General features: G+C 62.9%; 166 protein-coding genes, 15 pseudogenes and 1 riboswitch. Of the genes and pseudogenes, 43 read left to right on the top strand and 138 right to left on the bottom strand.

Going from position 1 to position 179,306, the window contains the following annotated elements; all coding sequences use genetic code 11:
- Positions 1 to 349 precede the first annotated feature (349 nt).
- The 6 genes and pseudogenes from QZM72_RS23165 to QZM72_RS23140 all read right to left on the bottom strand — a co-directional run.
- Positions 350 to 448, bottom strand: a pseudogene (locus QZM72_RS23165) (transposase); the annotation flags it as partial.
- A gap of 46 nt (positions 449 to 494) precedes the next feature.
- Positions 495 to 1,166 (bottom strand): thiol:disulfide interchange protein DsbA/DsbL, encoded by a 672-nt coding sequence (locus QZM72_RS23160; protein WP_301739334.1) that lies wholly within the window; start codon positions 1,164 to 1,166, stop codon positions 495 to 497.
- A 490-nt stretch (positions 1,167 to 1,656) separates the two neighbouring features.
- Positions 1,657 to 2,760, bottom strand: a complete 1,104-nt coding sequence (locus QZM72_RS23155) for a CfaE/CblD family pilus tip adhesin (RefSeq protein ID WP_301739333.1) — start codon at positions 2,758 to 2,760, stop codon at positions 1,657 to 1,659.
- 379 nt (positions 2,761 to 3,139) lie between these two features.
- The gene (locus QZM72_RS23150; RefSeq protein ID WP_301739332.1) at positions 3,140 to 5,773 is read right to left on the bottom strand and encodes a TcfC E-set like domain-containing protein; all 2,634 of its coding nucleotides are present in this window, start codon (positions 5,771 to 5,773) and stop codon (positions 3,140 to 3,142) included.
- 122 nt (positions 5,774 to 5,895) lie between these two features.
- The gene (locus tag QZM72_RS23145; protein ID WP_301739331.1) at positions 5,896 to 6,396 is read right to left on the bottom strand and encodes a CS1 type fimbrial major subunit; all 501 of its coding nucleotides are present in this window, start codon (positions 6,394 to 6,396) and stop codon (positions 5,896 to 5,898) included.
- 130 nt (positions 6,397 to 6,526) lie between these two features.
- Entirely contained in the window at positions 6,527 to 7,288 is a 762-nt protein-coding gene (locus tag QZM72_RS23140) for a fimbrial protein (protein WP_301739330.1), read from the bottom strand.
- Between the two features lie 492 nt (positions 7,289 to 7,780).
- Here QZM72_RS23140 and QZM72_RS23135 point away from each other — a divergent pair.
- Positions 7,781 to 8,242: pseudogene (locus tag QZM72_RS23135) on the top strand (transposase); the annotation flags it as partial.
- Positions 8,243 to 8,566: 324 nt separating this feature from the next.
- On the opposite strand, the pseudogene QZM72_RS23130 reads toward QZM72_RS23135, so the two are convergent.
- From QZM72_RS23130 to QZM72_RS23120, 3 genes and pseudogenes are all read right to left on the bottom strand, one after another.
- A pseudogene (locus QZM72_RS23130) lies at positions 8,567 to 10,051 on the bottom strand (SulP family inorganic anion transporter); the annotation flags it as partial.
- 39 nt (positions 10,052 to 10,090) lie between these two features.
- Positions 10,091 to 10,720: a carbonic anhydrase gene (locus tag QZM72_RS23125; RefSeq protein ID WP_301739329.1), complete on the bottom strand. Its 630-nt coding sequence runs from the start codon at positions 10,718 to 10,720 to the stop codon at positions 10,091 to 10,093.
- A gap of 75 nt (positions 10,721 to 10,795) precedes the next feature.
- Positions 10,796 to 11,206 carry a DUF4148 domain-containing protein gene (locus QZM72_RS23120; protein WP_301739328.1) on the bottom strand — a complete coding sequence of 137 codons (411 nt, stop codon included), beginning with the start codon at positions 11,204 to 11,206 and terminating at the stop codon, positions 10,796 to 10,798.
- A gap of 58 nt (positions 11,207 to 11,264) precedes the next feature.
- Between QZM72_RS23120 and QZM72_RS23115 the strand changes: the two are divergent.
- A pseudogene (locus QZM72_RS23115) lies at positions 11,265 to 11,474 on the top strand (integrase core domain-containing protein); the annotation flags it as partial.
- A 38-nt stretch (positions 11,475 to 11,512) separates the two neighbouring features.
- Here the strand turns inward: QZM72_RS23115 and QZM72_RS23110 are convergent.
- The gene (locus tag QZM72_RS23110) at positions 11,513 to 11,986 is read right to left on the bottom strand and encodes a DUF4148 domain-containing protein (protein ID WP_301739327.1); all 474 of its coding nucleotides are present in this window, start codon (positions 11,984 to 11,986) and stop codon (positions 11,513 to 11,515) included.
- A 649-nt stretch (positions 11,987 to 12,635) separates the two neighbouring features.
- Here QZM72_RS23110 and QZM72_RS23105 point away from each other — a divergent pair.
- Complete coding sequence (locus QZM72_RS23105) at positions 12,636 to 12,908, top strand: DUF4148 domain-containing protein (protein ID WP_301739326.1); 273 nt, start codon at positions 12,636 to 12,638, stop codon at positions 12,906 to 12,908.
- A 39-nt stretch (positions 12,909 to 12,947) separates the two neighbouring features.
- On the opposite strand, the gene QZM72_RS23100 is transcribed toward QZM72_RS23105, so the two are convergent.
- On the bottom strand, positions 12,948 to 14,372 hold the full coding sequence (locus QZM72_RS23100; protein WP_301739325.1) for a heavy metal sensor histidine kinase: 1,425 nt from the start codon (positions 14,370 to 14,372) through the stop codon (positions 12,948 to 12,950).
- Complete coding sequence (gene irlR / locus QZM72_RS23095) at positions 14,369 to 15,052, bottom strand: heavy metal response regulator transcription factor IrlR (protein WP_036056741.1); 684 nt, start codon at positions 15,050 to 15,052, stop codon at positions 14,369 to 14,371. Before irlR ends, QZM72_RS23100 begins: the two co-directional genes overlap by 4 nt.
- A gap of 220 nt (positions 15,053 to 15,272) precedes the next feature.
- Here irlR and QZM72_RS23090 point away from each other — a divergent pair, with 220 nt between their 5' ends.
- The 4 genes and pseudogenes from QZM72_RS23090 (at position 15,273) to QZM72_RS23075 (ending at position 22,553) form a co-directional block, all read left to right on the top strand.
- Positions 15,273 to 16,532 carry a TolC family protein gene (locus QZM72_RS23090; RefSeq protein WP_301739324.1) on the top strand — a complete coding sequence of 420 codons (1,260 nt, stop codon included), beginning with the start codon at positions 15,273 to 15,275 and terminating at the stop codon, positions 16,530 to 16,532.
- A gap of 11 nt (positions 16,533 to 16,543) precedes the next feature.
- The gene (locus tag QZM72_RS23085; RefSeq protein WP_301739323.1) at positions 16,544 to 18,004 is read left to right on the top strand and encodes an efflux RND transporter periplasmic adaptor subunit; all 1,461 of its coding nucleotides are present in this window, start codon (positions 16,544 to 16,546) and stop codon (positions 18,002 to 18,004) included.
- A gap of 40 nt (positions 18,005 to 18,044) precedes the next feature.
- A pseudogene (locus QZM72_RS23080) lies at positions 18,045 to 21,283 on the top strand (efflux RND transporter permease subunit).
- Between the two features lie 295 nt (positions 21,284 to 21,578).
- A pseudogene (locus QZM72_RS23075) lies at positions 21,579 to 22,553 on the top strand (IS481 family transposase).
- A gap of 367 nt (positions 22,554 to 22,920) precedes the next feature.
- On the opposite strand, the gene QZM72_RS23070 reads toward QZM72_RS23075, so the two are convergent.
- From QZM72_RS23070 to QZM72_RS23005, 14 genes are all read right to left on the bottom strand, one after another.
- A complete protein-coding gene (locus tag QZM72_RS23070) occupies positions 22,921 to 23,364 on the bottom strand; it encodes a MarR family transcriptional regulator (RefSeq protein WP_301739321.1) in 444 nt (147 codons plus the stop codon).
- A gap of 312 nt (positions 23,365 to 23,676) precedes the next feature.
- Positions 23,677 to 25,512 carry a site-specific integrase gene (locus tag QZM72_RS23065; RefSeq protein WP_301739320.1) on the bottom strand — a complete coding sequence of 612 codons (1,836 nt, stop codon included), beginning with the start codon at positions 25,510 to 25,512 and terminating at the stop codon, positions 23,677 to 23,679.
- A gap of 363 nt (positions 25,513 to 25,875) precedes the next feature.
- Positions 25,876 to 26,328, bottom strand: coding sequence for a hypothetical protein (locus tag QZM72_RS23060; RefSeq protein WP_301739319.1), 453 nt, complete (start codon positions 26,326 to 26,328; stop codon positions 25,876 to 25,878).
- Positions 26,325 to 26,567, bottom strand: a complete 243-nt coding sequence (locus QZM72_RS23055) for a hypothetical protein (protein ID WP_301739318.1) — start codon at positions 26,565 to 26,567, stop codon at positions 26,325 to 26,327. The genes QZM72_RS23060 and QZM72_RS23055 overlap by 4 nt, the downstream gene beginning before the upstream one ends.
- A gap of 16 nt (positions 26,568 to 26,583) precedes the next feature.
- Positions 26,584 to 26,865 carry a hypothetical protein gene (locus QZM72_RS23050; protein ID WP_301739317.1) on the bottom strand — a complete coding sequence of 94 codons (282 nt, stop codon included), beginning with the start codon at positions 26,863 to 26,865 and terminating at the stop codon, positions 26,584 to 26,586.
- 75 nt (positions 26,866 to 26,940) lie between these two features.
- Positions 26,941 to 27,162, bottom strand: coding sequence for a hypothetical protein (locus QZM72_RS23045; protein ID WP_186098605.1), 222 nt, complete (start codon positions 27,160 to 27,162; stop codon positions 26,941 to 26,943).
- 647 nt (positions 27,163 to 27,809) lie between these two features.
- Positions 27,810 to 28,343 (bottom strand): RES family NAD+ phosphorylase, encoded by a 534-nt coding sequence (locus tag QZM72_RS23040; RefSeq protein WP_301739316.1) that lies wholly within the window; start codon positions 28,341 to 28,343, stop codon positions 27,810 to 27,812.
- Positions 28,340 to 28,765: a DUF2384 domain-containing protein gene (locus QZM72_RS23035; protein WP_105829743.1), complete on the bottom strand. Its 426-nt coding sequence runs from the start codon at positions 28,763 to 28,765 to the stop codon at positions 28,340 to 28,342. The genes QZM72_RS23040 and QZM72_RS23035 overlap by 4 nt, the downstream gene beginning before the upstream one ends.
- A 1,413-nt stretch (positions 28,766 to 30,178) precedes the next feature.
- Positions 30,179 to 30,430: a hypothetical protein gene (locus tag QZM72_RS23030; RefSeq protein ID WP_186135057.1), complete on the bottom strand. Its 252-nt coding sequence runs from the start codon at positions 30,428 to 30,430 to the stop codon at positions 30,179 to 30,181.
- A 19-nt stretch (positions 30,431 to 30,449) separates the two neighbouring features.
- Positions 30,450 to 30,749 carry a type II toxin-antitoxin system RelE/ParE family toxin gene (locus tag QZM72_RS23025; protein ID WP_186135058.1) on the bottom strand — a complete coding sequence of 100 codons (300 nt, stop codon included), beginning with the start codon at positions 30,747 to 30,749 and terminating at the stop codon, positions 30,450 to 30,452.
- Positions 30,739 to 30,984, bottom strand: coding sequence for a type II toxin-antitoxin system ParD family antitoxin (locus QZM72_RS23020; protein ID WP_036030950.1), 246 nt, complete (start codon positions 30,982 to 30,984; stop codon positions 30,739 to 30,741). Before QZM72_RS23020 ends, QZM72_RS23025 begins: the two co-directional genes overlap by 11 nt.
- A gap of 140 nt (positions 30,985 to 31,124) precedes the next feature.
- Complete coding sequence (locus tag QZM72_RS23015) at positions 31,125 to 31,310, bottom strand: hypothetical protein (protein ID WP_186135059.1); 186 nt, start codon at positions 31,308 to 31,310, stop codon at positions 31,125 to 31,127.
- 430 nt (positions 31,311 to 31,740) lie between these two features.
- Positions 31,741 to 32,151: a type II toxin-antitoxin system VapC family toxin gene (locus QZM72_RS23010; protein ID WP_124076896.1), complete on the bottom strand. Its 411-nt coding sequence runs from the start codon at positions 32,149 to 32,151 to the stop codon at positions 31,741 to 31,743.
- A complete protein-coding gene (locus QZM72_RS23005) occupies positions 32,148 to 32,390 on the bottom strand; it encodes an antitoxin (RefSeq protein WP_013699970.1) in 243 nt (80 codons plus the stop codon). Before QZM72_RS23005 ends, QZM72_RS23010 begins: the two co-directional genes overlap by 4 nt.
- Before the next feature lie 791 nt (positions 32,391 to 33,181).
- Between QZM72_RS23005 and QZM72_RS23000 the strand changes: the two genes are divergently transcribed.
- The 4 genes and pseudogenes from QZM72_RS23000 to QZM72_RS22985 all read left to right on the top strand — a co-directional run.
- Positions 33,182 to 33,835 (top strand): AAA family ATPase, encoded by a 654-nt coding sequence (locus QZM72_RS23000; RefSeq protein WP_036032694.1) that lies wholly within the window; start codon positions 33,182 to 33,184, stop codon positions 33,833 to 33,835.
- A 2-nt stretch (positions 33,836 to 33,837) separates the two neighbouring features.
- Positions 33,838 to 34,860, top strand: coding sequence for a ParB/RepB/Spo0J family partition protein (locus QZM72_RS22995; protein WP_186135060.1), 1,023 nt, complete (start codon positions 33,838 to 33,840; stop codon positions 34,858 to 34,860).
- A gap of 1,123 nt (positions 34,861 to 35,983) precedes the next feature.
- Positions 35,984 to 37,015 carry a replication protein RepA gene (locus QZM72_RS22990; protein WP_301739315.1) on the top strand — a complete coding sequence of 344 codons (1,032 nt, stop codon included), beginning with the start codon at positions 35,984 to 35,986 and terminating at the stop codon, positions 37,013 to 37,015.
- A gap of 616 nt (positions 37,016 to 37,631) precedes the next feature.
- Positions 37,632 to 37,792: pseudogene (locus tag QZM72_RS22985) on the top strand (IS6 family transposase); the annotation flags it as partial.
- 658 nt (positions 37,793 to 38,450) lie between these two features.
- On the opposite strand, the gene QZM72_RS22980 reads toward QZM72_RS22985, so the two are convergent.
- From QZM72_RS22980 to QZM72_RS22920, 13 genes are all read right to left on the bottom strand, one after another.
- Positions 38,451 to 39,344 (bottom strand): Crp/Fnr family transcriptional regulator, encoded by an 894-nt coding sequence (locus QZM72_RS22980; RefSeq protein WP_301739314.1) that lies wholly within the window; start codon positions 39,342 to 39,344, stop codon positions 38,451 to 38,453.
- 409 nt (positions 39,345 to 39,753) lie between these two features.
- Positions 39,754 to 41,097, bottom strand: a complete 1,344-nt coding sequence (locus tag QZM72_RS22975; protein WP_301739313.1) for a DUF1173 domain-containing protein — start codon at positions 41,095 to 41,097, stop codon at positions 39,754 to 39,756.
- Between the two features lie 14 nt (positions 41,098 to 41,111).
- Positions 41,112 to 41,324, bottom strand: coding sequence for a hypothetical protein (locus tag QZM72_RS22970; protein WP_017917850.1), 213 nt, complete (start codon positions 41,322 to 41,324; stop codon positions 41,112 to 41,114).
- A gap of 35 nt (positions 41,325 to 41,359) precedes the next feature.
- Complete coding sequence (locus QZM72_RS22965; RefSeq protein ID WP_186153245.1) at positions 41,360 to 42,028, bottom strand: hypothetical protein; 669 nt, start codon at positions 42,026 to 42,028, stop codon at positions 41,360 to 41,362.
- A 14-nt stretch (positions 42,029 to 42,042) separates the two neighbouring features.
- The gene (locus tag QZM72_RS22960) at positions 42,043 to 47,268 is read right to left on the bottom strand and encodes a YadA-like family protein (RefSeq protein WP_301739312.1); all 5,226 of its coding nucleotides are present in this window, start codon (positions 47,266 to 47,268) and stop codon (positions 42,043 to 42,045) included.
- 42 nt (positions 47,269 to 47,310) lie between these two features.
- A complete protein-coding gene (locus tag QZM72_RS22955; RefSeq protein WP_301739311.1) occupies positions 47,311 to 47,667 on the bottom strand; it encodes a hypothetical protein in 357 nt (118 codons plus the stop codon).
- Entirely contained in the window at positions 47,664 to 48,137 is a 474-nt protein-coding gene (locus QZM72_RS22950) for a protein-disulfide reductase DsbD N-terminal domain-containing protein (protein ID WP_301739310.1), read from the bottom strand. The genes QZM72_RS22955 and QZM72_RS22950 overlap by 4 nt, the downstream gene beginning before the upstream one ends.
- Positions 48,134 to 48,556, bottom strand: a complete 423-nt coding sequence (locus QZM72_RS22945) for a hypothetical protein (RefSeq protein WP_301739309.1) — start codon at positions 48,554 to 48,556, stop codon at positions 48,134 to 48,136. The genes QZM72_RS22950 and QZM72_RS22945 overlap by 4 nt, the downstream gene beginning before the upstream one ends.
- A 176-nt stretch (positions 48,557 to 48,732) precedes the next feature.
- Positions 48,733 to 49,131 (bottom strand): outer membrane protein assembly factor BamE, encoded by a 399-nt coding sequence (bamE, locus tag QZM72_RS22940; protein ID WP_052142817.1) that lies wholly within the window; start codon positions 49,129 to 49,131, stop codon positions 48,733 to 48,735.
- 53 nt (positions 49,132 to 49,184) lie between these two features.
- Positions 49,185 to 49,601 (bottom strand): hypothetical protein, encoded by a 417-nt coding sequence (locus QZM72_RS22935; RefSeq protein ID WP_301739308.1) that lies wholly within the window; start codon positions 49,599 to 49,601, stop codon positions 49,185 to 49,187.
- Between the two features lie 8 nt (positions 49,602 to 49,609).
- Positions 49,610 to 51,607 (bottom strand): zeta toxin family protein, encoded by a 1,998-nt coding sequence (locus tag QZM72_RS22930; RefSeq protein ID WP_301739307.1) that lies wholly within the window; start codon positions 51,605 to 51,607, stop codon positions 49,610 to 49,612.
- 14 nt (positions 51,608 to 51,621) lie between these two features.
- Positions 51,622 to 51,870 carry a hypothetical protein gene (locus QZM72_RS22925; protein ID WP_186048565.1) on the bottom strand — a complete coding sequence of 83 codons (249 nt, stop codon included), beginning with the start codon at positions 51,868 to 51,870 and terminating at the stop codon, positions 51,622 to 51,624.
- A 45-nt stretch (positions 51,871 to 51,915) separates the two neighbouring features.
- Entirely contained in the window at positions 51,916 to 52,542 is a 627-nt protein-coding gene (locus tag QZM72_RS22920; RefSeq protein WP_186038413.1) for a phospholipase D family protein, read from the bottom strand.
- Positions 52,543 to 52,805: 263 nt separating this feature from the next.
- On the opposite strand from QZM72_RS22920, the gene QZM72_RS22915 reads away from it, so the two are divergent.
- Positions 52,806 to 53,189: a hypothetical protein gene (locus QZM72_RS22915; protein WP_301739306.1), complete on the top strand. Its 384-nt coding sequence runs from the start codon at positions 52,806 to 52,808 to the stop codon at positions 53,187 to 53,189.
- 49 nt (positions 53,190 to 53,238) lie between these two features.
- Here QZM72_RS22915 and QZM72_RS22910 read toward each other — a convergent pair whose 3' ends face one another.
- The 32 genes from QZM72_RS22910 to QZM72_RS22755 form a co-directional block, all read right to left on the bottom strand.
- Complete coding sequence (locus QZM72_RS22910; RefSeq protein ID WP_301739305.1) at positions 53,239 to 57,171, bottom strand: conjugal transfer protein TraG N-terminal domain-containing protein; 3,933 nt, start codon at positions 57,169 to 57,171, stop codon at positions 53,239 to 53,241.
- 2 nt (positions 57,172 to 57,173) lie between these two features.
- Positions 57,174 to 58,619 carry a conjugal transfer protein TraH gene (locus QZM72_RS22905; RefSeq protein ID WP_301739304.1) on the bottom strand — a complete coding sequence of 482 codons (1,446 nt, stop codon included), beginning with the start codon at positions 58,617 to 58,619 and terminating at the stop codon, positions 57,174 to 57,176.
- On the bottom strand, positions 58,619 to 59,428 hold the full coding sequence (locus QZM72_RS22900) for a conjugal transfer protein TraF (RefSeq protein ID WP_301739303.1): 810 nt from the start codon (positions 59,426 to 59,428) through the stop codon (positions 58,619 to 58,621). Before QZM72_RS22900 ends, QZM72_RS22905 begins: the two co-directional genes overlap by 1 nt.
- Positions 59,425 to 59,940, bottom strand: a complete 516-nt coding sequence (locus QZM72_RS22895; protein WP_301739302.1) for a hypothetical protein — start codon at positions 59,938 to 59,940, stop codon at positions 59,425 to 59,427. Before QZM72_RS22895 ends, QZM72_RS22900 begins: the two co-directional genes overlap by 4 nt.
- 13 nt (positions 59,941 to 59,953) lie before the next feature.
- The gene (locus tag QZM72_RS22890; protein ID WP_301739301.1) at positions 59,954 to 60,358 is read right to left on the bottom strand and encodes a hypothetical protein; all 405 of its coding nucleotides are present in this window, start codon (positions 60,356 to 60,358) and stop codon (positions 59,954 to 59,956) included.
- On the bottom strand, positions 60,355 to 61,662 hold the full coding sequence (locus tag QZM72_RS22885) for a conjugal transfer protein TraN (RefSeq protein WP_301739300.1): 1,308 nt from the start codon (positions 61,660 to 61,662) through the stop codon (positions 60,355 to 60,357). The genes QZM72_RS22890 and QZM72_RS22885 overlap by 4 nt, the downstream gene beginning before the upstream one ends.
- Positions 61,629 to 62,915: a hypothetical protein gene (locus tag QZM72_RS22880; RefSeq protein ID WP_301739299.1), complete on the bottom strand. Its 1,287-nt coding sequence runs from the start codon at positions 62,913 to 62,915 to the stop codon at positions 61,629 to 61,631. Before QZM72_RS22880 ends, QZM72_RS22885 begins: the two co-directional genes overlap by 34 nt.
- Positions 62,915 to 63,703, bottom strand: coding sequence for a type-F conjugative transfer system pilin assembly protein TrbC (gene trbC, locus QZM72_RS22875; protein WP_301739298.1), 789 nt, complete (start codon positions 63,701 to 63,703; stop codon positions 62,915 to 62,917). Before trbC ends, QZM72_RS22880 begins: the two co-directional genes overlap by 1 nt.
- Positions 63,700 to 64,731, bottom strand: a complete 1,032-nt coding sequence (gene traU / locus QZM72_RS22870; RefSeq protein WP_186091514.1) for a conjugal transfer pilus assembly protein TraU — start codon at positions 64,729 to 64,731, stop codon at positions 63,700 to 63,702. The genes trbC and traU overlap by 4 nt, the downstream gene beginning before the upstream one ends.
- A complete protein-coding gene (locus tag QZM72_RS22865; protein WP_186091513.1) occupies positions 64,728 to 65,351 on the bottom strand; it encodes a hypothetical protein in 624 nt (207 codons plus the stop codon). The genes traU and QZM72_RS22865 overlap by 4 nt, the downstream gene beginning before the upstream one ends.
- Positions 65,348 to 66,121 carry a hypothetical protein gene (locus QZM72_RS22860; RefSeq protein ID WP_186091512.1) on the bottom strand — a complete coding sequence of 258 codons (774 nt, stop codon included), beginning with the start codon at positions 66,119 to 66,121 and terminating at the stop codon, positions 65,348 to 65,350. The genes QZM72_RS22865 and QZM72_RS22860 overlap by 4 nt, the downstream gene beginning before the upstream one ends.
- A 20-nt stretch (positions 66,122 to 66,141) precedes the next feature.
- Complete coding sequence (gene traW / locus QZM72_RS22855) at positions 66,142 to 66,786, bottom strand: type-F conjugative transfer system protein TraW (RefSeq protein ID WP_186091511.1); 645 nt, start codon at positions 66,784 to 66,786, stop codon at positions 66,142 to 66,144.
- The gene (locus QZM72_RS22850) at positions 66,773 to 67,282 is read right to left on the bottom strand and encodes a S26 family signal peptidase (RefSeq protein ID WP_124076920.1); all 510 of its coding nucleotides are present in this window, start codon (positions 67,280 to 67,282) and stop codon (positions 66,773 to 66,775) included. Before QZM72_RS22850 ends, traW begins: the two co-directional genes overlap by 14 nt.
- Positions 67,279 to 67,647 carry a TrbI F-type domain-containing protein gene (locus QZM72_RS22845; RefSeq protein ID WP_105819109.1) on the bottom strand — a complete coding sequence of 123 codons (369 nt, stop codon included), beginning with the start codon at positions 67,645 to 67,647 and terminating at the stop codon, positions 67,279 to 67,281. Before QZM72_RS22845 ends, QZM72_RS22850 begins: the two co-directional genes overlap by 4 nt.
- Positions 67,648 to 67,649: 2 nt before the next feature.
- Positions 67,650 to 70,247: a type IV secretion system protein TraC gene (gene traC, locus QZM72_RS22840; RefSeq protein WP_301739297.1), complete on the bottom strand. Its 2,598-nt coding sequence runs from the start codon at positions 70,245 to 70,247 to the stop codon at positions 67,650 to 67,652.
- A gap of 14 nt (positions 70,248 to 70,261) precedes the next feature.
- The gene (gene traV / locus QZM72_RS22835) at positions 70,262 to 70,939 is read right to left on the bottom strand and encodes a type IV conjugative transfer system lipoprotein TraV (RefSeq protein WP_301739296.1); all 678 of its coding nucleotides are present in this window, start codon (positions 70,937 to 70,939) and stop codon (positions 70,262 to 70,264) included.
- Positions 70,940 to 70,941: 2 nt separating this feature from the next.
- Positions 70,942 to 71,835 carry a DsbC family protein gene (locus QZM72_RS22830; protein WP_124076923.1) on the bottom strand — a complete coding sequence of 298 codons (894 nt, stop codon included), beginning with the start codon at positions 71,833 to 71,835 and terminating at the stop codon, positions 70,942 to 70,944.
- Positions 71,832 to 72,017 (bottom strand): hypothetical protein, encoded by a 186-nt coding sequence (locus QZM72_RS22825; RefSeq protein WP_124076924.1) that lies wholly within the window; start codon positions 72,015 to 72,017, stop codon positions 71,832 to 71,834. Before QZM72_RS22825 ends, QZM72_RS22830 begins: the two co-directional genes overlap by 4 nt.
- Complete coding sequence (locus QZM72_RS22820) at positions 72,014 to 73,027, bottom strand: hypothetical protein (RefSeq protein ID WP_186091509.1); 1,014 nt, start codon at positions 73,025 to 73,027, stop codon at positions 72,014 to 72,016. Before QZM72_RS22820 ends, QZM72_RS22825 begins: the two co-directional genes overlap by 4 nt.
- Positions 73,020 to 74,345: a TrbI/VirB10 family protein gene (locus tag QZM72_RS22815; protein ID WP_124076926.1), complete on the bottom strand. Its 1,326-nt coding sequence runs from the start codon at positions 74,343 to 74,345 to the stop codon at positions 73,020 to 73,022. The genes QZM72_RS22820 and QZM72_RS22815 overlap by 8 nt, the downstream gene beginning before the upstream one ends.
- A complete protein-coding gene (locus QZM72_RS22810) occupies positions 74,338 to 75,090 on the bottom strand; it encodes a type-F conjugative transfer system secretin TraK (protein WP_186026615.1) in 753 nt (250 codons plus the stop codon). The genes QZM72_RS22815 and QZM72_RS22810 overlap by 8 nt, the downstream gene beginning before the upstream one ends.
- On the bottom strand, positions 75,087 to 75,698 hold the full coding sequence (locus tag QZM72_RS22805; protein WP_301739295.1) for a type IV conjugative transfer system protein TraE: 612 nt from the start codon (positions 75,696 to 75,698) through the stop codon (positions 75,087 to 75,089). The genes QZM72_RS22810 and QZM72_RS22805 overlap by 4 nt, the downstream gene beginning before the upstream one ends.
- A 4-nt stretch (positions 75,699 to 75,702) precedes the next feature.
- A complete protein-coding gene (traL, locus tag QZM72_RS22800; protein WP_186026614.1) occupies positions 75,703 to 75,990 on the bottom strand; it encodes a type IV conjugative transfer system protein TraL in 288 nt (95 codons plus the stop codon).
- Between the two features lie 12 nt (positions 75,991 to 76,002).
- Entirely contained in the window at positions 76,003 to 76,401 is a 399-nt protein-coding gene (locus tag QZM72_RS22795; RefSeq protein ID WP_103691626.1) for a hypothetical protein, read from the bottom strand.
- Positions 76,402 to 76,979: 578 nt separating this feature from the next.
- Positions 76,980 to 77,438 (bottom strand): lytic transglycosylase domain-containing protein, encoded by a 459-nt coding sequence (locus QZM72_RS22790; RefSeq protein ID WP_186035719.1) that lies wholly within the window; start codon positions 77,436 to 77,438, stop codon positions 76,980 to 76,982.
- A gap of 492 nt (positions 77,439 to 77,930) precedes the next feature.
- A complete protein-coding gene (locus tag QZM72_RS22785) occupies positions 77,931 to 78,218 on the bottom strand; it encodes a hypothetical protein (RefSeq protein ID WP_124077037.1) in 288 nt (95 codons plus the stop codon).
- 488 nt (positions 78,219 to 78,706) lie between these two features.
- The gene (locus QZM72_RS22780) at positions 78,707 to 79,162 is read right to left on the bottom strand and encodes a hypothetical protein (protein ID WP_105819100.1); all 456 of its coding nucleotides are present in this window, start codon (positions 79,160 to 79,162) and stop codon (positions 78,707 to 78,709) included.
- A 74-nt stretch (positions 79,163 to 79,236) separates the two neighbouring features.
- Positions 79,237 to 80,115, bottom strand: a complete 879-nt coding sequence (locus QZM72_RS22775) for a LysR substrate-binding domain-containing protein (RefSeq protein ID WP_105819099.1) — start codon at positions 80,113 to 80,115, stop codon at positions 79,237 to 79,239.
- Positions 80,116 to 80,162: 47 nt separating this feature from the next.
- The gene (locus QZM72_RS22770; protein ID WP_103691622.1) at positions 80,163 to 81,290 is read right to left on the bottom strand and encodes a M20 family metallopeptidase; all 1,128 of its coding nucleotides are present in this window, start codon (positions 81,288 to 81,290) and stop codon (positions 80,163 to 80,165) included.
- 3 nt (positions 81,291 to 81,293) lie between these two features.
- Positions 81,294 to 82,064 (bottom strand): aspartate/glutamate racemase family protein, encoded by a 771-nt coding sequence (locus tag QZM72_RS22765; RefSeq protein WP_025099112.1) that lies wholly within the window; start codon positions 82,062 to 82,064, stop codon positions 81,294 to 81,296.
- A 53-nt stretch (positions 82,065 to 82,117) separates the two neighbouring features.
- On the bottom strand, positions 82,118 to 83,635 hold the full coding sequence (locus QZM72_RS22760) for an amino acid ABC transporter permease/ATP-binding protein (protein ID WP_025099111.1): 1,518 nt from the start codon (positions 83,633 to 83,635) through the stop codon (positions 82,118 to 82,120).
- A gap of 104 nt (positions 83,636 to 83,739) precedes the next feature.
- A complete protein-coding gene (locus QZM72_RS22755) occupies positions 83,740 to 84,537 on the bottom strand; it encodes a transporter substrate-binding domain-containing protein (RefSeq protein ID WP_124077034.1) in 798 nt (265 codons plus the stop codon).
- Positions 84,538 to 85,128: 591 nt separating this feature from the next.
- Between QZM72_RS22755 and QZM72_RS22750 the strand changes: the two genes are divergently transcribed.
- From QZM72_RS22750 to QZM72_RS22735, 4 genes are read left to right on the top strand one after another with little or no spacing between them, the layout of a single operon-like run.
- On the top strand, positions 85,129 to 87,636 hold the full coding sequence (locus QZM72_RS22750) for a type VI secretion system Vgr family protein (protein ID WP_301739294.1): 2,508 nt from the start codon (positions 85,129 to 85,131) through the stop codon (positions 87,634 to 87,636).
- A gap of 52 nt (positions 87,637 to 87,688) precedes the next feature.
- Positions 87,689 to 90,547: a glycoside hydrolase family 108 protein gene (locus QZM72_RS22745; protein WP_301739293.1), complete on the top strand. Its 2,859-nt coding sequence runs from the start codon at positions 87,689 to 87,691 to the stop codon at positions 90,545 to 90,547.
- On the top strand, positions 90,544 to 91,206 hold the full coding sequence (locus QZM72_RS22740) for a hypothetical protein (RefSeq protein WP_301739292.1): 663 nt from the start codon (positions 90,544 to 90,546) through the stop codon (positions 91,204 to 91,206). Before QZM72_RS22745 ends, QZM72_RS22740 begins: the two co-directional genes overlap by 4 nt.
- 12 nt (positions 91,207 to 91,218) lie before the next feature.
- Positions 91,219 to 91,470, top strand: a complete 252-nt coding sequence (locus QZM72_RS22735; RefSeq protein WP_103691615.1) for a PAAR domain-containing protein — start codon at positions 91,219 to 91,221, stop codon at positions 91,468 to 91,470.
- Between the two features lie 44 nt (positions 91,471 to 91,514).
- Here QZM72_RS22735 and mobF read toward each other — a convergent pair whose 3' ends face one another.
- The 3 genes from mobF to QZM72_RS22720 are packed head-to-tail and all read right to left on the bottom strand — an operon-like array spanning position 91,515 to position 96,990.
- Positions 91,515 to 94,409 (bottom strand): MobF family relaxase, encoded by a 2,895-nt coding sequence (gene mobF, locus QZM72_RS22730; protein ID WP_301739291.1) that lies wholly within the window; start codon positions 94,407 to 94,409, stop codon positions 91,515 to 91,517.
- A gap of 6 nt (positions 94,410 to 94,415) precedes the next feature.
- Positions 94,416 to 96,581, bottom strand: coding sequence for a type IV secretion system DNA-binding domain-containing protein (locus tag QZM72_RS22725; protein ID WP_301739290.1), 2,166 nt, complete (start codon positions 96,579 to 96,581; stop codon positions 94,416 to 94,418).
- Positions 96,574 to 96,990 carry a hypothetical protein gene (locus tag QZM72_RS22720; protein WP_186153284.1) on the bottom strand — a complete coding sequence of 139 codons (417 nt, stop codon included), beginning with the start codon at positions 96,988 to 96,990 and terminating at the stop codon, positions 96,574 to 96,576. The genes QZM72_RS22725 and QZM72_RS22720 overlap by 8 nt, the downstream gene beginning before the upstream one ends.
- A gap of 1,572 nt (positions 96,991 to 98,562) precedes the next feature.
- On the opposite strand from QZM72_RS22720, the gene QZM72_RS22715 reads away from it, so the two are divergent.
- Positions 98,563 to 98,886 carry a hypothetical protein gene (locus QZM72_RS22715; RefSeq protein WP_301739289.1) on the top strand — a complete coding sequence of 108 codons (324 nt, stop codon included), beginning with the start codon at positions 98,563 to 98,565 and terminating at the stop codon, positions 98,884 to 98,886.
- Between the two features lie 115 nt (positions 98,887 to 99,001).
- A complete protein-coding gene (locus tag QZM72_RS22710; RefSeq protein ID WP_186151588.1) occupies positions 99,002 to 99,304 on the top strand; it encodes a hypothetical protein in 303 nt (100 codons plus the stop codon).
- Between the two features lie 155 nt (positions 99,305 to 99,459).
- Here the strand turns inward: QZM72_RS22710 and QZM72_RS22705 are convergent, their stop codons facing one another.
- The 13 genes from QZM72_RS22705 to QZM72_RS22645 all read right to left on the bottom strand — a co-directional run bounded on the left by QZM72_RS22705 (position 99,460) and on the right by QZM72_RS22645 (position 108,705).
- Entirely contained in the window at positions 99,460 to 99,675 is a 216-nt protein-coding gene (locus tag QZM72_RS22705; RefSeq protein ID WP_124084013.1) for a DUF3717 domain-containing protein, read from the bottom strand.
- Positions 99,676 to 99,716: 41 nt separating this feature from the next.
- Positions 99,717 to 100,232, bottom strand: coding sequence for a hypothetical protein (locus QZM72_RS22700; protein ID WP_301739288.1), 516 nt, complete (start codon positions 100,230 to 100,232; stop codon positions 99,717 to 99,719).
- A 29-nt stretch (positions 100,233 to 100,261) separates the two neighbouring features.
- Positions 100,262 to 100,534, bottom strand: a complete 273-nt coding sequence (locus QZM72_RS22695; RefSeq protein ID WP_186233715.1) for a hypothetical protein — start codon at positions 100,532 to 100,534, stop codon at positions 100,262 to 100,264.
- A 14-nt stretch (positions 100,535 to 100,548) separates the two neighbouring features.
- A complete protein-coding gene (locus QZM72_RS22690; protein WP_244125174.1) occupies positions 100,549 to 100,839 on the bottom strand; it encodes a hypothetical protein in 291 nt (96 codons plus the stop codon).
- A 717-nt stretch (positions 100,840 to 101,556) separates the two neighbouring features.
- On the bottom strand, positions 101,557 to 103,734 hold the full coding sequence (locus QZM72_RS22685) for a ParB/RepB/Spo0J family partition protein (RefSeq protein ID WP_301739287.1): 2,178 nt from the start codon (positions 103,732 to 103,734) through the stop codon (positions 101,557 to 101,559).
- 539 nt (positions 103,735 to 104,273) lie between these two features.
- Entirely contained in the window at positions 104,274 to 104,468 is a 195-nt protein-coding gene (locus QZM72_RS22680) for a hypothetical protein (protein ID WP_301739286.1), read from the bottom strand.
- Between the two features lie 2 nt (positions 104,469 to 104,470).
- Complete coding sequence (locus QZM72_RS22675) at positions 104,471 to 104,638, bottom strand: hypothetical protein (RefSeq protein ID WP_186020430.1); 168 nt, start codon at positions 104,636 to 104,638, stop codon at positions 104,471 to 104,473.
- A gap of 106 nt (positions 104,639 to 104,744) precedes the next feature.
- Positions 104,745 to 104,909, bottom strand: coding sequence for a hypothetical protein (locus tag QZM72_RS22670; RefSeq protein WP_301739285.1), 165 nt, complete (start codon positions 104,907 to 104,909; stop codon positions 104,745 to 104,747).
- 37 nt (positions 104,910 to 104,946) lie between these two features.
- On the bottom strand, positions 104,947 to 105,453 hold the full coding sequence (locus QZM72_RS22665; protein ID WP_301739284.1) for a hypothetical protein: 507 nt from the start codon (positions 105,451 to 105,453) through the stop codon (positions 104,947 to 104,949).
- Between the two features lie 24 nt (positions 105,454 to 105,477).
- Positions 105,478 to 106,134, bottom strand: a complete 657-nt coding sequence (locus QZM72_RS22660) for a DNA methyltransferase (protein ID WP_301739283.1) — start codon at positions 106,132 to 106,134, stop codon at positions 105,478 to 105,480.
- 618 nt (positions 106,135 to 106,752) lie between these two features.
- Positions 106,753 to 107,055 carry a hypothetical protein gene (locus QZM72_RS22655; protein ID WP_301739282.1) on the bottom strand — a complete coding sequence of 101 codons (303 nt, stop codon included), beginning with the start codon at positions 107,053 to 107,055 and terminating at the stop codon, positions 106,753 to 106,755.
- Positions 107,056 to 107,172: 117 nt separating this feature from the next.
- Positions 107,173 to 107,829, bottom strand: coding sequence for an LPD29 domain-containing protein (locus QZM72_RS22650; RefSeq protein ID WP_301739281.1), 657 nt, complete (start codon positions 107,827 to 107,829; stop codon positions 107,173 to 107,175).
- A gap of 63 nt (positions 107,830 to 107,892) precedes the next feature.
- Positions 107,893 to 108,705 (bottom strand): DUF932 domain-containing protein, encoded by an 813-nt coding sequence (locus tag QZM72_RS22645; protein WP_301739280.1) that lies wholly within the window; start codon positions 108,703 to 108,705, stop codon positions 107,893 to 107,895.
- Between the two features lie 453 nt (positions 108,706 to 109,158).
- Between QZM72_RS22645 and QZM72_RS22640 the strand changes: the two genes are divergently transcribed.
- From QZM72_RS22640 to QZM72_RS22630, 3 genes are all read left to right on the top strand, one after another.
- Positions 109,159 to 109,704 carry a hypothetical protein gene (locus tag QZM72_RS22640; protein WP_301739279.1) on the top strand — a complete coding sequence of 182 codons (546 nt, stop codon included), beginning with the start codon at positions 109,159 to 109,161 and terminating at the stop codon, positions 109,702 to 109,704.
- A gap of 44 nt (positions 109,705 to 109,748) precedes the next feature.
- On the top strand, positions 109,749 to 110,210 hold the full coding sequence (locus QZM72_RS22635; RefSeq protein ID WP_301739278.1) for a Fis family transcriptional regulator: 462 nt from the start codon (positions 109,749 to 109,751) through the stop codon (positions 110,208 to 110,210).
- 249 nt (positions 110,211 to 110,459) lie between these two features.
- On the top strand, positions 110,460 to 110,768 hold the full coding sequence (locus QZM72_RS22630) for a hypothetical protein (protein WP_301739277.1): 309 nt from the start codon (positions 110,460 to 110,462) through the stop codon (positions 110,766 to 110,768).
- Here QZM72_RS22630 and QZM72_RS22625 read toward each other — a convergent pair.
- The 4 genes from QZM72_RS22625 to QZM72_RS22610 all read right to left on the bottom strand — a co-directional run bounded on the left by QZM72_RS22625 (position 110,746) and on the right by QZM72_RS22610 (position 116,800).
- A complete protein-coding gene (locus QZM72_RS22625; RefSeq protein WP_301739276.1) occupies positions 110,746 to 112,893 on the bottom strand; it encodes a TonB-dependent siderophore receptor in 2,148 nt (715 codons plus the stop codon). The two genes, QZM72_RS22630 and QZM72_RS22625, sit on opposite strands and share 23 nt — an antisense overlap.
- Before the next feature lie 78 nt (positions 112,894 to 112,971).
- A complete protein-coding gene (locus tag QZM72_RS22620) occupies positions 112,972 to 113,820 on the bottom strand; it encodes a DJ-1/PfpI family protein (RefSeq protein ID WP_301739275.1) in 849 nt (282 codons plus the stop codon).
- Between the two features lie 11 nt (positions 113,821 to 113,831).
- The gene (locus tag QZM72_RS22615) at positions 113,832 to 115,991 is read right to left on the bottom strand and encodes a TonB-dependent siderophore receptor (RefSeq protein WP_301739274.1); all 2,160 of its coding nucleotides are present in this window, start codon (positions 115,989 to 115,991) and stop codon (positions 113,832 to 113,834) included.
- A 341-nt stretch (positions 115,992 to 116,332) separates the two neighbouring features.
- On the bottom strand, positions 116,333 to 116,800 hold the full coding sequence (locus tag QZM72_RS22610) for a hypothetical protein (protein WP_301739273.1): 468 nt from the start codon (positions 116,798 to 116,800) through the stop codon (positions 116,333 to 116,335).
- Positions 116,801 to 116,972: 172 nt separating this feature from the next.
- A riboswitch (cobalamin riboswitch) is annotated at positions 116,973 to 117,118 on the top strand.
- 34 nt (positions 117,119 to 117,152) lie between these two features.
- Here QZM72_RS22610 and QZM72_RS22605 point away from each other — a divergent pair.
- Positions 117,153 to 118,208 carry a HoxN/HupN/NixA family nickel/cobalt transporter gene (locus tag QZM72_RS22605; protein WP_301739272.1) on the top strand — a complete coding sequence of 352 codons (1,056 nt, stop codon included), beginning with the start codon at positions 117,153 to 117,155 and terminating at the stop codon, positions 118,206 to 118,208.
- Positions 118,209 to 118,312: 104 nt separating this feature from the next.
- Here QZM72_RS22605 and QZM72_RS22600 read toward each other — a convergent pair whose 3' ends face one another.
- From QZM72_RS22600 to QZM72_RS22580, 5 genes are all read right to left on the bottom strand, one after another.
- Positions 118,313 to 118,834, bottom strand: coding sequence for a hypothetical protein (locus QZM72_RS22600; protein WP_301739271.1), 522 nt, complete (start codon positions 118,832 to 118,834; stop codon positions 118,313 to 118,315).
- Between the two features lie 85 nt (positions 118,835 to 118,919).
- Positions 118,920 to 119,369, bottom strand: coding sequence for a copper chaperone PCu(A)C (locus QZM72_RS22595; protein ID WP_301739270.1), 450 nt, complete (start codon positions 119,367 to 119,369; stop codon positions 118,920 to 118,922).
- 194 nt (positions 119,370 to 119,563) lie between these two features.
- Positions 119,564 to 119,941 carry a DUF2946 domain-containing protein gene (locus QZM72_RS22590; protein ID WP_301739269.1) on the bottom strand — a complete coding sequence of 126 codons (378 nt, stop codon included), beginning with the start codon at positions 119,939 to 119,941 and terminating at the stop codon, positions 119,564 to 119,566.
- A gap of 789 nt (positions 119,942 to 120,730) precedes the next feature.
- Positions 120,731 to 120,994: a hypothetical protein gene (locus QZM72_RS22585; protein ID WP_103691641.1), complete on the bottom strand. Its 264-nt coding sequence runs from the start codon at positions 120,992 to 120,994 to the stop codon at positions 120,731 to 120,733.
- A gap of 8 nt (positions 120,995 to 121,002) precedes the next feature.
- Positions 121,003 to 121,332: an H-NS histone family protein gene (locus QZM72_RS22580; RefSeq protein WP_301739268.1), complete on the bottom strand. Its 330-nt coding sequence runs from the start codon at positions 121,330 to 121,332 to the stop codon at positions 121,003 to 121,005.
- A gap of 490 nt (positions 121,333 to 121,822) precedes the next feature.
- Between QZM72_RS22580 and QZM72_RS22575 the strand changes: the two are divergent.
- Both QZM72_RS22575 and QZM72_RS22570 read left to right on the top strand, forming a co-directional pair.
- Positions 121,823 to 123,562: pseudogene (locus tag QZM72_RS22575) on the top strand (OB-fold nucleic acid binding domain-containing protein); the annotation flags it as partial.
- A 23-nt stretch (positions 123,563 to 123,585) separates the two neighbouring features.
- Positions 123,586 to 123,852: a hypothetical protein gene (locus QZM72_RS22570; RefSeq protein WP_301739267.1), complete on the top strand. Its 267-nt coding sequence runs from the start codon at positions 123,586 to 123,588 to the stop codon at positions 123,850 to 123,852.
- 495 nt (positions 123,853 to 124,347) lie between these two features.
- On the opposite strand, the gene QZM72_RS22565 is transcribed toward QZM72_RS22570, so the two are convergent.
- The 11 genes from QZM72_RS22565 to QZM72_RS22515 all read right to left on the bottom strand — a co-directional run bounded on the left by QZM72_RS22565 (position 124,348) and on the right by QZM72_RS22515 (position 128,914).
- Complete coding sequence (locus QZM72_RS22565; protein ID WP_301739266.1) at positions 124,348 to 124,509, bottom strand: hypothetical protein; 162 nt, start codon at positions 124,507 to 124,509, stop codon at positions 124,348 to 124,350.
- A gap of 8 nt (positions 124,510 to 124,517) precedes the next feature.
- The gene (locus QZM72_RS22560; RefSeq protein ID WP_301739265.1) at positions 124,518 to 124,772 is read right to left on the bottom strand and encodes a hypothetical protein; all 255 of its coding nucleotides are present in this window, start codon (positions 124,770 to 124,772) and stop codon (positions 124,518 to 124,520) included.
- A gap of 20 nt (positions 124,773 to 124,792) precedes the next feature.
- Complete coding sequence (locus QZM72_RS22555) at positions 124,793 to 125,041, bottom strand: hypothetical protein (protein ID WP_301739264.1); 249 nt, start codon at positions 125,039 to 125,041, stop codon at positions 124,793 to 124,795.
- 137 nt (positions 125,042 to 125,178) lie between these two features.
- The gene (locus QZM72_RS22550) at positions 125,179 to 125,466 is read right to left on the bottom strand and encodes a hypothetical protein (protein ID WP_124077003.1); all 288 of its coding nucleotides are present in this window, start codon (positions 125,464 to 125,466) and stop codon (positions 125,179 to 125,181) included.
- Positions 125,467 to 125,523: 57 nt separating this feature from the next.
- A complete protein-coding gene (locus QZM72_RS22545; RefSeq protein ID WP_301739263.1) occupies positions 125,524 to 125,709 on the bottom strand; it encodes a hypothetical protein in 186 nt (61 codons plus the stop codon).
- Positions 125,710 to 125,724: 15 nt separating this feature from the next.
- Positions 125,725 to 126,288: a hypothetical protein gene (locus QZM72_RS22540; protein ID WP_301739262.1), complete on the bottom strand. Its 564-nt coding sequence runs from the start codon at positions 126,286 to 126,288 to the stop codon at positions 125,725 to 125,727.
- A gap of 298 nt (positions 126,289 to 126,586) precedes the next feature.
- On the bottom strand, positions 126,587 to 126,964 hold the full coding sequence (locus tag QZM72_RS22535; protein WP_160292598.1) for a type II toxin-antitoxin system VapC family toxin: 378 nt from the start codon (positions 126,962 to 126,964) through the stop codon (positions 126,587 to 126,589).
- A complete protein-coding gene (locus QZM72_RS22530; protein WP_160292597.1) occupies positions 126,964 to 127,197 on the bottom strand; it encodes a type II toxin-antitoxin system Phd/YefM family antitoxin in 234 nt (77 codons plus the stop codon). The genes QZM72_RS22535 and QZM72_RS22530 overlap by 1 nt, the downstream gene beginning before the upstream one ends.
- Before the next feature lie 77 nt (positions 127,198 to 127,274).
- Complete coding sequence (locus QZM72_RS22525) at positions 127,275 to 128,012, bottom strand: site-specific integrase (protein ID WP_301739261.1); 738 nt, start codon at positions 128,010 to 128,012, stop codon at positions 127,275 to 127,277.
- Between the two features lie 98 nt (positions 128,013 to 128,110).
- Positions 128,111 to 128,380 carry a hypothetical protein gene (locus tag QZM72_RS22520; RefSeq protein WP_301739260.1) on the bottom strand — a complete coding sequence of 90 codons (270 nt, stop codon included), beginning with the start codon at positions 128,378 to 128,380 and terminating at the stop codon, positions 128,111 to 128,113.
- A gap of 192 nt (positions 128,381 to 128,572) precedes the next feature.
- Positions 128,573 to 128,914 carry a hypothetical protein gene (locus tag QZM72_RS22515; RefSeq protein ID WP_301739259.1) on the bottom strand — a complete coding sequence of 114 codons (342 nt, stop codon included), beginning with the start codon at positions 128,912 to 128,914 and terminating at the stop codon, positions 128,573 to 128,575.
- On the opposite strand from QZM72_RS22515, the gene QZM72_RS22510 reads away from it, so the two are divergent.
- From QZM72_RS22510 to QZM72_RS22495, 4 genes are all read left to right on the top strand, one after another.
- Positions 128,908 to 129,306 (top strand): tautomerase family protein, encoded by a 399-nt coding sequence (locus QZM72_RS22510; protein ID WP_301739258.1) that lies wholly within the window; start codon positions 128,908 to 128,910, stop codon positions 129,304 to 129,306. The two genes, QZM72_RS22515 and QZM72_RS22510, sit on opposite strands and share 7 nt — an antisense overlap.
- Positions 129,307 to 129,338: 32 nt before the next feature.
- Positions 129,339 to 130,100, top strand: coding sequence for an SDR family NAD(P)-dependent oxidoreductase (locus QZM72_RS22505; RefSeq protein ID WP_301739257.1), 762 nt, complete (start codon positions 129,339 to 129,341; stop codon positions 130,098 to 130,100).
- Between the two features lie 68 nt (positions 130,101 to 130,168).
- Complete coding sequence (locus QZM72_RS22500; protein ID WP_367620039.1) at positions 130,169 to 131,458, top strand: alpha/beta fold hydrolase; 1,290 nt, start codon at positions 130,169 to 130,171, stop codon at positions 131,456 to 131,458.
- A gap of 69 nt (positions 131,459 to 131,527) precedes the next feature.
- Complete coding sequence (locus QZM72_RS22495; RefSeq protein WP_036040679.1) at positions 131,528 to 132,427, top strand: LysR substrate-binding domain-containing protein; 900 nt, start codon at positions 131,528 to 131,530, stop codon at positions 132,425 to 132,427.
- A gap of 87 nt (positions 132,428 to 132,514) precedes the next feature.
- Here QZM72_RS22495 and QZM72_RS22490 read toward each other — a convergent pair whose 3' ends face one another.
- Positions 132,515 to 133,519 (bottom strand): NAD(P)-dependent alcohol dehydrogenase, encoded by a 1,005-nt coding sequence (locus QZM72_RS22490; protein ID WP_301739256.1) that lies wholly within the window; start codon positions 133,517 to 133,519, stop codon positions 132,515 to 132,517.
- A 102-nt stretch (positions 133,520 to 133,621) separates the two neighbouring features.
- Between QZM72_RS22490 and QZM72_RS22485 the strand changes: the two genes are divergently transcribed.
- On the top strand, positions 133,622 to 134,548 hold the full coding sequence (locus QZM72_RS22485; RefSeq protein WP_301739255.1) for a LysR family transcriptional regulator: 927 nt from the start codon (positions 133,622 to 133,624) through the stop codon (positions 134,546 to 134,548).
- A 100-nt stretch (positions 134,549 to 134,648) separates the two neighbouring features.
- Here QZM72_RS22485 and QZM72_RS22480 read toward each other — a convergent pair whose 3' ends face one another.
- Both QZM72_RS22480 and QZM72_RS22475 read right to left on the bottom strand, forming a co-directional pair.
- Complete coding sequence (locus tag QZM72_RS22480; RefSeq protein ID WP_301739254.1) at positions 134,649 to 135,572, bottom strand: proline dehydrogenase family protein; 924 nt, start codon at positions 135,570 to 135,572, stop codon at positions 134,649 to 134,651.
- A 407-nt stretch (positions 135,573 to 135,979) separates the two neighbouring features.
- Positions 135,980 to 136,867 carry an alpha/beta fold hydrolase gene (locus QZM72_RS22475; protein ID WP_301739253.1) on the bottom strand — a complete coding sequence of 296 codons (888 nt, stop codon included), beginning with the start codon at positions 136,865 to 136,867 and terminating at the stop codon, positions 135,980 to 135,982.
- On the opposite strand from QZM72_RS22475, the gene QZM72_RS22470 reads away from it, so the two are divergent.
- Complete coding sequence (locus tag QZM72_RS22470; protein ID WP_301739252.1) at positions 136,854 to 137,024, top strand: hypothetical protein; 171 nt, start codon at positions 136,854 to 136,856, stop codon at positions 137,022 to 137,024. The two genes, QZM72_RS22475 and QZM72_RS22470, sit on opposite strands and share 14 nt — an antisense overlap.
- A gap of 2 nt (positions 137,025 to 137,026) precedes the next feature.
- Here QZM72_RS22470 and QZM72_RS22465 read toward each other — a convergent pair whose 3' ends face one another.
- A complete protein-coding gene (locus tag QZM72_RS22465) occupies positions 137,027 to 137,710 on the bottom strand; it encodes a haloacid dehalogenase type II (protein WP_301739251.1) in 684 nt (227 codons plus the stop codon).
- Between the two features lie 529 nt (positions 137,711 to 138,239).
- On the opposite strand from QZM72_RS22465, the pseudogene QZM72_RS22460 reads away from it, so the two are divergent.
- Positions 138,240 to 138,380, top strand: a pseudogene (locus QZM72_RS22460) (transposase); the annotation flags it as partial.
- A 91-nt stretch (positions 138,381 to 138,471) separates the two neighbouring features.
- On the opposite strand, the gene QZM72_RS22455 reads toward QZM72_RS22460, so the two are convergent.
- The 6 genes and pseudogenes from QZM72_RS22455 to QZM72_RS22430 form a co-directional block, all read right to left on the bottom strand.
- On the bottom strand, positions 138,472 to 138,618 hold the full coding sequence (locus tag QZM72_RS22455) for a hypothetical protein (RefSeq protein WP_301739250.1): 147 nt from the start codon (positions 138,616 to 138,618) through the stop codon (positions 138,472 to 138,474).
- Between the two features lie 30 nt (positions 138,619 to 138,648).
- Positions 138,649 to 139,239, bottom strand: coding sequence for a tyrosine-type recombinase/integrase (locus QZM72_RS22450; RefSeq protein WP_301739249.1), 591 nt, complete (start codon positions 139,237 to 139,239; stop codon positions 138,649 to 138,651).
- A 264-nt stretch (positions 139,240 to 139,503) separates the two neighbouring features.
- Positions 139,504 to 140,532: an IS110 family transposase gene (locus QZM72_RS22445; RefSeq protein ID WP_301739248.1), complete on the bottom strand. Its 1,029-nt coding sequence runs from the start codon at positions 140,530 to 140,532 to the stop codon at positions 139,504 to 139,506.
- 791 nt (positions 140,533 to 141,323) lie between these two features.
- Positions 141,324 to 142,700, bottom strand: a pseudogene (ligD, locus tag QZM72_RS22440) (non-homologous end-joining DNA ligase); the annotation flags it as partial.
- A 160-nt stretch (positions 142,701 to 142,860) separates the two neighbouring features.
- On the bottom strand, positions 142,861 to 143,619 hold the full coding sequence (locus QZM72_RS22435; protein ID WP_046577741.1) for an SOS response-associated peptidase family protein: 759 nt from the start codon (positions 143,617 to 143,619) through the stop codon (positions 142,861 to 142,863).
- A gap of 64 nt (positions 143,620 to 143,683) precedes the next feature.
- A complete protein-coding gene (locus tag QZM72_RS22430) occupies positions 143,684 to 144,091 on the bottom strand; it encodes a hypothetical protein (protein ID WP_186195752.1) in 408 nt (135 codons plus the stop codon).
- 185 nt (positions 144,092 to 144,276) lie between these two features.
- Between QZM72_RS22430 and imuA the strand changes: the two genes are divergently transcribed.
- The 3 genes and pseudogenes from imuA (at position 144,277) to QZM72_RS22415 (ending at position 147,417) form a co-directional block, all read left to right on the top strand.
- On the top strand, positions 144,277 to 144,996 hold the full coding sequence (gene imuA / locus QZM72_RS22425) for a translesion DNA synthesis-associated protein ImuA (RefSeq protein ID WP_301739247.1): 720 nt from the start codon (positions 144,277 to 144,279) through the stop codon (positions 144,994 to 144,996).
- Positions 144,914 to 145,747, top strand: a pseudogene (locus QZM72_RS22420) (DNA polymerase Y family protein); the annotation flags it as partial. The gene imuA and the pseudogene QZM72_RS22420, both read left to right, overlap by 83 nt.
- 557 nt (positions 145,748 to 146,304) lie before the next feature.
- Positions 146,305 to 147,417 carry a CfaE/CblD family pilus tip adhesin gene (locus QZM72_RS22415; RefSeq protein ID WP_301739245.1) on the top strand — a complete coding sequence of 371 codons (1,113 nt, stop codon included), beginning with the start codon at positions 146,305 to 146,307 and terminating at the stop codon, positions 147,415 to 147,417.
- Positions 147,418 to 147,777: 360 nt separating this feature from the next.
- Here the strand turns inward: QZM72_RS22415 and QZM72_RS22410 are convergent, their stop codons facing one another.
- Complete coding sequence (locus QZM72_RS22410; RefSeq protein ID WP_301739244.1) at positions 147,778 to 148,197, bottom strand: hypothetical protein; 420 nt, start codon at positions 148,195 to 148,197, stop codon at positions 147,778 to 147,780.
- On the bottom strand, positions 148,194 to 148,724 hold the full coding sequence (locus QZM72_RS22405) for a lysozyme (protein ID WP_186055665.1): 531 nt from the start codon (positions 148,722 to 148,724) through the stop codon (positions 148,194 to 148,196). Before QZM72_RS22405 ends, QZM72_RS22410 begins: the two co-directional genes overlap by 4 nt.
- A 509-nt stretch (positions 148,725 to 149,233) precedes the next feature.
- Between QZM72_RS22405 and QZM72_RS22400 the strand changes: the two genes are divergently transcribed.
- The 3 genes from QZM72_RS22400 (at position 149,234) to QZM72_RS22390 (ending at position 151,326) form a co-directional block, all read left to right on the top strand.
- Positions 149,234 to 149,797 (top strand): DUF3577 domain-containing protein, encoded by a 564-nt coding sequence (locus tag QZM72_RS22400; RefSeq protein ID WP_301739243.1) that lies wholly within the window; start codon positions 149,234 to 149,236, stop codon positions 149,795 to 149,797.
- A gap of 70 nt (positions 149,798 to 149,867) precedes the next feature.
- Positions 149,868 to 150,095: a hypothetical protein gene (locus tag QZM72_RS22395; RefSeq protein WP_186042905.1), complete on the top strand. Its 228-nt coding sequence runs from the start codon at positions 149,868 to 149,870 to the stop codon at positions 150,093 to 150,095.
- A gap of 811 nt (positions 150,096 to 150,906) precedes the next feature.
- Complete coding sequence (locus QZM72_RS22390; protein ID WP_301739242.1) at positions 150,907 to 151,326, top strand: hypothetical protein; 420 nt, start codon at positions 150,907 to 150,909, stop codon at positions 151,324 to 151,326.
- A 147-nt stretch (positions 151,327 to 151,473) separates the two neighbouring features.
- On the opposite strand, the gene QZM72_RS22385 is transcribed toward QZM72_RS22390, so the two are convergent.
- Positions 151,474 to 151,662, bottom strand: a complete 189-nt coding sequence (locus QZM72_RS22385) for a hypothetical protein (protein WP_160293903.1) — start codon at positions 151,660 to 151,662, stop codon at positions 151,474 to 151,476.
- 128 nt (positions 151,663 to 151,790) lie between these two features.
- On the opposite strand from QZM72_RS22385, the gene QZM72_RS22380 reads away from it, so the two are divergent.
- Together QZM72_RS22380 and QZM72_RS22375 are read left to right on the top strand one after the other, a co-directional pair.
- Positions 151,791 to 152,309: a hypothetical protein gene (locus tag QZM72_RS22380; protein ID WP_301739241.1), complete on the top strand. Its 519-nt coding sequence runs from the start codon at positions 151,791 to 151,793 to the stop codon at positions 152,307 to 152,309.
- A 46-nt stretch (positions 152,310 to 152,355) separates the two neighbouring features.
- The gene (locus QZM72_RS22375) at positions 152,356 to 153,894 is read left to right on the top strand and encodes an IS3 family transposase (protein WP_301739240.1); all 1,539 of its coding nucleotides are present in this window, start codon (positions 152,356 to 152,358) and stop codon (positions 153,892 to 153,894) included.
- Positions 153,895 to 154,341: 447 nt separating this feature from the next.
- Here QZM72_RS22375 and QZM72_RS22370 read toward each other — a convergent pair whose 3' ends face one another.
- Entirely contained in the window at positions 154,342 to 155,415 is a 1,074-nt protein-coding gene (locus QZM72_RS22370; RefSeq protein ID WP_301739239.1) for a macro domain-containing protein, read from the bottom strand.
- Positions 155,415 to 156,059: a DUF4433 domain-containing protein gene (locus tag QZM72_RS22365; RefSeq protein WP_160293878.1), complete on the bottom strand. Its 645-nt coding sequence runs from the start codon at positions 156,057 to 156,059 to the stop codon at positions 155,415 to 155,417. Before QZM72_RS22365 ends, QZM72_RS22370 begins: the two co-directional genes overlap by 1 nt.
- A 401-nt stretch (positions 156,060 to 156,460) precedes the next feature.
- Between QZM72_RS22365 and QZM72_RS22360 the strand changes: the two genes are divergently transcribed.
- Complete coding sequence (locus tag QZM72_RS22360; RefSeq protein ID WP_301739238.1) at positions 156,461 to 156,910, top strand: phage integrase family protein; 450 nt, start codon at positions 156,461 to 156,463, stop codon at positions 156,908 to 156,910.
- A gap of 400 nt (positions 156,911 to 157,310) precedes the next feature.
- Here QZM72_RS22360 and QZM72_RS22355 read toward each other — a convergent pair.
- The 5 genes and pseudogenes from QZM72_RS22355 to QZM72_RS22335 all read right to left on the bottom strand — a co-directional run.
- A pseudogene (locus QZM72_RS22355) lies at positions 157,311 to 157,499 on the bottom strand (phage integrase family protein); the annotation flags it as partial.
- 488 nt (positions 157,500 to 157,987) lie between these two features.
- Positions 157,988 to 159,175: a hypothetical protein gene (locus tag QZM72_RS22350; protein ID WP_301739237.1), complete on the bottom strand. Its 1,188-nt coding sequence runs from the start codon at positions 159,173 to 159,175 to the stop codon at positions 157,988 to 157,990.
- Between the two features lie 50 nt (positions 159,176 to 159,225).
- Complete coding sequence (locus QZM72_RS22345; RefSeq protein WP_301739236.1) at positions 159,226 to 159,840, bottom strand: hypothetical protein; 615 nt, start codon at positions 159,838 to 159,840, stop codon at positions 159,226 to 159,228.
- 103 nt (positions 159,841 to 159,943) lie between these two features.
- Positions 159,944 to 160,204: a hypothetical protein gene (locus tag QZM72_RS22340; RefSeq protein WP_301739235.1), complete on the bottom strand. Its 261-nt coding sequence runs from the start codon at positions 160,202 to 160,204 to the stop codon at positions 159,944 to 159,946.
- A gap of 8 nt (positions 160,205 to 160,212) precedes the next feature.
- Positions 160,213 to 160,470 (bottom strand): hypothetical protein, encoded by a 258-nt coding sequence (locus tag QZM72_RS22335; protein WP_301739234.1) that lies wholly within the window; start codon positions 160,468 to 160,470, stop codon positions 160,213 to 160,215.
- A gap of 172 nt (positions 160,471 to 160,642) precedes the next feature.
- Between QZM72_RS22335 and QZM72_RS22330 the strand changes: the two are divergent.
- Positions 160,643 to 160,759, top strand: a pseudogene (locus QZM72_RS22330) (transposase); the annotation flags it as partial.
- 258 nt (positions 160,760 to 161,017) lie between these two features.
- Here the strand turns inward: QZM72_RS22330 and QZM72_RS22325 are convergent.
- Positions 161,018 to 164,659: an ATP-binding protein gene (locus QZM72_RS22325; protein ID WP_301739233.1), complete on the bottom strand. Its 3,642-nt coding sequence runs from the start codon at positions 164,657 to 164,659 to the stop codon at positions 161,018 to 161,020.
- A gap of 176 nt (positions 164,660 to 164,835) precedes the next feature.
- On the bottom strand, positions 164,836 to 165,477 hold the full coding sequence (locus QZM72_RS22320) for a response regulator transcription factor (RefSeq protein ID WP_217195772.1): 642 nt from the start codon (positions 165,475 to 165,477) through the stop codon (positions 164,836 to 164,838).
- Positions 165,478 to 165,836: 359 nt separating this feature from the next.
- Here QZM72_RS22320 and QZM72_RS22315 point away from each other — a divergent pair.
- A pseudogene (locus QZM72_RS22315) lies at positions 165,837 to 166,521 on the top strand (transposase).
- 140 nt (positions 166,522 to 166,661) lie between these two features.
- On the top strand, positions 166,662 to 167,138 hold the full coding sequence (locus tag QZM72_RS22310) for a hypothetical protein (RefSeq protein WP_301739232.1): 477 nt from the start codon (positions 166,662 to 166,664) through the stop codon (positions 167,136 to 167,138).
- Positions 167,139 to 167,328: 190 nt separating this feature from the next.
- Here the strand turns inward: QZM72_RS22310 and QZM72_RS22305 are convergent, their stop codons facing one another.
- From QZM72_RS22305 to QZM72_RS22265, 9 genes and pseudogenes are all read right to left on the bottom strand, one after another.
- Positions 167,329 to 167,619, bottom strand: a complete 291-nt coding sequence (locus tag QZM72_RS22305) for an H-NS family nucleoid-associated regulatory protein (RefSeq protein ID WP_217195769.1) — start codon at positions 167,617 to 167,619, stop codon at positions 167,329 to 167,331.
- A 153-nt stretch (positions 167,620 to 167,772) separates the two neighbouring features.
- Positions 167,773 to 168,039, bottom strand: coding sequence for a hypothetical protein (locus tag QZM72_RS22300; RefSeq protein ID WP_301739231.1), 267 nt, complete (start codon positions 168,037 to 168,039; stop codon positions 167,773 to 167,775).
- A 78-nt stretch (positions 168,040 to 168,117) separates the two neighbouring features.
- Complete coding sequence (locus tag QZM72_RS22295; RefSeq protein ID WP_301739230.1) at positions 168,118 to 168,501, bottom strand: hypothetical protein; 384 nt, start codon at positions 168,499 to 168,501, stop codon at positions 168,118 to 168,120.
- Between the two features lie 518 nt (positions 168,502 to 169,019).
- A complete protein-coding gene (locus tag QZM72_RS22290) occupies positions 169,020 to 169,235 on the bottom strand; it encodes a hypothetical protein (protein WP_186144422.1) in 216 nt (71 codons plus the stop codon).
- A gap of 335 nt (positions 169,236 to 169,570) precedes the next feature.
- Positions 169,571 to 172,702 (bottom strand): ATP-binding protein, encoded by a 3,132-nt coding sequence (locus QZM72_RS22285; protein ID WP_301739229.1) that lies wholly within the window; start codon positions 172,700 to 172,702, stop codon positions 169,571 to 169,573.
- Positions 172,703 to 172,935: 233 nt separating this feature from the next.
- Complete coding sequence (locus QZM72_RS22280; protein ID WP_301739228.1) at positions 172,936 to 173,607, bottom strand: response regulator transcription factor; 672 nt, start codon at positions 173,605 to 173,607, stop codon at positions 172,936 to 172,938.
- Between the two features lie 483 nt (positions 173,608 to 174,090).
- Positions 174,091 to 174,838 (bottom strand): annotated as a pseudogene (locus tag QZM72_RS22275) (IS3 family transposase); the annotation flags it as partial.
- A gap of 326 nt (positions 174,839 to 175,164) precedes the next feature.
- On the bottom strand, positions 175,165 to 175,908 hold the full coding sequence (locus QZM72_RS22270) for a response regulator transcription factor (protein ID WP_301739227.1): 744 nt from the start codon (positions 175,906 to 175,908) through the stop codon (positions 175,165 to 175,167).
- Between the two features lie 1,770 nt (positions 175,909 to 177,678).
- Positions 177,679 to 179,306 (bottom strand): YadA family autotransporter adhesin (locus tag QZM72_RS22265; RefSeq protein ID WP_301739226.1); only part of this gene is annotated, 1,628 nt, incomplete at its 5' end.

Here is a 179,306-nt window from a genome sequence, read left to right as displayed (position 1 = left end):
TGCCGAACTGCTCCAGCAGCTCAGCGGGAATCGCCGGCAGTTCTGCCAGCTTGGCTTTCGGTTTGCGAGGCATACGTTCTCCTTGGGACAAGAATATGCCTCGAACACGAAATTACGGACAGGCCCCAACTGTTCAGCCTGTTCGCTTTGGCGAACTTGGTGATTGCGCAAAACCGGTTTCGGTCGGTTCACGGGAGTAGTCCGTCACGTGTATGAAAAATGCAGGAAATGAGGCGTTTTCCCGGGACAAACTTCCCCGAATTCGCTGCGCTTCACTTCGGCATCCGGAATTTGCGCGTCAGCACCGCCGACAAGCTCGCGCGTTGGCCTATTAATCAGCGTTTCCCTAGGAAAAGCCATGCTGTCGGCAGAGCTCCTTGACCGGCAAGCCGGCCTCCGCCTCGCGCAGGAAACCAATAATCTGCTCTTCGGTGAATCGTTTCTTCATGCCCAATCTCCTGACTGCGTGATTGAATTCTAAAGCGTCGTGCTACTCAAGGGCTGGGGGACGTCGCGCCCTGAGTCAGCCCGCCTTGTTGCTTCCCGAGCTGCTGCACAAGGTAGTCAGTAACCTGAACCGCCCCTTCGAGGTTTTTCGTATAGGCAGGTCCTGTTTTGTACTTCCCATGAATCACAATCGTCGGCACGCCGCTTATCGAATAGCGCTTCGTCAATTCAATCGACTGGCGGACTTGCCCATGTACGCCAAACGAGTTGTATGCAGCCAAGAATTTCGATTTTTCGACTCCTTGCGTCTCAAGAAAATCGGCCTGCGCTTGCGGCGTAAGGAGATAGTTTCGTTGCTTCAGAATAGAGTCGAAAATTGCTGGCGAGATCTTATCGGAGACGCCAAGCGCAGACAGTGCGTAGAAAAGTTGCGAATGCGGAACATAGTTGGGACGAAATGCGACTGGTATTCGCTTAAATTCGACCTTATCGGCGTTTCTCTTTACCCACGGCTGAATTGCTGATTCGAGGGATTGGCAATGTCTGCAGCCATACCAGAAGAATACGATGACCTCAATCTTGCCAGCCGGTGCCGAGACGGGTACTGCCGGCTTCATCACCTCATAGTCTGTGCCGGCAACACGCGCGTGTGGAGAGGCCGATGCGAAGCCGGCTGGCATGTTAATAATCAGAAGAAGAATGCCAAGCAGATTTTTCATGGGACAGTGTATTTCCGTTCACAGATTTCGTTCGGTACAACCGGTCGGGCCACACGCATGAAAGCATGCCAACCGTCCCGCACGCGTGTTCGATGTGGCGAGGCTGGGCCATACCGGGAATGCGTCGAATCCATCCACGATTGCATTACGAAATCGCACCATCGACGGACGAGCACGCGCAGTGGCAGACATCTTGGCATCGGCCTGGTACCCACACGGTACTGCTCCATACCAAGCCCCTAAAGGGCTCATACACCGCAGGCATATTCGCGCACCAGCCGCTGCACTGGAAGGGCTTGCACCTGTAGCACTACCCGTATTCGACACCGTGCGCCAAAGTGATACCGCGAACCTGCCTTATGAGCAGATGCCCACCTGCATCTCCGCCCTCATCCTTCGTTGCCTTCACCACCCATATGATTGCCGGCAGACCATGCTCAACCCGCCTCGAACACGGAAATTCTGATAGGCCGCGTCTCATGGATCTTACTCATCGGCAATCACGATGCGGTCCGCAGCAGTGGCTACAGGCTTTGCGCCGACGGCGAGAGATGATGCGCAGTTTTCCCGAGTAACTTCCGGCACGCTTATCTTTCGCGTTGAACTCGGGTGTCTCGAGTGTCAAAGGCATCGGCTTACACATCACAGCAACGAGAATATTCGGTAGGTGTACTGACCTGAGTCCCGTCCCACTTCCTCCGCTCAAGCGAATCGTTTCGCCATTGTTGAGTGCCTTTTGCTGCCCCTCATGTAAATACGACACCCCGTAGTCGATGCGATCATGAAACTCACCGGAAGTCCCATGGCGAACCACGGAGAAGCTACCCGGCTTCCGCCGCAAGGCACCAAGATCATCCTTCAACGTGACATCGAACCACGAACTGTTCGAACCGAAACCATCGTACAAACACATGTCGATACTTCGACGGCCAGTGGTTCGGGAGTCGCGGCCATTTGGCTGACTCAATCCGAGATCTACCGTGGGCGTTGTTGTGCTGTGATCGGGCAGATAAATCTGGACGTTCTTGGTGTCGGTTACGTGCAGCGTAAACTCCACAGTGGGTTCTGCAACGACGAGCGTGTCGGAGCGGCGCCAGTTTCCCTGATTAAATTTCAGCGTCGCATTCCAAATTCCGCCAAACGGGAGTTTACGCAATTCGCTCGCGTCAACCCAAAGGGAAGCGGACAAGTTCCCTCCCCCGAAGATTCCCGTGTGAAGCTTATACCGTCTGCCTGCAGCGCGCCGATTGCCTTGGACTACCAGCTTTTGTTGAGCATTCGACCTGGTTTCGATGAATAGCAACTCAACCGAAGTGCTGCCGCTAGCGGCCCACTCTGGCTTAGTGGCACACGCGCCGAACTGGGGATCGCTGTCCGATTTACAAACAAAATAGCTTGTCCTGTGCGGCTCACTGCTCCCGACAATCCTCTCGTTCCAAATCTGAATCGTCGGAGGCGAATCAAGATCAAAGCTCTTTTCGATTCTGTCATGCCAGTTGAGGGGAATAACTTCTTGTGCAGATGCTGCCTGTGGCGCAAGCATGAGGACAACGGAAAGCAGCTGGATTAATAGAAAAACGTGAAGAAAATTCATAGTGACATGTGATCTTTAGAGCATGTTGTGCACTTTCAACAAATACCGAACAGCGCGAGCAAGCATCAACGAGACAAAGAAGACGAAGTGCAGGCCGGCCAGCGTTTCAGGCAGACACTCGCAGTCGCCCGCCCGCGTGCGAAAATGATTGATCTGTCCATTGCAACTGAGCAACCCTGAATATCAGAAGATTCTGACTTTGAATCTTACGTCCTCCGACCTATTCGCTGCGGGAGCACATTCGAGCGGAATACGGTCAAAATTCCGGCTCACCGAGACCCCATCGCAATAGGACCGAGGAAGCTGCGTCGCCCCACGTAGCAACGCAGCTTATGCTCTACGCATTGGGATTAGCTCCTCCCACCGAGCCGATCCCCGCTCACTTACTGCCCCGATCTTCGGAGAGCACATAGCGCCGCTCCAGCACACGCCTAACACGGGCCTGCTTCTTAATCTCCGCGGGCAGGTCGCCAACACTGGTCAACTCACAACGCACCTCACCTACCATCATCAATACATCTCGTTTGTCCTTCACCTGCAGCGGACACTTCATGATGGAGGTGCCATCAGCGATGTACAGGTCCGACTCCTTCCGATCAAACTCAGCGACAAAGCCGCCGGCGTCATCTAATGATGCAGAAGGTCCATTCAGAATCACACTATCCGCAAGCGGCATACCGTTAGGATCCAACGCTTGCCCGACATACGTATAGACCGCCTTGGACTCCACGTCTCGCGTTGTGAGCCGCCCCGGGATCAGGAACAACTCGCGGCGCCCAAGCCCTTCGACCACACTCGTGGCAACCGCGCCCGCATCATGCCCACTCACGTCTCGGACTTCCAGGGACACTGGCGAAAACGCCTGCACCGGCATGAGCATGCTTTCGCCGAAGTTCACCCGAACACCGCGCCCGCTTGATGAGCTTACCTCAGCCGCCGGCCCCCTCGTGTCATCCTGAGCGCTCACACGAACCGCCACCCCCGCCATGGGCTCTCCTTGCATATTGGCTCCACCGAGCATCACCCCGTCTCGACTCACGGCCAAGGAGGACACATAGCTTCCGCTAAACGACAGCGAGTTACCAAACTGCTTGTTGTAGCTGTTCACAATCGCGCCGTTGGCGTTTCCGTACTTGTTTCCCGATGTACGACCACTGATGCGAACGGAAGCGCTCTTCGCGCCCGTTCCGGAGAGGTCAACACCGACCTCACGATACGCATTACCCTGCCACGCCCAATTTTGGCTCGCAGCGTAGTTGACCGACGTATCTTGACGGTTCGCCCGCACATCCACTCCGCCCGAGGTATAGGAAGACATACCACCCTCCGCGCTCGCTGGCTTTGCATGAGACATCGAAACACCGACGTAAAACCCATGATCTCGCGGGCTCCTCGAATCGTGACGCGCAAACACACCAACCCGGGAGCTAAAGCTCACCCCACGCCACATATCGGTGCGCGAGAGTTCAAGCTGCATCGCGCGCGACACGCGATTTCCACTCACGTGCTTTGGCTTGGCGTACCAGGGCCGATCGTTCACCGCGTCGGCATAGTCATTCGTTCGTCCCAGACTTTTGTTAAACGTATAGCCGAACATCGCCGACCAACGCCCTAACGGCATGGAAGCCGACGCAGTGATTGTGTCGTACGATCCAACCGCCCGATACGCAGGAACGTCCCCCGGCTGCGCAGCCCGGACCTGATATCGGTATACGCTCCACGAAATGCCGTTACTCAGCGAGAGACTTTGCGTATTTCCCCGTGTGCCATCCGTGCCAAAGAAGTATGCACCGCTCAGCGAGAACGCCCCAATGGGAAATATATGCGTCCACGCGATCGACGTCTCGGAGAACAACTTACCGCGCTGCGTGGACAGCCCACTGGTGAGCGAAACCGCACCTGGCAGCGGAACGCGCACCCCGGCGGCGGCAACCACACCAGAGCGCGTGATATCGCCCGATTCCGCCGCCCGCCCGATCTGAGCGAACCACTGCGTTGTGCCCGCACCCGGACCACCGCCAGTCTTCGAGAAGGGGCTGCTCTGCGTGCGGACTTGAACCCCGTCCTCGAATACGCGCATGGTCACTAGATACGATCCCTCGGGGAACTGGCTCGTATCCAGCGTATTAATACCAGATCGAAAATAAAACGTCCCGAGCAGCTCATTCCCCCGATAGGCATCGACTCGCGCCTCACGCGAAAGCAAAATGGTCACCGGTGTGCCACGCGCAGCGACTGCCGCGTTGGTGTACGCCATTGTGGTGCCAACACGGACACCATCGATGGTGCCAGTGGGTAACATCGAGAAACCAAAGTTACCGCCCAAGCGGCTCGCCAGGTTACGACCATCCATTCGCCCGGCTTGTGCGTAATGCTCCACCCCCAAATCGTGGCGGTAGTACAAATCCCGCACGCGCATCTCGCTACGCGCGCCTGCAATATAGCTAGAATGAGAGAAATCCCAATTCCCGCCAATAAAGCTCTTTTCACTCAGCCCCAGCGCCCCAGTACCGGAGACGCTCAGACTGCGGTAATTCTTCCCCGTTGAAACATTCAGCGTTTGATTATGAACCAATGCGCTATGCGTCGAAGAGGTGATTTCATGGAATCGACTATCGCTCTGCGTTTCACGAATCCACGTAGGTGATAGAAAAAGATTGAGAACACCATTGCTCTCGTCATAGATGAAGGCCGCCGTTTTCGTCTCAATGTACATGCCACCGGCTTGCCCATCACTTGCCAAATGGCTATTGCGGGGCATGGCGGTTGCCAAAGCGTCACTGAGTTCAGCGCCGTACTTCTCCACATCAGCAAAATCGGAAACAGCACGCAAGAGGCGCTCGGGCTCCTCGATACGCACCGTGTCCGGTGTCACGTGAGCACGATACAGCCCGAGGGTTCGACCGAGAAGCTTGACTTCGATTCGTTCTTCACCACCCAACACAATCTCTTCAAATCCCTCCGGCACACCAGCGAACGCTTGTGCTGGCGATGCGAGATCACCCACACACATAGCGCTCAAGCATGCGAGCAGAGATTTTCGGAGACGAAAACTTGGCATTGGTCAAAGTGGCTAGGAATGTCGAACAAAGCACGAGGGGGCCTAGCCCCCTCTCCTAATCGTGTAGAGGCGAATTAGGGAGCTGTTGCTGCCGCAGTCGTCACAATCAAACGCACCGGACCACGGTACAGACCGGGTGTCGCTACAGCGTCAGGCTTCTTTTGTGCAATCGAAAACGTCAGCGACCTCGAGTTCACATCGGCCCCGGTAAACAGATCCGCCGCTTTCAGCGTGGTCCCCGTGGTGGTCAGCGCGGCGCCATCGACGCTAACCGTCAGATCGATTGGAGTAGCAGCGGGATCGGTCGTATGCGTGAGCTTCGGCTCGGTTTGCAGTCGAATTTGGATGTCGTTCTTATTATCGTTCGAGAAGATCTTGGCATCGAATTTTTCAACGATCAGGCCTTTGCCCGGCACGTACTGCATGGGCAAATCGCTCGGCAGCGCATCACCTGCCGGCGAGAGCAGCTCGATGGCCGGGTCAATTTGCGCCGTCACGGTGATTTCCTTCTCAACGGCGAAGGCCGACATCGACAACGCTGCAGCAGCGGCCACGGGAATAACTTTCAGAAACATATAAATACCCTTTTAGGATAGTTTTAAAGAATGCTCTTACGAGCACTATAGATACGCCAAGAGCCGCGACACACCCAGGACATCGAGCCATAAACACCAGTTCACGCATCATCGATGACTTTCTGCTGCTCTAAGCGCCAGGCACCTCGACTACATCGCTTCGCACAGCGTTCTGCTTCACGTCAGCGACACCATCAAGGCGATACTTGAATTGCCACACATCACCTTTTGCAGCGTGCGGCAGTTTGAGAGACTGATCGGGATAAACACTTCGCTTGATCGGCTGCCAATCACATTTGGCCTCGGGCTTCTCCGAATCGCAGACCCCCGCTTCGAGCACGGCAAGACGCATATTCCCGGTATTCTTGAGCACCCCACCCGCCACCATCATGTCGGGCAGGCGAGCGCTGGGTAGTACGCGAACCAGCGGCGCCCAGACCAAGCCGAAATCAACATTGCTGTCGATACTCTCGGTCGACTCACTCGCCGCATCTACTGGTGCAGCCACAGGCTCGAAGTGCACTCGGTACAACTCCTCTTTCGCAGGACTGCCCAAGGCAATTACACGAACGAGACGCGATCCGCCCGCAGGCAACGCGAACTTGCTCGGTGAAACCGTCACCCCACCCGCACCTGAGCGAGGGGTATTTTCCTCAACTTCCTGCTCTGTCCCAGGATTGGCCACTCGCTTGACTACGACCTTGACGTACTGCGTTGAATCTGACTTTGAATACACGCGCAACTGTGAGGCACTCTTCGATTTTGTATCAATAGAGCTGGTCATCGGCGACACGAGCATGTTCGCGGTGACCGGTGAGAGTAATGCCGAAAATACGAAGAGCACACCTCCAGCAACCACTGGAGCCCAGTAATCTGAAAAAAGTATTTTCACGGTCTACACCCAAGAATTGGACATGAATGATAAAGTACATATCCACAAATGATTGACGGCTCCACACTCAGGCGCACAGCAGAGCAACAGCACGGAGATAATTCTCAGAACTATTTCAGAACCAGTAATTAACCCATATAAAAAATAAACCGTTTTATCGGCTTAGGCCACCCGCAGAGTCAAAGCGGGCGCTTTGCCTTCCGATCCAACCTCTAGAGAAAAGAGGCCCTCGATTCTCATGGCAAAGCAGTCGGGATTGCTACGTCCCGTTGGGGGGCCGCTGAAGCATAAGACACAGGTATTTTGCCTATCGCGCTCGCCTAAAAAAATCAGAAGATTCTTAAATCTGACAGTGAGATCCGGAGTTGCTCCGAGACATAGAAAATGAAAGGGACGTCCTCGTCCAGAGGCTGCGGCGAAAGCCGCGAGTCGGCATCAATTTGCCAGGATGAAGTTGCGAATGTTCATCGACACCAGCGAGAAGGGAAGTCCATGCCTATTGTCACTATCGGAATCGATCTTGCCAAGAATGTCTTCGCCGTTCACGGCGTGAACGAAACCGGTAAAGCGATGATCATCAAGCCTCGTGTTCTGCGCGATCACCTGCCGACGTTGATTGCGCAGTTGCCAGCGTGCCTCATCGGCATGGAGGCCTGCTCCGGCGCGCATCATTGGGCACGCCTGTTCCAGCAGCACGGCCATACGGTCGAGCTCACGGCGCACAGTCTGGTCGCGCCTTATCGCATGTCGGGCAAGCGCGGCAAGAACAACACAGCGGATGCTGCTGCGACCTGCGAAGCGGTCGCGCGCCCGAGCATGCGTTTCGTGCCGCTGAAGGACGAACATCAGCAGGCAATACTTTACCTGCATCGGGCACGACAGGGCTTCGTTGAAGAGCGGACCGCGATCTACAACCGGTTGGGAGGCCAGCTCTCAGAATTGGGTGTGGTGCTGTCACTGATTCCGGAGAAGTTGCGCTGGTGCACACGGAACATCTGGCCACGCTGCCAGGCCAGGCCGGGAGAAGCGTAGCACCAGCGATCTGCTCGAGCACCCAGGTGTACGCAATCTCGCGCACACGCGAATGCAACTCAGGACGGGGATCCTCAACGCTGCGGTGGTACTGGACGCTATGTGGCTGCTTCATGAGCCGGCAGGCCCGCCTCATCGTCAATCCGTAGTGGCTCACTCTCCGTCGTCGTCAACCTACGTTACGGTGCTGATCGAGTGCTTACTCTGCACCAGAGAGACATCGCCATTTTGCGAAGCGGTGCAGTGACGATACTCGACCGTGATGCCGCGTCGCGGGGCGTCAGCGATGAACGCATCGAGCAGCTCGAGCACGTCGTGGTCGATGTAGTCGGCGCGGGTCGTGTCTATGATCACCGCCGCGCGATCGGGAATGTGGCGCAGGTGATGCTTGACCTGCACCTTGCCGAGAAATGACACGTCCTTGCGGAACGACAGCAGGAAGTGATCGTCATGCTGCGCGAGCGTGACGGGGCTCTTCAGGTTCGCGACGGCGACGGCCAGCACGCTGCACGCAAAGCCGAGCGCGATGCCGAACAGCAGGTCGATCGCCAGCACACCCGCAATCGTCGCCGCGAACGGCACGAACGCGGCCGGCCCCTGTTTTATCACCGAGCGGAAAAGCGCCGGCTTGGCGAGCTTGAAGCCGGTGTGGATCAGGATTGCCGCGAGGCTTGCGAGCGGGATCAGGTTGATCAGGCCGGTGAGCGCGAACACGCTGACGAGCAGCAGCACGCCGTGCACAATCGCCGACAGACGGCTTTGCGCGCCCGCATTGACGTTGGCCGCGCTGCGCACGATCACCGACGTGATCGGCAGCCCACCCACCATGCCAGCGACGAGGTTGCCAACACCCTGCGCTTTCAGTTCGCGATCCGGCTGAACCGAACGGCGCTTCGGGTCGATCTGCTCGACCGCTTCGAGGCTTAGCAGTGTCTCGAGGCTGGCAACGATGGCGAGCGTGATCGCGACCTGCCAGACCGCAGGATTCAGCAGTTGCGAAAAATTGGGGCCGAATTCAGCGTGCTTCAGCGATCCAGCAAAGGCAGCGAACGACGCGAACTCAGGCAGTGCGACCCGGTGCGCGACGCCCAGCGCGAACGCTGGCGCTAGCAGGCCGAGCGCCAGCGTCGTGCCGATGCCGAGCACGACGACCGCGAGCGGCGCCGGCACCGCGCGCACCAGGGCGAAGCGGCGCAGCGCGGACATATCCCACGCGACCAGTAGCGCTAGCGATACGAGCGTGACCGCAGCCGCGATCCACGCGGCGGGGAGGCCAGGCAGCGCGGAGAGGGGCTGCTCGACGCCACCGCCAATGCCGAGCGCGAACGGCACCTGCTTGACAATCAGCAGTAACCCAATCGCCGCAAGCATGCCCTTGATGACGGGCGACGGCACATAGGCGGCGAAGCGGCCGGCGCGCAGCATCCCGAAGCCGAACTGCAGGATGCCGGACAACAGCACGGCGAGCAGGAACGCCGAGAAGCTGCCAAGTTGCGCAATGCCTTCAACGATGATCACAACGAGCCCGGCGGCAGGGCCGCTGACGGAAAGCGACGAGCCGCTCAGGAGCGCAACGATGAGTCCGCCAACGATGCCGGACACGAGTCCGGCGAACGGCTCCACGCCGGACGCATTGGCAATACCGAGACAAAGCGGTAGCGCGACAAGGAAGACGACGATGCCGGCAACAACATCGCGCGGCAGTGGGGCAATTCGGTCTTTTAACGTCATGTCGAAACGATTCTGAATGCGTACTAGGGTGGCGTGCGGTCAGTCGGGCAACCGGGCGAGTTCGGCAGGAACGGCCGACGCGCCCTCGTAACCCGATGACAACTCCTTGAGACGTCCGTCGGTCAGCGAAAAAATCCAGCCGTGCACGAGCGGCGGCCGTTCGCGGTCTCGCACGATCGGCGACTTACGTAGCAATCGGACCTGTTCGAGCACGTTAAGCTCGGCAAGACGGTCGGCCACCGCCGCGCCGTCGAGGCCAGCGAGCGTGTCGCGGTGGCGGCGCGCGAGCGCGCACAGCGGCGCGATCCGACGGCTGACGTGCGGCAGGTCGGCCGACGGCGGCATCAGCGCAGCGTGCACGCCGCCGCAGCCGTAATGCCCGCAAACGATCACGTGATCGACGTTGAGCATCCGCACCGCGTACTCAAGCACGCTCGCGCAGTTGTCGTCGTCGGGCTGGAACAGGTTCGCGATGTTGCGATGGACGAATAGATCTCCGGGCGCGCTATGCGTGATGGCCTCGGCCGGCACACGGCTGTCCGAGCAGCCGATCCAAAGCACGCGCGGATTCTGGCCGCGCGCGAGCACGTCAAAGAAGTCGGGCGTGCGTTCGTATGTCTCGCGGGCCCAAGCGGCGTTGGCAGCCAGTATGCTTTTGGGTCGAATCATTGCGTATCTCCGTAGTCGAATGGCTGTCAAGGAGCGGAGGAACAGTCCGCTCCACCGTCAGCCATGCTCAATATGTCAGGAGCCGAAGTACGGATTACAGAAGCTGATCGGGCCCACGCATTTGTCTTGATCAGCAGTCCTATCTGCTTCGGGCGCCATCGCCTCGCGATTGTCGACCGAATTCACTGCCGGTAAAACTTGCTCGCCCGCTTTGATGCGCTCTTGCATGCGCTTTTCGTGCAACTTCGCCATTATTTCTTGCACGTGCTCTGGGTAATTTGGGTCTTCCGCCGTGGAGCGGTAACCTAGGGCCCGGAGTTCGGCAAGTTCAGCCTTGACCTGTTCTCGAGTGAGCCCTTGAGCCTGAACCGACGGAATCGACAGTGGGGAAAGTGCGGCAATCAGAATAGTGGCCGTCAATAGTTTGGAACTCATAACGCTTCCTTTCAGGTGAGTGAGAATTTGTAAGATACCTTTCACTTTCATTACGTTCCATGTTTTTGAAGGGGTGCGCCGGTTTGTCGCAGCTGCGGAGGCCCGGAGCAATAACGTGTTCGTTGAGCGGGTGTGGCGCAGCGTCAAGCGCGAAGAGGTGTATCTGAAAGCCTACGAGTCGGGCAGGCAGCCACACCCGGCGCTCCATCGGCGATTACGTCGAGTTGTACAACCGGAAACGGCCTCATTCGAGCCTGGCGGATCAGGCGCCGACGAGGCAGACTTCGCGACGCTGCCCGCGCTCCAATCGACAGCATGATTGCCTCGAGCGCTCCACTAAAAATCCCAGAAAACCGTTCAAATGAGCGAGCCCACCTCTCTGGCAACCGGCGCGGGTTGCTGGCTCGCCTGCGGTTTCGGCTCGTCCTGGTCGTTCGTCACGCCATTCTGGTTTCGCCGGTGCGTCGGTTCGTGATCGATCCAGCGTTCAGGCCAAGCTTCCGCCACGGCATTCATCGACACGATCAGAATTGACAGGCCTATCCACTTCGACATGCGCATCCCCGACTCCATAGTGATTCGATATATCGTCCCGTCATCGCAGGTCCATTGCCGACGCGATAGTTCATTTGGCCGGCTGGCCTGCCAGGTCACGCCTATCGTGCTCGTCGAATCCCGACGAGCTTTCGCCGCAATGGACCATGAGGCGATACAACTTCCGGTTCTCGCCACCATCGACGCATCGGGGAGGTAATTCGTCCGTCGGTTGGGAAGGTAGCCGTCGTGCCGGACCCGCAGCAGTTCCTGCCCGACGTCGGCGCGAGTCTTCAATTGGCCGTCGCGTGCTCGGCCCATCCCAAGATAGCCCATGCAAGGCCAGGGCCAAGCGAAAGGCAACATGTGTTCTTCATCGTGGTGTATCCGATTCGGCCTCGATGCATCCATTCTTGCCGCGCACCGCTGCGCTGGCATGATCCGAACATGAGATATCCGTCATGTTGGCGTCCATCCAGGCTAGGGCCGGAGGAAAAAGCACAAGGATGGACCTTGACGTAGGCGTAACGGCTGCCGCAGCGATGCCCTGCATAGTCCGCTTGCTCGTTCGCCATTGATGCCCGCCCGCGGTATCCGCCGCTTGCTTAGCGCGTAACGCCGGCTATATTCGATGCGCATCTGCTCATCAATACCAAGGCGATCGGACCGATTAACACAAGCAAGCGACAGCCGACTCGAGACATGACCGATCTCCGGGAGGTTCGCGATTCAAAGTGGAGGTGGCGTCTCGATCAAGCGCTCCACCACACGGCATGACGCCGGATTTTCGATCCCCGACCTGGCACGGACATGAAACCGGAATGAGATTTTCCTCATCGGCATCTCATGACGCATTTTTCATTTTCGAGTCACGATCACGCACGGCTGCCTGCCCATACTGGCCACACGACTCGCCACCCGGCGAGCCCATCCCAAGGAGCCAGTCATGAAGTCGATTCGTTATGCGGTCCTGTTCGTCACCGCCGCCATGTCGATCGGCGCGGCCAGCCAAGCCGCGCAGGCACAAGGCAAATCGCGCACGGATGTCGTCGACGAGCTGAAGGTCGCGCAACACGAGGGCGCCGTGCCGGCGGGCAAGACGCAATATCCGCCGAGCACGGACATGGTCAAGCGCAACAAGGACCTGCACGGCATGACCGTGCATCCCCGCGAATCCGATCCGAAGGTGGACGCACACGACAAGCTCGGCTCGCGTTGAGCGCCGCCCCGCGGGGAACGCTCGCGATATCGCCCCGCTTCAGGCCGCGCGGCCCGGGCCCGAGGCGGCCTCGCCCGTCGCGCCGGGAAAACGAAGCCAGAAGGTGGTGAGCGCTCCCGGCAGGCTGTCCACGCCGCATTCGCCGCCGTGGTTGTCCATGATCGATTTCACGATCGCCAGCCCCAGCCCCGTGCCCGAGGCGGAATTCTGCCGCGAGGGATCGACGCGGTAGAAGCGCTCGAAGATCCGCGCGAGATGCCGCGGATGAATGCCCTCCCCCACGTCCGAAACCTCGATCAGCGCCGCTTCGCCTTGCTGCCGGCATTCGATCGTGATCGCGCTGCCGCGCGGCGCGTATTTCAAGGCATTCGACAGCAGGTTGCTGAGCGCGCGCTGATACAGGCTCAGGTCCGCCTCGACGCTTGCCCGGCCCCGCACCACGATCGACACCCCCGCATCCTCCGCGAGTGCCTCATAATAGCCGGCCACGCGTTCGGCCTCGTCCGCCGCATCGAGCCGGCGGATATCGAGCGACTGCCCGGCCTGCTCGGCGCGCGCGATGAACAGCATGTCCTCGATCATGTGCGACAGACGCTGGTATTCGTCGATGCTCGATTCGATCACGGCCTGGTATTCGTCCGCGCTGCGCGGCTGCGAGAGCGCCACCTGCGCGGCGGCCTGCAGGTTGGTGAGGGGCGTGCGCATGTCGTGCGCCAGGTTCGACGAGAACTGGCCCAGCCGCGTGAACGATGCGTCGAGCCGCGCCAGCATGCCGTTGAAGGCATGTTCCAGTTCCCGAAGCTCGCCCGACACATGCAGCTCCTGCACCGGATGCGCGAGCCGGCTGGTCGACATCTGCTCGGCGCGCACGGCGAAGCGGCGCAGGGGATTCAGGCCGAGGCCGGCGATGCCGTAGGCGAGCACGGCGGCCAGCACCACGCCGCAGACTTCGATCACGACGATCGTGTAGGCATGCGCGCGCAGGGTCGACAGGTCCTCGGCGCGATCGTATTGCACCACGACGCGAACCACCGGCGCGCCGGGGCCGGCCAGACGGACCGTGGAAATCGAATAACGCAGGCTGGAGCGAGCCGGTTCGACGCTGACGGCCGCCGAGGCAGCGGCCGCGGACAGCAGCGACGCGTCGAAGCGGAAGCCCCTCGATTCGACCAGCACGTTGCCGGTCGAATCGAGGATGGTGAGATCCATGGCCGAATGCCCGTGAAGCTGGTCGATCCAGACGTCCCGGTTCAGCCGCACATCCGTGAGGGTTCCGACCTTGGCCAGGTGCTGGCGCAAGGCGGCGGTGATGCCGTCGATCTGCTCCGCGGCCGAGGATTCGATGCGGCTGCGTAGGGCCTCGTAGAGCGCGAGGCCGCTCATGGCCAGGATCACCGAGGTCGACAGGATGATGAGGACCGTCAGGCGCCCGCGCAGGGTGTGAGGCACGACGCGCTGCATCATCGCGAAACCGGGTTGCGCACTTCGAGCACGTAACCCATGCCGCGCACGGTGTGGATCAGCTTCGGTTCGTAGGCGTCGTCGATCTTGGAGCGCAGGCGCCGGATCGCCGAATCCACCACGTTGGTATCGCTGTTGAAGTTCATGTCCCAGACCTGCGAGGCGATGGTGGCGCGCGGCAGGATCTCCCCCTCGCGGCGCATCAGCAGCCACAACAGCGCGAACTCCTTGGCGGTGAGCAGGATCGTATCCGCGTGTCGCGTCGCCTTCCGGCGCGTCAGGTCGAGTTCGAGATCGGCGACCTTCAGGGTATTCGTCTCGCGCGCCTGGCCGCGTCGCAGGATCGACTTGATGCGCGCGGTCAGCTCGACGAAATCGAAGGGTTTCGCCAGGTAGTCGTCGGCGCCCAGCTCAAGCCCCTTCACGCGGTCCCCCACGTCGTCGCGCGCGGTGAGAAACAGCACCGGGGTCGACTTGCTGCGCCGCAGGTTCTGCAGCAGGGTCCAGCCGTCCTGCCCGGGCAGCATCACGTCGAGCACCAGCAGGTCGTAATCCTCGGTTTCTGCCTGGTGCTGGCCGGTGGTTCCGTCCTGCACCCAGTCGACCACATAGCCCGCCTCCGTCAGCCCCTTGCGCAGATAGGCGCCGGTCTTGGGCTCATCCTCGACGATGAGAATACGCATGATTCCTTTCCTTGCAAGGTTCGGGTGGATGCGCGCCGGCCAGCGTCGGCGCAGTCGATCCGGCCCGGATGATCGCGCCCGGCGCGATCGGGATTGCGCCAAGCATCGCACGAGAAACGCCCCCTGGCGGCAAGATGACGGAATTCTCATGTTTCTCGCATGTTTGCGCTGCAACAGGCATCTAGCATGGTGGCCAAGCTACTCGATGCCTCTTTCACTCATGCGTCTCGACCCCCTGGCCATCCTCGCCGTCGCCCTGCTGCTTCCCAATCCCGCCGGCGCGCAGGCGAACGACACGGCACCGCCGCTGTCGCTGGGCGAGGCATTGCGCATCGCCAACGCGAACAGCCCGCTGCTGACCAGCGCCCGCGCATCGGCCAATGCCGCCGCCGGTGCCCAGTTGCAGGCCGGCATGCGCCCCAATCCCGACTTGTCGTTCCTGCAGGAAAGCTTCAAGCGCTATGACCGCACCAGCACCGCGATGATCAGCCAGCGCATCGAGACGGCCGGCAAGCGCGGCTATCGCGTCGATGTCGCCGCCTACGGCCGCGAGGCCTCGCTGGCGGCGATGGACGCCCAGTCCGCCGCCGTGCGCGGCAGCGTCATCCAGGCATTCTACGGACTCCTGTCCGCCCAGCGCACGCTCGCCGTCAGCCAGGAATCGGCCGCGATCGCCGAGCGCTCCACCGAACTGGTCGCCAAGCGCGTCAGTGCCGGCAAGGTATCGCCGGTCGAGGAGACCAAGGCGCGCGTCGCGCTGGTGGCCAACCAGATCGCGCTCACGCGCGCCGCGGCGGACCTGAGCGCCGCGCGCGCCCGGCTTGCCGGCGCGCTGGGCGGCGGCTGGCCGGGCGGCAGCGCCAGCGAGGACGGCTTCGAAAGCCTGCCGGAGATATCCGCGCTGCCGGCGCTCGACGCCCGCCTGGAGGACGCGCCGCTCACGCGCGAGGCGATGGCCCGGGTCAGGCAATCGAATGCCCGCATCTCGCTGGAGCGCGCGCGGCGCATCCCCGACCTCACGATCAGCGCCGGCTACAAGCGCGTGACGACGGGCGGCATTGCCGACAATCAGGCGGTGGTCGGCATCTCGATCCCGCTGCCGATCTTCGACACCAATCGCGGCGCCATCGACGAAGCCACCCACTCGTCGGAACAGGCCAGCGCCGATCTCGACGGCACGCGCCTGGCGCAGCGGCAGGCGCTGGCGCAACGCTACGCGGACTATCGCAGCTCGGCGCTGGAGGCCGAGCGCCTGAAGCGCGACGTGCTGCCGGCGGCCCGCTCGGCGCTGGAGGCCATGTCGCGCGGTTATGCGCTCGGCAAGTTCCAGTTCCTGGACGTGCTGGACGCGCAACGCACGCTGTTCGACAACCAGACCCGCTACATTCGCGCGCTGACCGACGCGCATCTCGCCGATGCGGATCTCGGCCGCCTGCTCGGCACCCCGCTCGACGCCGCGGCCCCGACCGTCCAACCCTGAGGCCCCCCCTTATGCCGAGCCAACCGAAGCGCGTCGCCCTGGCGATCGCGCTGGCCTGCGGGCTTGCCGTCGCCGCAGCGCTTGCCTTCGCCGCGCTGCGCACCACCGCGAGCACGCCAGCCGATGCCGCCACGTCGGCGCCCGCCGCGGTACGCGGCGGCACCGTGCTGACCGACGGCGCCTACGCGCTGGAAATCGTACAGGGCGAGCGCGACGGCCAGGCCACGCTGGCCTTCTATCCCTCGCTGCGAGGCAAGCCGGTCAAGCCCGCCGGCAACACGCTCACGGCCACCATCGAGCGCTACGACGGCACGCGCGGCCCGCTGGCCCTGCTGCCCGGCGCGGACGGCTACCGCAGCGCCGCCGCGATCCCGAAACCGCATGTCTTCGAGGTGAAGCTCGACTGGCAGGCCGAAGGCGCGACGCGGACCTTCGACTATCGCCAGAGCCAGCACGCCGTGCCCCTGGACGACCAGCAGCTGGCCGAGGCGAGGATCGGCTTCGATCCGGCCGGGCCGGCGGCGATCGCTGATTCGTTCCAGCTTCCCGGCGAGATCCGCTTCAACGCCGATCACACCGCGCAGATCGTGCCGCGCGTGGCCGGCGTGGTGGAGAAGGTGGCCGTGTCGCTCGGCCAGCAGGTGAAACGCGGCGAGCTGCTCGCCGTGCTGGCCAGTCCGGAGCTGTCCGACCGGCGCAGCGAGCTGCTGACCGCGCAGCGCAGGCTGTTCGGCGCGCGCCAGGTGTACGAGCGCGAGCGCAGGCTGTGGCAGGAGCGCATCTCCGCGGAACAGGATTACCAGGCCGCCCAGGTGCAACTGCGCGAGGCGGAAATCGCCGTGCAGAACGCGCGGCAGAAGCTGTCCGCCATCGACGCGTCCGCCGGCGGCACGCTCAATCGCTACGAACTGCGCGCGCCGTTCGACGGCTCGATCGTCGAGAAGCGCGTCACGCCGGGCGAGGCCGTGGCGGCCGACACGAGCATCTTCGTGCTGTCCGACCTGTCGAGCGTGTGGGCCGAAATGGCCGTGCCCGCCCAGCGCCTCAAGGAGGTGTATGTCGGCAAGCAGGCCAGCGTCTCCGCGACGGCATTCGACTCGCAGGCGCGCGGACAGGTCGCCTATGTCGGCGCCCTGCTCGGCGCGCAGACCCGCACGGCACCCGCGCGCATCGTGCTGCCCAATCCGGGCGGCACCTGGCGGCCGGGCATGTTCGTCAACGTCACGGTCGATACCAGCGCGCACACCGTGCCGCTCGCGGTCAGGACCGACGCGCTGCAGACCGTCGACGGCGCGCCGGCGGTGTTCGTGGCATCGAAATGGGGGTTCGTCGCGCAACCCCTCAAGACCGGCATTCGCGATGCCCGGTTCACCGAGGTGCTGGACGGACTGAAGCCCGGCCAGCGATACGCGGCGAGCAACAGCTTCGTGCTGAAGTCGCAGCTGGAAAACAGCGCGGCCGACAGCGATTGATCCCACCCGTGCCCGCTCGCCGCTCAATCTGGACGCCTCCATGTTCGATCGCCTGATCCGCTCCTCCATTGCCCATCGCTGGCTCGTCCTGCTCGCGATCCTCGCGCTGGCCGCGCTCGGCATCTACAGCTACCAGCGGCTGCCGATCGATGCCGTGCCCGACATCACCAACGTGCAGGTGCAGATCAACACGCCCGCGCCGGGCTACTCGCCGCTCGAGGTCGAGCAGCGCGTCACCTATCCGCTGGAGACCGCGATGGCGGGCCTGCCGAACCTGGAGCAGACGCGCTCGACCTCGCGCTACGGCATCTCGCAGATCACGGTGATCTTCAAGGACGGCACCGACATCTACTTCGCGCGCCAGCTCGTCAACGAGCGCCTGCAGCAAGCCAGGGATCGGCTGCCCGAAGGCGTGGCGCCGATCATGGGGCCGACCTCGACCGGGCTTGGCGAGATCTACATGTGGACGGTCGAGGCCGATGCCGGCGCGCGCAAGCCCGACGGCGGCGCCTACACGCCGACCGACCTGCGCGAGCTGCAGGACTGGGTGATCCGCACGCAATTGCGCAACGTGCCGGGCGTGACCGAGGTGAACTCGATCGGCGGCTACGTGAAGGAGTATCAGATCGCGCCCGATCCGGCCAAGCTGATGTCCTACGGGCTGTCGCTGGCGGACGTGGTGCGCGCGGTGCAGTCGAACAACGACAACGTCGGCGCGGGCTACATCGAGAAGCGCGGCGAGCAGTACCTGGTGCGCGTGCCGGGACAGGCGCGCTCGCTCGACGACCTGGCCAACATCGTGCTCGCCAACGCGGGCGGCGTACCGGTGCGCATGCAGGACATCGGCCAGGTGCAGATCGGCCGCGAGCTGCGCACCGGCGCGGCCACCGAGAACGGCCGCGAGGTGGTGCTGGGCACCGTCTTCATGCTGATCGGCGAGAACAGCCGCACGGTGGCCGAGGCGGTGGCCGCGAGGATGAAGGACGTCAACCGCTCGCTGCCGCCGGGCGTGCGCGCGGTGCCGGTCTACGATCGAACGGTGCTGGTCGAGAAGGCCATCGCGACGGTCAAGAAGAACCTGCTGGAAGGCGCGCTGTTCGTCATCGCGATCCTGTTCCTGTTCCTCGGCAACCTGCGCGCGGCCCTGATCACCGCGCTGGTGATCCCGCTGGCGATGCTGATGACCTTCACCGGCATGGTGAACCTGAAGGTCAGCGCCAACCTGATGAGCCTGGGCGCGCTCGATTTCGGCATCATCATCGACGGCGCGGTGGTGATCGTCGAGAACTGCGTGCGGCGCCTGGCGCATGCGCAGGCGGCGGCGGGCCGCCCGCTCACGCGCGAGGAGCGCCATGCCGAGGTCTACCAGGCGTCCCAGGAAGCGCGGCGCGCGCTGATCTTCGGGCAGGTGATCATCATGGTGGTGTATTTGCCGATCCTGGCGCTCTCGGGCGTGGAGGGCAAGATGTTCCATCCGATGGCGATCACGGTGGTGCTCGCGCTCGCCGCGGCGATGGTCCTCACCGTCACCTTCATCCCCGCCGCGGTGGCGCTGTTCATCGGCAAGAAGGTCGAGGAGAAGGAGAACCGCCTGATGTCGTGGGCACGCTCGCTCTACGCGGTGCTGCTCGACCGCTGCCTGCGCCGCCCCGGCCCCGTGCTGGCTGGCGCCACGCTGGCGGTGGCGGCCACCCTGCTGATCGCCACCCGGCTCGGCAGCGAATTCATCCCCAGCCTCGACGAGGGCGATTTCTCGATCTCCGCGCTGCGTATCCCAGGCACCAGCCTCACGCAGTCGCTCGAGATGCAACGGCAGATCGAGGCCACGCTCAAGGCGCGCGTCCCCGAGATCGAGCGCGTGTTCGCGCGCACCGGCACGGCCGAGGTGGCCACCGACCTGATGCCGCCGAACCAGTCCGATGCGTATATCATGCTGAGGCCAGCCAGGGACTGGCCCGAGCCGGCCAAGCCGCGCGAGCAGTTGCGCGACGAGATCGAGGCGGTGCTCGCCGCGATACCGGGCAGCGTCTACGAGTTCTCGCAGCCGATCCAGTTGCGCTTCAACGAACTGATCTCCGGCGTGCGCAGCGACGTGGCGGTCAAGCTGTTCGGCGACGACATGGGCACGCTCGAAGGCACGGCCAGGCGGATCGCCGAGGCGTTGCAGCAGGTGCCGGGCGCGATCGAGGTCAAGGTCGAGCAGACCGCCGGCCTGCCCGTGCTGAGCATCGACCCCGACCGCGAGAAGCTGGCCCGCTACGGCATCAATATCGCCGACGTGCAGGCCCCGGTGGCCGCGGCGCTCGGCGGGAAGACCGCCAGCACGCTGTTCCAGGGCGATCGCCGCTTCGATATCGTGGTGCGCCTGCCCGAGACGCTGCGCTCGGACATCGACGCGATCCGGCGCCTGCCGATCGCGCTGCCCGTCACGGCGGCTCCAGGCGCCCTCGCCCCCGCTGCCGCGGCAACGCCTTCGCCGGTTGCCAGCGGCGCGAGCCCGGCGGGCGCCGCCTTCGTGCCACTTTCCGAGCTGGCGAACATCGAGCTGGCGCCGGGACCCAACCAGATCAGCCGCGAGGACGGCAAGCGCCGCATCGTGGTCAGCGCGAACGTGCGCGGGCGCGACGTCGGTTCCTTCGTCGCCGATGCGCAGGCGAAACTGCAGGCCGAGGTCGCCATCCCGCCCGGCTACTGGCTCACCTGGGGCGGCCAGTTCGAGCAGTTGCGGAGCGCGACGGCACGCCTGAAGCTGGTCGTGCCGCTGGCGCTGCTGCTGGTGTTCGTGCTGCTGTTCATGATGTTCAACAATGCCAGGGACGGCCTGATGGTGTTCACCGGCATCCCGTTCGCGCTGTCGGGCGGCATCCTGTTCCTGTGGCTGCGCGGCATTCCACTGTCGATCTCGGCGGCGGTGGGCTTCATCGCGCTGTCCGGCGTGGCGGTGCTCAACGGGCTGGTGATGATCTCCTTCATCCGCAACCTGCGCGAGGCCGGTAGCCCGCTGGCCGAGGCGGTGCGCGAGGGCGCGCTGACCCGGCTGCGCCCGGTGCTGATGACGGCGCTGGTCGCCTCGCTCGGCTTCGTGCCGATGGCGATCGCCACCGGCACCGGCGCGGAGGTCCAGCGCCCGCTGGCGACCGTAGTGATCGGCGGCATCCTGTCCTCGACGATGCTGACCCTGCTGGTGCTGCCGGTGCTGTACCGGCTCGTCTATAGCGGGGGCAAACAAGGTAAGTGCTTATGCTCTGAAGAGTATAAGCACTTTTAGGGAAACGCTGATTAATAGGCCAACGCGCGAGCTTGTCGGCGATGCTGACGCGCAAATTCCGGATGCCGAAGTGAAGCGCAGCGAATTCGGAGAAGTTTGCCCCCGGAAAGCGCCTCATTTGTAGAAGTTCAGACTTGATCTGACAGCAAGGCCTTGCCAAGAGGTGGGGTTACCCGTTTTGATAGAGGTGCGAATCTTCATCAAAACAGCGCGCAAGCGCCAAGGAGTAACCCCGTGAGTAGTCTCAACCAAAACGTCATCCGCCACAAGATCGGTCTGCTGAATCTGGCTACCGAGCTCGGCAACATGTCGAAAGCCTGCAGGGTGATGGGCTGTCGCGCGATACGTTCTACCGCTATCAGAATGCCGTGACCGAGGGCGGCGTCGATGCCATGTTTGACAGCAATCGGCGCAAACCGAATCCCAAGAATCGCGTCGAAGAGTCAACGGAAATCGCCGTTCTGGCCTATGCCGTCGAGCAGCCGGCCCACGGACAGGTTCGGGTCAGCAACGAATTACGCCGGCGCGGTATTTTCGTATCTCCATCCGGCGTTCGCTCGATCTGGCTACGTCACGAGTTGTCGTCCTTCAAGCTGAGGCTCGTGGCGCTGGAGAAGCAGGTCGCTGAAAAAGGCATCGTGCTGAGCGACGATCAGGTGGCCGCGCTGGAAAGAAAGCAGGACGACGATCTAGCCCATGGCGAAATCGAAACGGCTCATCCCGGCTATCTGGGCTCGCAGGACACGTTCTACGTGGGCACGATCAAGGGCGTAGGCCGGATTTACCAGCAGACCTCTGTCGACACCTACAGCAAAGTGGCCATGGCCAAGCTGTACACCACCAAGACGCCGATCACGGCGGATGATCTGCTCAATGACCGGGTGCTGCCGTTCTTCGAGGAGCACGGCATGGGTGTGGTCCGCATGCTGACCGATCGAGGTACGGAATATTGCGGCAAACCGGAATCGCACGATTATCAACTGTACCTGGCGCTGAACGACATCGAGCACACCAAAACCAAGGCGCGACATCCGCAGACGAACGGCATCTGCGATGCGGTTCCACAAAACCATTCTGCAGGAGTTTTATCAGGTCGCGTTCCGCCGCAAACTGTATCTGTCGCTGGAGGAACTACAGGCCGATCTCGACACTTGGCTGGCGTATTACAACGGCGAGCGAACCCATCAGGGTAAGATGTGCTGCGGTCGCACGCCTCTGCAGACGCTCATCGCGGGCGAGGAGGTGTGGAAGGAGAAAGTGAGCCACCTGAATCTGATCTGACAGTCACGCACCGTCGGAACGGGAAACTGTCAGATCGGGGCGCGACTTCTACATCTATGCCGAATGTACTCAGCTCGTCAGCGAATACGATCCGCAGCCGCCGTTCGACGCCGGCTCAATGAATACCGCACCCGAAAACGTCAAGTCCGCCATGATCGAACTGCTGGCCGGTTTCACGAAGCAGGCCGAAACACTCGCAACAAAGCAAACATATCGTACACCGAACGCCTGAGCGCGCGCCCTCTCGATCACGACCAACTGACATGCATATCAAGACTGCCATCACCAGCGCAACCGTGGCCGCCCTCTGGGACTGCTGGGCAGTCGACATAGATGGTCGTGGCTTCGGCGAGCCTCGCAACAACTTTTAAGATAGATCGGGTCTATCACGAGCGACTTTCTGCATATCGCGAAGCGCCGCGCAAAGATCCCTTAATTTTTCAAGTCCGATTTGGCGCTCGATTGCCTGATACTGACACTCGATACGAGGTTGTACTCTGGCTATCAAGCTTTGACTACGCGCTGTCAGCTGAATTTTTGCGCCTCGCACACCCGAATCCAACCGCTTTCGCGTGATCAAGCCATCACGTTCAAGCCGTTCGAGTATGCGCGTCAGGCTGGGCTGCAAAATACAGCATAGCTTCGCGATTTTCACCGCCTCGAGCCCCTGCCCCGCCGTGCTCTCAAGCAACCAAAGAATGCGCCACTGCTGTTCGGTGAGCGAGTACTCATTGAGGATGGGTCGGATGGGGGCAAGCAGTACCTCACGCATTTCTTGGAGACGAATGATCAAGGCGTGAATATCGTTCATGCGGCCAATGTTCCATCGCTTGGTCTTCTCCGTCAAGCGACCAGCTCGACGATCTCGTCAACATCGGCAGTGGCTGTTCTATAACGACTGCCGCACCCCAGTCTCACACCTGCACCCATGAGCGCGACGCGCGCCAGGGACGCAGATCGGTCGCTTCAGCCTGTCTGGCGAGCGCCAGGGCTTCCGCCTTCAGGTCGTAGAGTCGCCATCCTTTGCTTTCCTGACTGTCTGATCCAACGGCGCCTCTCTTCGCCAATCTGTCGCGTCGACCTTAGATTATTTCCAGTTTCAACTCAATCAGACACCGCTCGACTATTTCAAGTTTCGCGCGCTGAGGCGCGCGTGATACTTCGCGCTCTCCTGGCGCATGCGCTGCTGCTCGGCGTTCACATAGATCGTGGTGGTCTGCAGCGAGCCATGCCCCAGCACCTGCTGCAGGACCTCGATCGCCATGCCGGCCGCGGCCGACTGCGTCCCGAACGTGTGCCGAAACGCATGCGGTGAGGTGGCCGCCAACTGCCGGCGAGCCGACTCCTCGAGATCCGGCAGCTGCTCGAGCAGGCGCCCGAGGGCACGCGCCACCACCCGACGTGCCGCGCGCGGCGTGTAGCCCGCCACCCGCGTCACCTGGCCCGTGTCGGTCACCCCGAACTTCTCCCGGCCCGCCGGCGTGGGCGGCACCACGGTCGGCGCCACCAGCGGCACGCCGTCGGCAGTGGCACCGGGGGCGTCGAGATCCAAGCCGCGGTCCCGCCAGTGCTCACGTAGCGCTTCCACTGTGTCCTCGGTCAGCGGCACGACGCGCTCCTTGTTGCCCTTGCCGACCAGGCGCAGCATCCACGTCGCGGGAATCTCGTCCTCGGCCGGCCACCACTGCAGCCCGCCCCGCTCCGCCGTCACGGCCTCCTCGATGCGCAAGCCCGCGTCGCCCATCAGCAGCACCAGGGCCCGGGCCACGCGCCAGTCCGGCCCTTGCGGACCGAACCCTTCGGCGCGGTCGGCGAGCTCCGCGCGCACCCGGCTCCACACGTCGATCGGCAGCGCGCGCTGCACCTGCAGCTTGGTCGCGCGCTTGACCGGCTTCGGGTCGGTCACGGCCACCCACGGGTTGCCGGCCAGGTAGCGCACCTTCACGAGCCAGTCGAACGCCGCCCGCAGGGTCCGCACCGCGTAGCGCTGGCTGTCGAGCGACAGCGGCGTCAGCGCGAACGGGCGCCAGCGGCCCGAGGCGCGCGAGGCCGGCGGCCCGCGGAACGCCTCCGACGGACTGGTCAGGAACGCCTTGTAGGCCTCGCAATCGTCGACCAGGATCGAAGACATCGGCCGGCCGCGCTCCAGCACGCACCACAGCACGAAGCGCTCGAGCTCGCGCCAGTACGCGCGCTGGGTGGCCGCCTGCCCGTCGTAACGGTGCAGGTAGGCGAACACGGCGTCCAGGTCGTGCGCGGCCGAGATGTAGGGAAACGCCGGCGCGCGATTCACGCCCCGGGCGCCGGCCAGCTCGTGCGGCACCACCAAGCGGTGGATCGGCACCAGCTGATCCCGGCGCAGCGCGACGCGGGTTTCGGGCGCGGCCAACAGCGGATCGACGCCGTCGACGTCGGCGTCCACCGTCTGGCCGATCGTCTCGGCGTGCCGGCGCAGCCAGGCCACCACCGTCCGAGCCCGACCGACGCCGATGCGCGGCACCGAGCGCCACCAGGCGCCGCCGCGGCGGTTGCAGTACGCGACGAGTTCGCCCACCGTGCGCACCTCCACCTCGGCCAGCCGCTGCGCGATCAAGGGCCGGAACCAGCGTGCGACGGCGTGGGCCGCCGCCGGCGCGGCCTTGGCCCAGTTGCCGGCGGCCAGCTCGATCATCTGCAGCGACACGGGGGTCAACCGCGGCTCGCCGTACTTGCGGATCGAGGCCTGCAGGTGCTCGACCAGGACGGACGACCCCTCGCGCAGCGCGATCGACACCAGGTCGTCGCGCATGGTGCGCAACAGGCGCTCGACGTCCAGCACCTCGTGCTCCTCCGGGTCGAAGTAGAGCCGCGCGATGGTCGCGACGGGCAGCCCTTTCACGCGCGCGCGCAGCGCCGTGAATTCGGTGCGGGAATAGGTTCGGGGCGGCGGCAGTTCAAGTTGCTGCGGGCGGTTGGCCATGGGTATCGGTGCCAGCGGTGGACGAATCGGACCGAGCACCGCTCGGCATTGAATAGGGGTGAGCGCGGAGGGTGTCCCACCAGGGCGTGGACTCGAGGGCGGTGAGCCAGTCGAGACACGCTCTGCCGTCGTCGGTCAAGGTGGCGAGCGCCTCCGGGACCGGACAGTGGGGGGAACGCGCGGACACCGGTTGCTGGGACAGCCGAACAGGTTGGCGCACCCAGGCGACGAAGCCCCATCGCACCAGGGTATCGACTCTCGCGTCATGCCGGTGGCGCACCACCTGGCGCCGGCCAATGTGGCGAAGCGCGGCCAGCACCGCCGCATGAGTGGGCATGCTGGGGGGCGTTAAGGGATCGGTGTTCATATGATGGGGATGTCCCCCTCTCCTCGCGTTGTACTGGCCCAGGCCGTCTTCACTGTCCGGTTGCCCTGGCCGGCGCGGTCATCGCGCGGCTCGAGCTTGTCGCGCGGCCGCGTGGCGGGCAGCACCGACGCCGGCGACGCCGGGCGTACCTCGGACAGGCCGTCGTCGAGCGACCGCGCAAGCTCGCGGATCGCGTTGACGAACGTGGCGGCGTCGGGCCCATCACGATGGGCGAGCTGCGCCAGATCCAACAACGCCGCGTAGCGCGCCACGCATTCAGGGGGGAGATCCGCGGAAGGGGCTGGCCGCGACCACGTTGCGCACCCGCTGATCAGCAGCAAGAGCGCCACCAGGAGGTGCCGCTTGAACCGACACAGGATCGCCGCGACGGCACGCAGTCCGACGGAGCGTGTGCGGTTCCGACGCTCGCCGAGCGGCGCGGCGCTCATCGCGGCACCCCCAGCATGGCGCACAACCGGGCTTCGTCGTACTGATACGACAAGGCCGCGGGGTCGTGCTCGGCAAGCAGCGCGTCAACGAGTCGGCGCCAGAGATCGAACGCACCGCACGCACGCGCCCAGGCCAGTTCGGCCTCGTCGGCGTCGAGGTGGGCGGCCGCGTCGAGCTGCCGGCACACTTCATTGAGGACGTGCGTGGTGATCTGGGCATAGCTGAGGCTGATGGGCACGAAGGTTCCTCGTTTACTACGATGACGGCGTGCGCTCAGGCGGGCTGGACGTGTCGCCAAAGCGCGCGTCGAGCCGGGCCTGGTCGGCTTCGAACTCGGCCGTGGACAACGGGTCGGCCGGATCGGTCAGATCCTGCATGAGGCGATTCCAAAGCACGAAGGCGCCGTTGGCCAAGTCTAAGTACATCTGCCTGCGACGGGGATTCGAACTGCGTTCGGCGTTGGCCAGATATTCGCGGATGCACGACTCGGTGCGATCCGTCAGGTGGCGCGCCGTCATCATCTGGCGGTGCGGCATCACAACGCTCCTGTCAAGACAACACATCAGGTACGACACGGGCAGATGGCCCAAATTCGGTCGGGTGGCGCCGCCCTACCAGTCCGCCCCATGGAAGGCGGTCCACTCGCCGCGACAGCCCGGGTCGCGTTTGTGCGGCACGTTGGCCAGGGCGAGCTCCAAGCGACTCAGCTGGCCGGCGTCGAGCGCGGCGTGCAGGACGTGCGGCGCGCGGGCGAGCCGCGCGAACACGATCACGGCCTGGTCGAAGGGGGCGCGCAGGGTGTCGGCCGCGCGCAGTTGGATGCCGGTGTACATGGTGGTCCTCGCTGCCCTCGTGGGGCGTTGGTGGGTCGGGGTCGACGCGCGACGTGGGCGGCCAGGCCGCCCTGCTCCATCGCCTTGCTGGCTGCTGGGCGCCGTGGGCGCCGGCCGGCCCAGCTCCGTCCAAAGTGAGGGTTAACCCTATATTCAGTGAGGTGTAATTCGATCCTGGGCCATTCTAGACTATTAAACGCAAGTCCGCTAATGGTGCTTAGCGGACTTGATGACGCGCCAGAAAAACCCGGCCAAGGCCGGGCTGGCTAGGCGATCAAGCGGCAGGCTCACCGCGGATCGACAAACTCCACGGGCGGCCACTGCCCCGCTCGCGGCGCGCCAGCTGCCGCCAACGCCATGTCGGCGGGATTCCACCGCCGTTCAAACGCGATCCCCACGCGGGCGTCCGCTAGCACCACCCACAGCTCCATCCCTTGTGGACCTGGCCGGAGGACAGCCCGAAATAAGATCGCCGCTTCGCTCAAGCCCTGCGGATCCCTCCGTGGCGTGAGACGAACCTGTACGGCGAGCTCCGGCTGGGCGGCCTCTAGGGCCGCTACCTCGGCCCGGACCCGCGCGAATTCCATCGCGGCATCGTATGACATAGCGTTTCCCTTGAATGGGTAGATCGCCGGTCGCCACCGCCGTCAGGCGGTCGGCTCGCCCCAGGAGGCTTGGTTGCGTGGCAGGGCACCGGCCGGGTCGTTCACGTCCAGGCGATCGCCCTCCCCCAACTGGTCCACGAACAGCACCAGGTTCGTGCCGCCCGCAGCCTGCGTCGGGCGAAACAGGATGCCCTTGGCGCCAGCGGCGATCGCCTCGTCGCCCAGCACCCAGCTGGGCGGCTCGATCCGCGCGTTGAACCAGTCGCGGCGCCAGTCGCAGAAGAAGGATTCCCACAAAGGCGGCCAGAGATCCGCGCGAAAGCCGCTGGTGAAATCGACCACGGGCGTTGCGGTGACCCGATAGCTGACCAGCGTGCCAGGCGGCAGCAAGGGCGACAGCTGCTGGTACTCGGCCACCGCGGTGGCCACCTCGAGCGCCAGATACAGCGCTGATGTGCCGATCCGGTTCGCCCGGCCGCCGGCCCGGGCGGCACCCGCGCCACTGGTGGGCGCCACGGCCCACTTGGGCACGTGCATGCGATAGGCGGTGATGTCCTGCAGCGGCGTGAGGATCATCCGGCGGCGCCCGCCTCGAGCGACGCCACATAGCGCACCACGTCATCGGCGCGGCCGGCCGAGACCAGGGTTTCGGCCGTCTGGTAGTCAAACACGGCCAGCGGCTCGTTGCGATACCAGAACAGCGCGCGCTGGACGTCGCCCGACAGATCCGTCGCGGCGCGGATCACGCGGATCGCCTCGCGCAGGAACTGCTGGACGCTGGCCGACTGCGGCGCGCGGGCGACGGTGTTGCGGTGGACGTGAGCCTGGTCGGCGAGCGTCTGCAGGTCGATGTTGAGGGCCGCCACGTAGCGACGGGCCGACAGCACTGGCGCAGCCATGTCCGGCTCGCGCAACGCACTCAGGAATGCATCAAAGCTTGCCGGGGCCGGGCCGTCGGCTGGCGCGGCGGGTGCTCGGGTGGCTGCGAGGGTGCTCATGATGTCGCGCTCCTTTTATGCACAAATCACGAACATTTATAGCACAGAAAACGCCCCAACGTACCACACCTGGTAAGGATAGTTTTCACCTGTGCGATTTCGTCTCCCTGCCCCGCCCCCTTCGCCGCCGACGCCGCCTGGTCGTCCCTGCCCCGCCGGCCCGGCCAAGAGATCGGCCCGCCAGCTGCACCGCCGCGAACGCCACAAACAGGCCGCCGCTCGAGGCAACCAGGACGATCGCCAGCAGCGCGCCGGCGGGATGGGTCCGGCGGTTAGGATGAGGTGGTCCAGCGCGTGGATCACGAGCAGGAGGTCGTGCATGGGGCCCTGTCTATGGCGCCGACTGGGCGGCAACAGGCATAGTGTTCTCCGGCGAGCGCCGGGAATCCTCCTGCGGGTTCTTCGTGGCGGTGCTCGAGCGAGCGCTGCGGCACCCCATCTCCGCTGCCGACCGACCACGCCGACGAAGAAAAAACCCGGCCAAGGCCGGACGTCGTGTTCCCTGTTGGACGGCATGACCGCGCGACGACGCCTGCCACCGACGTCCGGAAGGGACCGCGCGGCGAGCCCGCCTTCCTCGCCGGCCCCAAAAAAGGGCCACGCAAGGTGGCCCACCGAAGCATCGTCTCAACATGCGATCGCCCGCCATGAGGGCGATCCGCCCCCGCAGGATAAAGAGAATCGCCTGACACGGTCAGCACGGGACAAATACCGCTGGATAGGGTCAGCCCGTCCCCTCGTCGTCTACCTACGCCGTCTCCCTGCCACGCCGATACGCGCTGGCGACGTCATCTTGGGGCAGTCGATTCGGCCGCACGTCGGGCGCCGTCTTCCGCCGATCATGGACCGTGGTGTCGTCGTCCGCCAGGCCAATCTGACCGCCCAAAATGCGACGCACACCGCCCTTTCCCAGCGGCAGTCTGTCATTCACGAGACTGCAAAAAAATGGGCCACCGAAGTGGCCCAACAACATCTCAGCTTGCCTGCCTGTCCGTCAGAGAGAGGCAGCTTCCAGTGTAGACCCGGCCCCCGCTCCGCGATGTCAACAATTGCAAAGTGATCGACCGGCGACAGTCTCTATCGCGGACAAAAAAATCCCGGACGGGTACCGGGATTGAACTTCACGCGACGAGAGAGGTGGCGCGTGGAGACCCGAGTCGGGTGTACATAGCCGCCTCTCCAAATCCTACGAGGCATTGTCAAAGATGGATAACTGCGCCGCGTACTGCTCTGCCCTGCGCGCGCAACCGGGGCCCGACGGCCCGCGCGACAAGAAAAAAGCGGGCCACCACAAGTGGACCCGCTAAGGTGCTACCGTCAGTCGGAATAACGGCAGCACGCCCCACTAAAACCGTCCCTCGCGCGACGTCGCCTGAACCCGCACGCGGGCGCCCGGTATCAGTCTCCGATGGGCTAGTGGCGCGCGCCGTATCCACCAAACACCCGCGCCAAGCTGCTTTGCAGGGCCACTACCGTGGGCGCCTCACCGCCCGCCATCTTCAACTGGAACCACGCCGTCGCGTGCTCGAGCGCGGCACGCTGGTGTCGCTCGGGCACGCCAGCTTCGGACAGATACTCGGCAGCGAACCTCGCCACGGCGGCGGCATCAACGAGGGCCGACGGATGGCCCTCCGTCGGCTGAGAGATACGGTGGGTGTCGTTCATGGCAAAACTCCTTAGGCAACTACAGGGGCGGGTCAACATCCATTCCGTGGTTCAAGACGCGAATCACATCCAGCGTGGTTGCGGATTCGCGGTAAAAGACCTCGTGCCAGCCCACCCGATGACGGCAAACCGCATCACGTGCGTCGCCTGGTCGTCCGGGCGAGGCACCGCGCGCCAACTGCTCAAGCGCCGTCACAAGCTCGCTCACGTCGCGTTCGCAGTGCGCTCGTGCCCCGGACTCGAGCGCGTGGACCCAGATATTCTCTAGGTCAGCCTCGGCCAGGGGCGTGAGCCGCACCACCCGGGCCCTAACTCCCATGCTTGGCGCGCAGGCGGGCGAGGAAGGCCTGACCATCGAACGCCGTCGGCGCCCCGGAATCCTCCCCGGCGCGGAGTGCTTCCTGCAGCGCCCGCAATTCCGTTTCTTGGGTCTCGAGCAGGCGCAATCCGGCCCGCACCACGTCACTGACCGAGCCGTAGCGGCCAGATGCCACCTGACTGTCCACGAACTGAGTCAAATGGTCTCCCAACGAGATCGACGTATTGCGCGGCATCATGCGGCTCCTATCCAGTTAGGTTAGATTTTATACCAACAATTGGTATTATTTGTGTCGAGCCATGCCGCGCGTGAGAAGCATAGTTATCACCTGTGCGATTTCAGCCCCCACAGCCGCCGCGCCCCTTCCCTGCCCGCCTACCCGCCCGCCAGTGCGAGGGCCATCCGCACCAGCTCGAGCGCGGCGTACAGCACGGCCAGGCCGACGCCGCAGCAGCCGAGCCCGGCCAGCCGCAACACGCACCGCGCGCCGGCCCGGTGGCGATCGGCCGTCACGATCAGGCGACGGACGGCGGTGAGCAGACGACGAAGACTCGTGAGCATGGTGGTCAGGACAGAGCGCCGAAGGCCGGCAATGGGGCCATTGTTCGGGCGCCCGCGCCACGAGTCCTCCTGCGGGTTCTTCGCGGCAGTGGCTGCTCCTGGTGGGGCCGACGCTCTAACGCCCGGCCGGCGCGCGGCCGCCCGGCCCGACGCGGCGGCAATGGCCGCCTGGTTCGCGCCCCAGCGGAAGACGCTGCAGTGGGCAGCCAATGCTCGGCGCCTATATCGACGCGGCCTGGCCGGTCTTCATGCAGACCTCAGCCGATATCGCCGGCCGGATCCGGCGTGCCGATCGACGCTCCGCTGAGTCGGAGCCACTTGAGACTGGAGGCTGGCGATCGCCGATGGCGGCAGGCTGGCCCGAAGATTGAGATCTCAGAATGGCCGCGATGACGATGCCGACGGCCTTCTCCAGCCCGAGCTACGGGCGTTACGTCGTCGGCCGCAACCAGTTTTCGACCCGCAGCCCAGCAACTCGGGCAAATTCGGCCGTGTTGTCCGTCACCAGAACGGCCTCGATTGACAGCGCGTGCGCGGCGATCAGCATGTCGTTGGCGCCGATCAACTGGCCTTGCTTCTCGAGCTCGGCCCGCAATCGGCCGTAGCACCGGTCGGCGTCGGCCTGCAACGGCAGCACGGGCAAGCTCGCGAGAAGTTGCTCGACGCGCTGCGCGAGCGTCGACGAACCGCGTTTTAAGACGCCAAAGCGCAGCTCTGCCGCCACGACGATCGAGGTGCAAAGGTGCTCAGGAGGTGTCAGTCCGATTCGGGTGGCGCAGGCGCCGCGCGGGTCTCGCATCACATTGGACAAGATGTTGGTGTCCAGCAGATACAGCGTCATTCGATGTCGACCGGTTCGGCCGACAGGTTCTCGATGTCGGGAAACGTTTCATCCAGGGGGGTCCATTGGGCAAACAGCTCACGCAAGGGCGCGGCCGGGACGGGCTCGATGATCAGGCGCTGGCCTTCCCGGTAGATGGTGACCTCGGAGACAGCGAGTTCGAACTCGCGCGGAATCCGCACGGCCTGGCTGCGCCCGTTACGAAACAACCGGGCATGGCGAGTGTCGTGAGTGGGCATGAGGCAACTCCTAGTCGAACAAAATGACATATGCCAAAGCATATACAAGCTGAAACCGATTCGCAACTAATGCTGTATCCGACAGATCCCTATGGAGCCGGCTCAACGGCGCCGTTAAAGCCTGGACCGCAAATGCCGTCATACAACACCGGCAACCTCGGTTATCGTGGGTGCCATTTTTCGCCCCTTCCCCTGCCAACTGCAAGCCTTCAGGTGGCAAGGCGTCAACCCAGTGGCGATGTGCGATCCGCAGTACATAGGCGGCCACAAAGCCGGTTGTCGAGTGCCGTCGCTACCGGATCGCACGAGGCCGTAGCACGATGGGGCGGGTGCGCCTTATCGATTGCCGAGTTGCGCCGGCATCTCGCCGCGCACGGCCGGCGCACTAACGCTCGGACCGACACCACAGCCCTCCCCGCCTTTGCCACCTCACTGATCACTCTACTCGATAGCGCTCCCGTTACCTAGCGTCCGTAACGCTCGACGTCGCGCCCGACATCGAACGCCTCAAGCACATCACCGGTAACCGACACATACGACGAGGACTTAGCGCGCCCGCCTCGTCCAGGGCGGTTGGGACGGTGAATACTTGTCCGATGCGATGCAGTTTCTACGTAGAAACCGCATCGCTCTTGAAATGGTCAAAAATTCCTTGAAATTACAAAAAAATATTTTTAGAATCGGAGCCATCACCAAATCGATTTCTACATAGAAACCAGACGAGGTCTCGTCTCTCAACGGAGTATGGGCGAGCTGAGTTTCTACGTAGAAACCAACGCTATGGGAGGTATATGGCAGCGAAGATCATTGCGGTTTTTAATCAGAAAGGCGGCTCGGGGAAGTCAACGATCAGCACCAACCTCGCGGGGGCGCTAGGTCTCGACTCGCGAAAGACGATGGTTATCGACCTGGATCCGCAAGGGACGGCTTCGATTGTTATCGGGAACGCGCCAGAGGATCAACCATTCCCGGCAGCATGCGCCAATCTGGCGATGCTTGCTAAACCAGATCAAGAAATCCGGAAGTATGTTGATGATTATGAATTCATCATCATCGACTGTCCTCCTGCCATCGCCTCGGCAGCGCCGTCAAGGGCGCTGCTCATTGCGGATCTTGGTCTGATACCAGTCGGCGCCTCGGGGGGAAATGTCTGGGCTATCGGGGAGGCGAAGAAGCTTGGCCAAAGAGCTCAAGAGCTAAACGACGATTTGCAATTGCGAACTTTGGCCAATATGAATCAAAACACTGCTGTTGTTCAACATGTGTTTTCCGAGCTGGACAACGATTCAGAAGTACCCGCTTTGAAAACCCGAATTGGCCTGCGCACGGCATATAAGGAAGCAGAGTTGCTCGGTAAAAGTGTGCTCCAAATAAAGGGCGCGAAAGAAGCGCACCGCGAAATCAAGGCTTTAAAGAAAGAGATCCTCGAAATTCTGGAGAACTAAATATGGCGAAGAATTTTGGCGACCAGTTGCGTAAGGGGCAGCAGCGTGACGACGCGATGCGGGCAGAGAAGGTTAGCGACCGATTCGCTAGAGCGAATACTGCGCTGGAGGGACGTGAGAGCCTACTTTCAGAGCAACCAGCGAGCGCCGATGCCAAACACGGTGGTCCAGATTTCTACGTAGAAACCTTGGAGCGGGCGGGAAAGGTTAAGGCGATCACGACGACGTGGCCGATCGATATGATCGATGATAATCCGCTGAATAGTCGGAGAATCTACGACGATGCGAAGGTCAGAGCTCGCGCAAATTCGATTGCGAAAGACGGCCAAATGTTGCCCGCGCTGGCAGCGCGTCACCCGAGTGACCCTAAAAAACTCATTCTGATCGACGGCCAATATCGCAAACGTGCGCGGATTTTCCTCAAACATTCTGAACTCGACGTCAAGATACTGGACGGCCTCGAGCAGATCGATTTTTGGCGGCTCGCCCGGACTGCAAATTCTGAACGCGAACAGGAGTCCGCTCTTGACGCCGCGTACGCTTACAAAGCGTTGCTCGATGAAGGACTTGCGCCCGACCAGGAACGCCTGGCCGCGCTGGTAGGGGAGTCGAAAGGCGCAGTCAATAAACACCTTGCACTGCTGGATCTCCCTGAGCCCGCATTGGACCTCATAGCAGACCATCCAGAATTATTCGGTATCAATATGGCGTATGAGATAACTCTTTACCGAAAAGCGGTGCAAAACGATGATCGCACCCTCCAGCTGATAAATCGAGTCATCACCGAGCAATTGTCATTTCGAAAAGTAGAAGCCATTCGGAAGGCACTACAGAAGGGTCCCCGACAGCGCAACCCTACGGCACGGCAGTTTAAGTACACGCGGCCTGACGGCACTTCGATAGGAACAATTAAGGAATGGGACGACGGCCGAATCCAGATCGATTTGAACCTAGGAGACCAGGTCGAACGTTTCCGGGAAGCGCTGCAGAACATGTTGGCCGCGGATGGCGCCAAAGCTGATTAATGCGTGACGGGGCTGCGGATAAGGTTTGCCGGTGCATGAAAATGGGACTCCGGCAGACACTCTGAATGTGGCCCTAGCACAACATTGCGTTGGAGGCTGGAAGGGGAGGGGAGGGGAGGCGGACCTGACGCATATGTCGGGGCGAATCTGCATAAGCTCACGCATATCTTGGGGCGAGAACGGCTGTGATCCTACGCATATCTTGGGGCGCCCGAGGTCTACGCATATTTCGGGGCGGTTACCTCCTAGCAGGGGACGCATATCCTGGGGCGGTGGACTACCGCATGGCCACGAACAGGGAAGCAAGGCTTCCCTCCGGGCGCATATCTTGGGGCGCTTTCCGAACGCTAGACGCCTCGGCCCACGTCAGTGCTCATACCCGAGCTACGCATAAGGTGGGGCAAATTCGGCCTTCGGTTTCCACGTACTGACTAGCCACAACGTTTTCACGAAAGTGAGCGCTTACTGGGTAAGCGGTTAGCGACGCATATCTTGGGGCGGAAGCTGGCGCATAAATCGGGGCGCACACTGACGATATTCTTCGCATATCTTGGGGCAAGTAGTGTTGCCATGGATCTGCCTACGGGGAGCTGATATACGCATAAGTTGGGGCGGGAAAGGTAGGGCTCCGGCCAAACGCAGCTGGTGCCTGTCTGGCTACGCATAAGACGGGGCGAAAGCCAGGCAACGCAATGGCGTTGGCCCGAAATCAACGACGCAGTACTTCGAGATCCCTACGTGTGTCTGCTTGCAGACGGGTTCGGACGCTCCTGCGTGTCAAGATTTGCGGCGGGGTAAGGTTTTCTGTCTCTTCGTCGTGGTCGAGAGGTCGCGGAACGTGGGCAACCGAAGGTTGTCCACTGAAGCGAGCTCCTCTACAAGCGAATTACAAGTAAACAACCTTTAAAAGCAAAGCTATACGTGCCATTTTTTTTAATCAAATCAATGCCTTTTGCGTGTTCCTGCCCCGAGATATGCGACGGCCGCCCCGAGATATGCGGAATCGGCCCCAATTTATGCGCAGTTGCGGCCCCGACTTATGCGAAAACCGGCCCCGAAATATGCGTGGATAACTTCCCTTATCCACAGGGTTTATCCACAAGCTTGTGGATCGCCCCAACATATGCGTGACGAGGTGCAGGGGCTATGTTTTAATCCGCCAAACTCAGCGAGCACCACCATGCCCGAAAGCGCGAAACCGAAGACCCAGCCCCGGAAGCTGTCGGAGCCGAAATCGACGGCGATTCGACCGAGCGTCGCAAACCGACTCTTCGAAGAATCACTAGCGATAGAGCGCGAGGACGCGTTCAAAGCAGGAATGGCCGGCTTCATGGGGCGCGCGCTGGTTCAAGCAACTCTGCCATATCGCGAGCCCGATCGAAATCTGCCCGTGTGGGGGCGGGCATCCGGTGACATGAGTTTGATCATCAAGCCTGGCTACTATCACGAGCAGAAAACCAATCAGCTCGAGAGCATGGGATATCCCTACGGGACGATTCCGCGGCTGCTTCTCGCATGGCTTGGGACCGAAGCGGTTCGAACGAAGGAGCGGCAGCTCGTTCTCGGAAAATCGCTTTCTGCGTTCATGGATGCATTGGGTATCTCGTCGCATACGGGCGGCAAGAATGGTTCGATCACGCGTGTGCGTGAGATGATGAAACGACTGTTCGCTTCCGATATGGCGATTGTGCAAGGTGGGGGCTCCGCTCCGGGCGCTGATTTCGCGACGCGCAAGTTCAGCATTGCGGACGAGACCGCGCTGTGGTGGGATCCTCAGGCGCCGGATCAGGCAGGCCTGTGGCAGTCAACAGTGACGTTGTCGGAAAAGTTCTTCAAAGAAATCCTTGAGTCGCCTGTCCCGATCGACTTGCGTGCGCTGAAGGCGCTACGTCAGTCGCCAATGGCGATCGATCTGTATTGCTGGCTCACCTATCGTTACTTCTCGCTGCGGGCCCCGACGACAGTTCCGTGGGAAGCGTTGAAGCTCCAATTTGGCTCCGGCGCGTCCGAGGACAAGAAATTCCGGGAAACCGTTCGGCGAGCGCTTCTCCAAGTGCTCGAGGTTTACCCTGCTGCGAATGTTGATCCGACCAAGGCCGGCCTGCACTTGGTTCCGTCGAAGACTAGTGTCCCTAGGTTGATCAAGGCCGCATAATCGACCGCTGGCTGAGGTCAATCACTTCCCGGGTATCAACCTATGCTTTGTCCACCCCGGAACCGGTTCCTTTGAGCGGCGCGTCCTGCACCCGCTCACCAATGTCAAATTTCCGCTGCCCGCTGCAAAGGTTTGGCGTCGGCACGCGTAGTGCGGCCGCGCCGGATGAGTTGCGTCGGCGATCGCTCGCCGAAGTTGTGTTCTGCATGTGGGCTTCGTACTGACTACTTAGCGGGTCAGCTTCTCACGATATATTTTTCGGATGCCTTATGTTGCGGGTGGCGTCCGCATGCAGTGTGTCTGTTGGCTTCTTGTTAGCTCTGCGGTTGAGTAGGGCGATGTCGTTTGAGGTGAGTTCGGCGGAGCTTGACCGTTAGTTGCGTTCAATGGCTGGTCCCTCTCCCTGCAAACCTTATGGCCATCAATGATTAGAATCCATAGCATGCGTAAGACGCACACGCAGGCGTGCAGGCTCGGTGGCACGGCGAAGCCGTGGCATCAAATCTTTTGTCGCTCACCTGGCGACGCCGTGGACGTATCCCGATGTAGCGCTTAGTGCCTGGAAGAGGAGAACGCGTGCGTCCCGATGGCGTTGTCACGCGGCGCATGCGGAGATTATCGCGACCCGGAGCGCACTCAGGCGTTCCTTGCGAGCTTCGGGTCGGTCCGCCAGCACGTCGCCCTGAAGCGACATCTGCTGCGTGCTTCGCTGGATTGAAACACCTCGCCGTGCGCTTCTCGACTTTGTTTGAATTGACCGAGGTCACCCAGAGTCCGCATGAAACATGTAGATCGCGCTCGCAACTGGTGGACTGCGCTAACGTGACAACGACGACTGGGCCTTTGCGGCAGGTCCGCTGGATTGGGTACGGACCTTTTCTTGGGAGCTTCGGAGCATGACGGGACCAGTGGGGCGTGAGAAAGTGAATAGTCGCCTTGACCGTTAGTTGCGTACCCCCTTTCTGCAGAACTTGACTGCGCTGACGTCGAGAGTCGTGTTCGGGCAAAGGGCGCGCACACGCGCGCGTTGAGGCCGATGCCGGAGTATCCGGCATCGGATGATTTACGCGCACTTAGCGGTGCGGCGGGCATAGCCCGCCGTGGCGCTTAGTGCCTGCCGCAGGGGAACGCGTGCGCCTCGATGGTGTGCACATAGGCGGGCAAGCCCGCCCCTCTGAGGCGGAGCCTCAGCTCGATATGGGGTAGATAGAGATAGGTTCTGATTAAGTCCCGACAGCTAACCGCCACCCGTACCGACAGTTAAATGCACTTATCCACATGCGCTGACGGCCGAAGCCTCGCCGCGCGCTGGCGAGTGCGACGCGACGTGTGGAAAACGGAGGGAAGATTCGGGCCCAGGCGTCGGCCTGGCCAGGTCAACGCGAACGCAGTCCTCGCTGGCGCGATGGGAAGGGCAACAGGGGACGCTGCGAGGTTAGGCGGGTGGGGCGAGTTGGTTTCGTGCGATCCGGAAGCACCGGTCGCGGTCCCAATCGGGATGTGCGGCCTTGAGCTCGCCGGCACGGATCATCACCGCGCGCTCGAGTTCGGCCCGACGATCGATTTCGGACAACCGGCGACGCGCCGCGGCTTTCGCCTGCGCGGCCGCCAGTTTGTCGGTCAGCTGGGTGAGCAGCTGGCCAGCGCCGGCGCCGACCTTGCGCTCGCGCTTTCGTTCGGCGTCTAGCCTGCGTTGCGCACGCAGGTGAGCACGCGTGCGCTCGTGGCGCAGCCACTTCCCGAGGCCGAATTGCTCGAACAGCGCGGGTGTCACATACCGAATGGCGGCCAGGCCGCGATATCGCGGTCCATCCTCACCAACCTGCAGCTCGCATTGCGGGCGGCTCTTCACGAGCCGGGCCGTGACTAGGTCTCGCAGCGCCCGTTCCGCGCGCCGTACCGAGAGGCCCGCCTGTTCGGCCAGGTAGGGCAACGTGAAATCCACCCAGCCGCCCTGCGCCGGCACGGCGATACGCAGCGTGGAGACGTCGCAGAACTTGATCAGCGCGCGCACCAGCTGCACGCAGGCGACGCGGCGCTCGCTGCGTTGCTGCCGCCGGCTACCGTTGGCGGCGTTCAGCGACGGGAGCCAGGCCTGCGGCGTGTCGAGATAACGGCCGAGGCGCTGTTTCAGCTCGCGCAGAAGACGCGGGCTGTTGGCGGGCGCCGGGCAGGGGATATCGGCCGGCCAGACGCGGTCGGGAAGCGGCACGCGCGAAATCGGCGCGCGCGCGTCCGCCGCCAGGCAACGAGCACCGGCAGCGGGTTGATGCGGATTCAACGGTGCAGCGGCCGTTAGCGGCAGCGGACCGGGAACCGGTTGCGTCATCGGCTAGCTCAGTTCGTCGCCGACGTGCTCCGTGTCCAGGTTGCTCGATTGGTAGCCTTGGATAGGACACGGCTTCGCATCCCGGCTGCTGCCTCGTTCACGCTCTCGTTCGCGGTTTGGCCCATCTGATTTTCTGTTTTCACTTGGCGTGTCGTTCTTCGTTTCGTTGTCACATGGATGTCGCTTGACAGCACCGACGTCCGGGCTAGAATCGCCCTTGGTCTGATGTGGCGGCACCCCCTTACACCGTCGCTAACATCACTTACGCCCCGACTTCAACTCGGGGTGTTTTTTTTAGTTTTCCTTTCAAATTTCCCTTCTTTCGTCTGACACAACATCGCGGAAGTCCTGCCCGCAGTCCAGCTGACAAATCGCACCTGCCCGCTCGGCGTCGGCGCACTCGATGCGCTCACAACCATGTGGTTGGCCAGCTGTTCTCGCTGTCGGCCGGCATGTCGGCAGAAGGCGGCGGCTCGTCCTCGAGAGGGGGTTCTTCGGGCATCTGCGGCATCGCCGGCGCGGCGGCCGGCCGCGCACGAACGCCTCCCTGGCGGGCTGCCTCATAGGCCGTCAAGGGAAGGGCGGGCATGGTTTCGGATCCGGGTCGCCAGGTCCACGCGTCGAGCGCCGATTCGGAGATAAGGAGGTCCAGCTCAGCCTGGTAGCTCGAGGAGGCCTCCGGCGGCACGACATAGAGCGCGGTGCCGCGCTCCGCGTCGGTCAGCAGCGCGGTGGCGATGGGGTGTATCGCCGTCTGGTTGTAGCGCAGGCATTTCTGGTACCGGCGCTTGGCGAGCGTCTTGAGCAGCGCGTGATCGGAGAGCGTCTCGAACGGGATCCACGAGTCGGTCACCAGCATCATCGAGACTTCCTGCACGGTTGCGATGCCGGTGGCCGACACGCTCGCGGTGGCGATCACCATGAGGTGGATGCCTTCCGTCGCCGCCCAGATTTCCAGCTCGGCTGCGAAGACCTTCTCGATACGTTTCTTGGTCTTCTCGTCGATCATCAGGCCGAAGTCGGGCAGGTGCTTCATGACCAGCTTGAAGCCGAAACGCGCGGTAGCGATCTCCTTCAGTTCCCCGATCACCAGCACGAAGTGCGGCTTGCCGGAATCGGAGACGGAGATCCGCGCGAGGCGCTCGGTGCGGCGCTGGGCGATCAGGTCCTTCTGATCGCCCACGAACATCTCGGGGATGTACAGCAGATCCTCGAGGTTCATCTTCTTCGCGTTCTTGCCGGCGGCGGCCAGCAGCAGATACTTGCGCACCACGGACCAGTTCCGCCTGCCCGCCATGTTGGGTGACCAGCGATTCAGCTGTGCCTGCTCCCAGAGGTAGTGCAGCAGCCCGCGCAGGGTCAGCTTCTTGCCGTCGGCCTTGATGCTGTCGGGTTCATTACCCGAAGGCTCCGGCATCTCGCGGGCCGGGCCCTTGGCCAGCGCGAAACCAAATTTGAGCGTGACCTGGCCCGACTCCGGATCCTCCACGATCGCCGAGCCGTCGACGTCACCGAAGCCGCTGAGGCCTGGCGGCGTCTCGAACGAGTCACAGCCCATCTTGTGCTGGGTGCCGGTGCCCGGCATGCGCTTGACCTGGTAGCGACCCTCGAACCGCGCGATATACATCGGAATAGGTGGGATCGAGCACAGGCAAAGCGGGCGCATCTTTGCCTCGTGCGCGGCCGGCAGCTTGGCGAGGAAGCTATTGCTGTCGCCGTCGTACTCTTGTCCGTTCAATTCAAAGCGTTGCATGGTGGCGCCCCGAGTTATGCGCTGGCCAGGCGTTTGCCCGTCCCGCGCGACGATGCGTTAGCGTTGCGCCTTGCGGGCTCGTGAACGTCGAGGCCACGCGCGCGTGCCTCGATCAGCAGCTGTACGAGCTCCTCGGCTTCGTCCGCGGAGATGTCGCCGGCGATCGCCGCCGACACGATGCTGCGCGGGGTCACCGGCTTGCCACTGCGGAAAATCTGATCGGTCATGAGATGGATCCTCGTGTTCGGATGGAGGAGGGCGATCAATCGCTGCCCGGCGGCGTATCGCCGAAGATCGTGCCGCTCGCGATGGCGGTGAGCAGCTCGCGGGCGTAGTCGATCGACGGGATGGATTCCCCGAAGTACGCGTCGACGCCATACGGGTTGGTGCACCACAGGCCTTCGCCCTCGATGTAGTCGAAGGTGTGGCCGTCGGCTTCGGCCGATTCACCGGCCGCCAGCAGTTTCACGAAGGCCTCGGGCGTTGGCAGGTCCAGCGCGGCCCAATCGCCGGCGGCGATCGCGGCCTTCACCTTCGTGCGCCGCTCGTCGGCCGCCCGCTCTTGCGCCATCTCGGCATCCACGGACGCCAAGGCGTCGGCTAACTCGGCTGCATCACGGGCTTGGTCGACCTCGGTCAACAGGACCTCGCTCTCGAAGGCGTCTTGCAATATCGGGACGTCGACAAACAGCCGGGGGCATTGCAGATCGTGAGCGCCGACCAGGACGAGATCTCGACCGAGATCCCGTGCGCCGTAGCGTGCTCGCTTCAAAAGCTCGTTGCGCGCGTCGGATCCCTCATCGGTAGTGCAGATCGCCATCGCGTAGTCAACGCGGGCCTGCAGGGCGCGCGAGAAGGCGATCGGCACGTCGAGGCGGCGCTGGCCGATGGCCGCGGCGATATCCCGTTGGGTCTGTTTTTTCGATTTCATGGTTTTCCCCTTGGTTACCAAACGAAGCCGGCGCCAACACCGGCGGCGACCGTGCCGCGCGAGTCGGTCGAGCCGTTCGCCTTCAGAATCCACCGGCCGGCATAGGTCGAGATCCCGAGCGCCATCGCGGACTGGCCGCCGTAGGTGCCGCCGCCGATTGCGACCATGCTTCGGCCCGGTGCCGGCGCCTGAGGCAAGCTCGCGATCGCGACGGCCGCGGCGATGCCGCCGTTGGCGTCGCGCCGATCGTGGTCGAGCCGGTTGCTCAGGTTCGTGACCGAGTCGTTCAACTGCTGGACGTTGACGGCATCGGTCGGCGCCGTGCCGGCGGACACGTTGGCCAGGACACGCGTCGTTCCGGCCGCCGCGTTGCCGATCGACACCGAGTCGTCGCGGTCGGCCACCGAGCCGGCACCCAGCGCCACGGCATTCGCGCCGGTCGCGCTTGCGTTGCTGCCGACGGCAACCGAGTCCGTGCCGGACGTGGCGGCGCCGGTGCCCAGCGCGGTACTGCGATCGCCGCTGGCGGCCGCATTGCTGCCGATGGCCGTCGCGTCGGCGCCGGTTGCGATCGAGCCGCCGCCGGTGCTGTTGAAGGCGGCGTATTTCAGGCTGCCTTGCCCGGGCTCGGGGATGGTCTGGCTGAAGCTCGAGGGCAGGATGGCGCCGAGGCGCGAGGAGAGGGCATTGATCGCGCTGGTGTTGGCGGTGACGGCCGCGTTGGTGGCGAAGAGCTGCGCCCCGTTCACCGCGTCCGAGCTGGCCGCCGTCAGCGCACCGGCCGCCAAGTTGTGGATCGTCACCGCCGAGCCGGCACCGAGACCACCCAGGGTCACGCTGAGCTTGGTGGGGTCGTCATAGGACAGCGTGTTGCCGGCGATCGTGTTGACCGTGCCGATGACCTGGTCCAGCTGGCCGACATTGACCGCGTCGGTGGCGTTGACGCCGGCGGCGACCCCGGCGATGCGCCGCGCGCCGGCCGTGCCGCTGACATCGAGCGTGGTGCCGCCCGTGGCGGCGCCGACCGTGATCCCGCTGGCGCCCTGCTGAACGAGGCCGACGGTGCCGGCCGCGAGCTGGCCCGCCAGCGAGGAAACAGTCTGGTTCGTTGCGTACAGCTGGCGCCCGGAGACGGCATCAGTACTGCTGGCCGAAAGGTTCGCGTCGGCCACATTCGTGAGCGCGACCGGCATGCCGGCACCTGGCGCGCCGAGCGTGATCCGCGTGCGGGACGCATCGTCGTAGGACACCGCGCCAGCGCCGACGGCCCCCACTGCGGCCGCCACGCTCTGCAGCTGCTGCAGGTTGACGCCGTCGGTGGCGTCCGTCCCGGCCGCGACGCCCTTCAGCTGGCGGGCGCCCGCCGTGCCGGCGAAGTTCACGGCAGAGCCCGCGGTGTCGGCACCGACCTGGATAACGCCGTTGGCGAGCCCACCGGCTTGCTGCGCCAGGCCGACAGTGCCGGCGGCCAGCCCCGACTGCAGCGCTGCCAGGCTCGCGCCATTGCCGGACAACCCGGTGGACAGCGACGATACCGCCTGTCCCGTGGTGGTCGCCAGGGTCGAGACGGCCGCCGCGGTGGCGCCGATCGCCTGGTTGGTGGCGTAGAGCTGGTGGCCGGCCACGGCGTCCGTGCTTCTGGCGGACAGGGCGGCATCCGCGACGTTGGTGAGCGCGACCGGCGTGCCGGCGCCCGGTGCGCCGAGGGTGATGCGCGAATGGGATCCGTCGTCGTAGGCGACGGCGCCGGTGCCGACGTTGCCCACGGCAGCCGTGACGCTCTGCAGCTGCTGCAGATTGACGGCATCGGTGGCATCGGTGCCGGCGGCCACGCCCTTGACCTGGCGGGGCCCGGCGCTGCCGTGCAAATCCACGGCGGTACCGCCGGTGCCCGCGCCTATCGTGATCAGGCCGGTGCCAGTGCTGGCATCCTGTTGCACGATCCCGACCGTACCGGCCGCCAGACTCGATTGCAGAGCCGCCAGCGTCGTCCCGCTGGTGGCCAGCCCCGTGGACAGCGACGTGACGGCCTGCGCGGTGCCTGTCGAGAGATTGGCGAGCGTGGCCTCGGCCACGGCCTGGCCGGTCGACAGGGATGTGAGCGCAGCGGCGCTGCCGGTGGACAGGCTGCCGAGCGCCATCGTGGTGCTGGCCAGCCCGCTGGTGAGCGAGGCGACCGACTGGTCGGTGGACGTCGACAACGAGGCGATCGCGCTGCCGACTGCCGTGGTCGCCTGCTCGGCGGCGTACAGCTGCCGGCCGGCCACGGCGTCCGTGCTGGTGGCCGACACGGCGGCATCGGCCACGTTGGTGAGCGTCACCGGCGCGCCGGCGCCGATCAGCCCGAGCGTCACCCGCGTGTGGGAGGCGTCATCGTAGGCAACGGCGCTCGAGCCGACTGCGCCCGTCTGAGCCGCCACGCTCTGCAGCTGCTGGAGGTTGACGGCGTCGGTGGCGTCACTGCCGGCGGCCACGCCCTTGACCTGGCGCGCCCCGGCGGTGCCGGCCACCTCCAGAACCGTGCCGGCTGCGTTGCCGCCGATCGTGATAGAGCCGGTGCCCGCTTGCTGGACCAGACCGACGGTGCCGGCGGCCAGCCCGGACTGCAGCGACGCGACGGTGGCGTCGGTCGAGGACAAGCCGGTGGACAAGGACGCCAGGCCGCGGCTGGTGCCGGTCGACAGCGACGCCAGCGCATCCGTCGTACTGGTCGAGAGGCCCGCGATCAACGAGGCGTTGCCGGCGATCCCGGTCGAGAGCGAGGAGGTGGCCGCCATGGACGCCGTCGAGAGCGTGGCGATCGCGCCAGCGTTGGCGCTCGTGGCTTGCTGCTGCGCATAGAGCTGCCGGCCGGTGACGGCGTCCGTGCTGCTGGCGCTCAGGGCGCCATCGGCGACGTTGGTGAGGGCGACGGGCGAGCCTGAGGTGCCGAATGTCACCCGCGTATGCGACGCGTCGTCGTAGCCGACGGCACTGGCGCCAATGGTGCCGGCCTGGGCGGCGACGCTCTGCAGCTGCTGCAGGTTGACGGCGTCCGAGGCGTCGGTACCGGCGGCCACGCCCTTCACCTGGCGCGCGCCGGCCGTGCCGGCGACATCGAGGACCGTGCCTGCGGTGCCCGCACCGATCGTGATCGCACCTGCGCTGGCGCCGCTGGCTTGCTGCACCAGGCCGATCGTGCCGGCGTTCAAGCCGGCCCGAAGCGCCGATATCGTCGTGCCGTCGCTGGCCACGCCCGTCGACAGCGACGTGATCGACTGTGCCGCGCCGGTGGACAAGCTGGCCAGCGCCGTGTTGGCGCCGGAGAGACCGGTCGACAGCGAGGACTCGGATTGAGCCGCCGAGGCGGACAGCGACGTGAGCCCGTTTGCCATGCCAGTCGACAAGCTCGATATGCCGGCGGCGTTCGCCGTCACGCCCGTCGACAGCGATGTGACGATCTGCGCGGTGCTCGTGGACAGCGTGACGACCGCCTGAGCGGATGTTGTCGAGAGCGACGAAAGGTTCGCCGCGGTGTTGGTCGACAAGCTGGCCAGGGCAGTGCCGGCCCCGGCGAGACCGGTAGAGAGGGAAGCTACCGATTGGGCCGCGGAGGTAGACAGCGACGTGAATCCCTCTGCCATGCCTGACGACAAGCTGGCGATCCCTGCGGTGTTCCCGGCAACGCCGGTCGACAGCGACGCAACGGAAATCCCGGTGCTGGTGGAAAGCCCGGTGATCGCGCTGGCCGTGCCGGTGGAAAGACTGTTGAGCGCTGCATGGGTGCTGTCCAGGCCGGTCGACAGCGAGGCGATCGATTGCGTCGCCGCCGTCGACAGGCTGACGAGTCCGGTGGACAGGCTGGTGATGCCCGACGCATTGCCGGCCACGCCCGTTGACAGTGATCCGATCGATAGATCCGTGGCGGTCGAGAGCGAGGTGAAGCCGTTCGCCACGCCAGTCGACAAGCTCGCAACGCTGGCGCCGTTGGCAGCAATGCCGGTCGACAGCGACGTGACCGATTGCGCGGTGCTCGTGGACAGGTTCGCGACCGCCTGAGCATTCGACGTCGACAGCGAGGCGAAGCTGTAAGCCGTACCGGTCGAGAGGCTCGCGATGGCCGAGGTGCTGCCGGCCAGGCCCGTGGAGAGCGACGCCATGCCACTGCCCACGCCAGTCGAGAGGCTCGCGATACTCGAGACATTCCCCGCCACGCCAGACGAGAGCGATGCGAGCGAGCTGCCAGTGCTGGAGGACAGGCCGGAAAGCGCGGTGCCCGTGTCAGCCAGGCCGGTCGACAGCGAAGCCAGCGATTGTGCCGAGGTGGTGGAGAGCGAAGCGAGACCGGTGGACAGGCTGGTGATGCCCGTCGCGTTGTCCGCCACGCCGGTCGCGAGCGACGTCTGGGACTGGCTGCTCGAGGTCGACAGACTGCTCAGCGCCTGTCCGACCTGGTAGAGCTCGGAGCCGTTGACCGCGTCCGTACTCGTCGCGGTCACCGAGCCAGCCGCGACGTTGGTGATCTGGCGGGGGGAGCGGGACTGCCCGAAGCTGACCACGCCGTTCGACGTGGTGCCGGCGACGGCATAGTCCTGGCCAGCGATATTGATGCTGCTGAGCGGATGCGCGGCCCCCGTCACAGAGCCCGCGCCAATGGCCACGTCGCGGGGATTCGTTGCGATCGAGGACGTGCCGATCGCCAGGCCTTGCTGGGCCAGCGCGGCCGACGACGAACCGAGGGCCACCGCATTGGTGCCCGTGGCGGTGGCCTTGAACCCCAGCGCCACTGCGCCACCCTGTGTCGTGCCGGGCGAATTCGCGAGCGCATTCAACCCGATGGCGAGGTTCGCTTGGCTGGTCCCGCCGCTCGAATCGATGCCAGCCGTCGTGCCGTTACCGATCGCGATGTTGCTCTGGTCGGCGGCCGTCACGCTGTAGCCGATCGCCGTGGCATACGAGCCCGCCACTGCCGTGTTCCCGATGGCCACTGCGTTCAGTTGCGCGCTGGCCGACGTCCCGAGCGCCATCGAATCATCGCCCGCGGCTGTCGAGCTGTAGCCGATGGTCACCGCGCGCAGGCCGAGCGACGAGACTGCCGTGCCTTCGGCAATTGAATAATCGCCCGACGCGACGGCGCCATTGCCGTTTTGGATCGCACCGGCACCTTGCGATTGCGCAGGCGCCTGTCCGGACACCGATGCGAGCGCCGCGGCGATCGCGATCGATATCCCGGTGCGTTTGGGTCTTTTCCTCACTTTCATTACAATCCCCGCTTAACATCGAGATCCCGGATTACGGGACGTTTACGCCTGCGCTTGCGCAGGACCTGGAGCCCTCTGTTCCTGTCTTCCGCCAAGATTCCGGGAACAGAGGGGTGTCTTTTCAGGTGCTTCAGCGCCGACCTGGCCGAGTCGGCTGCGGCGCATATCGAGCACCGCGCTCTCGTAGGCCGCGCGCAGCATCGGGATATCCGCGATCAAATTCGGGCACTCATAGATGTCCTGCGCGGCATGCGCTCGCCCGAGCGCAATCGCGTGCTGCCGTGCGGCCGCGAGATGGGTGAACCACGCAGGCGAGCCGATGTCGGTCGTGCAGACGGCATAGGCGTACTGCACCCGGGCCTCGAGCGCTCGCGCGAAGGGCGACAGAACCGGGCTCATCGGCTGACCTCCGACTGGCCAAACAGCGCCGCTGCGATCACCGGAAAGGTCCGTTGCATGGGCGGGTAGCAGATCTGGTTGACTGCGCAGCCCTGGTAGCTCACGGTCAGATCGAACATGTCATGAGCGTTCACCGGCACGCGCAGCGTGACGGCGTGCTCAAAGACTTCCACCGGCCGGCCTGCGGCGGGGTCCGGCACGACCTTCCCAGCGCGGTGCTGGATGGCACCGAGCCGCGCCTGGCCGTCGTCGCTGGTGACGCGGAAGCGATCGCCATACAGCCGATAGCCATCGGCGATCGCAAAGTGCAAGACAACGACGCCCGGCTCCTCGGTCATCCGAACGCGGAACGCCTGATCCGGCGGGAGAAACTCCTGCGCCTGGGTGGCGACCGCACCCATAAAGCTCAGGACACAAGCAAGCGCGCTCGCTGCGAAAAGCCGGCGCATGGATCGACGGGCGGCGCTCATCGCGCACCTCGCATCAATTTCGATTCGATCCACATCACCCCACGCAGGACTGGCAGCGCGGCAAAACCCCACAGATAGATCGTGCTGCCGCCGAGCATCGTGTCGGCGGACATATCGAAGATGACGTCCGGCAGCGCCTCAAACGGCGCTCCAGGGTGGACCTTGTTGAACGTCAAGGCCAACCCAAGCGCGCCGAGCAGGCAGAGGCAAAGACCGAAGTCGCGCAGATAGCGCTGAGCGCGGCGCAAAGCGCTCCATGAACCGCGCTGGGTGCAGCGGAGACGGAGCGCCGGCGCGAAGAATGTGGCGGCGACAAGCAATCCGGCCACCACCGGCTCGATACCGTCGAGGAAACTTTGTTGGTCGACAGCGGTGACCGGAACACCTGCGGAGGTGCCGAGTGCCAGCACCGCGAGCATGGCGATCACGTGGCGACATTGCACCGGCCGTCGATGAGGGCGGATGCGCATAGAGGACGTTCCGTTATGCAGTGTTTCATTCAAAAAAGACCAGCCGGGCCAGCCGGCTGGCGTCAAAGGAAGTGCGAAATGGGTACACACACTTCCGGGGATCAAACAGCTACGGGCGATTGCGATTACTGACCGATACCGCCCTTGGCCACGTCGGTGGTCTCGGCGAAGGTGTATTTCTTGACGACGCCGCTGTCATCGAACAGCACCGTCAGGGTTTTCTTGCGCACGTCTGCGCCGTGCGCGAAGGCGCCGACGATCGGCACGAAGTTGATGGCATGCGGCGTCGCGTGGGCGAGTTCATACGTCCAGATCTCGAAACCGGAATCGGTGAAGGTGGTCTTGTTCGGCGATCCGAATGCGTCCTGGACGTCCTGCTTCGTGCTCTTGCCTTGCGTGATCTGGCTCTGCACGCTCGTCTGCGTCGCCGATTCGAGATGCTCGTTGCCCGTGGTTGCGCAGCCCGTCAGCAGCGCGGCGGCGGACAGGGTGGCGATCAGCAGTGCGTGTTGGGTCAGCTTCATGGTCTACCTCGTGTTGTGGTGAAAAGGGGAAAACAAGGTGTCGTGTCGTCGGGCTAATACAGGCGACCGCCGCGCTCGGCCTCGCAGACTGCGCGGTACCAGTCGTCCATGTGACGCCTCACCTGCAGTTCGACGTAGCTGATGTAGGGTCGCCACCAGACATAGAAGAGCGAGATAACCGCGCCGGTGAGGGCATACATCGCGAGCCAGGCGCGCGGCACAAAGGCGATCGGCCGATCCAGGTCGAACCCGCCGGCGACCAATTGCGCCCACAGAAAGAGCGACGGCGCCCACGCCAGCCAGCAGAGTGCGACCCACTGAGCGACGTAGCGGACGGCCCAGCTCGCCTCGATGCGCAGCAGCCTTGGGCTCGTCCACATCTGCAGCCGCACCTGTCGGCGCTCATCGAGATAGAGGCGCGTGAAGTGCGGTACGGCGCGAACGCGCCTTGCTCGCGTGAAGGGGTACATGGGCTCTCCTATCGCTCGAGCGAGTGCTGGTGATCCTGGACGCGCTCCGCCTGCTCCAGGTGCTGCTCGTGGTCCTTGACCTGGTGCAGGGCGCTGTCCGGGGAGTAGTGGATCGCCACCTGCTCGCCCACCTCGATGTCGCGCGACAGTCGCTCACGCGGATAGACGATCCCGACCGTCTGGCCGATCTTCACGAGCGAGTGGTGGGACGAGTTGGCTAGGACCTCGCCGCGGTAGTGGCGCTCCAGCTCCTGCGCATCACGCAGGATCAGGTTGTGCCGATCGCCGGCCAGACCGATCGCGCGGCGCGACACGTCATCCGGCACGTCGCCCTCGGGAAGCTGGCCGCGGTGGATCTGCTCCGACAGGTTCGCGCGCTGGATCTCGGAGCTCGGCACCGTAGCGAGTTCGGTTTGCGTCTCGAGGTGGTGGTAGGCCGCATCCAGCTCGGGGAAGAGGGCGAGTGCCTGGTCCCGGCCGAGCGTGTCGAAGGCCCTGCCGCGCTCGGCGTCACGCGCGTGGTCCACGGCCCGCCGGCGTGGGGCGCGGGCGGTATCGACACCGCCATCCGGCTGCGGCGCTTTCTCGGCCTTGGCGGGTTCCACCTGGCGGCTCAGCTCGTGGCGGCGCTCGTCACGCATCGGCTGAATACCGCCCGGATCGAGGACCACGACGCGACCGTTGACCACGCCAAGGTTATCCGCGCCCTTGTCACCCCAGTGGTAGCCCTGGCGCTCGAGCGCCGCGGCCATCCGGTCCGCGTCGGCAGGCGTGATGCCACGGGTGTCCGCGCGCGGCATGACCTCATAGCGCAAGCTGCCCGCCTCACCGCTGGCCACCGGCTGCAGCACCTCGGAGATTTTCGGCCGCTGCACCAGCTCGCCCGTGCCGAGCCGAACCACGTGTTTGTCGTCGGCGACCAGCACCACCGACGAGGCGCCGGCGTCCAGCGGCGTGAGGTGGGTCAAACCGAGCGCACGAAGCCGCGCCTCGAGGGCGGCGAAATGGGGCGAGTTCGCAATGTCCTGAGCGACGGGATCCGGATAATGGCCGCCGAGGTTGGGTACGTTGCGGGTCATCGAGCGCAGGACCTCGCGCAGGCTCCGATCGGAAGACGGCTCGATTGCGGCCCGCGCCCGGCTGGGCGCTGTCTGTGCAATCGACTGGCGCGCCACGACCGCGTACTCTCGACGCAGGGCAACGTCGGCAATATCGGGCGAGGGAGCGCCTCGCGCGGTGCGCAGCGCGAGGATGTCGCCAAGCATCGCCGCGTGGTCCGCGATCTCCTCATGGGTCATCGGCCGGCCGCGTTCGCGCGCGATGGCGTCAGCGGCCGCCGGCGGCTCGCGCCAGTCGCCCTGATGCAGCTCGTTGCGGTAGATCTCGCGATGGTGCCGATCCACGATCAGGATCCGGTTCACCGCCTTCTCGCGCTCGAGCAGCGCGACCGTCTCGACCATCCCGGCATACGCCTGATCGTGCTGCTGAGGATTGACCACCCGTCCGACGCCCGTGGTGGCGATCTCGCGCTCCGTGCGCATTTGGGCGCGCGCCAGCGACACGTCGCCCGGCATGGCCACGCCGCGCACCTCCAGCGTGTAACCGCGCTCGTTGAGCCGCCGCGCGAGGTTGCGCAGGCTCTCCGGGTTGCGCATCGTGCCGTCGATCACGAGATTCCGACGCGCTTCGGACGCGGCATCGGTCAGCCGCCCCGACCAGCGGCCGGCCTCGACGTGGGTCAGGTCTGCGGCATGTTGAGGGTTCTGGCGAAGCAGCTGGCTGTACTGGGGGAGGTTCTCGCGCATGCGGTCGGCGTCGACCAGCACGGCGCCGCCGCGCGCGCCGAGCTCCGCCATCGCCTGCCGCGCGAGCGCGGTCTTGCCGGCGCCAGGCTGGCCGCCCAGGAGAATGGCGGTCGGCGCCGCCTGCTCGCGACTGCCCTCCAGCGCCTCGCGCTCCACGCGGGCGTAGGCACGTTGCATCACCAGATCCGGGATCGTGTCCATGTCGCGCTCCGGAATCAGGCGAGATCCGCGTTCAGCTGGCGGGCACGAGGGCCATAAAGCGCCAAGGCCGTGGCGATCGCCGGTGCGTCATCCGGCTGGAGCGCATCCCGCGCGGCGACCAGTGCCTTGCGCTCGGCTTCGGCCGTGGTCGCGCGCGCGACATCCGGCTCACGCTTCATCTCTTCCTGGGCGATCACCGCGACCTGGTGGGCAATCAGCTGTCCGATCGTTTGGCAGGCGACTTCGTAATCAACGTGAGGCATGGTGTTCTCCTTGAGCAAAGTGGGGGGATGAGCGGCGCATGCCGATCAACTCGCCGTATACGGCTTCGATTCGTTCCAGAGCCGCGTCCACGCGGCGCGCACGGCCGCCGCGACGATCGGGTGATGCCAGATGACGAGGACGTTCTCGGCGTTGTGATAGGCGCCGGCCTGCGTGTAGTTCATGGAGCCGGTCTGCGTGGTGTCGCTGTCGGCGACGATGAACTTGTCGTGCATGAGGGGTACGGTCAGGTCGATCCGAACCGGGATCCCAGCTGCGGCGAGCTCGCCGAGCTTGGAGCCGCGCCCGTCGAGCTGGGACCGGTCGAGAACCACGCGCACCTGGACGCCGGCGCGGGCACGGTCGATCAGATGGGTGACGATTCGACGGTTGGTGAGCTCGTAGGCCGCGACGTCGAGCTCCGACTGTGCGCTGTCGATGACGCGAAGCACGAGTGCCTCGGCCTGGCCGTCGGGCGAGGTGGCGAATTGCACGGACGCGCGGTCGCTCGAGGCAGACGCTTCGGAATGGGTGACGCCTTCGACCGGCCGCTTGAGGGCACCCGCCAGATGCCCAACGGACGTCGACAAGCCGCCTAGATCAGGCAGCGCACTGTCGTGCAGGAAGTAGTAGCCGAGGCCAGCGAGAGCCGCGACAGCGAGAAAGCCTTTCATGCTGGCCTCCCGCCGTGCAGGTGCTGACCGGCGCTGGCATAGGGTGCGGAACAGGCGTTGTCGCCGTGGGCGGAGGCGCAGGCGCAAAGAAGCAGGGCGGGAATCGTGAGCGCCGCAAGTCGCATCCGGCTCACCGCAGAAAATCTGCGAATACGCGGCATGAGCGAATTAATGCCGCACGCCATTGTGTTATAGCGGATTCGCTTGCCACTACGCCAAATGAGGCGTAACGTCAACATTAATTGCGTACGGGGACGCTTATCATGGATTACGTACTTGCCAATTTCATTGCTGCACTGGTTGCCGTGGTTTTCTCGGTCTTTACATCGTTCATCGCGTCGCGAAGCGGTCGGACGATCTACCGGAAGATCATGTGGTGCTACTTGGTCACCCTGTTCGTTGCGTCGGTCGTCTCTACCGTGATGCAGTTTTCCATTGCTATTCTGGCGTTCGGCGCACTGTTCTCTTGCACCATAGCCATCGTGGCTCAGGTTGCCTTTGCAGTTAAGCTCGGCCATCTGGCAACCGGTGATTCGTTCGGCAACCGAGACTGGGATAATTTCGCGACGCCCAGCAGCTCGATAGACGATTACACCAATAGCTGGAAGCAGCCATACCATGGAATGAACGACCCTCTTCGGCGTTGATGAGTTAGTCATGTCTTTCATGTCTTAAGCGGGGCTGCAAGGCCCCTTTTTATTGGTTGTCCGTTTCAGCGTTCGAAGAGTCAGGGCTAGGAGCGACCGGTTGGACTTGCCCGGCGTCCACCGAACCTGGATTACTACGCCCCGTCGACACGAGCGCACTGGGCGACGTCGCCGGTCCCGGCATGGGCGCCTCCACCTGGTGTTGGACCTCGGTGGATGCTCTGCCCACAATCTCGCCATCCCCCTGCTCACCGATCGAAGCCGCTCTGACCGCTCGCTCGCGTTCGACGGAACTCGACAGCGAATTTCCGCGTCTGCTCGTGGTCTCGGATTGACCTGCTGCTACGGGCGTAGCAACCAGGTCATTGGAGGGACCTCGCTGCCCAGAAGCGATGTGCTTTTCGGATGTGGCCGGCGCAGAAGTTGCAACTCCGGATGTCACCAGCTGCGACGTGTCCCCGGCCGACCGCCTGCTGCCGCGGTTGCCGTCTGCGCTCTCACCGCTTCCGAAGGTAACGGGCGTCGCACGTGTGGGTTGCATCGATGGCGAGCTAGGAGAGGCCTGCTGCCCCGACTCAAGATCCACGATCCTGAAATTTGCCTCCGACAAATTGGGCTGAACGGCACCAACCGGCTGCCCATTTCTGTCGCCGCGAGCGACATCAAGTGACGGCCCGCTGCTATCCGGCATGCGTCCTGCAGACCTGTTGCGGTCCATCTGCGATTGCTCGATGCTGGTGTGCGCCGGCCCAGCGCCGGCTCTTTGTGCGGCACCCAGTGTCGGTCCCTTCGCGTTCTCCTGAGGATGCAGGAACTGCTCGACCTCCCTCGGCGACGCGGCCCCACTGCTCGATATCGTCGGTTGAATGCTGAACTCGTTACCCCAGACTGCTGGCGAAGCTGTATCACGGGGTGCACTTGGCTGCTGCGTCGGCACTGCCGGCGGCGCCGATGTCGATGACAGCGGCCGGCCAGGCGCACGCTCTGGAGTCATCAGCGGCTTGTTGTCTGAGGACGGGTCGACGTGATCGCGAACTTCCTTGATCGGCGCCGCGGAATCGGCTGCGACCCGCTGCTTCATCGCGTCTACACCTTGCTGCGCGTCTGTCACAACCTGCGGCATAGGCGTTGCAACGTCGAGCGGCGCAGTATCGGCGACCCCGATTGCGCCAGCAAAGCGCTGATACGCTGCAGGCACTGCCGCGCCAACACTGCCAAGATCCCGCTGGTTCTGGCGCACGATGTCGCGCTGCCCGGACGGCAGTGCAGTCCCATCTCGCGCCGTTGTCGGTAGCGTGCCGTTTCGTGACACGATGTCGCGCATGGATGCGTCCTCAGAGACGAGGCGAGCGAGATCCTCAGCGGACAGCGTCATCAGTTGGCTATACCGCATCCCATTGCGGGCAGCGACCTTCTGCAGGTTTTCCGGCGTCATGAGGTTCGTCGACGTATCGACGCGCGAGACCGTTTGCGTAGAACCCCGCTGCCGAACGTCTGCACTACGGGAAAGGTCTGCCGCTACGCGGGAGCCCGACGAAACCTGATCGGTTAGGGAAGCCGAGTGGTCGGTGCGACTATGCTGCCCAGAGTCCATCCCCGTGGCGTCAGTGTGGGTCTGCGAACCCTCGTGTGCTACTTGATCGTTTTCGCTGAATGCGCCCAAGCTTCCGTATTGATCGACGAATTTCGCAGCGTCGGAATTTCGCCAGAACTTCATGTAGCCGCCTTCGCCGGAAATATCAAAGCCAATCTTTCCACCAGCCCTACCTCGCCCCGTACCACCGCCAGTCGCGTAGTCCATCGCTTTTACTTTCGTACGATATGCGTCGCGAACGGCCTGCACTTCCTGCGGCGACTTGCCGAGTGTTTCCGCTTTCCGTGCCAATCGGTCTTCTTCGCCTTGGTCGAACCCAGGCGAACTCGATGCACCGTTGCCTGCCGACGGACCACTGTTTCCTCGACCACCCTGGCTACCGCCAGCCGCACCTCCAGCCCTCCCGGTAGCTTGATTGGCTCCGGCAGCTGCATCGTCACCAAACGACTTTTCAAACAGCCCACCAAGTACAATCGAACCCTTTCCGCCTACCGACGTTTGCCCCTCCACAGAATGAGACTGATCCACTCCATACTGCTGATCCACCGAATTCCTGCGCTCGCCCGACTGGCTCGTGGATCCGCGGGTGCCTGAGCTGGATTCGTCGCTAAGGCGTTGCGTGGTACCCCGCTCCTGGCTGCTTGACATGCTGGTCGTGCCAGAGGCGAGCTGTTCCCGTCCGGCAAACGCCGAGCTCGTGCGGTTTGAGGAGATGCCCGTCGACGAATCGGTGCCGAGCGAGCGCTCGAACGCCTGTTGCGAGGTAGCGGACACGCCCAGGCTGTTCTGATAGTCGGTGCGCGCGATCAGCCCGTTCGAGAAATTCGTGAAAGCGGACCCGGTGCCGGTGTCCACGTTCATCGACCCCGTGCGCGACTGAACCGTGTTGTCGAACTTGTTTGCGGACGTCACGTTGCGCGACGCGCTATCGATCGACGACGAATCCATATGCACGTTGCCGATTGACTCGTTACCCTGGGCCTGCTGGCCACCGATCTGCTGCGCGGAACCGGTAAATACACTTGAGAGCATCGAAAACGCACCGTTGAGGCCCGCGCTGGCGACGTTCAGGATCCCCCAGGCAAGGACGGGCACGATGATCACCATGTAGCCCAGCAACGCCTGCTCGTCGATCAGCGTCGAACCAAACTTCGCCGCCATCCCGAACGGCACGCCGTTCTGAAGCGACATCGAATGCATCACGTGGCTCAGCCGAATCATCGACAAGCCGTTGATCATCGCGAACAGCACGGGCCAAAGCGACACCCAGCCGATGGTCTTCCCGTACATGGCCAGGATCTTCTTGGCCGCGTCACCGCCACTGACCACGCACATAATCAAAACGAGAGGGCACACGCAATAGATCACTGCCTCGGCTTGGTTCCGCACCGTCGGCAGTGTGTCCTTGGCCAGAATGGCGACGCTGGCCAAGGACCCGTTGGTGGCCACGGCCGCCTGCGCGGAGCTCATCAACGCGTTGACCTCGGCCACGCGCGCCGGGTCGTTCAGCATCGCGGGCAGCTCGGCGCCGGCCTGACGCCAGACGTTGTTGAACATGGCTTGGCGTAAGGCAGACGACGCGTTCTGCGAGGATTGCAGAATGAACCCGTAGGAATCGCCGATGGCGTTGACGAACGCCGCCTTGGCCGCCCCTGGGTCCGAGATCTCCGGGTACATCTCGCTTCCATAGATCTGCTCGGCGGACTGCTCGGCGTCCTGCACCCGGATCAGCAGCAGCGTACCCGTGGCGGTGCACGTGTCGGTCGTCGGGTTCGCCGTCAGCGTGTTGGTCGTGACATATCGCGCCGGGCTGGTCGACGTGAACACCGTATTGAACGGATCGGTACCGTTCATAATGGTCTTCGGATCGATCGCCCCATCCTGGATGTCGTAGACCGTGCATTCCTTGAAGAACTGCATCAAATCCGCATGCAGGCTAGGATCGGTGATCTCGGCCTGGTTCACCTTCTTCAGCACGGATATCCCAAAACCGACGTCCCCCTTCTTCAAGGTGAGAGAATCCGGGACGCTGAACACGGTTTCGTAGGTTTGTGTCAGCACGCGCGAGATGGGCGTAAAGCCCTGTGCGAGCGCCGCCAGGAACACCGGCACATGGTCCACCTCACGGGTCGGCTGAACGTTATTGACGTCGGAGATGAACACGTTCTCCACCGGCGCCAACAGCAGCTGCGTCATCAGCATGGCGCCGGCGAACCAGCGGAAGAGTTCCGTGCCCTTGCGGCCGATCGCGACGACGGTCCAGATCACCACGCCGCACAGCAGGGTGTACCTGATGAGCCCCGTCCAGGTGCCGCTACCCATGAACGACGCGACGCCCTGCATCACGTAGTACAGGGAATCGACATTGCCGTAGGTGTCGATTTCCATGTTCATTGGGTGCCCCCCGACGTCAGGGTCTGGCCGAACGCGAGCGAGCTGCGCAGCGAGGCCGAGACGTTGGCATGCACGGCACGCTCGATCGACTGGAGCTGCTCGACCAGCGCCCACGCGTTCGACGTCTGACTGAAGGCCTGCATCACGACGCTGCGTGCCTCGGCTTCGACCGTGTCGATATTGCCGTTGAGCTTCGTCGCCTGGTCAAGGAGCGAGGTGCTCGACTTCACCGTGCTGTAACGGGCAATCGCGCGGCGCAGATCCTCGGCCGAGCCGTGGATATAGGCCTCGGCATACTTGGCCGCGATCAGGGACTGGTAGGTGCTCAGCAGCTGGTCAGCCAGGGCCGAATTGTTCAACCGCGTACCGATCGCGATCATCTTGTAGACCGGCAGGTCGGTCATGCTGAGAAACCGGAACGTGTCGTCCGGGTTAGGGATCGCCGAACGCGACGCGATCGCGTTGGTGATCACTTGCAGCTTCTGTTGGACGAGCGTGCGGAAGGTGGTGTAGCCGATCTCCTGCACCGAGGGGTTCAGGCACTTCGACGTCTCGTCGCAGACATACACCTGGATCGTGCCGCCCGTGTCGGACGACGGATCGTTGCCGACCAGCTCCTGCACCGACAGGCTGCCGATGCGCGGCAGGAATACCGGGTTGACCTCGCTGCCGCCGGAATCCGACGGGTCGGGAAAAATGACGGTGCCGACGAGCGACATGAGAAATTCCCGGTCGGAGTCGCTCAGGTCGGGCAGTTGCTGCAGCGCCTGCCAGGTCACGTTGCCATAGGGTTGCTTGGCCGCCAGGTTCGCATTCGACGCGGTGGCCGTGTTGATCGTCTGCGCGGCCTGGGCGGCGCTGTTGCCCGTGTTCGTCCAGGCATCCGTCATGTCCGAATACAGGTTCGTGAACGGCCCGAGCGTGTCGGCGAGGTTGGTCTGCTCCTTCTTCCACGCCACCGGCGTCACGGCATTGACGATGCCTTCGGCGGCCTGGCACGAGTCGATGTTCATGCGATTGACGTCGCGCGCGATCGTCTGCAGCGACTGCATGACGTTGTCGCAGGTCGGACAGAGGTTCTGCAGCGCCAGCTTGAATGCGTAGCCCAGCGCATTGGAGCCAATGTTGCGCAGCAGGGCGACGAACTGCTCCTTGTTGATGAAGCTGAAGCCGCCGGCGAATAGGTCGATGCCGCCGCACCCGGCACCCCAATCCGGGGCGGTCACGCTGGCGAGCTGGTAGGTCTTGTGGGGCGTTCGCATGAAGACGCTGCCGCCGCTGTACATGTCCATCGTCTCGCCCTGAAGGGCGCGCGGGCTCGAGACGTTACCCATCGAATTGATCGAGTCGAACACCTGTTGCATCGACATCGCCTGCGCACAAACGGGGGCGGCGATCATGATGGTGGCGGTGACTGCGGCGAACCAGCGGGTCGGTTTCATTAGAAGAGCTCCCCCGGCTTCGAGGCCGTCAGGACGAAGATGCGATCGATGATGTCTTGGAGGGACAGTGTTCCGGAGCCGATCATGGCGTGGTCGCCCGTCTCCTTCGACGCGATGAACAGCGCCGGTACCTGCTGGACGCCCCAGGTCGCGGCCTGCCCCTGGTCCGGAGTGGGGCTCGGGAATCCCGGGATGCCGCGGCCGTCGAGCGAAACGGGCAGGACGTCGATGCCATAGCGCTGGGCGAGCAGTTGGATCGTGGGCGCCATCGCATGGCAGTACGGGCAGTCCGAGCGGAAGAAGAAGATCAGCCCATGCTTCTCGGCGAGCGCGCGCAGCTGTGCGTCCTGGTCCGAGTCTCGGACCTGGTCATAGGTATGCACCGCCACGTTGTTGGTCGGGCGCTTGAGGGAGTAATCGAGGCTCGGGTTCTGCCAACGCTGCCGCTGCCAGATGTCAGCGAAAGTTGCGCTCTTCTGTTGGATGTACATCGAGAGCTTCATATAGGCGCGGAGGTGCTCCGGCGACGGATCCATGGTGGCGACGTCGAGCCGGTGCTTCAACATCTCGCGCATCTCGTCGGCCGACTTGATCTTGTCGAAGTCGTCGGTGTCTTCCAGCTTCGGCGCGCTCGCCGCTGCCGGCGCCGCAGGCTCCTCGTCGTCGCAATACCAGTTGAATTTCGCCTGGCCGTCGCATTGCCAAGCGGACGGATAATCGCCTCCCGCGGCGTCCGCGGTCGACGACATGATCGTCATAGCCACGATCGAGCTCACCATCGCGAGGCCGACATAGTGCAGACGTGTCATTTCTCGTCTCCATGTGCCGGTGCTCGGTGGGAAGACTCGGCATTGCCGGAGTCCCTAGCGCGGTGCCGTTTGAGATAGAAGCCAAGCGGCGTGGGCCGCCATCCGTAGGCGCAAACTATCCATGTAATGAACACGATGCAGAGGTATTCGACGCGCAACCATTTGGCGCTATCGGCGGCAAGCTTCGCGATGGGCACGTTGTCGGTGCGGAAATGGCTGCACGCATGGGGCTCAAAGTCGTGCTCGCCGGACCGAACAAAGTCGTCGTCGCACGTATGAACCGTAATCACGTTCGGATCCGTTCCGGTTCCGGCTGCCATCTCTAACACGACTTGAGTAGTTGCGGTAATGGAGCCAAAGTTGTTGAGGAAAATCGCCGCAAGCGGCACGCTGCACGGGACCAGAACCGCAACAAAGAAGAACCGCCGCACGTATGTCGGCACGCTCAGCAGCAGCGGAAAGATCCACCTCGGACGCAACTGGCGCAGGAAGAAATACGATTCGTCGCTCATACAAAATCTCCGCTCAGTGAATTGAGGAGGTGTCGGCCTGCGGGGCGCCCGATGCACCGCGTTCGGACAAGCCGATCGGCGGCACGCCGTCGCGGCAATAATTCATCTTCAAGTCGAGCCGGCCGCTGGTTTCTCCGGAATCGGTCTGCACGCCGCGGATGTCGAACAGCACATCCAGGCGCTTGCAGCCCGCGCGGGACAGATCGCCGATCGGGCGCGCAGCGACGTAAACCGGGCCGTTGGCGTGCAGCTTCTCGGTAAGCGAATGGGCAACAGGCCCGCGCAGGGCACCAAACGAGGTGCCGTGATCGATCGCGTCGACCAGCACGGCGCTGAAGTCGTCATAGCTGCTGGCGCGGGCTGTGGGTGCGGCCGCCAGCAATGCCACGGCGGCGACGTGGAAGAGAAGCCGTTTCATTGGGATACCCCCTTGCCACTGCTGATCGCCTGCTGCACGCGCTGCAGGATCGCGTCCTGGTCGACCGCCTTGGACTGAATGGAATTAACGAACTCGGTGAAGTCGATCTTCGAGAAATCGATCTGCTGCAGCTGGTCGGCGGTGAACCCGCCGCAACCGGCGAACGGGATGCCGAGCTGGGCCTTGCCCTGCTGATTGACGATCTTCGCGATCAGGGAGTTGAAGCAGCAGTAGCTCTTCTTCTCCTCGACGCACACGCCGAGCACGCGCTTGGAGCAGCCTTGGTTGTATTGGACGCACAGGTTCTGACCGCGCTTGAGGCTCAGGACCTGCTCGTCCTGGCTACAGGCAAGCCACATTTGGATCAGCTGGGCGGCAATTTCGGCAGCGAAAATCGTCGGATTGAACTCGACGAATTGAAAGCCGTTGGACAGCGAAAACGAGAACTGAAACCCATAGACGCCGAATGTCCCAGGCTTGTCGAGCACGCTCGTGGCCCAGGATCCCATCTGGCGCAAGCCGGAATTCACCAGCGTGCTGTCGACCGTCTGGTACAACTGGTCATAGACGTACTTCGACCCGAGGGCGATACCCTGCTTGGCCGCGCTGCCGGCCACCGAAAGCCCAGCGCTGACCGCCGCGCCGGAGATGGCGTTGTTGGTATACGCTCCGCCGCCGCCATTGCTCGTGCAGCAGCTCTTGATCTCGACGCCCCCCAGCACCTTGATCGAGCAGCTGCTGTCGTAGCCCTTGAAGATGTTGACGTTGCCGGCGCCATCCACGCCGTAGGCACCGGCTTCTCGGCCGGTCTCGAGGCCGCTCACGACCTGGCCGAGCGCCCCATCCGGGCTGCTGCTCGAGGAGAAGCAGCCGGCGCCCGGCGCGCACATCGTGTTGGTGCACTGCGTGACCGTGGTGGTGTGCGCCGGCGTATCCAGACACTGGTAGGTGTACTGCATCGTGTCGCAGCTGCCCGGCGACGCGTCGTTGTACGACACGCATTGTTGGTCGACCAGGCCACATCCTTGCTGCTGCAGCGGCGTACAGTCGTTGACAGCCGACGCCGCCTGGCATTCATACGTATCTTGGTAGTTCCAGCAATCCTGATAGACCGAGATGCCGTTGATCACGCGGGTGGCGGCCGGCTCGACGCAGGTGGATCCCGTCAGCTGGCAGGTCGGCACCGCCTTGGCCGCCGGCGCCGCGAGCAGGGCGACGGCCAGGCCGACGCCCTGGAGCGCGCGCGCGAGGTGAGAAAGGGCGCGAGCCATCATTGCGCCGCCCGCCGCTCGAAAGAGGTGCATTGGTCGATCCAGTTCGGCGTGCAGGTCGCCGTGCAGATCTGGTTCAGCGTCAGCTGGACGCGTGCATCGCCGCCGCCATCGAACCCGTAGCCCCCGATTGCCGCCTGGATCTCGACGGTGTTAACGCCCTCGTGCAGGTACTGGCGGATGTCGGTGTTCGGCGAGATGGTCGACGGGTTGCCCTCGTAGTGGGTGCCAAACCGGAAGAACGCCCGATATTCGGTGAGGCCGCCATCGGCTGTGAACGCGGTTTTATCCGAGCAGACGCTTCGAATGCCGTTGCCCGTGGGACCGCTGTTGAATACCGCGCCGGCGAGCGGCGCCGCCAGATTGCCAGCCGAGAGGCTGCCTGGCGTGCCATCCGAATTCGGCGGCAACTGCGCCTGGCCGCACTGCAGCACGCGGCCGCCGTCCGGGGCGTCGGAATAGACCGTCACGCCATTGACGTCGACGCTGCGCAAAGTGTTGCTCGCCGTGATCTGGCTGATGACCGCAGTGCCGATCTGCCCGAGATTCTGGACGGTGAAGCTCATCGAGCTCGAGACGGTGAAGCCGGTATACCCCGTGTTGTCGTGGTAGCCGGTGTCCGCGCCGAAGTTCCACAGTGCGGAGTTGGAGGCGAGACGCGACGCGAAGCCGCCGTTGAAGCTGCCCTCGACGACGCCGCCGGCGGCGCAGCCCTGGTAGGGCTCGGTACAGACCGGATCGTTGATGCGGTTGCAGGTATAGGTCTGCGTGCCCACCGCCTGCTCGCAGGTTTCCTTCTTGTAGGTGGCCGGCACGGTCGACGTCACGTTATGGCAGTCTTGGGTGCCGGTGGTCGTGCCCGGGTTGTTGATCGTCCCGGTGCTGCCGGTGACGATCGGGTCGCTGGCCCTGATAGGCAGACGGTTCGGCGGCTTCTTGGCCAGGTAATTCACTGCGTCGCATTCCTGCTGCCAGTAGGCGCTGGGATTGGCCGGCTGCGTCGAGCAGTCGGCTTCCTTGCCCGTCCCGGCGGGGCCGAGCGCGCCCTGGCCGCCGCCATACAGCGGCGTCAACTGGTCGTCCTGGTTCGTGTAATTCGGCACGTTCGCGCCACCGCCGAAAATGCTGCCGTGGGCCGCGTTCATGCCGGTGGTCCCGAACGACTGGCCTTCGCCGAAAGCCGATGCGGTGGTCGGGCCGTCGGCCAGCGCGCGGACGCCCACCGCCGCAAGGGCAGTAGCGATCGCAAGCGGGGCGAATCGGCGCAGTGTCGACGTCGTGGGCATCACTCGACGTCCCCCAGGGCGCGCAGGTAGCGTCCCGCGATACCGGCGTAGGACGGGCTGTGATCGACGATCTGGCGCAGGGCGTAGGCAGGCGTCACGTCACCCGAGATCGAGACATACGAAGACGGCAGGGCGCACCCGCTGCTGTCGACCTGGTTGCTGGCGTCGCCGCCTTGGGTGACCACGAAGGCCGGCACGCGGGCGACGCGGTACTGGGTGAACGCCTTGGGATTCACGACGATGCCGCCGGAGGCGATGCCGAGCCGCTGCATTTCAGCGGCAGTGGCCTTCAGGGAGTCGTCCTTGAAGCCGCGCATCACCACGGTGCCGCCGGCCTGGTTCATTGTCTTGACCAGACGAACCAGCGAGGCGGCCGGCATGGAGAAGCTGGCGAACGCCACGAACGAGTCGGTCACGCGGCGCTGCGTCCGGCTCTCATAGCGCTTGGCGACAGCGAGCGGATCCGCACTCGCCGCGCTCGGCGCCGGCGTGGGCAGGTTCGGGAAGGCATTGCCGTCGTGCGCCGCTTTCGCGGCCGCCTGGCCCATCTGACGGTCGCGATCGCCCTGGATGCGCCGCATCTCCGCATCGATCGCACCGGAGGCCGGGAACGCACCTCGGAAGCGATCAGCGCCGCTCGCGGCCGCATCGAAAGTCGCCTGGCGCGACGCGTTGATCTGCTGCTGCTCGCGCGCGAGCGCATCGCTCGACAGCGTCTGCCCGCTGGCGGGGAGGGCGATAACCCCGATCAGGCCCGCGGCGGCGATGGAAAGGGAAAGCCGGTTCATTGGGGCAGATCTCCGAGATTGGCGCCCATGCAGCAGTTGCGCTTGCGGAAGATCTCGTAGGCGAAGTCCTCGCCTGTGTAGGGGATCATTTTCCCGGCACCCCACAGGGCGGAACTGCGCCCGTAAGGCTGGCAGCACTGGCCGTTGATCTTGTCGGTCTGGGCGACCGGATAGAGCATCGTGTACTTGTATTGGGTCTTGTCCATCACCGGCTGCAGGTAATAGCCGCACATGGCATCGTCGCCCGTCGTGCCCCACATCAGCCCTTCACGATGCAGCTTCGCGGTCATGCGCTCGACCAGCAGCGAGGACGCCTGGATGGCCGAGACGTGGGCCTGGACGTGCCCGTTGAACGGATAGATCGAGCCGTTGCAGCCGGCGCACCAGAACAACAGGTTGCTGCCGAAGCCAAGGCTCGATAGGACGCAGTCGCCGGCACACGCTGCTTGCGCGATGGGGCTGCCGAACAGGTAGGTTTCGGGCTCGAGGAGGGCGGTCAGGTCGTCGTCGCTCCAGGTCGGGTCGACCTCGGTCATGTAGGCGACGTCGAAGCTGCCGGTCTCCATGCAGGGATCGTCGAGCAAGATCTCGGTGTAGTACATGACGGGGTCGGTGTACCAGTGAACCTGGTAGAAGCTCTGCTTGGTGTCGTCCTTCTGTTCGCGCACCTCACCCTCCGGCGCACGAATGCCGGGATTCAGCGAGATCCCGCCGAGCGACACGAAGCAGTAGGGCGAGCGCGTGACGTCGACGCGCCGGATCGGCTCCCAGAAGCTGAACTTGACGCCGAACGTACCGTTGCAGAAGCAGAGGAACCCACCCGGGTTGGTGGTGTCGTCCTGGCCCTGGCTGAGGAACGTCACGCTGCCGATGGCCATCGGAAACGCGCATTCCCAACAGATGTCGGTGATCGGGTTCGCGAAACGGCCGACGCACTGGCCGGCGTCCGCAGACGTCGGCAGGCCCGCTGCGCTCAGCACCAACGCCAGCGTGACATACCAACGCCGAAGTAGAGACGCCGGCCTCATGATCGATGGCCGCCTTGGAACGCCTGCACCAACCTGACGAGAGAGATGAACGGCATAGCGAGGCACGCAATCACCACGCCCATCACAATTGCAAGCACGCCCGTATTCACAAGCACGTTAGCCGCACCGTCGAGGCCGACAGACCTGAGAAAGTAGTACAGCGCAACGAAGGGCGCCACGATAAGTACGACTCCCAGAACGAGGCAAGCCACCATTCCGGCCGCTACCAGTGCGTAGTCCTTCAGCGTCATCGGCTCCGGTGTCGGCGCCATGTCATTAACGCCCTCGGAGGAGACGCCAAGTTGCACCTTGATTCCCTCGGTAATGCGGCGAACCAACTCATCTGCTTGTTCCCTGGTCAGCCTTTCAGCGACGACTTGAGCCGGGGAATCAACCAACACGACCCGGAAGCTGTTCTCGGCATTCGCATCGGGTCCGTGGTCCATCGGCTGTGCAGCAAAACGCTTGGCGGCGGCGTCGCCTTCAACACGCCAACTGAACGTCGCCACCACACCACCGCCGGACACGACCACCTGGTCCCCCACGACATCGACCGTGAGCTGCAGCGGGCTAGCCCCAATCGAGTTCTCCGTAATATCCACGCTCATGACGTCGTTCATTGCTGATCCTCTCCATTAATGGACTGCGGTACGCCTTTTCGCTGGCGCATAAGATGCGGCTGTGGCCGACGCAAAACCGGCTCGTTCAGGACCCCTGGCGGCGTTGCGACCGCAAGGGGTACCGGCTTGTCAGTTGCGTCCGCGGGAAGCAGGTGGGCGGCGATCCGATCACCGAATGAGAAGAGCTGTTCCGCCAGCCTCCAGCCCGTTGGCAGCATCACGAAGGCAAAAACACCACCAGCGATGAAGGCGCTGACCACCGCCAAGGTGCGCAGACGCCGTTGGACGCCCGGCGGGAGTTCCAGCAGACCGCGGGCGCGGTTAGTCTGGCTGGGACTGGCCTGCATACCGATAGTCGGAGCGCGGGCGGCCGTTTCACCACCTGGCATCGATTCGCCGGTGCTCGCCGATGCGAGCTGACGGGCACGCGCGAGCGTCTCGGACGCGATCACGTGCGGATCAATGACCAGACCGATACCTTGCTCCTCGAGCGCAAGCAGCACGTCGGTAAGCAGCGCTCGGCACGTTCGGTCGCCACAATCCGTGAAGAGTCGGGCTCGCAGCTGCCGGGACAGCGACTCGCGCATGCTCGTCATGAGGGTGTGCGGCAGGGTGTCGTGCCGTCCACAGCGAATGAAGACATAACCATGCTCACGTGCCACGTCCTGGACCGTTTTTAGGACGTCAGCAAAAGCGAACGTCGTCACGGCCGAGCCGACCGACCGCACGATATGCATCGCGGTGACGTCGATGTGGTCGAATTCCGTCATGCTTGCTCTCTCCTTGCCCGTCATCGCAGCTGCGCTGCCGGCTCTTCCTCGAGCAGCAGCTGGTTGCCTTGCTGGCTGATCACGGCCGGCACGCGGGTGATGCCAAATCGCTGCGTGAGGCGCCCCTGCTGATCGAAAAACACCTGGCGCTTCCACGACTTCGTCAGATCGAACCAGGAGCCGCCCGTGAGAATCGGCTTGACGGCGGTTCCGTCGCGGCTGGCCAGCGCCTGAACCGCCTTCACCTGCGCCGGATCGCGACCGTCGAAAAAGACCAGGCGCTCGTGCAGCGTCACGACGTCGAGCGGATTGATCCGCGTACCGGCAGGGACGATCACGGCGCCCTCGTCGTTCGTGATGGGCTTGGCGTAGGTCACGGTCGGATCGATCAACCGGCTCGCGTATTCGGTGACGGTGGACAGGCCTGGCACGGCTGGCAGGTCCTTGATGTCACGTAGAGCGCGCTGGCGCGCCCGCGCGTCGATCGCGGCGAGGCCGCCGTTGGCCTGCATCTCGAGCAGGCGGTGCTTGAGCATGGCGATCGCGTCGTGCTCAGCGATCGGATAGGTCGGCCCGACCACGCCCAGGTCCTCGGCGTGAGCCCCGGCCACTGCGACAACAAGCGCGACCAGGCCGAACACAATGTGGCACTTAGAAAATTTCATAGGCCTCCCCGACAATGGCGGATTGGGGCACGGTGCCGGCGATCGCATAGCGCGAATCGAGGCTGTTAGGGTTGGGCGTGGCTACGAAGTAGTGCCCGGGCGGGATCACGCCAGGTGCGGTCGGAAACAGCGGCAGGCCCGCCAACGAAAGCGGTTTGGCGTAGCCGATATAGGTCTGATTGACCCACACCTCTCGCCCGACGACACGAACGACATCGCCTGGCACGCCGGCGACGTGCTTGATGAACGTGAGGCCAGCTGGATAGGTGGCGCCGCCATGCCAACGGAACGCGATCGTGTCGCCGACGGTCGGCTGGAACACGCGCTTGCGGATGAAATACAGCGTCCCCGGGAGGCTCGTCGACATGTTGAACGTCAGCCCATACCAAGGCGTGAGGCTCCAGGCGATCGCGGCCGCGAGCGACAGCGCAAGCATCGACCGGACGAACCGGCGATACCGCGCGAGTCGCGTGGCGTAGGCGACGAGGACGATCACTTCGCGATCCCCCGCGACACCTGGTCGGTCAGGTCCGGCGCGGCGCCGGCCAGCACGGCGGCCTTGTTCACCACCACGCAGCCGCACTCGGCACCGAGCTGGTCCAGCGCGGCGGACAGGCGCTTGGCATAGTCGCCGGCATGCTGGGTCGCCTTGTTCTTCGCGTCGTCGGTCATGTGGACCGGGTCGCCGTTGTTGAAGGTCTTCAGCAGGGCTTCTTGCTCGTCGCTGATGAGCTTCTGCACGTCGACTACCACGACAGGGGCGGTTTGGTGATGGCTCGTCCAGGCGAAGCCGAGGATGCCGCCGAGCACGAGCGAAGTGCCCACGGAAATGATGCCGGTCAAAACCAGGTCGTGGCGCATGATCAGTTCCGTTTGGATTCGATGAAGGCGCGAATCGCGTCCTCGGTGGACATGCCACCCGCGCGAAGTCGCTGCATGAACTCGAAGGCAGGCCCTTTGGTCGTCGCCATGGCCAGGGTGAATTCGTCGGGAATGTGGCGAAGCAGGTGCGTGCCGCCGTTCGGATCAACGAGAACGAACTCGCTGTATCGCCCGGGCACTGGCGCCAGCGACAAGAGCATGCGCTTGAGGCCGGGAGACAGATTCATCACCTCGCCGTTCGAGATCTTGTTAATCGTGTCCTTGCTCTGCATGAGGTGATACTTCCAAGCGGAATTGCCGAATGCCGCCTGCGTCGCCTTGTTCATACCGGCGTCGTCGATCCCCTGCGTCGCGAAGAAGAAGCTGCCCTCGTACTTGCGAGCGCGGCGATAGCCCTCTTCCATGAAGTCGGCCGTCTCCTGGTCGTCACCGACGATTTGCCAGCCCTCGTCGGTCAGGAAGAGCTTCGGCCGAGATCGGTCGAAGCGATACATCTCGTTGGTCACCTGATTGGTGAAGCCGAGCAAGATCACGGTACGCAGCTGGGGATCGCTATTGAGGTGCTCGAGTTCAAGTCCTACGACTTCGTTGTCGAGGCGCACGTTGGTCTTGCCGTTCACGTACCGACCGTAGACGCCGTCCTCACAAAAAGGCTCAAGGCGAACCGCAAGCTCGTAGGCAACCCGCTCAGGTAGCTGGTTCTGATCCTTCAACGCCATGAGAGCCGCGCGGACCCGCGTGGGGCTACCATCCTGCCCATAGTCATTCCAGACCTGACGAACAGCAATGTCTAGCAGTGCGCCCTCGAATGGCTCGATCGGCGCATTAGGCGACACCATCCGCGCGATAATCGGCCGAATGAATTTGACCTCGCTGTCGATCCCGTTCTCGGCATCCAGACCCGCCGTTGAGAATGCGTTGATGACGATCCCCGAACCCGGCTTGAAGTCGATGTACTGTCCGCCGGCCATGTCGATCTGCTTCTCGTAGGAGTAGCCAACATCGCAAATTCGGATGATCCCGCCGACTGACCGGTAGGCGGAGATGATGTCGTTCATCAGAACCGATTTGCCGGCGCCCGACGTCCCGTCGACAAAACCGTTGTAATTGGTCGAGCTGGCATAGGGATCGACTAAGGTAGGCGTACCCCGCCGGCCGAAGAACAACAGGCTGGCTCGCCCGTCGGTGCCGCCCCATTCCCCGAGTACCGGTGCCATGTCCGTCGCATTGACGGTTGTCTTGGTCGTGATCAGGCGAAATTTCTTGAGGTCGTCGCGTAGGTCGCTCGTGAGCATCATCGGCATGGCCGCGAGGAACGTCGTGAGCTGCTGCGTCAACATCGGGAACAGTTTGCTGAAGCGCTCGGACCGCCAGATGCCCTCGGCCGCTGCGACGCATCGCCCCATCTGCTTCGGCGGGGCGAAGAGCGTCAACGTGTGATACATCTCGCACATCGAGCCGCCCATCTGCAGCTGCATGTTGACGGCCTTCCAATCACGGTTCTGTAGCGCGAGCTCCGGCTGCATCTGAGCGATCTTGGATGCCGCGTTCTGTGTCGCTCGCGCACCGCGGATCGCGGCGCGCGTCTCCATGGCGGTCTGATCCACGATCATCACGCCACAGGTAATCAGATAGGGACAGGGGTATTGATGGACATCGTTGAACAGCGAGCCGATGATGTTGTTCATCTCCCAGAGTTCCTTGTGCTCCGGATACTTCTGAACCCCAAAGCTACGCACGGCGATGCGCTCGTCATCTTCGCCTGGCTCCTCGGGCGGCACGCCGAACAGCAGTTGCTTCGCGCGAACCCGTGCGTGGTGACCGAAGGCCGTGAGCTGGTCACGGATGGGTCGATCGTCGCTATACGTCTGCTCGAGGATGTCGGCACCGTTGCCGAAGAACGACTCCGGATTCAGGATCGGCCAGAGAAAGCGGATGAGATCGTTTGGCTCGGCGGTTCGGCTCGCGAGACTCGCGGCGCGCAGGGTGGCGATCACCACCTCCCGTAGGTTCTGAAACTCCTCGCGCAGCTTCACGTCGTCGGACGATCCCTTGCGCACGATCGACAACATCAGCCGCTTTTCCGTGATCGTGTAGTTCTGGCCCGGGAACAGCGGCTTGCCGAGCTTCGAGCGGACGGACGCGATGCGGCGCTTGGCCTGCTCAAGGTAGAACAGCGGCACGCGTCCGGTATTGGCATGCTGTTCGCGCAGATCGATGTAAGCGTTCAGCGTCTCTTCGACGATGGGATCAGCCAGCAGCATCCACTGAACGCCACAGCCGGCCGGGACCGAGTCATAGAGGCCAAGCAGGTTCGCCGCCAACTGCGCGTCGGCACCGGTCTGCGGTGCGACGGCGAGCACAAACCCCACTGAATCCGTGTTGTAGTAGAGCCCGGTCGTCTCGTCGTACTGGTCATAGGGCAGCAACTGGTGGAGCCCGACCGTCTCGACGAGGCGCTGCTGCGCCGCCGTTGGCGCCGGCGGGCCGAGATCATCCTCCGTGCCCAGGATGGCCTCGGTAAGCGCAGTTCGGGCGAGCTTCTTCGCGTCGTCGATCCAGGTTTGCAAGGTCGTCATGGCCGGCTCCGCAATCAGCGATCGGCGATGCCGGGCATCGTCGCAGCACGATCGACGGCGCCGCCCGGCGTGAGGATGCCTTGCATGACGCGATCGGCATTGGACGCCGCAGAGGGCAGGGAGTCCGCGCTGGCCCCCGTGTTGGACGCCTTGCCATCGCTGCCAGCCGGCGCAGGGACCGCGATCGGCGGCATCACGGGCCGGAAAGCGGCGCGGATGCGCTCCTGGTTGTGCGCGATCGACCAGTGGCCGGAATCCACGATCAGGTAGACGTATTCTTGGTCATGGAGGTCCGCATCCGCGTCTTGCCAGGGCGCGAACCAGATCCGCATCTCGCGGGACGCCGTGCGCACCGGCGCGCCGCTGTCGAGCGCACGCGGGAGAATGCCCATGGGAGCGGCGCCGGCCGCGGCCAGCGTGCCGCGCGGCGCGCCCGATGTGCTGTGCCCAGCGTCGACGTCCTTCGCGTAGCTGCCGAGCGTCACATTCGTGGTCGCGCCCGAGCCGGTATGGACGCGCTGCTCCGGCAGGTTGTGGGCCATCGCGTTGGCGTAGATGCCCGACATGCTGTTGCAGAGAACGCCTTCGGGCGCCTTGCAAGCGAACGAGGAACTGGCGTCGTATCCGCTGAAACTGCATGCGGTCAACGAGAGGAGGGCGGTGGACGCCACGAAAATGGTGCGGCTCATCATGGTTACTTCGCTCCCAGCCATTGGTCGATCGCCTCGGCGCTGGCCGCGCCCGGCATCACGCGCCCGTCCTCGCTCACCAGCGCCGGGGTGCCGGCGATGCCGAGGCTCGCGGCGAGCGCCTCGTTCGCGTCGATCGGGTTCGCACACGAGACCAACTTCGGCTCGGTGCGACTCGGCGCTGGGACGCCGCCAGTTGCCGCTGGCGACGCGCCTTGGTCACGCATCCAGCGCGACAGAGCGAGCGGCATCCAGGCCCGCCAGGCGCCCAGGCGGTCCTCGGCGCACCAGATGGCAATCGCATGGGCGCGCGCGCGGGGGTGAATCGACTCCAGCGGGTACATGAACCGATAGATCGTCACGTCCTTGAGCTTGGCCAGGTCGGACTCCAACACGAGGCAGTAAGGGCAGTCCGGATCGTCGAAGATGGCGAGCTTGCGGCGCCCGCTGCCGTGCACCTCGACAAACGCGTCCTGCAGCCGGTCGGCCGGGAAGCGCACCTTTTGCAGGGCTTGTTCGAGCGGGACGGTCAGGTCTTGCTGGGTCACCATGTCAAACAGGTGACCGAAGAGGAAATAGCGGCCGGTCACGTCGGTGTACGCGACCTTGTTGCCCATCACGACCTCGTAGATGCCGGCCGACGGGGTGGCGGCCACCTCACGGAACTGGGTTGCCGGATAACGCGCATGCAGCGATGCCTTGAGGGCGGCGACGCCCGGATCCAGGTTCGGATCCGCAGGATCGACCGGCGTGGCCCCGGTGGCGGCCGGCGCAACGGTGCGCGCGGCCGGCGTCGAGCTCGGCGCAACGGTCGCCGACGAACCGTGTTGAGACTCGGGCAAAGCGCACGCACTGGCGAGCAGCGCGACGAGCAGCCCGGAGAGGATCACCTTGATCATGAGCCGTCCTGGAAAGAAGAAGAGGCGGAGTCGCCTGCCGCTTGTCTGAAAGCGGAAATGAGGTCGCGGGTCAGCGCCGCCTTGCCTGCGCCGACCGCACCGCCCACGAAAACGTTGCCAAACTGGCGCCCATCGCCAGGAGCCGGCGTCGGTACAGAATCCGGATGGGATGCCTGACTCATGCCTTTACCCCTGCCCGCAGGTTCATCCCCTGGTCGGACGACTGCTCACGCCAAAGTCGGTGCGACCGCGCCAGGACCGACCGGCACGCGACCATGAGCGTCCCGTTGTCGTCCCGGTGCTCGACCTCATTGGCGTCAGCCCACGCACGCACGGTCTCTAGCTCGACACCAATCTGGAATGCGGCCCGACCGGCGGTAAGCCATTCGGTGCTGGCGGCAGAACCAGACGCCCCTAACACCGCGGCCTCGGGCGCCGAGCCGGCGGGCTGAGCAGCCCGAATCACGATCTCCACCTGCTCCCAGAGCAGTGGCTTGCACCGGCGTGTCAGCTCGTTCGGAAAACCGGAGACGCGGATGGTCGACGCCGGCATCTTGATCTCGAGCTGCCCGGCAATATGGCGATCGCTGGAGACGGTGGTGAGCTCGCCGGCGGCGACCGCCTGGTCGACGGCTTCCGCCAACGGAGCGATAGACGCGCTGAGATACCAGTGCATCATCGCGAGAACGCCGACGTCGAGCGGATCGCCCTTGCCTACATGCGCATGCAGCCCCGCCGACAACTCGCCAGCGGGAGCGCTCCACCAGCCGGCGCGCCCGGCGGCCCGGGCCATCGCCATCTTCGTCTTCATCGCTCGATTGAATCCGTCCAGCGCTGCGTCGTCGAATGCAGCCGCATCGATGTCTCTCCGCGCATCCGGCTGTGGCACGCTCGAAGCGTCGCTCGTCACATCGAGCAGCTGGGCGGCATGCTCGAGGAACTGCATAAAGCCCGACTGGAATGCGGCATTGCCGCCGAATCGATCCTTTGCGGTGCGCGCGAAACCCAGGATCTGCTGGGCAACCAGAGAGCTTGCACCGAGCCATCCGGCGAACGCCCTGCGCATGTCAACCTGTTGATAGTCGCCGTCCTCGCCACGGGCAAACGACGCCTCAGTGCCTGCTTCGTCTGCACACCGCTTCATGGCAGCTTCGAAAGCCGCGACCGTTGCGATCTTCGCTTCGTCATTCATCGGAATAGCCTCCATCGGTTGCACGGCGATCGTTGGCGAGACCGTCGTTGATGTCGCTGACATCGGAGAGGGCGCCGTTGTATTCGGCCCCCTTGGACACGGCGAACTCGACCACCCGGCCGCCGTCCGTTTCGATGACCGGGAAAAGTTTCTCGGCCGCGCGGATGTAATACTGTTTGAGGGAATCGGCGCCGCCGGAGACGCCGCTGCCGATCGCAGCACGTCCGATCTGGCTCGGGTTGATGATTGACGTGGCGCCGAGCGCAGTGGTATTGAGCGTGCTGGCCGACTGGTTGAAGGCCGTGCCAATGCCGGAAGCGATGCCGGCGAGAACCGACATGGCGAGGGCTGAACCTGACTTCGATACGAGACGGCCACGCACGCCTTCCTTGCCGTCCTCGCCGATGACGTTGCCCTTGATCTCCATTTCGACCGTGCGCCCGTTACGGAGAATGCAGACGAGGGTTTCCCCTTTCATCATGGTCCGCTCGCTCGACACATCACCGTATGCAGAGGTGAGAATCCGGCAGGCGGTGATGTCCAGTTGTCGCGCGTTCGGCAGATTGGCCGGATCGAGAACCTGCAGATAGACATGCAACGGATCGTGCTGCGCCTCTCCACCGGTCGGCGCGTCAACGCCGTTCAGCATGAATGCGCGCACGAACGACGTGGCGGGGATGAAGGTCACACCCTTCTTTCCCTTGTTGTTGAGGCACTCCTGCTGCGCCGCCTTCGCTTGATCCAACGGCAGCGCGGAGAAGCGCGGGTCGACGCAGCCGGTGTCGCCGGCGCTCGGCGTGTCGAAATTGATGATGTCCAGCCTCGGCGGCGCCGCCACCGTGGCGGCAGCTCCGGCTTTGCCGGCCTGGCCGAACGGCGGATTCAGAATCGCGCCTTGTTTCGCCGGCGTGCCGTTCAGGGGGATGGGCTTGTCGAGGAGGGCGCGGTCGCCAGAGGCCGCCGATGACGCCACCGGCGCGCTCGCAGGCGCGTTCTTCATCGCGTCGATTCGCTTCGCGAGATCGGCCTGGCCGTCCTTCAGGGCCTTCAGTTGCGACAGCGCGTCAGCGTTTCCATTCTTTGCGTCGGCGATATCCCGGGTCATGACGGCCAGCTGCGCCTCCGAATGGGCGCGCCACGCGTTCTTGTCGTTCTGGTCTCCCAGGCTGGTGAACGGAAGCTTGACGGTCGACTGGCGGGTCGTAGGGCCGCCCTGGGTGAAGAAGAACCCGACGGCGAGCAACACGATCAGCACGCCGAACGCCACCATCGTCACAGCCCGTTGGCGCTTCTTGGTCGCTTGATTGACGTCACTCATGGTCGCCTCGCTCACGGACGACATAGACGATCGTGCTGGCACCCGCTGGCAGGTTGGCGTTCTCGAGCGCGATGGCCAGGACACCCGGCGCGTACAGTTCACGCTCGTCGATGGCCATGTCGGCGTGGGACGTGTTCGACAGCGTATAGGTCTCGCCGACGAAATCGCCGTCGCTGTACTGGCGCACGAGCGTCAGCACCGCTTCTTTCCAGAGCGGCACGACGGTGTCGACGGAGGTATAGGAGAGCTGCGGCGCGCCCTGGCCGCCGGCCATCGCCAACATCAGCAGCTTGACGCGTCGCTGGAATGCCGATGCGCGCAGGGTTTGCGTGCCTTGCGCAGCCGGCGGCTCGATCCGAACATCTTCTGCCGGGCGCGGGCCCGGCACGAGCGTCAGGCGATACGTGGTGCCGGCATCATCGGTCACGAACACGGTGATCGATTCGTTCAGCGCGGTGGGGTTCGCCGGGAGGAGCCACAGCTTGCCGCCGTCCTTGGTCCACGAGACAGAACCCGGCACGGCGGGCACGATCTGGGAGAACTTGCGGCCGCCCGACATCGACAGGAGGTTGTATTCGGCGGCGGAAATGGAAACCTGCTGGGGTTGGCGATCGGCGCCTTTGACCACCTGGATCGCCTGTGCGCTGCCCGCGAGCCAGAGCAGCGCGGCCCCCGCTGCAAGCCGCGGGATCAGCGAACGGGGTACGCGCCCGGCCGAGCGACGTCGTTCGAAGGGCTGTTTCATGATGCGGGGGACTCCGTGGGAATCAGCGGCTCGATGCCTTGCTTGCCGCGGGGTGCTTCTCGAATGTCGAGCAGCACCAGGCGGCCGAAGAGGGTGATACCGAAATAGACCTCGAAGGTCTTCTGCTCCGAGCTCGTGCGCTTGCCGGAGATGTAGGTGCTCAACTTGCCGGTGACCTTCACCGACTTGTTGCGAAAGTCGACCTCGCCAGCTCCGATCGGCTCGAACACGTCCGTTACGCCGTCGTGCTTGATCTGCAACGCGTCAGCATCCCATTCGGTCTTGAGGGCCGCACGGCGGTCGTCGTCCACCATGGAGAGGAGGATGCGCACGTTGTTGTCGACGGTGCTGGGCGTCACGTTCTTGGCGAGCGAGAGCACATAGGTCGCCTGGTCCGCCAGATATTGATCATTGGCATACCGCGCGCCGATGATGTACGTGCCTCGCACAGCAGGCGGCATGATCACGACGCGCTGCGTGACCACCAGCCATGCGCAGGTGAGCGCCAAGACGACGCTGGCGGTGCCATTGCCCAGCAACAGCTTCTTCAGGAAACGGTTCTCGGCGCGCAGGGCATCGCGGGATTGGGCGGCGTTTGTCGGATTCATCGGGTCACCCGTTCAATTCGCGAATGTCCGAAGGGGGCAGCTTCTTCAGCCCAATCACCCCCAACACCCAGTACACGACGTGTGTGGCCATGCCGGGATGCTGGCCCGAGCTGAATTTCTGCCAGCCCGCAGCCAGCGCGACGCCCACGAGTAGGCCGAGGAGGGTATAGCCGAGCACCACGCCGACAATCGTGCCGCCCAACCCGATGCCCGCGACGTCCTTGCGGAAAAACAAAAACTTCTCCGGGTCGTCGAGCCGGCTTGGAATGTAGTGACTGAGATCATCCGACATCGCCGCCCCCGTTCAGATCGTCGCGGTGTAGCTGTTGTCGATGATGCCGACGATGATGCCCGCGAGAATCCCGATGCCGGACGGCATCGCAAAAGCGGCGTAGTCTTTTTTGAAGACAGCCAGCACGGTACCCCAGAGCAGGCCACCGAGAACGACAGTCTTGCCGGGATGGCCCTTTGCCCAGCCTTCCATCGTGGCGTCGGCTTGCGCGAACTCCGCACCGTCTGTCCCGAAGGCATATCGAGCGACCGTCAACAATGCGAACACGATCAACACGCCGATGACGGCGTGCAGGGTGTCTCGCACGTCCTGTTTCTGCAGCACCGCCTTGACGCGTTCCTCGAGCGCCAGGAGGTTGCTCGCGATGCGAATCTCCAGCATCTCGAGCGGATTGGTTCCAACGGTATTCATCTGGTCCTCACGCGGTTAGTAACTGGCCTTTCCGGCCAGGAGTTGTGCCCGCGCCGTTACGGGCAGCACGGGCACGGTTCGGGGGAGAGTGGTTAAAACGAACAATTCAACGTCTACTTCGTAGTCCTTACTTCTTGTAATCCTCCTTGGGCGAGTGGCGAATTTGGTCAGCTTCGAGGGTTAGCGACGCGGCAAGGGCTTGCCCTTGATCGGGCCGTCAGAAGCGCCCATGCACTGCACCGAACTGGTTGCAGGGCGGACATGACGCCCATGCCGAGCCCGCGCGCGATGCGAATGCCGCGGCTTGACAGTGGGCGCCGTCGACGCCAGGAGGGGATGGCTTTCGAAGCTTGGAGTAGCGGTAATGGGGAGACTGGGGGGGACGACCGCCGTCGGCGCCGCGATGTGCTTGATCGTCGGCTCGGGGCAGGTGGTGTCGGTGCAAAAGACGTAGCGCCCGGAACCCGGGTTGCCGATTTCGGTGACGCCGTAGTCGGGCAGGCGCGTCGATGCGAGGGCGGATTGCCCGATGAGCCCCGCGAGGATGGCGAGGGCGGTAAGCGGGAGGCGAAGACACATCATTTCTGCCCCCGGCCATCGTGGAGCGCCGCGGCGGACTGAGCGCGGTAGCCAGCGTAGGCGTGCTGCACGAGCCGAACGTAGCGTGCTTGAGCGGCCGTGTTGCGCGAGCCGGGGCCAGTGTTATAGCAGCCGACAGCAGCCCACGTGGGGCCCTTGGCGCGAATGCAGTTCGCGAGTACCCAGGCGCTCAGGCGCAGATTGATGCAGGGGTCGAGGAGATCACGCTGGGTCACGCCGTAGCTGACGAGCTCGGGGAGGTGAACATCGTTGATCTGAGCAGCGCCCCAAGCTCGATGGCCGTCCGCCAGACGCGGGCCGACTGCGCCCGGCTGGCCGTGCGACTCCACCCAGGTGATGGCGCGCAGCAGATCGGGATCCAGCTGGTAGAGCGCAGCCGCCTCAGTGAACACGTTGCCGGTGCAAGCGTCCGCACTGGCCGGCGAGGCGATGGTCATCGTGATTGCTGCGACAGCCGCCGAGGCGATGTAGCGAAACAGGCCGGATAGCGCGGCCGGACGCATCGAATAAAAAAAGTAGCGTACCTGGTCGACCCGATACGCTACGAGTCCACCTGCGGTCGAGGCACTGAGAGAGTTGCTACGCAGGCGGGGCACGAGTGAGAGAGGCTCGCACCGGAAAAGCGTTGTATCGAAAAAGAGGTTTGTTTCCGAACGGAAAGGAGAGACCGAGCGCGCAACGACACCCGTGGCGCGGCAAGCCGATATTGATAATTGGAAATATGGGCGTACGCCCACTACCTGTTGGTCCGCACGACGCGCTACTACCCGTAACACGCTCGGGTTAAACAGGGTCGCGTCTAATTCGTCAAGCCCAAAGGATTGACGTACAATGTCCGTAGCCACGAGTGGTCTCTCTCAGCTTTAGCCAGCTATGCTGCTTGTGGTCAGATCGATTTGGGTGCGTCAACACCCAAATCGATCGATTTACTAATGCTCTTGTCGTAGAACGATATTGTCGATTTCTACGACAAACCCCTTCCTTGCACCACAATTTTCAAGTGCAAAGAGAATCGCATCCTCGAAGTGCCGCCACGTCTTCGGGGTCGAGCGCTTCGTTTCCACGTCGACCAACTTCCCTGACTCCATCAGCAAGCTCATCTGCCAGCTTTTCAACGGACCCAGGAAGATCTTCACATCATATGATTCGTTTGCGTCGTTCCGGCGCAGCTCCGCCACCGTGATACCCATAGCTGTTTTGGCCTTTCTTTTGGTCAAAACAGCCTTTCTCCAACGATGTGCAGATCCTCGCAAGCTCAATTTCCCAATTTTCGATTTCCGGGAAACGGGATTTCGAATTTTGATCGTACCTATCCGTCGTCAGACTGTCAACACCTGTCGCTCTGCAGCCGGGGAGCCGGTGTGTCGTTGCGCCTTCGTCACCAACAACTTGCAACGTTTCGATCTCGGCATTTTTTGCCGAAACAGATCGCTGGGTGGGGTGGCCGGAAGCTCAACCCATCCAACTCTCTGCGGTGTGTCCACGATGTTACGGCCGAGTTTAGAAATGTAAAAGTCGCCTTTTCCAACACCGCTGTGAGTTTTTCTAACACCCGGCATGAATGATTGGTCTCCAAATCAAGCCAGACTGGCTTATCGCAAAAAAATTTGCGTTAGAAATACTTACACACGTTTAGCCTCCCTACGCCCGACGCGAGGGTGGGCTTCACGGAGCCTTGCAGGTAAAACATACTGTCTCTGACCGATTAGATTTTGGACAGCTCTGAAGCGCGATCTCGATACATGAGGACCTGATTCAACGAGGTCGCGGCCACCATCGCACCTGACGCGGCGAAAGATCGGCTGGCTTGGCGGTCTACAATCGCAATCATGCTTTTGAAGTATTCGGTCCGAAGAGCCGTTTCAACTGCAACCTGGCGTGCTGCGAAAGAATAGGTCGTCACCAAATCGAGTGCATGTTGTGCCTGCGATGAATCGCATCCCTCGTCGCGCGCAGCTTGCAATCTCATTTTCAGAACGGCTACGTATCTCTCTATTTGAGATGTGGCCTCCTCTATTTGTTCGACGATAGTCTGCAGGTGGATGGAAAGCCCCACGTAATCAGGCCGGGGTGTAGACAACCAGCTCAAGATGAGTTCCTCCCGAAACAACAGGTTGCCATCGACGTACCGCATATGCGGAGTTATCGGAATCTCTTTCATGCCATTATTGTTCCTGCTGAACCTTCGCTTTCTATTTGACCGATGTCTCAATGATTTGCATGTGCCACATTCGCTTACTCGTCAGGATCCCGTATTGAACAAATCGTAACGAACCACTCGCTAAATGCCCTGGTTGATGTACTACTTTCTTTATCCCAAATTGCGTAGTATCCCTGATCATCTCGATTAGAAATTTCTGAGAGAACCACTAGGTCTCCGCTCGCGATTTCCCTTCGGAACACCTCAACTGGGCAAAGGGCAACGCCATGGCCGGCCGTCATCGCTGACGCGAGAAAATTGAAATCCTGGTATACAGGTCCGTGAGACAATCCCTCAGGACGATAACCCGCGCGCTCGAACCAGTCCTCCCACGCAGAGACGACCTCATCATGAAGCAGCACGGCTCCATTGAGTCGGTCGTCACAGCGGCTATTTTTCAGATACGACGGGCTAGCTACTGGCTTGTTGACGCGTGAAAACACAAGGGAGAACTCGTATTCGTCCGTCGGCTTCGCCTGGTGAGTGATCAACACATCGTGTCGCTCCGAGTCGAACTGATCGAACGCGCTAGCGTAGGAAACTTCAATCGAGACGTCGGGATATAGGGCTGCGAACGATGGCAGAGCGGGAATTAGCCAGCGGGTCGCTATTGATGGGATACAGGCGACAGCGACAGTATTGCGGTCCTGGTTGGCATTGAGGGCCATCGACGAAGCCGATATGGACAGCAGGGCCGGCCGCACGGCCTTGAGAAATTGTTCGCCAGCGGGCGTGAGGCGGGCCCCACGGCCGCTCCGCTCGAATAAGCGCCGGCCGAACCAGCCTTCCAACTTTTTTATCTGCCCGCTTATTGCGACATGAGTAACGTGCAATTCTTCGCCCGCGCGCGAAAGGCTTTGCAGGCGAGCCGTAGCTTCGAAAGCGCGCAACGCGTTGAGTGGTGGGAGGATCATCGTAAATTGCTCGAGAGGGTATCAGGACAGCCCATGCCAGCAGAAAATCAACCGATATAAGCACGAGCGACGCGCTCGAAGATGCGCACCGACGTTTCGAGCTTGGATATGTCGACATACTCGTCAACCGCGCCGCTTATGCCCACCTCGCCGGGACCAATGATGACCATTGGCAAGTTGAGCGGGGGCGCGATTACGGCACCGTCCGAGTAATAGCCTACCCCGCCTGGGCCGGGGTCGCTCACACCTTCCGCGCGACAAGCCTCGACGCACTGCACAACGAAGGGGTGCTCGTCCGGTGTATCGACAGGCAGCTTGAGATCGAGCACTTCGATCGCGATGTGGGGGCCGGCGATCGCGCGAAACGCTTCGATCACCGATTCCGGCGATTGTCCCGGCACCAGCCGCACGTCGATGTCGGCCGAGGCCTGGGCCGGGATCAGCGGCGTCGACAGGCCACCGCGAATCGTGCCGACGTTGATGGTGGGCGCACCGACATGTCGATGCGCGGGCGCCGCGAGGCGCAGGTCGTGGGCCTGGTCGAGATAGCGAGCGAGGCGCACGATGGCATTGCCGCGATCGCCGCCGCGATGTTCCGAGAAGGCGTTGTGCCCGTATTCGCCGCGCGCGGTGGCGCGGATCCACAGCGCGCCTTTCTCGGTGACAAAGGCACGATTGCCGGTCGGCTCCGAAATCAGCAGCGCGCCGACGCCGGCAAAGTGGCCGTCGGCGAGCAACCGCCGCGCGCCCAGGCAGTTCGAATTTTCGGCGGCGGAGAAGGTCAGCAGGAGATCCCCGTGGAGCCGCGCCGCATCACGCTGCAATTCGAGCGCGGCGATGGTCATGGCCGCCATGCCGCCCTTCATATCGGTCGAGCCACGGCCATGGAGGCGGCCATCCCGAATCTCGCCAGCGAAGGGATCGACGCGCCATTGTCCGGGGTCCACGCCGATCGTGTCGAAGTGCGCGGAGAAGGCGAGCGAGGGCCGGCGGCCGGCGCCGCGAATCCGCGCGACCAGGTTGGTGCGCCCCGGCGCTACTTCGTAGACGTGCGGTTCGATACCACCGGCGCGGAGCACCTCGGCAATCACGCGTGCCGCTCGTGCTTCGTTGCCAGGCGGATCGCTCGTATCCTGCGCGATCAGCGCGCGGGTCAGCTCGATGACGGTATCCATGTATCAGTCCACACCGTTCAGCAGGCGGCCGTAACCGCGAATCGGAACTTCGCGACCAGCCAGCCGGAGCGCGTGCCAGAAGGCGGCCTGGTTGCTGACGACGACCGGCAGGCCGGTTTGCGCCTCGATCTCCTCGATTACGTTCAAGGCGCGGGTGCCGGTGCAGGAAATGAAGATGGCGTCGGCGCCGGCGAGTTGCGAGGCCTGTGCGGCCTCGACGAAGAAGCGCTCCGGGATCGAGCCGATCGCGTGATCGGTGTCGTGGTCGGCAATACGTACCGAGCTCAGCTCGATGTCGGCCTCGGCGAGGAAACGCATGACGTTACGCGTCATCTGCGCCGTGTAAGGCGTGATCAGCGCGACGCGCCGTGCCTTCAACGCGCGCAGGGCGGCCACCGTGGCCGTCGCGGGATTGGTGACCGCCACCCCCGGCCGGCCGAGCCGGATGCGCTGCTCGACCTGTCGCGGCCCGATCAGCGTCGATGCCGAGGTGCAGCCGAACACGATGGCGTCCAAACGCGAATCCGGAATCAGCAGCCGCGCCGCGGCTTCCAGCCGGTCGGCCAGCGCCAGGAAGGTCCGGTCGCTGTTCGGCGTTTCCAGGTGGATGCGCGTCGAGAACACGCCGATGCCGTCGTCGGGCACCAGGCGGTGGAAGTCGCGCTCGATGACCGGATCGGTGGACAGCACGATCAGGCCGATGCGGGCGGCGGCGCCATAAGGCTCCCCGAGCTGCGTGCCGGGGGCGTGGATCACGGGTTCGATGGCATGCATGGAGAAGCCTGTTGCTCGGCGAGCCGCTGCCCGTCATGGGCGACGCGGCCGACCTAATGAATGGATTCCTGCAGGAACGAGGACACGCGCGCGTTCACGTTCTGGTACAGGGCTTTCGGCGATTCGTCGGCGACCACCCGGCCATCCTCCATGAACACGATCCGGTCCGAGATCCTGCGCGCGAAGCGCATCTCGTGCGTGATGATCAGCATCGTCATGCCGCTCTCGGCCAGGTCCTCGATGGTCCGCAGCACCTCGTTGACCAGTTCGGGATCGAGCGCCGAGGTGGGTTCGTCGAACAGCATCACGCGCGGCGTCATCGCCAGCGCCCGCGCGATTGCAACGCGTTGCTGCTGGCCGCCGGAAAGCTGGTGCGGATGCTTGCCGGCATGAGCCTGCATCCCGACCCGGCGCAGCGCGGCCATGCCCTGCGCGATCGCCGCGGCGCCGCGCGCGCGGCGGTGATAGCGCAGCGCCAGCGTCACGTTCTGCAGCACGCTCAGGTGCGGGAACAGGTTGAAGCTCTGGAACAGCATGCCGATCTCGGGAATGCGCCGGCGGAAGTCCGGTGCCAGGCGGTGCCGGCCCTGGTCCACGCCGATCCATTCCCGGCCGTCCAGACGGATCGTTCCCGCGTCGATATCCTGCAGCGCGTTGATGGTGCGAGCCAGGGTGGTCTTGCCGGAGCCCGACGGGCCGATGATCGATACCACCTCGCCCTGCCTGATCCGCAGCGAGACGTCGTGCAGTACTTGCCGCTCGCCGAACCGCTTCGAGACGCCATCGATCGAGACCAGCACCGGCGTATCGGGCGTGATCGCCCGGCGCGGCGGCATGTCGGGCCGGGCCAGGCGCGGCGCCTCGGGTTCTCCCCTCGACGTGTCCTGCCGGCGCCGGCGCGTGACGTCGAGCCGGCGCTCCAGCGCGGCGCTCAGGCCGCTGAAGACCGTGACGATCGCCACGTAGAAGGCGGCGACCACCAGCAGGGTGTCGAGTACCTTGAAATTCTGCGTATAGAGGCGCTGGCCTACCAGCAGCAGTTCGCTGAGCGAAATTACCGAGACCAGGGAAGTCAGCTTGACGATGGTGATGAATTCGTTCGCCAGGCTCGGCAGCGCGATGCGAAACGCCTGCGGCAGCACGATCAGCCGCAGGCGGCCGAGGAACCCAATGCCGAGCGCGCGGCCAGCTTCATGCTGACCGTTGGGCACGCCGAGCAGGCCGCCGCGATGGATTTCCGCGATATAGGCCGATTCGTTGGCCACCAGCGCGATCAGGCCGGCATGGAACGGATCCGACAGAAAGCCGGAGGCGGCCGGCAGCAATTGCGGAAGGTTGTAGACGAAGATCAGCAGGACCAGTAGGGGCAGGCTGCGGAAGAACCAGACATAGGTGCTCGCGGCCACGCGCAGCGGCGCCAGCCGCGACTGCTTGCCGAGTGCCAGGGCAAGCCCCAGCACCAGGCTGATGCACCAGGTCAGGACCGAGAGGGTCACGACGGTGCCGGCGGCCTGCCAGAAATCGAAATTGCCGAATAGGCCCAGCACATAGTGCCAGTCGATATCGGTCATGGGGGGCTCCTGGCTCGCGTGTTCGCCAGGCTCGAGGCCTCGCGCAATCGATCGGTGGCGAACCGGGCGAGATCCTGCCGCGCGCGGTTCGCTCCGGACCGGCCTTACTGCTCGCCGATAGCAGCCTTGAATTGCGCGTCGGTCGGCACGCCAAAGCTGTAACGCTGCACGAGCTTGTCGTAGACGCCGTTGGCCTTGATCTTCGCCAGCGCCGTCTCGAGCGCGGCCTTGATTTCCGGATGCTGCTTCGAGACACCCAGCCCGAGCACCACCGGATAGAGAATCTGCTTGGTGCTGATCCTCAGCCGGCCATGTGTCTTGTCGACCGCGATCTTGAGCACGGCCACGTCGTCCGCCTGCGCCTCGACGTTGCCGGAGACGACGGCCTGCGAGGCTTCCGCCGAGGTCGGGAATTCATGGATGTCGACGCTCTTGCCCTGGGCCGTACAGACGTCCTTGATGGTCGAGATGTAGGCTGCGCCCTTGATAATGCCGATTCGCCTGCCGCACAGCGCGTCCGCCGATTCCGGGCTGAACTTGCTGTTGGCCAGCACCATGAAGCCGAGACCCGCGGTCGCGTAGGGAATGAAGTCGATCTGCTTCGCGCGCACCGGCGTGACGAACATGCCCGAGGCGATGACGTCGAATTTGTTGGCCTGCATGCCGAGAATCAGGCTTTCGAAACGCGTGTCGATGAACTGGACTTTGAAGTTGCCCGCTGCGGCGAGAGCATTCATCAGGTCAGGGTCAATCCCGGCGGCCTGCTTCGCGTCGTTAAAGTAGCTGTAGGGCGGCGATGTGATATCGCTACCGATGCGCAGCGTCTTGCCGGCGAGGCTCTGCGCGTGAGCCGCAGAAATGGTCAGAATGCAAATGGCAAGGGCTTTAAGCGCGGCTCTCACAGATGTCCTCTTTCACTATAGGGATAAATTGCAAGACGCGGAGACGAGCGAGCACGGGTACGATGGTTATCGTCTTCCGCTCCGACCTGACTCCAGCGGGCTCGAAATGATCGCCGATTGAAAAAGGACAAACAAGACAGAAAAACTCGATGTGAGTTAGAATAACTTATTCTAAATATTTATCACCATCAAAATATAATCCAACCTCTCGAATGAGGTGATGTTGATGTAAGCGCACCTTACAGCATGGAAGAAATTATTACATTTCTAATTTGCTGATCTGGCGCCGCACATATCATCCAAGTCGGCGGCTAGAAAGCCTAAAAGTTTGGCACGGAACCGCCACTGCGCTTGATGGGTTAGGCACCTTGCCATAGCAGAGCCTCGCATCCAGTAACACAAACTACCTTTTTAGCTTTTTTTGATATGATCGCTTGTCGAGTTGAGTAGCTGGGCTATTGCTTAGAGAGGAGCAACAGCCGCAAGGGCTTACACACTCAGCAGCGCCCCCTGGGCGCGACCATCAAAAATATCTGACCGGCTGTTCTCCGAGATTGCTCGTCGCCGGTCCAACAGACTCGGAGTTCCCTCATGGCTATTGAGGCCTTGGAACAGTTGCTCGGCGCCCGTTTCACTCAGTACGAGCGGCTCGTCAAACTCGACACGCCGATCGGCAACGACGCGCTTGTGCCGCTGTACGTAAAGATCAGCGCGCGGCTCGGCCGAAATTTCGAGGTGGTTGTCGATGCCTTGTCGACGAGCGGGGACTCGATTCAATTCAAGACGCTGCTGATGCAACCGGTCACGCTCTGGATTCAGCAGACTGACGGAAACTATCTGCCCATCCATGGCTACGTGCAGCGCGCTCGCCGTCTCGGCAGCGATGGCTCGGTTTCCTATTTCCAAATCCATTTCTCTTCTTGGCTGACCTTCCTGAAGCTGAGCAGCGATCGACGCGACTGGCAAGAAGCGAGCGGCTCACAGATCCTGGGCGACGTGTTCGGCAAGCATCCCCAGGCGAATGGACAGTACAAGCTCGAGCTGCGCGCCGCGATGCGCTCGTACTCGCACCGCGTCCAGTGGGAAACCGACTGGAATTTCGTCCATCGCAGCATGGAGGAGGTCGGCGTATTCCCGCGATTCGATTTCGCGAAGGATGGGAAGTCGCACCAAGTCGTCATCATGGACGATCTGTATTTCGGCCCATCGCTTCCCGCCGGCGATATGAAATTCAGCCACTCGAGCATGAACGAAGAGTTCGACGGCCTGACGCAGCTCGGGGAGCAGCAGGACGTACAGAGCGAGTCCCTCACGCTCGGCGCGGCCGATTACAAACGACCGAATACCGATCAGCGGGTCAGCACGCCGGCGGCTGATCTGGACGAGTTGCCCGGGCAGGGAGAGGACTATCTCTACACGGGCTCGCAAGCCTGGTCGGATAGTGGCATGGGCGAGCAACAGGCGCGCATCCGCACGGAAGAATGGGCGTCCCGCGCGAAACGCTACTTCGCCGTCGGCAGCCCGCGCTATGCCCTGCCGGGCTACTGGTTCAAGCTGACCGGTCACCCCATTCTGGACAAGCTTCCGCAGGAAGATCGCGAGTTGTCCATCATCGCTAGTGACTGGCTGATTCAGAACAATATCCCCGGCATCGACGCGTTGGCGCGGTTTCCCCGCAGCCTGCGCACCGAGGTCGAACAGGCACGCGCAGCCGGTGCTGGCGCCGCCGTCACGCACGGCGACGGTGGTGTTGGCTTTATCCAGGTTGAAATCGAGGCGCAGCGCCGCCGCACACCTTTCCGTAGCCCTTTCGAGCACCAGAAGCCGGAGGTGCATCTCCAGACGGCCATCGTCGTGACAGACAGTGACGAGGAGATTCTGACGGACGAGGGTAATCGGGTCCGTGTTCGATCGACGAACAGTCGGAACGACCCGAAGATGAAGTCGACGAATTGGATTCGTGCTGCCATGCCGGACGCAGGTGCGAAGCGCGGCGGCTACTTCCCGCTGCGCAAGGACGACCAGGTGCTGCTGGGATTCGTGAATGGCGACTGCGACCGGCCGGTCATCATCTCGCGGTTACATGGTGGATCGACGATGCCGGTGTGGAACACGCACGGCTTGCTGTCGGGCTTCCGATCCCGGGAGTACGGCGGTGACGGCTTTAACCAACTCGTCATGGACGATGCCACGGGTCAAAACCGGGTTCACCTCTACACGACGAGCTACAACTCCCATCTTCACCTCGGTTATCTTGTCGACCATTCGGACAACACCCGTGGCGCGTTCCTCGGTAACGGCTTCGACTTGAAGTCCAATGCGTATGGCGCCGTGCGGGCGGAGCAGGGACTCTATGTATCGACGCAGCCGGCGAGCGACCAGCCGCTGAACGTGACGGCCGCGACGGAATCGCTGGCACGTGTCGAAGCGGTGTTCGAGACCGCCTCGAGCGCTAGCGAGACCAATCACGCCGAGAGCCTGCAAGCCGGGCAGAAAGCGCTGAAGTCGTTTACGGACGGGACGCAGAAGACCATTGCGGGGACAGCGAGTGGCGGCCGAACGGCCGGCGGCGGCACCGGGAACGCCAATGGTTTTTCGAGGCCGGTCATGCTGCTGTCGAGCCCCGAGGGCATTGCGACGTCCACGCAGCAGTCAGTGCATCTGACGGCGACGCAACAGGTCAATGCGGCGGCCGGCGAGAACATCAATCTCGCGGCGGGAAAATCCCTGCTCGCCAGCGTGCTCGATAAGGTCAGCGTGTTCGCGCAAAATCTCGGTATCAAGATCTTTGCGGCGAAGGGACCGGTCGATATCCAGGCGCAGGGGGGCCCGCTGTCGGTCGTGGGCCTGGAGGACGTGAAGATCGAGAGCGCAAACGGTCGACTGGTGCTGACCGCTGCGAACGAGGTATGGATTGGTGCCGGCGGCTCGTACATCAGCATCAAGGGCGGCGTCATCGAGAACGTGACGACGGGCCAGATCCTGGAAAAATGCGCCACGTGGGACAAGCCTGGCGGGGCGAGCGGGACGATCCGCGACAAGTTGCAGGCGACGCCGATCGCCGGCGACGGCGGGCGTGGCACGCCGTTCTCGGGCTGAGTGTATTGCGCCGCGCCTCACGATAAGAAATGAACGAGAGATTCCGATCACCATGAGCCAACACCATTCATCCGGGCCCCATACGGCGCCTGCGAAGCCGGCGACATCGCCTTCCACATCGAGCGCGCCCGCGCCCGAGCCGTACAAGCCGCTCGCCTGGGCCTTTCCCTTCACGCCCGCCGACAAGAACGACGGGAGCGACCCCATGACCTATATGAAGGCATTGGCCGCTGCCGAGGACGGCTTCTATCCCCTGGGCGCGAATGGCATGTGGCACGGCGGCATCCATTTCGACCAGAACACTGCCAAGCACCTCAAACAAGACGAGGGAATTCGCGCGATCGCCGACGGCGAGGTGGTGGCCTACAGGCTGGACAGCAAATACCCGGAGCAGGACTACCAGGATGGCCGCCATGCCCTGTATTCCACGGGCTTCGTGTTGGTGCGGCACAAGCTGCAGCTCCCTCCGCCACCCCCGCCGAAATCCGACGCAAGCAAACAGGCCGGTGGCCAGCCGGCCGCGGCGCCTGCCTCTGCCGCGCCAGCGGCCGCCAGTAAGGCATCTGCCGATTCGGCACCTGCGGCTTCGGCGCCCGCTGCTGCGCCGGCTTCCAGTCAGCCCCGGCCAGGTGAGACGCTGACTTTCTTCAGCCTTTACATGCACCTGATGGACTGGAACACCTACCAGTCCGCAGCGGCCCAGGCCAAAGTTGCGCAAGTCGACGCTGCAAAGTTGAATATGGCGCCCATGCCGTATTGGGAGGGAGAGCGGTTCTATCGGGTCGGCGACAAGGCGAACGACTCGCAGGATGTTCCCAAGCCGAAAGTCCCCGCCGCACCGCCGCGTGATTTGACCGGCGAATTCATCCAGAGCGACTTCAAGACAGTCCCTGAACCCGATACCCCCGACGACGACACGGCGAACCTGCCGCCACCGATCAAAGGTATCCGGATTCGCGAATCTCCAAACGGCAAAATCATTGGGATTCTACCGAAAGGTTCCGAATTGACGGTATCGGACACCGACGAGGCCGCCAAAGCGAAGCCCGGCTGGGCGAAGATCAAGGCCATCAAGTCGGGCACGCCGACGGCGGCTGTGGTGGGCGGCACCCCTTCTCCACATGCGCCATATGGCTACGTCTATGCCAAGGAGTTGGACGCGGTCGTGAACCCGCAGCCGCTGGATTCGGTCGTCGTGTTGAAGCAGCCGTATCCCGTCAAGGCAGGCGACGTCATCGGCCAACTGGGCCACTACCTGCGCTACACCGAGGCCAAGCTGCTGCCGGCGAAACCAACCCGGCCTCTTCTTCACCTGGAGGTGTTCGCCGGGCCCGAACTCGAGGCGTTCATTCGGAAAAGTCGAGCACGTGCGAAGGAGTTACCGGCCGCGAAGACATTCTTGGAGATCTCTCCGGGGGCGCGCCTAGTCACCGAGCTGGCCGAGCCGGATCAGAAGCTGCAGCCGGGCGTGAAGCTTGTCCCCGTTGACACTAATGCCAAAGGCAAATGGGTCAAGGTCCAGCCGAAGACGGCCGCGCCGGTCCATGGCGGTCGCCATGCGAAACCCACGTACACGAATTCGGGTGCCCCGGTATGGGTCGACGGATCGCTGGCCAACACGACAACGTCGGCGATCGTTCCGGGCTGGAAGGATTTTCCGCTCAGCTTCTCCAACGCGAAAGGCCCTGGTGCCGACTTCCGCGATGTGTTCCGCCGCGTCGACCTGGATAAGGCTGGCGCGGACAGCACGGTGAAGGACGACAAGGGCCGCGCGTGGTTCCTCGTGACGATCGGCGCGAAGGATGGCAGCGCGCGGCAAGGATGGGTCTGTGAGCAAGATCATCCGCTCGTGCGGATGTGCGGACCGTGGGACTGGCCGGGCTTCGAATTGATCGACAACAGCAGCATCATGCCGATCGATATGCTCAAGCGTTACATCCATGTCACCGAGCAGTACCTGGCCGACGAAAGCAAGACGGAGTTCGAGGCGAGCGCGGCGACCGTCAATGCCGGCCCGCTGATCACGAACCTCGAGAAGGCGATCGATACGGACCACGATGGGAAGGTCACCGCGCTCGAGCTGAAGCACGCGCAGGAGACGCCGTGGATGGCTGAGGCGCTATCGCATCTGGTGGTTCGGTGCGAAAGCGAATGGGGCGGTGGCCTCAGCAAATGGGAGGCGCTGTCACCGCTGATGAAGAAGTTGCTTTGGCTGTGGAAGACGGAGATCGAGCGGATCGGCAAGCTCCAGTGGTGGGAGCAGGTGGCGAGCGTAGAGGGTTTCCCGAAGCAACCGAGCCCCTGGCATTTCCATCCAATTGGTATAGTAGGTAACTTCGCCCAAAAAAGCGAAGAGGGTTGTGGCGATTGCGCCGCTCGTTTCAAGAAGATATCTAAAATTATTCTGAATCACGAGGGCGGAATCGTGGATCACAAAAACGACAAAGGCGGACTCACAAATAGAGGGATAGCTTGGCCGACGTGGCAGAAATACGCCAAGGAAGACCTCGGGGTCGAGCCGACTATCGAAAATCTGAAAGCGCTTACCGAGAGTCAAGCGGAAGTAATTTATTTGAAGAGATTTTGGGAACCCAAAGGATTTTGCCAATTCCATGACGACCGCATTGCTCTTATGACATATGACTGGACGATTACATCTGGCGGCGCCGTAACGCAAATTCAGAAAATGCTGAATTCAAAATACGGAGCCGGTGTAGGTGAAGATGGCGGCCTTGGCCCCGACACAATCAAAGCAATAAACGCGGTTCAAGATCAGGATCAGTTGCTCCAAGATATCGCGGAAATTCGCCGAAAATACTACAAGATGCTGGTCGACAATGACTCTAGCCAAGTCGTTTTTTTGAAGGGTTGGCTTGGTCGTGTTGACGATTGCCTTCAGGTGAAACTATGAATAGATTGATACGCACTTTTATTGGATTGTGCCTTCTTATTGGATCGGAGGCAGCGATTGCGCAAGCGCCTCAAAATGAGGCGAGTCCACTTATTGGCGAATGGCGGTATGTGTCTACGCAACACCAAGGCACGAAGCCATACTCCACCTTTGTCATCAAATTACACAAATCTTCTGGCAATCAGATTGTAGGAAATTATTGCTTTATTACCGAGGAAGGGCGAAGAATTGATTGCGACCCCGAAGGAAGCAACAATTTGAATGGGACGGTATCGCCCGACGGTTTGCGCGCCACGATCAACTTCTTCTCGTTCTTTGGCGCAAAAAATGGAACCTCGGACATTTCGATAAATAAGGGAGAGTTGCACTGGAAGGTTACAAAAAATCCTGACGGTGACTTTTTTTACGGCCCTTTCGATGTTTACCTGACCAGGGATAGCAAAGCTTCCGGGCTTAAGCAGGTGACCGCAAGTCGAGCGTATCTATACGCAGAGCCAGCCAGCAAAGACAAATCAAAATCCTACATAATAAAAGGGGACACTGTTGAATTATTAAAAATTTCTGACGATCTCAAGTTCTGGATGGTTAGATATACCGCGAAAGACGGGAAGAGTATAGAGCGCTGGATTGAGTGCGGGACAGTTAACGCATGTCCATAGCACGGAGCAAAGATGATCAATTTGATTCGGGTCGGCGACGACACCGACCACGGCGGCAAGGTGGAAACCGGGTCGCAAACGATGCAATTCGACGGCCGGTACGTCGCCCGCAAGGGAGACCGCGTTTCCTGTCCGCAGCACCCGGACGTGTCGCCCAATGTGATCGAGGAGGGCGACACGTCTTTCACGGATGCGGGCGTGCCGATCGCGCGGCATGGGCATCACGCGACATGCGGGTGCCGTCTATTGTCCAGCCTCGTCTAGTCGCCCGCTCCCCGGGCCGTCGCGAGCCTAGCCCGGCGGCACTGTCAATCCGGCTCGATCTGCATCTGCTGGACGGCCTGCTGGCGACGCTGGCGCTGAGGTTGGCTGTTCGTCTGCTCGGCGAGCTCGTGCTCGCGGAGCGTCTCGACCGCGCTGGTCTTGTCCTGGTGCCGGGTCACGGCCGCGCGGGCCTTGGCGTCGTCGGTGGTAAAAACCTGCAGGTCATCGACGGCGCGCGTGAGTCCGACGTAGAAGCTGCGATCGCCGAAGATCCGCCGCACGGTCATGGCGATATCGGATTGGCGGCGTTCGTCCTCCGCATCCCGCTCGAGCTTATGCGCAGGGATGTGGAGCATGGCTTGCTCACGCGTCGCGCCCTGGCCCGCGTGGACGGTCGCGGCGTAGGCGTGATCCCAATGACGTTGCGCGTCGAAATCCCACGGAATCTCCTTGCCGTCAGCCAACCGAACGATCGCCTGGTTCTTATCGAGGGAGACCACCGTCGCCTCGTGACCGTTCTTCACGAGCTCGTCTCCGCGCGTAAAGCGGATGACATCGCGTGCGGCAAGCCGGCGCGTCTCCGTTTGATACACCTCGACCTTGTTGTACTTCTTGGGCTCCCATTCCATGAGCGATCCGTCCGCCTTGCGCAAGACGACGATCCCTTCGTCGGCCCGCGTCTCCACGACCGACATGTATTCGCCGCGCGCGGCGAGGATCTTCTGGTAGTTGCGCCCGAAACGCACCACCATGGCCGGCTCGTAATACTGCGCCTCCTTCTGCATCGCCCGCGTCATGTCGCCGTATGAGGTCAGGATGGTCTCGGTCGATTCTTCCGAGCCGATCTCGCCCCGGTCGCGCAGCCGGTCCCGGATGGCATCGTTGATCTTGACCCGGTCATCATTGAACGGCGTGATGATGATCGTCTGATCGCGCTTGTCTCCTCGCTCGACATACTCCCGCGCGATGATGTCGATCAGGTCGGACGGATTCTCCTCCACGGTCACCCGGCCGGCCCGCTGGAGGTACTCGAATGCCCGGTCATTGCGCGACAGGTTCAGGTCGGTGAGAGACTCACCCGGCGCCAGGTCGGCCGTACCGACCGTGATCGCCACTGCCTGCTGCAGCTCGGGATTCTTCTGGCGTTGGATCTGCGTCATCTGGGCGGTCGCCACACCTTCGTCCTGGAGCAGTTCGAACGGCTTGCCGGCTTCGATGGCCTGCAGCTGCAGCCGGTCGCCAAGCACAATGACCTTGGCATCCGCTCGCTCGGCCATCTTCAAGAGGCGCGCCATTTGCCGCTGCGCGAGGAACGAGGATTCGTCGACGAGCCAGAGCTCGGGCTCGCGCTTGAGGTCTGGCACGTACTCCCGCAACAGCTTGAGGTCGTCTTGCCGGCGCTGCTCGTGGATCTCGAACATGGTGACCGTGTCGGCCTTGACCCCAGAATCGTTCTCGAGCTGCTTGGCGGCCTGGCCGGTAGCCGCCATGCCGCGAACGAGATATCCCCGCTCGTGCGCGATCTGGACGGTGCCCTTGACCATGGTGGTTTTGCCGACGCCGGCGAGACCCTGGACAGCAACAATGCGGTCTTCGCTGGTCAGCGCATGCGCGATCGCTCCCCGCTGGCCGCTCGTGTAGTCGAAGGTCGGATCGTTGCGCTCCAATCGAGCCGCCTCCACGGCCTGGTCGATCCGAGCCTTGACCAACTCGGCCGGCGCGATCGCCGGGGTGGTTCCCCGTTGTGCAAGGGCGGTCTCGATCGTCCACTGCTCGGTGTTGAGCATCTTCTGGGTCGTAATGTTGCCATCGGGAAGCTTCACGATCTTTCCCTGTTCGACCAGCTTGTCGTAGGCGCCGAGGATCTGCTTTGGACCGGTGCGGCCGACGGCGTGCTCGAGCGCCGTCTGGACCACGTCGTGCTTGTTCAACACGATCTCGCGCTCGCCGAGGTGCGCGGCCGCAAAGCGCAAGGCGTCAACGCCGGACAGCTGCACCACGCGCGCGTCAGTCCCAGCTTCGCGTGCCTCCCGCGCCTTCGCCTCGATGCTGCCGTAGTCCAGCCCGACCGATTGGGCGCGATCGCGCCACTTCTCGGACAGGGTCGCATGGTCGACGTCGACCTTGCGCTCGCGGGTCGCCAGCACGGCACGCTCCTTCTCGGCCGGTGTCGCGGTAGCGGGGTCGATCCCATTCGCTCGCAGCCAGCGATCGCGCGCGGCAGAGCGCTGGCTGAAGTGCTCGATCTGCTCCCGGGTGACGCCGACCAGCTCGAAATTCCCATTCGCATCCGGCGCCGTGATCGCATAGCCGCGCTTCTGCAGACCGCGGGCGAGCGACGAGGTGTAGATCGCGCCGATTACCTTCTGCTGCACATAGAGCTCGTCGTTGGTGAGGGATCGCCACTCGCCATCGGCGCGCTGGGTGGCATTCATGACCAGGGCATGCGTATGGGTATCCGGGTCAAGATCCCGGCTCGTGTTGTGACGGAAGAGGGCGACAACCAGGTTACCGGTCGGCTCGGCCAAGGTCTCGCCGTCGACGGTTTTGCGGGCCTGGGCGGCAAACTCCTCGACATACTCCAGCGCGTCGTTGACGGCTTCCTCGTGGGCCAGCCGGACCTCGCGATCCTCGAACACCTCGGCCGCGATGCTCACGCTCTTGGGTGCGGAAAACGTCAAATCGATCCCGGGCCGGTGCATGACCTCGGGCTCGCCGTTTTCGTCCAGCACCACCCGCCCGAGCTGTTGGCCGTTCACCTGGCCGGACAGCAGCTTGAAGAATGCGTCACGCTCTACCTGGCCGTTCAAACCGAGGGCGGCCGCCCCCTTGCCGAACCAGCCAGAATGCTCGAGCCCCTCTTCGGTCGTGTAGTAATTGTCCTTAGAGAAATAGTGGAGGGCGCCCCCGACACTGCCGACGTTGTGCATGCTCATCATGGCGGGTTACCTCAACAGGTCATCGAAGCCAAGCGAGCCAGACTGACCCCGGTCGGATTGGCTATCGCGAGGCGAGGCCTTGCCCTGAACCTCACCGGTATCCGCGTCGACCACCACCCCCGACGGGAGAACGATGAGGTTCGAGCCATCCGAGCCCGGTCGGGCGTCGGAGGGCGAGCTCGTAGCCGCTTCAGCCGGCGTCGGCAAAGGTGTCGGGGGCGTGCCGGCAGGTGCAGGCTTGGGCGCGCCCTGGGGCGCGGACGATGCTGGTGCTTGAACCGGCGCGGTGGGCTGGGTCGGCGGCGTCGACTTGGCCTGCGTGGCGGCCGCGGCCGCGGGCAGTGAGGCCTGCTGCGCGGATGCGGTGGCCGGCGCCGTCAACGCAGACGCGGGCGTGGCACCAGTCACGGGGGCCGCGGCGGCGCTGTCCCCCGGGGGAAGCACTAAACCGAACGATTTGCGAGGAATGTACGATTTGGCGATTTTTGCATGCGGCACGTAGCGATACTTGACCCGGGCAATCGGATAAGGGCCAGGCGTCACCACATAGCCTTGCATGTCGGGCAAGCGCAGAATTTCGGAAGAGAGCACCAGGTCACGGAGGTTGCGCCGCGCGAAAACGCTCATGCCGTCGCGGCGCTCGTCGATGCCGAGATTGACGCTTTCCTCTTTTTCGTCAAGATCAGCTTGACCGATCGCGTTGGCCAGCGCCTTTGCGGCGTCGCCATCGGTGACGCGCAGCAGGAGCTTGGTCTGACATCCGGAGATGATGGTCCTGGCCAGGTGTTCGCCGTAAATCTGGAAGAGCTGCGAGAAGTCCTGAAGGCCGATGACGAAGCAGCCGCCAAACTTTCGAATATTCGTGACCGCGAGCTTCATGATTTCGAGCTTCTGCAGCGTCGGCAGCTCGTCGTAGAAGTACCACAGGCGCTCGCTATGGGTAGGCTCAAGCGTGAGAAGCGACCGAATGGCGATATCGCACCAGAGACTGATCAGCGGCAAGATCGCGAGTTTTTGCTCCTCGTTACAGGATATAAACAGCCAGGAATCGTCTTTCGGATCCTCGTTTTGAACCCATTCGCGAATCGAAAACGACTCACCTTCGTCATGCAGATACCGGAAGCAGTCGAGCTGGTTCTGCACGGTCATCTTGAGGCTCATACCGGTGCGCTCAGTGATCGGGTCCACGTAGGTGGCGGCGGCCTGCTTGATCAAAACGGCATGCAGTTCCTCCAAGTTGCTGTGGGCGATGGCCCTGTAAAGCGCCGCGTTGGTGCGCTTTCCGGACTCGCCCAGGGCACGGATGGTGTCCTTCAAGACCATGCGCCCCGCCATGGCAAAGAAGGGGTCCGGGACGTTGGGCGGGATGGGGATCATGCCCTCCGCGATACCGTCGTTGTGGTAGTCCTCCTGGATCTCACGCCAGACGTTCCAATTGGGACTGCGCGCGTCGAATGGGTTGAGGATGACGTCCTTGCCCTCGCGAAAGTAGGTGGCGGTGAACTCGCCGGAGGTGTCGTACACAATGGCGCGTCTTCCCCGAGCGCGGACCTGGTCGATCAACGCAAAGAACTGCTGGGACTTGCCCGTGCCTTGGGCGCCCGCGATGAGCAAGTTGAGGTTCTCAGCGGTCTTTCGCATAGGCACGCCGGCGATGCGGTACGGGCTGGCGTCGTCCTGCGCTTGCAGCTCCTTGGTCAGCTCTTTGGCCTTGACGAGCCGCGCGCCGCGGATCTGCTTGTCGGTGAGCCTGCCTCGGCCATACTCCATCCAGAAGATGACAGCGAAGATAAAAACGCCGATGGTGGTGAGCACGGCATAGAGCGCAGCGTTTCGGACGTAGATGAAAAACTCGTCGGCGGCCTCCTCGGTAAAAGACAGCGCTGCGTCCGGCGGGAGATTGGTGACGTCGTCACCAAAATGGATCGAGACATCCGGGTTGGCCATGGGCACGACGGTGAGAAATTCTGCCTCGACGTGTTTGATGGCGAGATAGCGAATCTGCGCGGACGAGATCAGATAGAGGTAGGCGCCGCCGGCGAGCACGCCCACGACCATCGCGGACACCAGCACGGCGACGATGGCGCTGGTCAAGAGCTTGGCCTGCTGCCACCACAGGATCGTGCCGCGCGAAAAAGTTGCGAGACTGCTCGGCGCGCGTGGATCAGTCATGGGCGGCCCCCAGCAATTTTTTGGTTTCCGCCTCGGCGGCATCCTGAGCGTCGTAGAAGATCTGCTGGTTCTGCTTGGCGGCGATAGCCTTGAGCACTTCTCGGCTGAAGAACGTCGCTCGGACCAACTCGGCCGGCAGCATTAGCCCCGAACCGTTTGGCGTGCCACTTGCGTGGTTGCCGTTAATTTTTGCGGGATCCGGGAAAAGGGCGAGCAGCGCCGTGAGCCGCTTTTCGAGCTGAACGACGTTGTCGTTCATGACGCCCTGTGCGAGAACTTGTCGACAATACTCGGACACCGAGACGCCAGCCTCGTTGGCTTTTCTGCGATAGAACTCGTTGGTGGGCTTGTCGAAGCGGAGAGTAATACGGTCGGATTTGCCTTTGCCGGCATGACTGGAACGTGGCATATGCGCCTCAACAGACACATCACCCCATTTTTCCCCGACTGGCCTTCGAATGAGGCCAGCTAATCAAATAGTTACGTCATTATAGCGGATCGCCAAACATTTCGGTGTCCGACGTCTTCAATTTCTGGCTGCGCGCGGGCTTGGTTTATTTCTTTTCGCTGAATCAAAGACTTGCTCGGAAAGCATCGGTTCGGTGTCAGACATTATGGAATCCAAAGCTAAATTTCGATGCCCATTTTTCGTCCTCGCGGCGTCGTTTTTTTCACCCAGGTGCTGCGCATGCGCTGTTTGTCTGCCACATTCCGGCCTTACGCGATAAGGGTTTCGACGATTTGATACTTTGTTCGGTGTCGGCGCGATAACGTTTCGGTGTCTGCCAGCGTAGAACCTTGCGCAGCAAGGCTCTACGCACCCGCAACGCAGTTGCGTGGTGTGTGACCGTCTGGCCGGGGGGTGGGGCTTGCCCCACGGGTCGCCCCCTGGACGGACGGTATCTGGATGGTGCAGACCGGCCACGTCCGGACGGAACCGTTTTTTCAGCAGGCGTTGCGATCATCATCGCAGCCAGCCGAAGTGAGATTTCGTCGCAGCTGAGGCGTTTGCCTGGTTGAAGCACAGGGACGTTTTGCGAGCATCGCACAGTCGGAAGCGCAGGGAGAAAAAGCAGAAAATGAAGGCACACGTCGATCCGTCCTCTGTGCGGCAAATGGGAAGCGAGGTGGTAGAACGCAGGCAGTGCATGTCAGGTTGAAAATTCGGAGCGCGGGCGGTGGTTATGCCACGCAGGTTTTCCACATATCCACGGGTCCGGACCGACGCCGCGATGGATCTACATCGCAAGAGCGTCGGCCGCGCGCCGTTTTCCACAACGGTGTTGGTTGTGGAAAACGGATGAAGCGCGGGGACCGGTGGATATGTGGGAAACCTGCCCCGGTGCGCGGATTCGGTAGACGGCGCGACGGTGCGAGGGCGCAGGGAGGATCGAGAACGCTGTGGGAGGCGGAGCGGTGCCGGGGTTGGGGGCCGCGACGGTGGCGGCCGCCATCGGTGATCGTGCGCAGCGCGAGCGGCGCACGTGGCTGGGTGTTCCGCGATGGGCCGGCGCGCGCCCGAAGTAGCGGGCCGGCCCATCGCGGCGACTGCGCGGGAAAATCGGTGGTGGTGTTCGAGCGCCGGCGGTGGCCAAGGCGGGCGCAGCGACGGTGGCGGCGGCCGAGGCCGAGCTACGCAATGCGTGCATTGCGCTCTGGATGGGCGTTCCGCGCGGGGCGAGGGTCGCGACGGTTCGCGGCCAACGGCCCGCGCGGCGACGGCGTGGGCGAACCGGAGGCGGTGTCCGAGCGCTGGCGGTGACCCGGTCGGCGGCCGCGACGGTGGCGGTCGCCGTGCTCGAGTTGCGCAATGCGTGCATTGCGCCCTGGCTGGATGTTCCGCGCGGGGCGGCGGTCGCGACGGCTCGCGGGCGACGGCCCGCGCGGCGACGGCGTAGGAAAACCAGCGGCGGCATTCGGGCGCTGGCGGTGGCCTGGTCGGCGGCCGCGACGGTGGCGGCCGCCGCGCTCGAGCGGCGCAATGCGCGCATTGCGCTCTGGCTGGATGTTCCGCGCGGGGCGGCGGTCGAGAAGGCTCGCGGGCGGCGGCCCGCGCGGCGACCGCTTGGGAAAAACCGGCGGCAGCGTTCGGGCGCTGGCGGTGACCCGGTCGGCGGCCGCGACGGTGGCGGTCGCCGCGCTCGAGCGGCGCAATGCGCGCATTGCGCCCTGGCTGGGTGTTCCGCGCGGGGCGGCGATCGCGACGGTTCGCGGGCGGCGGCCCGCGCGGCGAGGGCGCGGGAAAATCGGTGGCGGCCTTCGAGCGCTGGCGATAGCGACGGGCCGTGCGGCGACGGCGGCGTAAGGCCAGCGGTCGAGACAGTGGCGAGCGCACCGCCCGAGTCGTGCCTCACGCTGCGCAGGCGAATTCCGCTACACTGCGCGGCAAGGGGGAGGGGCAAGATGGAGTGACAGACGCCATGACGGCAGATGCAGGAAAGACGGCGCGTGCGCCGAAGTCGTTGGACGAGGAAATCGAGAGAGCGGCGGCGAGGCTGAAGCGGCTTCAGGAGCAGAAACGCACGAAGGAGCGCCAGGAGGTGGAGCGCAACGAGCGCGCGATCGCCGAGCTTCTGAAGGCGGAAAAGCTCAACGTGGTGCCGGCCGAAAAATGGAAAGCGGGCTTGGCCGGGATCCGCCGCGCGCTGGGCGTTGCGGCGTCCGTGCCGGACAATCCGCCGGCGCCAGCGGCACCGGCCGGCGGGCCAGCATCCGAGGCATAGCGAGGCCAGATGGTTCTGGCGTAGGGGCAATCTGGTGTCACGGGCCTTTGCGTGACACCAGATTGCCCCGATTCGTTCGCGCAGGGCGCGAACTGGACAATTCCCGCGCGCTCGACAATCCGGCGGGCCGCCGATTCGGCCGCCCGCCATCCGGTTCAGGCAGACCGCCCGTCAAGCGCGGCGCGTTGCTCGTCCGTCAGGGCCGCCAGGGCGATCTGGGCCTGTCGATTCATGATCATCCATGCATAGGGCTCGGCCAGGATCCGCGCCTCGCGGCACAGTCTCGCGTCGCCGTCGGTGCTCGGACGACGTGCGCGCCACGCGTTGATCGCGGCCTCGACCTGCTCGATAGTGATTGAACTTGCTTCCATCTGCGTCGCTCCTCGGTGTGCGCCAATTGTCGGCGTGTCGGTTAGGCTTCGACCAAATACCAATCGCGCAGCATCGCCTCTGCGTCGGCGATCGCCTCGGCCGGCGTCGGCCGCGCGTGCTGCGAACGCATCGAGGGCTCGCCATGCCAATATGTCACGTAGAGCGAGGAAAAATAGCCCGCTTCGGTCCGCACGACACTCAAATGCACCTCGGAATAGCCTCGGTTGGTCGGACGCCACTCTGACCAGACCTGAAGGCCCGCGCCAACGAAATCGAATCCGTCCTGCCACTGGCTCGCCAGTTCCGGCTCATCCGCCAGTTGGAACGACATCGAATTGTGCTCCAGCCGCGCGAGCCGGCCGCTTCTGAATGCCTGCATGCGCGCATCTCGGCGCATGCAAAGAGCGCGGTCATCATCGCCCGCGACAAGCGCGAGGCGGGATTCCGCCAACTGGACGCGTGCATCGAGCGCGACGTCGTAGCTGCTTCGACAAATTTCCGTCGTTGCCATCATGCCTCCGGTTTCGCCCGGCATCGCCGGGTGGTGTTCGAACATGCGCCGGGTCGCGGCCCGGCGCGGATGGGTTACAGGTGCCCGAGGCCGATCGCTTCGCGGAACGCGCGTTTCGCCTTGGCCTCGCCATACACCTCACCTTGGCGATAGGCTCGTTCGTAAATCCCGATCGCTTGGTTAATCTGGTCGACAGTGGTATCGCGCGGCAGCATGAAAGCGAGGTCGTGATCGTCGTCGTCGTGCCATACCGCGACCATGGAAATAGCCGAGCCGTTCAGGCTCAGCGTGGCGCAAAACCCGGGTGTAACGCCCGCGATTTCGATGTCATCTGCGTGGTTGGACATTGCATGTTCTCCTGTTAGAGCCAGACCGGCGCCCATGCGCCGGACGGTTGACGAAAGAGGGTGATGCGCTTGGCGGCGCCATCGATGACGGCCTCCACGCGAACGGCGCGGGCGTCGTCGTCTTCACGTGTCTTGCGATACAGCACGCGAATCGGTGCATCGGCCGCGCAGCCGAGCCAGTGGGCGGCCGTCGCGCGCAGCCGATTCGCCGGTTGACGGATGCCTGCCAGGCGGTGAGCCTCGGGGGGTGCGGGGGGAACGCCCGCGCGTGTGTGGGTGATTCGGTCGGGGGTGGTTGCGCTCACGGTTTCGTCCTTTTGTGTCGGGTTGTGGATCTGCCATTGGGAGCCGCCTCGACGCGGGTTTAGCGCGCGCCGGCACGGGCGCAAGGGCGCGCCCGCAGGCCGCATGCGGAGCGCAGGCGAAGCCGAGCACCGAACGGGCGAGGACGTGGGCGAAGCGGAGCGCAGCCTTTACCCTTGTGCCCGTGCCGGCGTGCGCTATGCGTCGAAAAGGGGCGGCTCCCGATGGCAGATCCACGCGCTTAACCCGGCGCAAAAGGATGGAGCGCCACCACACGCTTTCCCCGGCCGAAGCACCCACACCGCGCGGGGCGCATCTGCCCCGCGCGCCCTCGGCCGGCATAGCCGGCAGCTAGACCAGCAGTTCGCCCGCGCGCAGCGGGCGCGTATCCCACGAGCAAGCGAAGCGCGCAGCGCCGGGACGGCGCGGAGGCGTCAGGGATAGAAGCCCGCCAGGGGCGAGACTCGCGCAGCGAGGCTCGACGCGAAGCGCGAGAGCCCGGCCCGGAGCGAAGCGCAGGGAGACGTCCAGGCCTGCGAGGCAAAGGACACGCCAAGGCGCAAGGCCACGCCATGCCACGGCTGGAACGGTGAGCGTTTGCAGGAGAACAACGGGGAGAAAGGGGAGAACATACGGGAATCGATGGACCGCAAGGCCCGCAAGGGCGAGCCGGGGGGATTCCGCCGGCGGGCCGAGCGCCGCCGGCGGAGGTGGACGGATCAGTCGCGCGGCGGCATGCCTTCGCCTTCAGCCACGGCGGCGCCGTCGTAAGCCGTGTCCTGGTCGGCATGCGGATGCTCGTCGGTCACCTCGGAGCGGGCGCCGCCCTGGTCCCGGTCCCGATCCTGGTCCTGGTCGCCGTCGTCATCCCGCTCGGGCGAGGCGCCAGCGAGTCGCCAGAGGGTCTTCGGACGCGTTTCCGCGAGGGCGAAATGCTCGGGGAGCCAGCGGGTAGCACTCACGAGGCGTTCGGCTTCGGCGGCGGCTTCCGCCTTCTTCAGCTTCAGCAAGCGCATGCCTTCGGCCGGGGAGACGGCGGCGGTCACCACCTCGGCGATGCGCGCCTTCGGCACATGGTCGAAGTAGCTGGCGCGGGTCGCCTTCCAGTCGTCGGCGAGATCCAGGTTCAGGGCCGAAGTCAGCGCATTGACGCAGTGCGCGTCCTCGTCGCCGGTGATGCTATCGACGCTAGCCCCGACGTATTGTGCGAGGATCAGTAGCAGCCGCTCGTCGGTCTGATCAACGCACCACGCGAGCAACGCGTCGGTATCGTGCGGCACGGTGCCGGCCCATGCGGCGCGCTGCTCGTTGGCAACGCGATAGGTCAAGTCGTCGGCCAGCTCGGGCGCATTGCGCTCGATCTCGCCCGTATGGTTGTGCAACTGAATATCGATGGCGCTACCGCCGGAACCGGGCGCGTAATCCGTGATGAGGAACCGGTGGACGAGCGCCGCGAGCGCGACGTGCGGATTGCGGGCCAGGGCCATGCCGGCCGAGGCGGTGCGCCGAGCGTTGAGGCGCAGGGTGAGGGCGCGGGAATGCGGCCCCTTGGCGTCGGGTGCGTCCGGCGAAGCCGGCGCGCCGGAACCCGTGTGCGGACGTTGCGGCGCGCTGCCGTCGTCCGTACCGTCGCCATCGGTCGATTCACCCTCGCCGCGCGCGGCGGCGTCACCTCGGCGGGTCCAGCCGCGAAGGATTTCGAGCGTGCCGTCGTGATCGATGGTGACGATCGCGCCAGCGCCGGCCATTTGAAGCGGGGTGTACACAGCGAGCGAATCTTCGATCGCGGCATGGCGGACGCCCAGGGCCGTCGCTTCTTCCTCCAGGCGTTCATACGTCTCGTCGTCGGTGTCGTCGGCCTGCTGCTCCGCCTCGATCGCGTCAAGGCGCGCCTGGATCGCGTCCATTTCCTGGCGCTGCTCGGCCGACGGCTCGACTACGGTCGGCACGACACGCAGAAACGAGGCTTGCGCGGTGTAGTCGAGCACGGGAATCACCTCGACCCAATCCCAGCCGTCCGCCTGGACCTTCGCGGCGATGTCCGTAAGCTGCTCGGCGGCGACGCGCTCCATCAGGGCTTGATCAGTGTACCAAGCGGCCCCCTCGTGCGAGAACAGGTCGCGGCGCACGAACCCGCCGGCCGCCTCGTAGGCGTCCATGCCGACGAACCGCGCGACGCGGTTGCTGCGGAAGTCCCGTTCGCCCGCGACGAGCTTGCGGCGGATCGTGTGCGCGTCACGATCGTAGGGCTGCGCCTCGAACCAGACGCGCTCCTGCTCGGCGTGGCTGTCCGACAGCGCGAGTGCCTGCATCTGGTCGAGCCGGATCCGGTCCTCGCGGAACATGTCCACCAGCTTCGGGGACACGCGAGCCAGCTTGAGGCGCTGGCGCACGAGGGTTTCGCTGGTGCCGTAGATCAGCGCGATTTCCGCGATGGTGCGGCCGGCGTCGACCAGGACACGATACGCCTCGCACTGGTCGGCCGGGTGCATCGGCTCACGCATCTCGTTTTCGCTGGTGCTGATCAGCACCGCCGCCTCGGCGGACACGACGAGGCAGCGGACCTCGGCATCGGGCGCGGTGAGGCCGCGCTCGACCAGTTCCAGCAGCGCCAGACGACGCGTCTCGCCTGCGGCCACGCCGAAGGTCTGGGCGCGCTTTGCTCCGACCTTCATCGGATGCACGACGAGGTTTTGCAGTAGGCCCACAGCGGCGATATTGTTCGCCAGGGCAGTAATACCGGTCCGCTTGCGGCGTCGCACGTTGAAAGGGGACGCGACCAGACGCTTCAAGGGGATGAGCCGTTCGTCGCCTGCCTGTTGGTGGGCCTCGGGGGGTGCGGGGGGAACGCCCGCGTCGTGGGCGAGTGCCGGGATTTCGGTGATCACTGCGTTCATGGATCCTCCTTGCTGTGGTGGAAAAATCGCTGCCTTACGGAGCCGCCTCGACGCATGAGAGCGCCGGCGGGCAGGCAACGCAGGGGCGCGAACCAGGCCGCATGCGGCGCGCAGGCGAAGCCGAGCACCGAACGGGCGCAGGGCGCGGCGTAGCGAACCCTTGCGCTGCCGGCACACAGCGCTATGCGTCGGGATGAGGCGGTCCGAAGGCTGCGCCACCGCGGCGCGGGGGATGGAAGGTAGGGAGACGGGTCCGAAGCCCGGTGCTCGCTGGCGCGGGCCGGTGACGGCCCGAGCCCCCTCCGCGCGGCAGGCCGCGCGGCTGGCGGGGGCGGCCAGCGCCGGGGCGGGCCGCGCGGGCGGCCAGGCCCCAGGAGCGAACGGACTGGGACACCGGCCGCCGGCGAGCGGCTTGCGTGACAGGCGAGGCCTGGCGCGCAAGGTGCGGCCAGGCGGCACGGCTGGATAATCAGTTGGGCGCGACCGACCGAGAGCCGCGGGACCAGGCGCCGGCGCTGTCCAGCGTCGGCGCCCGCACTTCAGCTCAGCAAGACACTAGGGCGGCGGGCGTGCTCGACACCGGCGTCGAATGCGGCAATCAATGCGTCCCGGAGACACCAGACGGGGCAATCGTGGAAATCCAGGAAACCCGCGCCCCTCTTCTCCAGCGTATCGATTCCGAGCTGCTCGAACGCGATGCGTTCGAGCAGCGCCTCGAATTCGTCTTTCGTCATGGTCAATTCCTCCGGACGTCTTGGCCGAGTTCGAAAGCCTCGCGCAGGGCGTGAAGGAGTTCGCCGATCGTCAACTTCAGTTCGTCATCGTCATTCGTACCGGATAGTCGGCTGGCGAAATGCGCGTCGACGACCGCGCACAGCAGATGCTTGATGTAAAAGCGATTCATGTGTGTCTCGGATGATGGCGGCCGGCCGGGTCAGCGGCCGGCCTCCGCGTGATTGCGGACATAGAGGGCCCGCACTGCCGCGTCAGCGGCCGCGGGCATAGTCGGGCTACTTCACGGACCGCCCGCATTCGAATGCCTCGCGTAACGCATATCGCAGCGATGACGCGATGAGCTCGATTTCCGTGTCCGCGCCCCAGAACACTTCGATTTCGTCGCCGAATGCGCGTTGTGCGATCGTTTTCAACTGCGCCTCGATCTGATACTCGAGCATGGTTGCCCTCCAAGTTCGTGGGGCCGGCCGCGTTCAATCAGGAAAGCTGCACGGCGCCGTCACCTTCTGCGAGGGTGAAGGCGAAGAACCAATTGCGATAGAGCTCCGCGAACATCGGATCGTGTCGCGCGTCGACGGAGCCGTTGAAGACCCGGAAATCGTCGGCCAGCTTGGCACTAGACATCGGCCCGAACGTTCCGGATGTGGTCGAAAAATCGATCAGCTCTTTGAAGGGACCGCCGCTCGCGGCAATCGCGCCGTTCGTGTGGCTGATCCGGCTGGCGCCGATCGAGATAGCCGGGTAATGGGCCATCTTGGCCAGGCGCTCGCGGAAGATGTCATGCATGATGTAGGTGCCAGTGCTGAATTCGAACGCGTTGCGATATCGATAGATGCGGTCCAGCTTCAAGCCATCAGCGAGATGCGGGTATCTCGCCGCGGCCCCGAACCGGACACAGCACATATCGAGTGGGTCACCTTTCTTGTCGACGCGTGGGTCGTCGAGCTGGACGAGGCAGGTGTAGGCGGAAACGATGAGCTGCATGGTGGTCTTCCTCGGACTGGGGAGTTAGGCGGCCGCCGCGAGCGCGGCGCCGGCGACGGGTGCCGACAGGCGGGTTTTCGCCGCGGCGAAATAGGTCTCGTCGAGCTCGATGCCGATATAGCGCCGGCCGAGCTCGCGTGCGGCTACGCACGTCGAGCCGGACCCGGCGAACGGATCGAGGATCGTGTCGCCGGGCTTGCTAAACGAGCTGATGAGGGTTCGCAGGGCCGAAACCGGCTTCTCTGTGGGGTGATGCCTGTTGCCGCTGTATTCGAACCGCTGCACGTCGCCGATGGGGTTTTCCGGGGCCGCGGGGCGGCCCTTCGCCAGCACGTAGGCGGATTCGTGCTGGTACTTCACCAGGCCGGCTTTCGATGCGTAGGTCTTGGTAAAGACGATGTGGCCGCAGACACGAAAGCCGGCCGACTTCCACGCGTGAAAAAACCGGTCCACCTTGTTCCAGCCGTAGAAGCTGACGCAGACCGTGTCACGCTTGAGCACGCGGTAAATTTCGACGAATGCGGGGTCGAGCCATTCGTCATTGCTGTCGTTGGCGATCGAGCGGCCGGTGCGATCCCGGAAATTGACCAGGTAGGGCGGGTCGGTCAGGCACAGGTCCACGGATTCGCGGGCGAGTTGGGGCAGGGCGACAAGGCAGTCGCCGTTGTACAAAAGGCTCACAGTTGGCTCCTGAAGTTGAGGGCAGGGCAGCCGGAGCGCTTCCGTTTGCGCACCGTGCTACCTGGAGCCAGCGCGCGCTCGCCCGAGGACGGCGGGCAAGCGACCGTGGAATACCGGAGTGCGCGCAGCGCGCGAGGATATGCCGCGAAAGCGCTTGAAGAGGCCGGGGCCGTGCGACGCTCGTCGCGCACGGCGTCCGGGCTCGGTCCGCCGGACACGGGCGGGCGATCGTGGGATCCAGGTTGAGAGGTCTGAGGCCTGTCTCGTCAGGGCGACGAGGTCGCGGGACGCGCGCGCGACGCGGCCGGTGTTGCGTCCGGACATGAGCGCCGACGAGTCGGGCGCGTGTCGCCGGCGGCGACGCCGCCCGATCGGACGGCGCGATCGCGATTAGATGCGCGCTTGGCACGAGCGCGCCCGGCGCCGGCATGGCCGGCCGCCGCGCGCCTGGTGCAATCGCAGGGAGATGCGAGCGGGCCAGACGGCCAGCGGGCCGGTACCAGGTCGGACGTCACCACGAGGACGAGCCTGGCATGGATGTGGGGCGCGGGCCGCGCCGAACGCTCGTTGGTACAGGGAGGCCCGGCCCGCCAGCTGCTCAGGGGAAGCACCGGGTTCTCATCCGGCGGCCTCGCCATCCCGTCGTAGGATCTGAAAATCCTCGCCGCACATCTCGTTTGCCCAGGCAACACAGTCCTCGATGCTCATCTCTGCGGTGACATACGTAAACACACCCGGGTCCGCGTCGGGTGCCTCGGCAATCGCGCGCGCGAGCTCGACAAAGTCTCGAAGCCGCTCGCCTTCGAATATGCGCCGAGCCTTCGCCTCGTTGTCGCCATCGGTATCGGTTGCCATGATCCAGTGCTTCACCTCACCACCGACCACCGCGCGACACTTGATGATGTCGATTCTTGTCAGCATGGCTGTCCACTCCAGTTAAGTTTCGTTGATCCAGGTGCCGCACGCCCACCGCGCCCCGCCAGCATCAGCGGGCGGGCGGTAGCGCCAGGGCCGGCCGGCCCCGGGGTCGCGGGCGCTTCAATGCACATCACGGCGCACGAACAGACCCGCTGCCGTCGGCGAACGCGGGAAGCCGACGACGTCAGTCGAGTTGGCCAGGAGCGTGTCAACGTCGCACTGCAGGCATGCCCCGATCCGTTCGGCGCCCATCCGGTGGATGCCTTCCAGCTCGACCCCCCGCAGCGCGCCAGCGCGATATGCCTCGACCGTCAGCAACGTCCGATAGTCGGGCGACAGGCGGTCGCGATACCGCGCCTCGAGGAGGGTGATCGCGGCCTCGATCGCCTCATCGCTGTAACCGCGAGTGATCGAGATCCGGTCGGCCGCCAGCTGGACGGTCTGGCTCCCCTTCGGCGTGAGCACGAAGTGTTCGATCGGACCGTGCCGTCCACTCGCTGCGGCGGGGCGCGTCTGCAGCGGATGGACGAAGCGGGCGACCTGGTCGGCTCGGGGGCCGTCGGTCCAGGCGACATCGAGCAGCGTCGCGCCGTTGGCGGTTTGAACGGACACGGCGAAGGCCGTTGCGGGAAAGGCCTCGCGCAGGATCGTCTGCACCAGCTGCGCAGTGTCGATCAACGTCATGACGGTCACCAGCGCGAGGTGCGTTTGAGCGGCTGTCGCGGCGGGTTCTTTCTCAGTGCGGCGGGTCGATGCGGATGCGGTGCGGGTCAACATGGTCATATCTCCGGGAGGTGAGAGAAGGCGAGCGAGGCGCCGGCAGGGGCCGGCGCGTTCGACTTACTTCTTGTGGGTTTGCATGGCCTCTGCGAGCATCCAGAGCGCGCGGTTGAGTCGGATGTCCTGATCGATTCCCGTGATGGGGCGGGTCTTGATGCGGCGGCCCGCCGGCGAGCGGCCACGCATGCCACCCTGAGTCAGCGACTCCTGCACGCGATTGAACGTGGTCCACAGGTCATCGCCGGCGTCCTCGCTGCGGCGCGCGCGCAGCACTTGGCTTTCCGTGATCGGCGCGGCCGCTTCGCTGGTGTCGTAGCGGACTGCAAGCGCCGCCCGTGCAAAGTGCTCTTGCTCGTCCTGGGTGAGTTTCACGGCCGCCATCGATGCCTTGGCTTCCCGGATCAAGTCGAAACCATCCAGGACCTCGTATGCGCCCGCGACCACGTCGTCGACGATGTCTCCCGTATGGCGGATCCGCACCTCCTGTTCCTTGCGACCGGAGACGAGGCCGTTGGCACAGACGAACCGAAAGTAGCCAGCCATCATCCGGTAGCTGGACGAGCCGTCGTGCGAGTTCAAGAGCACGATTTCCGGGGCATCTTCCCTGGAGAACTGCGTGGCGTGCCGCAGTCGAAGCATGTGCTTCGCGTGCTCATGGTGGTCGGGATCACGCCCGCAGGTTTGGGACGCCATGAAGGGCTGGAAACCCTCGCGACGCAGGCTCTCGACAATCTTGATGGTCGGGATATAGGCGTAGCGTTCCGAGCGGGATTCGTGCTTGGCCTCGGCGAAGATCGACGGCGCGGCCGCGCGGATCTGATCGTCGGTCAGCGGGGCGTGGGAACGTGCAAAATAGGCATTCCGGTTCATCATTGGCTCCAGAGAAAGTGGTTGGGGTGTCGAGCTGACCGGGACCGAAGATTTGGCGCCCCGCGTAGGGGTTGTGCCGTTTCGTCCCGACCTCGGCTTCCTGCTGCCGCCGGTCCCGTGAGTTCGTCGCCCTGCGACACACGGAGCGCGGCTGCGGGGCTGCGCAAGGGCGGCTGCGAAGCGGCCGGCGGAGCGAACCCTTGCTCGGACACGCGGACGTGCTACGGTCGCGGATTTGGGCGGCGAACTGGCGGGATCGGCGGGGGCGAGTGGTGGGGCAGAACGCGCACGCCGCGCGGCGAGCGCCCAATCGGGGCGTAGCCCCGGCTGGATAGGGTTGAGGGGTTCGCGTTAGCAATTGAAGCCCGCAGGGCCGAGACCGAAGGGCTCGGCGCGCAGCGCGAAAGCCCGACCCGACGTGCAGCGCCGGAGAACGCCCGACGCAGGGGTTGAGGTATGCTAAAAAATCAAACAGCCGACGATGTGGCCATGCTGATACGAGAAAACGGACAACGCATCACGCTCCTTCGCACCACGCCAACGCGAACGACGGGCACTTCCTCGAGCAAGGTACGCGGGCGCGCGCAACGCCACACCGTGGTCGGCGTGTTCGCGGTCGCCGACGGCGTGCCGGAGTGCATTCGGCTCGGCCTGACACCGGCCGAATCAAGGGCGCTCGATCGGTGGCTGGTGGCGTTCCACGCCAGCCAGGCACAACATGCCGTGACTTCGGGCACGCGCGCGACCAGCCGGCCAGGCCTCGATGACCTCCTTTCCATGCTCGAGGCGATCGCAGTCCTGGTGGATCCCGAGGCGGCGCAGACGGTCCGGGGAGAGGTCCAGCTCGTGAGCCACGCGCTTCGGCGCAGTGGCCACGTGGGATCCGGTCGAGGCCAGCGCGCTCGGCACCCGCTGCTGGCCCGCGAGATCTCGGCGATAAGCGAGGAGCAGCCGGTGGCCGCCGGCGCCGCGCCGGCGGCAGCGGCCTGCTCGGCGAGCTGACCCGCTCGCGCAGAACACTGTCCTGAGCTGATCCGATTTGCGCCATGCCAAAAACCGTATCCAAGCTGAACCAGCATGCGGCCCGATCTCGGTTGACGCAGTTAGGCAAACGAAAGCTGCTGCCGTTATCGAAGGAAGCCGTCGACTCGATGGCCATGCAGTACCACACGGCGCTCGTCGCGCTGCAGGCCCGGCAGGGAGCCGAGTACAGCGTCATGATCCTGCTGCAGATGGTGGTGGTCGCCGGGTTCATCGGCGAGGCCACAGCGGTCAAGATCGATCCGGCCGTATTGGGGGAGTTGGAATTGGCGTTAAACGCAGCGCTCGAGCGCGGGCAGGCCACGGAAGAATGGTTCCTGGACGCCCAGGCGCACGACCTGTGCGCAGCGCTGCTGGCCGAGCACGAGCGGCAGCTGCGCGTCACGCCGCTCATCACGCTGCAGGAGGTGCTGGCGAGGGTGAAACGCTTCGCCAAGGGAGAGCGATTCGGGAGCTCGCGCGGCTAGATGCCCAGGGGACGGGACGGATGGCTGGCCCGCCGAAGGGGCGCCATACCGCAGCCAACATGGCCTCCCGGGCTCATTCGCGCCGGCGCTCACGCCCCTCGGAGGAACACCGATAGCTGCTGGCGCTGGTAGCCGAGTGTGCCGCTCGTCTCGGCGACGCTCGCGCCGGCTGGGCCGATTCCGCGTTCGGCCTGGCGCTCGAGTGCGGCCCGCATCACGCGCCGATAATTTTTCCCTCCGGCCAACAAAATGGTCCGCGCGCCGGCCGGCCAGGCCGACGGCATCGCGCTTGCGATCGCCTTAAGCAAAGCCGACAGTGGCTTGACCGTAGACAATTATCTGTCTGCCAGCGCGAACGCGGCGAAAGGGGGCGTCATCCGGAAATTTGACCCGGTGCTGTCGATTCAGTACAGCATCTATCGGAAAGAAGGCAACAAGGCATCCGCACTGACGGACGCCCTGATCGAACATATCATAGACGAGCTGAAGTGGGCGATCTCCGGATGGGAGTGGCCACCGGTGTTCAGCCTGCGGTTCAGAACCGATACGACACGGTGACCTGCGCCTCCAGCGGAGGGCTCGGCAGCAAGGTGTAGTTGAAAGTGCCGGCCGAGCCGCCCGTGTAGTACTTGCGGTTAAACAGGTTGTAGATGTTTAGCTGGGTCTTCCATGGCCCGCGCTCGTACGAGGCCATCGCATCGGTGCGCAGGTAGCTGCCGAGTCGGAACGTGTTCGGCAGCGTCGCCTCGCGCGAGCCCATGTAGTAGAGGCCCGCGCCGAGCTTGAGGCCCGGCACCGATTCGAGGCTGTACAGGGTCCACAGGCTGGCGCTGTTGCGCGGCACGTTGCTGAGCAGATCGCCCACCGGATAGGTGGTGTCGCTCGTAACCTTCGCGAGCGTGTAGGCATACGTGAAGATCACCTTCCAGCGCGACGTGAGGTTGCCGGCAATATCGACTTCCACACCCTGGCTGCGCTGCTTGCCGGTCAGCACCTCGAGCAGCGGATTAGTCGGATCGGTGGTCAGGATGTGGTTGCGGTTCAGGCTGAACAGCGCAACGTTCGCGCTGAGCCGGTTGCGGATCAGATCCTGCTTCACGCCGATTTCATATTGCTCCGCGATCTCGGCGGGGTAGGTTACGTCGCTGCCGCTGTGGCCCACGTTCGGCGCGTAGCTGCGGCTCCAGTCAGCGAACAGCGAGGTGCCCGCGACCGGCTCGTACACCACGCCGAGGCGCGGGGAGAAGGCGGTCTGCTGGCCCCGGCCGGTTGGCTCGCCGTCCTGGTCGGCGCGATTGATGAAGCGGTCGACGCGCGCCGATGCCTGCAGCGTCAGCTGCCGCGTCAGCGCGATCATGTCCTGTAGGTACACCCCGTAGTCCGTGCCTCGCCCGCTATGGCCCGTCAGCGGATCGCCAGCCGTAAGTCCCGACAGATAGCCCGGGTTGAACAGGTCCAGCGTCATGTTGGTGACCTGTGAGCCGGCGCTGCTAACATCCAGATAGCTGTAGTCCAAGCCCCCAATTAGCGAATGCCTGACGTTGCCAGTGCTGAAGGTGCCGGCCAACTCGGCGCGTGCCGCGTACTGGCGCGAGACTTCGTTCGCATTGCTGTAGACCGAATAGTCAATCAGGTTGCCGACCGGCGTCGTGTTGTCCGGGAACGACTGCGTCGAGAGCTGGCGCGCGTACGCGTATTGCCCCGACAGGCGCAGCTTCCAGTTTTCCGACAGCGCGTGCTCGAACAGCAGCGTCTCCGAGACCGTGTCGTTGCGGCCATAGTCGCCGGCCACGCCCGGATACACGCCCCCTTGCAGCCCGTAATAGCGGGTGCGAGACAGGTCTGCGTAGTTCGGCACGGCCGGCACGCCGAAGTCGAAGCCGTCGCGGTTCAGGTGGTTGAATTCGCTGAGCAGCGTTACCGAGGTGCCGTGATGGTTGTCCCAGGTGATCGCGGGCGCGATCGAAAACGAGCGCGAGCCGCCATTGTCGCGCGAGGTGGCGTCGGTTTCGGCCGACGCGTTTATACGCACGCTGAGTTCGCTGTTCAGCACGCGGTTGAGGTCCAGCGTGGTGCGCCCAAGACCATGAGTGCCGGCCGTCACGCCCACCTCGCCGAAGTTGTAGCGCTCCGGCCGCTTCGAGACGGTATCGAGGTAGCCGCCGACGGCGCCCACGCCGCCGTAGAGCGCACCGGCCGGGCCCTTGAACACCTCCACTCGGTCGATGTTCTGCACGTCGCGGAACGCGTAGTAGCCGTAGTTGCGGAAGCCGTCGCGCAGGCCGTTGCTTTCGCTGAAGCCGCGAATGTTGAAGAAGGTGGCGCCGTTGCTGCCGTAGCTGGCCTCGGCGTGCACACCGCTCACGTTGTCGGCGATCTGGTCGATACGCGTCACGCCGCGGTCCTGCAGCACCTCGGCCGGCACGACCTGCACCGAGCCGGGATAGTCCTTGAGCAGCGTGTCGGTGCGCGTGGTGGTGGCCGACGATTCGGCCGCATAGCTCGGCGGCACTGTACCGTGCACATCGACAGGCGGCAGGGCCACAGTCGAAGGCGAGCTTGGGGTGATGCTCGCGGAAGGGCCCGCGGATGCCGCCTCGGCTGCAGCAGTGCCGGCGGCGTAGACATATGGCGTCGCGGCGAGGCAAGCCACCGCCGCGGCGATCCAGGTTGAGTTGGTCATGTGCTTGTTTCTGATGGCGGATTGAGTCGTCAGTGAATCAGGTCGTATCGGCACGATCGGCACGTCGTGGCTGCGCACTCAGACACTCGGCGCGCGATGCGTCTGCCGCGTGGCGAGCGTTTCGGCCTGCTTCGTGAAGCCGGCCAGCAGTTGCTCCATTGCCTTCACCACGGCCGGCGGTGCGGTATGGAGCGATCCCGCGTCGAACGGCGGTTGCGGATCGTATTCGCTGACGAGCTGTGTGCATTCGGCATAGACGCGATCGCGCAGCTCGGCCAGCATCATCAGGCCGAAGTCAAGCCCGGCCGTCACACCGGCGCCGGTCACGCGGTTGCGGTCGCGCACCACGCGCGCCTCGATCGGGACCGCGCCGTACTGGGCGAGCACATGGCGCACCGACCAGTGCGAGGTGGCTCGATAGCCGTCCAGGAGGCCGGCCGCGCCGAGGATCAGCGATCCCGAGCACACGCTCGTCACGTACTTCGCGCGTGTACCGCGATCGCGCATGAACGCGAGCGTGGCGGGATCGCTCGCGGCGGCCAGCGTGCCGTCGGTGCCGCCCGGCGTGAACAGCACGGTCAGCTCGCGCGGGCAGGTGTCGAAGGTGGCGGTCGGCACGATCGTCACGCCGGCGTCGCTCGTCACGGGCGCGAGCGTCTTCGCCACCAGATGGATCTTCGCGCCCATCAGTGCGCCGAACATGCTCTGCGGGCCGATCAGGTCCATCACGGTCATGCCCGGATACATCAGCATGGCGATCTGCTCGTTGCCTTCCCAGTGCACCTTGTTCATCTCGGGGCCCATGTCGGGCATTGCCATGGAGGAGGAGGGATCAGGCGTGGGGGCGGGCTCGCCGGCAGCGGCTTGCATCGCGAACGGTGCGAGCAGCGCCAGCAGCACGGCGTTGCGGCGGTGGATGTCGGTCATGGCGGAGTTCCTCAGATGTTGGCCTTCAGCGTCAGATAGACGGAGCGCGGTTGCACCGGCATCACTACCGGGAAGGACAAGTATTGATAGGGCGCGTAGGCGTGGCGGTTGGCCAGGTTCACGGCAGCGAGGCCGATCGTGTAGCGGCCGAAGCGGTATTCGGCCTGTGCGTCGAACAGCGCGTAGCCCGGCACCGCCACGGTGTTCGGCAGCGTCACGTCGCGCGCGCTGAACGCAGTCACGCCGGCGCCGAACGACAAGCCGTGCGCGAGCCCGCTCAGCACGCGATAGCGCACCGCGAGCCGGCCGCTGTGCTTCGGTACGCGCGCGAGCGTGTCGCCGACGGGAATCGAATCGTCCTCGGTCACTGTTGCACGTGTGTAGGCATAGTTCATCAGCACCGAGAGCGCGGGCGTCGGTTCCCACGCCAGATCGGTTTCGACGCCTCGGGCACGCTGCTGGCCGGTCTGGACCGAATACAGCGGATTGTCCGGATCGGGCGTGGCGACGTTCTCGCGCGTCTGCTGGAACACGGCGAGCGTGCCGGACAGGCCGATGTCGGTCAGCGCCAGCTTCAAGCCGGCCTCGACGTTGCGCGAGCTCTCCGACTTCGGCATGCCGAGGCCGATAAAGCCGAACGGGGCGCGGAACGCCGTGGCGTAGGCCGCGTAGACCGCCACCCCGGGCGTCACGTCGAAGCTCGCACCCACGCGCGGCGAGACGTGATGATAGGTGGCGTCGGTGCCCTGTTCGGCCTCGTGGAAGTTCAGCTGGGTGAAGCGCAGCGAACCGCTCAGGTGCAGGCGGCCGTAGGTGGCCTGATCCTGCACGTAGGCGGCGATCGTCTGGTAGCGGTCGGTCTGCGTCAGCGTAAGCGGCTCGATCGCGCCGAATCCGAGGTCGTAGGACGGGCCGGCGAGATTCTGCGAGCCAACCGACAGGCCCGTGAAGCCCATCCCTGAGAAGAAGTCGGTGTGGTCGTAGTTGACGCCGGCGAGCAGCACGTGGCGGCCGCCGAGCGCGTTCACCTTCGCCTGCAGGTTCGCGTCGAAGGTCGCCTCGTTGGTGCTCGTCTGCATGTTGAGCGGCAGGATCGGGTAGGTCGTCGGCGTGGCCGCGTCGGGCGGGTAGAGGCCCGGGTACACGAAGCTGCCGTACTCCGGAATGCTGTTGTGGTAGTAGCGCCCAGCAACGGTCAGCTTCAGGTTGTCGCTGAAGTCGTGCTGCAATTGCACGGTGGCGAGCTGGCTGTCGAACGACGTGCGCGGCTGGCCGACCGGCGCGCCCGGAAACGCATAGCGGTCGAGCTGTCCTGCCAGCGCCTGCGCGGCCGGCAGCCCCGAGTACTCGAGCTGGCTGCTGTGGTTGAACTCGCCCTGAACGAGAAGCGTGGTACGCGGGTCGAGCTTGAACGACACGCTCGGCTTCAGCGACCATTTGTTGCTCTTGACCTGATCGATCCAACTGTTCGCGTGTTCGAACTCGCCCGCGATGCGTGCGTTGATCGATGCGGTCAGTGCGCCGGTTAGGTCGAAGTACGGATTGACGGTGCCGTAGCTGCCCGTGCGCAGCGCGACATAGCCACCGCGTTCGGCTTGCGGCAGTTCCGATTCGATGTTGATGAGGCCGCCGAGCGGGGAGCCCAGGCCACCTCCGTACAGTGTCGAGGCAGGCCCCTTCAGTACGTCGATCTGGGCGATGCCCACGAGGCTTGCCGGATTGTTGGCCGCGTTCATCGCATACAGCGGCAGGCCATCCTGATAGACCTCCGCCGGGAAGCCGCGGACGATATTGCCGGTGAAGCCGATTTCCGCAGGTTGACTCGGCATCACGCCGGACACGTTAACGAGCGCGTCGGCTAGCGAATGCGCGCCCTGTTCCTCGATCAGCTTGCGCGGCACGACCTGCACCGATTGCGCCACCTCGATCAGCGGCGTGTCGGTGCGCGTGGCGGTGTGGCTATCGAGTACGGTGTCGGTCGCCGTGAAGCGGTAACGATGCGCCTTGACGCTGACGACGGGCAGCTCGGCCGCGATGGCGGTGGTGGCTCCCGCCGGGGCAGCGGCGGAGGGAGTGGAGGTGCCGCTGTCGGCGGCCGGGGCCGCCTGGGCGTGCGCGGCCAGCGAGAAGGCGGCCAGCGAGGCGGCCGCGGCCAGTTTGAGAGGTGTCATGGTGAAAAGGTCTGCGTGTGGTCGAGCGTGGATCGGCCGGTGCGTGTGCCGGCCGCCTGAAAGGGGCGAGCGGGGGCGACGATGCAGCGTGCCTGGCACGAACGGGACGCCGGCGCGCGCGAGGCGGCACCGGGCGGAAAGCGGATGCGATCGATGCGGAAACCGTGCGGCCGGCGCGAAGGTCATCCGCGCCCGTGCGACGGGCTCAGGCCGGCAGGCGGCGTGACCGCACCTCGCCGGCGCGACTTCGGCACGACGAAAACGGCGTCATGACGCCGACTCGCCACGCCGTTATTGGCGCGGGCACAGGTGTCGAAACGTGGGCAGTCCGAACGATCGGATCAGGTGGGGGAAGCGGATGGTGGCGCGCGGGCGCCTAGCGGGCCGTGCGCGGCGGCGGCGGCGGTGGGCGTGTCGTCGGCCGGCGCGGCGCAGCGCGCGGCGGCGACGCGCAGCCAGTGAGCCGGGGGTAGCAGCGCGCCGGCAAGGCCGATGGCCAGCGCCGCGCTGAACGGGCACAGATCGCCCGCGTGTTGCTGCTGATCGGCCTGGTGCGTCGAGCCGGCCAGCGCGTGGGCGAGATCTGCCGCGGCAGCCTGCACGGCGAAATCGCTGCTGCGCCCCGCCAGCAGGTTGGTCAGCGGGCCGTGTCCGCTACAGATCGCGAGGTCGATGCTGTCCGGACCGGATGTCGGGGCGAGCATCAGGCCGGGCGGGAGCAGCAGGCGGAACGCGACGACCAGCAGCAGCAACGCGGCGACCGCCGGGTTCGTCAGATGCCGCGCGAGCAGGTGACGGATTCGGATCATGGCGCGCGTATTGTAGAGCGATCGCAAACATTTCGATATGAAGTTGTCAACTGCTGTGGCGTCGATGCGAAGCGCGGTCCTGCGATCGCGCCGGAATACGCGCATTGATGGGTGCGTTTCTTTGGGGGCGCGCGACGGCCGCCGTTCTCGCCAGCCGCTCGACAAGCGAATTCCGACGCGGTATACAGCCGTCTGGCTGTATTTGAGGTGTCATGGGAAGCCGGTGAAATTCCGGCGCGGTCGCGCCACTGTGTCGTCCATCGTCGGGTCGTTTCGACGGTGCACGGAGCCAGACCTCACGGCATGCTTCCTTCCACAATGCGGGACGCGATCTTCCTGGAGTTTTTTCGACATGTTTTCCAAGCTTTTCCAGATTTTCAACGATTCCGGCTCGGGCGTGCGCGGCAAGCTGATCGGTATCTACGGCGTGCTGATCGCGATCAACGTGGGTGCCTGGGTCTGGGCGCTGGTCGAATTTCACGCCTATCCGGTGCTGCTGGGCACGGCCATGCTGGCCTACGGCTTCGGCCTGCGCCATGCCGTCGACGCCGATCACATCGCGGCGATCGACAATGTCACGCGCAAGCTGATGCAGGAAAAGAAGCGCCCGGTGGCCGTGGGCTTCTTCTTCTCGCTCGGACACTCCACCGTGGTGGTGCTCGCCTCGATCGCGGTGGCGATGGCGGCCACCGCGATCCAGAGCCGCTTCGACAACTTCAAGGAAATTGGCGGCGTGATCGGTACCTCGGTGTCGGCATTCTTCCTGCTGGCGCTGGCGGCGATGAACCTCGTGATCCTGCGCGGCATTTACCGGGCCTGGAAGCGTGTGCGCGGCGGCGGCGTCTATGTCGACGAAGATTTCGACATGCTGCTGGCCAACCGCGGCTTCCTCGCGCGCCTGTTCCGGCCGCTGTTCCGTCTCGTGACGCGCAGCTGGCACCTGTATCCGATCGGCTTCCTGTTCGGCCTCGGCTTCGATACCGCCACCGAGATCAGTCTGCTCGGCATCGCGGCCACGCAGGCGGCGAAGGGCCTGTCGCCCTGGGCGATCATGGTGTTTCCGGTGTTGTTCAGTGCCGGCATGTCGCTGATCGACACGCTCGACGGTCACCTGATGCTCGGTGCCTACGGCTGGGCCTACGAGCGCCCCTTGCGCAAGATCTACTACAACATGACGATTACACTGGTTTCGATCGTCGTCGCGCTCGTGATCGGCGGCATTGAGGCGCTGGGGCTGCTGGCAGACAAGCTCGGGCTGAAAGGGGTGTTCTGGGACGCGATCGGTACGCTCAGCGATAACTTCGGCCTTCTCGGCTACATCATCATCGGCATTTTCGTGCTGAGCTGGATCGCATCGTTCTTGATCTATCGCGTCAAGCGCATCGACGAGATCCCCGTGAACGGCTGAACAGAGCGAGGCGAGAAGGGGAAGGCGGTGGACGCGATCGTTCCGTGATGTCGCCTTCATCACCATCCGAACCTGCGGCCCGCCGTCGAGGCGAGCCCGCCTCGCTACCAGCGAAAGCGGCGCCAGCGGAACGCGTCGTCGAACGACTCGATGACAAGCCCGTCTACCGACACCGGCTTAACCGATCCGCACCATTGCAGGGGATTGGCGCCGTGACGGCTGCCCTGCGCGAGATGGTCACGCCAGTCGCTGTCGTTCACACGTGCGCGGCGGCACAGCACGTCCGCACGCAGCAATTTCCTCTCCTCGATACCGAATCGGATCAGTTTGCCGTGCTCAGCGCGCATCTGCTGCATACTCAGGCGGATGTGCTGCCCCGTTGCGGGATCGATGACAAGCCGCCCGACAGATTTCTCCCAGTATGAATTCAGCGAAAACCACACGATGGGCCGTGCCTCGGGCGACAGGCCGGGCGACATCGGCAAGATGAATTCGCTCAGGATGATCGACTCGAAATGGTGCATCGCGGTGTAGTGCCAGGCCATCGGCAGCAATGCCACGGCGGAGCTGGAGCGTTCGGCATGTGTGACAGCGGCGACACGGGCCGTTCGATTGGGCGTACTCATGAGGAACCTGGGATGTCCGAAGATCGGGGCAGACATGCGCGCGCGGAGGCCGGTCTGAATCGGCCGGCACCGCGCACGCGCGCGTTCAGGGCGCCGTGGCGTTCGCGGCCTTCACGGCGCACTGCGTGGTGATGTGCTCGCCGTCGCCGAACACGAGGCGCAGCGGGATCGAGGCCCCTACCTTCAATGGCTGCTTCGGGTGGTCGAGCATCACGTGATAGCCGCCGGGAGCAAAATGCAAGTTGCCGTGAGCCGGCACGCCGGCCTTCTCGATCATGACCATTTTCGAAGTGCTGCCGCTCTGCTCGGTTCGGTGCAGCATGGCCATGCCGAACGCGTCGCTAGCGACGCCGGTCAGGTCAACGGGGCTGTCGCCCATGTTCATGATGCTGAAATAGGCGCCCGACGGCAGATTGCCGGGCAGCGTGCGAATCCAGCAATCGGACACCATCAGTGCGCCGGGCGCGGCGAACGCGCTGGCCGAACAACCGACAAGGGTGGTCGCCAGCAGTCGGACGAGGGTCGTGGTCTTCATGGTCTTCTCCTTGGGTGGGGCGGCCGGTGCGCGGGCCGCGACGCGTGGCGCTTCCCAAGAGGGACGCGCCGGTCGGGACGCCGGCACCACCGAGCGCTACGCTCGACGCGGACGTGTGCGGACCCCTCGATCGGGGTCCAAGGGCGAGCGCATACCCATGCACGTCTAGCGACCCAGCGATGCCAGCAGGAACGTCAAGCGAGGGGCGGCGGGGCGCGGGGCCGGCCCAACGCGAACGCGGAGGGCGGCGTGAAGCCGAGGCAGAGGGCGGGGAGAAGCGCCAGCACCACGATGAGAACGAGTGTTGGCGGCAGTGGCGGCGCTGCAGGCAGAGCAAGGTGATCGGCGAGCAGATCGCAATATCCGCAGGCGGCCAGCGGATCGCCGTGGCGCGGATAAACGGTATCGGCCTGCACGGTCGACTCCCCGCAGAGCGCGGTGGCGGCGATGGCAACCGGATCGGAAGCGCGCTCGGCCGTGACGAGCTGGCTGGCAAGCGGTACGAGCACGATCAGCCACATGGTCAGTAGGCCAAGCCATGCTGTAACGCGAGTTCGGATGCGCGGAGTCATGCGAGCGTGCTTGTACGGAGCGCCGGTAGAATTGCCGCGCAGTGTAGCATTCGTCGCGGACACGAGCTAGCGCTGCTGCCGTCACTCCCGTTCGGCGGCGGCCACGTCGGAGACGCGGGCCCGACTCGGCGTGCAGCGCCGGGGCTAGCGGCAGTTGACGGGCACAAACAGCCAGTCATCAACGGCGATTAGCCGAAGGGCCATAGAGGGTCGTTCAGAGTCGTTCGCGGTGCGTCAGTACGGCCATCCGATGTCGGGTGCTCGACAGCAGCGCGCCGCGGCGATCGGCGCCGTCGCAGTCCGGTACGCTGGTGCCGCGCGCAGGCTCGCACCGGCAGCGCATGATCTAGACCAACGTGTTGCCGAGCACCTATCGCCCTGGTCGCGCTGCAGGCGAAATGCAGCTCGGATGCGAGATTATCGCTGCGGCTCGTCTCACCGGGAAACATGGCGCCGGCCGGAGACTTCTGACGTGTGACATACGGCGCAATCAAAAACCCTGCGGCAGCGGGATATTGCAAACTAGTTGCGCACACAACCAATTTGACATAAAGCGATTTAACGGCGCCGCAGGTGTGGAGTCGGGTTGGAAAGCGTCGAATTTCCTGGCGGCGCATTGCCGGACAGCGGGCCCTCGTGCCGATGCCACTCTATAGAAACCGGCGTCGGAAGCGCCACAATTCAGTGCGGCCCTAGGGCCATAGACCGGCCGATCAGATAGATGCACGAGCACACGATGAGCACAGCGATCGCCGCTCCGCAAAAAATCTTCCCCATTTCCCCGTCCTCTTATACGTGCGCAGACGAGCCTTCCTGACCATTTAGACGACGTGCGATAGGACCGTAGGCGGCCAGGATCTTGGTGACGCCGAGCTCGTCACCGACGGCGAGTGCGTCGCGCTCAGCAACCAGCGCGGCACGCGCGGCGATCGCCTGGGCGAGCATTGCCTGGCTCGGTTCAGCGCGGGACTCCTCCATGGCGATCAGTTCCACCTGGCGCGCGATAAGTTGGCCGATGGTCTGGCAGGCCACTTCGTATTCGACGGATACCATCTTCGTCCTCATTTGTTGTCGGATTGATTGGCGAGTAGATCGGGCTGGATCAGGAACCGAGCTGGTTCATCACCGAGCCAAGCCGGCTGTCGGCCTTTACCTGTCCATGTTTTTCCTGAGACTGGATCGCGATATAGCGGCGCTTTCGACACGCGAGCCGATCGGCGTTTTGCGACCTTCTCCTGCAGGTCCTGAACACTGATGTCGAGACTCTTCATGAGTTCCCGGATCTGAGCGATCGCTGCTTCACGTTCGGTCTCTCGCGCGACGGCGATACGTGCCTCCAACGCGTCCAGTTCAGCGAGGAGAGCCAAATAACCCTTTGTCGTTGATGTCATTTTTTCCTAAACACTCTTTTCGTACAGAAGGACTTCGAGCCAATGCATATTATCCGTTCGAGGCACCAAAAAGTAGAGGTCGCCGCGCAAATTCGGATAGTCGGAGAGGTGTCGTGATTTTCCGTTGAGCGCGGAAAAAGACATCATATCGATGAATTTGTCGCGGCCGAGAAAGCGCAAACTGTGGCGCCGAACATCTGGTCGGGCCGACACCGGAGATGAACTCGACCTGCCGGCGTTACTGCGGCTCGCCGGGGTCTGCTTGAGAAAGCTTCGCGGCAGGCACTGCCATCGTTCCGCAAGGCGGCCCAAGTCGCAACAGTGCTCTCACCGCGGGTTTAGGCGCCGCCGTAGTGCCACAGTGACGGACTGGCGAACCTTGGGATAGTCCTTCCACGGATCCTCGTAGCCGGCTGCGAGCCGCTTCAGTACATTGCCCACGGTCCACTGGCCGGCGCCCTTGATTTCGACCAGCTCGTGATGGTGGATCGCCGAAGCCGGCCTCGACGTCGAGGCGCCGATGAACCAGCAGTGGGCCGGGTTCGCCACTGCCCTACTCGGCTACCCGCGACACCTCTCCCAGCACTCGGGCGGCTTCGTCATCTCGCGCACGAAGCTCTCGCGCATGGTGCCGATCGAGAACGCGGCGATGGCCGATCGGACGATCATCCAGTGGGACAAAGATGATATCGAGGCGCTGGGTCTGCTGAAGATCGACGTCCTGGCCCTGGGCATGCTCAGCATGGTGCGGCGTGCACTCGAGATGATCTCGGAGAAGCGCGGCGAGGCCTTCGAGCTGCAGGACATCCCGGCCGAGGACGAGGCCACATACGAGATGCTGTGCAACGGCGACAGCATGGGGGTCTTCCAAGTCGAGTCGCGCGCGCAGATGTCGATGCTGCCTCGCCTGCAGCCGAGGTGCTTCTACGACCTGGTCATCGAAGTGGCCATCGTCCGGCCGGGCCCTGTGCAAGGCAGCATGGTCCACCCGTTCCTGCGCCGGCGCCAAGGTCTCGAGCCCGTGACCTTTCCTTCGCCGGACGTCGAGAAAGCGCTCAAGCGCACGCTCGGCGTACCGATCTTCCAGGAGCAAGTCATGCAGGTGGCCATGCTCGCGGCCGGCTTCTCCGCCGGCGAAGCAGACCAGCTGCGCCGCGCGATGGCGGCATGGAAGCGCAAGGGTGGACTGGAGCCCTACCACGAGCGCCTGGTCGACGGCATGTTGGCGCGCGGCTACGACCGGGACTTCGCCGAAGCGATCTTCGCTCAAATCAAAGGCTTCGGCGACTACGGCTTTCCGGAGAGCCACGCAGCCAGCTTCGCGCTGCTGGTCTACGCCAGCGCCTGGCTGCGCCGCCACGAGCCGGCTGTCTTCCTCGCCGCGCTGCTGAACAGCCAGCCGATGGGCTTCTACACCCCCTCGCAGCTGCTCCAGGACGCGCGACGCCGCGGTGTGGAGGTGCTGCCCGTTGACGTGACGATCAGCACATGGGATTCCGTGCTCGAGGGCGACACGACCGCGGCGCCCGTGCGCCTAGGCATGTCGCTGATCAGCGGCATGCGCGTGGACGCCGCCGAACGGATCCAACTGGCGCGCGCCGTGCGGCCCTTCGTCGACGTCGCCGATCTCGCCCGTCGCGCGGCGCTCGATCGGCACGATCTGACGGTGCTCGCGCATGCCGGCGCCCTACGCTCGCTGGCCAAGGGCAATCGGCGCAACGCCATCTGGACGGCCGCCGCGGCGGTGCCGGACAAGGACATTCTGCGCGGCACCGAGCGGGACGACGAGGCGCCGGCGCTGCCGCAGGCCTCCGAAGGCAGCGAGATCGTGACAGACTACCGCGCAATGGGCTTCACGCTCGGTCGGCACCCGATCGAGCTGCTGCGCGATCGGCTGCGGGCTGACCGGCTGCTGCCGGCGCGCGAGCTCGCGCAGCTGCGCAATGGGCAATTCGCGCGGGCATGCGGGATCGTGACGGTGCGCCAGCGCCCGGGCACGGCCAAGGGCGTGCTGTTCATCACGCTCGAAGACGAGACGGGGCAGACCAACGTGATCGTCTGGCCAGCGCTGCTTGAGAAGTACCGGCGGGAAGCACTTGGCGCGTCTCTGCTGGCCGTTTAGGGTGTGTGGCAGGCCGAGGGCGGTGTCTACCACCTGGTCGCCAAAGAACTGCGAGACCGCACCGAGCTGCTTGGCGGATTGACCGTCGAGTCACACGATTTCCATTGATGGCAGAAAGGGAGGGCGGAAGGATGGACAGGGAACAGCGGGACGAGGCGTCGCGGCGGTGGATCCAAGCGGCTGCGCAAACGCCGGAGGCACAAGCGCTCGTCGCGTTGGGCTGGCAGGTCGTGAGCCCCTACGGCTATTCGCACGCGTCAGGCTGGACAATCGAGCGCTGCAAGATCAACGGCGAATGGAGGACCCTGCTGTGGAAGGGACTGCACATTTTCGAACGCTTCCCGAGTCCTGAGGCCGCAGCGGTGCATCACGCCAGTCTCACATCGAGTCGCTCTTGATGCAGGCTGCGGGATACGCTCACTCTCAATTGAGGGCTTATCGTCTGGCACCGGCCGCGCGCAAGAAGCCCCCTTTCGCATTCTTTTCGGAGCGATGCTCGATGGCAATCCCAGCCTGATCCTCGCCACTCGAGGCGTCTTCACAGCATCGTGGCCTGCATGCCCCCCGACCCGACTACTTTCCCGCGTCGGCATGTCTGCACCTAATCCCGTCGAACTGCAGCGCTACGGCATACGCGGCCTGGTCTCGCTGCTAGCACGGACCTGGACTTGCAAGCCGGACTGGGGCCGCCAGACGCGAGCAATAAGCTTGCGCCTCATCCCCCATTCGCCGCAGCGAACCGGCCGCTGGAAGCGGCCATAGCGGCGCCAGTAACTCCATGCGAAAGGCCCAACCATCGGCGAGCCGCGGATCTTCCGCGTGTCGACGAAAAGATTCGTATCGAGAAGTGATCAACATCGAACATTAAGTACTCCTACGGCCGTTTTCCGTTGTTAGTTGAGACGTACCAACTGGCGTTGCGCGTCGGCCAGTTCCTTGCTGTATCGCTCGCGAGCCAGCGTGTTAGGTGCGGTCTCGACACGAGCCTCAAGCTGGCGCACTCGATTTCGCGGTTCGGTACGCTGCTTGTTCGCGGCACGTTTCTCTTTCGACATGAATTTTCCTATGCGTTCGGACGCAGTGCTCGGGCCGCCTCTCGAATCCGGCGGGCGGCATCGCGCGACGTGTCGGATACCTCCGTCCAATCGTGATGCCACCACGCGATCACGGCGGCAGCGTCGGCCAACGAGCGCGCAGCGATCACGTCGCGAACTTCGTCAGCAACCTCATTCCACCATGCCGAACCTTCACCATCACTTGCGCACGGGTCAATCGCCTTGCGGTAGACCGCCTTAGCAGTGTCAAGGGTGATTTGCATCGCGTTTTCCGTTTTATTCGTCAGGCGTCCAACATCGCGGTGTTGATCAGGGCGACCAGGCGAGCGCGGTCAGCGCCGTAGCTTGCTGGGGCATCGCAAAGCTTGTCCGTGGTTTCGATCCATTCGTGGAGCACGCCGGAGGCGACGCTCTTCTGGACTCGCCGGCTTACTTGATCTGGGGAGGCACGACCGACACTGACGATGTCGCGGATTTGGCTCTCCGCGTCCGCTGTCCGACTTTGATACGACTGTGATTGCTGCATATTCATATTCGTTATCCCTAGGGCCTCACTCGAAGCGCACATGCAACTCATACCCACGTCCATTAGCCCAATTCGTTCGGCTCGTGGAATTCTTAACGATCCCGCTCACCGCGCTCACGTCGTGCCGGCGAACTTTCCGTGGGTTAGCGGTACAGAGCACCGTCCAGCGCTTCAAGCGCCTCGGCGAGGTCGCGCCACTCGGTCCAGTCGCTGTCCACGCCGAATTTGCCATGCACTCGCCGCGCACATGAGACCACGGACAGGATTTCTTGCTCAGGACATTGGTTCACCGCATTGCGCAGCGCGAGCACGGCCATGTCGTGGCGCTCTGCCACGCCATCGTCGTCAATATCGGACAGGACTTTCTTGGCCGCGATGGACATCATGGCCAGCCGTGCTTCAAGCTGCGCGATCCTCTGCTCTTGGGTCATGTCTCTATCCTTGAGGCCGGCCAGGCCGGCGTTTTCCTTGGCGCCAGCGTTTTCCGATCAGTTGTCACCCGGATGCTTCGCGCGCGCCGCGACTTGCCCCTCGATATCCCTCAGCTTCTGGCAACGACCTTCTTTATAAACGTAGCAGCCGTTGTCGATTTGATTGCAACTAAGAGGCGGAAACGTCAACACCACCTGCACGCCCACTTGCCAACAGTGATCTTCCAAGATTCTTTGTTTCATCGTATTCTCACATGGTTACGTGAAGTCGAAAAAATCAGCCAGCACGAGCCCATTTGGATATTCGTGGCGCGGATGCTCGCCGTCGATCTTGATCAGCTCCACGCCCAGCTTACGCAGTCCCCGAATCGTTTCTTGTGACAGGGACGGCCCAGGCTCTCCATCTTGCCGTGGATCGATCACGACAATGCGCATGCGTTCTGGCATCAGCCGACCCAGTGCGGCCGAGCATGCATCCAACAGATCGGGCATCGCGTGGGCTGCAAACGGTTGCAGCGCACAGGCAAGGTTGAATCGGCGGAACCCGAGCCTCGCTGCGCGTCTCTGCGCAGCTTCGATCGTTCTCACGAACTGGTCGATGTTTTGCTTCGTCTCGTGAGGCGACGTCAGTCGTATAAATAAGCAGCGTTCCCGGGACAACCCAACCAGTCGAATACGACTCTCGGTTGGTACCACGCCTTTGGTACCGAACCGCGGATCGACAAATAGGCTCCGGAGAGTCGTACTTTTGCCAGCGTCCGGTTCGCCAACGACAAGCATGGCTCGCTCGATTCTCGGAAGGTTCTTCGACTTATCCGACATCTCATTTTCCTTGGTATCAGGAGGCCATTGCGTCAGCGATGCCTCGCGCCCACTTCGCGGCGTAGTCAGTGTGGCCCACAGCTAGGCGCTCGGCGCGCTCAACGTCAACGAGCGAAGGGGGGCGCAGGCCGAGGAGACTAGCTTGCGCGATAGCCTCCTGTAGCACGGCTTGTCGCTCAGCCTGCAGCCATTCTTCCGGCATGCGTTCGTTTCGCTTCGATGCTTCCCGAACAAGCGCGTCGTGAATACTGCGAGCTGGCTCATGGGTCGGCCTGAAGTAACTCATCGTGTTTTCCGATTAGAGCGCGATTACCAGGTCGGAGTACCGACCCACGGTGTCATCGTCGGTTAGCAGCCGCAAAGGCTCAGTAATTGCCTGTGCAACTAGCATCCGGTCAAACGGATCGCGGTGAATATCGGGCAAATTGCGAACCGCCTCGGCGTGCGCCGCCGTCACGGGCAATTCGCGAAAGCCCGCGTCTTTCATACGGGCTACTAGCTCGCTCACGTCTGCGTCCAGCTTCCCGATTCCAGACTTGATTGCGATTTCCCAAATGCTCGCGGCGCTGACGAAAACGGCCTCTGCGCTCAACATGATGGCCTCGGCCGTCTTCGTGAGTTGTTTGTCGCCGCTCATGGCCCAAAGGAAAATGTGCGTATCGATCAACAGGCGCATCACCGACCCTCAAACGTCGCCAAAACATCGTCGGGCAAAGGCGCGTTGAAATCGTCAGCGATCTTGATCTTGCCCTTCATCAGACCGAAGCGAAGTTTTGGCTTCGTCTCGACCGATACAAGGCGCACCACCGGGGTTCCAGCCTTCGCGATAACAACTTCTTCGCCACTGACAGCGGCCTCAATGAGGCGCGAAAGCTGCGACTTTGCCTCATGAATATTTACGGTTTGCATAGCACCTCCATCAATTCGAGCTTAGTTTAGCCTAGCTAATTCAAAAATGCAATCAACGCATACCTGACATGCGGTCGTCATAGAAGGTCGCAGAACATCTGTCTGAGCTTTCTATCGGACACGGCTAGATAGGGCAAAACGTGGTCCAGCTCCGCATGGCCTAGTAGCTGCTGCACCGTCTCAATATCGTGCCCTTGCTCCACAAGGTTACTGGCGAACGAGCGGCGGCCCGAGTGGGACGATCCACTGCGTATCCCAGCGTCCCTGTAGAGCTTGGTGACGTGGGACTGCAGGCTGTCGCACGCAGAGTAATCAACCTGCTCCCCGGCCTCATTGATGCGCCGCTTGGTGTTCATCGCAAACTTGCGGCCCTTGCCCGCAAGGACCAGGCACGTTGACGGCGAGAGTCCGCGATAGCGCTCGGCTGTTAGCTCGGTCCCCATGCCGCGCGCAATGCGATGGCTCAGATAACACTCCAGAGCCGAAACCGTTTTCGGATGCGTGACATAGACGCATCGCTGCCGACAGCCCTTCGTAATTGCGGCCCGGAGACTGACCTCTGAACGGATAGCGCCCGAAGGGAACAGCACGTCTTGAACCTCGATTTGAGCGATTTCGCTGACGCGCATTCCGCACGTCATGCCTAGCAGGAGAACGAGACAATCGCGCTCAGGATGGCGCGATGTTGCCGCCGTGACGGCGAGAAGATGCCGGATTTGGGCCGGTCGAAGTGTTGCAGCTTGGGCCATGCGTCCCTCTGAATGGAATCGGTTGATGACGTATTCAGAGAGAGATTTGACGAGGGTCTTTTTCAAGCCTATCACGGCTTGCCGCCTCGATTCCTCGGAAAAGCCTGCAAGCGGCGCTGACGAGCCCAACTGATCGGTTCGCCGGGAAGCTGGCTGTCAGGCGTTCACCACCGCCAGCGCTCACCGTCGACCTCGGCCCAGGCCCGGCTGTCCGAGGTACAGCGGTGCTGCTCGGCGATCAGCGCGATCGCCACCATCAAGTCGTCCACCTGGCGATCGAACTCGTCTTCGGACTCAAACGGCACCTGCAGGACCGTGACGTCGCCCTGCCGTGCCGAGGGCGAGAAGCCGGCCAACACTTCGCGCGCAATGCGATCGAGCACGCGGGCCCGGCCGCGGCCGCCGTCCCGTTTCGGGGCCACGCGCAACGTCACGTGTACCGCGACGCACCGCGCGCGGCCGGCCCGGCGCGCGCCGCGATCGTCGTCTGCGACATCCGCTTCATCCGTCGCAGCGGCCGCGGCTGGACCGGGCCAGCCGGCCGATCTGCTACCGCTATCGCGTCATGTGGCGGCGCCTGCCCACTCTCAACAATTCAAAAAACGAGAAGCATTTATTCTAAACTTTCAAATTTTCAAAAGTATCGCTTGCGGATAGTCTTGAGCCTGACGATGGCACCCCGATCGGACAAAGACAGCAATGCCTTGCTTGAACATCGATGCTTGAACATCGATGTCGCGAAACGAGAGGCCGCCGCCGGCCGACATGGCCGTCTTCGCCGCAGTCCGCATGAGCATCACGGCGGCAGGCATGTCGCCGCCGATCAACTGATAAGCCGACGATCCTCGATCAATCGACGCAATACATCGGGGTTCCATTGACCCAACGCGGCGCTGAATCACCGCACCAAAGCACCGCATGAAGGCGCCGAAACAAACATCCGCATCCAAAGGAAATTCAAATGCCACTGATTCGCATCTCCCTGCTCAAAGGCAAGACCCCCGCCCAACTGCGCACGATGGCCGATGCAGTCCATCAGGCGCTGGTCGATACCTACGGTGTACCGGCCAACGATCGATTCCAGATCATCGAGCAGCGTGAGCCGGGCGAGATCATCTACGACAAGGATTATCTCGGCATCGAGCGCACGGGCGACCTGGTCTTCATTCAGATTTTTGCCGGACGCTGGCGTGATACCGCGAAAAAGCAGGCGCTGTACGCGGCAATCGCGAGCCGGCTCTCGTCCGAGCTGAGCATGCGACCGCAGGACGTGCAGGTCGTCATTTTGTCGAACGACAAAGAAGACTGGTCTTTCGGCAATGGTCTAGCGTCCTATGTGGAAAACACCAAATCCGTCTGACGCTTCCCATCTGCCTTTCGAGGAAACTACTCATGATTATTTTCGTAACCGGCGCGACCGCGGGTTTCGGCGCCGCCATCACTCGACGCTTCGTGCAGGCCGACCATCGGGTCATCGCAGCCGGCCGCAGACGAGAAAGACTTGATGCCCTCGTCAATGAACTCGGGCAAGAACATGTCCATCCCGTCGTCCTCGACGTACGCGAGCGCGATGCGGTTCATCAGGCAATCGCTGGATTGCCCGACGATTTCGCGGCGATCGACGTGCTGGTGAACAACGCCGGCCTGGCAGTCGGTCTCGACCCCGTGCATGCTGCAGATTTGGACGGGTGGGAGACCATGGTCGATACGAACATCAAGGGTGTGATGTACGTCACACGATCCGTCTTACCGGGGATGGTCGAGCGCGGCCGTGGCCATGTCATCAACCTGGGCTCCACCGCCTCCAGGTATCCCTACCCGGGCGGCAATGCCTATGGCGCCACGAAGGCCTTCGTGCATCAGTTTTCACTGAATATGCGTGCCGACCTGACAGGAACCCCGGTACGCGTGACGGTAGTCGAGCCGGGGCTGGTTGGCGGATCGGAATTCTCGACGGTTCGATTCGGCGGCGACGCGGCGCGCGCGGCCAAGCTGTATGAGGGTACCGATGCGCTGACCCCCGAGGACGTGGCTGAAACCGTGTTCTGGGTAGCGACATTGCCTGGACGCGTCAACATCAACGTCATCGAAATGATGCCCGTGACGCAATCGTTCGGCGCACTACCGGTACACCGCGTCTCGAACGCCGGCTGATCGATGGTGCATGAATCTTACCCGCTCCTGCTTCGAAGGAATTAAGGAGTACGTCAGGAAATGAAATCGTGAATCCATTGCGACGCAAGCTGCTTGCCTGGACGTCGGGCTTGCCGGTGATGATGATGGGCGCGCCGGTACGAGCCGCTTCGTTCCAGGCGCAAGGCGCCCCCCGGGACAACCACATGGAGAGCAAGGATCCCATGGATCAAGTCATGAACATGCCTGGAATACGACAACGAACGCTTACCGGTATCAACGGACTTTCCATTCACGTTCGGGAGTCGGGATACGAGACACCCGGCCGTCCGGCCGTGCTGCTGTTGCACGGTTTTCCGGAAACCAGCTACAGCTGGCGGAAAGTGATGTTGCCGCTGGCCGATGCGGGTTACCACGTTATCGCCCCCGACCAGCGCGGTTACGGCCGTACCACGGGATGGGACGATCGCTACGATGGCGACGTTGCATCATTTCGCACTCACGCATACGCCTGCGATGCGCTCGAAGTGGTAATGGCGATGGGTCATCGCTCGGTTGCCGCCGTGGTGGGCCACGATTTCGGCGCGATGATCGCGGCATACTGCGCGCTCGTGCGTCCGGATGTATTTCGCTCGCTGGCCTTGATGAGCTTCCCGTTCGACGGGCCGCCTGTCGTTCCGTTCGACACGGCCGGTAAGCCAGGGCCGTCGGTGCAGCCGTCGCTCGACGAGCAACTCGCGGCGCTGCCCCGGCCGCGCATGGACAGCATGACCTATTTCGGTTTGCGAGCCACCAATGACGACATGCAGAACGCTGCCCAGGGGCTGAACGATTTCCTGCGCGCCTACTACCACGTGAAAAGCGCGGACTGGCCAGGCAACCGGCCTCACCCACTGCGATCGGGATCCGCCCAGGAACTCGCGACGCTGCCGACTTACTACATCATGGATCGCGGCGTCGGAATGGCGGAGACCGTCGGACCCTACATGCCGTCGGCGGCCGATGTCGCGGCGAACCAGTGGCTGAGCGACGGGGAGTTGGCCGTGTACGCCGACGCGTTTCGACAAACCGGCTTTCAGGGCGGTCTCAACTGGTTCCGCTGCCACACCGGAGCGGTCGGCAAATCGGAAATCGAATTGTTCTCCGGACGAACCATCGACGTTCCGTCCTGCTACATATCCGGCGTTGCGGACTGGGGCACCTATCGCAAAGCCGGCGCACTGGAACGGATGCGGTCCAGCACCTGCACGCGGATGCAAGGCGTGCATCTGATCGAGGGCGCCGGCCATTGGGTGCAGCAGGAGCAGCCGGAACGCTTCCATCGTCTGCTGCTCGAGTTCCTGCAACGGAATCGCCCGGTCTCCTCCGGCAAGGCTTGACGAGCGTGGTCTGAACTATACTGCGAGCACTGCGATTCCATTGCCCGCTTCATCTGGAGCCACCGAGACATGAGCAGCCGTACCAATCTGGACATGGACGTTCTGCGCACCTTCGTCATGGGTTTCGAGCTCGGCAGTTTTGCACGGGCGGCCGACCGACTCGGCCGCTCGCAATCGTCCGTGAGCACACAACTACGCAAGCTCGAAGAGCAGATCGGCCTTCCGATCGTGCAGAAATCAGGCAGGGGGCTGGCGTTGACCACGGCCGGCGAATCGCTGCTGAGCTACGCCAAGCGATTGCTCGAGCTCAATGACGAGGCGGTGGACACCATCCGAGGTTCCGATCTTGAAGGATGGGTGCGGCTCGGGTTGCCCCAAGACTTTGCCGATTCCATGTTGCCCGCGGTATTAGGGCGTTTCGCCAAGGCACATCCACGCGTCAGGGTCGAGGTGCAGGTAGACCGGAGCGTGGCCTTGATTGAAAAGACGATAAAAGGCGACCTGGACATGGCGCTGGCGTGGGGGGACAGCAGCACTTCGCCCAATGCCCAACGAATCGCCGAACTCCCGGTATCCTGGATCGGTCATCCCGACTGGCCCGGTAGGCAGAGCCTGGGCTCGGAGCCCTTGCCATTGATTGCATTCGAGCCCCCTTGCACATTCCGCACCGCCGGCGTCGACGCGCTCGACGCAGCCGGCATACCCTGGCGGTTGGTCTTCACGTCGCCGAGCCTTTCGGGCTTGTGGGCGGCGGCCGAAGCCAGGCTCGGCATCACCTTGAGAACGACCATCAGCTTGCCGAAAGCCCTGGTGGCGCTCGATCCGGTCGTCATGGGGCTGCCGCCCTTGCCTGCGTCCCCCCTGACGCTTCACTGCGCGGAAGCCGAGCCGAATGCGGCGGTGCAAAGGCTGACCGACATCGTGGTAGGCGCGATACAGGACGATATTCGGCACCCGCGCGCCGAATAGCTTGGTTCGATGGCCGCGCGGCGGCGGCCAAGCGATATGCGAAGCCTGGCGCCTGCCCGGCGCGACAGGCTGATGCGAGCCCGAGGCTCAATCGATTGACATCACCACCTTGCCGAAATGCGCTCCCGACGCCAGGTAGGCATAGGCTTCGGCGGCCGCCTCGAATGGAAACACCCGATCGATCACCGGTTCGATGCGCCCCTGACGCACGGCTTGCACCGCGCGCGCCAGATCGCTGGTGGAACCCGTCTGGCTGCCTAGAATATTCAGCGTTTTGACCATCACGGGCAGCACGGGCATGCTGACCTCCATCCCGCCGATGAAGCCCACCACGTAGACCGTGCCGCCGATCTTCGCCGCATTGATCGACCTTGCGAAGGTGGCGCCGCCCACCGTTTCGACCACCAGGTCCGCCCCCTGGCCATCCGTCGCTTCGAGCACGGCTTCGTCCCATGCGGGCCTCGTGGTGTAGTTGAGCAGCACGTCGGCGCCGAGTTGCTTGGCCCGCTCCAACTTTTCATTCGAAGACGACGAGAGAATCACCCGCGCGCCCGCCGCCTTGGCGAACTGCAATGCGAACAGGCTTACGCCGCCGGTACCGAGCAGTGCAACGGTGGACGCCGGGCCGGTATGGCTCTTGGCAATCGCGTTCCACGCGGTGGTGGCCGCGATCGGCAATGTGACCGCCTGCGTATAGGGCATGCCGTCCGGTATGCGAACCAGTGCGCCGGCCGGAACGACGGCATGCTCGGCGAGCGAACCCAGCATGGTGACGCCACGAATACGCCGTGTGCTGGCTTCGGTCGGCAAGCCCGCCGACCAGTCGACGATCGATCCCGATATCACGCGATCCCCGATCGCCCAGCCGCGAACGCGCTCGCCCATTTCGACGATCTCGCCAGCTCCGTCCGTGCCCGGTACGAATGGCGGCGTGGTATCGCCCAGCCGACCGCGCGCCACCATCAGGTCCAGGTAGTTCAGGCCGGCTGCATGCAGCCGGATCAGCACTTCGTCCGCCGCGGGACGCGGCACCGGCGCCTCGCCCAGGGACAGTTGCCAGGCTTCTCCGGATGACAGTTGAAAGGCACGCATGGCTGGGTTGCTCCGTTCTCGTTATCGAAGAGGTCCATGCTACGCCTCGTAAACTTCTATAATCGATCCGCAAAACACAACATCCTTGCATGGAGTGCATGAATGAACAGCGTGGAAGCGGACGAGATCGGTGCCTTGCTGGCCGTGCTCGAAACGGGAAGTTTTACGGCGGCGGGACGGCAGTTGGGTCGCGACAGTTCGGTCATCTCGCGACGCCTGAAGGCACTGGAGACGCGGCTCGGCACGCGTCTCGTCGAACGGTCGACGCGCCGTCTTTCCCCTACCGACGCCGGCATGCGCCTGCGGGAGCGGGTGCAGGAGGCGATGCAACTGATCCGCAGCGGCGAGGAAGAAGCGCGCCTGCTGAGCGCCTCGCCGATTGGATTGCTGCGCGTCAGCCTGCCGGCGGGTTTCGGCCGGCGCTGGATCGCGCCGAGGCTGCCCGAATTCCTCGCCCGTTATCCGGCGCTGGAAGTGGAAGCGGACTTCAGCGACCGCTTCGTCGATCTGATCGCGGAACGCTTCGACGCGGGCGTGCGCATCGGCAGGCTGGAAGACAATCGGCTTGTCGCGCGGCATGTGACAAGCATGCGCCGACTGCTATGTGCATCGCCAGCGTATCTCGAGGCGAATCCGCCCATCCGTCATCCGCGTGACCTGCTTCAGCACCCGTGCATCGGCTTCACGCCGATGGCGTCGCATCCGGTCTGGCATCTGTCTCGACAGGGAAAACGGCATGCGGTGCGCACGCGTTCCCGACTTGCCACCAACGATATCGATGCCATGACGCACGCGGCCCTGCAAGGCGCCGGCGTGGCTTACTGCGCGGACTGGATCGTCGCGAACGAACTGCGCGAGAAGCGCCTCGTCGAGGTACTGCCATCATGGGAAGTGGCGGGCGACGAGGCCATGTACGTGGTCCGGGCGTCGGCGCAGTACACGCCGGCGAAGGTACGTGCATTCATCGACTGGATGGCACAAGAATTCGAACATCCGTCGTGGACGACCGCAACCCACGAGTGCGGCTGAAACCATCCGCGACGCCCCCCGCATACTGGGCCGGCGCGGAAGGTCGAGCACAGCGGGACCGGGAATTTGCCTCTCCCGTTACCTCATCGCGTTGGAACGACTAGCGTGCCCGCCAACCACGTGTCATCGCTGCCCGGAGGATATACCCGGCAATTCGTGGATTTTCCTTGATGCGTCGGGTGCTGTAGCCATACCAGTCCCGGCCGTACGGCACATAGATACGCACGTTGAACCCTTGCGCAAGCAAAGCGTCGCGCAGCGGCTCGCACACGCCCAGGAGCATCTGGAACTCGAAGCGTGACTTGTCAATCCGCTCGCGCTGCATCCACTCGGTCAGCGTATCGATCAATCGTGCGTCGTGCGTCGCAATCCCCACGAACGAGCCAGCCCGTAAGGCGCTAGAAACGTGTCGAGCGAAGTGCACGTTTATCGCAGCCCGATCCCTCGATGCGCCATCGACCAGGTGCTCCGCCGCTTCCGCATAGATTCCCTTGCAGATGCGCATCCGGCTTGCGCGCGCCTGCAGCGCGACAATGTCATTGTCGGTTCGCCTCAGATACGCTTGCAGCGCGACGCCAACAGGGTATCCCTGCGCTTCGAGCCCGGAGAACGCGTCGAGCGTCTGCTGGGTGAATCGGGTGTCCTCCATGTCGATGCAGGCGCTGATTCCATGCGACGTCGCGGCTCGCAAGATCGACGAGACGCGCTTCATGCAGGCTTCCTCGTCCAGATGCAAGCCCAGCGCCGTTAGTTTTATCGACAGCTCGGTGGGCTCTTGTTGCGCCCCGAACGCCTGCACGAGTTCAAGATAATCACGCGTCATCGATTCAGCCTGCCGTGACGACGATGCAGTCTCACCCAACACGTCGACGGTTGTGCGAAAGCCCGAGTCATGGAGTGCCCGGATGCGAGTGCTCGCATCGGCGAGCGTCTCGCCGGCGATATAGCGGCGTGAAATCTTACGAATCAGCGAACGGGGAACGAACGGGATGGCGTGCGCCGCCATCGTATTGAGAATACGCATGCTGTGGTCTCACAAAAAACGCAGTCACACGAATCCGGACAGAACAAGTCGATTCGTGCGACATCTCCGGACCGTCATTGGGAACAGGTCCGGGACGAGTGCCAATGCGATGCAATCCATGCATCGACACCAGGCGATTCAGTGTGCGTTCGAGGGAGGCCAGGCAGCTGCGTACATTGTGGAGGGGACTAAATGGTAAGTACGTTACGGTATGCAAATGCTACCGTGGAGAACCCAAGTCGGATGATCGATCATAGCGCAAAAAATGCACATGCTTGCCTGTGGCGTGCCGCATCGGCCTCTCTTTCTTGCGCAATGAGCGCGCTTGGCTAGCCCCGAGTCACCTACGATTACGGGTGAAACCTCGGGATGCCTGATTGGCTCATACCGGATGCTATCGGTCAGGTTCAATCACAGAGGTCGAGAACCGCAGTCGCGAACTCGCTCGGTGCCTCTTGCGGGACGTTGTGACCTACCCCCGTCAGCACCGTCCTGCGCCGAAGCTTGCCGAAATGCTGAAGCTCCGATTCGATATCGCCTGGTGGATCGACACCGTCTTCCGCGCCTTCGATGACGATCGTTGGAATCGAGATCGTCGGACTGTCCGACAATTTCTTTTCTATCGGCTCGAGAGCCGGATCTCCCGGAACCTCCCCTATGCGATAGCGGTACGAATGCAAGGCCACGGCAGCGAAATCGGGATTGGCGAATGATCGTGCTGTTTGTAGGAACGTCGCCTCCGTGAAATTCCACGGAGGCGAGAAGCTTCGCCATAGATAACGGCAGAATGCCACCGGGTCGGCGGAAAACGCGGCCATTCCACGTCGTGAGTTCAGGTACCAATAAAACCAATGCTCGCGTTCCCACTGAGCACTGCGAGGGATAAGAAAGGTGTTTTGATTCTGGATGTTGTAGCCAGGACCGCCACTGCTGACAAGGCCCGTCACGCGCTCGGGATGCAATGCCGCGACGACGCACGCGGCACGCCCGCCCCAGTCGAAACCGGCGAGGATGGCCTGTCGGATGTCCAGCGCGTCCATGAGTGCGATCACGTCATTGCCGAGTGCTGCTTGTTGACCTACGCGAGGCGTGGCGCCATCGATAAAGCGCGTAGGGCCGTAACCGCGAAGGTAGGGGACGATAACCCGCTTGCCCGTGGCCGCCAGGCGACTTGCCACGATGTCGAAGGAATGGACGTCGTAGGGGAAGCCATGCAACAGCAGGATGGCCTGTCCGTCTCGCGGTCCTGATTGTCGATATGCCACGTCGAGGACACCGGCCGTGATGGTGCACATCCCATCACTCGTATCGTTGGATCGGACCTTCGAGGACCGAGCCCTTGCGGAAGAAAGCACACTGCTGCCAGCTGTCGCGGCGAGCGCACTCAAGAAAATTCTTCTGTTGATCGGCATCCTGAACGCGGTTTTCGATTGGTTCATTTTCAAGACTTGATTTCAGTGCGCGGGAAATCGTGCAGCCAGGGCGTCGGCCATGGTGCGGAGGTCCGTGTGAACCAGGTCCGATTGCGCGCCGATTTCGAACTGGGCGTTGCCGGGCCGCAAAAGCAAGCCGGCGTGTAGGCCCGCGGCCAATGCCCCCATTGCGTCGAATGCATGGCAGGTGATTAGCCACATATCACCCGGGCGACGGTTCAATGCCGTGGCAACTTCGAGGTAGGCTTCACGAGCAGGCTTGTATCGATGAACGGTATCGTCGATGCTGAAGACACGCTCGAAGAATGGTCGAATTCCTGCATTCGTCAATTGCGTTTCGCACGTTGCTCCGGGGTTGTTACTCAGCGTCACCATACGGAAACCTGCACGCTGCAGGGTTTCGAGGCCGTCACGTACGTCCGCGTAGGCCGGCAAGGCCAACGATATCTTCTTGAACCGAGCCAGTTGTGCGGCATCCACGACACGCCCGTGAATATTCGCAAGCATCTTCAGCACCGCCGCGCCCACCCTGCCCACGTCGACATAGGCGCCGGTAAGCGTAAGCGCCTGCGCGTACAGCACGACCTCATCGAACCAGGTGCGCAACATGGCGGCATCGCCGAAGATATTTTCAAAAACCGGGCTCAGTGCTCGCAGATCGAGGATCGTCTCGGCAATGTCGAATACAAGAATGGGACGTTCCATTGAAGTTTCATTGGATATGGGCGTGGATTGTGTCGACATTGCTGCAATTGCCGCTGGAAATGCGCTTGATAATGTTGCCGCTACCGCGCCGACAAGCAAGGAACGCCGGCCCGGATTGGTGGACTCATTCACACTGCGTCCCTCGGTGTAGTGCGGTTGTACCGCAAGCAATCAAGCAACAGTCGTCTGACGTGCTTGGGCTGTTCTTGCTGTATCCCATGCCGCGCATATTCGAGCCTGCCAAAATTTTTTCACGCGGCAAACCTCAATCCTCACGGCAATGCGTTCAGCGCCAGGGGCGAACCCTGAAGATAGACGATAGTGTCCGTGCTGAAAATCACGAAATTTCAAAGTGTCATATATGAAAAATCGAACTTTTCCTGGCCTGTGCCGATAGCTGTGCATCAGTACGGCGCCGTTCTAAATCTTCTCCTCGACGTACATCTTGCGCAGCCGAGCGTTCTTGACCCTGTCTCGATTTCGCGTACAGCAGGAATTTTGTTAATTTCCTGTATGTACGGAGGATTGCATGTCAGAAAAGTCAGTGCCGAAACGGCAATACACGGACGAGTTCAAGATTGAGGCGGTCAGGCTTGCTGAATCGGTTGGGCAGCACGAGGCTGCGCGCAGGCTTGGCGTTCCGGTAGCCACGCTAGGGAATTGGACCCGACGTAATCTGCTCTCGAGCAGCGCGGAAAAGGCTACGAGCGGCGCTGACAAGCCCAGCTGATCGGTTCGCCGGCAAGCTGGCTGTCAGGCGTTCACCACCGCCAGCGCTCACCGTCGACCTCGGCCCAGGCCTCGCTGTCCGAGGTGCAGCGATGCTGCTCGGCAATCAGCGCGATCGCCACCATCAGGTCGTCCACCTGGCGATCGAATTCGTCTTCGGACTCGAACGGCACCTGCAAGACCGTGACGTCGCCCTGCCGTGCCGAGGGCTAGAAGCCGGCCAACACTTCGCTCGCAATGCGAGCGAGCACGCGGGCCCGGCCGCGGCCGCCGTCCCGTTTCGGGGCCACGCGCAACGTCACGTGTACCGCGACGCACCGTGCGCGGCCGGCCCGGCGCGCGCCGCGATCGTCGTCTGCGACATCCGCTTCATCCGTCGCAGCGGCCGCGGCTGGACCGGGCCCACCGGCGCCCTCGAGCGCGGCATTGAAGAACGACTCGACCGTCTGGTACTGGCGAACCGCGTCGCCCTTCGTGTAGTGCGTGGTGGTGGCCAAGCTCGCGTGGCCGAGCAGCGCTTGCATGTCGCGGATGTCGGCGCCGGCGTCCAGGCCGTGGTTGGCGAACGTGTGTCGCAGCCAGTGCGTGCTCGCGCGGCGCAGATCCTCGGCGGCGCCCGGATAGCTGACCGCGAGTTGCTCGGCCGCCCGCGCGAAGATCTGCTTGAAGAGCGTGCCGATCGTGTTCGGATGCAGCGCCGCGCCCGTGACCAGGTGCGCGATGAGCGGCGTGGCGGCCGGCGCCGTCTCCAGCGCGAACGGTTCGGCGCGTGTGCGTAACTCCGTACGCAGCCGTCCCACGAAGTAAATCTATGGTCCGCCCCATTTTTGCAACCCTGAATTTCGATGTCGTGTTGGCTTGCCTAAATCTATTCGGCGTCGTTGTGGGAACTGCTTCCCGCGCCACGATGAGATTCGCGCCTGGGGATCCTCTAAAGTCGGTCGGCTTCCAGAAGCCTCTTTACTTCCCAGGTTGTTCCACAGGCCGGTGTGCCGTTCATGTCATCAATTTTCAGTCGTCGCAAAACCAGTGGGGTGTTTCGTCAGTCAAGACAGGACTACAGTTCATTCAGGCCGGTAGCTGCCGTATCCGGCGTCGAATGTGGTGTGGCGCGCAACAATTGCCCAAGCGGTTCGGGCCAGCTTGTTGGCCAGCGCGCACGCCACCACGTTTGAATGTCGCCTCGTGAGCATCGCGCGAACCCAATCTGCTAGACGGCCGCTTCGTTTCTCCAGGCATCGCATGTAGGCTCTCGCGCACAGGACCAGTAGCCGCCTTACGTTCCTGTCGCCGCGACGGCTGATCCCTAGGAGGTTGGATTTCCCGCCCGTACTGTATTGTCTTGGGACGAGCCCCACCGATGCCGCAAAATCGCGGCTGCATCCAAATTGCTTGCCGTCACCCATTTCCGCCGCGAGTACGCTGGCGGTGATCGGGCCGATGCCGGGAATTGTTAGTAGACGCTGGCCGAGATCATCGCTAGCGAGCTGGCGCGCCAACTCCTGGTCGATCTCGCTAATTTGTCCTTCAAGGTACTTGAAGTGTTCGTGAAGACGTTCGAGAATCGCAACCAACCGAGCAGGCAAATCATGCATGGCGAGCACGGCTGGCATACGCGTGACGGCAGTTTTGCCCACTGGCAAACTAATTCCGTACTCGAGCAGGAAGCCGTGCATCTGGTTAATGGTCCGGGTGCGATCGCGTACCATCGAATCGCGCACACGATGCAAGACCGAAAGCGTCTGCTGTGATTCTGTCTTTGGCGTCACGAATCTCATTGTCGGCCGTGACGCTGCTTCACAGATCGCTTCGGCATCGACGAAATCATTCTTGTTCGATTTGACGAACGGCCTGACGAACTGTGGCGAGATCAACTTGACGCTATGCCCGAATGCGGCAAGCTTCCTGGCCATATGATGCGAACCGGCGCAGGCCTCCATTACGACAGTGCAGGTGTGGAACGTCGCGAAGAATTCGATCAGCTGTTTGCGCCCCAACTTTTTGCGAAACACGGCCTTACCTTTTCCATCTTGCCCATGCAGGTGGAAGCTATGCTTGCCCAGATCGATACCAACGAGCGTCGTGCTGTCCATGATGGTCTCCAGTTCGGATTGAACGCGCCCAGCGTAACCTAACCGGCGAGGCGGGGCGGACCATCCCATTAGTCGTGACATCTGCCCCCCCAAAGAAAGCCCCGCCGCTCCGTGGGAGCGTACCTCACATGTGCCAAACTTTACTTTCCGGAGATGCGAACTAAAGACGGATCTTGTTGATGTCGGGAAGTGAAGTTGCAACTTCGCGGAGTGCATGTGTACGGGCCCATCGACGTGATACAACCGGCTCGCAAAGCATTTGCTCCCTTGCCTGATCAGGCATAGCCGCGGCCATTGTCAGCAGACACCGGGACTGCGGACAGGTCTCAGTGCTATCGCCTGCTCGCCCTGCTGTCTACTATCGATACCGGCCTCATTATTCAACAATTCGTTATGCTAATTAAATAGATTGTCACCGGATACACTGTTTTTCCAACTCACGATCTTCGTCGCCAGCCACGCCACATGTGCTAATGCAAATTCTCGTGCGAAACGTCCCGCACAGCCGGGGAAGCGGATTCCGGAGACTGCACGAGGCTGACGCCAATCTCTAATGCTACCCGCCAGAATCCGCTGTCAAGCGCGTCAATACAGGGCTTCAGACTGAACACGCTCCTGCCAGACAGATGCACGGAACCCGAAAAAGTCACAACTTTACTTCGCCCACCTCGCCAAACCTTTGATTTAAAAGAAAATCAAATCCTAAGCGCCACACCGGCCCGAATGTTTTCAGGCAAAGATCCAGATTTAGTTCGCGAAAAGTTTCAACATTACTTCGGGCGACGCGTGGCCTCGTTGAAGCCGGTGCCGACCTTGCCTGCGTAACGCAGCTCGCCTGAATCGGCGTCGTGCAGGCCAAGGACCAGGGCCCCGAAGGCGCTACGGCTGCCGCTCGGCTCCGTGTAGCCGGCGATCACGAATTCTTGGCGGTGGCGACATTTCAGCTTGATCCAGTCGTCCGATCGCCGCGATTCGTACAGGCTCCCGGCGCGCTTGCCGATCAAGCCCTCCAGCTTGAGCTCGCACGCGCTGTTGAGCATCGCCTCGGGCGACTCGTTGAAATCCTCCGAGAAGCCGAGCAGCGGACTGCGGTTGCGCTCGAGCACGGCCGCCAATGCACTGCGACGAGCCTCGAGCGGAACTGCGCGAAGGTCCATGCCGTTCAGATACGGGATATCGAACAGGCAGTAGTGAATCTGGCCGCTGCGCTCCTCTTCGAATGCGTTCTGGAGCGCCTGGAAATCTGGCAACCCGTCCTGGTCGAGCACGACAACCTCGCCGTCGAGCCAGGCCGACTCGAGTTTGAGGCCGGCCAAGGCTTCCGCCTGGTCAGGCAGCTTCGCGGTCCAGTCATGGCCGTTCCGCGTGAAAATCCGGACCTCCGCCCCGTCGATCCGCGTCAGCATGCGATAGCCGTCGAATTTGATCTCGTAGTGCCATTCGCCGTCCGGCGCCCCGTCGACCAGGGTGGCGAGCTGCGGCTTGAAGGTGGCCGGCAGCGGGGCCCGGCGCGCCCCCTCGAGCGACGTCGTAGATCGAAGCGGGCTCGCTCCGGTCCTGCGGCCGCCCTTGGGACGCGCGGCGGTCTTTGCGGCGCGCTTGCCAGGTATGCCGCGCTCGCTCAGCACGCTGTCCGGCAGAGCCTCGACGATGTCGTACTGGTCCGAGCGCCGCGCGGCGTCGTCGCCGGACTTGATCAGGAACCACTGTTCCTGCTTGCCCTCCATGCGCGTGCGCACCAGGTGCCAGGCGCCGGCCAGCTTCTCGCCGTCGAGGGTGAAATTCAGCCGCCCTTTCCGGTAGCTTTCCACCGGATCACCGTCCGGGATCCACACGCCGCGGTCCCACACGATGACGTCGCCGGCGCCGTAGTGCCCCTCGGGGATATGGCCTTCGAACGATGCGTACTCGACGGAATGGTCCTCGACGTGCACCGCCAGACGTTTGACCTTCGGATCCAGTGACGGGCCTTTGGGGATGGCCCAACTTTTCAGCGTGCCGTTGAGCTCGAGCCGAAAATCGTAATGGAGGCGTCTGGCGTCGTGCTTCTGCACGACGAATTGCAGTGCCCCGCGCCCACGTCGTCCGCGCGCGCTGCGCGCGCCGGCCGGCTCGGGCGTTGAGTCGAAGCGGCGCTTCCGGTCGTATTCGTCAAGCGGCTTGCCCATTTTTCCCTCCTGGAACGTCGCGGCGCGCAGGCACGCCACGCGAACTCGGCCGGCCGTTCGCCGCTCCGTTCGTATGCTCGCGCGTCCCCGGGGCGTATCAGGAAGCGTTCCCGGCGTGCGGCCAACACCGGGCGGGTCGGCAAGCCATGGGGCAGCAGGCTTAGAACAGCTCGTCGTTGGCTGGCCCGGGCGCAGCGAGCTCCTGCTTTTTGCGGCGAGGCGGCCGCGGCGCCGGGTGGCCCCGATACGCCTCGGCCGGCAGCAACGACAGGAACGACCGTGCCTGCTCCGGCTCCCTGCAGTTAAGCCAGTCATCGTACTGCTCAGGCAGCAAGATCACGACGCCGCGTTTCTCGTTCGGCGTGCCGTCCGCCTCGAGATGTCGGTGAAACTGGCTCAGGAAAGGATGGCCATCCGCGTTGACGGTTAACATCGTGAAGCCGAAGACCAGGGTGCCGTCGGGCTCGGGCCAGGGTTTCCACAACCCGGCGACGGCGCACGGCGCACCGCTGGCCAGCTCGATACCCCAGCGCTCCGATTTGTCCTTCAGCACCTTGCGCACCCGCTCGTCGCGATCCGGCCCATCGAGATCCGGAAGGGGTGGATATCGAGGCTCATAGATGACATCCGCTGGCACGATGGCAAATCGGCAGGCGTGCCAGGAATCCTTGAAGCTGGCTTTCTGTCCGACCGTCTCGCTGCGCGCGTTCATGGTGTCGAACTTGAACTTGCCGATCCGCGATTGCGGCCGGATACCGAAGCTGCCCAGAAGCGATTCCCGCTCGCCGTCGGCGCCGCGGCGGATGAACGGCGCGGGGTAGTCACAGTAGATTTCGGCCGGCCAATCACCATCCGGCGGCGCTGAATCGAAAAGATCGGCGTACCGGCTTTCACTGGTTGCAACATAGTTGGTGCACAAGGCAGACCTCCCTCTCGACAACGACGAATATCGGCCCACTGGACGCCATGGCGCACCTAGGGCGTCACGGCGTCTCAGACGGCGGATCTTGCACGTCGGAAATGCTCGGGTCGTTGTAGTAGACCGGCCCGCCTTCATGGCTCGGCTCGGGTGGAAACGAGATCTGCGTCATCGGCATAACGAAGGTGCGTAGCCAGTCGTCAAGCGCAGTACAGACGTCCTCGTAAGCATCATCGAAACCCGATCCCTCGGGGCTGCCCGGCGGGTCGGGAAACAGGCTTTTGCCCCATCTGATCATTCTCGGCGTGCAATAGCCGTACCTGTCGAGCTTGGCCTCGTCTGCCACGAAGTCGTAGCTATTGGCGACGGCCGACACCATGCTGATCGACATCGAGTCGACGATCTCGAACTTCGAGTAAGCGATGCACCAGTCAATGAATGCGCGCTGCATTTCGGTCAGGGGTTTTCGCATGTCGCCTCCTTCCGGATTCGATTTGGTCATCTTACGCTCGCCGGACGCAACTGCTGCCGAGCGGCGCTTGGCGCCGGCGTCCGGCGGACCGTCAACCGGCTAGTGCAATTCCCGCGCTGGCTTTTTGAGATGGCTGGGTTACAATCGGCCAACCCTGTATATCCATACAGTATTGGTGCACGAACATGAACCCCGCTCTCGCTCATCCGGAACGAATTCACCCAGCCCTCTGGCGAGCCAATCAGCGCGCGCAGGCCGGTACCGTCGGCATCGAAACCGGGCACCCAGCGCTCTCCGCCGAGCTCCCTGGCGGAGGCTGGCCGCCCAGCTGCCTGGTCGAGCTGCTGACGCAGCAGTCGGGCATCGGCGAACTGCGCCTGCTCGCGCCGGTGCTTGCGCGCCTGGCGCCGAAGCCGATCGTTGTCGTCCAGCCGCCCCATCGGCTGCAGCCGGCCGCGCTCGCATACTGGGGCGTGGATCTGGCGGCGTTCGTGAGCCTGCGTACACCACGCACGGCCGATGCGCTCTGGGCTGCAGAGCAAGCGCTGCGCGCCGGCACGTGCGGCGCGGTCCTGCTCTGGCAGCACATCGTGCGATCGGACGCACTGCGGCGCCTCAATCTCGCGGCGCAGGCCGGCTCCGCCCTGTTTTTTCTGTTGCGCCCGGCAGCCGCCGCGCGCGACGCGTCCCCGGCGCCGCTGCGCCTGGCGCTCGCGCCGGCGCGCGATGGCGTCGAGGTGACATTCGTGAAACGCCGCGGCGCCCAGCGAGACGAACCGCTGTTCGTGCCGCTCTCCCCCTCCCCGATTTTGCTTGATCGCCATGGCAGTCTGGATCGGCGTGCATCTGCCGCGCCTCACTCTCGAAACGTTCGTCCCGCTGTCGCCAGCGCCATCGTCGAATGACGGCGCGGGTGTCGTCGTGCTCGAGCAGGACCGTGTGGTCGCGCTCGATCGGCCGGCGGCCGAGCTGGGCGTCCTGGTCGGCATGCGCCGCGGCGGCGTCCTTACGCTCGCGCCCGAAGCACGAATCTGCACGCGCGACGTCGCGCGGGAAGACGAGCTCGTGCGCGGCGTCGCGTATGCGCTGCTGCAGTTCACGCCGAGCGTCGTGCTCGAGGCCGAGGCCGTGGTGCTGCTCGACGTGACCGCCAGCCTGCGCCTGTTCCACGGCATTCGCGCGCTTCGGCGCCGGGTCCGCCAGCTGGTGGCGTCGTTCGGTCTGACGGCCGCCGTGTCGCTCGCGTCGACGGGGCCGGCCGCCTGGACGCTCGCCCGAGGCCTGCGCGGCGGATCCGCGCTCGCCGCACGCTCCCTGCAGCGCGCCCTAGCCCGCGCCCCGCTCGCAGTGGCACCTCCAGCGCGCCGCTATGTGGAGTGGTTCGACGCGCTGGGCTGCGCCACCCTGGCCGATCTGCAGCGCTTGCCGCGCGCCGGGCTCAAGAAGCGGTGCGGCATTGCCCTCCTTGATTGGCTCGACCAGGTAGCTGGTGCCGCGCCGGCGCCGTATGACTGGCTCGAAGCGCCGCCGTCGTTCGACGTGCGCATCGAGCTGCCGGACCGCGTCGAGCATGCCGATGCCCTGGTGTTCGCTGCGCACCGCCTGGTACTGCAGCTGACAGGCTGGCTAGCCGCCAAGCAGCTGGACGTGTGCTCGAGCCGACGCCGAGCGTCAAAGCGTTGATCGACGACATAGCTTCGGCAAAGGACGAGGAATATGTGGCGGCATCGGGCTTCGCTGCGGACCTGCTTAGCGAGTACGAGCAGACGTGGAGACAGTGCGACGACGCCGAGCGGAATCCGGACTCGACACCGGAACAGCGCGCAAGACTGTGGGGGCGATTGGAAGGGCTTTTCTGGGTAGCTGAGCAGATGGCCGTTCGTGTCAGTCCCACTCTCGTAGCGCGTTAGCCTTGCATCACCAGCGCCCCTCGGGGCGCTTTTTTTTGATCACGCTCGAAGCAAGCACTATGGAGGTCTCGTCATCGCCTACGAGGCCGCGATGATCACAGCGTTATCTGCTGTACGTGAAAACGAGGCAGGGTCAATATCCGCTCACACTCGATCCGATCAGATCCCAATTATCTCTCGTTGGGCAGTGCTCATTCCACGTCCAAGAATCAGAACACTCTGATATGCCTGCGCATGAGAAGACATAATAATTGATGCTGGCGGCCTTTCGGCCTTTTCGTTTAAACTAGGCTACATGTCATTATGAAATTTCTTCAAAATTTTTTGTTGATGCCATTGCTCTCGATGGCATTCATGTTCGCCCCACTGAAAATCTCCGCTCAGGAAGTCATTCCTCATGATTGGAACGACAAGGTCGAGCAGAAGTTCGAGCGCGATGCCCCAGCGGAAGTGGTAATTTGGGACCGCAAGGTGGCGGCCCGAGCAAGGGATAACCCAGACGTGATGCGCGATAGTTGGGCGAACAACTACTGGTTATGCCGGTCGGAAACCGATCCAGCTGTCGGCGCTTGTTCTACCCAGCGGGTCTGGACGGGGCCGCCAAACACCGAAATAAAGCTACTATTCTCAGAGGCTCGGTCGAAAATGACGCAAGTCTTGGCTGTATCAATGCTCAGATCGAATGGTTTCTCTTTAAGATCAATCAACAGCTCGATTCACAGTGCAGCCGGTGTTGTGGATCTAAGCGCCAAGATTTCTGCAAACGAACTGAAACGACTGCCGGCCGGTGGTGTTTGGACGGCATCACTTAGATTGGTGCAGTACCATCAACGTGGTGGTGGCACAGATCTCGGTAGCGTTCAAGTCGCCGAAACGAATGCCGAAATCACACTGCACGTCACGGACACGAAAAACGTGCAGATCTTTCTGCCTGAGTACAACACGACCACACCGACGGTCAATCTCGGCCTGATTAGCCAAGTTAGTCGTGCGGGTCGAACCACAGGCCGACGCGATATCGACATGTGCTTGTACGATGGTTTCGGTTCGAATAGTTCGTGGTTCGATGTCACGGTCAAAGACGATCGGTCCGTACCGCAGCGAGCGCTAGGCAGTTTCTCCGTCATTCGAGATGGCACATCGGGCCAGACACCACGAGAGCGAATCGACTACGGCGTGACCTACCTGCATAACGGGCAGCGGACGTCGCTGAACAATGGGGAGACGGTCCGTTTGCTTGGGGGAAACAATACCGACATCAGGCCGGTGTACCTGCCGAACATTCCGGTGCCAGTCTTATGCAAGCCTATGCCACTGACCTTAGAGACCCCGGAGTTCAACGCCAAAGATAAGCAGGCGGGTAGCTATACGGGAAAGCTCAGAATCATCTTCTCACCGTCGGCGCAAAGCCTGTAGTCGTTGCTCCGAGGCGCATCGTGAGTCCCGATGAGCAAGATCTATGAGACTCGATGGGCACTGTCACGTTGGCGAGTGTGGTCGCGTAAGATGGGGCGATGATGATACGATCAGCACAACTGATTTGGCCAGTCTCATTTCCATTAAATAACTCGCACAGGCTACCCGAAAGCCGACGCTCGATACCGGCCGCAACTGGCGGAACACGGCCGGCCCCTCCTCGGAGACGCGCGGCCGGCGACCGACACGGGCGGAGTCGCTCATGCAAAGGGAATAAGTCCTCCACGTTGGGCCGCTGGCCTCGTTCAAAGCGCCTCCAAGCGACTTGCTCGTAGCACCTTTCGCGTAGGCCATCTCAGTTCACTGCTTGATCGCTCGCAAAATAACGCCGTCCCATCCGAATACGATACGATGTGCGTCCATGCGAAATATCGGTGCGCAGGAAGCGCTGTCCAACAACACCGTCTTCTGTGGTAGCCCTGCGTCTGTCACGCGGATCTGGTAATAGTCCAGAAGCTTCGGAGCCGTGTCCACTGTCGAAATCGTGAACCCGTCGGATGGCTGGCACCGCTGACCATCAAAGTCGATACTATCCCTGGCAATCCTGATTGTCTTGCCAAGCAGCCGCTTTGCCTCCGGCGGCCCGCCCGACGTGTCGCTGTATCCCACAACGTCTTGCACGACCCACGCCCCCACGAACACGTTTGACGGGTTCGCCGCATGAGCGCTTATCGAAGCCACGATGACGGATATGAACAGTGCCGTTTTAAGTTGCTTCATCGCTGGACCGCCTGTGTCCGGAACGGCGCCGATTCACGCTGCCGGCGAGCCACAAGTCCTCGACTCAGGCGCGCGGGGCCTGTGGGACGGCCGTTACTGTCACGCGGCGTGACCATCACATTGCGCGCCATATGAGCCGCAACTGCAGCCATGTCGCCACGATTGGCAGGGGCCAGCGTCGTCCGGGTATTGGCGGTGGCGGAGTTGTATGCAAAAGAGACGGCCGCGTCGAATTGTGCTTGCGTTAAGGCGTGGGCATTGACGGTTGCGCGGACCTTTCTCTCCGCATCCTGAACCCGAGCGCGCAATACTGCGTCCACTTGATCCGGCGTTACCGTGCGCTGCAGTTCCTCTGCCGTGCACGGCCCGCGGTGCGCAAGCGTCCCGACGCCCCAGGTGCAATTCCCGTTTTGCGGCGCGTCGTTGTAGTAGCCCATCACGACACCTTCATTGGTACGCAGCTGCGCGTACCCTGCCGCGCTCATCGAGAGGCTGGCGTTGGGATTCGGTTGACTATTGACTGGCATGACGTCGGCCCTCTCTCATCGTGTTATGGAAGCTGCATTTCCTGCTCTCAACCTCATTCCAAGGGCGACGCTCCGCCCTCCAATGTCATTTTACTCTTGCTCGTGCGCTAGATCCGCCCTCGCATCTGCTTCGCTCGGATACGGCTCGGGTGCATTGGCAGTTGCTCAGGCTCGCGGCCGCTGCCCGCGTTGCCCCTGGTCCGGTGAACGGATTTGCAAACTCGCTTCGCGGCCGAGGGATCGATGGTGATACAGGCTGCTGCAGATGCACCGAAGAAAATGAGCGTCCATCCGGCTCAGGGCCTTGACAAGTGAAAATCCGCCTGCCAATCTACACACGCATTCGCTGACATCGCACTGTCGCCAGGTCCTCCATCCCTTCCAGGACACAGCCTTCGGGCCGGGATTAGTCTCTTCCAGCGCTGTTTTCTCTTGCAGTTTTCCCCTCGGGAGTTGTTCACTCCCGGCCGGGGTGACATCTCCCTTTTTCTTTTTCTCCGGAGATTGTCATGACTGCCCAAGCCCAAACTGAATTCTTCAACTTCCACGCCACCGGTATCGCGTATCTGAATCGCGTTCGCAACGTCGAACCGCGCGGTGGCAAGCCTTACCTCGCAGCGTCGCTGTCCGTTCTCGTCGGTCCGAAAGACAAGACGCAGTACTCATATGTCGATGTCATCGTGTCCGGTACCGAAGCGATCAAGGTCGTGGAGGACCTGATGCAGGATTCGAACGAGAAAAGCACGAAAGTGCTGATTTCGTTCCGCGTCGGGGATCTGTTCTCCAACGCGTTCGAGTACAGCAGCGGTGACCGGAAGGGCGAAATCGGCCACAACATCCGGGCCCGCCTCATCAAGGTCTTCTGGGCCAAGGTGAACGGTGAGCTGGTCTACGAAGCGCCGAAGGCGGACGAGGATGCCCACGCATCCGAAGCCGAACAGCGCGAACCGGAACCGGAAACCCGGCAGCCGGAGCGCACGACGCGCCAACAGGATGACCGCCGTGGCCAGCGTGCTGCGCCGGCCCGTCGCCAGTCGTACGGCGAGCGGCAGTCGACGCGTCGCGCCGCGTAAGGTGGTGCACCACACGGTCAGGGGATGTTTCCCTGACCGTTTCTCTTCCCCTCCGTCAGGACTCCCGACCATGAAAATGAGCCGTACCGATCTCATCCAGCTGCTGGACGATACCAAGCGCGCGCTCCTGGCCGACGATTCGTTCGAAGGCCGCATCAACTACACGTGCATGGCCCCCGAAGTCGAGCTCGGCGACGACGAATTCGAAGTCAGCGCCGCTGTCCGACTCGGTAACAGCGAAGGTCAAGGCAGCGTCCGCTTGATCCAAAGCGTACTGGACCACGCCGTGTCCCACTAAGCCCCGATCCTCAGGTGCGCGCCTCGGCGCGCGCCCGAGCGATCGGCCGCCGTCGATGTTCGCCAGCGGCGGTACACGCCGAGGCATCTGCTACACTTCTCGTCGAATTGCCACGTGCCGCCTGGCGCGCTTCTCGTCCAGAGAGGCCAGACGACACGTCCGGTTGTTCCTGGTCGCCGATCCAGTCAAAACGGCAAGCGAAAAGTTCGTCCACCCTTGAAACGAAACGATCCCTCGGGATTAGGGTTGTGCTCAACAGGCCGTATCAGCCGCGCCGTCTCCCCTGGATGCGACGCGGGGCCCAACATCACGGAACCTTGAACCCGTTCCGTTTTCTCCTCCCCCGTGCCGCCTCGCTCACGCGAGCGCGGCACTTCCAAGAAATTTCCATTCGCCTCGACGCCCACACCCTACGCGGCGCCACGCTCTGATTTGACGCGAGCAGCTGCACCAGCGCGTTCCTATGTGATACGCCTCGAGCGCCCTGCTGCAGCTGATCCGACCTTCTGTGCTGCACCCCAGGTCGCTCGGCAACCTGAATCGCCGAAACGTTTCACTCATCAGTCCGCGCTTGCCGGAACTCCGGCGTTTTACCGAAGGGCAGGCCTCTTCGGCAAACCGCTGGTTTTTGTTTCACGCTGACGACGTAATCGTCAAGTCCGGTCCATTCCTGAAACCGGATACCCCGCACGTCGTGCGGGCGGGAATTGCCTCTTATCCCGATCGCGCACGCGATCTCGTTCGCTGTCTTTCCACCCTCGCGGGGTTTGCCCCGTCAGGGACGAACTCCGTCTTGTCTTCGGAGATCGTCATGAAATCAGCCGTCCACCCCGTGAAGCCCAGCCGTACCGCCGGCGACACGGCATCTCTCACTCAGCAGCAATGGGCAAAGCTGTACGCCGACGTCTCGGACCCGGACACCGCTGAGGCCATCCTCGAGATGGCCGACGCGATGCCCACCCTGGTCGAACAGCATGCGAGCCTGGTCATCCAGGCACGAAAGACGCTTGTGTTCGAACGCAACGAACCCGTACGTCGCAAGGTCCGCCGGTCGCTGTTCGGCTGGATGGGTTTTGCGCTCGGGCGGTTCGTCGGTGGTCTGGTTCGTGGTCTGCGGTACCAGCCTGCACGCGCTTCGACGGCCCACAAGCCGTCGTTTGCGCGGTTGGCCTCGCCGGGCCGTTCCGCGTTCGCCGTGAAGTCCGGCATACGCATGGCTTCGCGAGGCTGACCATGACGAACGATCGCAAGGAGTTCTGGATCGACTTCATGAACTGGCTGCGTGCTGCGACCGACGAAGAGCTGCTCGAGCTCGAGACGCTGTTGCGCACGAACGAGCAGAAGCTTCCCAGGCCGCTGCGTCCCGCAAGCACGGCCGTCAACCAGGAAGTTCGTCGTCGCGTTCGCGGCTCGGCTCGACCAGGCGCAGGTTCGCGTTAGCCACAGGCTGCAATCGGCGCAGCAGGTCCTTGAACCGTTGTGGGTCGAAGGGTGCATCGTAGAGCTCTGACATCAGCCAGTTATCTCGATCGCCCTCGATCAGCTGAAATCCTTTGTCGTTTTCCATATCCAGTCCTGAAGTCTTGGGGCTGCCCCCCGCCGGCCGTCATCCGCCGTCCGGCATTCTCTCACCCCTGACGGGTTTCTGGTCCCCGTCAGGGGGACCCGCGCCCGTCGATCCATTGGAGCACTACCATGGCATCGCTTCTCTCTACCCTTTCCAAGCCGCTCAAGAACTTTGCAAACCGCGGCGGTCTCTCGTTCCTGCCGTCCTTCCGCTCGAATCATCCGTGGCACGCCTGCACCATCGAAAACGAGTACGTGCAACGCCTCGTGATCGGTGTCCAGGCCGCCTCGCGGGAACAGGCTCGACAGCTGGTCGAGCGTGCTTACCACCTCGGCACGCTGCTCGAGGATACGGACAAGATGCCGATCCTCTCGAATGCCTTCGAGCCCGTTCGTGTCGACGGTCCGCTGCAGCTGAGCCGGATCGAGGAACTCGACGAGCAGCCCGAGCCCGACGGTTCCGTCATGCAGATGAAGTACCTCAATGCGGCGCCGGCGTTTTTCCGGTTTGCGCAGTTGATTACCGAACTCTGCCAGGAAGCTGACGATACCCCCGCGGGCGCCCCGGATCCGCGCTACATCGGCATCGACGTACCGACCGACAAGCTGCGCGAGATCGCCGAGGTGTTGAACGGGATCGACTTCTGATCTCTGGGGATGCGGACAAAATCTTGGACTACTTTGGAGGTAGTCCATGTATTCATACGAAGACCGCGTTCGGGCGGTCGAGCTGTACCTGAAACTCGGGAAGCGCATCAAGGCAACCATCCGCCAGTTGGGTTACCCGACAAAGAATTCTCTCAAGGCCTGGTGTGAGGAATTCGAGAAGAGTGGCGATCTGCAGAAAGAGTATGTTCGCGTAAAGCCGAAGTACTCAGAAAAACAGAAGAACCTGGCACTTGAGCATTACGTCAATCACGGGCGCAGCTTCAGCTTCACCCTCAGGGCATTAGGCTATCCCTGTCGTCAGATACTGACGGCGTGGGTTCGCGAGCGCTATCCGGAAACCAGGAAACGCGTGGTTGGCAAGGCAGGCCGACCGGCCGTGTCATTGGCGTCCAAGCAGGCCGCAGTGTACGAACTGTGCACACGGGAAGGAAGTGCACAAGCGGTGGCGCAAAAGCTGGACGTCGACAGGGTGTCGCTGTACAACTGGAAGAACCAGTTACTCGGCCGAGGGGCTCCTGCATCCATGAAGCGCGACAAGGGATCACCACCAGAGACGAATCGGGACGAACTGGAGCGGCAGGTCGAAGAGCTCCGGCGCGACATTCGCAATCTGAAGCTTGAACACGACCTGTTGAAGAAGGCGAATGAACTTGTAAAAAAAGACCTGGGCGTCGACCTGCCACTCCTGAGCAATCGGGAGAAGACGACGCTGGTTGACGCCCTGAGAGAAGAATACGGTTTGACTGAGCTTCTTGAGCGGTTGGACCTGGCGCGCAGCTCCTATTTTTATCATCGGTCGCCCATACGGGTTGCCGACAAATATGCAGATGTCCGTCGTACCGTTGCAGAGATCTTCGAGGACAATCACCGATCCTACGGCTATCGTCGGGTGCAAGCAGCGCTTAGTAGGCAACGGGTGTTTCTATCGGAGAAAGTCGTGCGTCGCCTCATGAAGCAAGGCGGCCTCCACGCAGCAAGGCCCAAGCGGCGCCGATATCGCTCTTATATCGGAGAAATCAGCCCTGCCCCAGATAACATCATCAATCGCGATTTCCACGCCACCGCCCCCAACGAAAAGTGGCTGACGGATATCTCCGAGTTCCACATCCCTGCGGGGAAGGTATATCTATCACCCATGATCGACTGCTTCGATGGCATGGTCGTCAGTTGGTCGATTGGTACGAGCCCTGACGCAGAACTCGTGAATACCATGCTGGATGCCGCTATCGAGACTGTGACCGAGGGTGATGAGACGCCCATTGTGCATTCCGACCGAGGTGGTCACTATCGCTGGCCTGGTTGGCTGTCCCGGATTGCGAACGCCAGCCTCATTCGATCCATGTCGCGCAAAGCCTGCTCACCAGACAATGCGGCCTGCGAAGGTTTCTTCGGAAGGCTGAAGACCGAAATGTTTTACCCTGGCAATTGGCGTTCGACGACCATCGCGGAATTCGTTGAGGCACTGGATGCCTATATTCGCTGGTATAACGAAAAACGGATCAAGAGTTCCCTCGGCTATCTCAGCCCCATCGAGTACCGTGAAAGCCTTGGGTTAACAACGTAAATCAGTCCAAGAAAATGGCCGCATCCCCGGTGGGTTAAGACTGCGTGAAAAACAACAGGCTGACGATCTTAAGGCGTCGATCAGGAATCACGGCAGCGCGCAACTGGCCGCCGCGCCGCTGAAAATGTTGGAGAACGCTGAGTGTCTGGCGCTGTCGCAACCCCCGGCCGGCCACGGCTCAAGCTGCTGCTCGAATGTCATCAGGCCGGCCGTCGCCAAGCGCTTCACTACCCCCGGCGCGGGCAGGTCAGGTCCTCCGGGCGGAGCACACGTCGACCAAGACCGCCCCAATCGGGCAAGCATCAAGACGTCACGCTCGGGAAGCGCCGATGGAAGGCTTCTGGGTCAGATTCAGGTCGGCGATAGAAGATGCGTCGAAGAGTTAACCTAGACGCACTGTTCCCGACCTTTGAGCTAGTCATTCAATTCAACGATTACCGAAGTTGGTCATGCAGGGACGTGCTCGGTCAGGCGTTTCAAACCAATCTGAATTGCCCTCTCGTCGAACAGTCGATATTTTCGCCGCCCCGCCGACTCGCCGCCCGGCCACGCCGAGAAGCCCGCACGAATGCTATCGAGATTGGGATCGCGCCCGTCGCGGGCCAACAACCAATCTAACGACGCGAGAAGCTCAAGCCCGAACGGTGATTCAAACCCGTCGATCAAAGAGGCGGTCTCCTCAAGAGCGGGCAAATACGGCCTCATCTCGCCGCTCTTGAGGTACGCTGCAAGCATGTCGCCTCGACGGTCGTCGAACCAAATGACGTCGAGCGGGCCGGCGTCGGCGATGCGCTTGTCGCAGTGCAAATAACTGCCATCAAGGTTGTTCAACAGATGATCTAGGCGATTCGCATACGGCCCATAGGTATGTGCGACAAACTTGAGCTTGAGCGGGTTTGGCGCATCAGTCCGCTCGATCGTACGCTCGAGGAACCACGCGAGCTTCTGAATCTCAAGCAACGTGCATTCCATGCCAAGGATCCAGTATCGTCGCACAAGCTCGGCAATCAACGCCCGGGCGGGAGTCAGCGTCTCTACACCCTCACGTTTTGAGACATTCTGATACCTGCCAGTTGGTTCGTAGACCAAAATCTCCGTGTCCGCCATATCGCCGAGCGCCGCGTCGATTTCGGCCTTCACGGTAGGCCAGTCCAAACCCCCATTGCCCGCGCCGAGCGGCGGTATAGCGATCGACCGGATGTGCTCTTTTTCGATGAAGTGGCGTAGATCGGCTAGGCCCTCGACAATCCATTCAAGCCGCGAAGGCGCACGCCAATGTCGTTTAGTCGGGAAGTTGACGATCCACTTTGGCCCAATCAGTTCCATGCGTTCCGTCACGAACACCGTGCCGGTATGCACGCGCCCTTCTTTGCAAGCAAGCGCGTACTGGCGGAAGTTCTCAGGAAACTTTTCTTTAAACATCAGCGCGATGCCTTTGCCCATCACGCCAACCGTGTTGACCGTGTTGACGAGCGCCTCGGCAGGAGCGTCGAGCAGGTTACCTTGGGTATATGTAATCATCAGAAGTACCAGTGGGGGAGCGCTTGCACCGTCACACTCAGACGACGCGCGGCCACCAACTGCTCCAGTTCAACTTTCACCTGTTCGGTATAGCACACAATCGCAGTGAGTCCGTTCACCGGCAGATGATCATAGACCAGTGCCTCGGCTTGATAGCGCTCGATTTGCTCGGGATCGTCCGGGTTGCGCTTAAAGTTCCGCGCCTGAAGTAATGGCCAGTCGATATGGCCCAACTCCCCCAGATCGCGAAAGAACCGCGCCAACTGCGTGTATGCATGTCGATCGGTAAAGACAAACGGTATGCCCATTTGCTGAAGGACCGGCAACGTGCTGACGAGCATGCAGATGTCCTCGTTGCGCTGCTGGCGCACGGTTCGTCCAGTATGAATGTTGTACATCATTGGCGAAAACGGCGTGAAATAAAATGGCACGTAGTCACTCAATGTTCCACCAGGGGCGACGGGAACGACCCGGAGCCTCCGCCGGCTGATCAGATCCGCATTGCCGATCGGCACGAAATTAGGGTCGAGGAGTCCGCTGTTCGCGCACACCAGCCCGTGGTCCAGGATCCACGGAAGATTCTGGCGATGAACGATGCGCCAAATGTATGCGTTCTCGGCGTTGAGCCGTTGATAGTTCGCCATTTATCTGACTCGTTGTCGTGCAGCCCCATTGCAATTCGGCCGGCGGGCATCGGTACGGCCGTCGCTGCACAATGTAGCTCAGCAATTTGGAAATTGTAACAGCGGCTAACCGACATCCTCACGCTCCTTGGATCCCTCGACCGCAGGCCGGCGAAACGGCGGCACTTCCCCAACTTCGCGAGCGCGCCGACCAAGTGGGGTCCGTGCCCCCTCAGCGCCAACGCTGCCAGAAGTCTCCGTGGCACATCCATTTAACCCTGATAACTCGTATTATCAGGGTTGCATTTGATGGTCTAAAATCAGGGCATGGCACGCTGCGCCTTGCTGGATAAGGGGCCTGGACCTGCCCCCGGTGGCCGTTTCGTCGCCGATTCGCCCCGTTTCCCCTGCCTCAAGGCCCCGTGGCCGACCGACCGCAACCCATCGCGCACCAGCGCACCTACACCCGCAACGACTTCACCGCGCTGCGCGCGTTCGTCCAGCGCGTGCCGCCCGCGACCGTAGGCCGGCTCTATTTCGGCGAAGACGAGAACGGCCACACGCCCTCGCCCGCCGCGACCAAGCGGCGCCTGCGCGACATGCAGGTCGACCTGGCGCTCGAGCACGACAGTGCCAGCCTCTCGGCGGTGTCCCTGAAGATGGTCGAGCAAGCGGCGCAGTTGGCCGTCGCGCGCCCCGAGGCCCAGCACGCCGTCGGCATGTGGTTCCGGCCGCTGGTGGCCAAGCGCCTGAAGGTACGGCAGATCCACACGCTCGGCGAGCTCGTCGTGTTCTGCAACGCGCGCGGCGGCAGCTGGTGGCGGGCCGTGCCGCGAATCGGCACAGGCCGCGCTCGGCACTTGGTGACCTAGCTGCGCCGGCACGCCGCGTCTCCGCCGCATCCATCGTGTTCAACGACGACAGCGGCTTGCCCTTCGCCACGATTGCCCACAACAGCAGCCGTTCGGCCTCGTGCCGATACGCGCGGCGGGTCGCCTCGCTGCGCACACCGCGAATCTCGATCCACGAGCGCACCGCCTGCAGATCGGTGTTGAGTTCGGCCTGGTGCGCCGGCACGGGCGCCCGGTTCAGGCCGGCGGAGCCGTCGAGCTCGGCCGGCACGCGCAGCGCCTCGAGCGGTGCCACGTCGGCCGGCGCGCGCGCGACCGGCCGCAGGGCCGGGTGGTCGGCCGGAAGTCGCCGGCGCGGCGTCATGGCCAGCGGCGAGAGGTAACCCAACGAATCCGCGTGCTGGTCGACGAGCGCGACGATCCGCTTGGCGCCGACGGCGCCCAGCTGCGGCACCGCCGTGTACCACCGTTGGCGCCGGCGGCGGATCAGCCCGAGCAGCTGTTCGAAGGTCGCGACGCCGGCGTCGGCCAGGCGTGTGACCAGGTACGGCGCAAACCAGCCCTCGAGCGCGTGGTCCGGGCGCGGCGCCTCGACCAGGGCGGCCTCCATGCGCGCCAGCGCGGCGTCCTGGCGCTCGCGCAAACGCCGGTTGCGCGCGACCTTGCGATTGATCGCGGGCGAGCGTGCCGGCGAATACGTCTCGAGATAGAGCGTGAGCAAGTCCCGCTCGCTGTAGACGTGGTCCGGGTCGATCGCGTCGCGGAAGGCCTCGAGCGCGGGCGGCACCGGCGCCTCGCATTCGGCACAATTGGCACCACCGGCGTGCGCCTCGGCCGGCAGACTGTCCGCTTTCAATCGCAGCAGGTGGACGGCATCTCGATCGCCCGTGCGGCGCGCGGCGCGTCACGCGCACGTCCGTGCCCGGGGCGCCGTAGTGGGTTGCAGCGTGCGCTCCTTGAGCGCCTTCCAGGTGGGCCCATAGAGCGCTAAATGGCTGGGGGTGAGGCGAAGCCTGGCCGTCCGCGCCGCTGGCTTAGCACGGGCCGCGCGGCCCTGGCGAGCCTCGCCGGGACCGCCGGTCCCGCCGACGGCGAGGCTCATGCGCCCCCTCCGAGGCCGGCGTGACGCCTTTCGAACAGCTGCTCGGGCTGATCTGCCGCCGGCGCCGGCTCGCCGATGCCGGCGCGCCGCGCGACGGCTTGGGCGATGGCATGCGCGCGGACCATGGCGGTCATGTCGGGGTGATCGTCGGCCTCCTCGGTGGCGTCGCCGACGAGCGGCACCGGGCCGAGATCTCGACCGGTTCGCACCGCGTCGATCAGCCGCGAGAAGTCGCGCTCGCTCGACAGGAAGGCGCAGTGGTCGACCCCGTAGGCGTTGGTCACCGACCAGCCGCCGGCCTCGGGCGCGTGCCACAAGGTGTAGCCCTCGAAGTCGATCGAGGCGCCGGGCCCGGACGCCTCGTTCGCCGCGCGCTGACGGAGCGCGGCCGCGCTCGGCAGCCGTGCCTCGAGGCGGGCCTGGATGTCCCGCCGCGCCTGCTGGCGGCCGTCCCACTTGCGCCGGGCCGCGACAATCCAGTCCGTCAGTTCGGCGACGTCGCGTGCCTCGGGCACGTCGTCAAAGAATCGTAGCCGGAATGCCGGATAGTGCTCGGCAAGCCCGCAGATGACATCCACGGCGTCGTCGATGGCCGCTTCGTCCTGCCGATAGAAGGCGCCGTCAAAGTCGGCCCGCACGATCAGGCAGGCCCGCACGAACGCCGGCCCGCCGGCCCCCTGGGCGCCCAGCGCGAAGCGGGCCTCCTCGCCTTCGGCGAAGCCCGCCTCGTAGGCCGCGAGCAGCGCGGGGAATGCACGCACGTGGCCGCTGGCCGCCGCCAGGTCCTGGCCGGCAAGCGCGTCGTGCCGACCGGCCTGGCGCGCGTGGGCCCGGGCCGCGATCGGCACCTTCTCGTGCCTGATCGGCGGCGCCCCCCAGCCGCCGCGCTCGGCGGTGTGATAGACGTCGGCCGCGAGCGCGTGATTGACCAGCAGGCGATCGCGCACCACGCGCCGGGCGAAGGCCGGCGCCATGGCTTGGGCCGCGGCCAGACTCGGCACGGGTGGGCTCACGCGTCCCAGGTAGTGGACCGCGAAGTCGCTGGCGGCATTGCGCTCGACCCAGGCCATCAATCCTTCCACCCGCGCGAATGCGCCGTGGGGGCCATTGGGTTGCCAGCGTGGGACGGGCGTCGGCGGATCGACGTCGATCGGTGTGGGCGGAACCAGGCGAAAGTCGGACATCGTGACTCCAGAATCGGCATCGCGGCGGGGCGTGGTTCGGCCGACGCGTGTCAGGCGCCGTGGGCGCCCTCGGCTGGCGTCGTGCGCATCAGCTCCAGCACGTAATCGGTCATCGTCAGGGCGATCGCCGAGGCCTGTTCGAAGCTGACGATGCCGCGCGTCTCGTGGCCGCGGGTGCGATCGCCGACCTTCAGTTCGACGGACTGCGACCCGAGCGCCAGGATGCGGGTCACGGTGTAGTACGGCGCGTCCCCTTCCCTGTCGTGGTAGATCGCGATCTGCGCCTGCGACGCGCCGATCTGCGCGTACCACTTGTCGGCATCGGCCGCGCCGGCGGTCCAGGTAACGCTTCCCACCTGGCGCGTGGCCCATGCAAACCCACTGGCCCACGCCAAGGCCGCTTCGGCGCTGGCAAACCCGCTCTGTCGAACGAACAGCTCGTAGCAGTGCGGATGCTCGACGCGTGCGCTGTAGGCGGGCGCCTCGTCCGCGCCGATGCCGAGGCTTTCCGTGAGGGTGACCCCCGCCATTGCGCCGCTCACGACGCCACGGAGCTCTGTCCGGGTGCGCGAACGCATCGCGAACCACCGATGGCCGGCAAAGTGGAGGTGCTCGTGCGGGGTGGCGGCCGCTAGCGCGGCCAGGGTCGTGGGAGGCTCCGTCATGTGGGTGTCCCGTGGCATATCAAGGGGTCAAAGGGGCTCGGCCGCGAGGTCGAGCGCGGGTTGGAGGCAGGCCCGCCGGGTGTGCGGATCGTGCCCATAACGCTCATCCGGCTCGCCCGTTGCCTTGCAGCCAGCGTTGGCGCCGATCGGCCGGCGAATTCGGGCGAAGGGTCAGCGTCCCGGGCCACGCGGCCAGCGCCGCGCGCAGGTCGGCCTCGAGATCCGCGGACGGGCCGCCGCGCGCCAGCTCCACCAGCTCGAAGTCACCCAGGCGTTGCAGGCCGATGCGCGTGAGGCGCCAGGTCTGGATGACGGGGCGCATTGGGTTCGCCGCGGTCGGCACGCTCGAATTCGGGTGGTTCACGGGGGGCATCAGTGGCGCGCGGCCGGGTAGACGAAATCGGCCTCGGGCGTGAAGGCGTAGCGCGTCGGGTCGTTGTCGAACAGCACGTAGCCTTCGATGCCGCGCTCGCGCAGCGCCTGCGCGGCGCGCCGGGTGCTGGCCAGTGAGAATGCCTCAAGTTCGGCAGGGTCGACGGCCTTGCCGCTCGACACGGTGCCCAGGCCGGTCATCAGGACGGTCATGGGATCGTCGGAGCCGACCTTTCGGCCGAAGATTTTGTACTTCAAGACGCAGTTCCTCGCGGCCCGCGGCCAGTGTGGTGAGTGATACGGAAACCGTAGTGACCCGAACGATCGAGGGGTCTGCCAAGGTCGGGGCGGCGCCCAGGCCGTCACGGTAATCCTCCCGTCCAGTAAGCGGGATCCGAAGTAGAATTTCCAGCAAAGGGAGTTCTATGCAATGAAGAAGTCGAAGTTCACGGATAGCCAGATCATGGGTGTGCTCAAGCGCGCTGAAGCTAGCGTAGCGGTGCCAAAGATTTGCCGGGAGCTGGGCGTCAGCACGGCGACGTTCTACATTCTCGGACATACAATCCTCCGTACATACAGGAAATTAACAAAATCTCTGCTGTACGCAAAATCGAGGCATGGTCACTCTGTCCACAACTCCGATTGTGGAAACGACCGGTCGTTCATGTCCGTCTCCCGAAATCATGGCATTCGTCATCGAACGCCCCTAGACGGTACTGGTATCGCGCTTACGATAGCAGATCCGAGGTCGGGACAGTAGGCGCCCGCCTTGCCGTGACCGCCGACGTCAAGGGGTATTGGCTAATCAGCGTTCGATTGACCTTCGCGGATTCATGCCGTCGGTGTCTTTTAACACGTCGACCAGTCGTTCGAATTCTGCATAGAAGGCTGCGAGTGTTGCCTCATCGCCGAGCGTCCCACTGCTTAAGAGCTCCATGCGCAGTTTTTCGCCGAGATCGGCCAAGGCATCGCCGCCCAACAATTTACTTGCCCCCCCGATGCGATGAATGCGATCGGCCGCAGCGACCGCGTCTCCATCCCTTACCGCTGCCCGAAGGTGGTCGAGATCCGCGGCGGTCTCGGTCAGAAATCCCTTGATCAACGTCGGATAACTATCGCCCCACTCCGGTGATGCGGTCAGGATGTGTGGGCGAGTTGCGAGAGTCGATGCATTTCTACAAGCGGCACCCAGCCAATGCGCAAGCTGCTCATGCAGCACGGTCAGGGTCGTCGGCTTGACGAGCAGGCCGTCCATGCCAGCTTCCAAGCATCGGATCGCTTCGTCCGGCATCGCGCTGGCGGTCCAGGCGAGAATGGGGACGTGCCGCCGCCCGCATGTTCGGGCGCGGATGTGTTTCGCCAACGTATAGCCGTCCATTTCCGGCATTGCGCAGTCGCTGATGACCAGACTGATATCGGTATTGTCCAGCACGCTCAGCGCTTCCATGCCGCTGGACACAACGACGGCGGAATACCCGAGTCGCTCCAGCTGTGCCCGAATTGCTTGGCGATTGATCGGATGATCTTCCACGACCAGGATGCGCGCCGGATGATTTTCCTTCGACGGCAGAGCCGCAATCGACAGAGCGGGTTTCGAGATGAGCAGCACATCGAGGCAGAGTGCTTCAACAGCGGTAGACATCAAGGGATTTCGGCTTAGCAGACGCATTCCGTCGGGGGCAATTTCATAGCCCAACGGGCTAGGCTCCTCTGTGATCACGATCATCGGCGCGTCGAAATCGATCTCATCGAGCTGGCATTCGTCGACAAAGCACACGTCCGCAGGTTCGTGGCGCAGCGAGAGGACAATACCGAGCGGTGTCAGGAGTTCGCGCAGCGCCATTGCCTGAGCCTCGTCCGGCAAATCGATGCGAGCGCGCTTGCCGGCCAGCGGCGTCGATCGAACAAGGCGGTGAACGGGCAGTTCGAAAGCGACGATGACGCGTGTCCCGATGCCCGGCGTACTTTCGATGGAAATGGCTCCGCCCATCAGCTCAACCAGGCGCTTGCAAATGGTCAACCCCAATCCGGTGCCACCGAACCGGCGAGCAATCGACGTATCGGCCTGTACGAAAGGCTCGAACAGATGTCGCTGCTGCATGGCGGTCATGCCGATGCCCGTGTCGTGTACCGTTAATCTGACATGCTGACGTGCATGCCGACAGTCGATGACATCAACGTGAACGCCAATCTCGCCGTATTCGGTGAACTTGGTCGCGTTGCTCAGCAGATTGAGGAGAATCTGGCGAAGACGCGCGCCGTCAATTTCTAGTTCGGCCGCAAGGCGGGCACTCACGACATTGCGAACCAGGAGCCCCTTGTCGTGGGCCAACGCGGCGGCTATGCCGCTGACGCTGTCGAGCAGCGCCCGCAGATTTGTTGGCTCTGCGACGATCTCCATTTGTCCAGCGTCGATTTTGGAAAAATCGAGAATGTCGTCGAGAATCTGCATCAAAGCCTTCGCTGATTCGCCGATCATGTGAAGCATGCGCTGTTGCCTGGCATTCAACGGCTCATCGCGCAGCAGCTCGAGCATGCTGATTACCCCATTCATTGGGGTACGTATCTCGTGACTCATGGTGGCCAGAAAGCTCGATTTGCATGCCGCGGCGGCTTCGGCCTCATCCTTGGCACTGGCCAATTCCTGAGCCTGTGCCTTGGCATCGGTGATGTCCGACCAGAGGCCGCTCCAGAATATCGTGCGATCTTCTTCGGCTTGAGGCGTCGCTTCCGTGTGAATCCAGCGTTCGCGGTCGTGAGCAAGGCAACGGAAATCGATGGAGATAGGCTCGAGTGTCCGCGCCGAATGTTCGATCGCTGCCTGAACGTGCGAGCGATCCCCGGGATGTACACGAGAGAGCACTTCATACGTATTGCCTTCCATCACCGCCGCATCCAGATCCCACATCGCATCGGTATTGCCCCCCACGTACGGAAAACTGAACTTGCCGTCCGGTGAGCGCCGCAGTTCGAATACGACGGCCGGGAGGTGGGTGGTCACCCGTCTCAGACGTTGATCGAGGACCTGAGCGCGCTGCTCTGCTTCGCGAATGGTCGTGACGTCAACCAGCGCGACGAGCGTGCCGCCCGGTTTTCCGCTGGCCAGCTGAAAAGGATGCATCCAGTAAAGCCAGGATCGCCGGTTCCGTTGATCGTCGAGTAAGGTCACTTCCGCATGGTGGGGGTGCCGTTGTTGCTGGACCTTCATGCTCATCGCGTGGATCTGCGTACGCAATGCGGGCTCCAGCGGTGCAGCTTCCGGCGCGGTTTTCCCGATCAACGATTGCCGTTTCACGGAGAATGCGATTTCATAGGCCCGATTGATCGCGATATACCGGTGGGTGCTGTCTTTCGCCGCCAGCGGATATGGCAGCGATTCCATCAACGCTTCGCGAAAGCTCAACTGATCGGCCAGATCCTGCTCAACGGCCAGTCGCTGCCGAACTTCATGACGCAGCCGGATATATGCCACGATGATGACGGCAAGTACCAACCCGACGATCAATATCGTGAGCGCGACGACTTTCCAGAATGTCTTCCACGGCAAGCCGGTGGAATGGCCAGGCCAGAGCCAGGTGCTTCGAATGCGTCGTTGCTCTTTTCCCGGGATCGCCGCAATGGCCCGGTCGATCAGCGGCATCAATCTGGCGTAGCGTCGATTGACGGCAATGCTGAGCGTGCTGTTGACATTGGCGGGCGCTGCGATCTTGAGCGCCCCGTCGAAATAGTTTCGTACGTTGAAATCCACAATCGCAGCGTTGCCGATATATGCGTCGGCCTGGCCTTCCGCTACCGCTTTCATGGCCAGGAAGGCGTTTCTGGCCACGACGACCCGGGCGTCTGGCATCTGACGCCGCACCACGGAGGGGAGTTCGCTGGAATCGGAAATCATGACTTGACGGCCCGCGAGGTCTTCGATCCCTTGAGGCGAGGCCGATGGGCGAGTCACGATGACGTCCGGCAGCGTGATGAGGGGACGGCTGTCCTGCAAGACCGGATCTCGCTGCGTGTGCGTATTGACCGGGGCGACGACATCCAGCTGACCCGATCGGGCGAGAGACAAGGCTTCCTCCCAGGAACTCGTCTTCACCAGTGCAAAGCGCACACCCAACGATCTCGAGATGTTTTTCAGATAATCCGCGACGATGCCGCTAGCTTGGCCGTTGGCGTCGATGTAGGCAATCGGTGCCCAATCGGGATCGATACCGAGCTTCAAAGGGGGCAGCGAGGCTAGCCAGAGACGCTCGTCCGGGGACAGTGACAAACCATCGCTCGCATCCGCGAGCGGATCTGGGCGCGGGGAAGTGTGCAGGAGATGCGACCGTTCTCTCGACGGTGGCACCGTTGGACTTTCCTGTCGGGGGTGTATCCGCTGCAGACTCGAGTTTTCTGCCTGGTTCGCACCAACGTCCTTGAACAGGACGGTTGACAGGGCCACGATCGCCATTGCGCGCCACTGTTGAGTACCGCGCCCAAAAACACGTCTCAAAATAAACGCTCCGCGAGAGATGGACCGCAACGCAGCGATTGCAGGCCATGCATGCATTTCTGCTTCGGATGAATCCACTGCCTGCTTTTTTCGAACGCCGCAGACCTGTCGCGGCCGTGTTCGGCGCGGTTGCGTTAGCCATTGAGGCCGAGATTGACAACGTACTCGTAGAGTTCGGCGTCACTTTTGAGACCGAGCTTGCGCTTTGCCGACATCTTGGCCCAGCTGACAGTCTTGATCGTGCGATGTAACATCCGACCGACTTCCGCCGGCGATTTACCGATAGCCAGCAGGCGCAGCACTTCCAGTTCTCGCGCCGTCAGGCGTGCTGCGGTCTGGCTTTCCGTCGAGCTGAGTCCAATTTCTGCCAGTTCGCGTTGCAGCCTGATGCTGATATAGACGGCGCCGCTCATGGCGGCATGAATGGCCGCAAACAATTCGTTCTTTTTCGCCCCCTTTTCCACGATGCCAAGCACGCCGGTATTCAGCGTCGCACGCAACAGACCGGCATTCGCGATATTGGTCAGCACAATGACCGGCAGCATGGCGTATTCGCGCCGAATCGCCGCCAACATTGCCAAGCCGTCCGCATGTCCGGTGCCCGGCATCGAAAAATCGGTAATCAGAACGTCGCACGTAACGCGGGCCAGGATCGACATGAGCTCACCGGAATGGCTCGCTTCGCCGGTGACCTTCATGCCGCCCTGTTCCAAGAGGAGACGGCAGCCGAGCAATACGATCGGATGATCGTCCGCAATTACAACGCGCCAAACCATTCCGCGATCCTTAATCAAGATAGGAGTCGCAGAGAATACCAAGGGATTGGTAGTTACGGATGAGCTACGCGAAAAATAGGACACGGCCTATTAAATAGGACGGCAAAATAGGACATGGCCTATGGCGACAGGCTTGTTTTTTTCTTAAAATTTCGTAGACGTTTATTGCATTCAAAATGCCTAAGCAATTTTATCGGCCTTTGGACATGTCGGCTGAGGGATGTGGCAGGTATGCGTGGTGCAAGGAAATATTTTTCGGGCACTGAGTGTTGCGGCAAATTATTGGGATGTCGATCTCGAGGGTATTGGTCAACCAACGGCGCTGTCACGTTGGCGGATGTGGTCGCTAAGATGGAGCGATGAAACCGAAAGCGCTCTACCACGGCCATCGATTCCCCGCAGCGATCATCAGCCAGGCGGTCCGCTGGTATTTCCGCTTCCAGTTGAGCCTACGCGACATTGAGGAACTGCTATTCGAGCCCGGCGGATCGTCAGCTACGAGACGATCCGCCGGCGGTACGACAAATTTGGCGCCGACTTCGCCCGACGGGTCAAGGCTGTGCAACGAACGCCTTGCCCCACCCGACATGCAGACGAGATGTTCGTGAATCTGCGTGGCGAGCGCTGGCTGCTGTGGGGGGGGCGGACGACGAACACGGTGCCGAGCTGGTATCCTGCCGCAGAAGCGGCGCCACGAGGCCGCAGCGCAGCACTTTTCCCAGTGTGCGTACCGTTTTTTCGGCACCGCGTGAGATCGTCACCGATCAGTTATGCAGCTACCCGGCTGCCAAGGCCGGCATCCCGGAGCTCGCCAACGTCAAGCACGTGTTCATGACGGCCGCTGCCGGCGTGCACAACCGCGCCGAGAACAGCCATCAGCCGACCCGCGAACGCGAGCGACGCATGCGAGGATTTCGCGACCCAAAGCGCACTCAGGCTTTCCTCGCCAGCTGCGGGCTGATCCGCCAGCACTTCGCCCTGAAGCGGCATCTGCTGCGTGCTTCGCCTTATCGCCAACATCTTGCCGTACGCTTCTCGATGTAACTTGAATTGACCGAGATCACCCAGAATCCGTCTGCCGCATGAAATACGCAGGTCGCGCTCGCGCCCCTTTTTGAACATACTCCGCTAACGTAACAGCGCCATTCGGTGTAGTTTCAATGACCTGGATTCGTTAGAATTAAATGAATATTAGAGATGACGAAATAGTCGAGAGTTGGCTCACCGCTGAAGAGGGCGATTACGAAGGCCTCTGTGAGCAGCTGCGAACCATTGCGACGCAAGCGCAAGGAATCGCCGACGAGATCGGGGGTGGCGCTGACCGGTTGGGGGCCGATCTGTCGGACGCTCGGAAACGCACGGATGGCTCGTTCCAGAAGGCATATGACGCGATGACCGCTTACGCGATCGCAGCGCGGCAGATATCGATTGAGGCTGAGATTCGTGCGACCACGTTTATGGCGATGCAACCGCTTTCGGACGATAGAGCGGGCAAGAGGAAGGCCGCCGGCTACGCGATCTTGTTAGGTAATGCTCTCGCGGAACTCGTCAAGTATCAACGCCGGGCAGTTGACCTGTCGATCACCTATGGAAGCAACTCGCGAGACGATGCGGAACACGGAGGCAAATCAGCTCGCGGAAAGAACCGGGCTACTAAGTGATCCATAACGCATTGCGGCTCACGGCGCACGGTGCCGCCCACTACTGAAACGATCGCAGCGCGATCTGCTGTACGTGGAAACGAGGCGGGGCCAGCCCGGCATCAAGCCAGGGAAATCAGACGACAGGCGTCAGAATAGAGCGGCCACGTCGGGTGGTTCCCATCGACGCGTCCTCCAACCGGCAAACCGCCTACTCCTTAATCAGGAAGCGATCCCGATCTTTTGCTTTCTTGATCCACTCCGGCGGCCGACCCCGGCCGGACCATGTTGCGCCGGACTTCGGATCGAGATACTTGGGTTGAAAGCGAACTCTTGCCGTTCCTGCACGCTGTCGACCGAAGATATCCCGTTCGGTCATCCCATATTCAACCACCTTCGCACGTACCTCGTCGAGCGCGGCCTGGAATTCCTTCAGGCGCGCCGCTTCCGTTTGTTCAGCGAGGGCGTCCATCTGTGCCTTCAGCTCTTGGTATGTTGCCATCTTCTGCTCTCCTAAATATTTAACCTAACCGTGCCTTTCTTCCTCATTTCAGTCAGAGTACCGTCGGGGCACGCCTTGTCCATATCGGGTATGGACACCCGCCAATCATTTCAAGTTCCATACGACCAGCCGCGCACGATATTTTGCGTTTTCCTAGCGCATACGACGCCCCCGCGTCGATATCCTGCAGCGCGTTGACGGTGCGAGCCAGGGTGGTCTTGCGGAGTCCGACAGACCGATGATCGACACAACCTCGCCCTGGCTGATCCGCAGCGAGACGTCGTGCAGCACCGGCCGCTCGCCGAACCGCTTCGAGACGCCATCGATCGAGACCAGTACCGGCGTATTGGGCAGGATCGTCCGGCGTGGCGGCATGTCGAGCCTAGCCGGGCGCGGCGCCTCGGGTTCCTTTTCTGGCATTATCACTCGCTCAGGCCCCCGGGGCGTTCGGCGCCACTCCCCCGCTGCCGATCCGAGCGGCCGGTGTTCGAAACCGCTTCACAGTGCCGCGACGAACGCCGTTGCCAGGCCGGCGCTCATGATGATAGTCAAAATGATCGCGGCCGTGGCGCCGATGCCAATGGCGGCGCCGGCGGTCTTTGCCGTGCTGAAGGTTTTCAGCTTGATCTCCTCGATATCCGCCACGTTAGTCTCAACAATACCGCCGGCGGGATCGGCGGATTTGCCGGAAATTCGCTCGCCATCGATAGCGACGACCGTGAGGTCGTGTGTCGTTGCGTCTTTCAGCCTGATTTGCAGTCTATCGCCCACGGCAACGGAATCCGGTTTGCCATGCTGCAGCGGCATTGGCTGCAGGGTTGTGCAGCCGGATAAACCATGGGCCAATATCAAAACCCATGCAAACCTGAAAATTTTTTTCATGTCGCCTCGAGCGCTTGCTGTCGGGTATTTCGAGCCGGGACGCCATGCGTGTGACGATGGCGTTTCAGGAAGACGCATAGCAACTTACCGAGGAATTTCTTATTTTCGGATGAATATATTCTCATAGAAATCCTGTTCAATACTGGTTTGATCGCCATTTTTTCGACCATCCCATCAATATTTATCGAGTACGGCAATTGAATGGCACGGGATTCGGATTGGCGCCAAAATGGATCACCGCAGTTTTAAAAATAAATCGACACCACCGGTCGCGCCGACGGGATAAGCGGCGACTTGCTTTCCGGGATGAATTGGGAAAATTTCTACCCTTTTTCAGAAATGGGCCTATGTGTCTCCCTGTCATGAAGGAGGGATGGGGCCCGACAGAGTGGGGCACAGCAGTCCGATCGATCCGACTGCGACCTACGAACTCGAAATCAACGTGCCATCCCAGCTGCCGAAGTCATCTAGAACATGTTCCACATCGTCGCCAAGTGCAAGCGCGAAGTAATCGATTATCATCGAGACACAAAATTGGCTGCGCCGACCAACATCGCCGGGGTTTTTAGTGCGTCATCGCCATTTGCGACAGCGGACGCCACGAGAGACGCACTCAACAGCACAAACTCCGAAGTCGCGTACCCTAATTTTTGCGCGGCCCGCTCCACAAAGTGATAATCGCTGAGATACATATCTAGCACCAGCACCTTGCTTTCACCCCAATCACCCGTCATCGCTCCCCCCGTTCAGACGTCAAGATTTCCGGCCCGTGGCGTTCCGGACTATATCTCAGTGAGGATATTGACTGGCACTAAGCGCGTCCATAAGAAATGTCTCAAAAGAAACGCAATGTTTGTGCGGGGCGAACAGAGGTGCAACGTCCCAGGAAGCCGCAGCGCATGTCCGTCTCGCCCGTCGCAAGCCAGATGCAGGTGCCGGTCGGCAACGTGATCACTTCAGGAATGCCTCCGCGCGTTCGGCAGACAGCCCACGACCGACGCCGGGAACCGATGACCGCGATACAGCGATTTTGTCTATTCAATGCATGACACCCTACCGGTCCACATCGCTAACGTGACGACGCCCTCTGGAGGTCAGCCATGTATAAAGCATGGTTCGCCAACCAAGCTTCCACCGCATCGATAAAGGACCGGCAATCTGCTTCCAAGACACACTTCGATTGCGCAATCGTCGCGGACCACTCCTCCAAAAGACGTACCAAGTCACCCCTGTCGAGAATCATCAGGGCACCTTGGATCCGGTGCAATCGTTCCCGCACTTGGGTCACATGGCCTGCCTGCACCATCAGGCGAAGTTCTTCCCTGTCGCGAATCCACGATTCGACAAACAATCCCAGAAGCCGTTCGACACCGGGGGCCGCGGACTTCACTTGATGAGCGCCTCCCACTCTCAGCAAACTCTCTAGCACCTGGGAAAGATCGCCCAATGACGAAGGTTTGGTGATGAGCGCATCGAACGAGGAGCTTGTCCCGCCCACCGCCATCGCATCAGCCGTGCACAAGACGACTGGCCACAACTTTCCCTCCGCGCGCAAACTCGCCAATAGATCCGCCCCGCTCTTGCCTGGCAGATTCAAATCGGTGATGACGAGATCGTATGACCCAGTCAGGCAACACCGAAGGCCATCCTCGGCCGTGAAGGCGACATCAACACGCCCAATGCCGAGCGCCCGCAATTGATCGCTCATCAATTGCGCACTCACCCTGTCGTCCTCGACAATTAGAATGCTTACGTCACCCCAAGCGCCACTCGCGACCTTGTCCGAAACGTCCGAGCCCTTCCGGCTATCTTCGTCCACGTTGGAAGTCACCATCTTGATCGCGTCGCGAAGCAGCTGACCACTGTAGGCACTGATGACGACGGCGTGGCCTGTCATGATCGGGACAAGCGGTCCGTCCAGCGCGATGGTGATCCGGCGACAAGTAGCGACCGACTCGGCCGGCCTGGCCGGGTCGAGCCAGTCGCGCGCATCGATGCATACGATCGACTCATGCGCTTCAGACCTGTCGCTCCTCACTCGGCTCCTCGGATACCACACGGCAAGCTGGGCAAGCAGCTGCTCACGCCAACTGGGAATATTGCAATTCACCACGAAGTCGATGTCTCGGCCAGCTTCGCCTTCTACGACTTCTGTCGAATCGCGACGAAGTGGCAGCACGACGGTGAAGATCGATCCGACGCCGATCTCACTCTCAGCGGTAATATCACCGCCCATTCGTCCGGCGATTTTCTGGCACAGAGACAGGCCGAGCCCAGTACCTGCGCGAGAACTGTTCAAGCTGCTCGAGCCTTGAAAATAAGGCACGAAAATCTTATCGAGCTCATCCTCGGGAATACCCCTACCGGAATCGGCGACGCATAGCCGAACTCGGCCGTCTCCAGTCAAACCGAGTGAAACCGTAATCGCACCGTGAAAAGTAAACTTGATCGCATTTCCGATGAGGTTGGTTGCTATTTGCGTAAACCTGTTCGCATCGCAAATCCACGTGCCCCGCACCTCAGGCTCAATCAGACAAAGGAGTCGCACGCCATTTTTCTGTGCCTCAACCGCAAACGTCCGGCTTGCCTGTTCGATGAGTTGATCGACGCGTATAGGCTGCTCCTGCAGCAGGAACTCGCCCGCCTCAATCCGAGACAGGTCCAGCACACCGTTGATCAGTGAAAGTAGCGAACCGAACGAGTCCTGCGCGATCAACAAGCGTGAGCGCTGTTCTTGCGTCAAACCCATCCGGGACAGCAACTCAAGGTTACCCAATGCGCCATGCAACGGTGTCCTGATTTCATGGCTCATCGTCGCCAGAAATATTCCCTTCTCGTGGCTTTCGGCCTGGGCGCGCGCTCGAGATTCTCGCAACCGTCGTTCGATTTCCTTTCTTTTGGCCAAATCGACCATCCCGACTACGAACACGTCCTCCCCATGGTACTTTGCGGGTGCATAGGCAACCTCGAGGTCGGGCTCCATCTCGAACCGCTGGACCGTACCGGCGCGCGCCGTAATGCCGGCATGATATCGGACTAGTGCGCCAGCACGTGCAAGGATGTTGTCCGTACTGGAGCCATCCTCGGCATTACTGATAAATGAACTTTGAAGGCCCTGAGCTTCCACATTCCTCAACAGGATAGCCCCGTTCTCTTTGGCAACGACGGCCAGACTCACCGGCGCGACCTGGATGATGGACCGACTGAACGCCTCGCTTTCAAAAAGGCTGCGCAATCGCTCCCTAGACGGTCGAATCACCCCGCGATTAATCCAGAATGCACCACCAATGACTATTCCACATCCAGTCAGCGTAGCAAGAACAACAAGCAGCAGATGCCATCTGATCGCGCCCAGAAGATCACCCCAGGTATACGCGTATACCGCCACCCACTGTGGCCCAGGGACTCGTTGAAAAACAAAGAAGCTCCCCTCGCGCCAGATGCGTTGAGGCCGCTCATTCGCGACTCGATATATCCACGGTGTTCTCGATATAATTTGTGCCCAATGCGCTTCCTGGGGGTTCGTTTCATCGATGCCCAACAGCCGCTGCAACGCGCACGAGACGACAAAAAAATGCGGATCGCCATCATTGTGCAGAAAAGTTTGATTGAATCGATTGCATGGAATTGCCAACACGATCGTTGCCTTTCGTTGTTCGCCGTCGTAGACCGACGTCGCGAAATACGTCGTCATCATCGCATTGACTGGATCCTTGGCGCCGGTCACCCATAAAACTTTGTCCCGGATACCTTTCATGTCATCGTGACGCATCTCATCTTCGACAACCGACACACGATTTTCAATAAAATTTTCCGCGGCTCTGCCGGAGTTCAGTCGGGCAACTTCATCGTGTCCAAGTGGCGGAAGCGTGGCCAGAAACCGCTTGTCTGGCGTATAGATAAATCCCTGCGACAGTGCGAGCGAACGATCTGGACGGGAAAGCGAAAAAGTCGATGCGTATCGTGCCAAATCGATCAGCTTGGCCAAGCGACCGGCGTCCTCAGGAGAGTTCAGGGTCGATACGACCGAGAACGACGGAATTGCTGCCGACCCCAGCACGGTCTGGGCCGGTTCGTTTTCTCTGGGCAACCCGACCTTTCGTGCGTGCGTGCCACTTAGCTCCACGTATTCGGTTGCGATCTGATACGTCACGACTAACTGGCGGATGCGAGCCTCGCGCTTGTCGACTTCCTCCTTCAATGCCTCTCTCTGCGCGGAAAATCGCTGGGAAAATTCCCCGTGCTGGTGAGATATCAGGAGCTCAGTCACGCCTGCGGCACATACGAGGATCAGGCATGTCAGCGTTATTGTCGCGACAATAAGTAAACGCCTTGAAAACGTCAGCCTGAATGGAGCGTACGCCTGCTCAGCCACACATTCTTGTTGGCCTGAACTTTCCGATACTTCATCTGCATCGCCACGCGATGGCCCCATCACCTGAAATGCTCCGTATAGATGCGGTAAAGGTCCGCATCTGACCTCGCCCCGAGCTTGTGCATCGCCTTCATCTTTTGATGGCTTATCGTCTTGATACTGCGATTCATATGCATCGCAATTTCAGTGACCGACATCCCACGCCCTAGCATCCGAAATACTTCAAGCTCGCGCTCGCTGAGCGATTCGACGGAGGCCTGCGTCGCCCGTCCGGCTTCGAGCAGTTCAGCTGCCACGGCCGGATCGACGAACGTCTGCCCAGCATGCACGCTGCGGATTATTGCTGGTAGGCGAGTGAAATCCTGGCTTGACTTCCTTAGAAAGCCCTCAACTCCAGTACTCATGACGCGCGAAACAAGCACGGCGATATCCTGATGAGCTGTCAGCACGATGATCGACACATCCCGATGGCTACGTTTTAACCGCTTGAACAGCGCCACGCCGTCCGGCTGCTGATCACCATTGAATGAATAGTCGCAAATCAGGACATCGCAGGGCTGCTGCTGCAATAGCAGCAGCAGCCCTGAAATCGTCGAAGTGACGCCTGCCACATTGATATCCATCTCGGCCGACAGGATCGACTCAACGCCGGCAGAAACCACCGGATGGTCGTCGGCCACGATAACATTGATGCAGCGATGAGCGGCGCTACCATCAGTGGAAGCATTCATCACTATTTCCCCCAAAATGGCTGCCCGCCGTGTCCGGATGATCTGGCGTTGAGCCCATGGTGCCAGGGAAGATCCCGTCTATCGAGCCCACCATGTAATGGCGCGCTCCAGCTGTATTTTTCCTGATGCCTCGCCTGCATCGCAGAATTTTACTGTATAAAAACGTCTCAGTTCATCACCCGAGAAACGATGGCTTGAGAGATTGCGACAGCGGCAAGCAAGCCTGCACCCATTCCAGGACCACTCACAGCCACCGCACTTCGATCACGCCCGGGAGGCCGCCTTGCCTACTTCGACTTGCATCTTCGTGCATTCTTCACCCTCTCGCAGTTCGAATTCGCGACGCGAATCAGCATCGCAAGTCAACCCCTTCGTTTTCCCCGGCGAACGTAGTATGCCGTCGGCTCCCCGTATGGACCATACTTTTCCTTGCACCTTACACCACTCACGGTATGACCCTGCCTCGTTTCCACGTACAGCAGATCACGTAACGATCATCGCCTCCTCGTAATCGAGAGGGATTAGACATCCTATCGAAGGGTGCAGACGCCCTCGATCCAATCGTCGATATCCAGACGGGCCTGCACTCGCGTTCCGTAGCGGACCTGGTAGATTCTCTCGACTTTCAGGGTCTTGAAGAAGTTCTCCATCGGGTCGTTGTCCCACGTATTGGCACGGCGACTCATCGAGTTACCTTGAGAACCCAGCGGCCAGCTTTCGGTAGGCCCAGCTTGCATATTATGCGCCTCTGTCGGGGTGTAGTAGCAGTCCCGGCGCCAGTTTGCCTTGTCAGCACGCGCTGCGCGGTGTGAGGCAAACCAACTCGGCATCGATGCGTTCGCATATTGACCAGCACACGACGCGTCGGCTCGCCAGATCGAGTATCGCCGCGAGATACAGCCAGCCTTCGCTCGTCCTAACAAACGTGATGTTGCTCACCAGGCACGATCAGGCTACCAGCCGTTGAAACGACGATCGAGCAGGTTTGGCGCTCCGGGCAGGTGTGACCCAATAAGAGCGCCTGTAGACCGGGCGCAAGCCCTGACGCCGCAAGCTACGTCGCACGCGCGCCTCGCTCACCGTGCGCCGCTGCGCTCGCAATTGCCGCACGATGCGGGGGGCCGGCCATACTGCCACGATGCTTGCAGTGAATCGCTGCGACCTCCCCATCGAGGGCCGCGTTCGCTTGCGCCCTCGCGCTCGGTGGACGAACGCGCCACGGGCACCCCGAGCCTGGGCGCCGCTTCATGCTGCAAGGCTGTTTCGGCAAGCCCGATGGCCTCAGCCTGAACTCGTTCGTGTATCGTCTTTTCGCCACCGACTTCTCCGACATGCAATCCTCCGTACGGACAGGAAATTAACAAAATCCCTGCTGTACGCGAAATCGATGCATGGTCAGGAAAGATACCCCGGGTCGTACTTGCCGTCAAAATGCTTCTGGACTGCTATATCTTTTGATCATGTCCAACCTGTCGCCACCGCAGCGTCGATCAATATGACTGTTGACGTCATCCCCACAACCCACCGACTGAGACACGCACGTTTATTGAATCGATCTCACCACATCATGTTTCGCACGGCATCCACCAGATCAACATCGGTTTTCACGCCGAATTTTCGCATCGCGCTGGCTTTTTGCGTGCTGATCGTTTTTCTGCTACGATTGAGCCTTACCGCGATCTCGCCTACCGCCATTCCCTGCTCGAACAATCGCACCACATCCAGCTCGCGCGGCGACAATATGCCTGTCTTCATATTTGCGCTCGAACCGTCGCCCGAGTCACAAAGAATTTCTCCGGCGATATCGGGATCCACATATGTTTTCCCGCGCATGATCCGCTCGACGATCCTCGGCAAATAAAGAGATTCTTCGCTGGACTTCACCACAAATGCAGATACCCCTTTCCTCATTGCCCTGTGGATGAACAATCGATCCTTAGTTTCGGTCAGAAGGATAATTTTCACGCTAGGATAGTTTCTTCGAATTCTTTCGATCATCCTCATTCCATCCGGAACCGGGTCGCCGTTGAACGAATAATCGCAGATCAGCACATCACACTGGCAGTTCGCCAACAGCGAGATCATCTCGGATAATGAGCTAGTTTCGGCAATGATATGCATGCCTTCCACGCATCCAAATATGTAACGTATACCCTGCAGGATCATCGGATAGGAATCGGCGACCACAATGTTTATTTTCTTACCAGAAAATCCAAAAACACTCCCACTAGCAGGAGGGTCGATACACGCAATATCGGAAAATTTTTTTTGACCAGATACGCCAATCAAAAACACCTCCATACAAAAACAGCAAATACTGCTCACCCTCCTTGCAATTCAGCAAGATGGCCACAAATATGTCGCATTGCTCGATGCGACACGAATCTGCCGTGACCGACCTCCCAATCTTCCTGCACTTGGTTGATTTATAATCAATTTATTTCCTTTTGAACGATGTCGCCCCCCCTATGTCGGTCCGTCGATGGTCGATTCGATCGGCCACAAAAATCAGGGATCACCGACCACGAAACGACTCACACACTACCGCCTGGACTCTGCCTGCGATACTAGAAAATTCTCATTCTGAAGGGAGCACCAATTCCGCAGAATGTCCTCTTACAGAGCATTCGGTGGAGCAATCGCACGAACCACACACCTCCTTAACAAGGCCTGGATCGAACGATCGTGGCAGGGCAGTCAGCGCGCGTTCACGATCACGGTGAGATCAGACGTGTTTGCTGATTCAAAAAGAAGTCTCGCGACGCCACTGCACTCGGGGGCGCGATGGCGGGTGCACGATCGCGTGCTGCATCGTGCCAATACGCAAACTCAGCATCGGTCATCCCGACCTCCTCGGCTATGCTTCCCGTCGAGGCAGGAGGTGACACTTGGCGCCGATGGCTGAGGTGAGCGTGCGGCGTCACGGCAGGCACACGTGTGCGCGTCGGCCGATGTCCCGGCGACATGTCGGCATGCGCCTGCCCGTCGGACGGTACCTCACTCCGTGCATGCTTCGACGCGTGTGTCTGCGGCGGGAGCGATTTCGAAGCCTCGATCTTCGAAGCATCGACCGTCAAAGTTAGCACGCGCTTCGCTCCCGACGACATACCGGCGACACGCGCCACTGGCACACCGACAACTCGCGCTGACGTGGTCGAAACGACCGCCTCCGAAGTAGCGACGTGATAAGCCGTATCCGACGACGCTGCGTTGCGGCGGGTGTCAACCATATGTGTCGCGAACATGCAGAAAGCTGCGAACGCAAGACTGGCCAGCAGCGTCCGTCCCAGTCGGCGACGCGGTGGCCCAGCCTTCAGCCACGTGCGCTTCTCGGAACCCAAATCGACCGCATGCGCCTTCGCCTCTCGCTCGCCCGGCCCGCTCGCCACACGCAGATCGAACACACTCGGTCCGGGCCGGCAGCTCTTCACAAACGGCATGCGTCGCCGGCCATACGGCGGCGGCACATTCGTAAACGGACGTGCGAGAGGTAGTGCGTAGTGACCGGTGATGTCCTGCATGCGCATAATGTCGACAACGATTTCCGGCACCCGATGTGCCGGTCCATGCTCCCTCGATGTCAAAGACCGGATCGAGTATCCCGTCGAACCCGATCCAGGTAAATCCGCCGAGGACCGAACCGGAACATGCCACCATCAGCCGATTCTTATCATTCCGCGAGTATCACTGCACGATGGTCACGTGCTCGAGCAGCGGGTCGACGAACGCGGCAATGGCGCGTCGCTTTGCTCGCTTCCAGTGCCCGTCGCAGCACGAGCTTGGCCTTCTCGGACATGGAAATGACGGGAGAACACTTTTCATCGAGCTTCAAGACCGCATAGGCGTGCCGCCCCGGATCGGCTCACGGACCGAGCCCGGCTGCATCGCCATGCTCGCTTATCGCGACCAAGGCCGAAATGAGATGGGTTTGAATGACAGTACTCCGAAAATGGGAATACGCGATGATCACGATAGTTGTCAGCTCCATTACGATGCAGTGGGCTGAACAGCGGAACGCCCGTCAACGACGGGCCCGTGGCGCGGAACGGGTTTCCCCGTTCCGCGACCGCATTACCACTGATACGATGCCCCCACGCCGACCGTATTGCCACCGCTCGACAGACCGACGCCGGCCTTCATCTTCAGGTTCTGCGTGACGCGGGCTTCTCCTCCGAACGCCACTGCCTGATAGCCCTTGTAGGTTGCACCGCCGATACCGAACGACAGCGTCTTGCCCGGGTCGACGCCAGGAATCATCGTCAACGCCGTGGCCGCCGCAATGCCGGAATACGCATTGCGCGACACATCGTTGATCCGGCCTTGCAGACCGCCGACCGCACGGTCGAGCTGCCCCTTGGTCGCCGCATCCGACTCGTTCACGCCATCCGCGATGTGCACGATCCGGCGATTTCCGTTGTCCGTACCGTCACCAAACGAGACCGTACCGTTCTCGTTCGCGACGGAGCCCGTACCGATCGCCACGCTATTGTCACCGTGCGCTTTCGAACCCTGGCCTAGCGCCGTGCTATTCTCGCCACGAGCGGACGAGTCCTGGCCGATCGCAGTGCTATTAGTCGCATGCGCGTCCGATCCGGCACCAATCGCCGTACCATTCGTCGCCTCCACCGTCGAATTGGCACCGATCGCCGTCGCGTTGTCCACGCCGTTGTTGATCGTCGCACCCGAGCCAATCACCACGTTGTTGCTGCCATCGCCCGGATTGCTCGGCGTCACTGGCAGACCGTCGCCCCCCGAACCATTGACCAAGTCTGCGCCAGCCGTCGTGTCACGTACGTAGTTCTTAGACGCCCGGTCAGCATCGCCGCCATCGGTTTCGAGCTTGGTCACGCGGCCGTCCACGCTGTCCAGTCGATTCTCGAAATCGCTTCGCAACGACGAAAATTGACCGTAGTTGACCGCGTCGTACTGGTTATTACCGTCGGCGACGTTGGTCAGGATCACCGGCGCTGCCGACGGGCCGCCCAGCGTGATCGACCCGTAGTTCGGGTTACCGTGCGAATCAAGGTCGTAGCGTACCGCCAGCGAGTCCGTCGCGCCGTACGCCGCCGCAGCCTGAACTGCCTCGGACACCGACGAATATTTGTGACCGCTCACCTCGATCGCCTTGACGGCAACCTGCCCGTTTTCATCGACCGTCGTGTCCCCGCCGATTGCGTTGGCCACGCTCTGGGCGGTACCGTGCAACTGCGATCCGTTCACCGCATCGAGACTTCCGCCCGTGACTGCGCCGTTCGCGACGTTATGCAGACCGACCGGCGTGCCGGTAGCACCCAGCGTGATCGAGGTCCGATTCGGCGAACCATCGTCGTTGCGATCGTAAATCACGGTCGCGAACGCTTGACCGGTTGTCGGATCAATCAGACCGCTATCCGAAAGCGTGTCCTTCAGCTTCGAGATGTCGCCCGTATTGGTCGTAACGCGGCCGTCGAGGTTGCCGATCGCCTCGCCGATGCTGTGCACCGTCACATCTCCCCCCGCCAGTGAGTAGCTCGGCGCAGAGATCGTACCGTCCTCGCCGACCGCGGCGCCGCCGCCGAGCGCGTTGGCCACGCTTTGCGCCGTGCCGTGCAATTGCGAGCCGTTCACCGCGTCCGTGCTCGTCGCGCTCACGTCCCCTGCGGCGAGCTTCTTCAACTTCGTACCATTTTCACCGGCCAGCGTGATCGAGCCTTTTGCCT

The organism is Burkholderia sp. AU45388 (assembly GCF_030481585.1).
Taxonomy (GTDB): Bacteria; Pseudomonadota; Gammaproteobacteria; order Burkholderiales; family Burkholderiaceae; genus Burkholderia; species Burkholderia sola.
The sequence above is the reverse complement of the archived record's forward strand: the minus strand, read 5'-3'. Positions and strand labels throughout refer to the sequence as shown.

Coding starts and splice junctions, on each gene's coding strand:
- QZM72_RS23160 (WP_301739334.1), bottom strand. CDS start 1,166: ATGAAAAATCTGCTTGGCATTCTTCTTCTGATTATTAACATGCCAGCC.
- QZM72_RS23155 (WP_301739333.1), bottom strand. CDS start 2,760: ATGAATTTTCTTCACGTTTTTCTATTAATCCAGCTGCTTTCCGTTGTC.
- QZM72_RS23150 (WP_301739332.1), bottom strand. CDS start 5,773: ATGTGTGTGGGTGATCTCGCATCGCCAGCACAAGCGTTCGCTGGTGTG.
- QZM72_RS23145 (WP_301739331.1), bottom strand. CDS start 6,396: ATGTTTCTGAAAGTTATTCCCGTGGCCGCTGCTGCAGCGTTGTCGATG.
- QZM72_RS23125 (WP_301739329.1), bottom strand. CDS start 10,720: ATGATTCGACCCAAAAGCATACTGGCTGCCAACGCCGCTTGGGCCCGC.
- QZM72_RS23120 (WP_301739328.1), bottom strand. CDS start 11,206: ATGAAAGTGAAAGGTATCTTACAAATTCTCACTCACCTGAAAGGAAGC.
- QZM72_RS23105 (WP_301739326.1), top strand. CDS start 12,636: ATGAAGTCGATTCGTTATGCGGTCCTGTTCGTCACCGCCGCCATGTCG.
- QZM72_RS23100 (WP_301739325.1), bottom strand. CDS start 14,372: ATGATGCAGCGCGTCGTGCCTCACACCCTGCGCGGGCGCCTGACGGTC.
- irlR (WP_036056741.1), bottom strand. CDS start 15,052: ATGCGTATTCTCATCGTCGAGGATGAGCCCAAGACCGGCGCCTATCTG.
- QZM72_RS23090 (WP_301739324.1), top strand. CDS start 15,273: ATGCGTCTCGACCCCCTGGCCATCCTCGCCGTCGCCCTGCTGCTTCCC.
- QZM72_RS23085 (WP_301739323.1), top strand. CDS start 16,544: ATGCCGAGCCAACCGAAGCGCGTCGCCCTGGCGATCGCGCTGGCCTGC.
- QZM72_RS23070 (WP_301739321.1), bottom strand. CDS start 23,364: ATGAACGATATTCACGCCTTGATCATTCGTCTCCAAGAAATGCGTGAG.
- QZM72_RS23065 (WP_301739320.1), bottom strand. CDS start 25,512: ATGGCCAACCGCCCGCAGCAACTTGAACTGCCGCCGCCCCGAACCTAT.
- QZM72_RS23060 (WP_301739319.1), bottom strand. CDS start 26,328: ATGAGCGCCGCGCCGCTCGGCGAGCGTCGGAACCGCACACGCTCCGTC.
- QZM72_RS23050 (WP_301739317.1), bottom strand. CDS start 26,865: ATGCCGCACCGCCAGATGATGACGGCGCGCCACCTGACGGATCGCACC.
- QZM72_RS23045 (WP_186098605.1), bottom strand. CDS start 27,162: ATGTACACCGGCATCCAACTGCGCGCGGCCGACACCCTGCGCGCCCCC.
- QZM72_RS23040 (WP_301739316.1), bottom strand. CDS start 28,343: ATGATCCTCACGCCGCTGCAGGACATCACCGCCTATCGCATGCACGTG.
- QZM72_RS23035 (WP_105829743.1), bottom strand. CDS start 28,765: ATGAGCACCCTCGCAGCCACCCGAGCACCCGCCGCGCCAGCCGACGGC.
- QZM72_RS23030 (WP_186135057.1), bottom strand. CDS start 30,430: ATGAACGACACCCACCGTATCTCTCAGCCGACGGAGGGCCATCCGTCG.
- QZM72_RS23025 (WP_186135058.1), bottom strand. CDS start 30,749: ATGGGAGTTAGGGCCCGGGTGGTGCGGCTCACGCCCCTGGCCGAGGCT.
- QZM72_RS23020 (WP_036030950.1), bottom strand. CDS start 30,984: ATGCCGCGCAATACGTCGATCTCGTTGGGAGACCATTTGACTCAGTTC.
- QZM72_RS23015 (WP_186135059.1), bottom strand. CDS start 31,310: ATGCTCACGAGTCTTCGTCGTCTGCTCACCGCCGTCCGTCGCCTGATC.
- QZM72_RS23010 (WP_124076896.1), bottom strand. CDS start 32,151: ATGACGCTGTATCTGCTGGACACCAACATCTTGTCCAATGTGATGCGA.
- QZM72_RS23005 (WP_013699970.1), bottom strand. CDS start 32,390: ATGCCCACTCACGACACTCGCCATGCCCGGTTGTTTCGTAACGGGCGC.
- QZM72_RS23000 (WP_036032694.1), top strand. CDS start 33,182: ATGGCAGCGAAGATCATTGCGGTTTTTAATCAGAAAGGCGGCTCGGGG.
- QZM72_RS22995 (WP_186135060.1), top strand. CDS start 33,838: ATGGCGAAGAATTTTGGCGACCAGTTGCGTAAGGGGCAGCAGCGTGAC.
- QZM72_RS22990 (WP_301739315.1), top strand. CDS start 35,984: ATGCGTGACGAGGTGCAGGGGCTATGTTTTAATCCGCCAAACTCAGCG.
- QZM72_RS22980 (WP_301739314.1), bottom strand. CDS start 39,344: ATGACGCAACCGGTTCCCGGTCCGCTGCCGCTAACGGCCGCTGCACCG.
- QZM72_RS22975 (WP_301739313.1), bottom strand. CDS start 41,097: ATGCAACGCTTTGAATTGAACGGACAAGAGTACGACGGCGACAGCAAT.
- QZM72_RS22970 (WP_017917850.1), bottom strand. CDS start 41,324: ATGACCGATCAGATTTTCCGCAGTGGCAAGCCGGTGACCCCGCGCAGC.
- QZM72_RS22965 (WP_186153245.1), bottom strand. CDS start 42,028: ATGAAATCGAAAAAACAGACCCAACGGGATATCGCCGCGGCCATCGGC.
- QZM72_RS22960 (WP_301739312.1), bottom strand. CDS start 47,268: ATGAAAGTGAGGAAAAGACCCAAACGCACCGGGATATCGATCGCGATC.
- QZM72_RS22955 (WP_301739311.1), bottom strand. CDS start 47,667: ATGAGCCCGGTTCTGTCGCCCTTCGCGCGAGCGCTCGAGGCCCGGGTG.
- QZM72_RS22950 (WP_301739310.1), bottom strand. CDS start 48,137: ATGAGCGCCGCCCGTCGATCCATGCGCCGGCTTTTCGCAGCGAGCGCG.
- QZM72_RS22945 (WP_301739309.1), bottom strand. CDS start 48,556: ATGCTCGCGGTGCTGGCACTCGGCACCTCCGCAGGTGTTCCGGTCACC.
- bamE (WP_052142817.1), bottom strand. CDS start 49,131: ATGAAGCTGACCCAACACGCACTGCTGATCGCCACCCTGTCCGCCGCC.
- QZM72_RS22935 (WP_301739308.1), bottom strand. CDS start 49,601: ATGTACCCCTTCACGCGAGCAAGGCGCGTTCGCGCCGTACCGCACTTC.
- QZM72_RS22930 (WP_301739307.1), bottom strand. CDS start 51,607: ATGGACACGATCCCGGATCTGGTGATGCAACGTGCCTACGCCCGCGTG.
- QZM72_RS22925 (WP_186048565.1), bottom strand. CDS start 51,870: ATGCCTCACGTTGATTACGAAGTCGCCTGCCAAACGATCGGACAGCTG.
- QZM72_RS22920 (WP_186038413.1), bottom strand. CDS start 52,542: ATGAAAGGCTTTCTCGCTGTCGCGGCTCTCGCTGGCCTCGGCTACTAC.
- QZM72_RS22915 (WP_301739306.1), top strand. CDS start 52,806: ATGGATTACGTACTTGCCAATTTCATTGCTGCACTGGTTGCCGTGGTT.
- QZM72_RS22910 (WP_301739305.1), bottom strand. CDS start 57,171: ATGGAAATCGACACCTACGGCAATGTCGATTCCCTGTACTACGTGATG.
- QZM72_RS22905 (WP_301739304.1), bottom strand. CDS start 58,619: ATGAAACCGACCCGCTGGTTCGCCGCAGTCACCGCCACCATCATGATC.
- QZM72_RS22900 (WP_301739303.1), bottom strand. CDS start 59,428: ATGACACGTCTGCACTATGTCGGCCTCGCGATGGTGAGCTCGATCGTG.
- QZM72_RS22895 (WP_301739302.1), bottom strand. CDS start 59,940: ATGAGCGACGAATCGTATTTCTTCCTGCGCCAGTTGCGTCCGAGGTGG.
- QZM72_RS22890 (WP_301739301.1), bottom strand. CDS start 60,358: ATGAAACGGCTTCTCTTCCACGTCGCCGCCGTGGCATTGCTGGCGGCC.
- QZM72_RS22885 (WP_301739300.1), bottom strand. CDS start 61,662: ATGCACCTCTTTCGAGCGGCGGGCGGCGCAATGATGGCTCGCGCCCTT.
- QZM72_RS22880 (WP_301739299.1), bottom strand. CDS start 62,915: ATGCCCACGACGTCGACACTGCGCCGATTCGCCCCGCTTGCGATCGCT.
- trbC (WP_301739298.1), bottom strand. CDS start 63,703: ATGAACCGGCTTTCCCTTTCCATCGCCGCCGCGGGCCTGATCGGGGTT.
- traU (WP_186091514.1), bottom strand. CDS start 64,731: ATGAGGCCGGCGTCTCTACTTCGGCGTTGGTATGTCACGCTGGCGTTG.
- QZM72_RS22865 (WP_186091513.1), bottom strand. CDS start 65,351: ATGAACGACGTCATGAGCGTGGATATTACGGAGAACTCGATTGGGGCT.
- QZM72_RS22860 (WP_186091512.1), bottom strand. CDS start 66,121: ATGACGGAATTCGACCACATCGACGTCACCGCGATGCATATCGTGCGG.
- traW (WP_186091511.1), bottom strand. CDS start 66,786: ATGAAATTTTCTAAGTGCCACATTGTGTTCGGCCTGGTCGCGCTTGTT.
- QZM72_RS22845 (WP_105819109.1), bottom strand. CDS start 67,647: ATGCGCCACGACCTGGTTTTGACCGGCATCATTTCCGTGGGCACTTCG.
- traC (WP_301739297.1), bottom strand. CDS start 70,247: ATGACGACCTTGCAAACCTGGATCGACGACGCGAAGAAGCTCGCCCGA.
- traV (WP_301739296.1), bottom strand. CDS start 70,939: ATGATGAGCCGCACCATTTTCGTGGCGTCCACCGCCCTCCTCTCGTTG.
- QZM72_RS22830 (WP_124076923.1), bottom strand. CDS start 71,835: ATGATCAAGGTGATCCTCTCCGGGCTGCTCGTCGCGCTGCTCGCCAGT.
- QZM72_RS22825 (WP_124076924.1), bottom strand. CDS start 72,017: ATGAGTCAGGCATCCCATCCGGATTCTGTACCGACGCCGGCTCCTGGC.
- QZM72_RS22820 (WP_186091509.1), bottom strand. CDS start 73,027: ATGAATGACGAAGCGAAGATCGCAACGGTCGCGGCTTTCGAAGCTGCC.
- QZM72_RS22815 (WP_124076926.1), bottom strand. CDS start 74,345: ATGAGTGACGTCAATCAAGCGACCAAGAAGCGCCAACGGGCTGTGACG.
- QZM72_RS22810 (WP_186026615.1), bottom strand. CDS start 75,090: ATGAAACAGCCCTTCGAACGACGTCGCTCGGCCGGGCGCGTACCCCGT.
- QZM72_RS22805 (WP_301739295.1), bottom strand. CDS start 75,698: ATGAATCCGACAAACGCCGCCCAATCCCGCGATGCCCTGCGCGCCGAG.
- traL (WP_186026614.1), bottom strand. CDS start 75,990: ATGTCGGATGATCTCAGTCACTACATTCCAAGCCGGCTCGACGACCCG.
- QZM72_RS22795 (WP_103691626.1), bottom strand. CDS start 76,401: ATGAATACCGTTGGAACCAATCCGCTCGAGATGCTGGAGATTCGCATC.
- QZM72_RS22790 (WP_186035719.1), bottom strand. CDS start 77,438: ATGACCATCGCCTCGCCGGCCAGTGCGGACGCTTGCACCGGCAACGTG.
- QZM72_RS22780 (WP_105819100.1), bottom strand. CDS start 79,162: ATGAAAGAGATTCCGATAACTCCGCATATGCGGTACGTCGATGGCAAC.
- QZM72_RS22775 (WP_105819099.1), bottom strand. CDS start 80,115: ATGATCCTCCCACCACTCAACGCGTTGCGCGCTTTCGAAGCTACGGCT.
- QZM72_RS22770 (WP_103691622.1), bottom strand. CDS start 81,290: ATGGATACCGTCATCGAGCTGACCCGCGCGCTGATCGCGCAGGATACG.
- QZM72_RS22765 (WP_025099112.1), bottom strand. CDS start 82,064: ATGCATGCCATCGAACCCGTGATCCACGCCCCCGGCACGCAGCTCGGG.
- QZM72_RS22760 (WP_025099111.1), bottom strand. CDS start 83,635: ATGACCGATATCGACTGGCACTATGTGCTGGGCCTATTCGGCAATTTC.
- QZM72_RS22750 (WP_301739294.1), top strand. CDS start 85,129: ATGGCTATTGAGGCCTTGGAACAGTTGCTCGGCGCCCGTTTCACTCAG.
- QZM72_RS22745 (WP_301739293.1), top strand. CDS start 87,689: ATGAGCCAACACCATTCATCCGGGCCCCATACGGCGCCTGCGAAGCCG.
- QZM72_RS22740 (WP_301739292.1), top strand. CDS start 90,544: ATGAATAGATTGATACGCACTTTTATTGGATTGTGCCTTCTTATTGGA.
- QZM72_RS22735 (WP_103691615.1), top strand. CDS start 91,219: ATGATCAATTTGATTCGGGTCGGCGACGACACCGACCACGGCGGCAAG.
- mobF (WP_301739291.1), bottom strand. CDS start 94,409: ATGATGAGCATGCACAACGTCGGCAGTGTCGGGGGCGCCCTCCACTAT.
- QZM72_RS22725 (WP_301739290.1), bottom strand. CDS start 96,581: ATGACTGATCCACGCGCGCCGAGCAGTCTCGCAACTTTTTCGCGCGGC.
- QZM72_RS22720 (WP_186153284.1), bottom strand. CDS start 96,990: ATGCCACGTTCCAGTCATGCCGGCAAAGGCAAATCCGACCGTATTACT.
- QZM72_RS22715 (WP_301739289.1), top strand. CDS start 98,563: ATGCGCGCATTGCGCTCTGGCTGGATGTTCCGCGCGGGGCGGCGGTCG.
- QZM72_RS22710 (WP_186151588.1), top strand. CDS start 99,002: ATGACGGCAGATGCAGGAAAGACGGCGCGTGCGCCGAAGTCGTTGGAC.
- QZM72_RS22705 (WP_124084013.1), bottom strand. CDS start 99,675: ATGGAAGCAAGTTCAATCACTATCGAGCAGGTCGAGGCCGCGATCAAC.
- QZM72_RS22700 (WP_301739288.1), bottom strand. CDS start 100,232: ATGTTCGAACACCACCCGGCGATGCCGGGCGAAACCGGAGGCATGATG.
- QZM72_RS22695 (WP_186233715.1), bottom strand. CDS start 100,534: ATGTCCAACCACGCAGATGACATCGAAATCGCGGGCGTTACACCCGGG.
- QZM72_RS22685 (WP_301739287.1), bottom strand. CDS start 103,734: ATGAACGCAGTGATCACCGAAATCCCGGCACTCGCCCACGACGCGGGC.
- QZM72_RS22680 (WP_301739286.1), bottom strand. CDS start 104,468: ATGACGAAAGACGAATTCGAGGCGCTGCTCGAACGCATCGCGTTCGAG.
- QZM72_RS22675 (WP_186020430.1), bottom strand. CDS start 104,638: ATGAATCGCTTTTACATCAAGCATCTGCTGTGCGCGGTCGTCGACGCG.
- QZM72_RS22670 (WP_301739285.1), bottom strand. CDS start 104,909: ATGCTCGAGTATCAGATCGAGGCGCAGTTGAAAACGATCGCACAACGC.
- QZM72_RS22665 (WP_301739284.1), bottom strand. CDS start 105,453: ATGCAGCTCATCGTTTCCGCCTACACCTGCCTCGTCCAGCTCGACGAC.
- QZM72_RS22655 (WP_301739282.1), bottom strand. CDS start 107,055: ATGCTGACAAGAATCGACATCATCAAGTGTCGCGCGGTGGTCGGTGGT.
- QZM72_RS22650 (WP_301739281.1), bottom strand. CDS start 107,829: ATGTTGACCCGCACCGCATCCGCATCGACCCGCCGCACTGAGAAAGAA.
- QZM72_RS22645 (WP_301739280.1), bottom strand. CDS start 108,705: ATGATGAACCGGAATGCCTATTTTGCACGTTCCCACGCCCCGCTGACC.
- QZM72_RS22640 (WP_301739279.1), top strand. CDS start 109,159: ATGCTAAAAAATCAAACAGCCGACGATGTGGCCATGCTGATACGAGAA.
- QZM72_RS22635 (WP_301739278.1), top strand. CDS start 109,749: ATGCCAAAAACCGTATCCAAGCTGAACCAGCATGCGGCCCGATCTCGG.
- QZM72_RS22630 (WP_301739277.1), top strand. CDS start 110,460: ATGGTCCGCGCGCCGGCCGGCCAGGCCGACGGCATCGCGCTTGCGATC.
- QZM72_RS22625 (WP_301739276.1), bottom strand. CDS start 112,893: ATGACCAACTCAACCTGGATCGCCGCGGCGGTGGCTTGCCTCGCCGCG.
- QZM72_RS22620 (WP_301739275.1), bottom strand. CDS start 113,820: ATGACCGACATCCACCGCCGCAACGCCGTGCTGCTGGCGCTGCTCGCA.
- QZM72_RS22615 (WP_301739274.1), bottom strand. CDS start 115,991: ATGACACCTCTCAAACTGGCCGCGGCCGCCTCGCTGGCCGCCTTCTCG.
- QZM72_RS22610 (WP_301739273.1), bottom strand. CDS start 116,800: ATGATCCGAATCCGTCACCTGCTCGCGCGGCATCTGACGAACCCGGCG.
- QZM72_RS22605 (WP_301739272.1), top strand. CDS start 117,153: ATGTTTTCCAAGCTTTTCCAGATTTTCAACGATTCCGGCTCGGGCGTG.
- QZM72_RS22600 (WP_301739271.1), bottom strand. CDS start 118,834: ATGAGTACGCCCAATCGAACGGCCCGTGTCGCCGCTGTCACACATGCC.
- QZM72_RS22595 (WP_301739270.1), bottom strand. CDS start 119,369: ATGAAGACCACGACCCTCGTCCGACTGCTGGCGACCACCCTTGTCGGT.
- QZM72_RS22590 (WP_301739269.1), bottom strand. CDS start 119,941: ATGACTCCGCGCATCCGAACTCGCGTTACAGCATGGCTTGGCCTACTG.
- QZM72_RS22585 (WP_103691641.1), bottom strand. CDS start 120,994: ATGGTATCCGTCGAATACGAAGTGGCCTGCCAGACCATCGGCCAACTT.
- QZM72_RS22580 (WP_301739268.1), bottom strand. CDS start 121,332: ATGACATCAACGACAAAGGGTTATTTGGCTCTCCTCGCTGAACTGGAC.
- QZM72_RS22570 (WP_301739267.1), top strand. CDS start 123,586: ATGGACAGGGAACAGCGGGACGAGGCGTCGCGGCGGTGGATCCAAGCG.
- QZM72_RS22565 (WP_301739266.1), bottom strand. CDS start 124,509: ATGTCGAAAGAGAAACGTGCCGCGAACAAGCAGCGTACCGAACCGCGA.
- QZM72_RS22560 (WP_301739265.1), bottom strand. CDS start 124,772: ATGCAAATCACCCTTGACACTGCTAAGGCGGTCTACCGCAAGGCGATT.
- QZM72_RS22555 (WP_301739264.1), bottom strand. CDS start 125,041: ATGAATATGCAGCAATCACAGTCGTATCAAAGTCGGACAGCGGACGCG.
- QZM72_RS22550 (WP_124077003.1), bottom strand. CDS start 125,466: ATGACCCAAGAGCAGAGGATCGCGCAGCTTGAAGCACGGCTGGCCATG.
- QZM72_RS22545 (WP_301739263.1), bottom strand. CDS start 125,709: ATGAAACAAAGAATCTTGGAAGATCACTGTTGGCAAGTGGGCGTGCAG.
- QZM72_RS22540 (WP_301739262.1), bottom strand. CDS start 126,288: ATGTCGGATAAGTCGAAGAACCTTCCGAGAATCGAGCGAGCCATGCTT.
- QZM72_RS22535 (WP_160292598.1), bottom strand. CDS start 126,964: ATGCGCCTGTTGATCGATACGCACATTTTCCTTTGGGCCATGAGCGGC.
- QZM72_RS22530 (WP_160292597.1), bottom strand. CDS start 127,197: ATGCAAACCGTAAATATTCATGAGGCAAAGTCGCAGCTTTCGCGCCTC.
- QZM72_RS22510 (WP_301739258.1), top strand. CDS start 128,908: ATGCCACTGATTCGCATCTCCCTGCTCAAAGGCAAGACCCCCGCCCAA.
- QZM72_RS22505 (WP_301739257.1), top strand. CDS start 129,339: ATGATTATTTTCGTAACCGGCGCGACCGCGGGTTTCGGCGCCGCCATC.
- QZM72_RS22495 (WP_036040679.1), top strand. CDS start 131,528: ATGAGCAGCCGTACCAATCTGGACATGGACGTTCTGCGCACCTTCGTC.
- QZM72_RS22490 (WP_301739256.1), bottom strand. CDS start 133,519: ATGCGTGCCTTTCAACTGTCATCCGGAGAAGCCTGGCAACTGTCCCTG.
- QZM72_RS22485 (WP_301739255.1), top strand. CDS start 133,622: ATGAACAGCGTGGAAGCGGACGAGATCGGTGCCTTGCTGGCCGTGCTC.
- QZM72_RS22480 (WP_301739254.1), bottom strand. CDS start 135,572: ATGCGTATTCTCAATACGATGGCGGCGCACGCCATCCCGTTCGTTCCC.
- QZM72_RS22475 (WP_301739253.1), bottom strand. CDS start 136,867: ATGTGCACCATCACGGCCGGTGTCCTCGACGTGGCATATCGACAATCA.
- QZM72_RS22465 (WP_301739251.1), bottom strand. CDS start 137,710: ATGGAACGTCCCATTCTTGTATTCGACATTGCCGAGACGATCCTCGAT.
- QZM72_RS22445 (WP_301739248.1), bottom strand. CDS start 140,532: ATGGACAGCACGACGCTCGTTGGTATCGATCTGGGCAAGCATAGCTTC.
- QZM72_RS22430 (WP_186195752.1), bottom strand. CDS start 144,091: ATGCGAAAACCCCTGACCGAAATGCAGCGCGCATTCATTGACTGGTGC.
- imuA (WP_301739247.1), top strand. CDS start 144,277: ATGAACCCCGCTCTCGCTCATCCGGAACGAATTCACCCAGCCCTCTGG.
- QZM72_RS22415 (WP_301739245.1), top strand. CDS start 146,305: ATGAAATTTCTTCAAAATTTTTTGTTGATGCCATTGCTCTCGATGGCA.
- QZM72_RS22410 (WP_301739244.1), bottom strand. CDS start 148,197: ATGAAGCAACTTAAAACGGCACTGTTCATATCCGTCATCGTGGCTTCG.
- QZM72_RS22405 (WP_186055665.1), bottom strand. CDS start 148,724: ATGCCAGTCAATAGTCAACCGAATCCCAACGCCAGCCTCTCGATGAGC.
- QZM72_RS22400 (WP_301739243.1), top strand. CDS start 149,234: ATGACTGCCCAAGCCCAAACTGAATTCTTCAACTTCCACGCCACCGGT.
- QZM72_RS22395 (WP_186042905.1), top strand. CDS start 149,868: ATGAAAATGAGCCGTACCGATCTCATCCAGCTGCTGGACGATACCAAG.
- QZM72_RS22390 (WP_301739242.1), top strand. CDS start 150,907: ATGAAATCAGCCGTCCACCCCGTGAAGCCCAGCCGTACCGCCGGCGAC.
- QZM72_RS22385 (WP_160293903.1), bottom strand. CDS start 151,662: ATGGAAAACGACAAAGGATTTCAGCTGATCGAGGGCGATCGAGATAAC.
- QZM72_RS22380 (WP_301739241.1), top strand. CDS start 151,791: ATGGCATCGCTTCTCTCTACCCTTTCCAAGCCGCTCAAGAACTTTGCA.
- QZM72_RS22375 (WP_301739240.1), top strand. CDS start 152,356: ATGTATTCATACGAAGACCGCGTTCGGGCGGTCGAGCTGTACCTGAAA.
- QZM72_RS22370 (WP_301739239.1), bottom strand. CDS start 155,415: ATGATTACATATACCCAAGGTAACCTGCTCGACGCTCCTGCCGAGGCG.
- QZM72_RS22365 (WP_160293878.1), bottom strand. CDS start 156,059: ATGGCGAACTATCAACGGCTCAACGCCGAGAACGCATACATTTGGCGC.
- QZM72_RS22350 (WP_301739237.1), bottom strand. CDS start 159,175: ATGTCCGACTTTCGCCTGGTTCCGCCCACACCGATCGACGTCGATCCG.
- QZM72_RS22345 (WP_301739236.1), bottom strand. CDS start 159,840: ATGACGGAGCCTCCCACGACCCTGGCCGCGCTAGCGGCCGCCACCCCG.
- QZM72_RS22325 (WP_301739233.1), bottom strand. CDS start 164,659: ATGGCGATCGTGGCCCTGTCAACCGTCCTGTTCAAGGACGTTGGTGCG.
- QZM72_RS22320 (WP_217195772.1), bottom strand. CDS start 165,477: ATGGTTTGGCGCGTTGTAATTGCGGACGATCATCCGATCGTATTGCTC.
- QZM72_RS22310 (WP_301739232.1), top strand. CDS start 166,662: ATGAATATTAGAGATGACGAAATAGTCGAGAGTTGGCTCACCGCTGAA.
- QZM72_RS22305 (WP_217195769.1), bottom strand. CDS start 167,619: ATGGCAACATACCAAGAGCTGAAGGCACAGATGGACGCCCTCGCTGAA.
- QZM72_RS22300 (WP_301739231.1), bottom strand. CDS start 168,039: ATGCCAGAAAAGGAACCCGAGGCGCCGCGCCCGGCTAGGCTCGACATG.
- QZM72_RS22295 (WP_301739230.1), bottom strand. CDS start 168,501: ATGAAAAAAATTTTCAGGTTTGCATGGGTTTTGATATTGGCCCATGGT.
- QZM72_RS22290 (WP_186144422.1), bottom strand. CDS start 169,235: ATGACGGGTGATTGGGGTGAAAGCAAGGTGCTGGTGCTAGATATGTAT.
- QZM72_RS22280 (WP_301739228.1), bottom strand. CDS start 173,607: ATGAATGCTTCCACTGATGGTAGCGCCGCTCATCGCTGCATCAATGTT.
- QZM72_RS22270 (WP_301739227.1), bottom strand. CDS start 175,908: ATGGAGGTGTTTTTGATTGGCGTATCTGGTCAAAAAAAATTTTCCGAT.